This window comes from Brevundimonas sp., assembly GCF_027484365.1.
GTDB lineage: Bacteria > Pseudomonadota > Alphaproteobacteria > Caulobacterales > Caulobacteraceae > Brevundimonas.
In genome coordinates this window covers 1-225,088 of sequence record NZ_JAIXTC010000023.1, presented here as the reverse complement: position 1 = coordinate 225,088, position 225,088 = coordinate 1, and the positions used below count along the sequence as shown (strand labels likewise).

Genomic DNA, 225,088 nt, shown 5'->3' with positions numbered 1-225,088 from the left:
GCAGGTCCTTCCGGAGGTGCACGGTCTCGGGCAGCAGCCCCATCTGGGCCGCGACCACGGCCAGACAGACGGCATAGACGACCGCCAGTCCCTCCATCGAGGTCATCCCCGCGATGGCCGCCCCGACCAGGGCCCCCGCCCCGACCCAGGGCGTCCAGGTCTTCAAGACCTCTTCGTCCACCGCCCCGTGCGCCCGGTGCGCCCCCAGCGACCGCCAGGACGTCGCCACGATGGTCAGGAGCGAGGTGCCGATGGCCACATGCAGATTGCTCTCCCCGCCCAGCCCCAGAACCGAGAAGGCGTAGAACAGCGCCGGCACCAGCACCGTCCCGCCGCCGACCCCGAACAGGCCCGCGATGAGTCCGCCCGCCAGCCCCGCCGCGAGCACCGCAGCGGCCAGCAAAGCCAGGTCGTTCAGAGGAAGGGAGGTCACTCGGCCGGTCTAGCGCACGCCGACCCGCCTGTCTGGCTCAGAACCGCGCCGTGACGCCCAGTTGCACCACCGGGAAGAAGGCCTTGTCCTTCGCGTCCTCCTGGATCTCGCGGGCTTCCTGCTCCAGCCGGGCGCGGAAGATCGGATCGTTCGACAGGGTCCCGCCGCTGGAGGACAGCCCCACCTCCGGCTCCTGGCTCCAGGCCACCCCGACCATGCCGCGGAAACCCCAGGTCCCCTCGCGATAGAAGCTGTCGTCATAGCCGATGCCGACGAAGGGCGCGGTGTCCGACAGTTTGATCCGTCCGCTCAGGGTCCCGACCTCGGCCGGCGTGAAGGTCGCCCCGCCGATGTTCACCGGCGCCGTCGGCTGCCCGTTGAGATTGATGGTCCGGTTGCCCACATAGGCCCCGCCGGAGATGAGGAAGCCATTCAGGAACGGATGCAGATCGACGAACCCCGACACCGTGTCGAAGTCGAACCGCCCCGAATAGTCGACGTCGCTGTACGACTGGTCGAAGTCGTAGCCCAGCGTATCGATCCCGCCCCGCACGACAAACACTGAACCCAGCGAAAGCTGCACTTCCGCCCCGACCCCGGTCGTCCCGGTGTTCAGGGCGGCGGTGATCGGCGAGCGCGGATGCCGGCTCTGCGCCTCGGCGGCGCCCGCCGAAACGGCCAGCAGGGACAGGGCGATCAGCGGGATGCGGGTCATCCCGCAGCCTTGTCGCCGTTACGCTTAACGGACCGTTGACCGTGTCAGGCGGCGTCCTCGACCCGGTCGCGCCGCGCCTCGGCCTCGCGCACCGCCTCGACGGCGCGATCGACCACGTCCAGTCCTGCGCCGGGCCGGATCGCCTCGACCGTCAGGATGCGCCGGAAGGCCCGCGCCCCCGGCCGCCCGTGCATCAGGCCCAGCATGTGCCGCGTCATCGCGTGAAGGCCCCAGCCTTCCTCCAGCCGCGCGGCCAGATAGGGCCCGTACCGCTCGATGGCCTCAAACGGATCGACATCGGCGCCCGCCGCCCCGAACAGCCGCCGGTCGACCTGACCCAGAAGGGCCGGCTCATGATAGGCCGCCCGCCCGATCATGACCCCGTCCAGCTGGACCCCGTCGCTCGACTCCAGATGCGCTTCCGCCTCGTCCAGCGAGCCGATGCCACCGTTGATACAGACCGTCAGATGCGGCCGCTCCCGCTTCAGCCGCCGGACCAGACCATAGTCCAGAGGCGGCACGTCCCGGTTTTCCTTGGGCGACAGGCCGCTCAGCCAGGCCTTGCGGGCATGGACGATGAAGGTCGTGACCCCGACCGCCGCGCTCGCGTCCACCGTGGCGAACAGACTGACCTCGGGGTCCTGATCGTCCACCCCGATCCGGCATTTGACCGTCGCCGGCACGTCGACCGCCTCGCGGATCGCCGCCATACAGTCGGCCACCAGTTCCGGCTCGCGCATCAGACAGGCCCCAAATCGCCCCGACTGCACCCGGTCCGAAGGACAGCCGACGTTCAGATTGATCTCGTCATATCCCATGGCCGCGCCGATCCGGGCGGCCTCGGCCAGCTGGACCGGATCGGACCCACCCAGCTGCAGCGCCACCGGATGCTCGACCGCATCGAAGCCCAGCAGACGCTCGCGGTCGCCGTGGATCACCGCCGGCGCCGTGACCATCTCGGTATAGAGCAGGGCTCGCGTCGACAGGGCGCGGTGAAACGCCCGGCAATGCCGGTCGGTCCAGTCCATCATCGGCGCGACGGACAGAGTATGGGCGGGGCGGGATGTCATCGTCGGCGACCCCATACGCGCAAGAGGCCCGAAAGTCAGCCCAGCCCCAGCCGCTTCACAATGGCCTCGGCCGCCTCCACCGCGCTCAGGGCCGTGGTGTCGATGACGATCTCGGCGGCCTCGGGCGCCTCATACGGGCTGTCGATCCCGGTGAAATTCTTAAGGTCCCCCGCCCGCGCCTTGGCGTAGAGACCCTTCACATCCCGCGCCTCGGCGACCGCCAGGGGCGCATCGACGAACACCTCCAGGAACTCGCCCTGGGCCATCAGTTCGCGCGCCATCCGCCGCTCGGCCCGGAAGGGGGAGATGAAGGCCGTGATGACGATCAGACCCGCATCGGCCATCAGTTTCGCCACCTCGGCGACCCGGCGAATGTTCTCGACCCGGTCCTCCTCGGTGAAGCCCAGATCCCGGTTCAGCCCGTGACGGACATTGTCCCCGTCCAGCAGATAGGTGTGTCGCCCGAGCGCATGCAGCCGTTTGTCGACCAGGTTGGCGATGGTCGACTTTCCGGCCCCGGACAGTCCGGTCAGCCAGACGACGGCGCCCGTCTGTCCCTTCATCGCCGCCCGCGCCGAGCGGTCCACGTCGATGGCCTGCCAGTGGATGTTGTCCGCCCGCCGCAAGGCGTAGCGGATCATGCCCGCCCCGACCGTCCGGTTGCTGATCCGGTCGATCAGGATGAAGCCGCCCAGGTCCCGGTTCGTCTGATAGGGCTCGAAAGCGATCGGACGGTCGAGCGAAAGGTTGCAGACCGCGATGTCGTTGAGCTCCAGCCGCTTGGCCGCAAGCTTCTCCAGGGTATTGACGTTGATCCGGTGCCGGATCGCCGTGACCTGGGCCGTCGCGGTGCGCGCGCCGATCTTGAGCAGGTAGGAGCGGCCGGGCGACAGGGTCTCCTCGTCCATCCAGACGATCGTCGCCTCGAACTGGTCCGCGACCTCCGGCGGCACCTCGGCCGCCGCGATCACATCGCCGCGCGAGATGTCGATCTCGTCCTCCAGCGTCAGGGTGACGGACTGTCCGGCCGCCGCCTCGGCGAGGTCGTCCGGCATGGCGACGATCCGCGCGATCCGGCTCTCGCGCCCGGCCGGCAGGACCCGCACCGGGTCGCCGGGCGACACCGTCCCCGCCGCAACAAGCCCGGCGTAGCCGCGAAACTCCGGATTCGGACGATTGACCCACTGCACCGGCATCCTGAACGGCCGTGCGGCGGCGTCATAACCGACCTCGACCTCTTCCAGCCACTCCAGCAGGCTCGGCCCGGCGAACTCCTCGGGCGAGGGCGCGACCACCCCCTCACCCGTCAGGCCCGACAGGGCGATCGGGGTCACATCGTCCAGACCGATGCTGTCAGCAAAGGCGCGATAGTCCTCGACGATCTCCGCGAACAGGCCGGCGTCCCAGCCGACCAGATCCATCTTGTTGACCGCCAGCACCACCTTCCGGATCCCCAGCAGGGCGCAGAGGTAGGAGTGCCGCCGTGTCTGGACCAGCACGCCCTTGCGCGCGTCGATCAGGATCACCGCCACATCAGCCGTCGAGGCGCCCGTGACCATGTTGCGCGTGTACTGCTCATGCCCCGGCGTATCGGCGACGATGAATTTGCGGTGCTCGGTGGCGAAGAAGCGGTAGGCCACATCGATGGTGATGCCCTGTTCCCGCTCTGCCGCCAGCCCGTCGACCAGCAGGGCGAAATCGATGTTCTGCCCCTGGGTCCCGACCTTTTTCGAGTCCGCTTCCAGCGCCGACATCTGGTCGTCGAGGATGGTACTGGTATCGTAGAGCAGCCGCCCGATCAGGGTCGACTTGCCGTCGTCCACCGAGCCGCAGGTGATGAAGCGAAGCAGGGACTTCATCAGAAATAGCCCTCCGCCTTCTTCTTCTCCATGGAGGCAGACTGGTCGTGGTCGATGACCCGTCCCTGCCGTTCCGAGGTGGTGGAGGCCTTCATCTCGGCGATGATGTCGGCGACGCTGGTCGCCTCACTCTCGACCGCCCCGGTCAGCGGATAACAGCCCAGGGTCCGGAACCGCACCGACCGCACCCGTGGCGTTTCGCCGGGCCGCAGTCGCATCCGCGCGTCGTCGACCATGATCAACCCGCCATCGCGTTCGACCACCGGACGTTCAGCGGCGAAATACAGGGGCACGACCGGGATCGCCTCCTGCTCGATGTATTGCCACACATCCAGCTCGGTCCAGTTCGAGATGGGGAAGACGCGGATGCTCTCTCCCGCCCCGATCCGCGTGTTGTAGAGCCGCCAGAGCTCCGGCCTCTGGTTCTTCGGGTCCCAGCGATGCCCGGCGGAGCGGAAGGAGAAGATCCGCTCCTTGGCCCGCGACTTCTCCTCGTCGCGCCGCGCCCCGCCGAACGCGGCTTGAAAGCCGTGATGATCCAGCCCCTGCTTCAGCCCCTCGGTCTTCCACAGGTCAGTATGCAGCGAGCCGTGATCGAACGGATTGATCCCGCGCGACCGGGCGTCCTCGTTGATCCAGATCTTCAGGTCGACGTCGCCGGCCGCCGCGACCTGCTCGCGCAGCGCGTACATGTCCCGGAACTTCCACGTCGTATCGATATGCATCAGCGGGAAGGGGATCGGACCGGGGAAGAAGGCCTTCCTCGCGAGATGCAGCATCACGGCGGAATCCTTGCCGATCGAATACAGCATCACCGGCCGTTCGATCTCGGCCGCCACCTCACGCAGGATATGGATCGCCTCGGCCTCCAGAGACTGGAGGTGGGTCAGGCGCGCTGAAGACGTCGGGTCGGTCACACCCGTCGATAGCAACAACCGCGACGCTGCGCACCCCGTCCCGCCGAGCCCGACAGAAAGACACACCGGCTACAGAAACGGTTGTCTTTATATGCACCGTGCCCTGCGGCGGGGTTATGATGCCTCCCGCCTCTCCGGAAGGACGAGGCGAACGAGACTCAACGGACTATCCGGACTCCCGTTTCGGAACCGATTCGCCATCCGAACGGGACTCAGTGGACTATCTGGACTCCGTTTTCAGAGTCCGGCCAGTCTGACTTTTCGGTCTGAAAACAAGTGACGCTTCCGGCTCCGCTGGCTAACCAGAATGACGATGACCTCCTCCCCTGATCGATACGTCTCCACCCGGGGCGACACCGCCCCGACCGATTTCGCCGAAGCCCTTCTGCGCGGCATGGCCCCCGACGGCGGCCTCTACATGCCGACCGCCTGGCCGACCCTCGGCGTCGACGCCTGGGCGCCGGGTCGCGTCTATGCGGACATGGCCACACAGGCGATGGCGCCCTTCATCGGAGACGCCCTGCCCGCCGGTGCCCTCGACCGCGCGCTCGAACGTCTGACCGCTGGCTTCGCCCCGCCCGAGGTCACGCCACTGCGCAGGCTCGAGGACGGCCTCTACATGCTGGAGCTTTTCCACGGCCCCACCGCCGCCTTCAAAGACCTGGCCATGCAACTGGCCGCCGCCCTGTCGTCGGAGGCCTTGCAGGCGTCGGGCGAACAGCTAACCCTGGTCACGGCGACCAGCGGCGATACCGGCGCCGCCGCCGTCGCGGCCTTCGCCAACACCGAACGTGTCCGGTTGATCGTCCTGCACCCGCACGAGCGGGTTTCGCCGGTCCAGCGCCGCCAGATGACCACGGTCGATGCGCCCAACGTCTTGAACCTGGCCGTCCGGGGCGACTTCGACGACTGCCAGCGTCTGGTGAAGGGCCTGCTGTCGGACGAAAGCCTGCGCGCCCACGGCCGGTTCTCATCCGTCAACTCGATCAACTGGGCCCGCCTCGCCGGCCAGATCCCCTACTATGTCTCCGCCGTCTCCCAGCTGGCGGCCATGGGCGAGATTCGCGCCCCGGTCTTCGTGGTCCCGACCGGCAATTTCGGCGACGCCTTCGCCGGCATCGCAGCCCGGAAGATGGGCCTGCCGGTCGCCGGTTTCGTCGCCGCCGTGAACCAGAACGACGCCCTCGCGCGCGCCATCAACGACGGGGTCTACGCGCGGAAGGCCGCCGTCGAGACAGCCAGTGTCAGCATGGACGTCCAAGCCCCGTCGAACTTCGAACGTCTGGTGTTCGAGGCTTCAGGCCGCGATCCCGCCGTCACCCGCACCCTGTTCGAAACTTTCGCCGCCGCGGGCGCGGTGACCCTGCCTCCCGTCCTGCTGGCCGCCCTCCGCGCCCAGGTCTCCGCCGTCTCGGTCGACGAAGCGACCACGCGCTCAGAGATCGCCCACGCCTACGCCGCCTGGGGTCAGGTCGTCTGCCCCCATACCGCCGTCGCCCTGTCGGCCGCGCGCGGCGTCGACCGCGCCCTCGGACCGGTCATCGCCCTCTCCACGGCCCACCCCGCCAAGTTCGGCAAGGACGTCGCCCCCGTGTTGGGCTTCGCCCCCGACCCGCCAAAGGTCATCCGCGACCTCGGCGACCGGGCGGAACGGTTCGAGGTGATCGCCGCCGATGCCGGCGCGGCGCTGGCGGCGGTGCGGGGGTTCTCATGATTGTCGCTTGGACCGTCTGGATCAGCGGCACCCTTTTGGGCGTAGCCGCGCTGTGGGCAACGGACATTCCCGTATCCGTAAGGATCGTAGGGCTCTCCGCATTCTTGCTCAGCGGAATGTTCGCAAGTGCTGTTCGTCACCGCACGTGTGGCAAAAAACTTTTGGAGAACGAGGAGTTTGCTTCAAGGATGGCGAGTTGGGGTCGCGGCAAGCCAAGGTTCGAACTTCCCAAGCGGACATGTTTTGGATGCGGCCAGGATCGACTGTGGGCTTGGCCGACGGTCCGCCGCCGTCCTAGTTAAGCCGCTTCTCTCCACCAAGCCGCACGGCGGAAGAAGGCGCCGGGGTCCTTGGGCGTGACCAGCTTGGTCGGGTCGTGGAAGATGCGGTCGTGCAACCGGGTCAGGGTGAAGCGGATCGCGGCGGCCTCTCCCAGCCTCGGCAGGGCGGCGGCCTCGGCGGACGTCAGGGGGCGCACGGCCTCATAGCCGCGTCGGAAGGCCTCGACCGCGCCGGGGATCGGCGTCCCCGCCCCGTCGAAGCCCCAGGCGCTCAGGGCGATGGCGAGGTCATAGGCCAGAAGGTCGGTGCAGCCGAAATAGAAGTCGATGACGCCCGATACTTTTCCGTTCTCGAACAGGATGTTGTCCGGGAAATAGTCGGCATGGATCGGTCCGCGTGGCAGGTCCTCCGCCCACGGATCGCCAAGCCTCGACAGCGCCGCCTCGACGCCGTCCAGGATGTCCCGGTCTTCGCCCTTCGCCGCCGTCGCCGACCGGTCCGCCAACGCTCGCCAGACCTCAGGCCCGACCGGATTGGCGCGCTCCAGCAGGAAGCCCCCGGCCTCCAGATGCAGCCGGGCCAGCATCGCCCCCGCCGCCTCGATCTCGGCCGGGGACGGGTCCCGCAGCCACGCGCCCGGAAGCCATTCGATCACCGCCGCCGGCCGCCCGTTCAGCGTCCCGACCCGGTCACCGTCCTTGTCCGGGACGGGCCTCGGCGCCGGGAACCCGCGCACCGCCAGATGATCGGTCAGACCCAGGCAGAACGGAAGGGAAGCCGCATCCGTCCGCGCCTCGAACAGGGTCAGGACGTGACGGGCGGACGCTAGACCAGCGGGGGCGGTCTCCAGCCGATAGTTGGTGTTTTCCACCCCCTCGGCGATGGGATGCAGGGACGCGAACGCGCCCAGCGGATAATCCGCCAGGAAGGCCCGCGCCTGTTCGTCGGTAACCGGAGTGAAGACGGCCAAGGGTCAGTGATGGCCCAGCGACGCGTGGCGCGCCCGAACGATGTCGGCGAGGTCCGCCAGCACGCTCTCGGTCGTCGGCCAGCGCCCTGCGCCGCGGCCCTTGCAGGACCAGATCCGTCCGTCTTCACCGTAGACCTTCAAGCCGTTGCGCTCCCCTTCAAGACTCTGGAAGAACGGATCATCGAGGCCGACGTCAAGCGAAACCGAGGCCTTCAGGCCATCGCCCGCCCGGACACAGGCGCCGATCTGACGCACGGGTCCTGCCGGCTTGAAGGCTTCCGACAGCACGGCGCAGGGCACATCGGCTTCGGCCGGCGTCCGGCCGAAAGCCTCGAACGCCAGCAGCCGTACCTTGGCGGCCGAATCGCGACCTTCCAGATCCGACGACGGGTCCTCCTCGGCAAAGCCCGCGACCCGGGCGTCGGCCAGGGCGTCGGCGAAATCGGCGCCGGCCTGGATGCGGGTCAGCATGAAGTTGACCGTGCCGTTCAGCACGGCCTCGAATCCCTTCACCGGCCCGGCCGCCTTGGCCGCGCGCAGGGTCTCGATCATCGGCGCCCCGCCGCCGACCGCCGCCGAATAGGCCAGCTGGGCACCATGGACCCGTGCCGCGTCCGCGAGACCGGCCGGGTCGCGGCTGATCGCCTGTTTGTTGGCGCTGGCCACGTCGATGCCGCGTTCGAGCGCGGCTCGGATCAGGTCGTGTCCGGCGCCGCCCTCCGACAGGGCTTCCAGCAGGATGTCGGGCTGGAGGTCCAGCAAGGCCTCGCGGTCCGCAGTGAACAGTTCCACCGGCGCCTCGACGTCGCGCGGCTTGGCCGGGTCCCGAACCAGTACGCCCACGACCTCGAACCGGCTGTCCTTCTGCAGCCGTTGCAGCAGGCCGCCGCCGACCACGCCGCAGCCGGCGATCGCGACTTTCAGCGGTGCGTCCGGCACGGACGGTCCCGGAGGCGCGGAGTGGTCGCCGACGATGGTGCAGTCGGCGCGACCGAGGGCGGCGACCTCGATCTCCACCGCGCGTTGCTGGCCCAGATCGATCGCGTCGTGCTGGACCAGGGCGCCGCCATGACGGCGCGCGTCGTCCCAGCTGGCGCGACGATAGCGCAGCGGCTTGCCCGAGGCGGAGGCCGGGTCGCGGTCGTACAGGCCGTCGACATCCTTCACGAGGCGCACGCGGTCGAGGCCCAGCTCCGCCGCCAGGAAGACTGCCGTCAGGTCGGATCCGCCACGTCCGAGCAGCACGACCCTGCCGCGCGGTCCCAACGCGCCGAAGCCGGGGACGACGACCACCTGATGGTCCGCCAGCGCCTTCCACAGCGCGTCGCTGCGCAGCGAGACGGGGTGGGCGTGTTCCGACGGCCCCTCGGCGACGATGCCCAGTTCGCGCACGGACAAGGCCGCCGCGTCGAGACCGATCCGGTCGCAGGCGATGGCCACGAGCGCCGCAGCCTTCTCTTCGCCCAGGGCTACATAGGCAGGCAGGAGATCATTTTCGTGGTCCAGCCCCAGGGTCCGGGCGTCAGCAAGCAATCGATCCGTATGGCCGCCGAGCGCCGACACCACGGCGATCACCTTCCGGCCCGCGCGGACGTGGCCGTAGACCTCCGATGCGACGGCCGGGGCGCAGGACTGGTCCTGCAGGATCGAGGAGCCGAACTTCAGAACCACCACCTCGGCAGCGGGCGAAGGTTCGGCGAGCGGTTTCTCGACGACGGAGAGGCGGGCGTTGGCGTGGGGCATTGGAGAGGTCCGTTCGGGAAGGATGTTCTGGGTTCTGGGCAAAGAGAAACCCGCCTGGCCGGGGCCGGGCGGGTCTGGGTTGGCTGGGTGTCTTCCGACCTCCGCGCTAACCTGTTCCCGCCCGCGAGGGGCCGGTGATGGTCATGCCGGTGGTGGTCGAAATGAGGGTGTCGAGCGTCATCGTCCGGCCCGCGAGTGCGGCGGTCGAGGTCGAAACGGCGATGCGGCCGAGACGGGACACGGGCGAAACCTCTGGAAAATCGTTGATCTCAGGGTGTCGGCGCAATCGATCGCCGTCAACCCGGTTCGTGCATCTTTTTTGCGCCCCGTGGCTCCTGCGAGACCTTTCGGTCACAGAGCTCGCGCCACAAGCGAGCAATGAGGTAGATTTTTTCTCTTGACCGGCGCTCGTCATGCCCGCAACGTAGGTTCACTCATCAAGACCGACCGAGGGATAGGCCCTTTGACGTCGGGGCAACCATCGGTTTCCAGCCGAACGGTGCCAACTCCTGCGAGGACGGTCTCAGGACCTTCCGCGAGAGATGAGTGGAGCGTCGACAAGGCGACGTCTCCACGATCTGTCATCGCATCCGGAGCCTTGCTGGGCGGGACGATGCAGACGACGCCATGGCTTTCGACACTCAACAGATTTCCTCAGACCCGCTCTGTCGTCCGACGGCCCGGTCGGCTGCGATCTTCGCCCGCAAGGGCGGCGGTGCGGTCGATATCGCCGTCGACATCCCGGGCGACTTCCGCCTCCAGTCGGGCGAACGGCTGGGCCAGCGCAAGATCGTCGGCCGGCTGCACGGCCGGGCGGGGGCGCCGCTGGTGGTCGTCGCCGGCGGCATCTCGGCGGGGCGGTTCGTGCACCGGACCGAGACCAACGGCCTGGGCTGGTGGTCCGGCGCGGTATCGATCCGGGGTCCGATCGACCTCTCCCGGTTCCAGGTCCTGGCCTTCGACTATGCGCCGGAGGCCGCAGAGGGGTCGACGCCGGTCACCATCACCACCCATGACCAGGCCCGGCTGCTGGGGCTGATCCTGGACGAGATCGGCGGTCCGGTCGTCTCGGCCTTCGTCGGCTGTTCCTACGGCGGGATGATCGCCCTGGCCTTCGGCGAGCTGTTCCCCGAGCGGGTTGAGCAGCTGATCGTCGTGTCCGCCGCCCACCGGGCCCATCCGCAGGCGACGGCCTGGCGCGGCATACAGCGCCGGATCCTGCAGCTGGCCGAGGCCGCCGGTCGCCCCGAGGACGGGGTCGCCCTGGCCCGTGAGCTGGCCATGACCACCTATCGGACGGCCGAGGAATTCGCCGAGCGGTTCGAGACCGAGGCGCCTGCATCGGCCGGCCAGGCCTATCCGGTCTGCGAATACCTGACCGCGCGGGGCAGGGCCTACCGGACCCACACGACGCCGGCGCGCTGGCTGTCGCTGTCCGACTCGATCGACCGTCACACCGTCACGCCCGAGGCGATCCGGACGCCGGTGACCCTGGTAGGCTTCACCTCCGACCGGCTGGTGCCGATCGACGACATCCGCGAGCTGGCCGCACGCCTGCCCGCCCTGTTCCGGCTGGTCGAGGCCCCGTCCCTGTACGGCCACGACGCCTTTCTGAAGGAGGACGAGGCGGTCGCCGCCATCCTCCGTTCCGCGCTCAAGGAGATCGACCAATGACCCGCCCCGCCGGCAAGCGTCCGCACGACGTCCGCACCACCTGCGCCCGCTCGGGCGTCGATACGGACACGGCCCATGGCGCGGTCATGCCGCCCCTGTATCTGTCGTCGAACTATTCGTTCGCTGGCTTCGAGCAGAAGCGGAAATACGACTACAGCCGCTCCGGCAATCCGACGCGTGACGTGCTGGCGGAGACCCTGGCGGAGCTGGAAGGCGGCGCGGGCTGCGTGGTCACGGCGACCGGGATGGCGGCGGTCGATCTGCCGCTGAGCCTGCTGGAGCCCGGCGACCTCTTGATCGCGCCGCACGACTGTTACGGCGGGACGCACCGGCTGCTGTGCGCCCGGGCGAAGAAGGGGCATTTCGAGGTGCTGTGGGTCGATCAGGGCGACACGGCCGCGCTCGACGCCGCCCTGGCCCTGAACCCGAAACTGGTTCTGGTCGAGACGCCGTCCAACCCCCTGCTGCGGGTCGTCGACATCGCCGACATCTGCACCCGCGCCCACTTGGTCGGGGCCAGGGTGGTGGCCGACAACACCTTCCTGTCGCCCGCCCTGCAGCGGCCGATCGAGCTGGGGGCCGACATCGTGGTCCACTCGACGACGAAATACATCAACGGCCATTCCGATGTGGTCGGGGGGGCGGTGATCGCGGCCGATCCGTCGGACCATGCGGAGCTGGCCTGGTGGGCCAACTGTCTCGGCGTCACCGGCTCGCCGTTCGACGCCTATCTGACGCTGCGCGGGGTGCGGACCCTGTTCGCACGGATCGAACGGCAACAGACCACGGCCGGCAAGGTCGCTGCGCTTCTGGAGGCCCATCCGGCGGTGTCCGTCGTCCACTATCCGGGCCTGAAGTCACACCCGAACCACGAACTGGCCGCGCGCCAGCAGCAGGGGCCGGGCGCCATGCTGAGCTTCGAACTGGCCGGCGGCGTCGATGCCGTGCGGCAGCTGGTCGAGACCCTGGAGACCTTCACCCTGGCCGAGTCCCTGGGCGGGGTCGAAAGCCTGATCGCTCACCCGGCGACCATGACCCATGCCGCCATGACGCCCGAAGCCCGCGTCGTCGCCGGCATCACCGACGGCCTGCTGCGTCTGTCGGTCGGGCTGGAGCACGAGGACGACCTGATCGCCGACCTCGTTCAGGCGCTGGATGCGCTGGCGGAGGTGCGTGCAGAGGCGGCCTGACTGGACTCTGAAAAACCGGGTCCAGAGAGTCTAACTTCTGAGGGACGCTCCAAGCAGAGCGAGCTATCTCGCTGAGTTATGGGAATACTTTCCTTTTGTCCATTCTGGACTCCTGTTGCACTGTCGGTGGTCGTCTCTCGCCGTTTCAAGGAACCGCGTCAGACATGGGTCCGAGCTGGCACGGCGCAAGCCTGTCGCAGGAATTATTTCCTCGCCACCCCGGGGCAGAACCCGGGGTCAGCCTCCGGGGTTGGGCGGCCTCTAGGGCAGGAGCAGGATCGCGACCGGGATCACCGTTCCGGCGAGCAGCGACCAGCGCGCGACGGTCTTCAGCCGGCCCATCGTCACGCCCATCCAGACGCCCAGCAGGGTCGACAGGAAGAGGCCGACCGAGACCAGGACGAAGAACCACTGGAGCAGGGTCTTCGAGAGCGGGGTGGCGGGCGTCTCGGCCTCACGCGGCGCAGCGACCCCGGCCGGGCGCGCGGGCTCGGGCCGGGGCGCCCGGGGCGCGCGCATGGCGAAGACCTGATCCTTGTGCACACGGCCCAGCTTCTCGATCAGCGGCGCTGGCGTATAGCCGGGCTGGCTTTCCTGCAGCCGGAAGATCTGCAGCCCCCCGGTCACCGCGAACATCAGAATCGAGGGCGCGATGACCATGCCGACGACCGTGTGGATCTGGCGCGCCAGCATGGGCCAGGCGATCGGCCGCGGCGTTGGTTTCAGGCTCATGATGGTTCCGTTTCCGACCTGGAAGCATATCCAGTCCGGATCTTAGACGGACCTCACGCGGGATTCCGTCGCTGCTGCATCGCGCCGGTCATAGGAATGAAGAAGACGCCCACGTCGCGTCGGCTGCGAACCCGGCCGTCGGCGTCCTTGGTGTAGACGTAGAGGACCTGACCGCGGCGGAAGGGCTGGCCGATCGGGATGATCAGCTTGCCGCCCGGCTTGAGCTGGCGGAACAACTCGGGCGGGGCATATTGGGCCACGCAGGTCAGCATGATGGTGTCGAAACCCTCGGTCACCTCGGGCCAGCCGAAATAGCCATCGCCGACCCGGCCGTGGACATTGTCATAGCCGAGCGGGGCCCAGATCTTCCCGACCGCCTCGCCGATCGGCTGGATGATCTCGATGGTGTAGGCGTCGCGGACGATGCGGCTCAGCAGGGACGACTGGAAGCCCGAGCCGGTGCCGATCTCGAGCGTCACGTCGGTCGGCTTGGGGGCCGCCAGCTGGGTCATATAGGCCTGACCCAGATAGTCGGAGAGGACCGAGCCGTGGCCGATGGCCCAGGGCTTGGGATTCGCCTCATAGGCCTGATACGCGGTCGAGGCGTCCGAGGCGTAGGCGTAATGGAAATACTCGCGCGGCAGGCTTTCGAAGGCCTGGAGCACGTTCGGATCGTGGGCGCCGAAACGGCCGTCGAGATAGGTCTTGATGCGTTCGATGGCGGCGGGCTTTCGCGCCTGGATCTCCTCGAACTGGGCCTCGGTGATCGCGTGCGGGCGGCCCGACGCCGACATGGCGGCATTGAACCGGGCGAAGGTCCAGGGCTCCGTCGGCATACGGACGGTCGCGGAAACGGCCGAGGCTTCACCGGCGGCGGCCGCAGTCGGGGCTGCGGGCGCGGCCGCCCCTGCCCCGCCCGCCGCCTGGGTCGGATTGAGGCGGGCCTGGACGGACTTCATCGTGTTCTCGTCGCAGGCCGCCAGCCCGGTCAGGGTCGCGGCGCCCGCGGCGGTCAGCAGGGTGCGGCGGTCCATCATCATGCGATCTGGGGTCATGCGGGGCTCGTCTGGCTCTGGACAGGCTGGCCCGGGCCAGTCTGTTCCGGGAAGGGGTCAAGGCGGGCGGGTTCAGGGTCGGGCAGGTCGGCGAAGGGATTGGTCGGGACGGCGGGCTCGAACACCGGAACGGTCTTTCGCACCGCCGCGGCGACCGGCAGGACGAGGAAGGCGATCGCGTACAGGCCGGCCGCCACGATCAGCAGGGACGAGAAGCCGACATCGCGGCTCATCAGATTGGCGAGGGGCGTGGCGACCACGGAGAAGGCACCGTTCAGCCCCCAGGCCCAGGGCAGGGCCCGGCCGTCGCCGACCTGGATCAGGCCGAGCGGGAAGGGCAGACCGAGCGCCAGCGACACGGGCGCAGCGGCAAGGATGACCAGTCCGGCCTTCACGACCCAGGGCTGGTCGAGGGTGCGCATCATGAAGTCCTCGGCGCCGACCAGCATGGCGCCGATCCAGCCGAGGACCACTATAAGGCCGATCAGGGAGGCGACCTTGGGCATGCGTGCACACAGGCCGGCGATCATGCTGCCGAGGCCCGAGAAGATCAGCATGGCCGTCAGGACCAGGGCGAAGGCCGACGAGTAGTCGTTGAGATAGAAGGCCGCCTTGTCGATCAGGAAGATCTCGACCAGCAGGAAGCCGAGGCCCAGTGCCGGGAAATAGAGGGCGGGCCAGAGTCTGGCCTTCTCCTTCACCCCGCCCGCCCGGCGGCGGAACAGGGCGGGAGCGGCCAGCACCAGAAGGGCGATGACGATGGCCTGACCGAGGACGGCGATGTTCACCAGGGCACCGATCTCGGCCTGTGGCAGGACCTCGAGCCGCTTGATCAGTGTGTCGAGGCGTTCGAGGCGCAGGGACGAATAGAAGGCGGGCCGGTCGAGCGTGGCGGGGCGGACGTGGAAAGCTTGCGACGACGGCGACGGGCGGCCGGCGAGGACAGCGGCGACCTCGTTGGCGATGGCGTCGTCTGGACCGTCGGAGGTCATCTGGCCCGTCTCGAACGAGACGCTCGGCAGGTCGTTGAACAGGGTCGCGCGGGCGGCGCCCACGTCCATGCCCGGGCGCCAGGAGACGTCGAAGGACCGGGCGGCGCACCAGGCCTGAAGCGCGGCCACGTCTGCGGCCGACCAGGCTGTGGGGCTGATCAGGATGCGGGCGTTCCAGGCGGAGCGATAGATCAGGACGTGGTCGGACGGATCGCCGATCCCTTTGGCCAGCAGGGCCTCACGGGCGGTCGAGAGGACGCGCAGGGCATAGACGGGGAAGTCGCGGATGGAGACCGAGATCGACACGGTGCCGCCCGGCTTGAGCGCGGCGAGATAGGCGGCCAGGGCCTCTTCGGTGACGCCTGTGACGTTGGCGGGGGCCGCGTCCACGAAGTCGGCGGAGACGTCGATGATGTCATAGCTGTCAGGACCCGCGCGCCAGGCGGCGGCGATCGGACCTCCGTCCAGCAGGGTGACCCTGGCGTCCTGGGCGAGCGCGGGGGACGGGCCCAGACCGGCGACGAGGGCGTGGCGCAGGACGGGCTCGCCCTCGACCCCGTCGACGCGGGCGGCGCCGAGCGTCAGGGCCTCGGCGACGCGATAGCCACCGGACAGGCCGACGAGCAGGACGGCCGGAGACTGGCGCAGGGCGTAGGGGGCGGCGCTGAGGGCGCTCGGCGCATAGGCGGCGTTGAGGGGGCCGGCCTTCGGCAGGGAGGCGATGCGGTTGCCGTCGCGATACAGGCCATAGGTCGAGGGCGGACCGGCAATCCCCATCAGCCCCGCGTTGTTGGAGACGTCGGCGTCGACCCGTTCGGTGAAATTCTCGAGCAGAAGATAGTGGCCGCGCGGCTGGCGGATCTCGGCGACAACGGCCGCGCCCGGGGTGTTGAGCGGGGCGTAGATGGCCTTGAACTCGGAGAAGGCCGGGGGCGCGCCGAGGAACAGGATGGCCTCGCCCCCGATCAGCGCGACCCCGGCGAGCCCGATGCCCAGCCCGCGGAACCGGCCCGGCTGAAACACCGGGGCAAGGGCCAGCGGGATCAGCAGGACGGGGGCCAGAAGGAAGGGGTGGACGACGAACATCAGCCCCAGGGCCAGGGCCGCGCCGAGCCCTGCGCCGATCAGGTCGTACCCGTACACCCGTCCGATCTCCCGATGGTTCAGGACGAAGATCAGGCTGATGTAGAGGCCGGCGAGGAAGAAGAAGGGCAGGAGGGCTGCGTAGTAGAGGCCGATGTTCTTCACCTGATCGGGCCAGGTGGTCGGGTTCTGGAGCTGCAGCGGGTTGAACGGATTGGCCGTGACCTGCTGGTATCCGACCGCTGCGGCGATCACCATGGCGGCGGGCAAAAGCGTCCGCAGGATCACGCCGTGCCGGGCGACACTGTCGCGGAACAGGGCGACCACCACGCCGGACAGGGCGAACCCGGCCATGACGATGGAGATGATCCAGTAGCCGTACTCCGACCATTTCGCGACGGCGAAGTACCGGGTCAGGGCATTCTCGATCCCGACCACACCCATGGCGATCAGGAACAGCGGGATCAGGGCCGCGCGGGTCTTGCCCGCAAGATCGGGGGCGGCGGTCAATGGACCGTCCTCGCCACCCGGGTGTCGAGGAAGTCCTGCAGCAGGGCGTTGAACCGTTCCGGCTCATCGACGAACAGGGCGTGGCCCGCGTCCTCGAACACGGTCATGGAGGCATCCGGGTGGGTGCGGACCAGGTTTTCGCCCTGCTCGCGCCAACGCGGCCGGACGACATAGAGGACCGGCCGATCGGTGGCGTGGACGGCGGCGCGCCAGTATTCGCGCGGCACATCGTAGGCCAGCAGACGGCGCTCATCCTCCACGCTCATCCGCAAGGCCTGATCGGTCAGGCGGGCGCGATAGTCCGCCCCCGGATCACGGGCGAACATGGAGGCGACGAACGCGGTCCGGCGCTCTCTGCGTTCCGGCGGCGTGGGTTCGGGCGGCGGCGCGGCGGAGCGCTGTGCTGCGGGCGCTGCGCGAGGCGCCGGCTCCTCGCCGATGGAGTTGTCGATCAGGACGAGGCCGGCGATCCTGTCGGCCCCGCCGTCGGCGACCCAGGCCAGGCTGTCGAGCACACCGAGAGACCAGCCGACGAGGACGACATTGCCGACGGCGGCATGGTCGATCAGTTCGCCGATATCGCGGCCACGACGCTCATGGGTATAGCCGAAGCGGGTGACCTCGCTCTCGCCCTGGCCGCGCGGGTCGAGGGCGAGGACGTGGTAGCGATCGGACAGGGCCTCGATCTGGGCTTCGAAGATCCAGGCGGGCATAGTCCAGCCGGGCACGAAGACCACGGTCCGGGCCCCGCTAGGACCCGCCTCCAGGTAGTGGAGGCGGGCCCCGTCGGAAGTGATGAAGCTGCGGCTTTCCGCCTCGACCGTACCCCCCGATACAGTCGTCGCACTCGCGATAACGGCTCCGCCCAGCACGCCGACCATGGCCGCCCGTGTCCATGCCGGCAGGGTCAGAAATCCGTTACGCCCCATCGGGCGGCATGTGACGCAGACCTGCGTTCGATGTCGACAGGGTTCGCCGGTAACGGGAGCGATAGGGTTAAGAGCGTGGCCCGAACGGCACGACCTTGTTGTCGCGATCGTGGGCGATATCGGCGAGGCCGAGCCAGGGGATGCCGGAGCGTTCGCACCAGAACTGGACGATCTGTTCGCCGGTCAGGCCGAATTCCGGCTCGTTGACCGTGACGTCGGTGAAGCGGCCGGCGCGGATGCCAGCGACGCGGCGGATCGAGGGCTGGCTGGTCAGGTGGAACATCATCCGGTCGATCCGGTAGGCGGCCTCGGACACGTCCTCCAGCATCAGGACATGGCCGGTCAGGTCGGGCTCCAGCGGCGTGCCCAGCAGCTGGTCGAGGACGGTCAGGTTGAAGGCGACGGCCGGGCGGGGGTCGGTGAGCAACGATGGCTCCAGCCCCTCGGTCTCGCCCTTGCGCAGCCAGTTCAGGGAGCGGAAGCCGGTCGGGTCGTTGCGCACTCCGTCCGAGGCCATCGGGCCGTGGGCGACCTGGAAGCCGTTCTTGTAGAGAATAGCCAGCATCGAACCGACGTCGGAATAACCGATGTACCGCTTGGTCCGGGCGACATCGGTCAGGCGCGGTATGACGGCCTCGGCGATGCGGCAAGAGCCGTAGCCGCCACGGGCGAACCAGATGTGATCCAGACGCGGGTCGTTGGCGAACTCAACGAAGGCGTCGGCGCGGGCCGCGTCATCGCCGGCGAAATGGCCGGATTTGTCGAAGCTGTTGGGGTGGAAGGCGACGGTGACCTCGCCCGTCGGGAATTTGAGATCGAACCAGGCCTGGATGGCCTCGGCGCGCTCCTTCGCGAAACGGGACGAGACGGCGACGACCCCGATCTTCATTCTTGTGTTCCCTCCCCGGCTTCTCCTCTTTAGTCACCGGACCATGAGCGAACCATCCTATTTCTTCTGCGGCATCGGCGGGTCGGGCATGCTGCCTCTGGCCATGATCGTCCAGGCGCGGGGCGCGGCGATCGAGGGGTCCGACCGGGCGCTGGACCAGGGCCGGACGCCGGAGAAGTTCGACTGGCTGCGCGCACACGGCGTCGTGCTGCACCCCCAGGACGGATCGGGCGTGCGCAGCGGACAGACCGTGGTCGCGACCGGGGCGGTCGAGGACACGGTGCCGGACATCGGGGCGGCGAAGCGGGTCGGAGCCGAGATCGTGACCCGGCCGCAGTTGCTGAGCCAAATCTTCAATGCGGCGCCGACGTCCGTGGGCGTGGCGGGGACCAGCGGCAAGTCGACGATCACCGGCATGATCGCCTGGATCCTGAACCAGGCCGGCCGCGAACCGACGGTCATGAACGGGGCGGTGATGCGCAATTTCGCCGACGCGGACCATCCGTTCGCCAGCGCCCTGGTCGGCGGGGCGGACCTGTTCGTGGCCGAGGTGGATGAGTCGGATGGGTCCATCGCCCGCTACGATCCGACGGTGGCGGTAGTGTCGAACATCTCGCTCGACCACAAGTCGATGGAGGAGCTGCGCGACCTGTTCGGTGGCTTCACCGGGCGGGCGCGGACGGCGGTGCTGAACCTCGACAACGTCGAGACGGCGGCGTTGGCCCAGACGATGGTCGACGACGGCCGGGCGGAGGCGGTCCTGACCTTCGCCCTGGGCAATGAGGCGGCGGACTATGCCGTGCATGACCTCAAACCCCTGCCCGCCGGCATGACCTTCGACCTTACGGAGCGGTCCAGCGGGACGCGGATCGCCGCGACCCTGAACGTGCCCGGCGCGCACAATGTCGCCAACGCCCTGGCGGCCCTGGGCGCGGTGCGGGCGCTGGGCGTGCCACTGGAAGCGGCGGTGACGTCGCTGGAGAGCTTCGCCGGGATCAAGAGGCGGATGGAGGTCGTGGGCACGGCGAACGGGATCACCGTGCTCGACGACTTCGCCCACAACCCGGACAAGATCGCCGCGACGGTCAAGACGCTGCACGCCTTCGACGGGCGGCTGCTGATCCTGTTCCAGCCGCACGGGTTCGGGCCGCTGAAGCTGATGAAGCGGGAGTTCATCGAGACCTTCGCCGGCCTGCTGAAGCCCGACGACGTCCTGCTGATGCCTGAGCCCGTCTACTACGGCGGCACGACGGATCGCAGCGTCGGATCAGAGGACATCGCCTCGGGCGTCCGGGCCGAGGGCCGCAACGCCGAGGCCCTGCACGACCGCGCGGCCTGCGGCGACCGGATCGTGGAACTGGCGAAACCGGGCGACCGGATCATCGTCATGGGGGCGCGGGACGACACGTTGTCGACCTTCGCGGCGGAGCTTCTGGGCCGGCTGGGCGCTTAGGCCCGCATGATCCAGGACCTGCCCGCCGACCTTCCCGACATCGTCGTCACCGCCGCGCGGCTGCCGCCCGCCGCCGGAGATGCGGCCTTCTCCGTGATCCGGCTCGACGAGCGGGTGCTGGGCCGGGCGACGCGGATCGATGAGGCCTTGCAGACCGTGCCGGCGGTCAGTCTGTTCCGGCGGACCTCCAGTCTCGCGGCGAATCCGACGACCCAGGGGATTTCGCTGAGGGCCATCGCGCCGTCGGGGGCCGGGCGGACACTAGTGACCCTGGACGGCGTGCCGCTGAACGATCCGTTCGGAGGCTGGGTGCTGTGGTCCCAGGTGGCGCCGGAGAGCCTGTCGGGCCTCGACATCATTCGCGGCGCGGGGGCCGGTCCCTATGGGGCGGGCGCCCTGACGGGCGTGATCCAGATGCGCGAGCGGGACACGGACGGTGGAGCGCTGGACGTCTCGGGCGGCCAGTACGGTGGCCAGAGGATGGCGGCGGCGACGACGCTGAGCGCCGGCCGGTTCGCCCTGACCGGAACAGTGCAGCGGGAGCTGAGCGACGGCTACACGCCGGTGCGCGGGTCAGCGGCAGGTGCGGTCGACACGCCGCTGGACCTGGCGACGTTGAGCGGATCGTTGCGGGCCGACGTGGCGATCAGCGACGCCACCGCCCTGTCGCTGCGCGCCTCGGCCTATGAGGAGGATCGCGGGTCCGGGCTGGCCGGGGCGCGGTCGTCGGCGACGGGCCAGAGTTATGCGGCGACCGTGTCCCGCACGCCCTCGGCCGGGCAGCCGGGCTGGCGGGCGCAGGTGTGGCGGCGGGAGAGCGACTTCTCCAACACCTCGGTCGCGGTGGCCGCCGGGCGCGGATCGACGACGCCGGCCAACAACCAGTTCGCGACCCCGGCCAAGGGCTGGGGCGCCAATGTCGCCGTGCGCCGGGTCACCGTCGATCTGGGCGGCGGCCTTCTGGAATGGGAGCTGGGCGGCGACGCCCGGTTCAACGAGGGCGAGACGCAGGAACTGTTCCGCTACCTGGCAGGAGCCTTCACGCGGGACCGGGTCGCGGGCGGTGAGACCTCGGTGATCGGGGCCTATGGCGAGGCGTCGTGGACGGCCGGGCCGTGGCTGGTCGCGGGCGGGCTCAGGCTCGACGGCTGGGAGAATTCGAACGGGCGACGGATCGAGCGCGATCGGACGACGGGCCTGCCGACGCTGGACGAGCGTTCGCCGGACCGTTCGGGCGGGGTCATCTCTGCGAGGCTGGCGATGCGACGCGATCTCGGCGGCGGGCTCGCGGCACGGGCGGCGGCCTATTCCGGGTTCCGGCCGGCGACGCTGAACGAGCTGCATCGGCCGTTCCGGGTCGGCAACGACCTGACCGAGGCCAATGCCGGGCTGGTTCCGGAGGAACTGCAGGGCGTCGAGGCCGGCCTGGCCTGGGAGACCGATACAACGTCCGTGGACGGAACGGTCTTCTGGAACCGGATCGAGGACGCCATCGTCAACGTCACCATCGGCGTCGGCCCCGGGACCTTCCCGAGGGCGGGCTTCGTGCCGGCGGGCGGGGTGCTGAGGCAGCGTCAGAACGCGGGGATGATCGAGGCGGTCGGGATCGAGCTGACTGCGAAACACCGGGTCGGGGAGCGGCTGTCGTTCGACGGGGCCCTGTCCTGGACGGATGCGGAGGTCGACGGCGGGGCGTCGGCGGCGCGGCTGACAGGCCTGCGGCCGACCCAGGCGCCGGAGTGGAGCGTGTCGGCGGGGGCGGACTGGCGCGTCCTGGATAGGCTGACCCTGGTCGGTCGGGTCCGGTACGAGGGCACGCGGTTCGAGGACGACCTGAACAGCCGCGTTCTGGAAGCGGCGACGACGATGGATGCACGGGCCGAGTTCGAGGTGCGGACCGGGGTGATCGCCTGGGTCGCGGCCGACAACCTGTTCGACGCCGAGGTCGAGGTCTCCGAAACCGGCGACGGGGTGGCGGGATACGGGCCGCCCCGGACCGTTCGGGCGGGTCTGACGCTGAGCTGGTAGGCCGTCAGACCTCGGACCAGCGGCGCAGCAGGTTGTGATAGACGCCCGTCAGTTCGAGGACGGCCTGATCGGCGGGCCCCTTGTCGACCGCCACGCGTTGGGTCGCGACATCGAGCTGGAACAGGGTCTCACGCGCGGCGTCGTCGCGGACCAGGCTCTGGAGCCAGAAAAAGGACGAGACGCGGGCGCCACGGGTGACGGGCGTGACCCGGTGCAGGCTCTTCGACGGATAGAGGACCATGTCTCCGGCCGGAAGTTTGACCGTCTGGGGTCCGTAGGCCTCCTCGATGGTCAGCTCACCGCCGTCATAGTCCGAAGGCTCGGAGAGGAAGAGGGTCGCGGACAGGTCGGAGCGGATGCGCAGACCGGACGGATGGACACGGATGGCGTTGTCGACGTGAGCCGCGAAGGCCTGACCGCCCTCGTAGCGGTTGAACAGCGGCGGAAACACCGTGTGCGGAAGGGCCGCCGAGACAAACATCGGATTGGCGGCCAGGGTCTGTTCGATCAGGGTGCCGACCTCGCGCGCCTGGGGTGACTCCTGGGGCAGCTGGGTATTGTTCTTGGCGCGGGCCGACTGGTGGCCCGAGGTGACGTTGCCGTCGGTCCAGGGACCGGCGTCGAGGATCGCACGCAGACGGGCGACCTCCTCCTTGCTGAAGACTTCAGGGATGTGCAGCAGCAAGGACGGGGTCTCCGGCGGATGGTCTTAGAAGCGCAGGTTCAGCGCCAGGGTGGCCGAGCGGGCCGGCGCGACATCGGCGTGATGAACCCCGTTGGTGCGGATGATGTACTCTTCATCGCCCGCATTCTGCACGTTCAGTTGCAGGGTGGCGCGGTCGGTCAGGTCCCAGGCCGCGAACAGATCCACGCGGGTGTATTGCGGGGCGTAGATGCGGTTGGCGCCGCCGCCGGCCCCGCCCTGGTTCCCGCCGAAGCTGGTCGAGACATAGTAGAGACCGCCGCCGGCCGAGAGGCGGTCGGTGACATTGTAGGTCGAGAACAGGCTGAACGAATGCTCGGGCGTATTGGCCAGGGGGTCGCCCTGGTTGATGTTGTTGAAGGCGCCGCGAACCAGTTCGGACTCCATCCAGGTATAGCCGCCGAACACCTGCCATCGGGTGGTGATATTGCCTGAGGCGCCGAGCTCGATGCCCTGGACCTCGACCTCGCCGACCTGGGCGTAGACGCCGGTCGCGATCTGGATCTGGGCGTCCTCGCGGGTCAGTTTGAAGGCCGCAGCCGACAGCAGGAGCTGCTGGCGGAAGAGGCTGAGCTTGCCGCCGATCTCGTAGCTGGTGGTCTCTTCCGGCTCGAGCAGGACATTGACGAGGTTGCCGGTACCCTGGCCGTTGCCCGCATTCTGGTCGCCGGCGGCAATGGTCGGAGGCGTCGATGAGGTGGACCAGCTGGCATAGATCGAGGCGTTGCGGCCGGGCTTGTAGACCACGCCGACCTGGTAGTTGACGAAATCCCAGTCGCCGTTGCGCGGGGTGTAGACGGGGGCCGCGATCGTCCCGGTCGCGTCCGTGCCCTCGACCGAATACTGATCGTAGCGGACGCCGAGGTTGACGATCCACCGCTCGCCGATGGCGATGGAGTCGAAGGCGTAGAGGCCGACCGTCTCGGCCAGATTGGTCGAGACCACGCCCTTGACGATCGTGCCGGTCCACGGGTCCGACGGGTCGGGGGCGTACAAAGGGGTGCAGTCCAGGCCGGTCAGCGGGGCCGGGCAGGCCGAGCCTGACAGGGTGGTGACGGTCCAGGACGCGTTGTTGTTGCGCTCACGGCTGATCTCGACGCCCACGTCGTAGGAATGGGTCAGGCCGCCGACGGAGACCGTGCCGAAGATGTCGGTGACGTTCGACAGCGTCTTCGTCGGGTTCCAGCGCGACTTCAGGCCCCGCTTCATCCAGTAGACGCCGTTGACCAGGGCGACGCCGTTGTTGGTGATATTGCCGCCGTCGCCGGGATTGGTGACGACATAGTCGTTCAGGTTTTCGGAATATCGGGTGACGTTGCGGATCGTGACCGCGTCCGAAAGCCGCTTCCGGAAATCCAGGGTGAGGGCGTCGGTCTCGCCGGTCAGATAGTCACGTGCGGTCAAGCCGTAGAAGCTGTCGTAGGGTACGTCGAGCACGCCCGACGGCGTAGTGCGCACCCCGATCTTGGTGAACAGGGGGATGCCGTAGTCGGGCATCGAGTTGGCCGTCAAATGGTAGTAGCTGGCCGTCAGACTGGTGTCCGTGCCGAGGCCGATCCCGGCCGAGACCAGCAGGCCCCACTTGTCATAGTCGACCGCCTCGCGGCCGGGGACGTCGCCCTGGGCGCCCATGAGGTTGATGCGCAGGGCGGCCGTCTCGCCCAGAGGCGCGTTCCAGTCGACTGTGCCGCGCAGATAGCCGTCCGTGCCGCCGCCAAGGGAGACGTTGGTGAAGGGTTCCAGGTGCGGGCGCTTGGTCGAGAGGTTGATCGAGCCCCCGCCCGAGCCGCGGCCCGAATAGACCGAGTCCGGGCCCTTGATGACCTCGACCTGTTCGAGGGCGAAGACCTCGCGCTGCTGGCCGCCGGTGTCGCGGATGCCGTCGAGGAAGACGTTGTTGGCCGAGGCCTGGCCGCGGATGAAGGGGCGATCCGCCAGGGGCTGACCGCCCTCGCCTGCGCCGAAAGTGATGCCCGGCGAGGTTCGCAGAAGGTCCTGCAGGGAGGTGGCGCCGGTCTGTTCGATGACCTGCCGCGGGATCACGGTGACGGCGCGGGGCGTGTCAACCACGGCTGCGGTGAACCGGGGCGAGGCCGGCTGGCGATGGACACGACGGCCCTCGACATCGACGGTTTCCAGGGTGGAGGTCCGGGCCTGGAGCGCATCGGTCGCCGGATCCACAGGGACGACCGCCTCTGGCTCTGCGGCGTACGCAGGCGCGGCGCACAGCATTCCGGCGGCGGTGGAGGCGCTGAGGAGGGCGCGGAGAGCGTTGGCGTTGGGGAGAGACAATGCGGCGGTCCGGTGTTGAAACTGCGATGCGGTCGCAATAACACCCCGGCACTGCCGATCAAGCCAATTTGCGAATTGGTCGCATTTTCATTCGCAGAACAGCAGACGGGAACTCCCTCTCCCAGAGGGAGAGGGCTTGAGGCTCGCAGGGCGGAGCGATGCGCCAGCCGAAAGGGTGAGGGGTTCGGTGCGGACCGGTGGGGGCACGCCCCTCGCCCTTTCGCACAAGAACGACGGCTATCGCCGCCGTGTGCTCAAGCCCTCTCCCACCGGGAGAGGAAAGACTATCCCACCACCGAAATACTGGGTCGCACGGCGGGGACCGGTTCCAGCCAGGGCGGATCCGGCATGTTGCGATGGGCCTGGGCGAGGGCTTCGGACCAGCGGCGGCCGAGGTCCTTGAAATACGGGTCGTCGGCCTCGATGCGGCGCTGGTCGCCGTGCAGGGCATCGCGCGGAATGACGATCATGTCGAACGGCGGACCGACGGCGATGTTCGAACGGATGGTCGAATCGAAGCTGATCAGCCCCAGCTTGACCGCCTCGGACATCGGGGTCTCGGGGCGCAGGGCGCGGTCCAGAATGGGCTTGCCGTATTTGAGCTCGCCGATCTGGAGATAGGGGGTGTCGGCCCCGCACTCGATGAAGTTGCCCTGGGCGTAGATCAGGTACAGACCCATCCTGCCGCCCTTGATCTGGCCGCCGAGGAGCATGGAGGCGGTGATCTTCAGGGCGTCGGCCTCGACGGTCGGCTGCAGATCCTGGCGGACCTGATTGAGGCAGTAGCCGACCAGCTGGGCCGCGCGGAACAGGGTCGGGCAGGTCTGAAGGGTTTCCGGCACATCGTGGCCGGGCATGCGCACGCCCTCGGTCACCATGGCCAGGGCCGTCTGGGTCACCGACAGGTTGCCGGCGGTGGCGATGGAGATGACGCGGTCGCCGGTGATCTCGGTGACGTGCAGCTTCTTGTAGGAGGAGATGTTGTCCACACCGGCGTTCGTGCGGGTGTCGGCGATCATCGCCAGACCCTCCTCCACCATCATGCCGACGCAGTAAGTCATATGATCAGATCAGGCCCGAAGCCCGATCCCCACCGAATGAAGGGATGACGTTAACAGATTCGAGAATCAAGACGAGGTTAACGGCGTTCATGACCAGCCCTGCGACTGCTGTTGCTGCTGGGTCTGTTGCATCTGGCGCACACGCAGGGCCACCGTCATGGTCTCGCGTCCGCCGCCGTAGCTGGTGCCCCGGATCGGAGAGGCGCCGAGGGCGTCCAGACCGCAGGCGACACGGACATAGTGTTCGGTCGGGCTGATGCCGTTGGCGGCGTCGAAGCCGACCCAGCCCAGATTTTCAACCCAGGCCTCGGCCCAGGCATGGGCGGCGTCCTGGTTCTCGATCCCGTCGGACCGGTGCAGGTGGCCGGAGACATAGCGGGCCGGGATGCCCATGCGGCGGGCGGCCGCGATGAAGATCTGGGCGTGGTCCTGGCATACGCCCTGGCGCTGGGCCCAGGCGTCGGCGGCGGTGTGATCGGCGGTGGTGGCCCCGACCATGAAGGCGACCTGCCCATGGATCGCGGCCATCAGACGGTGCAGGCGGGACAGGGCGTCGCCCTGGGCGCCGACGTCTTCAGCAAGAGCGCGAAGGGCCTCGTCGGCATGGGTCAGGGGGGTGTCGCGCAGGAAAACCAGGGGCGACAGACGCTCGGGCGACCCGCGCAGGACCCCGCCAGTATCGACGGTCGCCACCTCGCCCGTCACCCGGACCATCAGGCTCTCGGTCGGGCGCTCGGTATAGAGGGTGTGGACGATGTTGCCGAAGGCGTCTTCCGAGCGGCGCAGATGGGCGTCGACATCGGTCTCGATGCGCCAGTCGCGGACCTGCTGGCCCTCGGTCGAGCGCGGCGTCAGGCGCAGGACCTGGACGATGAACCGGGCGGCGCGGTCATAGGCGTAGCGGGTTTCGTGATCGATCCGGATACGCATCAGGTCAAACCAGGTACTGATCTTGGATGGCGGCGGCCAGGGCGTTGTTCTCGCTCAGGAACGACAGGATGTATTCGTGCAGACCCGACTGGAAGATCTCTTCGATATTGGTCTCGTTGAAGCGGGTCAGGCGGGCCGAGGCGATGCGCTGGGCCGGACCACGCCGGCCGTAGTCGGTGGCCAGACGGTCGAGGTAGGAGACGATCATCCCCTGACAGCTGGCCAGGGACCGCGGCATCTGGCGGTTCAGAACCATCAGGTCGGCAACCAGCCACGGGCGGACGCTCTCGCGATAGACCCAGCGGTAGGCGGTCAGGGCCGAGACCTCGCGCAGCAGGGTGGTCCACTGGAAATAGTCGAGCTGGCCGCCGACGCGTTCACCGGCCGGGAGCAGCAGGTGGTATTTGACGTCCAGCAGTCGGGCGGTGTTGTCGGCCCGCTCGATCGCCATGCCGAGGCGCAGGAACCAGTAGGCGTCATTCCTCAGCATGGTCCGGGACGAAGCGCCCTCGACGGCGAGGCTGACGTTTTTCACCCATTCGAGGAAGCGGACGAAGTCGTCGCGTCTGGTCGGTTCGCCGAACTCGTTCAGCCCGTTCCAGGCGCCGTTGATCGCCTCCCACAACTCGATGGTCAGGGCGGTGCGGACCGACCGGGCGTTGGTGCGGGCGGCCGTGATACAGGCCCGGATCGAGGAGGGATTGTCCGGGGCGAAGGCCAGAAACTCGCGGACAGACTTCTCCGAAGGGGTGCGGCCGCTGGCCGCGAACTGACGCGATACGCCGGCGGAGGCGATGGCCGACGCCCAGGCGTTGGCGGCGGCGCCGTCGCGCGCGGGCAAGGCGGCCAGACGCACGGCGGCCTCGAGTATGCGCGCCAGGAAGTCGGCCCGCTCCATGTAGCGGCCGGTCCAGTACAGGCTTTCTGCGGTGCGGCTCAGCATGGGCGATCAGTCATCCAGCACCCAGGTGTCTTTCGTGCCGCCGCCCTGGCTCGAGTTCACGACCAGGGATCCGGCCTTCAGCGCCACGCGCGTCAGGCCGCCGGGCGCGACGCGGATGCCGGCCGGGCTGGACAGGACGAACGGGCGCAGGTCGACGTGGCGGGGCGACAGGCCGCCGCTGCTGTCCAGCGTCGGGGCGGTCGACAGGGCCAGGGTCGGCTGGGCGATGAAGTCATCGGGGTCTGCGATGAGCTTTTTGCGGAAGTCCTCGATCTCGGCCTTGGTCGAGGCCGGGCCGACCAGCATGCCGTAGCCGCCGGACCCGCCGACCTCCTTGACGACCAGCTCGGGCAGTTTGTCGAGCACCTCCTTCAGCGCGTCCGGTTCGCGGCAGCGCCAGGTCGGGACATTGCCGAGGATCGGATCGCCGCCGGAGAAGAACCGGATGATCTCAGGCATATAGGTATAGACAGCCTTGTCATCCGCGACGCCGGTGCCGACCGCATTCGACAGGGTCACGTTGCCGGCCGTGTAGGCCGCCATCAGGCCGGGCACGCCGACCGTGGAGTCCGGGCGGAAGGTCAGGGGATCGATCCAGTCGTCGTCGACGCGGCGATAGATGACGTCGACCCGCTTGGGACCCTCGGTCGTGCGCATGAAGACGATGTCGTCGTTGACGAACAGGTCCCCGCCCTCGACCAGCTCGACCCCCAGCTTGTCGGCCAGGAAGCTGTGTTCGTAATAGGCCGAGTTGAACGGGCCGGGCGTCAGGACGACGATGTTCGGATCGGCCCCGGCGCTGTCGGGGGCGGAGGCCCGCAGCGAGGCCAGCAGCATGTCGGTATAGGTCTCGACCGGGCGAATGCGGTGCTCGGCGAACAGGTCCGGGAACAACCGCATCATCATCTCGCGGTTCTCAAGCATGTAGGAGACGCCCGAGGGGGTGCGGCAATTGTCCTCCAGCACCACGAAGCCGTCCTCGCCCGTGCGGACCAGGTCGACGCCGCAGATGTGGGTCCAGATGTCGCCCGGGGGGCGGCGTCCCTGCATCTCGGGCCGGTAGTGGGGGTTGGTGAAGATCAGCTCCGGCGGGACGATCCCGGCGCGGATACACTCTTGCGGGCCGTAGATGTCCTTCAGGAAAGCATTGATGGCCGAAACGCGCTGCTTCAGCCCCTTTTCCAGATCGTCCCATTCGGTCTTGCCGATGATGCGGGGCACCACGTCGAACGGGATCAGGCGCTCGTTGGACTCGACGTCGCCATAGACGGCGAAGGTCACGCCCATGCGGCGGAAGAACAGCTCCGCCTGACGCGATCGGGCCTGGAGCAGGTCGGCCGGCGCGCTTTCGAGCCACCGGGCGAGCGTCCGGTAGCTTTTTCGGACCTCTTTGGATCCGGCGTGGCCTGACATTTCGTCGAACGTGACGGTCGCTCCCGCGCTTGTGGCCACTTTGCTGAAGGCGCCAGCGTGGACCGGGCGACAACCGTTGCGCAACAGTTTTGTTGCGGTGCGGAATAGGTTTTCTGGCTTTGAACCGCCTCGGGTCACGACATCCAGACGGATCAGGGCAAGTTTTGCCCGAAAACGGGTCGGGCCGCGAAGCCGACGCCTTTGTCAGACATGGCGATCTGCAGGGGCTCGACCCCGGTCGCCCCTGTCGACGGCCGGGTCGCGCGGGAAACAGGGTGGCGATTCACGGCAGCGATTGTCGCAGACACGCGCCTTGACCGTTCCACTGTTACAGCATAGTGGAACGCGCAGATGTCCGACGTCACCCCGCTCAGCCCCGCGCCACTCGCGCCCGAACGCCAGACGGCCGACCGGGTGGCGCTGTATGACGCCCTGTTGTCGCTGACGTCGCGGGACGAGCTGGACGCCTTCCTGAACGACCTCTGCACGCCTGCGGAACTTCGGGCCTTCGCCGAGCGCTGGGCCGTGGCGCGGCTGCTGGACCAGAAGACCAAATCCTATCGTGAGATCGCCCACGAGGCCGGGGCCAGCCCGACCACCGTCGTGCGCGTCGCGCGGTTCCTCAAGGAAATGCCGCATCAGGGCTACCGCCTGGTGCTGGACCGAACGAACAAGAAAGCCTGAAACCAAGATGAGTACCGTACAGGGGCGACTTCGCATCGCCGTGCAGAAATCCGGTCGCCTGGCCGACCGCAGCCTCGACCTGGTTCGCGATGCGGGTCTGCGGGTCGTGAAGGGCGCCAACGACCTGCTGTACAAGGTCGAGAACTATCCGATCGACCTGCTGCGGGTGCGCGACGACGACATTCCGACCTTCGTGGCCGACGGGGTCTGCGACCTCGGCATCGTGGGCGAGAACGTTCTGGAGGAGGGCAAGAACGGCGGGGCCAACGCCTCGGTCGTGATGCCGCTGGGCTTCGGCAAATGCACCCTGAAGCTCGCCTGTCCGCCGACGCTCGACTACGCCGGGCCGACCTCGCTGCAGGGGACGCGGATCGCGACCTCCTATCCCAAGATCCTGCGCCGGTATCTGGAGGAGCAGGGCGTCGACGCCGAGATCGTCGTCATGCGCGGCGCGGTCGAGGTGGCTCCCCGGCTCAAGCTCGCGGCCGCGATCTGCGACCTCGTCTCAACCGGTGCCACGCTTGAGGCCAATGGCCTCGTCGCCAAGGAGACCGTGTTCGAGAGCCAGGCCGTGCTGATCCAGTCGCCGGTCGCGCCGGAGCCCGGCCTGCAGCACCTGCTGGACTCGATCATCGAGCGGATGGCGGGCGTGGTGTCCTCACAGGGCGCCAAATACGTGATGCTGAACGCCCCGCGCTCGGCCCTGGACGAGATCACCGCCATCCTGCCTGGAGCCGGAGCGCCGACGGTTATGCCGCTGATGGGGCGCGAGGACGCGGTCGCGGTCCACGCCGTCTGTCAGGAGGCCGTCTTCTGGGAGACGCTGGAGAAGCTCAAGCGCGCGGGCGCCTCGGCGATCCTGGTGCTGCCGATCGAGAAGATGATGTGATGCAGCGGATAGACTGGTCATCACTGGATACGGCTGAGCGGCGCGAGGCGCTGGCTCGGCCGAAACGGCGCTCTGAGACGAGCGTCGGCGATGTCGTGCGCGCCATCTTCGACGATGTGCAGGCGCGCGGCGGCGCGGCGGTCACCGAATGGGCGATCAAACTGGACGGGGCCCCGCCCCGGCGCATCGCCATCACCGATGAGGCCGTCTCGGCGGCCCGCGACGCCCTGCCCCCGGCGGACACGCGGGCGCTTCGGGTCGCAGCGGAGAATGTGCGGGTCTTCCATCAGGCGACGATTCCGGAAGACTCGAAGCGGATAGAGACGACCCCCGGCGTGAGCTCGCAGATCGTCTGGCGGCCGATCGGCGCGGCAGGACTGTATGTGCCCGGCGGGACGGCGCCCCTGTTCTCGTCCCTGTTGATGCAGGCGATTCCGGCGGGCGTCGCGGGCGTGACCACCCGGGTCGCCGTGACGCCGCCGTCGAAGGACGGATCGGCGCATCCGGCCATGATCCTCGCCGCCGCCGAGGCCGGGCTCGACGCCCTGTGGCTGCTCGGCGGCGCGCAGGCGATCGCGGCGATGACCTTCGGCGTCACGCTTGAGGACGGCGAGATCCCGGCCTGCGACAAGCTGTTCGGACCCGGCAACGCCTATGTGGCCGAGGCCAAGCGCTATGCGTCCTCCCTGCCCGGTGGGCCGTCTGCGGACATGCCGGCGGGGCCGTCGGAACTGCTGGTGATTGCCGACCGGTTCGCCGATGCGGAGCTGGTCGCCGCCGACCTGCTGAGCCAGGCCGAGCACGATGCCGACGCCCAGGTGGTGCTGGTCGCCGACTGCAAGGCGACGATCGACGCCGTGTTGGACGCCGTCGAGGACCAGGTGGCCACCCTGCCCCGCGAAGCCATTGCGCGGGCGTCTCTGGCCGAGGCCCGGGCGGTGCTGGTCGCGGATCTGGCCGAAGCGGTTACGGTGTCCAACCTCTACGGCCCGGAACACCTCGCCCTCCATGTCGAGGAGGCTGAAAGGCTTGTGCCCTCCATCCGGGCGGCGGGCGCGGTCTTCGTCGGGCGCTGGGCGGCTGAAACGCTCGGCGACTATGCGGCGGGACCGAGCCACGTGCTGCCGACCGACGGCGGCGCGCGGACCCTGGGCGGCATTACCACCTCCAACTTCATGACCTCGATGTCGGTGCAGACGGTGACTGAAGCGGGCGCCGAACGGCTGGGGCCGATCGCGGCGCGGCTGGCGCGGCTGGAAGGGCTGGAAGCCCACGCCCGGGCGGCGGATCTGAGGAGTGTGGGATGAGATCACTCTGTAGTTCCCTTCTCCCCCTGGGGGAGAAGGTGGCCCGCGCAGCGGGACGGATGAGGGGTATGCGTCCGCGCATGAAGCCCTCACCGGGAAGCCCCCGGTTCGCTGACACCTACCCCTCATCCGTCAGCCTCCGGCTGCCACCTTCTCCCCCAAGGGGAGAAGGAGACAAATCATGACCCTGCCCGCCCCCTGGTCCCCTCTCGTTTCCGGCGGCGAGGGTCTGGAGAAATACCCCGGCGAGGCGTCGGCGCTGCAGGCACGGATGGCCCAGATCTATGGCGTCGCAGCCGATCAGGTGCTGGCCGTCCGCGGCCTGACTCACGGGCTGGAGCTGGTCTGGCGGCTGGCCGCGCGCGACGGCCGGTCGGTCGAGGCGCCGGACGCCGAACCCTATAAAGGGCTGGGCCGCATCTATCGGGCGAGCGACGGCGAGCGGGCAGCGGTCGTCATCCGGGCGCTGGGCTCTCCCGAAGCCGTGGCCGAGATGGCGGAGCGGGTCGTGCCCGCACTGCTGGTCGTCGACGAGGGACTGGCCGAGTTCGCCGACGCACCGTCGGCGGCGACCCTGATCACGGACCACGCCAACCTCATCGTCCTGCGCAGCCTGTCGCTGGCCTACGGGCTGGCCGGGGCGCGGGTCGGGGCGGCCCTGGGACAGACGCAGACCCTGGCGCGACTGGCCGAGGTGGTGGAACCCTATGCCCTGCCCGAGCCTCTGGTACGGCTGGCGATGCAGGCGCTGGATCCTTCGCGGATGATCGAGACGGCGGAGCGGATCGCGGCCGTGCGGCGCGAGCGCGAGCGACTGGTGCGCGAGATCGGCCGGGTCATGGTGGTCGAGAGCGGCGTCGGGCCTATCCTGATGACGCGGCCATCGGACCTCGACGCGACCCTGGCCGAACTGGCGAGATACGGCGTGGCGGCGGACCGGTCCGGCGACCGGGTGAGGCTGCCGGTCTCGATCAAGGCGGAGGTCAACGACCGGCTGCTGACCGCCCTCGGTTTGGCACCGACCAAGACCCGCCAGCACCGGGTCGGGCAGGCCGTTCGCGATACGAAAGAGACCCGCATCGTCTGCGCCGTCGATCTGGACGCCACCGGACCGATCCGGATCGAGACCGGGGTCGGCTTCTTCGACCACATGCTCGAGCAGGTCGCAGCCCACGGCGGGTTTTCCCTGCGACTGCAGTGCGAGGGGGACCTGCACACCGACCCGCACCACACGATCGAGGACTCGGCCATCGCGCTCGGACAGGCGTTGAAACAAGCGCTGGGCGAGCGGCGCGGGATCGCCCGCTACGGCTTCATCCTGGCCATGGACGAGGCCCAGGCCAATGTCGCCATCGACCTGTCCGGGCGGCCCTACCCCCTGTTCGAGGGCTCATTCGCGACCCCCTTTATCGGCGAGTACCGGACCGACCTGACGGCCCACGTCTTCCGCTCTCTGGCCGAGGCCATGGGGGCGGCGGTGCATATCTCGGTCACGGGCGACGACGACCACCACAAGACCGAGGCCGTCTACAAGGGCTTCGGCCGGGCGCTGCGTCAGGCGATCCGGATTGAGGGCGATGCTGTCCCGAGCACCAAGGGGGTGCTGTGATGAGCGCGTCCGGTTTCCTTCTCCCCTCGGGGGAGAAGGTGGGCCCGAAGGGCTCGGATGAGGGGGCCGGTTCAGCGAACCGGCCTTCGGCAATCGAGCGTGCGGACAGTGCCCCCTCATCCGTCTCGCTCCGCGAGCCACCTTCTCCCCCGAGGGGAGAAGGATCTTGATCTCGGTCGTCCACCTCGGCGCGGGCAACACGGCCTCGGTCCAGTTCGCGCTGGAGCGACTGGGCGCCGATGTCGTCGTGACGTCCGACGCCGCTGTGATCGCGGACGCCGAGCGGGTCGTCCTGCCGGGCGTCGGCGCGGCGGGCTATGCGATGGAGCGGATGGGCGCCCTGGGTCTGACCGAGGTCATCAAGAGCTTTGAGCGGCCGTTGCTTGGGCTGTGTCTGGGCCAGCAACTCCTGTTCGCCGAGAGCGAGGAGAACGGCGGCGCGACAATGCTGGGCTTCATCCCCGGACGGGTCACGCGGATGCCGGTGCGTGACGACCTGCCGGTGCCCCACATGGGCTGGTCGCAGCTGCGTGGTCTGGCGGATGATCCGCTTCTGGAAGGCGTTTGCGAGGGCGACTATGCCTATTTCGTCCACTCCTACGTCTGTCCCGACACCGATGCGACGATCGCCTGCGCCGACTACGGGGCCGAGGTCCCGGCCATGGTCCGCAGCGGCAATCGCTGGGGCTGCCAGTTCCACCCGGAACGGTCGGCGAAGGCCGGTGCGCGGATACTGAAAAACTTCCTGGAGCTGCCCGCATGATCGTGTATCCCGCCATCGATCTGCGGAACGGCGTCTGCGTGCGGCTGATGCACGGGCGGTTCGACCAGGTCACGGAGTATGACCAGGTCCCGGCCGCACGACTGGCGGCCTTCGGCGCCGAGGGCGCGACCTGGGTGCATGTGGTCGACCTGGACGGGGCCGAGGCCGGCCGGGCGATGCAGCACGAACTGATCGGCGAACTGGCCCGGAGCATAGACGTGAAGATCCAATCCGGGGGCGGGGTCCGCGACATCGACGATGTCGAAGCCCTGCTGGGCGGCGGGGTGTCGCGGGTCGTGGTCGGGTCCCTTGCAGTCAGCAACCCCGCGGTGGTGGCCGGCTGGCTGGAGCATTTCAGCCCCGACCGGATCACCCTGGCCCTGGACGTGAAAGTCGGGGCGGACGGGGTACCGGTGCCGGCGCTGAAAGGCTGGACCGAGGCGGCGGGCGTCGATCTGTGGGCCGCGCTGGATCGTTATCCGGTCGGGACGCTGAAGCATGTGCTGATCACCGATGTGGGCCGCGACGGCGCACTGACGGGGCCGAACCTCGAGCTTCTGGCCGAGGTTCTGCGGCGACGACCTGAGCTGAAGGTCCAGGCGTCCGGCGGGGTCTCCTCGATCGAAGACATTCTGGCGGCCAGGGCGATCGGCTGCGACGGCGCCATCGTCGGACGCGCCATCTACGAAGGCCGGTTCACGGCGCGACAGGCCATCGAGGCTGTCCAGTGACGGCCAGACGCATCATCCCCTGCCTCGACGTCAAGGACGGTCGGGTCGTGAAGGGCGTGCGGTTCGAGGGACATGTCGACATGGGCGACGCCTCGGAGCTGGCCGCCCGCTATCGCGACCAGGGCGCCGACGAACTGGTCTTCTACGACATCACCGCCAGCCCCGAGGGCAGGACGCTGGACTACGGCTGGGTGCGGGATATCGCCCGGCTACTGGACATTCCGTTCTGCGTCGCGGGCGGGATCCGCAGCGTGGATCAGGCGGCGGCCTGTCTCGACAACGGGGCGGACAAGGTCTCGATCAACTCCCCGGCGCTGGAGCGGCCGGAGCTGATCTCCGAGATGGCCGAGCGGCTGGGCTCGCAGTGCGTCGTGGTCGGCGTCGACAGCCGGCGCGAGGACGGCGACTATGTCGTGCACAAATACACCGGCGACCCGGATGCACGGCGGCTGGCCGGGCGACGGACGATGGACTGGATCGTGGAGGCGCAGGAGCGGGGCGCCGGCGAGATCGTGCTGAACTGCATCGACCAGGACGGGGTCCGGAAGGGCTATGACACGGCGCAATTGGCTGACGCGCGGTCGCGACTGACCATTCCGCTGGTGGCCTCCGGCGGCGCCGGGGCGACCTCGCATTTCCTGGATGTGTTCGACCGGGCCAATGTCTCGGGCGCCCTGGCGGCCAGCGTATTCCACTCGGGCCAGATCGCGGTGCCGGATCTGAAAGCCTTCCTGGCGGCGTCGGGTGTCGAGGTGAGACAATGACCATCAATCCGGACACCCTCGATTTCGCCAAGGGCGGCGGCCTCATCCCGGCCGTCGTTCAGGACGCCGACACCCTGCAGGTGCTGACGCTGGCCTATATGGACCGGGCGGCGCTGCAGGAGACGGTCGAGAGCGGCGAGGCGACCTTCTTCTCGCGCTCGCGCGGCGGGCGCTGGCGCAAGGGCGAGACGAGCGGCAACCGGCTGACCGTGGTGTCGATCACGCCCGACTGCGACGGCGACGCCCTGGTGGTGGCGGTCAGGCCGATGGGGCCGGCCTGTCATCTGGGGACGACCAGCTGTTTCGGCGACGACGACGCGCCGGGTCTCGGGCGAATCGCGCGACTGGAACGGACCATCGCAAAACGGGCAGCCGCCGATCCGGAGACGAGCTGGACCGCCAGGCTTCTGGCCCAGGGGCCCAAACGGGCAGCGCAGAAGGTCGGCGAGGAGGGCGTGGAGACGGCGCTGGCCGGCGCGGCGGGACCCGATGAGGAAGTCGCATCCGAGGCTGCAGATTTGATCTATCATCTGCTGGTCCTGTTACGGTCGCGTCAAATGTCGTTTCAGGACGTTCTCGATGTGTTGGCGTCGCGGGCGGGACCGGCCACACACGCGGACTGATCGAGGGCGTCCTGCCTTCGCGAACTTGAGGAGCAGGCATGACGGCTCTGGTGCTGTTCGGTGGCGGCGGCGATCTGGCGATGCGGATGCTGCTGCCTTCGCTCTATTTTCTGGAGCACGACGGCCTGCTGCCGGACGGGCTGAAGATCATCGGTGCGGCGCGCTCTGAAGAGAGCCGCGACGAGTACGTCGAGAAGGTCCGCGCCGCCGTCGAGGGCAAGGCGAAGGCCGACGACGCCTGGGACGACGTCAGCTGGAACCGGCTGGAGGCCCGCCTCGACTATCTGGCCGTCGACGCCACCTCGGCCGAGAGCCTGAAACCGCTGAAGGACAAGGTCGGGCCCGGCGCCTGCACCAGCTTCCTGGCGGTATCGCCGTCGCTCTACGCCCGGATCGTCACGGCGATGCGGGCGGCGGGGCTGGCCGAGGCCGACGACAAGGTGGTTCTGGAAAAGCCGGTCGGCCGTGACCTGGAGAGCTTCCGCGCCATCGACGACGCCGTCGCCGACGCCTTCAGCGAGAACCAGGTGTTCCGCATCGACCACTACCTCGGCAAGGAGACGGTCCAGAACCTGATCGCGCTGAGGTTCGGCAACGTCATCTTCGAGCCACTGTGGAACAATCTTTCGATCGACCACGTCCAGATCACGGTCGGGGAGACGGTCGGGGTCGGCGACCGCTGGCCCTATTACGACGAATACGGCGCGCTTCGGGACATGCTGCAGAACCACATGCTGCAGCTGCTGTGCCTTGTGGCGATGGAGCCGCCCTCTGACCTCGATCCGGACTCGGTGCGCAACGAGAAGGTCAAGGTCATCCGGTCCCTGCGCCCCATCACCGACGAGGACGCCGAACGCACCACCGTCCGGGGCCAGTACGTATCCGGCACTGTCGAGGGCAAGCGGGTTCCCGGTTACGACGAGGAACGCGGATCGGACAGCGACACCGAGACCTTCGTCGCCATCCGGGTGGACATCGACAACTGGCGCTGGGCCGGCGTGCCCTTCTTCCTGCGGACCGGCAAGCGACTGCCCGAGAAGCGCACCGAGATCGTCATCCAGTTCAAGCCGGTGCCGCATTCGATCTTCGGCCAGGACGCGCGCGACGAGGACACCGCCAACCGGATGGTCATCGAGTTGCAGCCGGAGGAGGACATCTCCCTGACAGTGATGAACAAGAAGCCGGGCCTCGATCAGCGGATGCAGCTTCAGCCGATCCAGATGTCCCTGTCCTGGGGCGTCGGTGGCAAGGACGCCAAGCCGCCGCGTCGCCGGATCGCCTATGAGCGGCTGCTGCTCGACGCCCTGAACGGCGACTCGACCCTGTTCGTGCGTCGTGACGAGGCGGAGAAGGCCTGGGAATGGGTCGACGGGGTCTCGCAGGCCTGGGTCGACGGCAATGTGAAACCCCAGCCCTATCGCGCAGGGACCTGGGGTCCCGACGCCGCCGACATGCTGATGGTGCGAACTGGCCGGGACTGGAACACCCAGGGATGACCGTCGAACTTGAAACCTTCCCCACGCTCGAAACCTGGGCTCAGTCGATCGCCGGGCGGATCGAGGAGACGCTGGGCGCCGCGGTCATCCGGAACGGCAAGGCCCTGTTCGCGGGACCGGGCGGCTCGACCCCGTCCCCGGTCTATGCCCGCCTGGCCCAGGCCGACATCGGCTGGGACAAGATCTCGGTCACCCTGGTGGACGAGCGCTATGTGCCCGAGAGCGACCCGGAGTCGAACGCCCGGCTGATCAAGGACGTGATGCTGCAGGGACCGGCCGCGAAGGCGACCTTCATCCCGCTCTACCATTCCGAGGTCACGGTCGACCGGGCGGCGGCGGTGGCGGCGCGCAGACTGGCCGAGGCCGGAGAACGGTTCGACGCGGTCCTGCTGGGCATGGGCGAGGACGGGCATATCTGTTCGATGTTCCCCGGCAGCCCGACCCTGAAGACCCTGTTGTCGCCGACGCTGAAGCCCACCGTGCTGGGCGTGCCGCACGGGCGGGACGGGATGGCTCCGAGCCTGGAGCGGATCTCGATCAACCTGCCCTACCTCATGACCGCGGGTCGGGTGATCCTGGGCCTGAAAGGCGCGGCCAAGCGTTCCGTATTCGAGCGGGAGGCGCAGGGCGATCCGGCCGTGCAACCAATCGCGGCCCTGATCGCCGCCGAGGTCCCGCTTGAAGTCGTCTGGACGGAGGCCAACTGATGGCGCTGCATCCTGTTGTCGCGGAGGTTACAGCCCGCATCGTCGAACGCAGTCGCGAAACGCGGAGCGACTACATCCGCCGGATGGACGCCGCGCGGGATTCCGGCGTCGGCCGGGCCAAGCTGTCCTGCGCCAACTGGGCCCATGCCTTTGCGGGCCAGACGATCGCCGACAAGCTGACTGCCATGTCGGGCAAGACCCCCAATGTCGGGATCGTCACCGCCTACAACGACATGCTGTCGGCGCATCAACCGTTCGAACGCTTCCCGGAGGTCATCCGCAAGGCGACGCGCGAGGTCGGGGCGACGGCCCAGGTGGCCGGCGGCACGCCCGCCATGTGCGACGGCGTCACCCAGGGACGGCCGGGTATGGAGCTGTCGCTGTTCAGCCGCGATGTGATCGCTATGTCGGTCGGGGTCGCCCTGACCCACGACGCCTTCGACGCAGGGATCATGCTCGGCGTCTGCGACAAGATCGTGCCCGGCCTGTTCATGGGTGCGCTCGCGTTCGGCCATCTGCCCGTCATCTTCGCCCCGGCCGGTCCGATGCCGTCGGGCATTCCCAATGCCGAGAAGGCCCGGGTCCGCGCCGAGTATGCGCAGGGGAAGGTCGATCGTCAGACCCTGCTGGAGTCCGAGATCGGCTCCTACCATTCGCCCGGCACCTGCACCTTCTACGGCACGGCCAATTCCAACCAGATGATGATGGAACTGGGCGGGCTGCACATGCCTTCGACCGCCTTCGTCCATCCGGAGACCGGCCTGCGTGACGCCCTGACGGCGGCGGCGGCCAAGCGGGCGGTCGAACTGGCCCAGTCCGGCGAATGCCGCATGGCCGACGTCGTCGACGAGAAGTCGGTCGTCAACATGATCGTGGCCCTGCTGGCCACGGGGGGATCGACCAACCACGCCATCCATCTTGTCGCCATGGCGCGGGCGGCCGGGGTGCTGATCGACTGGACCGACATGGACCAGCTGTCGTCGGTCACCCCCCTGCTGGCGCGGGTCTATCCGAACGGATCGGCGGACGTGAACGCCTTCCAGGCGGCGGGCGGCGTGGCCTTCGTGGCGCGCGAGTTGGCCCAAGCCGGCCACATCCACTCCGATGTGACCACCATTATGGGCCGGGGCATCCATCACTATTTCCAGGAACCGGCGATGATCGACGGCGAACTGGTCTGGAAGGACGGGGTCGCCGAAAGTCTGGATCGTGACATTCTGCGTCCCGCCTCCGACCCCTTCGACACCGAGGGCGGTCTGCGGCTGGTCAAGGGCAACCTCGGCCGGGCGGTGATCAAGATGTCGGCGGTCAAGCCCCAGCATCGGATCATCGAGGCCAGGGCCCGGGTGTTCGACGCCCAGGAAGACGTTCTGGCCGCCTTCAAAGGCGGCGAGCTGGACGAGGGCTGCGTCATCGTCCTGCGCTTCCAGGGCCCCAAGGCCAACGGAATGCCCGAGTTGCATTCCCTGTCGCCCCTGATGAGCGTGCTGCAGGATCGCGGCGTTCCGATCGCCCTAGTCACCGATGGGCGGATGTCGGGGGCCTCGGGCAAGACGCCGGCGGCCATCCATGTCACGCCCGAAGCGCTCGAAGGCGGGCCGCTGGCCTATGTGCTGGACGGCGACGTCGTCCGGCTGGACGCCGAGGCGGGTGTTCTGACCATCGACGCCGACCTGACCACCCGCGAGCGGGCCCGGCCGGCCTCGGTGCAGAGCTGGGGCTATGGCCGCGAGCTGTTCGGTGCCTTCCGCGCTGCCGTCTCCTCGGCCGAACAGGGGGCCTCGGTCTGTTTCGTGGCCGAGCCGACCGACCGACAACCAGAGATCCGCGACGTAGCGGACGCGAATGTACAGAACAGGGCAGTGGACGCATGAGTAACGGCAAGACGCTTCTGGTCGGCGACGTCGGCGGCACCAACGCCCGCTTCGCCATCGCCCGAATGGTCGACGGCCAGATCGCCCTGGACCATCACGAGAGCTTTCCGGCGGAACAGTATCCGACCTTCCTGAAGGGGGTCGCGGCCTTCATCGACGGCTGCGAGGTCAAGCCGACGGGCGGCGTGATCGCGGTGGCCGGACCGGTCGAGCACGGGGCCATCGACCTGACCAACAGTCCTTGGGCCGTGTCGGAGACCGAACTCCAGACCCTGGGTCTGAACCCCGTCAAGCTGATCAACGACTTCGAGGCCCTGGCCTGGGGCGCGCCCGTGATCCCGGCCGAAAACCTGGAAAAGCTGGGCGGCCCCGAGGCCGGCGATCCGCATGCCACGATCGCGGTGCTCGGCCCCGGCACCGGCTTTGGCGTCTCGGCCCTGGTGCGCGATGCCCACGGCGGCGAGATGGCCATGCCTTCAGAAGGGGGCCACGCCTGTTTCCCCCCCGGCGACACGGTCGAGGACGAGATCCTGCGCATCCTGCGCCGCCGTTACGACCGCGTCTCGATCGAGCGGCTGATCTGCGGCCCCGGCCTTCTGAACATGCACCGGGCCCTGGCCGAGATCGACGGGCGCGAGACCCATATCGAGGATCCGGCCGAGATCACGAAGACCGCCCTGGCCGACCCCGATAGCCCCTGTGGCGCGACGCTCGCCCGGTTCTGCGCCATCCTCGGGGCCGTGGCCGGCGACATCGCCCTGACCACCGGTGCGCGCGGCGGTGTCTATATCGCGGGCGGCATCGCGCCGCGCATCCTGCCCTTCCTGAAGGCCAGTCCCTTCCGCCAGCGGTTCGAGCGCAAGGGCCGGTTCAAGGACTATATGGCCGACATCCCGACCTGGGTGATCACCCACAAGCACGCCGCCCTGCTCGGCGCGGCCCGGGTCGCCTTCGCCGAGGCGAGGTAACGGCGTTCGGATTATTCGTCACGGCGACGTGAACCTTCCGTGAGGGGCCGCATTTTTCTGGCTCAACAAGGAAGGGAATTCCCTATGCGTAAACTGATCATCGCCTCCGCTTCGCTGGCTCTGGCCGCTTCTCTCGCCGCCTGCGGTGAATCGGCCGCCGACAAGCAGGCCGAAGTCCAGGCGGACGCTCTGGAGCAGCAAGCCGCCGCTGCTCCGACCGAATCCCAGGAAACGGCCCTCAACGCCGAGGCCGACCGCATCGAGCAGCAAGCCGGCAACGCCGACGGCGGCATGACCACCTCGAACACGCCGAACACTTCGCCGTCGGCTCCGGAAGGCGCCATGGCCCCGGTCACCACGCCCCCGGCCAACTAAGGCCCGAAAGCGTTTGAAGACCGATTGGCCCCCGCCGCAACCGCGACGGGGGCCTCTTCAGCGCGCGCAGTGGGGGACACGCGTTCAGAAGTCGAATCGGGCCGACAGCGAGATGGTCCGACCATTGGCGGCCCGGCCCAGACCGATACCGTTGGCCGGGACGGCCGGGGTCGTGATCTCGATGAAGGCCACTTCGTCGAACAGGTTATTGGCGTTGATCATGAGCTGGACCCGGTCCATCGGCCGGAACTGAACGAAGGCGTTCACCAGGGTGTAACCCGGCATCTTCATCTGGTTGACGTCCTGGACCCAGCTGCTGGTCGAGCCGATGATGTTGGCTCCCACCGTGAATTGCCGGGTCTCGTACTGGGGCGTGGCCTGGAAGATGAAGTCGGGCTGGCGGCGGGGGACCATCCCGGCCACTGCGGCATTGAACTTGTCGTTGACGATCTCGGCCTGTGTCCAGGTCACTCCGCCCGTCAGACTGAAATCGCCCACACGGTAGCCGACCTCGGTCTCTATGCCGTAGGCGGTGTACTCGCGGTCGGTGGTGATCGCCCCGGCCTGGACGTTGGTGTCCTCGGTATCGGCCGAGAAGCCGGTCACGTTCACCGTCAGCTGCGGGGTTCGGTACTTGAAGCCGCCTTCCAGCTGTTCGACGACGTCATAGCCGTCCTCGGGATCGGGCATGCTGCCGTCGACCATGCTGACCTTGTTCGAGAACAGCACCTTGTCGGCCGCAGCCCGGGCACCCCGGCTGTACCGCGCGAACAGCGCGAACGGCTCCGAGACCCGGAAATTAATCCCGGTCGAATAGCTGATGTAATCATAGCTGTAGTCGACGGGCGCCGGTCGATCGAGCGGGGTGAAGGCGGTCCGTGATTCCGCCACCGAGATGACGCCGTTGCCGTTGAAGTCAAACGGTCGAATACCGACCCGACCGCCGCCCAGATCGGCCCCGTAAAGTTCGCCGTTTACCTGACCCATGTCGTAGCGGACGCTGGCGCCGATCGCGATCCGGCCGAACCGGTAGTTGATCGAGCCGTAGGGAGCCGCGATCTCGTACTGGACATCGTATTTCCGCCGGAAGAAGGCCGTGCTCCCCGAACGGTTGAATCCCAGATAGCCGCCCTGGGACTGGGGCACGCCGGCGGCATTGGTGAAGTTGATCAGCGCCGATTGGCCGTCAGCCGCCACATCCTGGAGGTGGTTCCCGTACAGCCAGTCGCTCTCATAGTTCTGGACCGAGTTGTACAGGCCGCCGGTCAGGGTCAGTTCGCCCCCGGGAAGGCTGAAGGCCCGGGTCGCGCGAAGATCGCTGATGATGTTGCCCAGATCACTGGAATCGATCCGGTTGAGCGCCGAGGCCACCACCAGGCCGTTGCCGTTCATGGTGCCGAGGTTGGAGATAACCTGACCGGCGCGCGGACCCGTGGCATAGGTGAACGTGCCTGTCCCGCCGCCCAGCGACGCCGGCAGGGCGCCGCCGGAATAGATGTTGGCGACCAGGTTGCGGGTCGTCCCGCCCGAGACCTCCGAATAGCGGGCGCGATGGGTGATCAGCCAGTCGCGGACGTCAAACTGGGACTCCACTCCGATCGAACGCACATGGGCGTCCTGGCCCTGGCTGATCGGAAGACGCACAGGATTGTTGTTGGCGTCCAAGGTGATGAGATCGCCCAGCTGGCCTGACAGCATGGAATCGCGCCGGACGTCATAGCCGTTGAAGCTCTCGAACACCGGCCGGTCGTTCGTGCCGGTGATCCGGACCGGACCCGGCAGGTAGTGCGGTGAACGGTCGTCGAGATACTTGCCCGAAAGGCGGACGTAGCCGTTGGCGAATTGCTTGGTGACGTTGAACCTGAACTGGCCTCCCTCGTAGGCATCAAAGCCGACCCGACGCTGGCCTTCGCCCGATCGGTAAAAGCCCCCGACATGGAACCTCAGGGTGTCAGTGATCGGCGCGCCATAGTGGAAATCCACCCTGTCGGTGTCGTAGTCGAGGCCCGTGGTGAACTGGACCGCGCCGCCTTCCACGTCACCCGTCCGCGAGATCAGATTGATCAAACCGCCGGGCGAGTTCGAGGCGAAAGTGGAGGCCGAACCGCCCCGGATCGCCTCGACCGCCGACAGGTTGAAGTCAGCCCGGATGAAGATGTCCGTCGCGCCGTTGAAAAAGTCGCCGAACTCGAGAACGGGCAGGCCGTCCTCCTGGATCTGCATGTACTTGGATCCCCCGGACGCCAGGGGCAGGCCGCGGATGGTGTAGGCGGAGCTCCCGTCCCCGGTCGAGGACTCGGTCCGGATCCCCGGGATGTTCCGCAGTATGTCGCCCAGCGAACGGGCCCCGAGCACCTGGATCTCGCTCTGGCGCAGGGCGCTGGTCGACGTCGCGCTGTCGAGCGGGTCGCGGCCCCGGGCAACCCCGGTCGAAAACACCTGCTGGGTGCTGGTCGGCGCGCGGGCCGCCTGGGCCTGGGTGACGACGACGTCATCCGCCGCACTGGCAGGTTCAGCCGCGAGGGCCGGGGTAAAGGCGGCTGCGAGAACGACTGGAGTGAAGATGAGATATGCGGATTTTGCTGCCATGGAATTTCCTCCGATCCATTAGCTTTTTCCGCTATTTCTACCGTCGCAGTTAACGCGTGACTAAAAGGTCAACTAAATTCGATCCAGGCGACTTCGAGTACGTATGATTACTTATGGAATTTCCCCTGTAACGTTTACATCTATATTGAACGCTCCAATTACTGGACATGCAGCCCGCCGGACGACGTCTATGGCGGTTGTCCGGCGAAGCCGATGCTTCAAAGCAAAGAGGGCAACCATCGTCCGGTACGGCGAGACTATGTCTTCGGCGGCAGCGGGATAAAGGCGCTCGTCCGGCGGATGTAGTCGGCATATTTCGGCTTGGTCTTGCTGATCGCCTTTTCGGTGATGCCGATGCCCGACCACTTCGTCAGGGTGAAGGTCAGGAAGACCGGGCCGACGATCGAGGCGATCCCCACCCATCCGGTCTCGGCCGCAATCAGCCACAACCCCCACCAGACGCAGGCGTCGCCGAAATAGTTGGGGTGGCGGGTGTAGCGCCACAGGCCGGTGTCCAGCACCTTGCCCTTGTTCGCGGGGTCCTTTCGGAAGGCCGCAAGCTGGGCGTCACCGATGCTCTCGAAGGCGATGCCGACGACCACGACGACCGCCCCGATCCAGCCGAGCCAGCCGATCGGGCCATCTTCGACCTGGCCCATTTGCACCGGCAGGGAGGTCAGCCATCCCAGAAACGCCTGGGGCAGGAAGACGAACAGGAGGGCGGTCCTGGCAAAGCTCCAGCCGTGCTCTCTTTCCTGGGTCTCCACGATCTCGGCATAGCGACCGTCGACACCCTTCTCGCGCCAGCGATGGAGCAGGTGCCAGCCGAGGCGAACGGCCCAGACGCCGCAGAGCCAGAGCAGCAGGAATTTCCGGGTCTGATCGCCGTCGGTCCGGGGGAAGGTGATCAGGGCCAGCAGCAGCATCCCCAGCGGCCAGACGCCGTCGATGAAGCTGACGTCCTTCAGCCGCAACGCCAGCCCCCACAGGGCCAGCATCACGACGACCAGGACGGCCAGATTCAGAGCCAGCAGGGCGGCGAGTTCAGTCAGGGTCATACTGCAGAAACGCTAGCATGACCGACCCGGATGCGTCGCCGTCAGTCGACGCAAAGAGTCGGGCCGGGGCGTCCGTCCTCGATCGGCGTGTTGCAGCCGAACGGCAGGTCGTTCGGGGCGCAAACGCCGGTGGTGGTTTGCGTGTTGGGTCCGGCCGAAACAGCGCGGCAGTCGCCCAGACAGTCGTCGCCGTCGCGGCAGACCTTGCCCGCATCCGCGAAGGGCACGACGCACCGTTCGGTCTGCATCCGGCCGACGCGCATGAGTTCGCCCCCGTCCTCCTCGCAGACCTGGGCCAGGTCGTGGTCGGCGCGGGCCATCGGCGGCAGGTCGGCCTCGTTCGGGACGGACGGCGCGCAGCTGCCCGACAACAGGGCGGCGGCGGCCAGGGCAGCGGTGATCAGAAGGCGCATGGCTTATCCTTGTTGTGAGACGTCGCCGCTGGCGAAGCCGGTCCAGACGTCGTCGTAGTCGAATTGCATCGTCGGGGTGGTCTGCGCCCATTCCGTGGTGCGGATCGGGAATCGCGTTTCGAACATGAAGGCCAGGGTGTTCTCGAGCTTGTGGGGCTTAAGGTCGGCAGACACGGCCTTGTCGTAGCTGGCCTGATCCGGACCGTGGCCGCTCATGCAGTTATGCAGGGACGCGCCGCCGGGAGCGAAGCCGCCCTCCTTGGCGTCATAGGCCCCCGTCACCAGACCCATGAACTCGCTCATGACGTTCCGGTGGAACCACGGCGGACGGAAGGTGTCCTCGGCGACCATCCAGCGCGGCGGGAAGATGACGAAGTCGCAATTGGCCGTGCCGGGCGTGTCCGACGGCGAGGTCAGGACCGTGAAGATCGACGGGTCCGGGTGGTCGAAGCTGACGGTGCCGATGGTGTTGAACCGCGCAGTGTCCCAGCGATAGGGGACGAGGTTGCCGTGCCAGGCGACGACGTCGAGCGGCGAATGTTCGAAAGTCGTGACCCACAGCCGTCCGGCGTATTTCTGCACGCATTCGGTGGGGAGGGCGACGTCCTCGAAGGCCGCGACGGGCGCCTCGAAATCGCGCGGATTGGCCAGGCCGTTCGAGCCGATGGGGCCGAGATCCGGCAGGCGGAAGGGCGCGCCGTAGTTCTCGCAGACATAGCCGCGGACGGGCCCGTCACACTCGACACGGAAGCGGACGCCGCGCGGGATGACGACGATGTGGCCGGGACCGGCCTCGATCCGCCCGAACTCGGTGACGAAGACGTGTTCGCCCTCCTGAGGCACGATCAGCAGCTCGCCGTCGGCGTCGTAGAAGACGCGGTCGGTCATCGACCGGTTGGCGGCATAGAGGTGGATGCCGACACCCGTCTGGGCCTCCGCATCGCCATTGCCGCCGTAGGTGACGAGACCCTCGACCCAGTCGGTCGGGGCGGTCGGGATCGGCAGGGGGTCCCAGCGCATGCGGTTGGGGCTGGGCGGGGCGTCGTGGAAGGGGCCGGAGCGGACCCTGCCCTGGGCGAACGGTTGATACGCCGGGTGCTGGGCCGAAGGACGCAGGCGGTAAAGCCAGCTCCGGCGGTTCTCGGCGCGCGGGGCGGTGAAGGCCGTGCCGCTGAGCTGCTCGGCATAGAGCCCCATCGGGGTCTTCTGCGGCGAGTTGCGGCCCACCGGCAGGGCGCCCGGAAGGGCCTCCGTGGCGAAATGGTTGCCGAAGCCTGTCAGATAGGTCGCGCTGTTCAGCGTCATGAAGAGTCTCCCTGAGGAGGACTTAGCCCTTCTCCCCTTGCGGGAGAAGGTGGCCGAGCGAAGCGAGGTCGGATGAGGGGTTTCGCCGACCCGACCGCCTGCACGACCCCTCGCCCGACCGCACAAGGACGACGGCTGCGCCGCCGTGTGCGGTCTCCCTCTCCCGCAAGGGGGAGAGGGGTGGGATCAGTATCCCCCCGCCCTTGCGAGCTTCTCGGCGTGGAATCCGGCATCGCCGAGGAGTTCGTTCAGGACGCGGACACGCTTCATGTAGAGGCCGACATCGAAGGCGTCGGTCATGCCGACGCCGCCGTGCATCTGGACCGCCTCCTGGACGGCGAGTTCGGCGACGCGGCCTGCCTTGGCCTTGGCGACGGAGACGGCCAGGTCGGCCTTCGGCGCGCCGGCGTCGAGGCGTTGCAGGGCGCTCAGCACCGCAGCCTTGGCCAGCTCAATCTCGGTGAACAGGTGGGCGGCCCGGTGTTGCAGGGCCTGGAACTCGCCGATCAACTTGCCGAACTGCTTGCGGGTCTTGAGGTATTCGACCGTCGACAGGAAGGCCTGGTCGCCGGCACCGGTCAGGCAGGCGGCGGCGCAGGCGCGGCCGAGGTTGAGTGCGCCCTCCAGGGCCGCTTCTCCGGCATCGACGCCGCCGATGACGGCGTCAGAGTCGACCTGGACATCGGTCAGGGTGATGCGGGCGGCGTTGTGGGCGTCAACCATCACCGTGCGTTCGATCTCGACACCCGAGGTCCCGGGATCGACGAGGAACAGGGTGATGCCCGCCTCGGTCTTCGCTGCAACGATCAGGGCGTCGGCGATGTGGCCGTCGAGAACGAAGCCCTTGGCCCCGTTCAGCTTGAAGCCGTTGCCGCTGCGCTCGGCCGTGGTGGCGATGCGGGAAGGCTGGTGCTTGGGGCCCTCATCGAGGGCCAGGGACAGGATGGCCTCGCCCGCCGCGATCTTCGGCAGCCAGGCGGCCTGCTGATCGGCCGAGGCCGCGTCGATCAGGATGCGGGCGGCCAGGATGGACGAGCCGAAAAAGGGCGACGGGGTCAGGGTACGACCCAGCCCCTCGGCCACGATGCCCGCCTCAACGGCGCCGAGGCCCGAGCCGCCGTGTTCCTCGGGGATGATGACGCCGGCGAAACCCATTTCGCCGAACGCCTTCCACAGGTCGCGCGAGACGCCGTCGGCGTCGTTCGAGTCTCGCAGCTTGCGGAAGTGGGCGACGGGCGCGTTCTCGCTGAGGAAGCCGTCGGCGGCGTCCTTGAGCATGGTCTGCTCTTCGGTCAGGATCAGGGGCATGGGCTCAGGCTCCCGGCAGCTGAAGCAGGTGTTTGGCGATGATGTTCAGCTGGACCTCGGAGGTGCCGCCTTCAATGGAGTTGGCCTTGGTGCGCAGCCAGTCGCGGGCGGGCGTGCCCTTGTGCGAGCGTTCGCTCTCCCACTCGAGAGCGTCCGAGCCGCCGGCGGCCATGGCCAGTTCGTGGCGGCGCTTGTTCAGCTCCGAGCCGTAATACTTCAGCATGGAGGCGATGGCGGGGGAAACCTGCCTGGCCTTCACCTGGTCGCCCACCCGCTCCATCGACAGACGGAAGGCGGCGGCGTCGATTTCAAGCTCGGCGATCCTGGTCCGCAGCATGGGTTCGTCGAGGCGGCCCGCGTCGTCCAGGCCGATGGAATCGACCGCGACCTGGCTGATCGGACGGCCCATGTCGCCGATCGCCCCGATCATGGTGCGTTCGTGGGCCAGCAGGGCCTTGGCCACGTCCCAGCCGCGGTTGAGCGTCCCGATCAGGTTCTCCTTCTCGACGCGGACATTGTCGAAGAAGGTCTCGCAGAAGGCCGACTTGCCCGAGATCAACTCGATCGGTCGGGTCGTCACCCCGGGGGTGGCCATGTCGAACAGGACGAAGGAGATGCCCAGATGCTTGGGCGCCTCCGGATCAGTACGGATCAGGCAGAAGATCCAGTCGGCCTTGTCGGCGTAGGAGGTCCAGATCTTCTGGCCGTTGATGATCCAGTGGTCGCCCTTGTCCTCGGCGCGGGTCTGGACAGCGGCCAGGTCGGAACCGGCTCCGGGCTCTGAATAGCCCTGGCACCAGCGGATCTCGCCGCGGACGATCTCGGGCAGGAAGCGCTTCTTCTGTTCCTCGGTGCCGAACTGAAGCAACGCCGGGCCCAGCATCCAGATGCCGAAGGACGACAGGGGCATCTGGGCGTCGATGCGGCGCATCTCGGAGGCCAGAACCTTGGCCTGTTCCCGGTCGAGACCGCCGCCGCCGTACTCCGTGGGCCACTGCGGCGCCGTCCAGCCGCGCGCGGCCATGACGTCCATCCATTGCTTGTGGGCCGGAGTCTTGAAAGTCGCGTTGCGACCGCCCCAGACGCGGTCCTCGTCATTGTCGAGTGGCCCGCGACATTCGGCCGGGCAGTTCGCCTCCAGCCAGGCGCGCGTCTCGGCGCGGAAGGTTTCCAGATCGGCCATGGTTTGCTCCCTGACGCCTGTGCCTGCGTCTCAGGCGGGCAGGTTAGCAGTGATCAGTCTGGAAACGCCACCGTGACGCGGCGTCAGCTTGTGAGACTTATTTCGTCGGAAGGAAGGGCGAGAAGGTGATCACCGTGAAGGTGTCGCGGATATGCGGCCGTGTCTGGACCGACTTCGTGACGAAGGTACCGATGTCCATTTCCTTCGGCAGCTGGAACTTCGCCAGAAGGTCGTACTGGCCCGAGGTGGAATAGACCTCCGACACGTACTCGACATTGTCGACCATGTCGGCGGCGACATCGTTGGCGTGGCCCAGCTCGCATTTGATGAAGACGAAGATGGCGGTCATCATGGTCGTGGGCTCCGGTGTTCGCGGGCTTGAGTAGCGGATGCGGACGTGGCCGGTAAGACCCTCGATTTCGAAGCGGAATACAACAACCGGGCCGCCGTGCCGGATCACCCCGTCGTCATGGCGCGGTGGAAGGCGGAGGCCGCAGCCGCACGGGCCCTGCATCCGCCGATCGCCCTGCCCTACGGATCCGGCGAGCGCGAGGTCATGGACCTGTTCGACGCCGCGCCTGACGCACCGGTCGCGGTCTTCATCCACGGCGGCTACTGGCAGGCGCTGGACAGGTCGTGGTTCAGCTGGGTCGCGCCGGCCCTGCTGAGCCACGGCGTCAGCCTGGCCGTGCCGTCCTATGATCTGTGCCCCGATGTGCGGCTCGGACGGATCGTTCGCGAGGTCCGGGACGCGGTCGAGCTGATCCGCGCGCGGACAGGCAAACGGCCCGTGGTGTTCGGTCATTCGGCGGGCGGACATCTGGCCGCCTGCATGCTGTCGGAGGGACGGGCTTCGGCGGCCGTCGCGATCTCGGGCCTGTTCGACCTGGAGCCGCTTATCCCCACATCGCTGAATTCGGCCCTGAATCTGGATCCGCGCGAGGCGGCCGCCCTGTCGCCGATTCACTGGCCCGTGCCCAATGGATCGACGCCGGGCGGGACGGTGCTGGACTGCGTCGTGGGTGCCGATGAGACGTCGGAGTTCGTGCGCCAGTCGCGGGAAATGGCGGACTTCTGGGGCGGCAAGGGTGTCGAGACGCGGTTCGAGGCCCTGCCCGGCCTGAACCATTTCACCGTCCTGGACCCGCTGGCGGATCCGGACAGCGGACTGGTGAGGCGGATCGTAGAGCTGGCGAACGCCTGACGCCTCTCGCAATCGCAACAAAGCGTCGCCACTATAGGGGCTCGCGACACGGGACGGATCATGGCGGAACCGACGGGAATGGGGCTGGGCCACGCGGTGGCGCTGCTGGCGGCGGCGGTCGTCGCCGTGCCCTTGTTCAAACGCTTCGGCCTCGGCGCGGTTCTGGGCTATCTGGCCGCGGGGCTGATCCTGGGACCATCGGCGCTGGGCGTGGTGCGCGAGCCCGAGACCATGCTGCATGTCGCCGAGATCGGCATCGTGCTGTTCCTGTTCATTATCGGCCTGGAGATGCGGCCGGCGCGGCTATGGAGTCTCCGAAAAGAGATCTTCGGTCTGGGCGCCGTCCAGGTGATGACCTGCGCCGTCCTGCTGACCGGCGCCGCCCTGCTGGCAGGTCTGCCCTGGTATGCGGCAGTGATCGCCGGCTTCGGCTTCGCCCTGTCGTCGACCGCCATCGTCATGCAGTTGCTGGACGAGCGGAACGAGCAGTCCGAGCCGGCGGGCCAGCGGGTCGTGTCGGTGCTGCTGTTCGAGGACATCTCCATCGTGCCGTTGCTGGCCCTCGTCGCCGCCCTGGCCGCCTCCTACGGGTCGGCGATCGAGGCCGCCCGACCTGTCTGGATCACCATCGGCGCGGCCGTGGCGGCAGTGGCCGGTGTCTACGTCGCCGGGCGCTGGCTGGTGAACCCGCTGTTCCGCCTGCTGGCCCGTTACGGCGGGCGCGAAGTGATGACGATGGGCGCGCTGGTCGTGGTCCTGGGTTCCGCCTTCGCGGTCAGTCTGGGCGGACTGTCCATGGCGATGGGCGCCTTCCTGGCGGGCGTGCTGCTGTCGGAATCGACCTTCCGGCATCAGCTGGAGGCCGATGTGGAGCCGTTCCGGGGCATCCTGCTGGGCCTGTTCTTCCTGGCGATCGGCATGTCGCTGGACCTGGCCGTGGTCGTGCGCGACTGGGCCTGGGTGCTGGGCGGCGTCGTGGTCTTCTCGGCCCTGAAGATGATCGGCGTCTATGCCATCGCCCGGTTGAAACAGAGCCATGGCGAGGGCCTGCTGCGGGCCGCCCTGATGGGCGAGGGCGGGGAGTTCGCCTTCGTCCTCTATGCGACGGCCGGAACCGCCGGTCTGTTCGATCCGCGTATGGCCGCGATCCTGTCGGCCATCGTGATCCTGTCTATGGCGCTGACGCCCTTGCGCCTGTTCGTCGCCGACAAGCTGCGGCCGGACGAGGCGCTGGATCCGGACAAGACCGATGGCGTGGACAGGGCCCGGAACCTGCGCGAGCGGGTGCTGGTGATCGGCTTCGGCCGCTTCGCCCAGGTGGTCTGTCAGCCGCTGCTGGCCCGCGACGTCGACGTGTCGATCATCGACATGGACGTGGAGATGATCCAGGCGGCCGGAAACTTCGGCTTCAAGGTCTACTACGGTGACGGATCGCGACTGGACGTGCTGAGGGCTTCGGGCGCCGAAACGGCGGAGACCATCCTCGTCTGTGTTGACAAGCCCGAGATCGCCGACCGGATCGTGGAACTGGTCAAGGCCGAATTCCCCCTGACCAAGCTGTTCGTGCGCGCCTATGACCGCGGCCATTCGATCCGCCTGATCAAGGCCGGAGTCGAGTTCCACATCCGCGAGACTTTCGAAAGCGCCCTGGCCTTCAGCGAGCATGTGCTGAAGGATCTCGGCTTCTCCGAAGACGAGGCGCACGAAACGATCGAAGATGTCCGTCGCCGCGACGAGGAGCGACTGACCCTGCAGGTCACCGGCGGACCCCAGGCCGGGCGCAGCCTGTGGCGGAACAACACCTCGACGCCGCAGCCCGAACCCTATGTGAAGCCCCGTCGCGAAGCCCAGGCCCTGAACGAGGACGCGGCGGGGGTGATGGTCGCCGAGGACGAGGAACGGCAGCAGGAAGAGGCCTGATTTCGCCGAACCGGGTGATGCATACCCGCAACATGGCGGCTTGATTGCGTCTGGCATCAGCCGAACGGGGGAAACTTCACCGTGGCAGGACGTTTCCGCTGGTCAGGAGACCTTCATGCCCAAGACCACCGGAAACCGTTCCAAACCTGATCTGCATATCGTGGCCGAGTCCGAGGTCTATGACCTGATGCGCGGTCCCCAGTCGACAAGCGACCGGGTCAGACAACTCCAGGCCGAGGCCCGCGCCCTGGCCATCGAACAGGTCGAGGACCTTGAGCGTCGGCTGAACGAGGCGGCGTTGCTGGCCAGGGAGATTTCGGCGGGCGGGGACGCCTACCCGGTCGGCGCGCGCGAGCTGGCGTCACGCCTCGCCGAGGACCTGCCTGCACGGGCGGAGACCATCAAGGCGATCGTGTCGCGCCTGCCGTAGCGCCGTCGCGAGCGTAGAGTTTCTCGCGCAGTCGCTTCGCCAGCCGGAAGACGAGCACGGCCAGGACGATCAGCACCACCGGGACGAGGATCGGTGCCAGGAAGGCCAGGATCACCGTGAAGAAGGCCAGAATGTCCTCAAGGAAGGACAGGACGGGATTGCCGACGCCGCCGGTGGTGGCCGTGGACGTCAGCCGCGCACCCCCCTGGGCGGCATTGAAGGCGAAGGCGGCAGGCGCGCCGACGATGATCCCGGCGACGGCAGCCGTGGTGGGGTCAAGGCCGGCGAAGACGCTGCCCGCCGCGACCGCGCCTGCCACCGGCCGGGTGAAGGCCCCCAGAACATTCAGGCCGTGATCGACGACGGGGATCTTGTCGCCGGCGAACTCGACGACCGCAGCAATTCCGAGGGCCGCGATGGCGGGCCAGTCCGCGAGCCAGCTCATCTGTTCGTTCAGGGCGATGCCGAACAGGCCGAACCGGGCGGCCAGCGCCAGCATCAGGAGCGGCAGGAAGGTCCGCAGCCCGGTCGCCGAGGCGAGGCCCAGTCCCAGAAGGGCGGGCAGGACCCAGGTCTGCAAAGGACCGGCGGCAGCGCTGACGCCGTCTCGAACGCCCTGAAGATCGAAGCCGTCCATCCGGTGATCCCTCCGCGGCTCAAGGCCGCCAATGACATGATGCGCCCAAACGGCCCTGGGTGCGTCGGTTTTCGAGGTCACCCCACCACGTCGGCCTGATCCTGGTGACGCCGGAACCAGGCGACCGCATAGCCGCAGACCGGCGTGAGCGTCTGACCCTGTGCGCGGGCGTGGTCGGCCAGGCTCTGCATGAACGTGCCGGCCGCGCCGGAGCCCCGGAGCGCGTCGTCGGCCTCTACGTGCAGGATGGCGCGTCGGTTGCCCTGGACGGAATAGTCGGCCCAGACGCGACGCATTTCTCCCTCAGCGTCAGCGAAGCCTTGCTCGTAACGTTGCTCGGCTATGACGTCGCGAAAATCGGTCATTGAACGCCCCTCGTCCGAGGTCAGAACTCCGACGCCGAAAACCCGTTCCTCACGGCCACGCCCGGTCAGGCGGGCTTGTCGGAGACCAGATTCACGACGCCGAGGATGCTCTTCACCGTGAACCAGATGCTGAGCAGGAACCACAGGGCGCCGAACAGCAGCAGGAAGGGGATGCCGATCAGGATGATCGAGGCGAATATGCTGATGACGATCAGGACCCAGAGGGCGATCGTCCACCAGAAGACCGACCAGAACAGCGCGATCTGGGCCTCGATATGCTGGCGGGGAAGACCGGTGGCGGAGCTGCGCGCGGCATAGGCGACGACGAGTCCGACCAGGACCAGCACATTGGCCGACGGGATCGACAGAATGTAGAGGCCCCAGGCGATCAATGCGGCGGGCTTGCCCTCGGCCTCATGACCGGCCTCGAGACGGGGCTGGGGTGCGTCGGACATGATGTCTCCTAGAACAGCCAGGCGCGCGGCCGTTCAATCGGACGACCCGCCTTCAGCTTCATAACGCCGCCGGCCCCGCGAAGGATCAGCCAGACCGCCAGAATGAACAGGACGAAGACGCCCATGCCCACGGCGATCAGGATGGCGCCGAGCAGGGCCACGACCGCGCCGGCCCAGAGGGTGCGCTGCTGGAACATGAAATGGCTGGCGGACACTTCGCCCTGGGGACGGGCCCGTCCGGTCACCGCCACAAGCGCGATGAGGGCCGAGACGCCCAGGGTGGGCACGGCGAAAAGGATCAGGGCATAGACGTTGTAGAGCCCCATGGCGCCGTCGATCGGCGCGGGCTGTTCCCGGCGGCGGGCGAAGCTGCCCACCGGCTGTTCGGAGATCGGCGTCTCCCGGGCCCACTGCGGGATCGGCTCTGGCGCAGGCGGCGGGGCCGGTGTCAGCGGCGGCCCAACGATCTCGGGCGCAGGGATGACGACAGGATAGGGTTCCGGCGCGAGCAGCACGGGTTCTTGAGCCTCGGGTTCGGGCTCGGGCTCGATCAAGGGCTCGGCCGGTGGCGGCGCAGGCGCACGCATCTGACCCTGCAAGGCCGCAGGCGAGGCGAATCCGATCAGATCGTCGTGGTCGACGTCATGGGTCGATCCAGACTCTGGCGCCCTCTGTTCGGAATTCTGGGGCGCATTGGGATCGCCGGGCTCGGCCATCGGGGTCCTCGCGTTCATTCGTGGGACAATGGCGGGGCCGTCGGCCGGAGGCAAGCCGATCCGGGCTTCACTTTGCAGCAGGCAGGTCGTTGATCGACAGATCAGGCCTGTCGATCCAGCTTCCCGCAGCCCAGGCGCGTTCGGCGGCGCTCAGGTGTTCACCGATGATGATGGCGTTGGTCGGAGTCTCTTCCAGGGTCAGTTCGACGCAGCGGAAGGGTGAGCCGTCGTCGGCCAGGATGGCGTCCAGCTTCCTTCGCAGGGCGATGGCGAAGGCCTCGGTCGTCGGATCGCCGTCGAACACCATCAGGCGGGCGACGCGCTGGGGCTCGTTCGCCTGGAACCAGGCCAGCATGGGATCCACAGCGTTCAGCTGGAACGCATGGTCCACGGCCTTGTCGATGAAGCTGTGCCAGCGGCCCTTCAGGGTTTCGAAGGAGGCGACATAGTTCGAGCCGCCGAAATCCATCTCCGCGTCCGTGGCCAGGACGACGTGCACGAACTCGTTATGGCCATGCGGCACCGCGCACCGCGACGCGGGGTCGGAGAGCAGACGATGGGCCATCGAGAAACGGCGGGTGAAGCGAACCTGGGGCATTGCGCGGCGACATGTCGTGCCGAAATCCGGCAAAGGCAAGGTTTCCGGCGAATCAGCGCCGATAGGTGAGCTCGCAGCCGGCGCCGTCTGCGGCCTCCAGCGCACCCGGCTTGTCGACCCGGACGGTGACGCCCCTCACCCGGAAATCCTCCAGACAGTGCAGGGCCAGACGCTCGGCGAAGGTCTCGACCAGGCCGACGTGCCCCTCGGCGATGATTCGACGGGCCGAGGCGGCCACGGTCTCGTAGTTGATGGTGTCGGCAAGGCCGTGGATCTCGGCCGGGCCGAGATCGAGGGTTACGTCGATGACCAGGGTCTGCAGCCGGCCATGCTCGTGGTCATAGACGCCGATGCCGGCCTCGACCCGCAGGCCCTTGACGAAGACGGTCAGGTTGTCGCGCCGGGCGGCCGAAAGAGATGGGGTCACGGCGGTGTTCACTCGGCGATGTCGGGGGTTTGCCAGGCCAGGTGCTGGCCGCCGTCCACGGCGATCATCTGGCCGGTGACTGCGCGGGCGTCAACGAGATAGACGACGGCCTGGGCGATGTCCTCCGGCGAAGGACCGTGGCCGAGCGGCATGGCGGCCTGTTCGGCGGCGAACTCGGCGTCTGACTGGTGGATCGAGGCCAGAGTCGGGCCGGGGCCGACGCCATTGACCCGGATGCCGGGCGCCAGCGCCTGGGCCAGGGTCCGCGTCGCCCACCACAGGCCGTTACGCGACAGGGCGTAGGAGAAGAAGCGCGGATCCGGCTTCAGCACCCGCTGGTCCAGCAGGTTGATGATGGATGATCCCTTGGGCGCCTGGGCCGCAAAGGCCTCGGCCAGAACGACCGGCGCGCGCAGATTAGTTTCGAGATGCAGGTCCCAGACCTCGCGCGACAGTCCGCCCACCCGGTCGTCCTCGAACACCGAGGCGTTGTTGACCAGCACGGACAACGGACCGAGCGCCTTGGCCGCCGCTGGAACCAGGTCGCGGACCTCGGCCTCGTCGGTCAGGTCGGCGGACAGGACGGCGGCGCGGCGCCCCAGAGCGCGCACCTCTCCGGCCAGAGCTTCCGCGTCCTCCACCGATTCCCGATGATGGATGGCGACGTCATGGCCACGCGCAGCCAGCGCCAGAACGATGGCGCGACCGATCCGGCGCGCCCCGCCCGTGACGAGCGCCGCGCCGGGACGCGATTCAGTCAACCCGGCCGAACTCGAAGATGTTGAAGGCGCCGACGACGGCGACGAAGCCGAGAATGATGTAGAGGGCCAGCATGGGAAGCTCCTGATTGTGACGCCGGAATAGAGGGGCGGAGGCACAGGTTCAAGGCGCGTCGAGGGAGTTTCGCCGCGTCAGGCTTCGCCGCCCTGCCCGCCCCTGACCGCCATGAGGGCTATGGCGGACAGGTCCGTGCCGGCCGAGATCGTTACGCCCTCCGATTTTCGCTCCGAATAGCGATCGACCAGCCGGACGGCATGGGGCCGGGTCAGGACGGTGAACCGCACCAGCTCCTCCATGACGTCCACGATCCGGTCGTAGTAGGCCGAGGGCAGCATCCGGCCGGCATCGTCGAACTCCTGAAAGGCCTTGGCGACGCTGGACTGGTTCGGAATGGTGATCATCCGCATCCAGCGTCCCAGAAGGCGCAGGGTGTTGACGGTATTGAAGCTCTGGGAGCCACCGGACACCTGCATGACCGCCAGGGTCCGGCCCTGGGTCGGGCGCACCCCGCCCATGCTGAGCGGCAGGTGGTCGATCTGGAGTTTCATCAGGCCGGAGACCTGACCGTGGCGCTCGGGGCTGCACCAGACCATGCCCTCGGACCAGAAGGCGTGTTCACGCAGTTCCTTGACCGCCGGATGATCCTCGTCGCCGGCGGAACCCGGCAAGGGCAGGTCCGAGGGGTCGAAGATCCGGGTCTCGCAGCCCATGAACCGCAAAAGCCGCGCCGCCTCCTCCACGCACAGGCGAGAGTAGGACCGCTCCCGCAGCGAGCCGTATAGCAACAGGATGCGCGGCGCAGGATCGAGGGGACCCAGATCCGCCGCCGGACTGGCCGACAGACAGGCCGGGTCCAGGGCGGGCAGATGGTCCGGATCGGGCAGGTCGCGAAGACGGTCCATCATCATGCGCCTTTGGCCGGGGCGGTCGCCGGAAAAAAGAGTCGGCCCAGCCACAGGGCGACCGACACCAGAAGGATCAGCACCGGCACTTCCACCAACGGCCCGATGACGGCGGCGAAGGCGACAGGGCTGGCCAGGCCGAAGGCGGCGATGGCGACGGCAATGGCCAGTTCGAAGTTGTTGGAGGCGGCGGTGAAGGCCAAGGCCGTGGTGCGCGGATAGTCCGCCTCAATCAGCCGGCCCATCAGGAAGCTGACCACGAACATGACCAGAAAATAGATCGTCAGGGGAACGGCGATGCGCAGCGCATCCAGCGGCAGGGCGACCACGTCCCCGCCCTTCAGGCTGAACATGGCGACGATGGTGAACAGCAGGGCAATGAGGGTGACCGGCCCGATGCGGGGCAGGAAGCGGGTCTCGTACCAGTCGGCCCCCTTGCGGGCGATCAGGGTCCGTCGGGTCAGGTAGCCGGCGAGGAAGGGCAGGCCCAGATAGACCATCACCGCCCCGGCGATGGTCCAGACGCTGATGTCCACGACACTGCCCTCAAGCCCCAGCAGGGGCGGCAGGACGGACAGGAAGAACCAGGCGTAGGCGCTGAAGAACAGGATCTGGAAGATCGAGTTGAAGGCCACCAGTCCGGCAACATACTGGTTGTCGCCTCGCGCCAGCTGGTTCCAGACCAGGACCATGGCGATGCAGCGGGCCAGGCCGATCAGGATGACTCCGGTCATGTACTCCGGCTGGTCGCGCAGGAAGATCACCGCCAGAACGAACATCAGCACCGGGCCAAGCACCCAGTTCTGGAACAGCGACAGGGCCAGCACCCGCCTGTCGGCGAAGACGCGGGGCAATTCCTCGTACTTCACCCGGGCAAGGGGCGGATACATCATCAGGATCAGGCCGATGGCGATAGGAATGTTGGTGGTCCCGAACGACAGGCTGTCCAGCCAGGCCGGAAGGCCGGGCACGACGCTGCCCAGCAACACCCCCACCGCCATGGCCGCGAATATCCACAGCGTCAGCCAGCGGTCCAGAAAGGACAGGCGCCGGGGCGGCGCGGCGCTGGTCACAGGGGAATCGGCCATCAGCGGACCCGGCGTCCGGTCTCGTCGATGACGACCTCGCCGTCTTCCTTGACGAAGGGCTTCAGCCCGTCTTCGGGCAGCAGGTCCAGAACGGCCTCCGACGGACGACATAGCTTCACCCCGCGCGGGGTGACCACGATCGGGCGGTTCAGCAGGACCGGATGCGCCTCGATGGCGTCCAGCAGCTGCTCATCTGTCAGGCCGGGATCCTCCAGCCCCAGGTCTGCGAAGGGCGTGCCCTTTTCTCTCAACAGGGCGCGCAGGGGTTGGCCGGTGCGAGCCGCCATCCCGGCGACCAGGGCGCGGCCGGGCGGGGTCTTCAGATACTCGATGACATGAGGCTCGATCCCGACGTGGCGGATCAGGGCGAGGGTGTTACGCGACGTTCCGCAGGCAGGGTTGTGATAGATGACGACGTCCATGGAGCCTCAGGCGCGGCAGGCGGCCAGATCGGCCAGGAGTGGGTCGCACAGGTCGGCTCGACCCGCGCAGCAGTCTTCGAGCAGGAACAGGATCAGGCCGCGCAGCCGATCCAGCGACGCGCGATAGACGATGGAGCGGCCGCTTCGCTCGGACCGGACCAGACCGGCTTGGGCCAGAACATTGAGGTGGGACGACAGGGTGTTGGCCGGCACCGCCAGTCGCTCGGCCAGGACCCCGGCGGCGATCCCGTCCGGCGCGCATCGCACCAGGCAGCGGACAGCATCCAGCCGCGTCGGCTGGGCGAGTGCGGCGAGAGCGAGCAGAGCCTCTTCAGATTCCATAATTCCAGCATAATCGAATCGTTATGGCGATCAAGTTGGTGGCGAACCGGAAGTCTGGCAGCGTGCAGCCATGAGCTGGCGCGTCCGAATCGAGCCCTTCTCCCGACCGCTCTTCTTTGCCTGGTCCCGGCTCCAGCGCGGGATGACGCTCGGCGTGCGCTCGGTGGCCGTGGATGCGCAAGGGCGGGTCATGCTGGTGAAACACACCTATCTGGCCGGCTGGTGGCTGCCCGGCGGCGGGGTCGATCGCGGCGAGGCCACCGGTGACGCCGCGGCGCGCGAACTGTTCGAGGAGACGGGGCTGAAGGCCACGTCGCCCGGCCGGCTGGTCTCGGTTCATTCGAACGAGCGGTTCTTCAAGGGCGACCATGTGCTGGTCTATCGCTTCGATCATTTCGAGCCGGGCGAGCTGACCCATCACGGCGAGATCGCGGAGACCGGCTGGTTCGATCCCGACGCCCTGCCCGGGGACGCCCACCGGTCGACACGGTCGCGGCTGGCGGAGATGTTCGGCGGTGCGCCGGTCGATCCGCGCTGGTAGAGGGTGATCCCATGAACTTCGCACCCGGGATCGCACCGCTTCTGGCCATGCTGGCGGTGGTCCTCGCCGGCGGCGCCACCGCCCTTCAGGCCCCGACCAACGCCCGGCTTGCGACGGCCGTGGCCAGCCCGGTCAACGCCGCCTTCGTCTCCTTCGCCGTGGGCACGGCGGCCCTGGGGATTCTCGCCGCCATCCTTCACACGCGGCCGGACATCGCAGCGTCCAAAGCCCTGCCCTGGTATGCCTGGGTCGGAGGCCTGTATGGCGCGATCTTCGTGGTCGCGGCGGCCTGGGCCGTGCCAAGGCTCGGGGTCGCGACGACCATCACCCTGATGGTCGCGGGCCAATTGATGATCAGCCTCGTTCTCGACCATTTCGGCGCCCTTGGGGTGCCCCAGGCACCGATCAGCCTGACCCGGCTGGCGGGCGTGGCCCTGGTGATCGGCGGTGTCCTGCTGGTGCGCCGGGGCTAGACCGGCGTAACCTTGCGGGATCCGGCGGCGAACCCGGGGCGAACCGCCACCGGAGCGCCCATGACCCCGTCCCAATCCCTGTCCCGCCTCGACGGCCGCGCCGCCCTGCGGTTCGGCATCGCGCTGATCCTGCTGTGGTTCGGCTATATGAAATTCCTGCCCTATGAGGCCGAGGGGGTGCGCGGCATCGCCGAGGACTATTGGCTGTTCGGATGGCTGTATCCGCTGGTCGGCGTCGGCGGTGCCTCCGCGGTGATCGGGGTTCTGGAAATCACCGCGGGCATCCTGATCGCCATAGGCGGCCGGTTCCCGTGGGCCGGACTGCTGGGCGCCCTGATGGGGGTGGCGACCTTTGTCGTCACGCTGAGCTTCTTCTTCACCGCGCCCGGCGTCTGGCAGGACGGCTACGGCTTCCCCGCCCTGGGTTCGACGGGTCAGTTCCTGGCCAAGGACGTCGGACTTCTGGCCATCTGCGTCTATCTGGCGCTCAACGCGCGGGATCGGCTCGACCTGTGACCTGACGCCGGGCGGACGGAGTGCTATCCGTCCACCATGTCCGCCCCCCTCCCCGACGCCGGCCACAACTGGGTCGACGCCCGCGCGCCCGAAGGCCTGAAGCCCTGGCTCAAACTGGGTCGGTTCGACCGGCCCATCGGTATCTGGCTGCTGCTGTTGCCGGGGTGGCAGGGGATCACGCTGGCCCTGGCTCAGTCCCGGACGACGCCGGACCTGAATGACCTGTGGCTGTTCCTCGGCTTCGCCATCGGGGCCTGTCTGATGCGGTCCGCGGGCTGCGCCTTCAACGACATCGTCGATCGGGACATCGACGCGAAGGTCGCCCGCACAGCCGCACGGCCGATCCCGTCGGGCCGGATCAGCGTGAAACAGGCCTGGGCCTTCGTGGTCGGATGCAGCCTCGTCAGCCTGCTGATCCTGCTGACGTTGAACTGGACGGCGATCCTGCTCGGCGTGGGTTCGCTGGCGCTGGTGGCGGCCTATCCCTTCATGAAGCGGATCACCTGGTGGCCGCAGGCGTGGCTGGGGCTGACGTTCAACTGGGGCGCGCTGATGGGTTTTGCGGCGGCGACGGGAGGGATGGGACTGGCCATGTGGCTGGCCCAAATCGATGCGGGATATGCCGTCCGAGATGTCTACCGCGTCGATAGCGAATGGCTACTGACGCCCGGGCAGATCACGATTGCGGCCTTCCTCCTCTACCACGGCGGGGTGTTCTGGACCCTCGGCTACGACACCCTCTACGCCCTGCAGGATATCGAGGACGACGCCATGGTCGGGGTGAAGTCCTCGGCCCGGCGGCTGGGCAAGGGCGTGAAAGGCGGCGTTGCGGCCTTCTACGGCCTGGCCGTGCTGTCGGCCGGAGCGGCGGGCGCGGTCGCCGGATTGAGCCTGCTCTTCTTCGCCGGTCTGGTCGCTTACGCCGCCCACCTGGCCTGGCAGGTGCGCACGTTGAAGCCCGAAGACGGCGCCCTGGCCCTGACCCTGTTCAAGTCGAACCGCGAGGCAGGACTGATCCTGCTGGCGGCCATCGCCCTCGGCGCCGTATCACTGCCTGTCTAGTCCGGAGATCGCCCCATGATCGCATCCATGTCCACGCCGTTTCGCCTCACGGTCCTGAGCCTCGCCATCGCCGCGAGCCTGGCCGGCTGCAATCGCGACAAGGCCGAGGACAAGGCCGCGCCTCCGGCTGCGACCGCAGGAACGGGTCCGGTCATCACCCCGGCGGACGCCGCCGCCCCGATGGCCTTCGAGTCCAAGACGCCGTTCGCCGAGGTCAGCCTGACCCTGCCGGTCGCGATCAAGGCCCAGCCTGATCTTCACGCCCGCCTCTACGCCGCTGCGGTCCGCGACCTGCGCGAATTCTCCGAGGGGGCCCAGGCCGACCGCACCGAGGCCGGCGGCGACGAGGGCATGGGCGCCTATGACAAGTCGATCGAAGTCACGCCCGGCGCCGAGACCGGCAAGCTGTTCAGCCTGATCCGGACGGATTCCGAATACACGGGCGGGGCCCACCCCAATTCGTCCTTCGCCGCCATCCTCTGGGACAAGGCGCTGAAGCGCGAGGTGGGCGCGGCCGAGCTGTTCACCAAGGCCGGCGATCTGTCGGCCCTGGACGTCGCCCTGTGCGCCGCCATCAATGCCGAGAAGAAGACGCGCGACCCCCAGGCCGAGACCGTCTCCCTGACCGGTAGCGAGATGTGGAAATGCCCGCGGGCTGAGAGCCTTCCCTTTGTGCTTGCGCAGGGGACAACGCCCGGGAAGGCCGGCGGTCTGGTCTTCCTGATCGGCCCCTATCAGGTCGGCCCCTACTCCGACGGATCATACCAGGTCACGGTGCCGCAGAGCGCGTTCCGCGCCCTGCTGGCCCCCGCCTATGCCGACGAGTTCGCCGGCGAGCCCAAGCCCCAGCCCGCCGGCGCCTGACGCCTACCTCAGGAACTCGTCGACCAGTTCGTCGAAGCGGGCCGGCTGGTCGGCCATGATGAAATGACGGCTGGCGTCGACGCGGACCACCTTCACGCCGGGGAGGGCGGCGTACTCCTGCTCCCACAGGGCCTGGGCCATGGCGGGCGGCGGTCCGCCATCGGCATCGGTGGCGTAGAGGGCTGTGACCGAAGTCGTCATGGCGGCCAGACCCGGACGCGCGTCCGTGGTCATGACGTCGGTCATGGCGGCGGCGACCGCGTGACGGTCGCTGGCCATCGACCAGTCGACCATGGCCGCACGCGTGGCGGGATCGCGGGCGAGGCCGACGGCGCTCTGGACCTGTTGCGCGCGGAAGGCGGTCTCGTCGGCCGACAGGATCATCGCAGACGCCTGGGCCGCGAACGGCCGGGCCTGTTCGGCGGTGACGGTCGGGCCGAACAGGGCGCTGTAGAAGGGCAGGGCATCGACGATCATCAGCCGGCCGACGCTGTCGGGATGCGACTGGGCCAGCAGCAAGCCGCTCAGGCCGCCCATCGAGTGGCCGATGACGGCGGGCTTATCGAGACCCGCTTCGGCGACATAGCGAGCCAGTTCCTCGACCTCCGGCGCGACGAACGGGCCGTCGCCATGGCTCCAGGGCTCGCCGGCAAAGCCCGCGAGCTGGACCAGATGCACCCGGTGCGTGGCGGCCAGACGCATCGCCAGCGGCCGCCAGACCTCGCGCGAGGAGGCGAGGCCCGGGATCAGGATGACGTCCGGACCGGAGCCGATTACCTCGACCGATAGACGGTCGGAGGCGAAGGGAGCCGCTTGAAGCGCGGAGGTCGGCTCGGCATGGGCGTTGACGGCGAAAGCGGCGCCGCCGACGGCCAGGGCGGCGGCCGAGGCCAGGAAGAGGGCGCGCAGGGTCGAACGCCCGACGAGGTGGCGGAGATGCAGCATGGCGATGTCCTTGTAAGGTTATCCTGACGAACGGTCAGGCGTGGGGATTGTCGAAAACGTCTTCCACCGGCCGCTCGAACAGGGCGGCGATGCGGTAGGCGAGGTCGAGAGAAGGGTCGTGTTTCTCGGTCTCCAGGGCGTTGACAGCCTGGCGCGAGACGCCGAGCGCCTGACCCAGCTGTTCCTGGGTCCAGCCCTTGCCGGTGCGGAGTTCGCGCAGAGTGTTCTTCATCGGCCGCTGCTCTTCACGAACGGCGACACCAGACAGAACAGGCCCCAGAACAGCGGATAGATGATCCAGCCTGGCGCATGGGGCGCGCCGCCGTAGCTCTCGGCGAAGCCCCAGCCGCTGAACAGGGCCATGGCCAGACCGGAGGCGATGACGAACCGCTTGGCGGTCAGGGCGCGCACGAACTCATCGGCCTCGTTCATCAACGACAGCGTGGCCCATAACTGCCCCGCGATCGGCGCGGCGACACAAAGGCCGAGTATGATCCCGGCGGAGGTGCCGATGATCTCGTCGAAAGCGCCGGTTATCGCCGCCACGTTGACGGCGACATACCCCGCCATGAACAGATTGGTACGGATGACATAGCGTTTGTGCGCCGGATCCAGTGTCTTCCACGAAGCCATGAGGCATCTCCTTTGTAAGGAGCACCTTACACGACCATTTTGTCAGGTCAACATGACTTTTGTCAGGTGGTGCTGACATACATCCATCCGCTTGGTCCCGGACCGGTGGCGGCCTATCATCGCCTTCATGTCCGCTGCCCCTCGCATATCGCCCGCCGAGGTCTTCGCGCCCGACGAATGGGCGCCGTTCCAGACGCGCTCCATCTGGAAGGGCCCGCTGCTCGTCCTCCATTGCTGGGGCGTCATCGCCTTGGCCATCGCGGCGGGCATCTGGCAGCCAATCCTGATCCCGCTCAGCGTCATGATCATCGGGACCCGCCAGCTGGGCCTCGCCATCCTGATGCACGAGGCCGCGCACGGGGCGCTGGCGAAAAATCTCAGGCTCAACGACTTTCTCGGCCATTGGCTCTGCGCCGTGCCGATCGGGGCGTCGCTGGACGCCTATCGCCCCTATCACCTGTCGCACCACCGGTTCGCCCAGCAGCCGGAGGACCCCGATCTGGTCCTGTCGGCGCCCTTCCCCGTCTCGGCCACCTCCCTGCGGCGCAAGATGATCCGCGACCTGACCGGCCAGACCTTCTTCAAGCAGCGGGTTCTGTTGCCGCTGGCGGTCCTGCGAAAGCGATCGGCCGGCGGAGAGGCTCACGCCTACGACGCCATCGTCACAGGCCGGTCCGTCGCCGCCTTCCTCCTGGTCAATGCCGCCATGTTGCTGGCCTTCAGCCTGGTCGGCGTCTGGTGGGCGTATTTCGCCCTGTGGCTCCTGCCGATGGCGACCTGGTTTCCGCTGGTGACGCGCCTTAGGAACATCGCCGAACACGCCTGCGTCGAGGGCTCGGCGACCGATCCCTTCCGCGCCGCCCGGACGACCCGGGCGAGCCTGTGGGAACGTGCGCTGATCGCCCCCTACTGGGTGAATTTCCACGCCGAACATCATCTGTTCATGCACGTCCCCTGCTGGAACCTGCCGCGCCTGCACAGGGCGCTGCGGACGACGGAGCCCGGTACGCGGATGGAGGTGGCGTCCGGATACGTCAGCGTGCTGCGCAAAGCCGCCTCCGCACGGGTCACCGAGACCGCGTGACCATCACCGATCCCGCCGCCTTCATCCTGGCCAACACCCGGCTGCAGGCCGTGCCGCATGCGCCGGAGATCTCGCTCTGGCTGGCCGACGAGATCACCCCGATCTGGAAGCTGACGGAGGAGGAGCTGGGCGAACTGGGCCTGCCCCCGCCGTTCTGGGCCTTCGCCTGGTCGGGCGGACAGGGGCTGGCGCGCTGGGTGCTGGATAACCCCGGGACGTTCGCCGGGAAGACGGTCGTCGATTTCGCGACCGGGTCGGGACTGGTCGGGGTCGCCGCGATGAAGGCGGGCGCAGCGAGTGTCCTGTGCGCCGACATCGACCCCTTGTGCGAGGCGGCGGTGATGCTGAACGCCGAAGCCAACGGGGTGAGCCTGTCCTTCATCGACCGGAACCTGCTGGACGCCGCCCCGCCCGAGGTCGACGTGATCTGCGCCGGCGACGTCTGCTACGAGAAGCCGATGACCGAGCGGGTCATGGCATGGCTGAGACAGGCACGGGCTCAGGGCTCTCAGGTCTTCATCGGCGATCCGCACCGGACCTATTTCCGCACCGACGGCCTGACGCATCTGGCCGAGTACCAGGTGCCGACCACGCGCGAACTGGAGGACTTCGCCATCAAGCGCAGTTCGGTCTTCTCGCTGGATTGATCGCGGCCACGCTTGGCCCGACCGGCGTCTGGCCCCATCTTCCGGGTATGAAAGCCGCCGCCCTGATCCTGCTGTCCGTCCTGTGCGCCGGAACCACCGCGGCCCAGACCTATGCGCCGGGCCAGCCCTATGTGGGCGACCCGATGGCCGACCGGCTTCGCGCCCGGATCGAGAGCCAGCGGCTTCAGTCCGAACAACAGGCCGCCTATGCTCGGCAGCACCAGTTGAACACCCGCCTGACCGAGATGGAGATCCGGGCCCAACGGCAGCCGGAACCCTATGTCCCGCTCGTCGATGTGCCGGCCTCCCCCGACGCCCGAATCCGGGCGCGCGAAGCGGCGACCGCCAGACGCGAAGCCGTCACGTCGGGCGTGGGCCAGATCGACGACTGGCTGGCGCGTTCGCCGCGATAGGATTGCATCTCTTCCCCTGCCCCCGCGTTCCGGCCTAGCTTGGAGCGGGATACCAGGGAGACGACGATGCGGTGGCAGGGCGGTCAGAGGGGCGGCGGGATCGAGGATCGCCGCGGCATGAGCGGCGGCGCGGTCGCCGGTGGCGGCATCGGTGTCATTATCCTGGCGATCATCGGTGTCGTCTTCTTCGACATCGACCCTTCGACGACCCAGCAGCTCGCCAGCCAGTTCGGCCAGTCCGGCGCCTCTCAGGAAGGTCGGCAGGGGACGCCGGAGGACCAGGCCGGGTTGTTCGTCGATGTCGTCGGCCGCAACATCAACGACGTCTGGGCGACCAAGCTCGACGGCTATCGGCCGCCGGACAACATCGTCCTCTATGAAAGGGGCACCCCGACGGGCTGCGGTTTCGGCCAGTCGGCGATGGGCCCCTTCTATTGCCCGGCCGACCGTCAGGTCTATCTGGACCTCTCCTTCTGGCAGGAGATGGAGACCCAGCTGGGCGCTTCCGGCGCCGACTTCGCCCGCGCCTATGTCCTGGCCCACGAGATCGGCCACCACATCCAGACCCTGACTGGCGCCTCGGAACAGGTGCAGCGGGCACAGCAGAGCGCCTCCTCCGAGGCCGAAGGCAACCGCTACTCCGTGGCGCTCGAGCTTCAGGCCGACTGCTACGCCGGGGTGTGGGCCGCCAACGCCGCCTCGGTGTCGGGCGGCGAAGTGGCGGTCGAACAGGGCGACCTGGAGGAGGGTCTGCGCACGGCCTCGGCCATCGGCGACGACACCCTGCAACGCCGCTCGGGCGGTCAGGTCAGCCCGGAAAGCTTCACGCACGGCTCGTCGGCCCAGCGGATGGAATGGCTGCAGCGCGGCTACCAGACCGGCGATCCGGCGAGCTGCGACACCTTCCAGGGCCTTTAGCGGCTGCAACACCGCTTGTTGCATCGCACACGGCGCGGCATGGTCGCGCCGTGACCTCGATCGCCCTGACCACGCCCGAAACCGCCTCACCCGCCGCCAGCCTGCGCGCGGCACGGCGCATTGTGATCAAGGTCGGGTCGTCCCTGGTCGTGGACCGGAAGGCGCCCGCCACGGTCTGGCTGGCCGGGCTGGCCGTCGACATCGCCGCGCTGAGGGCGAAAGGACGGCAGGTCGTGGTGGTGTCCTCTGGCGCGGTCGCCCTGGGGCGCGGAAGGCTCGGGCTGGAGAAGAATGCGCGGCTGGATGAGAAACAGGCCGCCGCGGCCGTCGGGCAGTCGTTGCTGATGCAGGCCTGGGAGGCGGCGCTGGCCGGCGCGGGACTGACGCCCGGCCAGGTTCTGCTGACGCGGGACGACACCGAACGGCGCCGACGCTGGCTCAACGCGCGGGCGACGCTGGAGGCCCTGCTGAAGCTGGGCGTGGTGCCCGTGGTCAACGAGAACGACACGGTCGCCACCGAGGAGATCCGCTACGGCGACAACGACCGGCTGGCGGCGCGGACGGCCCAGCTGGTGCGGGCGGACCTGCTGGTCCTGCTGTCCGACGTCGACGGCCTCTACACGGCCGATCCGCGTCGCAATCCGACGGCCGAGCACCTGCCCCTGATCGAAACCCTCGGACCGGACATCCTCGCCATGGCCGGCGGGGCCAATGCAGACGCCGGTGTCGGCACCGGCGGCATGGCGACCAAGCTCGAGGCGGCGCGGATCGCCCGTTCGGCCGGGTGCGCGACCCTGATCGTCTCGGGACTGGCGACGCGCCCGCTCAGCGCCGTCGCAACGGGTGCGCGGGCCAGCCTGATCACGGCCCCGGCCACGCCCCTGCAGGCCTACAAGTCCTGGATCGCGGGAAGCCTGGAGCCTGCCGGTGCGCTGGCGATCGATGACGGGGCGGCGGAGGCCCTCGGGGGCGGACGCAGCCTGCTGGCCTCCGGCGTGAAACGCGTCGAGGGGCGGTTCGACCGGGGCGACTGCGTGCGCGTCATCGGCGCCGACGGCGGGGTGCTGGGGGTCGGTCTGGCCGCCTATGCCGCCGACGAGATGGAGAAGATCCGCGGTCGACACTCCGGAGAGATCGAGGGTCTGGTCGGCTACAAGGGACCGGGCGTGGCCATTCATCGCGACGACCTGGTGCTGCACGGATGAGCGACGTTCAGGCCTCGATGCTGGAGCGCGGACGGCGCGCGCGGGCGGCGGCGGACACCGTGCGGCTGGCCCCGGCCGGGACCCGCTCTGCGGCCCTGACGGCCATGGCGGCGGCCTTGCGGACCCGGGCCGGAGACATTCTCGCCGCCAACGCCCGCGACATCGACCGGGCCCGGACGAACGGCATGGCCGAGGCCCAGATCGACCGGCTGGCCCTGACGCCCGCCCGAATCGAGGCCATGGCGGCGGCGGTGGACGAGGTCGCGGCCTTCCCCGATCCGCTGGGCGTCGAGACGGCGCGCTGGACCCGGCCGAACGGGCTCGACTTCGCCCGGGTGCGGACGCCCATCGGGGTGCTGGCGATCATCTATGAGAGTCGGCCCAATGTGACCGCCGATGCGGCGGCCCTGTGCATTCGCTCGGGCAATGTCGCCATCCTGCGCTGCGGGTCGGACTGCCTCGACAGTTCGCTGGCCATCCATGAGGCGGTGGTCGACGGTCTGAGCGAGGCGGGCCTGCCCGAGGACGCGGTCCAGCTGGTCGACACGCCGGACCGGGCGGCGGTCGGGGCGCTGCTGACCGGGCTGGACGGGACCCTCGACCTGTTGATCCCGCGGGGCGGCAAGAGCCTCGTCGCGCGGGTCCAGGCCGAGGCGCGGGTTCCCGTGCTGGGGCATCTGGAAGGGATCAACCACACCTATCTGCACGCCTCGGCCGAGGTCGGGATGGCGCGGGGCGTGGTCGTCAACGCCAAGATGCGGCGGGTCTCCGTATGCGGGTCGACGGAGACCCTGATTGTGGATCGGGCCGCGGCCGGGCGACTGTTGCCTGCGGTGGCCGAGGCCCTGATCGCGGCCGGATGCGAACTGCGCGGCGATGCAGAGGCGCGGGCCCTGGTCCCTGCGATGCGGGCTGCGACGGACGAGGACTGGGGGCATGAGTTCCTGGCGCCGATTCTGGCGGTGAAGGTCGTGGACGGGCTGGACGCGGCGATCGAACACATCCGCGAACACGGCTCGGGGCACACAGACGCCATCGTGGCGGAAGACGAGGCGGCGGCGGCGGCGTTCCTGAACCGGATCGACAGCGCCATCGTGCTGTGGAACGCCTCGACCCAGTTCGCGGACGGCGGCGAGTTCGGCTTCGGCGGCGAGATCGGCATCTCCACTTCGCGCCTCCATGCGCGGGGTCCGGTGGGGGCCGAACAGCTGACCAGCTACAAATACGTCGTCCGCGGCACCGGCCAGATCCGGCCATGACCGGTCCTTCTCCCTCTCGGGGGAGAAGGTGGCTCGCGGAGCGAGACGGATGAGGGGGCTCTGTCGACCCGTCCGCTCCCGACGATGAGTTCGCTGAACCAGCCCCCTCAACCGAGCCCTCCGGGCCCACCTTCTCCCCCAAGGGGAGAAGGAGTCACCCGCGCCCGATCGTCAGGTCCAGCGGCCGGGAGGCGTGCAGACGGCCGCCCCCCAGATCCAGCACCATCCGCCGCCCGGCAAAGGCCTCCATCCCGACCAGGGCGGCCGGAAAGCCCGGCAGGGGCACGTCGGCGTAGATCGGCGTCGGGGCGTCGCGATAGATCTGATCGCCGACGGTGATGGTCCGGGACCGGACGATCTGGGACTCGATCGACCCGCCCAGCACGATACTGGACCCCCGCTCCGCCGGCCGCCCGTCCAGAAGGCCCGCACTCCCGGCCGCGTCTCGTGACAAGGCCAGCAGGGCCGAGGCGCCGGTGTCGACCACGGCCTGGATCGTCGCCCCCTCGACCGTGACCTCGGTCGTCAGGGCGCCGCCCGCCCTCGACACCGGGATGGCGGCGACGTCAGGCGGCATCACATGGTCTTCGCGCGCGAGGAACCGCATGCGGCGTTCCTCCGTGTCGAGCTCCAGCACCGTCTCGCCCAGCAGGTCCTGACCGAGGATCAGCGGGGCCGACAGGCCTTCGCCGACCGCCAGCGGTCCCAGCGACAGGATGGCGGTGCGGAGCGCCTCGATCCGCATACCGCCGACCGTCACGTCCAGCGTCACGCCGCGCCCCATCTGGGCGCCGCCGCCGACGCCATAGGCGACCAGCGGGATGTCGAAGGCCCGGGTCAGGCCGAGGCTCTGGAACAGGGCCCGATCGATGACCGAATACTGGGCACCGGAATCGACCAGGGCCCGGACCGACCGGCCCGCGACGGTGACCCGCACCGTCGGCACAGCGGCCCGGCGCTCGTCATAGGGAAGCCAGCCGCTCGATCCCTCCGGGCCGAAAACGACGCCCGGATCGCGCCACAGCACATGGTCCCTCAGCCACCACGCCCCGCCGAGGCCGGCGGCGACGAGCACGGCGCGGGTCAGGAGGGCGCGGCGGTTCATGTCCTGACAGTGGGGATCGGTTGCGGCGCTGTCGAGGCGCGGCGGCGTCGCAAGTCCCCTCCGCGTCTCCGGGGGAAGACGCGCAACGGGACTCCGGAATTCAGAGTCCAGATAGTCCGTAGAGTCCTATGGGGCCGGTCTCGAAAACCCCGTCCGAAGCGTCCGGTGCGTTTGCCAATGATGATCCCCTCCGCGCGAAAGGGGTCAGTATGGGGGCATTTCAGGGAGTGATGGGCAAAAGGGCTCTGGTCAGGACCGAGCGTTGGAATCGTTGGCGGATTCCGGCGATGTGATGATGGGTATGGCCGGATGTCCTTCTCCCCTTGCGGGAGAAGGTGGCAGCCGAAGGCTGACGGATGAGGGGTCACGCAGGCACCTGGACTGAGGATTGGCACGCTGACCTCTGACGTCAGCGTGACCCCTCATCCGACCTCGCTTTGCTCGGCCACCTTCTCCCACAAGGGGAGAAGGACTCTAGACGTCGAACCGCACGCCCTGGGCCAGAGGGAGCACGCTGGAGAAATTCACCGTCTGGGTCTGGCGACGCATATAGGCTTTCCAGGCGTCGGAGCCGGACTCGCGACCGCCGCCGGTCTCCTTCTCGCCGCCGAAGGCCCCGCCGATCTCGGCGCCGGAGGGGCCGATGTTGACGTTGGCGATGCCGCAGTCCGAGCCCCAGGCCGACAGGAAGGCCTCGGCCTCGCGCACGCTGTCGGTGAAGACGCAGCTCGACAACCCTTGCGGCACCGCATTCTGCATCGCCACGGCCTCGTCGAAGGTCTTCCACGTCAGGACGTAGAGAATGGGGGCGAAGGTTTCGTGCTGAACGACCGCACTCTGGGCCGGCATGCGGACGATGGCGGGCCGGACATAGGCGCCCTCACGGGTTCCGCCGACGACGACCTGACCGCCTTGCTCGACCGCCTGTTTCAGGGCTGCGTCGAAGCCCTTGGCCGCGTCTTCGTCGATCAGCGGACCGACCAGAACCCCGTCCTCGCGCGGATCGCCGATGGGCAGGGTGGCGTAGGCTTTCGCCAGACGCTCGATCAACGCCTCGGCGACATCCTCATGCACCAGCAGGCGTCGCAGGCTGGTGCAGCGCTGGCCGCAGGTGCCGACGGCGGAGAAGGCGACGGCGCGGACCGCCATGTCCATGTCGGCGCTCGGCGTGACGATCATGGCGTTGTTGCCGCCGAGCTCCAGCAGCGACCGGCCGAGGCGCCCGGCGACGGTGGTGGCGACCGCCTTGCCCATCCGGGTCGAGCCTGTGGCGGAAACGAGGGCAACGCGCGGATCGGCCGCCAGGGCTTCTCCGGCCTCGCGACCGCCAACCAGAAGCTGCACCAGCCCCTCGGGCGCATCGCCGAACCGGGCCAGGGCGCGTTGCATCACCGCATGGGTGGCGATAGCGGTCAGGGGCGTCTTCTCGGACGGCTTCCAGATCACCGGATCGCCGCACACGAGGGCCAGGGCCGCGTTCCAGGCCCAGACGGCGACCGGGAAGTTGAAGGCCGAGATGACCGCGACCGGCCCCAGGGGCTGCCAGGTCTCGCGCATATGGTGGCCGGGCCGCTCGCTGGGCAGGGTCAGTCCGTACAGCTGGCGCGACAGGCCGACGGCGAAGTCGCAGATGTCGATCATCTCCTGGACCTCGCCGAGGCCCTCCGAAGTGATCTTGCCCGCCTCGAGGGTGACCAGCAGGGCGAGGTCGTCCTTCGAGGCCCGCAGTTCCTCGCCCAGCAGCCGGACCAGCTCGCCCCGGCGCGGCGCCGGAATGCGACGCCAGGCGTCGAAGGCGGCGGTGGCGGCGGCGACGGCGGCCCCGGTCGCGGCGGGGTCGGCGACGCGGACGGACGCGCCGGTCGAGCCGTCGATGGGGGAACGGGTCGGCAGGCCGGCGGGATCGAAGGACTCCTCGGAGACGCCGAGGCGGGTCAGGATGGTCTGGGCGTTCTGGGCTGCGGTCATGTCGCCTCATAGACGAGACCCTCTCCCGGTGGGAGAGGGCTTGAGGCCCGGAGAGCGGAGCGATCCGCCGGCCGAAAGGGTGAGGGATGGACGGCGGGAGGTCGGACACATCCGACCCTCACCCGATCGCGCAAGACCGACGCCCTGAGGGGCGCCGTGCGCGATCTCCCTCTCCCAACGGGAGAGGGAGACGTTCAGGCGCCTACCAGCGATGGCCGTCGCGATCGCGGCTTTCACCGCGCAGGTTGCGTTCGATCCGGTCCAGCCGGTCCTGCAGGTCGCGACGTTCCCAGTGGGACAGGCCGTCGCGGCGGTAGCGCCATTCGACCCGCTGATACTCGTCCAGCTGCCAGCGGAGGCTCTGGGCTTCGCGGCGACTGATGCGGCCGTTGTAGGCGGCCCGATCGATGCGCTGGGCCAGACGGGCCTGTTCGCCGTTCAGGCCGCCGCCGTTCCAGCCGCCGTTGTAGTTCTGGCCGTAGCCGCCGCCACGGTCGCCGTGGCCTCGGCCGTAGTCCTGGGCCAGCGTCGGGGTCGCGATCGCGACCGCCGACGCCGCCAGAAGCGAAAGCAGGGCTTTCTTCGTCAGGGCGGTCGTCATGATCTTCTTCCTTCATCTCGGCCCGGGGGTGGGCTGCGAGGAGAAGAAAAGCATGGTGAAGCTGACACCCGTCTGAGCCCGCTGTTGTGAAACAGTCAGGTTGATGAAAGGCTCCGCTTGATGGCCGCGCAGGCCGCGACGGTCAGTCCGGCGTGACATTCGGTCGGCCGAACTGCGGCGCGTCTTCATCCCCGCTTCACCGTCTTGCGAAACCGGGCGTCAACGCGGCGTCCTGCAGTGTGGAGCGGAACGGACCGGGGACGACCATGGCGCGCGCGCAATTCCAGAAGGGCCAGAAGGTCTGGGTCGAGTGCGTCGGCGCCTGGGCCCAGATCGAAAAGGTCCAGCCCGTCTGGGCCAAGGGTTTCGAAGAGCCGGTGAAGGTCACCTATGACGTCGGTCTCGGGCGCGAGTTCCAGGCGACCGAACTGATGCTTCCGGCCGAGGACGACCCAGGCACGGACCTCGGCGACTGGCGGCTGCTGCGCGCCCGTAACAAGTGGCAGCAGGCGGAAGACGTGCCGCACCATCCCTATCCGGGCACCTATCCCGTCGTGGTCACCGATCCGGCTGACTGGGGCGGGTGGCGCGTCCCGGGGGCGGAATATGATCGTGACCCCCGGAGGATCGAGTTCCAGGCCCGGCTGATCGCCGCCGCGCCCAGACTGATGGACCTGGCCCAGAAGCTGGTCGATACGGTGGCCGAAAGCCCCGACGACGCCCCGCCGGAATCGCTGGCCCTGGCCCGGCAGGCCCGGGAGATCCTGAAGTCCGTGACCGACGTCCTTGCCCCCGCGCCGGAGGCATCCACGGCCCCTGCCCGCGCGCACGCCGCGTAGAGCATGATCGTTTCTGGAGGACCCACTTCGCGGGTCCGACATGAAGCGTGAAGCATGCTCCCGGTTAAGTCTGGAGCCTGATTCACGGCATCAGCGGAATCGCGAAGCGATTCCTCCTCAGCCGACCAGGCTCCGGATAAGTTTCGTTAACCAAACCTCGACAGGATTCCGCGACGCAGCCTAGATTCCGCGGTGTCGTCGAATCGCCCAACGCCTGACCTGGCCGCCCCGGCCGGGACGCCGCGAGCATGTCCGGGAGAGAGATTTGCGGGGCGCCGATCGCCGCATTCAGAAGCCGGGGCGACGGGCGCAGGACCGTCCCGAAGGCTTGCCGGCCTGGGGCCGGGTTCTGGTTCTCGCCCTGACCCTGGGGCTGGCGATCTACGTCGTCCTGTTCGCACGGGAGAGCACGAGGCCGGCCCGCGAGGCGGCGACGTTGAAGGCCGAGGCCCTGCGACGCGACGCCGACCTGGGGGCCGCCCTGCTGGATGCAAGACTGGCCCGGGCCACGACCGGACTGACCGTCGCTGCGCAGCGATTGAGAACGAACCCCGGCCGCCCGATGGACGCGCTGGAGGCCGCACGGGCCGCGGCTCCGGACAGCGCCTTCGCCGTGATTGACTCCACCGGCGTCGCGAGTGCTGCGGTCGGCGCCGGCCCCGCAGAGTTCCGACCGCTGGCGGCGGCATCCGGACGCGCCGCGCCGCGGGCGACGCGGGATCGCAGGGCCATCCTGTCGACCACGTCACAGGCCCCGGGCCTTGTTGCCCGGACGTCCGTCGCGGACGCGGCCGGAGCGCGCACCCTGGTCGTATCGCCGACCGAGGGCCTGATCGCGGGCGCGATCGGCGTCTCTTTGAAAGATCATCTGGGCGTTGAGTTGTCGGCCCTCACCGCGACGGACGCCGCCGTCCAGGGCGCCCCCGGCCCCGACCAGGCGATCGAGGCGACCGCCGCGCCCGTCGGCGACAGCGGACTGGTGATCGTCGCCTGGCGGCCGGAGACGACCGGGGCCGCCGCGATCATCAGCGACCTGTGGCTGCTCGCTGCGCCCCTGGGGCTCGGCGTGCTGGTGCTGGGCCTCGCCCTGCTGCAGCGATGGCGACAGACGCGCGCTTCCAAGGCCTGGGCTGAAACAGAACACCGGTTCCGCGTCGCCGTCGAGGCGGCGCGTTGCGGCGTCTGGGAGTGGGATCTCGATGCCGGCGAGGTCGTCGTGTCGGACTTCATGGCCGCTCTGCTCGGCCTGCCCGCAGGCGGTTCAGTGAGCGCGGACGCGGTGATGGAGCGGATCCATCCGCGCTATCGCGAACTGGTCGAACACGCCCTGCGACAGGCCGCGACCTTCGGCACGTTCGAAGTCACCTTCCCGGTTCCCCTGGCCACAGGAGGGGCGCGCTGGATCGACGCCCGGGGACAGGCGCGCGGATCCCGCGGCGAAGAGGGTTTCAGCATGATCCTCGGCGTCGCCCTGGACATCACCGAGGCCCGCCGCGCCAAGGCCCAGGCCCAGGCTGCGGAGAACCGGCTACGTGACGGCATCGAGAGCGTGTCGGACGCCTTCGTCCTGTTCGACAAGCACGGCCGCCTCGTTCTGTGGAACCAGGCTTTCAAGGACGCCTTCGGCTTCGCCGACGAGGCCGTGCGCCGGGGCGCCATGAAGGACGAACTCAACCGGATCGCCGCGCTCGCCATCAAGGAGGAACGCCCCTCCGCCGAGGGCCGCGCCGGCGCCCGCGAAGTCGAGCTGTTTGACGGCCGGGTGCTGCAATTGTCGGAACGGTTCACCGGCGACGGCGGCACCGTGGTCACCGCCGCCGACGTCACAGCGATCCGCCGCCAGGAACTGGAGCGCCAGCGCGCCGCCGACAGTCTGCGGATCACGGTCGACCAGCTGGAGACCAGCCAGGAAAAACTCAGCCTGCTGGCCCGCAAATACGAAATCGCCATGACCCGGGCCGAGGCCGCCAACCAGGCCAAGTCCGAGTTCCTGGCCAATATGTCCCACGAGCTGCGCACGCCCCTGAACGCCATCAACGGCTTCTCCGAGATCATGGCCGGAGAGATGTTCGGGCCGCTCGGAGACCCGAAATACAAGGGCTACGCCGCAGACATCCTCAAGTCCGGGCAGCATCTGCTCAGCCTGATCAACGACATCCTCGACATGGCCAAGATCGAGGCGGGCAAGATGACCCTGCACTACGAGCCCGTATCGCTGACCGAGATCTGCGAGGACGCCATCCGCCTGATGCGCGGCAAGGCCCAGGACTCGGGCCTGATCCTGTCGCTGCGTGCGCCCGATCTTCCGGAGATCGACGCCGACTACCGCGGGCTGAAACAGGTCATGCTGAACCTGATCTCGAACGCGGTGAAGTTCACGCCCGAAGGCGGCGAGATCACGGTGTCGCTGGAGCGGCTGAACGCAGGGCGGGTGCGGATCGCCGTGGCCGACACGGGAATCGGCATCGCCGCCCACGACCTGGCCCGCCTGGCCCAGCCCTTCGAACAGGTCGAGGGCCAGCATTCGAAGACGACCCAGGGCACCGGGCTCGGCCTGTCCCTGACCAAGGCCCTGATCGAGCTGCATCAGGGTCAGATGCTGATGGAGAGCGAGCCGGGGATCGGCACCACCGTCAGCTTCGACATCCCGATGAAACGCCCCACGCCGCAGGTCGAACAGGCCCGCGCCGCCTAGACGATGATCGGGGCGATGAAGGCTACCCCGCCGGCGTGGGGATGGCCTGTTTCGCCTCTTTAGCCTCGCCCTGTTCGCCGTGACCTGCACCGCCGCCCCTGCCCCGACCCAGGATCCGGGCGAAGGCTGCGCGATCGGCCGGGTCCAGAGTGCCGAGGATGGCCAGGGTGTCGGCCTCCAGCCGGCGACGGCCGCGACTCTCGGCCTCACGAGACTGGTCCAGAAGGCGTGCGACAAGCGCGGCGTCATAGGGTTCGGCGGCGGCGGCGGCGATCGCCTGCCGACGGTGCTCGCGCGCCTGCTGGAGGTCGGGTCGGGCGGCGAGACCGGCGTCGCGCAAGGCCTGCCGCACGCGGGGCCGGGCCTCGGGACTGAGGGCGGCGACCAGTTCGCGGGGCGAGGCGCGACGGTCGTCCCAATCCTTGCCGTCCATGCGGCTCACGATCCGTTCCTGGCCGGTCAGGGCAGTGTAGGCGGCCGTGGCGGCGAACAGGTTCACCGCCACCGAGACCGCCAGGCCTGCGCCGAGAATGATGGCGAGGGTGCGGGTGTTCATCCGAAGATCCCGGTCTCGTCGAAGTCGCCGAGCATGGCTTGATCCACCACGGCGTCGGCCTGGGCCTGGGTCGCCAGATGGCCGCCCAGGTTCGCGCCGAACACGACCCCGGCGCAGGCCGCCGCCGCCCAGCCGGCTCCGCCGATCCACAGCAGTTTTCTCAGGCCGGGCCAGCCGGCGCGCGCCCTCAATCCGGCCGAAGCGGCGGAGGCGAGGACGCGGTCGCGCAGAGCCGCCGACACCACTGGATTGGACGAGGCGTAGAGGGCGGCGTCGGTCTGGCGCGCATTGAACAGGGCCCGATCCGCCTCCAGCGGATGGGCGTCGGCCCAGGCGCGCGCGGCCGGGCGCACCTCGTCCGGCCAGCGACGGACATCGCCGCCAAAGGCATCCGCCAGTTCGCCGAAACGCGTCGCGTCCATGCGTTCGGTTGTCATCCTCGTCCTCCTTCGACCACCGGCCCGGCGCCGGGGGCCAGATGCGCCAGGGTCTGTCTCAGGGTTCGTCGACCCCTCGACAGCAGACTCTCCAGCGCCTCGATACTGACCGACATCAGGCCGGCGGCCTCGATATTGGTCAGCTCCTGATAGTGGCACAACACAATGGCCTCGCGCTGGCGCTGCGGCAGGGCGGCGAGCGCCCGGTCCACCTGCGCGCCCAGCTGGGCCGTCATGAGGTCCCGGTCCGGAAGCGGCCCCTCGTCGGGCCGGTCCGGAATGATCTCGGTCGGAACCTCGCGCCGCCGACGCAGGCGATCGTAGCAGAGGTTCAGAGCCACCCGGTGCAGCCAGGTGTCGAACTTCGCCCTGCCCGGCGTCCAGCGCGGGGCCTGTTTCCAGGCCCTTAGCATGGCGTCCTGGGCCACGTCCTCGGCCTCGACCGGATCGCCCAGCATCCGCTGCGCCAGCGCCAGCATGCGGGGCAGCTTTCTCGCCACCAGGGCCTGGATGGCCGCAGGGTCACCCTGACCCACGCGGCGCACCAGATCCTCGTCGGGGTCGGCGACAGAAGCCAAGCGGTCCCTTTCCCGACAGGCGGTGAGGCGGGACGGCCAGGGAAGAGCGACCGTCCCCACCGTCTTACTCCGAAGCGGGGGCCGAAGGCGACGCCTGGCGGTCGGCAGGACGTCCCATGCGCCCGGCGCGCCGGTCATGACGCTGCTCGCGCATGGCCTGACGCGCCGCGATGCGTTCCTCGGCGGTGATGTAGCCGTCACGACTGGTGTCGACGCTGTCAAAGCGGCTCGTCAGGCGGGACTGGACGTCGGCGATAGCGAGAGGCTCGCGCACCCCGGCACGCGGGCCGCGCTCGCCGCCACGATGACCGTGCATCCCGGCCCACTGACCCCGATGGCCGCGCGGGCCGCCCATGTGACGGCCGCCACGCTGGCCGCGATCTGCACGGGCTTCAGCCGGGACGACGAATTCCTCACGGCTGAGCATGCCGTCGCCATTCTTGTCGAGCGTCTCGAACCGGGCCGAGACGCGCTGATTGCGGCGGGTCTCCATACCCGAGCGGCGTTCCTCGACGCTGATCGAACCGTCGCGATTGGCGTCGATCGCGGTCAGGCGCGCGATGCGGCCGTCGACGAACTCGGCGCGGCTGATACGGCCGTCGCCGTCCAGGTCGCCTCGCGCGGCGCGTCCCGGAGCCTGTTGAGCCATGGCGGCGCCGGCGGTCAGGACGGCCAGAACAGCAGCGGCCGCGGCGGCCAGAGTGGATTGTCTCATGTGTTCATCTCCGAATGGACGGGTCGTCGGACACGCCCGCAAAACCCCCGTCGCGATCGTGAAACGCACGGGAAGCGGACTATCCGTCGCGGGCTTTCGGCAGCGCCTTTTCGAAGGCCTTCCTGGCGTCCTTGCGAACCCGCTCCAGACGACGCCGCAGGGCCGGGAAATCCTTCTCTCCCGCCGCCTCGGCCAGGCGGGTGCGGAAGGTCGCCGATTCCGCCTCGGGGTCGCCCTTGTCGTCGAAGGCGCAAGCCAGAAGCTGGGCCAGAGCCTGGTGCAGGACCCAGGTCTGCTTCAACGCGGGATCCCTGGCCAGCTGATCAAGGATCGAGACGCTGAGCGCGCCCTTCCCCGCGGCCGCCTGCAGCTGACGGAACTGACCGACGAATTCGGCGTCGACCAGACCGCCCGGGACCAGCTTCAGGTCCCAGAACCCCTTCGCCGGCCGCTCGCGATCCATGAGGTCGCGCATGGCCCGCACGTCGCCGGCCGTATCCACCCCGGGTCGCGGACGGCGCAGCGCCGCCTCGATGGCCGCCGTCACCCGCGACCCGAAGCCCGGATCGCTGGCCCAGGCCACGCGCGCGCGGGTCAGGGCCATGAACTCCCAGGTCGCAGCCTCGTCGGCGTAATAGGCCTCGAACCCCGACAGGGGCACCGAGACCGGCCCCTTCGAGCCCGACGGCCTCAGCCGCATGTCGACCTCGTACAGTCCGCCTTCGGCCGTATGGGCCGACAGGGCGGAGATCAGCCGCTGGGTGAAACGGACGTAGAAGACGTCGGGCGACCAGCCCTTCGACGCTGACACAGAGTCAGACGGCGCTCCGTAGACGGTCATCAGGTCGAGATCGGACCCCGCCGTCATCTCTCCCGACCCGGCCTTGCCCAGGGCGATCACCGCCACCGCGCCCGGCATGGCGCCGCCCAGTCGCTCCGTCTCGGTCAGGGCCGCCGCCGACAGAGTACGCATGACGGCGTCGGCGAGGTTGGTGAACCCCCTGCCCGCAGCCTCCGGCCCCACCCGCCCGCTCAGGGTCTGCATGCCGATGCGGAAGGCCTGCTCGCGGTGCAGGCGGCGCACGGCGTTCATCGCCCCCTCGAAATCGCCGGCGGCTTCGGCCTCCTCCGCCATCTGGTCGAACAGACCGGTGTTGACGCCGAGTTCGGTCTCGAACCGCACATCCAGCATGGAATCCAGGGCTGCCGGATAGCGGCCCAGGGTGCGCGCCAGGCGGGGGGCGAAGGCCATGACGCCGACGATCCGCTCGAACAGCTCGGGCTGGTTCAGGAACAGGGCCTGGACCTGGACCCCCGCCGACAGGCCGGAGAAGAAGACCGAGAACCGCTTGAAGGCCGCGTCGGCGGCGCCGGTGCGGGCCAGGGCCGTCAGCAGGCGGGGCGCCAGCCGGGTGAACAGCTCCCGCCCCCGGACCGATCGCGTCGCCGGGATCCGGCCGTGGTGCCAGGAGCGGATGGTGTCGGCGACCGCGCCCGGATCAGAGAAGCCCATCCGCTCCAGGGTCGCCAGGGTCTCGGGGTCGTTGTCGACGCCGGTGAAGACCAGACTGCCGAACGGGGAGGACAGCTCTTCCTCGCCTTCGAACAGGGCGCCGTAGCGGCGGTTGACCCCGATCAGCACCTGTTCGACGCCCGCATCGAAGGCGGCCAGATCGCCCTCCGCCGTCAGGGCCGCGACGGCGGCCCGACGGGCCGGATCAACGGGCAGGATGTGGGTCTGTTCGTCCTCCAGCATCTGGACGCGATGCTCCAGCCCCCGAAGCTCGGCGTAGAAGGCGGTCATCTCGGCCGCGACCTCGTTCGGCAGATGGCCCTTGTCCACAAGGGCCGCAAGCGCATCGACGGTCCGCGAGGAACGCAGCGACGGGTCACGGCCGCCGAGGATCAGCTGCTGGGTCTGGGCGTAGAATTCGATCTCGCGGATGCCCCCGCGGCCGAGCTTGAGGTTCGCGCCCGCCGCCTCCATCGCCTCGCCGGTCTTGTGGACGTGGATCTGACGCTTGATCGACTGGATGTCGAGCACCGCCTGATAGTCGAGGCTGCGGCGCCAGACGAAGGGGATCATGTCCTTCAGGAACTCGGCGGCCGCGCCGAAGTCGCCGCAGATGGCCCGGGCCTTGATGAAGGCGGCCCTCTCCCAGTTCTGGCCGACGCTCTCGTAGTAGTCGAGCGCCATGGGCACGGCGACGACGGGCGGGGTGGACGAGGGATCGGGGCGCAGACGCAGGTCGACGCGGAAGACGTAGCCGTCGGCTGTACGTTCCGACAACAGGCTGGCGAAGCCCTGCGCCACCCGGTTCATCGTCCCTTGCGCCTCCGTGCCTTCGGCGAGGACCGGGGCCAGGCGGTCGGGGTCGAAGAAGAAGCTGACGTCGATGTCGGAAGAGTAGTTGAGCTCGTTGGCGCCGTGCTTGCCCATGGCCAGGCCGAACAGGCCGGGGATCGGGCCACGGGTGTCGTCGGCGGCAGTCAGCAGCTTGCCGCGTCGACGCAGATCCTCGGCCACGCCGGACAGGGCCGCGCGGGAGGCGACGTCGGCGAACCGGCTCAGGGCGCCGGTGACCTGGTCCAGGTCCCAGACCCCGCCGAGATCGGCAAGAGCGGTCAACAGATGCAGCTCCGCCTTCAGAATCCGCAGCGGCGAGCGCATGTCGTCCGCCCCGCCGGTCAGGGCGATGGTCCGGGCGGCGATGTCCTCGAGCCGCACCTCGGGCGCATCGGTCAGGATGGCGTGCAGGGTCCCGGGCCAGCGTCGCGCCAGACCGAACAGATAGGGTGAGGCGGCGAAGACGGGCTCCAGCGCGGGCCAGACGGCGTCGAACATCGCGCCCCAGCCGCCCTCGGCCGCGCTGCCGGTCAACCGCTCGTGGGCACGGGCGGCCGCCTCCGCGTCGACCACGGGCCCGCAGGCCGCCAGTCGTTCGCCCAGCGGCGCCGAACTCATCCCTCGCTCGCGGGCGGCAGGACCAGGGCGACGCGCAGGCCCGGCCCGGATCCGCCGTAGGCGCCGGGACCTTCATCCAGCTGGATACGACCCATGTGCGCCTCCATCACCGCCCCTACCAGCGACAGGCCCAGACCCGACCCGGCCTCGGTGCGGCTGTTGTCGAGGCGGACGAACCGCTCGATGACCCGACCGCGATCCTCTTCCGGCACGCCCGGCCCGGTGTCGGTGACGGAGAACTCGATCTCGCCCGACGACCGGCGACGCGCGCGCAGCATGACCGCCCCGCCGACCGGGGTGTATTTGATGGCGTTGTCGATGACGTTGGCCAGGGCCTGGGCCAGGAAGGGCCGCGCCCCCTCAATCATGAGGCCGCGCTCGATCTCGGCGGAGAAGTCGAGACCCTTGTCCTCGGCGGCCGGCTCGTAAAGCTCGGCCATGTCGGCGGCCAGGTCGGCGGCGTCGAACACGGCCGCATCGGGGACGCGTCCCGCCGCCGCCTGAAGCCGGGCGATGGCCAGGACGGTGTTAAAGGTCTTCAGCAGGGTGTCGGCCTCGTCCAGGGCGACCTGCAGCGCGTCGGCACCGTCGATCCGGCCGCTCTCGGCGTCGATCAGGGCGACCTCCAGCTTGGCCCGCATCCGGGTCAGGGGCGAGCGCAGATCGTGGGCGATGGCGTCGCCGGCATGGCGGATCGAGGCCATGGAGGTCTCCAGCCGGTCCAGCATCCGGTTCAACCCGGCGCCCAGTTCGTCCAGTTCGTCGCCCGAGCCGCGCACCACCACCCTGGCCTTGAGGTCGCCGTCCTGGACCGCGCCGACGACCGCGTTCAGCCGACCCATCGAGCCTTCCAGATTGCGACTGATCAGCAGACCTCCGCCGAGGCCGAGCAACAGCACCATGCCCATGGCCATCCACAGCGCCTGGGTCAGGCGGCCCAGATAGGCCTCGGTGTCGCCGAGAGATTGACCGACGATCAATGCCTCGCCGCCCGACAATCTGACCTGCACGGCACGCACCTGGGGTCGGATGAGCCGTCCATCGGGATCGGTATCGTTGAGGGTGAAGGTGGCCCATTCCTCCGCACCCGGAGCCGCGTCGAACGGCGACATGTTGAGACTGCCGGTCCCCCAGGTCCCGTCCTTTTCGATCAGCTGATAGACATAGGCGCTGCGCGTCAGGGTCCTGTCGATGAGCGCCATGTTCAGCGCATCCAGACCCCGGCTGTCATAGACGCCGGTCAGGATCTGCAGCTCGCCCCGCACGTCGGCCTCGGCCTGGGCCTGGGCCTCCTGGGCCGAGGCGACATAGACATAGGCCAGGATCGCGCTGGCCGCGGCCGCGAACAAGGCCAGAAACAGCAGCGTCAGCCGGAAGGGCGTGCGGCGGAAGAGGGAGGGGAGACGCATCGCGGTCAGTGGTGGGTGACGACTGGCGAGTGGCGAGACGTCAGCGACCCATCAGGACGAGCCAGGAGTCGGACCCGCGTGAGATTGAGACCATAGCCCACCTCTTCGCTGTCCGGTCTTGACTGCTCGCCACTCGTCACTCGCCACTCGCCACTGCTTTCACGCCTCCAGCCGATACCCCGCGCCACGGACCGTCTGCAGCATCGCCTTGTCGAAGCCCTTGTCGATCTTTGAGCGCAGGCGAGAGATGTGGACGTCGATGACGTTGGTCTGGGGGTCGAAATGGTATTCCCAGACCTTCTCCAGCAGCATGGTGCGGGTCACCGACTGGCCGGCGTGGCGCATCAGGAACTCCAGCAGCTGGAACTCGCGCGGCTGAAGGTCGATCTCGGACGTGCCGCGATGCACGGTGCGGGCGATCAGGTTCATCTCCAGGTCGCCGACCTTCAGCACGGTCTGGACCCCGCCCGTCTCCCGACGGCGCGACAGGGCCTCGACCCGGGCGATCAGCTCGGCGAAGGCGTAGGGCTTGACCAGATAGTCGTCGCCGCCGGCCTTCAGGCCCGTGATCCGGTCCTCGACCTCGCCCATGGCGGACAGGAACAGGACCGGCGTCTGGTCGCCGTCCTTCCTCAGGGTCTCGACCATGCCGATGCCGTCCAGGCGGGGCATCATCCGGTCGACCACATAGACGTCGTAGTCGCCCTTCTGCGCCTCCAGCAGCCCATAGGCCCCGTCGATGGCGTGGGACACCAGGTGGCCGGCCTCGGTCAGACCGCGCACCATCGCCTGGGCCGCCTCGGCGTCGTCCTCGACCACAAGAATTTTCACGAGCCAGCCCCTCCGGAATCACAATCGCCGCCGACGGTAGTCCATCGGCGGCGACTTGGGGAGTTAAGGCTTGTTCAGGGTCAGGACTACTTGGCGTCCGACAGTTCCAGAACGAACGGCCGGTTGCCCTGTGGGACCCGGAACAGGAGCAGGACACTCTCTCGACCTGCTTCGCGGGCCGAGGCGATAGCGGCGCGAAGCTCGGTGACCGTCGCCACAGGCCGGCCGTTCGCCTGCTGGATCACGGCGCCGGCCGGTACCTGGGCCCGGCCGGCGCGTGAGCTTTCTGCGACGGCGGTGACGACCAGACCGCGCACGCCCTCGTCAATGGAGAAGCGTGAGCGCAGCGCTTCGGTGATCGGCGCGACCGTCATGCCCTCGACGACCTCGCCCGTCGGAGCCTGCGGACGCCCTGGTTGGTTTTGGTCGCCGTCTTCGTCCTGACCTTGCAGAGTCGCGTTGATATCCGCGGGACGCGTGCCCGAACGGATGTTGACCGTCTGGCGGCGACCCTCGCGCAGGATCTCCAGTCGCAGATTGTCTCCCGGCGCGGCCTGGCCGACCTGACGGGTCAGGTCGGACGACGAGGAAATCGGCCGCCCGTTCAGGGCCACAACGATGTCGCCCGCACGAAGCCCGCCCTGTTCCGCAGGAGCGCCCGGCGTGACATCGGCGATATAGGCGCCTTCCTGATCGTCCGGCAGGCCGAGCGGCTCGCGATACTCGTCGAGCAGATTCTGGATCTGGACCCCCAGATAGCCGCGCTCGATGGCCTGACCGCTCATCAGCCTGTCCGTCACCGACTTGGCGATCGACGCCGGGATGGCGAAGCCGATGCCGACCGAGCCGCCCGTCGGCGAGAAGATGGCCGAGTTCACGCCGATCACGCGGCCATAGATGTCGAAGGTCGGGCCGCCCGAGTTGCCCCGGTTGATGGCGGCGTCGATCTGCAGATAGTCGGTGTAGGGCGTGGTGCCGTCGCCGATGTCGCGGGCGCGGGCCGAAACGATGCCGGCCGTGGCGGTGCCGCCCAGACCGAACGGGTTGCCGACGGCGATGACCCAGTCGCCGACTCGCGGTTCGGCCGCTTCCTCGAAGCTGACGAACTTGAAGTCCGAACCCTCGACCTTGACCACAGCCAGGTCGGTGTCGGCGTCGCGCCCGACCAGACGGCCCGGCAATTCGCGGCCGTCCGCCAGTTTGACCGTGATCTTGGTCGCGTTGGCCACGACGTGGTTGTTGGTGACGATGAAGCCGTCGGCCGAGATGAAGAAGCCGGAGCCGGCGCCCTGGGCGGTCGGGGCGTCTTCGTCTTCCTCCTGTTCACCCTGGGGTGTCTGCGGGGCCTGGAAGCCGAAGCCGGGCAGGCCGGGAATGGGGATCAGGCCGCCGCGCGGGCGTTCGATCGGGGTCTCGACGTCGATCTGGACCACGGCGGGCGAGACCTGGTCGAAGATGTCGGCGAAGCTCAGCGGCGCGCCCTGCGGCGGGGCGAAGGCGAGGCCCGAGGCCCCGGCGGACGGAATCAGTCGCCCGCTCGCCTCGGCGGCGTTGGCGCCCGGCCAGTCGATCACGCCCCCGGCCGTCGCGGCGGCCGCGAACACGAGGCCGACAGTGGCCCCCAGGATGAATTCCTTGCGCTTCAGCATCGGTGTCTTTTCGATCCTTCTTGGGTCCGGAGACCCGTTTCGCCTTGTGATATAGCGCGATAGCGGCTTTCGCCAACCATCGACCCCTGAGCCTTGGTCCGCCTCAACGCCCGTCGTGAGGCGCGGATGCGTCAGGATCGGGGCGAACTGTTTCGCTTTGGAGAAGATCGGCCAGCCGACGTTCCTCGTCGGGCGAAAGCGGCGCGGTTTCGACAGCCTTGCGGCGCGCGAAGAGGAACAGGGCGAGGCCGCCCAGACCCGCCAGCAGGGCCGGCCCGAACCACAGCAACCAGGTCCCGGTCCGCACCGGCGGGGTGAACAGGACATAATCGCCGTAACGGCGCACGAGATCGTCCCTGACCGCCTGATCGGTGGCGCCCGAAGCGATCTCTTCGCGAATCAGACGGCGCATGTCGCCGGCGATCCCGGCCGGGCTGTCGGCGATGGATTCGTGCTGGCAGACCACGCAGCGTACGACCTCGAAGATGGCCTGGGCGCGGGCTTCCTGACCGGGCGAGGCCAGGGGCTGGTCCGGCGGGGCGGCGGGTTCCTGGGCGAGGGCGGCGGTGGAGAGCAAAATCCACGCGAGGCAGACAAGGACCAACCAGCAAATTCCGCTCATCCCCGCGAAAGCGGGGACCCAGTTCTTCGGGCGTTCCGGCGCTGTTGGATGGTCGATGGAAGCAATCCCAAGTACCGTGCCTAGCAAAAGCACTGGATCCCCGCTTTCGCGGGGATGAGCGGAAATGAAAGGGCTCATGCGGCCACTTTCCGCTTCCCGCTCACCGCCAGCCTCAGTCGGCGGTCGAGCAGGGACAGGACCCCGCCCAGGGCCATGACGAACGGGCCGAGGAAGATCAGCCGCGCCCACGGATTGTAGTAGACCCGCACGGTCCAGGCCTGGGCCGCCTCAGGGGTGCTACGACGCTCGCCCATGACGACATAGACGTCGTCCAGGCCCCGGAAATCGAGACCGACCTCGGTCGTCGTCTGTCCCCCGGCGGGGAAGAAGCGGCGCTCGGCCGTGATGGTGCGCGGGACGGCGCGGCCATCGGTCGAGGCCACGGTCAGGGTGCCGCGCTCGGCCAGATAGTTGGGGCCCTCGACGATCTCGACCTTGTCGAGCGTTACGGCCCAGGGTCCGGCATGGACCTCGCCGCCGATGGGCAGGGGGGCGGCGGCCTCGACCTTGAAGCCGGTCTCGACCACGGCGCCGAGCACGAACAGGCCCAGCCCCGCATGCGCCAGGGTCATGCCCCAGGCGCCGAGCGGCAGGCCACGCATGCGGCGACCGACCTCGGCCAGCGGGGCCCGGAACAGACGGACGCGCTCGACCACCTCGGCCAGGGCCCCGAGGATCAGCCAGGCCCCGACGGCCAGACCGGCGGCCGCGAAGGCCTTCCTCGGTTCGAACGCCAGCCAGCCGACGAAGCCGCAGGCGATGGCCAGACCCGCTGCGACCGCCAGCCTCTGCATCGCCCCCTTCAGGTCTCCCCGCTTCCAGGCCAGCAGCGGACCGGCGGGCAGGATCAGGAAGGCGACCGCCATCAGAGGGGTGAAGGTCAGGGCGAAATAGGGCGGGCCCACCGAGATGGTCGCACCGGTCGCCGCCTCGAGGATCAGGGGATAGAGGGTGCCCAGAAGCACGGTTACGGCGGCGACGGTCAGGAACAGGTTGTTCAGCACCAGGGCGCCCTCGCGGCTGACGGGCGCGAACAGGCCGCCCCCCTTCAGCTGTGGCGCGCGCCAGGCGAACAGGGCGAAGGCCGAGCCGGCCGTGACGCCGAGAATGCCCAGAAGCATCAGCCCCCGCTCGGGATCGACCGCGAAGGCATGGACCGAGGTCAGGACTCCGGATCGCACCAGGAAGGCGCCCAGCATGGAGAAGCTGAAGGCCAGAAGCGCCAGGAAGACGGTCCAGCCCGCCAGCGCCCCGCGCCGCTCGGTCACCACCGCCGAGTGCAGCAGGGCCGCGCCCGCCAGCCAGGGCAGGAAGCTGGCGTTCTCGACCGGATCCCAGAACCACCAGCCGCCCCAGCCGAGTTCGTAATAGGCCCAGAAGGACCCGAGTGTGATTCCGGCCGTCAGGAAGACCCAGCTGGCCAGGGCCCAGGGCCGGACCCAGCGTCCCCAGGCCGGCCAGAAGCCGGTAAAGGCCCGCCCTTCGATCAGGGCAGCGACGGCCAGCGAAAAGGTCACCGAGAAGCCGACATAGCCCGCGTAGAGCATGGGCGGATGGATCGCGAGGGCCGGATCCTGCAGCAGCGGGTTCAACGACAGGCCCTGGAACGGCGCGGGGTCGATCCGCTCGAACGGATTGGAGGTGAAGACGGCGAAGGCCAGGAACAGGGCCCCCAGTCCGCCCTGCACCCCGACCGCCGAGGTCTTCAGCCCGAACGGCAGGCCGCGCGCCCGGGTCAGGGCCGCGCCGAACCCGGTCATGACCAGACACCACAGGACCAGAGACCCCTCGTGGCTGCCCCAGGCCGCGGCGACCTTGTAGAGCATCGGCTTGTCGGTGTGGCTGTTGTTGGCGACGTTGGCGACCGAGAAGTCCGAGGTCGCGAAGGCGAAGATCAGGGCTCCGAACGCGAGGGCCGTGGCCAGGGCGGCACCGATGGCGGCGCCCTCCGATCCGCCGGCCAGAAGCGGGCTGGACCGCACGCGCCCGACGGTCGCCAGGCCGGTCTGCAGCACCGACAGCATCAGGGCGAGGACCAGGGCGAAGGCGCCGAATTCGACGATCATAGAGGTCTTTGAGCGCTGTCGCCCGCAGGGCTGTCCGGGCGCGGTCCGCCCTCGGGCCGCCACTCGCCCTTGGCCTTCAGCCGATCGGCGACCTCGCGCGGCATATAGGTCTCGTCATGCTTGGCCAGGACGGTGTCGGCATGGAAGACGCGGTCGGGTCCGAAGCGGCCCTGGGCCACGATCCCCTGCCCCTCGCGGAACAGGTCGGGCAGGTCGCCCTCGTAGATCACCCGGCTGGTCGCGGCGTTGTCCGTGACGGAAAAGGCCACTGTCGTGCCGTGCTGCTGCACACTGCCTGTCTCGACCAGTCCGCCCAGCCGGATGACACGACCCTCAGGCGCAGCCTGGGCGGTCGCTTCCGACGGCGAGAAGAAGAAGGTCACGCTGTCCTGCATCGCCCACAGCGACAGGCCGACCGCGACCGCCAGCACCGGCGCGGCGGCGGCCACGACCCACAGGCGACGGCGCGCCTTCGGCGATTTGGGTAGCCAGCTCATGGACGGACGACGGGTTCCGGGAAGGCAGAGGTCGCGCCGTATAGCGCCACTCCCGGCCGGCTCCAACGGGTCATGCCGCCGCGTCCAGTCGGCTGACGAGTTCGGTTCGGCGCGGATCCGAGGGATCGAGCGCGGCGATCAAGGGCGCCCAGACTTCACGGGCCTTGACGACATCGCCGCGGGACAGCGCCGCCTCGCCGAGGAAGAAGCGTGCGCCCAGTTGATCGGGATCGAGCGACAGGGCCCGGCTGAAGGCCGCCTCCGCATCGCCGCCGACACTCCCGTCGGCCGCCCGCACAAGGCTCTCGCCCAGTCGCGCCCAGCTGGTCGCGTCGTCCGGATCCAGCGCCAGGGCGCGGCGGAAGGCCGAGGCCGCGCCGATCGGATCTCCCGCCTCGAACCGGGCCGCGCCGAGCATGGTCAGGGCGGTGCGGTTTTCGGGCTCGCGCTTGACCGCGCGGCTCAGGACCGCCGCGATCCGGGGCGCGTCGAGGGTTTCGGGGCCGGCCGCCCATTCGTCGATCCGGCGCTCATAGGGCTGATCCGGCAGTCCGGGATCACCGATGACCAGATACAGGCTGAGTGTCGCGGCGACCGCCCCGACCAGCCCGGCCATAACGACCGTCCGGTCCCGCCCACCGACCCGGGGGGCGACGTCCGGCGATGCGCCCGCCAGCAGACGGCGCCCCGCCTCGGCCCTTGCGGCCGACCAGGCCTCCTCGTCCAGCAGACCGCGCGATTTCAGGCGATCCAGCTCGGACAGTTCGGCCGCGCCCGTGTCCGACACAGGCTGTTCGCGGTCCACGCCGCGCCTTGCAAGGCTCAACACCAGCAGTCCGGCCAGCGCCGTGGCGAGGCCGGCCAGGGTCCAGAAAACGATCATCCGCGATGATTAGCGGATCAGGCGGCCCGGGGCGAGCGTTCCTCTTCGAGCGACGCCCTTGCGCCCGCGGCGCCGGCCCGCCGTCGAACGGTGCGGGCGGCGTCGGTCGCCTCGATCAGAAGCAGACATTTGGCCAGGGTCTCGACCATGGCCAGCGACTTGCGTTGATCGGGAGCCTCGCCCGCGTTCACGGCCTCGATGACCATGTCGACCCAGTTGGTGATCTTCTCGGTCACCGACTGCACCAGCTGCGAGCGCAGGGTCTCGCAGCCGAACACCTGGGCCGCGGTCCGCAGGGCGCCGAGCAGGGTCAATTGCAGGACGGCCGTCTCGACCGTCTCGAGCGGCGGCGCATCGGCGTCCAGATCCGGCGCCTGTTTGGTCATCCGGCCGGCGGTCTTGACCGCCTTGGACGGCATCAGCCTGTCCATCGTCTTGTCCAGCGACCGCAGGGTGCCCGACAGACTCTTGTTGATCCGTTCGCGGGCCTCACGCGCCTGCTTGCCCCAGGCGCCTTCGGGATCGAGCCGCAGGGTGATGTCGAGTTCGCCGAGGGTCTCGGCGCACCAGGCGATGTCGGCGCGCAGACCGGGCCCGGGGTCGGCCTTGGCCCCCGGCTTGTACGAGGCGATGCGCGTCACCCTCGCCTCGACCTCGGCGATCAGACGATTGACGAAGACCGCCATCTCCGATTCCGACAGCAGGGCCTCCTTGGCGGAGGCCTTCGACGAATGGACCACCAGCCGCAGGATCAGGGAGGCGTCCCCGAGGTGTGCGAACATGATCTCCAGCATGCGCGGACCGCCGTCGGCGGTGATCTCGGCGCTGTCGCGAATCAACAGGCGGAGCTCGGCCAGCTGGTCGCCGGTCGGACGCAGGATCAGATCGGGCAGATTGAGCAGGCCGCGCCGGGCCATGGCCGCCAGATCGAAACAGAGGGCCAGCTCATCCAGCCCTCTTGTGCGAACGGTTTCATCGCCGCCGTTGGACGGCCAGACGAGATCGGGCAGGTCCCGCACGGCGGCGGCCGCGGCGACGCAGATGCGGTCGGCGACGGCCCGCATCTTCGGATTTTCCTCGATCGGGCGATAGTCGTCGAGCTCCATCAGAAGCTCGGGCTCCTTGCTGGACGCCGCCTTCCACAAGCGGGGCAGGACGCCGGACGGGAAGGTCAGGGCCTCGACGCCGTCGGGACGGCGCTGGAACATCGGCAACAGGGGGGCAAAGGCGATGGCGCGGCGACGCCGGTCGATGGTCTCGTCCGCCAGCATGATGCTGAGCGCGGCGGCGCGCTCCCCGGGCATCTGGGCGACAGCGAGCGACAGGGTGTTCAGGACGCGGTCGGGCACTCGCTCCAGCATCTGGGCGAGCACTGCACGCTGAGCGACCGACAGCTCGGCCATGCCACCTCCGTCAGCCGCGAAAGCACGGCCGAAATTCACAGTGAAGGCACGAGGTTAAGAATCCGGAAGCGCGGGTTCAGGCTTCGGCGGCCGGCAACTCCAGCACGGCCTTGAGCCCGCCAAGGTCGCTCGCCGCCAGGGTCAGCCGGCCGCCATAGGCGCGGGTCAGGTCGTCCACGATCGCCAGGCCCAGTCCGGATCCCGGCGCGTTCTCATCCATCCGGGCTCCGCGCTTCAGGGCGTCGTCGCGCTGCTCGACCGGCAGGCCCGGGCCGTCGTCCTCGACCACGGCGATCATCTGACCCAGGCCGCTCGCGCCGGCGGAGACCCGCACCCGGCGTGTCGACCATTTGCAGGCGTTCTCCATCAGATTGCCGAGGATCTCCTGCAGGTCCTGACGCTCGCCGAGGAAGGCCAGTTCGTCGGGCGCCCGCCAGTCGATCTCCACGTCCTTCGACTGGAACACCCGCTCCAGCATGACCGCCAGTTCGTCGATGACCTCGCCCACCGGCGTCTTTTCGCCCAGGCCGTGGGCGGCGCGGGCGGCGGCGCGGGCGCGGCGCAGGTGGTGATCGACCTGGCCCTTCATCACCTCCGACTGACGCCGGACGATGTCGGCGAGCGGCCCGGCGTCGGACCCCGCCTCGGCCAGCATCACGGACAAGGGCGTCTTCAGGGCGTGGGCCAGGTTGCCGACGTGGGTCCGCTGGCGGTCCACCACCTCCTGATTGTGATCAAGCAGCCGGTTGACCTGTTCGGCCAGGGGCTGGATCTCGGTCGGATAGGCCTTCTCGATCCGCGCCGCCTTGCCCTTGCGCACATTGGCGATCTCGACCCGCAGGTCGAACAGGGGCCGCAGTCCGATCTGGACCTGCAGGAAGACGGCGATGACCAGTCCGATGCCCAGGATCAGCAGGGCCGTCCAGGTGAAGGTGGCGAACTGGCGCGTGTCCATGTCGATCTCGGACCGGTCGATCCCCGCCATGAAGACGAAGGGCCTGCCGTTGAGCGCCTTCATGCTGGCGGCGATGCGTAGCGGCTGGGCCCCGTCGGGCAATATGCCGGGGTCGTTGTAGCTGAGCGTCGCCCCCATCGACGCCTGCAGACGCGCGGGCAGTTCGGGATCGACGTACAGGCTCTCGCCGGACAGGGACGGAGACTTCGCCAGGACGACGAAGCCGCCCTCGGTGTCGACCTCGCCAACCATCCAGTATTTGCCCGACAGGCCGCGCAGGGTCGGGGCGTCCTTGATCTCGGCGACCTGAAGCCCTTCGGGCGTCATCACGCTGGCGATCACGACATCGTCGATCACCCCGCCGAGGGAGTTGCCCAGGCGGCGCAGAGCACTCTCCTGATACTGGCTGGTCAGCATCCAGCCCGTCAGCATCAGGGCCACGACGATCCAGGCCGAGGCCAGCCAGATCAGCCGGCGCGTCAGGCTGCGGCCCGGCCGACCGAACCAGCGCCCCCAGGACGGTTTCGTCACAGGCCGGGGCGCCGGGGCGTCGTCGCTCACGCGGCTTCGGACTCGCCCGCCAGAGGCGTCAGTCGATAGCCGAGCCCGCGCACGGTCTCGATCCGGTCGGACCCGACCTTCTTGCGCAGCCGGCCGATGAAGACCTCGATGGTGTTGGAATCGCGATCGAAGTCCTGGTCGTACAGGTGCTCGACCAGTTCGGTCCGGCTGATGACCCGACCCTGGTGCATCATCATGTAGTGCAGCAGCCGGTACTCCAGCGAGGTCAGCCTCAGGGGCTCGCCGCTGACCGTGGCCCGGGCCGCACGCGGGTCCAGCCTCAGGCCGCCGCAGGCCAGGGTCGCCGAAGCGATCCCGGCCGAGCGCCGCAGCAGGGCCCGCAGGCGGGCCAGCAGTTCCTCGGTGTGGAAGGGCTTGGTCAGATAGTCGTCGGCCCCGGCGTCGAAGCCCGAGACCTTGTCCGACCAGGCGCCGCGCGCCGTCAGGATCAGGACCGGCGTCGCCTTGCCGTCGCGCCGCCAGCGCTCGAGCACCGACACGCCGTCGATCTTGGGCAGGCCGAGGTCGAGCACGACCACGTCATAGGGTTCGGTGTCGCCGAGGAAGTGGGCTTCCTCGCCGTCCGCGGCATGGTCGACCGCATAGCCGGCATCGCCCAGCGCCTGTTTCAGCTGTCGCGACAGGTCGGCGTCATCTTCGACCAGGAGAACTCGCATGGTGTGGTCCTTCGTATCCGTCAGCCGCGCGAATCGACGGAGATGTCGATGATCTGACCGTCGCGCTCGAAGCGGAAGACATAGCTGTTGCCGCGCAGGCCCAGCGACCCGACGAAGCGGGCGCCCCGCGCCCGGGACTGGGCGATGCCCTGGGCCTCCGCCTCGGAGATGCGGCGCGGCTCGCGCTGGAACTCCTGATTGCCCCGGTCTCCGCGATTGCCACGGTCCTGCGCGTTCGCGGCGCTCAGCGGGGCTGCGGCGATCAGGGCGGACAGGAGGATGGCGGACAGGCGGGTCATGGGGCGTCTTATGAGGCCGGCGCTCTGAACGGCGGCTGAACGCATAGCTTAGGGACGTTTAACATCGGGGGAAACGGGCCTCTCGCCTCAGAACCGCAGCACCGAGCCCATCACCGTCACCGCATGCCCCCGGATCAGCACCCGGTCGCCGGTCAACTCGGTCTCGAACCGGGCGCCCCGACCCGGATAGACCTGTTCAAAGGTGACAGTGCTCCGGTCCAGCTTCATCGCGAACAATGGCGCCAGACCGCAGCGGGCCGAACCTGTCGCCGGATCCTCGTCCAGACCACAGCCCGGCCCGAAGAAACGGTCCACGACATCGACGCCGGGGTCACCCGACAGGGCGGCGGCGATCACCTGTCCCCGTTCGATCGCCCCGTCGCCGAAGGCCAGCAGGGCCGGGATATCCGGCGTCAGGCCGCGCACCGTGGCGGCATCCGCCATGATCGCGATCAGATATCGACTGGCCCACACCTCGAGCGGCGCGGCGCCGAGGGCCTCGGCCAGCCCCTTCGGCGTCTCGACCCGTGTCAGCGGATCCGCCGGGAAGTCCATCTCGTAGCCCTCGCCGAACCGCCCCACCGTCAGAGGCCCCGACGCCGTATCGAAAGTCAGTTGCCGCGCCTCGACCCCCAGTTCGCGCCAAAGCACATGCGCCGCCGCCAGGGTCGCGTGACCGCAAAGGGACACCTCGGTCGAAGGCGTGAACCAGCGCAAGTCGAACCGCGACGGACTGGCCGTCGTGCGCAGGAAGGCGGTCTCGGAGTGGTTGTTCTCGGCCGCCAGCGCCTGCATCCAGCCGGCGTCCGGCCAGGCGTCGAGCGGCTGAACCACGGCGGCGGGGTTGCCCATGAACGGGCGTTCGGCGAAGGCGTCGACGGTCCACTGGCGCATGCCGAACGGCTTAAGCTAGGACGCGAGGGGAGACCAGACGGACCCGCCCATGACCGCCACCCTGACGACCACCTTCGATGAGGCCCAATTGCGCACGGCGTGGCGCTGGATCGCCGAGGAAAGCTACTGGGGTGCCCGGATCCCTTGGGACACCTTCTCGCGCGCCTGCGCCGGATCGCTCTGCTTCGGCCTGGTGGAGGACGGCGAGCTTCTCGCCTTCGCCCGTGTGGTGACCGATCAGGCGACCTTCGCCTGGCTGTGCGACGTCTTCGTCGACGACCGCGCACGTGGTCGAGGTCTGGGGAAACGGCTGATGCAGGACATCCACGCCGATCCCCGGCTGCAGGGTCTGCGCCGGTGGGGCCTGGCCACCGCCGACGCCCACGGCCTCTATGCGCAATACGGTTTCGAAGCCGCCGACCCCCTGCGCCACATGGAGCGGGTCGACCGGGACATCTATCCGGTGCTGTCGCCCACGACCTGAAGCTCGGGCCAGCGCGAGCGGGCGCTGGCGACGACCTTGTCCCAACCCTTGGCCGGAGGCCGGTTCGGATTGGGCCGGATCACCATGCCGAACACGTCCTGAAGCCCGAAGGGGGCGGCGACGCTGATCATATCGTCGTCGTCCAGCCGCACCCCGATCGCGAAGGCCGGTGCCACGAACCGCGCCAGGGCCGCGTCGGTGTCCGGCAGCGGTTCGTAGTCCTCGCCGAACCGGTCCATGAACCACAGATGCACCCGCGCCTGGTTGCGGACCTCGACATCGCTGCGGAACGGCTCGTCGAAGGCCGCGGCGACCCGCTTGATGACGACATCCTCAGCGTCCCAGGACGTGTCCGGGTCGAAATAGCCGAGGTCGAAATCCTTGCGGCCGTAGCCGACCGGCCGGCCCGTCACGGCATTCCAGACCGACTGATAGACCGCGCCCGAAAACACCCGCCAGTCCGGCAGGCCGAGCCCGCGCACCGTCGTCAGCACCTGCATCAGGTCGGCGTCCGCCCGGACGATCTCGACCAGGCGCGCCTCGAGGTCGCTCATCGCGCGTCCTTCAACGGCCAGCCGTGATCCAGCGGTCCGTGCCCCTGGCCCAGACCGGGCGCGCGCCGGATCGCCTCGGAGACATAGGCCCAGGCCTCGGCCACCGCGACCTCCAGCGGCCGGCCCAGCGCCAGCCCGGCCGCGATGGCGCTGGCCAGGGTGCAGCCGGTGCCGTGGGTGGAGTTCGTCTCGATGCGCGGACCCTCCAGCAGGGTCTCGCCCGACGCCGTGACCAGCAGATCGACGACCGTCTGACCCGGCACATGACCGCCCTTCATCAGCACCGCCTTCGCGCCCAGTTCGAGCAGGGCCGCGCCCGCCCGGCGCTGGCCGTCCAGATCCGCCACCAGGATCCCGGTCAGGGCCTCGGCCTCCGGCGCATTGGGCGTCAGCAGGGCCGCGCGCGGGATCATCAGGCTGCGCACGGCCGACACCGCGTCGTCGTCCAGCAGGGCCGCCCCGCCCTTGGCCACCATGACCGGGTCGACCACCGCGGGGGCGTTCGACGTGTCGAGAATGGCCGCGACCCGTTCCACCACCGCGACCGAGCCCAGCATCCCGGTCTTGATCGCATCGGCGCCGATGTCATCCAGCACCGCCCGCGCCTGGGCCTCGATCAGGTCGAGCGGCAGGGGGTGGACGCCGTGGACGCCGAGGGTGTTCTGCACCGTGATCGCCGTGATCGCCGTCGCCGCATAGCCGCCCATGGCCGTCACGGCCTTGATGTCCGCCTGGATCCCCGCCCCGCCGCCGGAGTCGGACCCGGCGATGATCAGGACGCGGCAGGGAAGTGGAGAACGGCGATCTGACATCTCGCACAGATGCGGCAACGGGCATAACCGGGCAAGCGCACGACGTAGCCTTTGCACCGGTTTCAGCGAATGACAGCCTTTGGGAGACCGCGCCGACAATGATCCTGACCGTTGCTCTCGTTCTGGTCGCTGCCGGCAGCGCCCTGCTCATGGGCTATGCGCTCAATCAGGGAACGACCTGCGCGGTCACGGCAGCGCGTCAGTTGATCGACGAGCGGCAGGCCTGGATGCTGATCGGTTTTGGCGTGGCCGTGGCTACGGCCGGCATGGTCTGGCTACCGCTGGCCTGGTTCTCGGGCGGGATTGTGCACCTTGCGCCCGAACGGCCCGTGGGTTGGGGGTTGGTCCTCGGGGCCGGACTTCTGGGGGTCGGAGCCGTCCTGAACCGGGCCTGTCTGCTGGGCAGCGTATCGCGGATCGGGGATGGCAAGATGCGGTTTCTGGGTCTGCCCGTCGGTCTGTTCATAGGGTTCGCCATGGCCGACCGCATTCTGCCGTCCTCCCCCATGGGCCTGCCAAATTCCCTGGCCCCTCTGTCATTCGCCGGCATCGCTGTGTTGATGATGTTCGGCGGACTGCTGCTCCTGGGCTGGGCCCTGATGCGGCGGTCAGGGGACAGCGGAGATCTGATCCACTGGCCGGGACGGGTGTCGATGGTTGTGCTGGGCGTCAGTGGCGCCCTGCTGTTCGCCATAACGCCCGGCTGGACCGTCGCCGACGCCGTCCGGAGCGGGGTGGATGCCTTGCATCCGACCGGCCTGTCGCCGGTCTTCGGCATGTCCGGACCAATGATGGCCGGCGCTCTCGGCCTGATCATGTTCGGCCTGCTTTGCACCGGGGCGATCACGGCGGGAATTCGCCGCCGGACGTTCCGTTTCAGGCCCCCCGGTGCGGTCGCCGTGTCACGATCGATCGGCGGCGGAGCGGTGATGGCGTTCGGAGCCAGTCTGGTGCCCGGGGGCAATGACACCTTGCTTCTGGCAGACCTGCCGGCCGCAACGCTCAACGGTCTTGTCGCCTATCTGGCCATGTCGGCCGTCGTCTTCGCCCTGTTGCTGCTCAGAAAGACGATGACGACCAGACCGCTTCGATCGCGGCCTGCATCGTGAGCGCCTGGACCGTCTCGCGCACGTCATGGACCCGCACGATGGACGCTCCACGCCGCGCCGCATCCAGGGCGATCGCCAGCGACCCGCCCAGCCGGTCTCCCGCCTCGGTCGCCGAGGGGTCGATGTTGCGGATCATCCGCTTGCGGCTCGCCCCCATCAGCACTGGGAAGCCGAGCTCGACCAGCGTTCCCAGCCCCGCGATCAGGGCCAGGTTGTGCTCGATCGTCTTGCCGAAGCCGATGCCGGGATCCAGCGTGATCCGCTCGCGCAACACCCCCGCCGCCATCGCCGCCTCGGCCCGGGCGGCCAGATAGTCACGTACCTCCGCGACCACGTCCGTGTATCGCGGCTCCACCTGCATGCTGCGCGGCTCGCCGAGCATATGCATCAGGACGACCTCGCACCCCAGTTCGGCGGCGACCTCGGGTGCGTCGGGCGCCCAGGTCAGGGCCGTGACGTCGTTCCAGATCGTGGCCCCGGCCGCCACCGCCGCCCGGGCGGTCTCGGGCTTCATCGTGTCGATCGAGATCGGTCCGTGCCAGCGCGCATGAACCGCCGCGATCACCGGCGCCGTCCGCGCGATCTCTTCGTGGACATCGACCGGCTCGGCGCCCGGGCGCGTCGATTCCCCGCCGATGTCGAGGATGTCCGCCCCGTCGCCGATCAGCTTCATCGCCTGGGCCAGGCCGGCCTCGACCGAGGCGTGGAGCCCCCCGTCGGAGAAACTGTCCGGCGTGACGTTCAGGATGCCCATGACGCGGGTCCGCGAGACGACGCTCATGCGCGCGTCTGCGGATAGGGGGTCTCGCCCCACTTCAGCATGGCGACGAGATCGGCGATCTTCTTCTTCCGCCCTGCCTCGGTTTTCAGGGCGTTGGTGCGGTGGATCAGGGCGAACCGGTTCTGCGACGTCAGCTCGGCGAACAGCGCCCTGGCCTCCGGCTCCGCATCGATGGCCGCCTGCAGGTCCGCGGGGACCTCGGCGCCCTTGATCCGGTAGGTCCTCTCCCAGCGCCCGTCGGCCCTGGCCGCCTCGACATGTTTGAGACCCGACGGCTGCATCGTTCCGTCGGCGATCATCCGCTCGGCATGGGCGACATTGATCTCGCTCCAGCTGCTCTTCGGCCCCCGCGGTGTGAACCGCTGCAGGAAGCTGACCTCGTCCAGGCTCTTTCGAACCCCGTCGATCCAGCCCCAGGCCAGGGCGACCGGGATGGCCTCCTTCCAGCTGACGCTGGGCGTCCCCGACCCGACCTTGAACACCCGGATCCAGACCTCGGCCTCTGCGGCGTGGTGCTTCGCCAGCCAGTCGTGAAAAGCCGCGCCGTCCGCGAACGCCTGCACCCGCTCCGGATCGACGACCATCGGCGCCATCAGTCCCTCTTTCCGATCAGTCCGCCCAGGGCCTCAAGATAGGCCGCGAACGCCTTTCGGCCAGAGGGGGTCAGGGTCACGCGGGTCAACGGCTTGTTGTTCTGGAAGCTCTTGTGGATGGCGACATGGCCCGCCTCTTCAAGCTTCTTGAGGTGGACCGACAGATTGCCCTGGGTCGCCTCCAACACGGTCTTCAGCTCGGTGAAGTCGGCGGTCTCGACGTCGGCCAGATAGACCATGATCCCCAGCCGCATCCGGCCGTGGATGACCTCGTCGATCCTGCCGAGATCGCCCAGCGCCATGGGCTCAGGCCTCGGCCTTGAGCGCGTCACGCAGGATGATGGCGCCGGGCAGGGCGAACAGCAGGAACAGGGCGGCCGTCGCGACCCAGAGATAGGCGACCGGCTCGCGCACCAGCAGGCCGAGAGTCACGGCGGTCGTCCAGTGTCCGACGGCCACCAGCCCCATCCACGCCTTGCGCTTCAGGGTCCAGGCGACGAACCAGGCCATGGCCTGGAAGGCGAAGACGATGGCCGGATAGTAGAGCCAGACCGCGAAATCGCCGTCGCGCGCCGCACCGGCGCCGAAGATGATGATGACCGCCAGATTGCCCAGACCCGTGGCGGAGAAGGCGCTGTTCATGGCGCGGCCGGCCGTCGGTCCCTTCGTCGCCGTGACGCCGGACCGGCGATCCGCGACGACGACCCAGGCGATGGCGACGCACATCGCTCCGGTGATGGCGACGAGGAAGGTCAGGGTCGCCCAGTCGGGCCAGCGGACGAGGCCCGCGATCTGGCCCAGATGGAACAGGCACTGGACCCCGTACAGGAGTCCGCCGACGAGGAAGAGCACGCCCATGGGGATCTGCTTGCGCCCACCCCCGCCCTCGACGATGGCGCGCAGGAAGGCGAGGTCGGCCTCGGCGGACGGCTTGCTGGAGCTTTCGGACATGGCGATTCTCTCGTTGGACCGGCCCTCCCGGGGTGGACGAGCCGGGCGGGCTTGGCAAGCTATTCGGCGGGAACGGCGGCGACAGGTCCGGTCTTGCGCCACGGAATGCGCCGCCCGTTCAGCCACCGGCCCATGAAGCTGTGCCGGATCAACAGCTCATAGGTGATCAGGCAGACGGCGAAGACGCCCAGCGACACTCCGCCCAGCTTGAGCCACCACGGTCCCGCCCAGTCCTGAACCCAGACCTGGGCCAGCATGACCAGCGGCAGGTGCAGGATGTAGACCCAGTAGGAGGCGTCGGCGAGATAGCGCCGGATCGCGCTGTGGCCCGACAGGAACCGCAGGCACAGCCCCATGGCCGCGAACGCGGAGGACCACACCGCCAGCGCCACGGTCCAGGCCGCCACGGCCTTGTCCGCCGTCGGCTCGGTCATGGGTTCGAGCTTCGGGCCACCTGCCAGATGGTAGGCCGCCACGCCCGTGACCACGGCCATCGCCAGCACCAGCGGCGACCATGCGGCGATCCGGTCCAGCAGGTCGCGGCGGCGGTCGATCAGGAAGCCGACGCCGAACGCCAGACCGAAACCGACCAGCGCCGCTGTATGGGGAACCACTCCGGCATCCGGTGTCGGCACGGCGAAGAAGGCGATCCATTTCGGATCCAGCCAGAAGGCCAGTCCCAGCGGGACGGCCAGCACGGCCGGCGTCCAAGGCCCGATCAGGGCGCCGGTGACCCTGTCCACGACCCGGCCCCAGCCGCCGTCCCTGTCCAGCATCGCGAACGGCGCGCGCAGGATCAGGACCGCCGCATAGAAGAGGGTCAGCACATAGAGGAACCACAGGTGGGTCAGCGGGAAGTTGGTCCAGTCATAGGTCGGCGGCGGCGGCGGCGGCGCGCCCGGCACGACAAGGCCGTTCATATAGGAGGTCCAGATCAGGGCCCCGACGATCCCGACCATGACCGGGAACCAGAAGGCCGCCAGCGGTCCCGTGATCCGCAGGACCCGGTCCTTCGCAAAGCCCAGCCACCCTCGCCGCGCCAGCATCATATGGGCGAACAGGCCGGCGATCAGGAAGAAGGCCGTCATCCGGAACAGGTGGATGGCGAAGAACAGCCCCGCCGCGCCGATGGACCGGCTGTCGTCGGCGACGATCCAGATCCGCTCCGGAAAAAAGGCCAGGCTGGCGTGCAGGACGACGCCCAGCAGCAGGGCCCCCGCCCTCAGGGCGTCCAGTCCGTGCAGCCGCTCGGGCCGGTCGATGTCGGTGGTCATGATGGTTCTCCCCTCGGGTCGGGAGACCATTTCTCACAGACTTGTTTGAATTGCAAACATGTTCATTGGAAAGAACCCCGCCTCGATGACTCGATGGCGGGGTTCTGCCGTCTAGTGGAGCGTCGTGTGGTTGTCCGAGGCGACCACGCTGACGCCGTCCGACACCGGGGTGACCGGCACCGAGACCGACGGACCGGCGTTGGGGAAGTTGTTCTCGTCGCGGTTCGGCGCGGCGCCCTTCTCCAGCAGGTCCTTGATCTCCTCGCCCGACAGGGTCTCGTATTCGAGCAGGGCCTGGGCCAGGGTCTCCAGATCCGCGGCCTTGTCAGTCAGGATCTGACGCGCCTCATCCCACCCCGAGGTGACCAGTTTGCGGACCTCGGCGTCGATGGTGCGGGCCGTCTCTTCCGAGATGTTCTGGCTGCGCGCGACCGAGTGGCCGAGGAAGACCTCCTGTTCGTTCTCGCCATAGGCCACAGTGCCCAGCACGTCGGAGAAGCCCCACTGGGTCACCATGCGGCGGGCCAGCTTGGTCGCCTGCTGGATGTCCGAGGACGCGCCCGAGGTGATGTTCTCCTTGCCGAAGATCAGTTCCTCGGCCACGCGACCACCGGCCATGATCGCGATCCGGTCGATCATCTGCTGGTACTTCATGGAATAGCGGTCGCCTTCCGGCAGCTGCATCACCATGCCCAGGGCCTGTCCGCGCGGGACGATGGTCGCCTTGTGCACCGGATCCGCCATCTTGACGTTCATCGCCACGATGGCGTGGCCGCCCTCGTGATAGGCGGTCAGGCGGCGCTCCTCCTCGTTCATGGCCATCGACTTGCGCTCGGCGCCCATCATGACCTTGTCCTTGGCGTCCTCGAAGTCGCGCTGGGTGACCATGCGACGGTCCTTGCGGGCCGCCATCAGGGCCGCCTCATTGACCAGGTTGGCCAGGTCGGCGCCGGAGAAGCCCGGCGTGCCGCGCGCGATGGTCTTGGTGTTCACGTCGGCGGCCAGGGGCACGTCCTTCATGTGCACGCGGAGAATCCGCTCACGCCCGGCGACGTCGGGATTCGGCACCACGACCTGACGGTCGAAGCGGCCGGGACGCAGCAGGGCCGGGTCCAGCACGTCGGGACGGTTGGTGGCGGCGATCAGGATGATGCCCTCATTGGCCTCGAACCCGTCCATCTCGACCAGAAGCTGGTTCAGCGTCTGCTCGCGCTCGTCATTGCCGCCGCCCAGACCTGCGCCGCGGTGACGACCGACGGCGTCGATCTCGTCGATGAAGATGATGCAGGGGGCGTTCTTCTTGGCCTGTTCGAACATGTCGCGCACGCGGCTGGCGCCGACACCGACGAACATCTCGACGAAGTCCGAGCCCGAGATGGAGAAGAAGGGCACGCCCGCCTCACCCGCGACGGCGCGGGCCAGCAGGGTCTTGCCGGTGCCGGGAGGGCCCACCAGAAGGGCGCCCTTGGGGATCTTTCCGCCCAGACGCTGGAACTTGGCCGGGTCCTTCAGGAAGTCGACGACCTCCTGCAGTTCTTCCTTGGCCTCGTCCACGCCGGCGACATCGTCGAAGGTCTTGCGACCCTTGTGCTCGGTCAGCAGCTTGGCCTTGGACTTGCCGAAGCCCATGGCCCCGCGCGCCCCGCCCTGCATCTGGCGCATGAAGAAGATCCACACCCCGACCAGCAGCAGGATCGGCAGCAGCCCCAGCAGGGCGTTCATCCAGATCGACTGACGGATGGTCTTGGCGCCGACATCTACGCCGGCGGCGTCCAGCCGGGCGGCCAGCTGGTTGTCCGAAATCGGCACGACCGCCGTGAACCGGTTCTCGTTCTTGTAGACGCCGGTGACCTGGTCGCCGGAAATGACCACCGACTTGACCTCTCCGGCCGCGACACGGTCGTTCAGCTCGGAGTAGCTGATCGTCACCGGCCGCGCCTGGGCGCCGGCCGCTTGTCCCGGCAGCGTCGCGCCGCCGTTCTGGCTGATGGCGGCATAGACGGCCAGAAGGCCCAGTATGATCACGCCCCAGATCGCCAGGTTACGCAGGTTCATCGGTCTGAAATCCTCGTCGCCGACCCGTTGAGCCGGCTGATGTTACGTCGTTGTCGTCAAAATAGGTCAGGCGGCGGCGTTTCGCCATGGATGGTTCCGGCGAGGTCGCTTTCCTGCGTCGTTTCGCCCAGCGCAAGGCTGAGGCGACGCGGTGCGAGGGCGCGAACCTCCGCCGCCCGCCATGCAAGAACCGGCGCATCCCGGCCGTCCCGGATCAGGACCGGCAGGGCCGCACGCGCCCAGGACGGCGCGGTGTTCACAATGGTGCGATCCGCCCCCGACAGGGCGTTCAGCCGACCGAGGGCGGCAGTGACGCTCCAGCCTGGCTCGTGGGCGGTGATCTCATAGCGGCCGTCCCAGACCTCGGGCTCACCGGGCTGAAGCGCGATGTCAGGTACGGGATGCCGGCGCAGCTCTCCCGCCTCCCGGCCGATGATCACGTTTTCGCCGATCGCCTCGACCCGCGCGCCGGCGAGGGTGGCGGTGAAGTGATCGCCCGCGTTCAACCGTTCCGCCAACCTCTGGAGCCGATCCCCGCGCGTGGGTGCCTCGCCTCCAGAGACGCACACCAGCACCGCCGCCAGATCCGGCAGGCGGATTGAGCGATCCACCTCAATCCCCTCTCCCAGTGGGAGAGGGCTTGAGCGCACGACGGCTTGCCGTCGTTCTGGCGCGAAAGGGTGAGGGTCGTGCGTTCCCGGTGAGGCCCGACCCTCATCCGTCTCGCTTCGCGAGCCACCTTCTCCCACCGGGAGAAGGGACAGCGCCCTGCGCGCTGCACCCCTCCCAAATCCTGCATTCCCCGGATCCTCGATCCAGTCCCGGCCCGCCGCCCGCAACCCCGCCCGCAAACTCTCCCGCCGCTCCTCCAACAGAGGCCGCAGCAGCATCAGCCCCCGACCCTCGGGCCAGGCCGGGCTCGGCGACCAGTCCCTCAGCCGGCCCAGGGTCGCGCCCCGGTCCCGCATCCAGTCGCTCTCGGCGATGTCGTCGGCCGTGTGGGCGAACAGGACGACCCGCGCCCCCGCCTCGCGCGCCGCATCCGCGATCAGCGCATGCCGCGCCCGACGCGCCGCCGCAGGCAGGCCGGTCTTCGGCTTGTCCCCATGCCAGCGCCGCTCGATCCAGGTCGCGCCGACCGCCCGTGCAGCGGCCTCGCAGCGGCGGCTCCATTCGGCGCTGTCGGGGTTCAGCCCGTGATCCACGGTGATGGCCAGCAGCGGTCTTCCGGCGCCCTTCGCCCACATGACCGCGAGGTCCAGCAGAGCCATGGAGTCTCCGCCGCCGGACAGGGCGAGGGCGAGAGGGTGATCGACGTTGCGGTCCAGCCGCGCGTCCAGCCGCGCCGCGACCCGGCCTTCCAGCCCGGCCGCGTCGGTCGGGTTCAGCGGCAGGCCGCCCGGGTCCGGGTGTCGGCGGCGATGGCGCGCAGGGCCGGCGTCGAGGTCCGCTCATAGCGCCGGACATATTCGGCCAGGGCCGCACAGGCCTGGGCGTCCCGGTTGGTGGCCTCCAGCCCGCGCGCGAGCTTCAGCGTCACCTCCCCGGCCCAGGGCAGGGTCGGCCAGCCCGACAGGGCGGTCGCATATTGCTGCACGGCGCCGGCCTGGTCGCCGGTCGCGCGGATGATGTCGCCGATGCGCCAGACGGCTTCCTTGCCCGACGGCGTGTCGGGCCAGTTGATCGTCACCGCCTCGAGCGCGGCGCGTGCGGCGGCCGGATCGGTCAGGGCGCGGGCGGCGGCCAGGTCGGAGACGGCGTCGCCGGTCGGCGAGCGCGGCCCGCGCGCGGCTTCTTCGGCAGCGGCCTCGGCGGCGCGGCGGCTCTCCTCGGCAGCCGCCTCCAGACGCGCGACGCGATTGTCCGCGTCGTTCAGCCGGTTGCGCAGGGCGGCGTTGTCGCGGTCGCTCTCATCCAGCTGGAAGGTCAGCCGCTCCAGGTCCGCGTTCACCCGCTGGACGGTCTGCTCCATGTCCTGAAGCCGGCGATCCATCTGCGACACCCGCCCCTTGAGGGCGATCAGCTCGGGATCCGACTCGACCAGCATCGGCTCGCCGACCTGGTCGTTCCGCTGGATCAGGGCGCGCTCCAGCCGGCGGACATTGCGGTCCAGGTTGTCGAGGCGACGCACGTCCCACTGGATGGCGGGCAGGGGCTGGGTCTGGGCGATGACCGCGCCGCCGATCAGGACGAGGCCGACCGTGGCGAGGGCGATGTTTCGAAACGAAAGAGGGCTCTTCATGTCGCTACAGCTTTCACCGATTTGAGGCCGCCGCAAGGCGTCAGGCACCCAGGCCCAGCGCGACGATGGCGACGAAGAAGAAGGTCGAGACCAGCAGGCAGAAGAACAGCAGAAGGCAGGTCCGCCACAGCGCCGACCAGATCGACAGCCCGTAGGTCCCCTTCAGCTGGGCGAACATGTGCGCGGGCACCGCGAAGACCCCGATCGTTCCCAGCACCCCGGCGAACCAGCCGTTCATTCGCCCAAGTATGCCAAGGGCCATGAACAGGATGGCCATGAAGGTCAGAGAGTAGAGAACGAAGACCCCGTGATCGTACCAGGTGAACCCTCGTTTCCAGGCGAACATCAGCCAGACGAACGGGATCGACATCGGCACCAGAAGGAAGGCGAACTTGTAGGTCGTCTGCTGGAATTTGTAGACGGCCAGGTCCGGGTTCGCGAGCTTGTGCAGGATCTTCTCCTGCATCTTCTTGTCGCCCAATCCGACGGTTATTCTGCCGTCATGCACCGCGTCGGCCATGTTCGCCTGCCAGCTGCCGGGCGTCAGGCCGTCGGCGCGCGGACCGCCCGCCTTGGCTTCCTGCAGGGCGCGAAGCTGCCCTTCAGCCCCGGCCAGCCCCGCCTGAAGCCCAGTCTGGACGCCTTCGGCGCCCGGCTCGTCCGCCGCGATATCGGCCTCCACCTCCACCAGTTGCGCGCGGAGCTCAGCGATGGCGGCCTCGCTCGAGGCGATCTGCTCATCGATGCTGCGCGTCTCGTCCGGGACCAGACTCCCCCCGAAGCTCAGGGCGAAGAACATCAGGAAGACGGTGAACAGGAAGATGGCCAGGGGCGAGACATAGCGCGTCCGCCTGCCCTGGATCCACTCGCGCGTCAGCCGGCCCGGATTGGCGATCAGCAGCGGCAGGGTGCGCCAGACGCGGGCGTCGAAATGCATCACGCCGTGCAGCAGCTCCTCGCCCAGATGCAGCAGGGTGCGGTGCACATGGGTCGGCTGGCCGCAGTTGGCGCAGAAGTTTCCGGTCGTGGGCTCGCCGCAGTCGGTGCAGGTTTCGGCGTGGTCGTCGCCCGCCTTGCCCGTCGGCTTCTCGACCGCCCCCGCGATCAGACCGCCGGTCACCAGACCGCCCGCCGCATCGATGTCCACCATAGCCCCCTCCACACGCCCGTCCCTATGTGCAGTGCAGCGCGAAGCCGGTCAAAAGGAAAGGGCGTCCGCACCAGCGAACGCCCTCTCAAATCAACGTCAAACCGCGCTCAAGCCGCGAGCGACCGTTGTGGCTTGTCCTCGGGCCGATCAGGGATCGGACCCGGGGGCGAGCGGTAGCGCCCCTACCCTACTGCGCGCCCGAGGCGATCGCCGTATGGCCGTTACGGTTGCGGGCCCAGGAGTCCTCGTTGGAACCGACGGCGATCGGCCGCTCCTTGCCGAAGCTGATCGTGTCGATCCGTCCGGCCGAGACGCCGCGTTCGATCAGATAGTTGCGGATCGATTCCGCGCGGCGGGCGCCGAGGGCGAGGTTGTATTCGCGGGTGCCGCGCTCGTCGGCATTGCCCTCGATCCGGACCGTGACGCCCGGATAGCGCGACAGCCAGGCGGCCTGGGCATCGAGGCGGGGATAGGCTTCCGGGCTGACCTGATAGGAATCGAGGTCGAAATAGATCCGGTCGCCGACGTTGACGACGAAATCCTGTTCCGACCCGGGCGCGCCCGAACCGATGTTGCCGCCCTCGATGCCGCCGTTGCCGGGGCCGGGATAGGCGGGGTTGTCGATCGCCGGTGCGCCCGTGCCGTCAGCCACACCGGTCACCGGGCGGCGGGGCGCGCAGGCGGCCATCGACAGAACAGCCAGACCGAGCAATGCGAACCTGGTCATCGTGGAAGCGGTCGTCATCGGGTCGTCTCCTTCTCATTGGCGGTCCCGCGAAGCTTGAGCATAGGTCGCGAACCGTGGCTTTTGTCTGTGCCGTCTCCGGCGATAACGCACTGTTGTTCGGGCGGGTCCCCCGAACGGCCTTTACGAAGAACAGCTGTCGGCCCCCTGACCGACGCCGAGGTTGTTGGGGCTTTCGTCGAGCAGCGGCGACCAGGCGGGGTCCGACCCCCGGCCCTGGTATCCCGACTGGGCGATGACGCGGCCGGACAGGTCGACCATCCACAGATTGGTGTTCCCGCCGCGCGTCTGGCGCGAGAACATCAGATAGCGGCCGTTGGGGGCCCAGGACGGGCCTTCCTCGAAGTACGAGCGGCTCAGCATCCGTTCGCCGGATCCGTCGACGCCCATCACCCCGATGCCGAACTGGCCGCCGCCGGACTTGGTGAAGGCGATCAGGTCGCCACGCGGGCTCCAGGCCGGGGCCGTATAGCTGCCGCCGCCACGCGAGATCGGCCGCTGGCCCGATCCGTCGGCGTTCATGACATAGAGGCGCGGCGTCCCCGTCCGGTCGGAGTTGAACACGATCCTCGAGGCGTCGGGCGAAAACGACGGCGAGGTGTCGATGCCGGGGTCACTGGTCAGACGCGACAGCTGCCGGGTCCTCAGGTTCATCACATAGACGTCGGTGTTGCCGCCGCGGATGATCGAGAAGGCGACCTTGGTCCCGTCCGGCGAATAGCGCGGCGCCAGGGCCTGGCCGTCGAACTCGCCCAGGCTTTCGCGCCGGCCCGTGGTCAGGTTGTAGAGGTAGATACGCGAATAATCCTCGCCCAGCGCCATATAGGTGATCTCGTCGGGATTGGACGAGAAGCGCGGCGTCAGGATGATCTCACTGCCGTCCGTCAGGAAGACGGGATTGTAACCGTCCTGGTCCACGATCGCGAGGCGCGACAGGCGGTTCAGCTCGGTGCCGCTCTCGGCGACATAGATGATTCGGGTATCGAAGATGCCGGTCTCGCCGGTCATCCGGGCATAGACCACGTCCGCGATCTTGTGCGCGATCCGCCGCCACTGTTCGGACGTGGCGGTGAAATTATAGCTGACCAGCTGGCACTGCCGGTACGGGTCGTACAGGCGGAAGCCGAAGTCGTTCCGGCCGTCCGGACGCGGGGTGACCGAACCGTAGAGCACCGCCTGGGCCCCGATCTGGGTCCACAGCGGGAAGTTCGGCGCATTGGCCAGGCTCAGGTTGGTCTCGATGAAGCTGGCCGGGTTGATCGGCTCGAAAAAGCCCGAGCGGCGCAGGTCGCCCGACAGGACGTCGGCGATCGAGGCGCCGTTCTGGCCGCTGAACGGGGCCACGGCGATCTGGAACGGTCGCAGCACGCCCTGGTCGATCTCGACCTCGATCGGTTCGCCCGTCTGGGCCGGCTGGGCCTGGGTCTGCTGACGCGAGGGGCCGTTCAGATCCCGCGTCGACTGAGCCTGCGCGAAGGAGGTCGCGGCGATGCCGATGGCGGCCACGGTGCTCAGAAGCAGGTTCAGACGCATCGATGTCTCCTCAGGCGCAGCGAGATCTCCCGGTCCTTATCGCCAGACCGTGTGACAAACGCCAGTACGGGCTCCAGCTTGCGGGCGAATGGGGCGACTTTCGGGACGGCAACCTTTGCCGGGCCGGCCGTCAGGCATCGTCAGGGCAAGCCTCAGCGGTTCCGGCATGCGCGTTCGGTATTGAACGTCGGCCTGAAGGCGCCGCCCGGGAAACCGGCCGGAACATCGAACGGCGCCGTCTGGCGAATGGCCCTGAGCGCCCCGTCAGCCGCCGCGCGATAGACCGGATCGGATCGCGGGCTGCGCAGCGTCGGCCCTGCCGTGATCCGCCCGTCGGCCGACAGGGTGACGTCCATCTCGATGCGCAGCTGGTTGGCCCCCGGGATGTCGCAGGGCAGGGTCCAATTCGGATAGACCTGGTTGAAGATGGCGGTCAGCTGCGGGCCCGTGGCCTGGGCCGCCTGTCCCCGGCCTTGCTGGCCCGTCGGGGCGCGGGGTCCGGGCGTCGGCGCCGGGCGGCGGGGACCGGCCAGGGCGTCCAGATCCAGCGACGGCTCGGTCCGGCCGGGCGGGGCCGGACGCGGCGGCGTCGGGGTCGCGCGCGGCGGGGTCGGACGTGGCGGCGTGGGCCTCGGCGGCGTGGGACGCGGCGGGGTCGGGCGCGGCGGGGTCGGGGTCGGACGCGGGGTCGGCGCGGGCCGGGGCGGCGGAGGCGCGGGCGTCGGCGGTGTCGGAGCCGGAGGCGTCGGTTCGGGCGGCGCCTCGACCGGAGCGGTCGCGGCCTCCTCCGTCACCAGTTCCTCGGACGGATTGTCCGGCGCGGCCGCCTCGACCACTTCCGACGAGACGATCGACACCGGCACCGACGACACGGTCGGAATGATCTTTTCGTCGGCCTCGGGCCACTCGATCAGGAACATCGCCGCCACGCCGACGTGCAGCAGCAGGGCGCCGATGATCGCCGGAGAGGGACGCGACCTCGTCACGCGGTCAGGCCTCGGGCTCTTGCGAAGGCGTGACGACGGCCGCCGCCACGGGGGCAGCTTCGGCCGTATCGGTGATCAGGTTCAGCTTGGTGAAGCCCGCAGCCGACAGTCGCGCCATCACCCGCGCCACGGCCTGGTAGGGCGCGCGCCCGTCGGCCCGCACGAAGATCGACAGCTCGTCCCGGTCCGTGCCGTCGGCCGCCTCGGCCACCCGCTCGGTCAGGGCGTCATAGGCCGTCTCGTCGCGCTGGACGAAGATCGCGCCCTCGCGGTCGATCGATACCGTCACCGGCGGCTTGTCGGTCTCGACCGCGCTGGCCTCAGTCTTCGGAAGCTCCACCGGTACGCCTACGGTCAGCAGCGGCGCCGAGATCATGAAGATGATCAGCAGAACCAGCATCACGTCCACCAGGGGGGTGACGTTGATCTCGCTCAGCGGCCGTTTGCGGGCGCGACGTCGGCCCCGGACGTGGCCTCCGCCTCCACCCATCGCCCCACCACCGGCCATGGCTCAGACGCTCCGGCGGAAGGACAGATCGGGCGCGGATGGCGGCGGGGGCGGCGGGGCGACCGGGGCCGAACCTCCGCCCAGACGACGCGCCACGGCGGCCTGCAGGTCGTCGGCGAAACTTTCCAGACGGCCGGTGAACTTGCCCGCATCGATGGAGAACTTGTTGTAGGCGATATAGGCCGGGATGGCGGCCGCCAGACCCACGGCCGTGGCGAACAGGGCCTCGGCGATGGCCGGGGCCACGGTCGTCAGATTGGTGTTCCCCGCCGCCGCGATCCGTCCGAAGGCGTTCATGATGCCCCAGACGGTGCCGAACAGGCCGATGAAGGGCGAGGCCGTCGCGACCACCGACAGGACGCCCAGACCTTCCTCGATCCTCTGGCCCTCGCGCGCGATCAGGGAATCGAGGCTGCGGTCGATGCGCGAGATCAGCAGATTGCCCTCTGTGTCGGTCAGCGGACCCTTGCGACGCGTCTCGCGCCAGTCCGACAGGGCGATGACCAGCATGCGCGGCAAGGCATGCGCCGGCTCCGGTCCCGCCTGGGCCGCCACATCCTCCAGCGACCGGCCGGAGGCGATCGCCTTTTCGAACGCGTCGGCCTGGGTGTTCAGGGCGGTGAAGCGGAAGGCCTTGTCGATGATGACCGTCCACGACCACACCGAGGCAATGGCCAGACCGACCATCACGCTCTTCACCACCCAGTCGGCGGTCATGAACAGGGTCACCGGATTCAGCATCGAGGCTTCGGAGGCGACGGTGGCGGCGACAGTCATGGGCGGATCCTGGGAGAGCAGTCGGACTCTATCGAGCCACGCGGCGTGGCGGTTCTATGGCCGGGAGGCGGATTGGGCGGCCGTCTATTCCTGACGAAGCAGGGCGCGAGTCTAGCGGCGCCGCAGGTTCCGGCAAGTTACCAATGCGTCAGTCGTTGGCCAGCCAGGGTGTCACCGCCTCGACCAGGGCCTTCGTCGGCCTGCGCGGCCGACCGTCCAGATGGATGCAGACGGCCGTGACATCCGCCCGGCACAGCGCTTCCCCGCCGCGTTCGATGGTCTGGGAGATCAGCAACCTCACCCCCTTCACCGCGTCATAGGTGGTCCGCACCACCAGGGCGTCGTCGATCCGCGCGGGCTTGATGAAATGTAGCTTCATCTCCGCCACGACAAAGGCCAGCGGCGGATCGATCTCCAGCAGCTGCGTATGGCCGATGCCCGCCAGCCTGAGGAAGTCCGACCGACCCCGCTCGAAATAGCGGACGTAGTTGGCGTGATAGACCACCCCCGTGAAGTCGGTGTCCTCGTAATAGACCCGCACGGGCAACAGGTGATCGCGACCCTCGAATCGGCCGGCGGTGGGATGATCGGAATGGGTCATCAGGCGGGCGCTTCAGGCGAACGGGCGAAGGCTGGACAGAACTCTTCGCGCAGGGCGCGGAACTCGGTCGGAAGGGGCTCGTCGGCGAACAGGATCCGGCCGATGCGGGAGATGAAGGCCACGGGCTCTTCGGTCACGCCGCTGCGATTGCGCGCCGCTGCATAGCCGCATACCGCCGGGCCCGAACCGGCCTCGACATAGCGAACTTCCCAGTCCGGGCCGCGCTGTTCCCGCACCTGCCGCTCGGCGCGCTGGAACGGGGCCTCTTGCCGCGATCCCGCGCCGCCGCTCACGACCACCCAGATGCACAGCCCGCCCAGGATCAGGACGACGATCCCGAGGATGGGCACGAGGGTTCTGACAGTCATCCGGGGCCGCGCCATCGCCTCAGGCCGGATCGAGGGTGAAGTCCAGCGGCGTGCCGGCAGGCGGGAGACAGCTGCGGTCCACCGGCGCCGAAGGATCACGCAGGAAGTCCCGCGCCATCGCCCGCGTGCAGGGGCTGGCATTGATCACCCCGTGCGTCGCATTGGTCACGATCACCACCTGGCTGTTGGCGTATCCTCGTGCGGCCGCCTCGGTCAGGGGCGGCGGACAGCCGGGATCGATCTCGGCGGCCACGAACAGGGTCGGGATGTCGGTCACCACCGGCGCGTTCTCGATCGGATCGGCAGGCGTCTCGCCGATCGCCTCGCAGACGTCGAACAGCCGCGACAGGGACGGCACCAGCACCTCCGCCACCGGATCGCCGGCCGCGCCGGCCACCAGTCGCGCCTTGGATTCGAACGGCAGCTCTTCCCGGCACAGGTGCGCCATGTGCTGACCTTCGAAATAGTAGGTCCGGTTTCCGGAGACCTCGGCCACCGGGCTCAGGTCGCCCGAGATGATCCTGTCCAGATCGGCCGGCAGGCGGCGGACCCCGACCCGGCTGTAGGTGGTGTCCATGAGGAAGGCCGAGAGGTCGTCGACAGTGAACGTCTGCCCGTCCTTGCCCGTCACCGGCCCGGCCAGCCAGCGCCGCGCCTCGGTCTCGAACCGCGCCTGCATGTCGGGATAGCGGGCGGCGCATTCGGCCTGCGCCGCGCATTTGGCCAGGATGATCCGTACGGCGGCCGAGACCTGCTCGGGCGTGCCCACGGCCCAGTTCCCTTCGGGCGGCCAAGGGCTGTCCATCACGGCGGCGCGCACGATCTCGGGATGATGGGTAATGACGGCCGCCTCGATGCGAGGCCCATAGGAGCCGCCGCGCAGGTCGATCTTCTCCAGTCCCAGCACCTGGGCCAGGTCGCGCACGTCGTCGGCGATGACGGCGGCGTTGTACCAGTTCAGGTCCACGCCCTGCGCCTGCCAGCCCTTCAGGCAGGCGATCAGCCCGTCGCGATCCTCATCAGACGGCGGTCCCGCGTCGGTCAGTTCCACGCCCGGACAGTCCATCGACGGCGTCCCCCGCCCGGCGCCGCGCTGGTCGAAGAAGATCATGTCCTGATCCACGGCCAGGGCGTCCGGGTTCTGCTGCGCGTATCGCAGCGCCCCGCCCACGCCCGGTGTGGACGCCCCGCCCGGCCCCCCGTGAAAGTTCACCACCGGCGGCAGCAGACGCCCCGATGCGTCGCGCCAGGGCGTCGACGCCTTGACGATCACCACGGCGATATCGATGCGCCGGTCGCTCGACCCGTCGCGCGCCTCGTCGACCGTCAGGGTTCCGCAACGAACCTCGCGCACCCCGGCCGGCCAGTCGGCCGGACAGGCCGTGTCGGTAAACACCGGATCGGCGGCGATGGCGGGTGCGGCCGGGGCGATGCCGCAGGCCAGAAAGGACAAGGCGGCGAGGACGCGAAAGATCATGGACGGTCTCCGGTTCGCCGACACCAAAGTCCCCCGCCCCGCGCTTGGCAAGCCGCTATTCGAACAGACCGCCCTGCGGCGGAACCACGACCTTCGGCGGTTCGGTCAGGCCGAGGTGGGCATAAGCCTTGGCGCACGCCATCCGTCCGCGCGGCGTCCGCATGATGAAGCCCTGCTGCAGCAGATAGGGCTCGATCACGTCCTCGACCGCGTCCCGCGCCTCGGCGATAGCGGCCGCCAGGGTGTCCATCCCGACGGGTCCGCCGCCGTAGTTCTCGATCAGGGCCTTCAGGAACCGCCTGTCGTTGGAATCCAGGCCCAGCTCGTCGATCTCCAGCCGCGACAGGGCCCGGGACGCCACGATCCGGTCGATCACCGCCGCGCCCTCGGCCTCGGCGAAGTCCCGCACCCGGCGCAGCAGCCGACCGGCCACGCGCGGCGTGCCCCGGGCCCGCGAGGCGATCTCGCGCGCGCCTTCGTCATTGATCGGCGCCCCCATCTTGCGCGCCGCCCCGGTGATGACCCGCACCAGCTCGTCCGGCGTATAGAACTCCAGTCTCAACGGAATACCGAACCGGTCGCGCAGCGGCGTCGCCAGCAGCCCCGCGCGCGTCGTAGCCCCGACGAGGGTGAAGGGCGCCAGATCGATCCGCACCGAGCGCGCCGACGGCCCTTCGCCGATGATCAGGTCCAGCACATGGTCCTCCATGGCGGGATACAGGATCTCCTCCACCGTCGGGGCCAGCCGGTGGATCTCGTCGATGAACAGGACGTCGCGCGGTTCGAGATTGGTCAGGATGGCCGCCAGATCTCCGGCCTTGGCGAGGATCGGTCCCGAGGTCGCCCGGAAGCCCACCCCCAGCTCCCGCGACACGATCTGCGCCAGCGTCGTCTTGCCGAGCCCGGGAGGCCCGAACAGCAGCACATGGTCCAGCGCCTCGCCACGCTTCCGCGCCGCGTCGATGAAGACCTTCAGATTGCCCTTGGCCGCCTCCTGGCCGACGAACTCGGACAGGGTCTGGGGCCGCAATGCACGGTCATAGGATTCGCCGGGGGCGGGCTCGGGCGAGATGATGCGGTCGTCAGTCACCGCCCCAGCTCCTGCAAGGCCGCCCGGATCACGGCCGACAGTTCCGCATCGTCACCCAGCCGGATCAGCGCCTGATCCACGGCCCGGCGCGCATTGACCTCGGCCATGCCCAGACCCAGCAGGGCCGAGACCGCCTCTCCCGTTACGCTCGGAAGCGGAGCGACGATCTCCGTGTGCAGGCCAGGCGCCGACGGCGTGAACGAGACATCGCCCAGGGACTTGCCCTTCAGCTCGGTCACGATCCGCAGGGCCAGCTTTGGCCCCACGCCATTGGCCCGCCCGATCGCGGCCTTGTCGTCCCGCGCCACCGCGCTCGCCAGTTCGCCCGGCGGCAGCACGTCCAGAACCGACAGCGCCGCCTTCGGGCCCACGCCCTGGATGCCCAGAAGGGTCGTGAAGGCCCGTCGTTCGTCGCGGGCCAGGAAGCCGTACAGCCTCGGCCCCGCGTCCTCGCTCCATTGCGAATGAACGTGCAGCGTCGCCTCGTCGCCGGGCGCCGGCAGCCGCCCCAGGGTCCGCGCCCCGCAGGCGACGACATAGCCCACCCCCGCACAGTCGATCAGGCAGTGGCCCTCCTCGACCTCGGCCAGCACGCCCCTCAGACGGCCGATCATGCCGCCCCCCGCAAAGGATTGAGCGCTTCCAGCAGCGTCCGCCTCCTCAGCTGCGCATGGGTGATAGCCACGGCGAGGGCATCCGCGGCATCGGCCTTCACGTCACCGGCTGCCGGCAGCAGCCGTTTCACCATGAAGGCGATCTGCCCCTTGTCCGCATGCCCGGCCCCGACCACCGCCTTCTTGATCAGGTTCGGCGAGTATTCGGCGACCGGCAGACCGGCGCTGGCCGGAGCCAGCATGACCGCCGCCCGGGCATGGCCCAGCTTCAGGGTCGACGACGGGTTCACATTGACGAAGACCTCCTCGATCGCCGCCTCGTCACAATCATGGGCGGCGCAGACCTCGCCGACCTTCTCCAGCAGCCACAGCAGCCGCTCGGACAAGGGCGCCGTGTCCGGCGGCGTCACCACCCCGTGCGCGACCCAGCGCAGCCGCGACCCTTCGGCCACGACCACGCCCCAACCGGTGCGGCGCAGGCCGGGGTCCAGCCCCAGGATCCGGGTCCCCCCGCCTTGATGAATCATATTGTTCGTCATTCGTTCCAGTCATGCCGCAATCAGGGTTACCGGACAATGACCAAGGCGTCCGTCGCCAGCGGCCGTGACCGCTTCCCCTGCCGCCGGCTTGGGCATAGCGTCTCTTCCGCACAGGGAGCGGACTATGAGCAACAGCGCGGGCGCCGTCATCGCGGCCCAGAGAATGCGGGCCGAGCGCCAGATGATCGAGGCGCTCAAGGCCGCCGAGGCCTTCTCGCCCGAAAAGGCCATCCCCCTCGCCCCCGACAGGAACCTGGCCCGGCTCGCCCTGCGCGGCCTGCTGCGCCAGAACGCCATCCGTCAGGCCCGGGCCGGCTTCTACTATCTGGACGAGCCGGTCTATGCGGCGGTCCGCAAGAGCCGCCGGCGTCTGCTCATCGGCGTCGCCGTCATCGCCGTCGTCTTCGGCGTGGCCGTCGCCATCGCCAGCGCCTCCAAGGCCCAGACGGCTCCCGCGCCCCGCCCCGACCAGCTCGCCTTCCGCGCCCTCTACGAGGAACTGGTCGAGACCAACACCACCCTGTCCGAAGGCAGCTGCACCCTCGCCGCCGAGCGGATGGCCGCACGTCTGACCGCCGTCGGCTACCCGGCCGCCGACGTCCGCGTCCTCGCCCCGGCCGACCGGCCGAAGGACGGCAATCTGGTCGCCACCCTGCACGGCTCCGACGCCTCGGCGCCCGCTCTCCTGCTGCTGGCGCACATCGATGTGGTCGAGGCGAGGGCCGCCGACTGGACCCGCGATCCCTTCACCCTGGTCGAGGAGGGCGGCTATTTCTACGCGCGCGGCGCCTCGGACGACAAAGCCCAGGCCTCGGTCTGGGTCGATACGATGGTCCGTCTGAAACAGGACGGCTTCGCCCCGACCCGCGACATCAGGATCGCCCTGACCTGCGGCGAGGAAACCGCCGACGTCCACAACGGGGTCGAGTGGCTGCTGGCCCATCACCCGGAGACGCTCCAGGCCGGGTTCGCCCTCAACGAAGGCGCCGGCGGCCTGCTCGACGCAGAAGGCAACCGCGTCGCCCTGGCCGTCCAGGCGGGCGAGAAGCTCTACCAAGACTTCCAGCTGGAGATCACCAACCCCGGCGGCCACTCGGCCCGGCCGAGGAAGGACAACGCCATTGTCGCCATGTCCAACAGCCTTTCGCGGGTCGGCGCATACGACTTCCCGCTCCAGCTTAATCCTGTGACCCGGGCCTATTTCACCGCGCTCGCCGACACCCAGCCGCAGCACGCCGCCGACATGCGCGCCCTGACCGCCGGGACCACGCCGGACGCCGGGGCCGCCGCCCGGATCTCCGCCGCCAATCCCTCATGGAATGCGACCCTGCGGACGACCTGCATCCCGACCCTGATCGAAGGCGGCCATGCGCCGAACGCCCAGCCCCAGCACGTCACCGCCAACATCAACTGCCGCATCTTCCCCGGAAACACGATCGCCGGGACCCAGGCCGAGCTCGCGCGACTGATCGACAATCCGGCGGTGACGATCACCACCGTCGGCGCGCCTGATCCCTCGACCCCGCCCCCGCCCCTGTCGGACGCGGTCATGAGTCCGATCCGCGAGGTCGCCGGCCGGATGTGGCCGGACGTGCCGATCCTGCCGACCATGTCGACCGGCGCCACCGACGGCCGGTTCACCAATGCGGCCGGCATACCGACCTATGGGGTCACCGGCATGTTCGGCGATCCGGACGGCGGCGGCGCCCACGGCCTCAACGAACGCATCCGAGTCCGCTCCCTGTACGAGGGCCGCGACTTCCTGTTCGAGATCGTCAAACTCTATGCCGTTCAGGGCGACTAGAGGCTCAGCCATTGGCCTCGATGTAGGCTCCGGTTTCCGTGTTGACCCGCGTCACGCCCGTGATGTGATCGGCCTCAAGCGCATCAAGCTCGACCGCCGGTGCGGGCGACCGGGCGGCCGGCGCGCGGCCCCGGCGTGGACATCGATTATCCGACGGGTGATGTCCATGGGGCGGAAGTCCTTCAGGCCGGGCCCGGTCTAACCCGGCCGCCGACCCACGGTTCCGCCTTCGGGCGTCAGCCGATGATGGGCTGGACCGATCCACCCTCGGTGGGCGCCGGCCGGCCGCCACGCTCGCGACGGGCCGCTTCCAGAGCGGCGGCCGACATCGCGGCCTCGGCGCGGACGCCTTCCAGTTCGGCGCGCAGGGCCGCAGTCTGCTGACTCATCACCTGGACCTTGGCCTGATGCTCGTCCTGGACGGCGGTCAGCTTGGCCTGGATCTTCAGCATCCGGTCCTCGGCGCGGGCGATGGCCTTCTCGTGGGTCGAGGCGGCCTTGGCCAGGGTCTCGGCCCGGTCGACGGCGGCCAGACGGGCCACTTCCATCCCGGCCAGACGCTGGCGCGTGTCCTCGGTCTCGGCTTCCAGACCGCGGATCCGCTCCATGGCCCGATCCAGGCTGATCTGCAGCTGTTCCGCCTTGCGCTCCGCGGCATGCGATCCGGCCTGCAGCTCGCTCAGACGCGAGGCCTGTTCGGTGTTCAGCACCTCCAGCCCGTTGGCGCGGGCCGTGGCCGTGTCGAGCCGCGAGCTCAGCGAGGCGATCTCCGCGCGCGCCGTCTCGGTCTGGTTCTCAAGGGCGCGCAGGCTGCGGGCGGCCTCGCTCTGTTCCGAGGCCGCGCGGGCGCGTTCGGAGGCCAGCTGGCCCTCGCTGGCCGCCGACACACGCGCAAGGGCGGCGATCTCGGCCGAGACCTCGTCGACGCGGCGACGCAGGACGGTGTTCTCTTCGGACGCCAGGGCGTGGTCGCGCTGGATCTGGGCGCGGCCGCTTTCGGACTCAGTCCGCAGGGTCTCGGCCTGTTTCAGCTGGGTGCGCAGGGCGTCCTGGTCCTGCTCCAGCTCCTTGATGCGCTGGCTGGACGCGCGATCCGCGATCTCAAGCGCCTCGATCTTCGCGGTGGCTGCGGACAGCTCGCTGCGCAGGCGGTCGGTCTCGACCCGCGCTTCCTGGGAGGTCGCGGTCTGTTCGCCCAGCCGTGCGGACAGTTCGTCGGCCCGGGCCTCGCTTTCGGCCAGGGCGTCGGCGAGGCGGCGGGCCTCGGCGTTGAGCGCTTCCAGACGGCCGACCGAATCGATGTTGGCGGCGCGCAGATTGACCAGTTCGACATGGCTGTCGCGGCGCGACCTGAACTCGGCTTCCAGCGGCTCGCGCAGCTGGCCCAGCAGGCTCTCGAACGTTCCGAAACGCCGCGCCATGTCCGACAACTGGTCGAGGTTGTCCTGAATGGTTTCAAAGCGTTCGCCGATGATGCCGGCCGCGTCGCCGTTCTCGCGTTCCTCGGCCGGCGACGCGACGCCCTGGGCCTTTCCGTTCCGCGACAGAACCCGATCGATTCTCGACAATACCGTCATGACGTCCCCCGCTGACGGGCGGATGGAGCCTTATAGCCGAGGGCCCGAATCGGGCCGCCCACCCTTTCCCGTTCAGAAAGATTAATGGCCGTCGCCGGACGAGTCGATACCGCGGTTCCTGTACGGTTCCGTTCCCTGTGGGCCGATCGACTCCCTGCGCTGCGGACGGCCCCGCAACCGCATCCTCGGCGGGGGATCCCGATCAGCCCGCGTACTTCGCCATGTCCTCGTCGGAGATGTCCTCGTTCGAATAGACCATGGAGACGTCGTCCTCGGCGTCGAGCGCGTCGAGCAGCTTCATCAGCGTACCGACCTGTTCGCCGGAGATCTCCACCTCGGTCTGGGGCTTCCAGACGATGGCGGTGGATTTGGCGTCGCCCAGGACCTTGGACATGGCTTCAGCCACCTCGTTCAGGTCTTCAAAGGCGGTCCAGATCACGTGGCCCGGCGCATCCTCATAGATGTCCGGCTTGACCAGATCGCTCTCGACGTCCTGGGCGCCCGCCTCGATGGCGGCCTCCATGACGGCATCCTCCGTGCCGGCCTCGGCGGGATAGGTGATCTTGCCGACCTTGTCCCACATGAAGGCGACCGAGTTCATCTCGCTCAGCGCCCCGCCGTTCTTCTTGAACGCCGTGCCGATGTTCGAAGCGGCGCGGTTGCGGTTGTCGGTCAGGGCCTCGACGATGATGCCGACGCCGCCGGGGCCCCGGCCCTCGTAGCGGACCTCTTCCATCGTATCGACGTCGCCGCCGGCGGCCTTGTTGATGGCGCGGGTGATCACGTCCTTGGGCAGGCTTTCGGCCTTGGCGTTGTTGATGGCCAGGCGCAGGCGCGGGTTCAGGGCCGGATCCGGCATGCCCGACTTGGCCGCCACCGTGATGTCGCGCGACAGTTTGGAGAACAGTTTGGAGCGCACCGCATCGGCGCGACCCTTGCGGTGCATGATGTTCTTGAACTTGGAATGGCCGGCCATCTGGGTCTCTTGAAGGGCGCTGACGCGAGCGACGCGGTCGCTTGCGGCTTCAGCGCGTGCGGTATTGGGTGATCGGGCGTCTAGCCCATGGCCGCGCGCCTGTCACGGCTGGGGCGGGAACCGCAACGCTCGGGACGGGTTGAGGGATCGAACCTTCCGGAGTCTCCCATGCAAGCCGAAGACGTCTATTTCGACGAAGAGACCGCGGACGAGGCCGACATCGTCGAATGGTACGAAAGCCGGCCGGTGACCGTCTCCACGGCCGTCGCCACCGGCTCCATCGTCGCCGCCTTCGCCCTCGGCGTCCTGACCGCCGTCGGCGCCCTGGCCCTGCTCGGCTATATGGACGACAACTAGGTCGCCCTCAGGTTCTCGACCACGCCCCTGAGCACCGCCGGAAGCGGCTTCGGCCGCCGCGTCTCCGCATCGACATAGACGTGCACGAAATGGCCGATGGCGGCCGGCTCGGCCACGCCCCGGCGGAAGACGGCGAAGCCGTATTTCACGCTCGAGGTGCCGATATGGTCGACCTTGATCCCCACCTCGATCACATCCGGAAACGCCAGGGCCGAGGTGTAGCGGCAGCCCGAATCGACCACGAGACCGATCGATTCCTTCAGCGCCCCGCCGATGATCAGGTGGGCGTTCACCGCCGAGTCCACGAACTCGTAGAATTTGGCGTTGTTGATGTGGCCGTATTGGTCGTTGTCCGCCCAGCGCGTCGAGACCGTATGGTAGGCCTTGTAGGTCGCCCGGTCGGCCAGCGGCCCCTCGTCGCGTTTCGGCATTCTCGTTTCGTCCCTCATGGCGCCGGCTGGATCGCCGATCCTGATGCGACGCTCGGGCTTGGCCTCCGTCGCGTCAAGCGCCTATCGAAGGTCATTCGCGCGTTTCCGACAAGGCCGCCCATGACCCGGACCACAACCCGCGCCGCCGTCCTGCGCGCCATGGGCGCCGCCCGCCCCTATGCCGACAGCCGGCCCCTCTCGATCGAGACCGTGACGCTCGACCCGCCCGGCCCGGGCGAGGTCCGCGTCGCCATCAAGGCGGCGGGCCTGTGCCACTCGGACCTCAGCGTCATCAACGGCGACCGCCCCCGGCCCCTGCCGATGGCCCTGGGCCATGAGGCCGCCGGCATCGTTGAGGCCCTGGGCCAGGGCGTCACCGATCTCGCGATCGGCGACCCCGTCGCCATGGTCTTCATGCCCTCCTGTGGCCACTGCAATCCGTGTGCGGAGGGGCGCCCGGCCCTGTGCGAGCCCGGTGCCGCCGCCAACGGCAAGGGCGAGCTCCTGACCGGCGGCAGACGCATCCATCATCATGACGAAGCCCTGAACCATCACCTCGGTTGCTCCGCCTTCGCCGAACACGCCGTCGTGTCGCGCCGCTCCCTGGTGAAGATCGATCCGGCCCTCAGCTTCGCCGAGGCCGCCCTGTTCGGCTGTGCGGTCCTGACGGGCGTAGGGGCCGTGGTGAACACGGCCCGGATTCGCGCGGGCCAGAGCGCGGTCGTCGTGGGTCTCGGCGGCGTCGGACTGGCCAGCGTCCTCGGCGCCCTGGCCTCCGGCGCCTCCCCCGTCATCGCGGTCGACCTGTCGGAGGACAAGCTGGCGCTCGCCCGCACCCTCGGCCCGGTCCAGACCGTCAATGCCGCCGATCCCGACGCCGTCGATCAGGTCCGCGCCCTGACCCAGGGCGGCGGCGACTTCGTGTTCGAGATGGCGGGCTCGGTCCGCGCGCTTGAGGCCGCCTGGAAGATGACCCGTCGCGGCGGCACGACCATCACCGCCGGCCTGCCGCCCCCCGACGCCGCCCTGCCGGTCAATGTCGTCTCACTCGTCGGGGAGGAGCGCACCCTCAAGGGCTCCTACATCGGCACCTGCGTGCCCGGCCGCGACATTCCCCGCTACGTCGCCCTCTACCGTCAGGGCCGCCTGCCCGTGGACCGGCTGATGAGCGGGACCATCCCGCTCGACGACATCAATGCGGGCTTCGACCGGCTCCACGCCGGCGAGGTCGTCCGTCTGGTGGTGACCTTCTAGGGCTTCGGCGCGTCCGCGGCCGGAGCCGCCGGGACAGCCGGATCCGCCGGAGCCTCGACCGCCGGAGGAGTGACGGCGGCGGCGGCGCCCTGGGCCGCCTCGGCGGCGGCCAGTTCGGCCTCTGCCGCCGCGATCGCCTCAGCGGTGTAGGCCGGATCGATTCCCTTGTCGCAGTAGTCGAAGAAGGCCGTGATCTCCGCCTCACCCGCGGCCTTGGCGACCAGTCGCATGTCCGCGCCGCTCAGCCCCACATCGATCGCGCCGCTGTCCTTCAGGGCGGTCAGGACGGGATGGTTCGACGGTACAGAGCTCCCGGGATGGAAGGTACCGGTCGCCGTGCCCGAGGTCAGGACGGCGTCTTCCTCATAGCCCCAGGTGATTTGCACGGTCTTCGATTCCGGCAGGCAGGACAGGGTGAAGACGCTGACCCCCTCGGCCCAGTCGCCGTCGCCGAAATCCAGTTCGCCCGACCCGCCGTGCGCCACGAAATGCCAGTCATAGGCCGCCGGCATCGCGTCGCCGGAAGGCAGGGTCGCCTGTCCCGCCGACGCGGCGTCACCCTGTCCGGACGGCTGGCAGGCTGCGAGCGCCAGCGCGAGGGTCACGATAGACAGGGTGCGGTTCATAGGGTCGACTCTCACTCACCGTCCCCCCGACGGCCCTCCAACCCTAGGCCTCGGGACACCGCTTCGCCAAGGGCGTGACAATCGTCCAGGGCGGGGCTAGACGGGCCGAAAGTTCTCAAAGGAGACTGACCCATGGCGACCGAACTCTACGACCTCACCGTCCCGCCCTTCTCGCGTGGCCTGCGCGCCCTCTCCGGCCTGCTCGACAAGGCCGTCGCCCATGCGAAGGAAACGGGCGTCGATCCCGAAACCTGGCTGGCCCTGCGCATCATCGACGACATGCACCCCCTGATGAAACAGGTCCAGACCGCCTGCGACAGCCCGAAACTGTGCGTCGCCCGCCTGTCCGGCGTCGCCGCCCCGGTCCACGACGACAGCGAGACGACCATCGCCGAGCTGCAGCAGCGGATCGCCGACACCCTGGCCTATCTGGCCTCGGTCCCGCGCGACACGATCGACGGCCAGGAAGGCAAGGAGGTGACGCTGACCTTCCCCGGCGGCGAGATGAAATTCCTCGGCCAGCCCTATGTCACCGGCTTCGCCATGCCGAACTTCTACTTCCACCTGACCACGGCCTACGCCCTTCTGCGCGGCGCCGGGGTCCCGATCGGCAAGCGCGACTACATGGGCGCCCCGGCCTGACCTGACAGCGCCTCGACCTCCTCGCGCGTCGGCAGCGACGGCTGGGCCCCGGCCCGCGTCGCTGCCAGGGCCCCGGCGGCGCAGGCGAAGTCGAGCGCGTCCTTCGGCTCCATCCCGTCCAGCAGGGCGACGACGATCGCGCCGACGAAGGCATCGCCCGCCCCCGTCGCGTCGATGGCGACAACCGTCGGCGGCGTGGCACAGGCCATCCTGACGCCGCGGTGATACATCTCGGCCCCGCGCGCGCCCCGGGTGATCACCACCCGTCCGCCGCCCCGGTGCAGCAGGTCGCCGTAGAAGGCCGCCTCCCCCTCGTTGACGACGATCAGGTCGCAGCGCTTCAGCAGCTGTTCCGACACCGGCTGCGCCGGCGCCAGGTTGGCACAGACGAACCCCACGGCCCGTCCCACGGCGGCCTCGACCGTCTCGATCGGCAGCTCCAGCTGCACGATCAGAGGGGTTTCGATCCGCGCCGGCAGCTGTTCCGGCGTGACCTGATGGTTGGCGCCCGCGGCCACCACGATCTGGTTTTCGCCGGACGGATCGACCGCGATCAGGGCCACCCCCGTCGGCGCCGCGATATCGACCTCGACTCCCGACAGATCGACCCCGAACGGCTCCATCAGGGACAGGGCCTCACCGGCCATGGCGTCGTCGCCGACCCGTCCGATCAAAGAAACCCCGGCCCCCAGCTTCTGTGCCGCCAGCGCCTGGTTCGCGCCCTTGCCGCCCGGATGCCGCGCCAGGGTCGCCCCCGTGACCGTCTCCCCGGCCGCCGGCAGGGACGGCGCCGAGGCCACCAGATCCAGATTGATCGATCCGACCACGGTGACGTTCATGCGACCGCGCCCAATCGCCCGGTGATCAGGTCGAACACCCCCTGGCCGTCCGCCTCGACGGCCCACAGGTGCCGCGCGCCCGCCGGATCGACGCGGAACTCCACCGCCGTATGGCCCCGGGTCAGGTCGCTCGCGGTTTCGACCTCGATCCGGCAGGGTCTCAGCCGGAACAGTTCGGGCTTCAGCAGCCAGGCCACAGTGCACGGATCATGCAGGGGCGCGGCCTCCCAGCCGACGATATCCCGCTCGATCCGCTGGGAGAACCGCACCATCGCCGCCGCCGTCAGGGCCGGCCCGTTGCCGATCGCCTCCAGGGCCCGGATCCGGTCCTCGGTCGCCCGCACCTGATGGGTCGCGTCCAGCCCGAACACCACCATCTCGCAGGCGCTGGCGAAGACCTCCGCCGCCGCGTCCGGATCGGCCCAGATGTTGAATTCGGCGGAAGCGGTGATGTTGCCCCCCTCCGACCGCGCCCCGCCCATGACCACCACCGGCCCCAGCAGGTCCGCCAGCCGCGGCTCGGCCCGCAGCGCGAGGGCCAGATTGGTCATCGGCCCCATGACGGCCAGGGCCACCGACTTCGGTTCGGCCTCCATCACCATGCGCACGATGGTCTCGACCGCAGACCCGTCCGTGGCCGGAGCATCGGGCTCGACCGCCTCCAGATCGCCCAGTCCTTCGGCCCCGTGGAACTCGCCCGCCCCGGCCGGCTCGCGCCGCAGCGGCCGCGCGGCGCCGGCGAACACCGGCACATCCTCACGCCCTGCGACCTGGCGGATGATCCGTGCGTTCCGGGTCGTCTTCTCGACCGGGACATTCCCGCCCACCGTGGTGACGGCCAGAAGCTCCAGCTCCGGCGAGGCGAAGGCCAGCAACAACCCGACGGCGTCGTCCACGCCGGGGTCGCAGTCGATGATCACACTCTGTCTTTTCACCCGCCCTGAATGCGGCGGGTCGCGCGCCCTCGCAACGAAAAAGGGGCGCGCCGTGGCCGGCGCGCCCCCTGTCTCCAGCGATGAGGCAGGCCCTAAAGACCGACCACGCCGCCGTCGTTCTTGGTGATCACGATCGTCGCCGAGCGCGGACGCGCCGTGGAGACCGCGCCGTTCTGGTTCGAAGGCCAGTTCGACGAAGGCGTCGCGGTCGGGCCGCCCTCACCGGGGTGCTGGATATTGACGAACACGGTCCGGCCGTCCGGCGTCGAGTCGATGCCGGTGATCTCGGCGTTCCTCGGTCCGACCAGGAAGCGCTTCAGCGTCAGGCCGGGAGCCCTGCCGACGATGGTCGCCTGCTGTCGGGTCGCGCCCGTCGCGTCGGTGTTGGTGATGGTGCGCGCACCCCCGTCGCCGACCCGACCCGGCAAGGCCAGAAGCATCTGGTTGTTGGTCACGTCGGTGAAGGACCCGTCGTCGGTCTGGATCCACAGCAGCGGATTGATCTGACCCGACGGATTGGTCGGGCGGCCGAACCACAGGCCGTCCGGGCTGGCGAAGTCATTGGTCGCGTCCAGGCCCGACAGGTTGATGTTGGCCGCATCCAGGTCCGAACCGGCGCCGAACAGATAGATGTCCCAGCTGAAGGTCAGGGCGGTGGCATTGTCGCCGGTCTCGCGCAGGCGAATGATGTGGCCGTTCGGGTTGCCGCGCTGCGCCGTGCCGTTCGTGCGGGGATCGTTGTAGTGGCGCGGGTTGGCCGCGTCGGTCCCGGCGAGCGGCCGCGATGTGGCGTTGCCGTTGGTCAGGGTCAGATAGACCTCGCCGTTCGCCGGATTGACGCTGGCCCATTCCGGCCGGTCCATCTTGGTCGCGCCGACCGCATCGGCAGCCAGGCGGGCATTGATCAGGACGTCGGCCTGGTTGGCGAAGCTGTAGAGGGCGTTGGCCGCCGTCAGAACGCCGGTGCCGAACACCAGCGGGATCCAGACGCCGGCCCCCGTGGCGTCGAAGCGGGCGACGTAGAGCGTGCCGTTGTCCAGATACTTGTCACCGACATTCAGACGGTCCGTACGCTGGGCGTCCGCTGCATCCCACGGGGTGGCCGAGACGAACTTGTAGAAATACTCACCGCGGGAATCGTCGCCCATATAGTAGACGGGCGGGCGGCCGGCGACGAAGTTCGCGGGCCAGGCGCCTTCGTGAGCCATACGACCCATGGCGGTGCGCTTGCGCGGCGTCGAGGCGGGGTCATAGGGATCGATCTCGACGATCCAGCCGTACTGGTTCGGCTCGTTACGGAAATCACCCGAGCCGTCGGCAGGGCCGGCAACGACCGAGGCGTTCCATTTGCGATAGGTCGTGTTGGCGGGGTCCGACACCGCCAGAGTGCCCCAGTTCAGGCCCGCGACCGGGCCGCCGGCGACGCCGTAGCGGGCGTAGGCCTGGCCTTCCTTCGCCGGCCGCAGGGCGTTGTCGCCCGTCGCCCGGTTGAAGTAGCCGGCCCAGTTTTCCTCACAGGTGAGGTAGGTGCCCCAGGGCGCAAAGCCGTTGGCGCAGTTGTTGACCGTGCCGCGTCCGGCCACGGCGGTCGGGGAATAGAGAGTCCGCAGCTGGGCGGCGCCGCGCACCGGGCCGTTGAACGCCATGGGCGTGTTCGGCGTGATGCGGCGGTTGAACGTCGAGGTCTGGCTGTAGGCCCAGGTCCCGTTCGAGCCGCGCGCGACCTCGATGATGCCCACGCCGTGGCATTCGATCTCGCGATCGACCTCGACCTGGACCGTGCGGGCGCCGCCCACCACGGTCAGGGTCCCGTTGGCGTGGAGATACTGCTCCGTGACGTTCTCGTGGTTCACGCAAAGGATGCCGCGCGTGTTCGACGTGTCGTCGCGGCCGGTGCCGGCGGCGTTCAGGCCGAAGAAATACATGCCGTCATGGTGATCGCCGGCGCGCTGGGCGAAGTTGGTGTCATTGCCCGTATTGCCGAACGCCGGCACGCCCGGCGCGATGGGATCGCCGAGGGCGTACAGGACCGAGATCGTGTAGCCTTCCGGCACCGTCACGACGTCGTTGAGCAGTTTCGGAAGGGCGCTGAAGGTCAGGGCCGCCGGGTTGACCGTCACCGTCGTCTGGGCCGAGGCGATGATGTTGTTCGAGCCCGGCGCATTGAACGAGAACACCAGCGGCGTGGCGCTGGCCACAGCCGGGGCGATGAAGGTCGCGGAGTTGGTGTTGGCGCCGGTCAGGGTGACGGCCGGGCCCGAGACCTGCTGCCACAGCACGCCGGTCGAACCGGTTGCGGTCCCGGTCAGGGTGACGACCTTGCCCGAGGACGTCGCGCCGCTGGAGCCGGCCGAGACGGTCGCATCCGAGCGGGGCTGGTCGCTGTCACCGTCGCAGGCCGACAGACCGAACAGGCCGGCCATGGCCACCATGCCGCCGAGGATCTGGCGACGCGAGTTGCGCTGTTCGATGATATCCGAAATGTGAGCGTTTGCCGAGAAGTTCAGCTGGATATCGCCGTCGTCATGGGTGCCGGCGCGCTTCGATTCGGACATGGTCAGAACTCCCCCGAGGAATGTGAGACGCCACCGGTATCCGGAGTTCTTGAGGATGATGTGTCGGCTTGTTTACGGTTTTATATTTCAATCACATTACACAATACATTGTGATTACATCTGATCCGCGACCGGATCATGAGATATGATTAGTCGCGACAGGCCCTTACGCAAGCATCCGCCAGCACCTCTGCTGAATCGACCAGCGGAACAGACACATCGGCCGCGTCGAGCAACAGGGGAACCTCCGTACACCCCGCAATCACCGCATCGGCGCCCGCGGCGTTGAGCGCCCCGGCCAGCCGCGTCATGGCCGCGCGATTGTCCACACCCGTGTCGCCCCGCTTGACCCCGTAGACGCAGGCCATGAAGGCGGCCCGGTCCTCGCCCTGCAGAACCACCGGCTTGACCCCGGCCGCCGTCAGGGCCGCGACATACAGCGCCTCCCCGCCCGGCGTGGCCAGGATGCCGATGGATCGGGCGTCATATCCCTTCGCCGCCGCTACGGTCGCCGCGATCATGTCGATGAAGGGCAGTCCGGCCGCCACGATCCCCGGCTTCTGCGCATGCGCCGTGTTGCACGGCATGGCCAGCACCTCGGCTCCGGCCGCCTTCAGCCGCATCGCCATCCGGCCCAGTTCCGCCTCGGCCTCGCCTGGCCGGGTGTTCCGGTCCGGGACCTGGGGGTTCATGTCCATCACGACCCGGATGTGATCGGCGTCGCCGCCGGCCGGAGTCAGGGCCTGCACCCGCGCCAGAAACGCCACTGTCGCGGCGGGCCCCATGCCGCCCAGAACACCCAGAGTCTTCATCGCGCCGTCGTCTCCCTGATCGTTCCCGTCCCGATGTCCGGGGCCGGACCCCGCGTGCCCGGGCCCAGGGCTTACCGGAAAGGCCCCGCGAAGGGGAGCCGGGACCCCGGGACCCTTGAAGAGCCGCTCGATGGACGAAGGTCCCGACCGATCTTCACATCTCATCGCTATGCGACATTGAAATCCATGTCGCGGGGGGTAAGGTCTCCTTCGAACATCGGGGGGTGGTCATGACAGCATCAAATACCGGGCGTGCGCCGGGCGCAGACCGCGTCTTTCCCGGCCTGGCCATCACCATGGTGCTGGTCGTGGTGGCCGGGTTTTCGATCCAGCTGGCGGCAGGTCGCTCAAGCTTCGACGCTCCTCTGATGGTCCATGCCCACGCCGTGGTCTTCATGGGCTGGCTGGCGATCTTCCTTGTCCAGAACCTTCTGATCGCCACGGGCCAGGTGCGCTGGCACCGGCCGCTGGGCTGGCTGGCGACCGTCTGGCTGGTCCCCATGCTGGTCCTCGGCTGGCTGGTCACCGAGGCCATGGTGCGTCAGGGGAATGTGCCGTTCTTCTTCCGGCCCCTGCAGTTCCTGGTCTTCGATCCCCTGTCGCTCGTCACCTTCGTCGGACTGACGATCGCGGCGGTTGTGCTTCGCCGGTCGACGGACTGGCATCGCCGCCTGCACTATTCCGCCATGGCCATCCTGATGGGACCGGGCGTCGGCCGAATTCTGCCGGTGCCGCTGCTGATCCCCTGGGCATGGGAGGCGACCGCTGCCGTCACCCTGCTGTTCCCGGTGATCGGCATGATCATCGACCTGCGAAAGACCGGCCGGATTCACCCGGCCTGGGTCTGGGGCTTCGGTGTCCAGGTGGCGATGATCATCGCGATCGAGGCCATCACCTTCTCGCCGCTCGGCACCGCCTTCTATGACGCGGTCGTCGCCGGTTCGCCCGGCGCCGCCGTCGCCCCGCTGGACTTCCCGCCGCCGCCCGGCCCGCCGCCGGCCGCCTAGGCCAGCATCGCGTCTAGCTCGCCCTGATAGCCGAACAGGCCCTGGGCCCCGCCGGTGTGCAGGAAGACGACCCGCTCGCCCTCGAACCGGCCGGCCTTGGCCAGGGCGATCAGCCCCTTCATCGCCTTGCCCGTATAGACGGGGTCCAGCACCAGTCCGTCGGTCCGCGCGGCCAGCACCAGGGCGTCGACCACCGCCTGATCGATCAGGCCGTAGCCGGCCCCGACATAGTCGCAGTCGGCCACGACCATCCCGTCCGTGACCCGGTCCGGATGGCCCAGCAGGGCGGCGGTCTCCTTCGCCAGCTTCAGGACATTGGCTTCCTGTTTCTCCTTCGGCGCCCGCACTCCGATGCCCAGCACCGGAATGTCCGCGCCCATCACCGCCAGCCCGGCGACCAGACCGGCATGGGTCCCGGCGCTGCCCGTGGCCGTCACGATCCGGTCGATGGCGAGGTCCAGCTCATCGGCCTGGATCACGATCTCGCGCGCGCAGTCGACATAGCCCAGGGCCCCGACCGGGTTCGAGCCGCCGCCCGGGATCACATAGGGCTTGCCGCCGCGCGCCCGGATCTCGGCCGCCGTCTTCTCCAGCTCGGCCGGCATGTCCGACCCTCCGGGCACGGAGCGGATGACCGCACCGAACAGCCGGTCCATCAGGACATTGCCGTTGTGGACATAGTCGACGGCCTTCGACCCGGTCCGCTCCTCCAGGATCACCTCGCACTTCAGCCCCATGGTCGCTGCGGCCGCCGCCGTCTGGCGCACATGGTTCGACTGCACCGCCCCCTGGGTCACCAGGGTGTCGGCGTCCTGCTCGAAGGCGTCGCCCAGCAGGAACTCCAGCTTCCTCGTCTTGTTGCCCCCGCCCGCCAGACCCGTGCAGTCGTCCCTTTTGATCCACAGGTCGATGCCCAGCGCCTGCGACAGGCCCGGCGCGGGCTCGAGCGGCGTCGGCAGATGGGCGAGGCGCACGCGGGGGAAACGGGCGAGATGCATGGGGTCGGCCTTTCGGGTTCATCCCCTCCCTATCACCGTCGCCGGACGGGTGCGAGACGGCCTCAGACGGCCGCGACAGCCTCGCGCATGATCGCCAGGGCGCGCGCCGGAGACGGCGTCTGGTCGGCCATCAGATCATCCAGCAGACCTTTCACAGCCGGGGTGATCCGGGCGCTCGCCATGCACCAGCCGGAGAACGCCCTGGCCTCGATCGGGTCGCGGCTGAAGACGACGATGTCGCGATGCCGGTTGTCGGTCGCCAGCCGCCGAAGGAGGCCGTCGAGGGCGTCTGAACGGCCCTCGATCACCTGGACGTAACGGCCGTCGTGTGCGGCCAGGGCCCCGGTCAGGCCGTCGCGGTCATTGTTCCTCTGCGACTCCGCCAGGATGGCGACAAGGTTTATCAGACTGTCGGTCCGGCCGGTGGCCGTGCTCCCGTAAATCAGCCGTTCAAGCCTGGACATGCGACGCCGCCTCATACGCAAACAAACACTGCGGCGGTCACATGGGGCCGCCCCTCGGAAAATGACGGGCGACCTCTTTCAGTTGCATCCGTGGGGCGGGGCTAGCTGACGCGGCCGGCTTTCGCCGCCCGGCCGACCGGCCCGAGATGGGTGTGGTTGAAGCTGGAGCCGTATTTCAGCCCGTAGCCGACCAGCCGGTCGAAGCCGACATGGGCGCCCCAGATCAGGGCGAAGGGCAGGACCGCGGGCAGGACCGTCAACCCCACGCCTGCCAGCCCCAGCGGGCCAAGCTCCGTATGTGTGGCGTTGTAGGCCAGGGTCCCCGCCCGTCGCCCGAAGACATAGGCGAGGAACGACAGGTCGGGGGCCAGGAACAGTCCGGCGAACCACCACCAGGACAGGCCGGTCCGGTGGTACAGGACGGCGCACAGGGCCAGGACGCCGAGGCCTTCCAGCCTCAGGAGCAGCATCGGCCAGCCGCGAACGCCGCTGTCGGTCTGCGGGATGTGCGGGGTCATTTCGCGTCTCCCTGAACGGTCCAGGTGATTCCGAGCGCCAACAACCAGACCAGCCAGCCGGTGAAGACCCACTGGGCGATCTGAAAATCGGGGAAGGCGGGATTTGACGTGGCCAGCAGCTCGACGTGTCCCACGATCCAGAGCGGGGCGAGGATCAGGGCGGCGGCGCCCAGAAGGCGGGACCAGAGCCCTCGCGCCAGCGGCCCGCGCACCAGAGCCAGCCCCATCGCCAGGGTCCAGGCGGCCAGAAGGGTCTGACCCAGCCATTCGCCGATGGCCACGCCGGCGAACTGGTTGAGCGCCTCATAGACCGCGACCGCCCCGGCCGATGACATAGCATCGCCGTGCAGTCCCCGCTCGGCCAGGCCCGGCACCACGAACACCCAGCGCGACAGTCCGGCCGCCTGAACCACGGCCGAGGCCGCTCCGGCCGTCGCGGCCCAGGCCGGCCATCGCCCGCCGCCCGCCCTGACCGCGTCGCCCGTCCAGGCCGAGACCCAGAGGAAGGCCAGGGCGCACAGGGCGAAGGCCAGCCAGATCAGGATCAGCTCCGGACCGCCCGCTTCGAAGGCCCGCAGCACATCCAGTGGCGGCTCACGCAGCACGTCATCATAGCCGAACCGGTCGACCAGGAGGGCGAAGGGGATGTTCGCCGCCACCGCGAAGCCGACCATGGCCGCCCCCGCCTTTCGTTTTGTCGTCGTCATCAACATTGTCGATTTCCTGTTGTCTCGGTTGTGGGACTTGTATATGTCTCAGTCATGGGACATGTCAACCCGACAGTTTCGAGCCCAAGGAGAAAGACCGTGAACATCGCCTCCCCCCTTATCGCCGCGCCTTTCGCGGCCCTGCTGACCCTGGCGGCCTGCGCCGCGCCGCGCGTCGGCGTCGCCGATCTGGATCTGTTGTCCGCCCAGGCGCCGGATGAGGTCGTCGACAGCGCCCTGCCCGTCGACGCCCTCGCCGCCTGTTTCCAGGAACGCGCCGACTTCCTGCCACTCAGCCGCTTCGTGAAGACCGGCGACCAGTGGCGCTATTCGCTCGCGGGCTATGGCGCCGCCTATGAGAGCGTGACCATCCGCCCGGCAGCCACGGGGTCCGTCGCCGAGTTGCGGACGGGCAACTACGATCGTCGCTGGGCGGCGACCTTCGAGAGCGACCGGGCCCGGGCCTTGCGCGCCTGCGCGTCCTCGGACACGAACGGATGATGGCGACCCCTTCGACAGCATCCCCTGCGCAACCCCGGCTGCGCGACCGACCGGCGACGGAGGCGGCCATCGTCTCCGCCGCCGAGCGACTGCTGCTGGCCGAGGGCTGGGTCGGGCTGAACGTCAACACCCTCGCGGCCGAGGCCGGCGTCGATCGCAAGCTGATCTATCGCTATTTCGAGGGTGTGGAAGGCGTCGTCGAACGCCTCGCCGGCCGGCTCGATCTGTGGCTCGGCGAGACGCTCGCGGCCCAGCCCCCGACCCGCGCGACAAGCTACCGGCTGTTCGCGCGCGAGATGTTGCTGGCCTATCTGGGCGCCTTGCGCTCGAGCCCCCTGATCCTGCGGCTGGTGGCCTGGGAGCTGTCGCAGGACACGCCCCTGTTGCGGCGTCTGGAGGCGGCCCGCTCGGCGGTGCTTCAGCGCTGGACGGCCTCGCGCCGCCCGGACATCCCGATGCCCACGGGCGTCGACGTCGTCGCCCTCAACGTCGTCTTCCTGGCGGCGGTCCAGCACCTGGCCCTCGCCGCCGCCACCCGCGACCGGTTCGCCGGGGTGACCCTGGACGACGCCGGCTGGCTGCGGATCGAGGCCGCCATCGACCGCCTGCTCGAGGCCTATCCGGCCTGACTGTTCGAACGCCCGCGCTGCGCGGGCCGAGCCCTCACCCTTTCAGAAAGAACGTCCATGCCTGACATGATGATCGGCGGCGTACGCCTGCACTACGACATCCACGGCGACGGTCCCGAGACCCTCGTCTTCATCCACGGCCTCATGCTGGCCTCCGAATCCTGGGAGGCCCAGGTGGCGCATTTCTCCGGGCGGTACCGGGTCGTCACCTTCGATCTCCGCGGCCAGGGGCGCTCGGCCCATGTCGCGGCCGGGCTCGATCTCGACAATCTCGCCGCCGACGCGGTCGAGCTGATCCGCGCCCTGAAGGTCGGCCCCTGTCACCTCGTCGGCTTCTCGATGGGCACATTCGTGGCCATGCGGGTCGCCGCGCGACGGCCCGAGCTGGTCCGCACCCTGACCCTGATCGGCCCCAGCGCCGAGGCCGAGGAGCCCGCGAACCTGCCCCGCTATCGTCTGCTGATCGCCCTTGTGAAGCTGTTCGGTCCCCGACCCTTCGTCCGGCCGATGATGAAGATCCTGTTCGGAGACACCTTCCTGAACGCGGCTGCGCGCAAGCCCGAGGCCGACCGCTGGCGCGCCTATCTGCGTCATCTGTCCCGGGACCTTCACCGCGCGGCCGCCGCCTCCGCCGCGCGCCCGGCGATCGCCCACGAACTGTCCGGGATCACCGCACCGACCCTGATCGTCTCGGGCGAGGAGGACCGGCCGATCTCGCCCGCACAGGCCCGCGCCGTCCACGCCGCGATCGCGGGCAGCCGGTTCGTCCCCGTCCCCGCCACCGGCCACGCCGTCATGATCGAGCAGGCCGACACCTTCAACGCCCTGCTGGAGGCCTTCCTCGACGGCCGCCCGATCTAGGCGCGGCAGACGTCGTCCATCTGGGCGAAATGCTCGGTCTCGGCCGGGGCCGCCATGGCGGCGGTGGTCCGCGTCACCACACGGGCTCCCGCCTCCAGCGTGCGGTGGACCGGGCATTTGTCGGCGATCTCGAACAGGCGGGCGCGTTGCCCGTCGTCCAGCGCCCCCTCCAGCGTCAGGGTGCGTTCGAACAGATCGGCCGGCGTCTGGCCGGCCTGCCGGTCGTGGCGCACCTCGACCGAGGCCCGCTCCAGCGCCAGCCCCTTCCGCTCGGCATAGAGCCGCAGCGTCATGACCGTGCAGGCCCCCAACCCGGCGGCGACCAGCTCATAGGGCGTCGGCCCCGAGGCCAGGCCGCCCACCGAGACCGGCTCGTCGGCCAGCAGCATGGCCCCGCCCGCCTCGACCTTGACCTGGAACTTGCCGGCCCCCGTCTCGGCCACCCGCACCACCCCATCGGCGGGCGGCGTCGTGACCTCGGCCTCCATGAGGTCCAGATACCGGCTGGCCCAGGCGGCGATGACGCTGGCGGCATAGGCGGCGTCCGCCGGTTTCGACAGCAGATGGTCGGCCGTATCCAGGGAGACGAAGCTCTTGGGGTGTTTCGCCGCCAGGAAGATCCCCGCCGATTCCTCGATCCCCACGATCTGGTCGACCGGCGAGTGCAGCACCAGCAGGGCGCGCTTCAGGTTCGCCAGCCGGGTCGTCTGGTCCTGCATCTTCAGGTCGTCGGCGAAGCCGGCGCCGACCGAGACCGGTCGTCCCCCGACGCTTGCCTCGTGGCGCTCGCCGGGCTTCACCGTCTCGGCCCCCGGACCCAGAAGATGCAGGACATGGGCCACGTCGAAGGGCGCGCCGACGGTGGCCACCGCCTTGACGCTGGGGATGTCGCCCGCCGCCGCGATCGCCGCCGCCCCGCCCAGGCTGTGGCCGACCAGCAGTCCCGGCGCGCAGCCGTGCGCCGCCATATGGGCCGCCGCCGCAACCAGATCCCCGACGTCGACGGAGAACCCCTGGGGCATGGCCGCCACCCCCTGCTCGCCGATCCCGGCGAAGTCCAGCCGCAGCGTCGCCACCCCCTCGTCCGCCAGGGCCCGGCTGATCCGCGTCGCCGCCAGATTGTCCTTTCCGCAGGTGAAACAGTGGGCGAACAGGGCATAGGCCCGCACCTGTCCGTCCGGCCGGTCCAGACGGGCCCGCACCCGACGTCCGTCGGCGCAATCGAAGTCGAAGGGTTCAGTCTGCATGGCGGCTCCTCCCGGCTGACAGGCCAGCCTATCCCGACCGTTCGTCCTCCGCCCGCGAAAGGTTTCCAACCGCGCGCGATCGGCCTATCGTCGCCCCGTTCTCCGGGGAGCCGCAGGTCAGCGGCTGAGATTGGCGTATCCGCCTGACCCGTCGAACCTGATCCGGGTCATGCCGGCGAAGGGATGGGAAACGTGGCGGAATTCGAATTCCGTCATTCCTGCGAAAGCAGGAACGCCCCGACGTCGGCGGACCCTCTGAACGCACAGAGGCCGCCATGAACATTCTCGTCACCCCGCCCGCCGAGCAACCCCACGAGCCCAATGTCGAGCTCGCGCTGAAGGACGCCCGCGAGGCCGTGATGAAGGAGACCGGGACCATCCCCACCGGCGAACGCGCCGGCTCCCGCAAGGTGTACGTCCAGGGCGAGCTCTACCCCGACATCCGCGTCCCCTTCCGAGAGGTCGCCGTCCACCCCTCGGCCAACGAGCCGCCGGTGACCATCTATGACTCGTCCGGCCCCTACACCGACCCGACGGTGACCATCGACATCAAGAAGGGCCTGCCCCTGGTGAAGTCGTCGTGGCAGCTGGACCGCGGCGACATCGCCCCCGTCCTGAACCCGCGCGAGGTCAAGCCCGAGGACAACGGCCACGCGTCGGGCCGCCACCTCGCCCCCCGCTTCGATGTCTCCAACCACAAGGTGTTCAAGGGTGTCGAGGGCCGTCCCGTCACCCAGTACGAATACGCCAAGGCGGGGATCATCACGCCCGAGATGGAATACGTCGCCATCCGCGAGAACCTGCGCCGCGAACAAAACGCCCCCTGCATCCGCGACGGCGAGGACTTCGGCGCATCCATCCCCGACTTCGTCACGCCCGAGTTCGTGCGTCAGGAGATCGCCCGCGGCCGCGCCATCATCCCGCACAACATCAACCACCCCGAGGTCGAGCCGATGATCATCGGCCGCAACTTCCTGGTGAAGATCAACGCCAACATCGGCAACTCGGCCGTCCTGTCCTCGGTGGACGACGAGGTCGACAAACTGGTCTGGGCCACCCGCTGGGGCGCCGACAACGTCATGGACCTGTCGACGGGTCGCAACATCCACAACATCCGCGACTGGATCATCCGCAACTCGTCGGTCCCCATCGGCACCGTCCCCATCTACCAGGCCCTGGAGAAGGTGAACGGCGTCGCCGAGGACCTGACCTGGGAGGTGTTCCGCGACACCCTGATCGAACAGGCCGAGCAGGGGGTGGACTACTTCACCATCCACGCCGGCGTCCGCCTGCCCTTCATCCCCATGACGGCCAAGCGCGTCACCGGCATCGTCTCGCGCGGCGGGTCGATCATGGCGAAGTGGTGCCTCAGCCATCACCGCGAGAGCTTCCTCTACGAGCATTTCGAAGAGATCTGCGACATCATGCGGGCCTACGATGTCTCCTTCTCCCTGGGCGACGGCCTGCGCCCCGGCTCGATCGCCGACGCCAATGACGAGGCCCAGTTCGCCGAGCTGCGCACCCTCGGCGAACTGACCAGGATCGCATGGGCCAGGGGCTGCCAGGTCATGATCGAGGGCCCCGGCCACGTGCCGATGCACAAGATCAAGGCCAATATGGATGAGCAGCTGAAACACTGCCACGAGGCGCCCTTCTATACGCTCGGGCCGCTGACCACCGACATCGCCCCGGGCTATGACCACATCACATCCGCCATCGGCGCGGCCATGATCGGCTGGTTCGGCACGGCCATGCTCTGCTACGTCACGCCCAAGGAGCATCTGGGCCTGCCCGACCGCCAGGACGTCAAGGACGGCGTCATCACCTACAAGATCGCCGCCCACGCCGCCGACCTGGCCAAGGGCCACCCCGCCGCCCGCCTGCACGACGACGCCCTGTCCCGCGCCCGGTTCGAGTTCCGCTGGGAAGACCAGTTCAACCCCGGCCTCGACCCCGAGACGGCCCGCAAATACCACGACGAGACCCTCCCCAAGGAGGCCCACAAGACCGCCCACTTCTGCTCCATGTGCGGCCCGAAATTCTGCTCCATGAAGATCAGCCAGGACATCCGCAGGGATGCGGCGGCGCAGAACGATGCGGGGGCGTCGCTGGCGGACGCCGCCACAGCCGAGGCCGGCATGGCGGAGATGTCGGCGAAGTTCCGCGCGGGGGGCGGGGTGGTGGAGGTGAAGGTGTGAGTGGCTTCGCTAAGAAGCGCGGGTCGTCAGGTGACCGGGAATGGCCCCGATGACAACGCACTCCTTCTCGTCATCCCAGAAAAAGTAACAGCGAAATCCGTAGCGTGGGTCGCGACTGCTGCATCCCTTAAAATGCATGTCGAATTCCCGATTTCGACCCGCCCACATCGTCCGGTATTCGTCGCCGAATTCACCTGCTCCAGCTCCCGCGAAAGATGGCGTTAACGTGAGACCCAGCTCGCGCATCTTGTCATCCCAGCTGTTTTTCAGATCACTGTCCCCGCTTCTTCGCATTGGCGCGTAGCCGTCACGGATAGCCAACAGGACTTGGAACACGTATTCGACATCCTCGAACGGGGATTTTTTTGCTGCGTTCAATGCTCGAGGCAGCAACACCACTGAATCTCCGAGGTTGTCGGCAGCCCATTGCTTCAAATCGGCAAGATCGTCTGGGAATTTTTCGGGAGAGGCGGCTCTTTGTGAAGCCAGAGCCGATTCAACATGTTTGAGTCGCGCCAAAAGTCTGTTTTGCTCGGACAATGCATCGTCACGCTCACTGTGAATCCGCTGAACATCTTCTTCAGCTAAATCAAGCATTTGTGAGTGTTCTTCTCTAGCCGTCTGCATCTCTTTGGCAAGACGCTCGTTCTCATCGAGAGCCAGTTCTAGCAACTCTTGATCAGTACGGCCGTCGGCTTTCGCTGCTTGCCTCTCTCGCTGAGCGGCTATGTGGCGGACCTCAGAGAAGGGCGGAATGGCGTTGTCCGCATCCCGACGTCCGGCCGAGTAGCGCAGGCTCCAATCGATAACCTCCCGCTCAAATCGTTTGGCACCCGCTCCCTGACCCCAATCGTCAATCATCTTGGCAGTCGAAAGCGGGTGGCTAAAGCGCGTGTCTTCGAGACTAAGCGGATGCCTCCAACTACGAACTCCGCCGTTCCGGACGGAGAGCTCACCCAGAATACTCGTCAGCTCCTCAGAAGCGTCACGCCCGATCATGCACACATGGGCTGTGCCGAAGACGGCAGCGGCAAGCGCGTCAGCATCCACCAAATACCCATCATTTTCCGTGTCGATCGGTCGGTAGGATTGAGCGATCCCGATGACCGGATGCCGCCTCGAAGAGGAAGTTAACAGGGCGAACAACCACTCAATGTCCTCAGGAGTTGTAACTCGCTTTGCGGTTAGCTCAATTTCCCGCCCATCCAACCGTGTTTCAAATCGGCGGCCAACATCACGCATAAACCGTGGAATCGATCGACTGAACGGTGCTGCCTCCCCCAACGTGACGCAATGCAACCTATGACCTAGGACTACCCCACGCTCATTTGTGGAAAGCGCGGCTTCTGTAATCCAAGATCGCCGCGGAAAATCTCGGTCCTGGTCGTCTTGTCTTGCAGCCCAATACAACGGATCAGTCAGCGCTGCAGTTTCGACGCGCTGAAAACCTATAGTATTGAAATCACCTGTTTTCCCGTCAAGGATGGCATCGGGGAGCTTTGCTCCAGCCTTACGAGACAACCAGTCGATCAGGCTTGTTCGAATCTCTTCGAAAGCGGTCGGAATATCGGCAGCCACAATTTCAATTGTTGATTGGCTGATCCGTTCAACTCGCCGCTGATTGCCATCGGTTTTCCAGCGTTGAACTTGCGTCATTCTTCATACCCCTGCCCGCTTTGGTAGCGCCTTGTTCGCGCTACAATCAAGGGCATCGCGATACATGGCTCTTCACGGACTGCTCCCACCCTCGTCCCCCTCGCCGGTCCGAACGGAGCCGGGAAGCCCCCCTTCATCCACCGCTTCCTGCGTCAGCGGGCGAAGGCGTTCCGGTTCGTGAACCCGGACGCGGCCTCCCTCTCCCGGCGGGAGAGGGCTTGAGCGCCTGAGAGCCGTCAGGCGATCAGACTTGCGCGAAAGGGTGAGGGGTTGGCGGGTCCATCGGCGTGAGCCGTCGCACGGATCGAGACCCAACTTCGGACGGATGCCCCTCACCCTTTCGGCTGGCGGCGCGCTACGCTTGCCGAGCCTCAAGCCCTCTCCCGCCGGGAGAGGGGCGCCGTTGATCCTCCCTCTCCCGGCGGGAGAGGGCTTGAGCGCCTGAGAGCGCCAGCGATCAGGATTGCGCTCAAGGGTGAGGGGCTGGCGGGTCCGTCGGCGTGAGCCGTCGCACGGACACGGCTGACGCCGACTTCAACGGCTGCCCCTCACCCTTTCGGCTGGCGGCGCGCTGCGCTGTGCGAGCCTCAAGCCCTCTCCCGCCGGGAGAGGGAGTGCTATTCTCCCCCCATGACCCATCCCCTCCGCCTCACCCCGCCCGTGGCCGTCAGGTCCGCCAGGGCCGGTGCCGTCGCCTCCGGCGCGCGTGCCCTGGGGACCGGCGCGGTCGGCTCCCTGATGCTCGGCGCGCTGGCGATCGGGGCCCTGGCCATCGGCGCCCTGGCCGTCGGCCGGCTGTCGGTGGGCCGCGCGACGGTGCGGCGGCTGCATGTCGACGAACTCAGCGTCGGGCGGCTGAGGATCGGGCGGGTGGAGCGGCTGTAGAGTCCGGGCCGCCCTCGTCATACTGCCCCTTGCACCGGCCGAAGAAGTATGATCGGTGATCAGTTATCAGGCTCGTCGCTCGTCGGGCTTCACGTCCAGGGGAGGGGACAGATGTCGGCAATGACCAGGGGCCGTCGGCCGGTCGGGTTCATCGGGCTTGTGACGGCCTGGATCTCAGCCCTCGCGCTCTGGGCCGCCGCAGGCGCGGCGACGGCGCAAAGCACCACCTACACGATTGAATCGCCGACCTACGCCAGCGTGGCGGCCGCCCCTGCCTGCACTCTCAGTGAGTGTTTCAACTACACGACCGCGATGAAGGTCCAGGGCACGATCACCTTCGCCGCCCCTCTGGCCCCGAACCTGACGCTGTCGGATGTCGGCCTCCAGGTGACGGGCTTCAACCTGAACGACGGGGTGCGGACCTATACACCGGGTCCCAACATCAACCTGCACACGGCCGCGGTCACCACGAACGGCGCGGGCACGGTGACGGCCTTCCGGTTCATCGTGCAGAAGCTGACCGGCCCTCCATTCCAGGCGGGCGTCACCGATGATCCGAACTCGTACATCTCCTATGTGGCTGTGCTTCAGAACTCCGCCGTGGGGTACAACAATCGCCTGTGCCTCACGCGGAGCGATGGACCGAGCGCCGCCGCCCTGACCGGCGCCAACGGCAGTTGCTCGGCCAGCCAGACCGACAACCAGACCAGCCTGGGCAGCGTGTCCGGGCCGGTCACCTTCCAGGTCGCCGCCCCCACGCCCGTCCCGACGCTGTCGGAATGGGCCTTCCTGGCGCTGTGCCTGATACTGGCGACCGTCGGCGGCCTGATGGCGGTCTCGCGCCGCCCCGCCTGACGATCGGACGGGTGGAGCGGGTTTGAGCGCCCTCTCCCGGCGGGAGAGGGCTCCTGATGACCCTGATCGCGCACCTGCGCTAGACTGGCCGCCATGCGGATCGCCCTGATCGCCCTGGCTGTCCTGACCCTGCTCCTGCTGGCCGGCGGCGGGTGGGTCTATATCCGGTGGATTTCGATGCTTCCGTCGACGAGCACCGAGGTCGTCACCCTGACCCCGGACCGGCGCGCCCGCCTCATCGCCCTGCGGACCGAGCCCAAATTCCGGCCCGAGGATGTCCCGCCCCTCTACTATACCGGGGCGGAGACGCCCGGGGACGAAGCCACCCTGAACGCCGCCGTCAATGACCTGATCGACGCCGTTCTCGCCCGCCCCGACGGTCCCCTGCCCGCCCGCGATGTCGCCGACCTGATCGGCGCGGCCGGGCGGCGGGTGAGCGGGACGATGACCGAGGATCGCGATCGCGCCCACGGCTATATGATCGAGGTCTGGTACATCCTGGGCTTCCGGGGCGCCACGGGCCGCTTCGCCTATGGCGACGGCTTCCCTGTCCCGCCCGGCTATGCCGAGCCCCTGCCGCCGGGCTGGCTCTCGCCGGACCAGCCGCGCCCGATCGGCGCCGTGACGGAGGAGGCCCGCCGCGAACCCGGCGTCTGAGGTCAGCCCCACACCCGCCGACCTCTGAAACCCGAAGTGGCTTGACGGACCGCCCATCGATCCGCGATCCCGGTGCGGCATCCCCGGAGCCAGACCCATGCCGATCGACCGCGTATCCGTCCTGAAAGCCCTCGAAGCCCAGGGCGTCTGCCCGGTCTTCTACAATCCCGACCCCGAGGTCGCGATGAGTGTGATCCGCGCCTGTGCGCGCGGCGGGGCGCCGGTGATCGAGTTCACCAACCGGGGCGACTTCGCCGTCGACCTGTTCGCCGAGATCGCAAAGGAGCTGGGCCGGACCGATCCGGACATCGTCCTGGGCATCGGCTCGGTGCTCGATGCGGGGACCGCGGCGATGTACCTGAACCGCGCCGCGCGGTTCGTGGTCTCGCCGGCCCTGGTGCCCGAGGTGGCGACGGTCTGCAACCGCCGCATGGTCGCCTACTTCCCCGGCTGCGGCTCGGTGCGCGACATCACCGAGGCCCACGCCCTGGGCTGCGACATCATCAAGCTCTTCCCCGGCGCCTCGGTCGGCGGGCCGGACTTCGTCAAGGCGGTGATGGGGCCCATGCCCTGGACGAAGATCATGCCGACCGGCGGAGTCGACCCCGACGCCGCCTCCATCGCGAAATGGTTCGGCGCCGGGATCGTGGCGGCGGGCATGGGCTCCAAACTGGTCACCGACGCGGCGGTGAAGGCGGGCGACTGGGCCGGGATCGAGACCTCGGTCCGCGCCGCCGTCGACGCCGTCGCCGCCTTCCGACGGGGGTAGGGTCCCCCGTCAGGCCAGGTCGAACCGGTCCGCGTTCATCACCTTGGTCCAGGCGGCGACGAAGTCCTTAACGAACTTCTCGCCCGAGTCCGACTGGCCATAGACCTCGGCCAGGGCGCGCAGCTGGGAGTTGGAGCCGAACACCAGGTCGACGCGGGTCGCCGTCCACTTCAGGTCGCCGGTCGCCCGGTCGCGGCCCTCGAACTGGACCTCCTCATCGGAGGTCGCGCTCCAGACCGTGCCCATGTCGAGCAGGTTGACGAAGACGTCGTTGGTCAGCTGGCCCGGGCGGTGGGTGAAGACCCCGTGCTGGACGCCGTCGGTATTGGCGTTCAGCGCGCGCAGCCCGCCCCACAGCACCGTCATCTCGGGCGCCGTCAGGGTCAGCAGCTGGGCCCGGTCGATCATCATCTCCTCGGCCGTCAGGGAGAACTCGCCCCGCTGATAGTTGCGGAAGGCGTCGGCCTCGGGCTCCAGAACCGAGAAGGACTCGATGTCGGTCTGGTCCTGGGAGGCGTCGGCCCGGCCCGGGGTGAAGGGCGCCGCGACGTCGAAGCCGGCCGCCTTCGCCGCCTCCTGCACCGCCAGCGTACCGGCCAGGACGATCAGGTCGGCCAGGGACACCGTCTTGCCGCCCGCGTTGAAATCGCGCTGGATCCCCTCCAGCACGCCCAGCACCTTCGCCAGCTGCGCCGGCTGGTTGACCGGCCAGCTGCGCTGCGGCTCCAGCCGGATGCGCGCGCCATTGGCGCCGCCCCGCTTGTCCGACCCGCGGAAGGTCGAGGCCGAGGCCCAGGCGGTGGCCACCAGTTCCGTGACCGACAGACCGGACGCCAGGATCTTCTCCTTCAGCACACCGACGTCCGCCGCATCGATCAGGGGATGATCGACCGCCGGGATCGGATCCTGCCACAGCAGTTCCTCCTGCGGCACGAGCGGGCCGAGGTAGCGTTCCTTCGGCCCCATGTCGCGGTGCGTCAGCTTGAACCAGGCGCGGGCGAAGGCGTCGCGGAACTGTTCCGGGTTGGCGTGGAACCGCTTCGAGATTTCCAGATAGGCGGGGTCGGTGCGCAGGGCGATGTCGGTCGTCGCCATCATCGGCGCATGACGCCGCGACGGGTCGTGGGCGTCGGGCACCAGGGTGTCGGCGGCGCGGTCCACCGGCCGCCATTGCTGGGCGCCGGCCGGGCTCTTCGTCAGCTCCCATTCGTGGCCGAACAGGGTGTCGAAATAGCCGTTGTCCCACTGGATCGGATTGGGCGTCCAGGCGCCTTCCAGACCCGAGGTGATGGTGTGCACCCCCTTGCCGCTCTCCCAGCTGTTCTTCCAGCCGAAGCCCTGCTCCAGGATGCCGGCGCCCTCAGGCTCGACACCCACATGTTTCGCATCACCGGCGCCGTGCGCCTTGCCGAAGGTGTGGCCCCCGGCGATCAGGGCGACGGTCTCCTCGTCGTTCATCGCCATCCGGGCGAAGGTCTCGCGGATGTCGCGGGCCGAGGCCATCGGGTCAGGCTTGCCGTTCGGCCCTTCCGGATTGACGTAGATCAGCCCCATCTGAACGGCCGCGAGGGGCTTATCCAGCTCGCGATCGCCCTTGTAGCGGCCGTCGCCCAGCCAGGTGTCCTCGGCGCCCCAGTGGACGTCCTCCGACGGCTCCCACACGTCCTCGCGGCCGAAGCCGAAGCCGAAGGTCTCGAAGCCCATGGTCTCCATGCCGACGTCTGCGGCCAGGATCATCAGGTCGGCCCAGCTGACCTGGTTGCCGTATTTCTGCTTGACCGGCCACAACAGGCGCCGCGCCTTGTCGAGGTTGCCGTTGTCGGGCCACGAGTTCAGCGGCGCGAACCTCTGGGTCCCCGACCCCGATCCGCCGCGCCCGTCGCCGGTGCGATAGGTCCCGGCCGAGTGCCAGGCCATGCGGACGAAGAACGGCCCATAGTGGCCATAGTCGGCGGGCCACCAGTCCTGGCTGTCGGTCTGCAGCGCCCGCAGGTCGGCCTTCAGGGCTTCGACGTCCAGCTTCGCGACCTCATCCCGATATTTGAAGGTCGGCGCGAACGGGCTGACCAGCGACGAATGCTGGGACAGGATCTTCAGGTTCAGCTGGTTCGGCCACCAGTCGCGGTTCGAGCGGCCGCCGAAGCTGGTGTGAAACCGCACGCCGTGGCCCAGCGGGCACTGGGTGGTGGGCTCGACGAGGTCGTTTCCGTCCATGGGCATCGTTCTTCTCCGATCAGGGTCCGAGTTGGATGTCCAATGGGTAACAGAGCCGAGCCCAGAGATTAAGTCGATTAAACTGATGCCGGAGATCGACTGAACTTATCATCAGACGGGCAAAAAGGGCGGCAGGATCGCTCCTGCCGCCCGATTGTCCGAAGCCTGACGATGTCTAGGCGGCCAATCTTCCCAGCAGGGCCGACAGGGAGCCCATCCGCGCCCTGGTCGCATCGGTCGCGCCGTCGGGAGCCGTCGCCAGCTCGCCCGCCAGCCGACCCGCCATCGCCTTGTCGGCGGTGCCCGAACGCCAGCCCTCGATCAGGGTGCGCGCCCGCGCCTCGACATCGTCCGTGATCACAGCGGAACGCGCCAGCTGGTCGACATAGGACTCCGCCACGTCAGGGCTGTCGGCCCATTCGATCTTCGTCTGGGTCTGCGGGTTGATCTCTTCGGCCATGATGGCCTCGGCCGCCGCGATCTCGGCCGCCGACAGCTGGTCCGACGGCAGCAGCTTCAGCACGTCCAGCCCCCGCGCGATCTCGCTCGAGTAGATCCGCCCGTTGAACCAGTAGGCCGACCACGAGCCGCCGACGTACAGCCGCTCGGCGCTGATCGGGCCGCGGTCGAAATAGGCGATCTCCACGGCGTGGGCGGGATCGGTGAAGTCCATGATCGAGACCCCGCCCTGGTACCAGGACTGCACCATCAGGTCGCGCCCGGGGACGGGGATGATGTTGCCGTTGTGGGCGACGCAGTTCTCGGTCGCGCCCTGGGCCGTCGGCAGTTTGTGGAAGCTGCGTCCGGTCAGGGTGCGGTCGGCGATCGTGGCGATCATATTGGCGCCCCAGGTGGCCGGATCCTCGGCCCGGCAGCGCGCGCCGATACCGCCGCCCCACTCGTCGGTGAAGACCACCTTGTCGCCGGCGTTGTTGAAGGTCGCCGAGTGCCAGTAGGCCATGTCGGGATCGAAGATGTCCGAGGTCCTGCGCGGGTTCACTGGGTCGGTGATGTCCAGCAGGATGCCGTTGCCGCTGCAGGCGCCGCCCGCCAGGCCGATCTCCGGATAGACGGTGATGTCGTGGCACTGGTTGGTCTGGGCCGTGTCCTGGGTGGCGATGCCGGCCCGTCCGCCACGCCACAGGCCCGCGACCCGGCCGGTCGCGGCATCGGCGAAGATGCGCGGACGGTTCACCAGGGCGGCGGCCTCGGGATGGTCCAGCGGCACCTTGATCACGTCGATCGAGAACAGGGCCGTCTCCGGGTTTTCATCCGGCTCGCCGTCGGTGCAGATGTCGAGCTCGCCCGTCTCGCGCACGTCGGACGTGCCCTGGCCGTAGATATAGAGGACGTTCCGGTCCGATGGATCCGGCACCAGGGTATGGGTGTGCGACCCGCGGCAGGTCTGGACCGCCGCGATTTGGCGCGGGTTGTTCAGGTCGGAGATGTCGAAGATCCGCACCCCGCGGAACCGCTCGGCGCTGACCTCGCCCTCATTGCCGCCCGTGCCGCAGTCGAGCCGCCCGCGGTTCTCCTCGACCGACATGAACAACAGGTCGCCGTGCACCGAGACGTCGCCCTGACCGCCGGGGCAGACCACCGACATCACCAGCCGTGGCGTGTCGCCCGTGACGTCATAGGCGTTGAAGCCGTTGAAGTTGCCGACGAACAGACGCCCGTTCGACATCGCCAGATCGGAGTTGGCCGTGCCCAGGACGCTGAAGCTCGGGTTCCCCTCCCTCGCCGCCCGCATGGCGGCGCCCTCCTCGGCGTTGCGCGGCGGCGAGAACATCGTCTCGCGGGTGCCGAAGCCCGGCGCATGCGGCGTATGGCTGACCAGCGACAGGCCCACGGCCGCCAGTCCGGCGTCGTCGTAACCGGCCGACAGGCTCGATCGGGCATCCGTCCCGATCACCTGAACCGACCCGCCCGCCGAGGACTGCTGCGCCGCGGCGGCGGTCGCCCCCAGCAACAGCCCCAATGCGGCGACGGAGGAAAGCAGGGTGCGGCGGACGGTCATGGCGGGCCTCGTTCAAAGGGGGGGGCGAAGGATGGAGGGGCGAAGGGTCAGAGTTCGGCGGACAGGGACTGCATACGCAGGATCTCGGTCGACTGATCGGCGACGACCGCATTCGTGAAGTCGGACAACAGGGTGTCCTGGGCGGCGTCGGGTGTCGCCATCAGGGCCTCGACCATGTCGATCGCCCCCTGATGATGCTGGATCATCCCGGCCAGGAACAGCCGGTCGAAGTCCGTCCCGCTCGCCGCCGCCAGGGTCCGCATCTGGCGCGGAGTCAGCATCCCGGCCATCACCGGGGTGTCGTCGGGATCGGGCCCGTGCCCCATGCTCCCGTGGCCCATGCTCCCGTGATCCATGCCCGCATGGGCCCCGTGCCCCATGGCGGCGTGATCCATCCCCGGCATCGTCTCGGGCTGACCCCGCTCGGCCAGCCAGCCGCGCATCAGGGCGATCTCGGCCTCCTGGCTCAGGGCGATGCGACGCCCCAGAAGCTTCACCCGCCGGTCCGATCCGCGCGTGTCCAGCAGGGCGACCATCTCCACCGCCTGGGCGTGGTGGACGATCATATGCTGCATGAAGCCGACGTCGGCCGCGGTGTAGGTCGTCCGCCCCAGGGCCATCGCCTCTTCCGGCGTCACCACCCGCGACGGCTGTCCGGGGGCGCCCGGCTGGAAGATCGGCACGGCCTGCGCGGCCCGACTTTCGGAGACCGGAGCCCCGGCCTCCGCCGCCCCCGCCATCATCGTCGGCAGGGACGCCGCCAGCGCCAGAAGAAGACCGAACTCACCGCGCACGCCACACCACTCCCGCGCCGCCCATTTCGGCCACAATCCAGACTAGGCGCAGGCCTCGCCCCGGGGCAAGCGGCTTGCCGACATCGTCACGCCCCCGCCTCCCGTTCGATCTCGCCCCGCCGTTCGGCCTCCCGATCTTCCGCCTCCAGCCGTTCCAGCACATAGGCCAGCGCCGCCGCGTCCTGCGGCGACGGCCGATCGCTCTCGAACTCTCCGACCATACGGTCGCCCAGCCGGGCATAGCTCTCCGCCAGCCCGGCCAGAGCCTTGGCCTCGGCCCACAGTCGCCCCTTCATCGCCCGGCCGGAGGCCAGGATCGCCGCCCGCGCCAGCGCGCCGGGATCGCCCGCGTCCGGGTCCTCTTCCGGCGGCGGAGCGAACAGGGCGGTCAGGGTCGGCCCGGTCGTCGCCGGCCCCGGGGGGTCATCCCGCGCCCAGGCCGCCTGCGTCACCGCCTCTGCGTGGGCGCGCGCCCTCTCGTCGCCGCATTCCCGCTTGGTCAGCCCGGCCGCGCTGGCGTGACGATAGACGGAGTTGGGCCCGACCCTCCACTTCGCGGCCACCTCCTTCGCCATGGCCCCGTTGGCGTAGTCCTCGACGATCAGCGCCCAGGTCTCGTCCGAGAGAAGGTAATAGTTCGCGGGGACTTCGGGAGGAGCTTTGGTCATGCCGACAGTGTGCGGCCGCCGCGAGCGTATGCGCGCAAGAAGCCCCTGAATAGTGCCGGCCTTTGATCCGCAAGGCGAAATCGGGGGATGTGTTGATGGGTATCGTGATCCTCCCCCCTTGGGGGAGGGGGACCGCGAAGCGGTGGAGGGGGCCGGCCGCAGCCGCGCCGTCAGCCGACGGAGCTCCACTGTTCCGCCATCGCCTTGGCGATTTCCAACCCGCGCGCTCGAAGTCGCTCAGGCATCGCCCTAAACTCTGCCGTATCGTTGAAGGGTTGTTGTCGCTAGTCGGGTGACCGCACGTTCGTAAAGCTGGCGTACAGGCTGCCGAGGTCTTTCGACCTGATACGGAACTGGTTGCGACGCTTTAGCTGCGGTCGGTCGCTGGATGCACCTTCCAGCTTGATGCCGGGATCATAGATGACCTGGCCGATCGAAACCGCGTGCAGGAAGCGGTTGAAATCTGTTCCTTCTCCGAGACGCCAACTGGCACCGTAGCGATACTCGGCGTCCGGTTTTCCTCGGCACATGTTGGCGACATAGGCCGCCTGTGCGTGTTTCCGGTTCCAGTGGGACAGCAGGCCAGCGAAAGGCCACCCTGCGGCAACCGTGTCATTGTCGCGGAGCAGGACCAGTGATCCCAGTGGATTGTCGATCCTGCAGTCGTTGTATCCGTCCAGACGCAGCGTCAGCCCGGTGCGCGAGTTGCGCTCATTGATCCTGTGCGGGCTAGAAAAATTCAGGCGATCTGGAATGCCAGCATCACTGTACCCAAACATGCGAACAAACTGCGCCGCACCGTCCTCGCGGTAGATGCCAGTAGTTGGTTCCGGCGTCATCAGGGTCAGATTGCCGGTCGGCGTCCGATCGAAGCCCACCACAGTATGTGTTTTTAGCTCCCAGCCCTCGTAGTCCGGTTCGCTGCGTCCGTTCGGTGAGATTCCGAAGAGCGCCTCAAGCGTCAAGCCACCGCAGTTTGGGCCCCGGCAAACGCCGAAAGTTCCGTCAACAGATAGCTTCTGCGCTCTTACCCAACCCAAATCTGAAATGGCTTTGAGTTTCTCGATAAGGCGTTCCCGCGCGCCAAAGGCCTTCCCGCCCAAGGCGGATTTGAATGACCCGTATTGGGTTTCGGACGGCAAGGCCTCTACAGCCGCTGCCAGCTCTGGGTCGAGGCTCGCGAACGCATAGATTTCTCCAGCGCTTCCCACACCTAGAAACAAGGTTCTGTAGGGGTCTCGAGATGTCATGACGCTGTTTGGCGCATTCCTCGTCCCCCGCAGGAATCCAGACAGGCGCACCTCAGGATACTGCGGGTAAAGTATCAACTGAGCATGCGGCGCGTTCTGAAGCGCCGACTCCGGCTTTACCCAATACAAGTTGAGCTTGGCTTTCAGTACGGCGGTTCCGCTTTCGCTGACTTCTTCTCGCACATCTTCCATTGGAAGGACGTTCAGAATGTCGAGGCTGCCAGCCACATAGACTTGGTTCTTGGAGTTATCGTTGGGCGCCAAGGCCTTGCAGATAATGTGTCGCGCGCCGTGTCGCTTCATCAAGTCAACGACTTCAGAAATCAGCACTCAGCGCCTGCTTTCAATGTGACATTCGCTTCCGGATCGCCAGACTTCAACCATAGGTGCACGCGTGAAACAACCTCGTCAACTTCTGCGGCTTGACGCCCCTTCATTGAGCATTCCCAAATCTGCATCACACGCCAGCCCTCGGCCAACAGCTGCGCTCGCGCCGCCGCATCGACGGCCTGATTGCGCTCGATCTTCTGTTTCCAGAACTCCGGTCGCGTCTTCGGCCATTTGAACAGATGACAGTCGTGCCCGTGCCAGAAGCAGCCGTGCACGAAGATCACCGCCCGATATTTCGGCAGGCACAGGTCCGGATTGCCCGGCAGGTCCTTGCAGTGGATCCGGTAGCGAAACCCGCGCGCATGCAGCGCCTTGCGGATCGTCAGTTCGGGTTTGGTGTTCTTGCCCCGGATGCCGGACATCATCCGGCTTCGCGTCGCCGCATCGACGACGTCAGCCAACCGCCACCTTACGCTGCGCAGCCAGGGCCCGGAACAGGTGTGGCTTCATATGTTCGGCCACGGCTTTCACGGCAGGCACGACGACCGAGTTCCCGAACTGGCGATAGGCCTGGGTGTCCGACACCGGAATGATGAACTCATTCCCTTGCGGCTCATCAAACCCCATCAGCCGGGCGCATTCTCTCGGAGTCAGGCGTCTCGGCGCCTTGCCCTCCTCCTGTTCGATCAGGATTTCCGAGCCGTCCTTGTAGTAGCGGGCCGACAGGGTCCGCGCGACATCGTCAGGCCCAACCAGGCCGAAGCCAAAACCGTTTCCGGCCGCCTGGTGCTTCTCCTTGTACCGCTGGAGATAGTTCCAGAGGTGGTCGGTCAGTGTGTACTTCTCCGACACGCGGCCGGAGTTTCCGACGGTGAACCTCTGGTCCGGCGCCTCCGACCCGTCGCCCGGATGCAGGATGTCCCGCAGCTTCGGTGCGGCGTCCGGGGTCTTGAGGTCAGCGAACCGGAACCCCTGGTCCTCACGGAAGCCGATGATGAAAATCCGCTCGCGGTGCTGCGGCGTCCAGGACCGGCCGTCGATCACGCGCCAGTCGATCGTGTAGCCGAGTTCCTCCGTCAGGACGTCCTTGATCGTCTGGAAGGTCTTGCCCTTGTCGTGACCGATCAGGTTGCGGACGTTCTCCAGCAGGAAGGCCGAAGGCCGGTGATGGGCGATGATCCGCGCCACATCGAAAAACAGGGTGCCCTGGGTCTTGTCTTCAAAACCGTGTGCGCGACCGAGGGCATTCTTCTTGGACACGCCGGCGATCGAAAACGGCTGACACGGGAAGCCGGCCAGCAGCACGTCATGGGCCGGGATGTCCTCGACATCGACCTTGGTGATGTCGCCGTTGATCTCGTGATCGTCGTCCGGGAAGTTCGCGGCGTAGGTCTTCTGGCTGTACTTGTCCCACTCGGACGTGAAGACGCACTTCCCGCCGATGGACTCGAAGCCACGCCGCAGTCCGCCGATCCCGGCGAACAGGTCGATGAAGGTGAAGTCTGCTGCAGCGGCGTCCTTGTCACCGCGAACGAGCTTCAGCTTCGGCTGGGCAGCGACCGGCTTCGCCGGTCCGTCGATATAGCCAAGTTGCACTGCCTTGTCGGCTGCTGCCTGGCCCGCCTGTTTCACCATGCTGGCATACTCCGACACGGCTGATTCTCCGCGTTCACCAAGGATCGCAGACTGCCAGGTTAATGCCAGGAGAACAAGTCAGGAACGCCACACCCTCTTCCCCTCCCCCCCTACGCCTCCACCCGCTCCGCCTCCGGCGCCACGGCCCGGTGCAGGGCGTCATACAGCCTGTGCGGCTCCAGCGGCTTGGCCAGCCAGTCGGTCATGCCCGCCGCGCGGCAGGCCGCGATCTGGTCCGCCTCCGTGCACGCGCTGAAGCCGATGACGGGGATGGCGGCGTTCGGGCCGCCGGAGGCCCGGAGCCGTCGCGTCGTCTCATTGCCGTCGATCCCCGGCATGTTGACGTCCATCAGGACCACGTCGAAGGCCTGACGCGCCAGCAGGTCCAGGGCCAGCAGGCCGTCGGAGGCCGTGGCCAGTTCCACGCCCAGGGGCTGGAGCACCAGGGCCAGGGTGCGCCGGTTGATCTCATGGTCGTCGACCGCGAGGATCCGCAGCGACGGCTGCAGCTCCGGGGCCGGAATCGTGGTCGCCTCGTCCCCGGTCACCGGCTCGCCGACCGCCAGACGGAGCGACAGGGTGAAGGCGGCGCCCTCGCCCGGGGTGCTCTGAACCGTCAGGTCGCCGCCCATCAGTCGCGCCAGATCGCGGCTCACCTTCAGCCCCAGTCCGGTGCCGCCATAGGTGCGGGCGACCTCCGACGATCCCTGGGCGAACGGGGTGAATAGCCGGTCCATGGCCTCCGGCGCGATCCCCGCGCCCTGGTCGCGGACGGTGATGGTGACCGCGCGCTCGCCGGAGCCCTCGGGCGTCACCGCGACCTCGACCGCGATCTCGCCCCGGGCCGTGAACTTGATCGCATTGGACATCAGGTTGTTGAGGATCTGGCGCAGGCGATAGGGGTCGCCCCGCAGCCATAGACCAGGCTCCAGCGTCGCGGCCCGCAGCGCCAGACCCTTTTCGGCGACCTGGGCCCGCCAGAACCGCCCGGTGTCGGAGATCATGCCGGACAGGTCGAAATCGCGGCTCTCCAGCGACATCGCGCCGGCCTCCATCTTCGAATGGTCCAGCAGGTCGTTGAGCATCCGCGTCATCAGGGCGCCGGCGTCGACGATCAGCTCGGCGGTCTCCTGACGTTGGGCGGGGGCCGCGTCGTCGCGGATCACCTGGGCCCCGGCGAGGATGGCGCTGACGGGGGTGCGCAGTTCGTGGCTGATGATGGCCGCCATCGCGGCCCGGTCGGCCATGGCGCCCTGGGCCTGCTCGACCCGCATCTCGGCCTCCCGGAGGGCGCAGAGCTCGGCGGCCCGGGCCGCGTGCACACGGCCGTAGACGTTCAGGATGGCCCCGATGAACAGGACCGAGGCCAGGCTGGTCAGGACGGGATCGCCGGACGGCGATCCGAACAGCGCCATCACCGGCATCGCCAGCAGGCCGACGAAATAGGGGGTGGCCCCGACGAAGAAGATCGACCGCGCCTCGATGCCCGAGGCCACATTGGTCAGAAGGCCGCCGGCGATGATCAGCATGGCGAAGCCTTCGAGGCCGCGCCCGTCGTTCGCCCAGATCGCCACCGATGTGCCGGCGAACAGGGTCGCCATCGCCAGGGTCGAGGCCAGGGCCAGGATCACATCGACCGCGCCGGGGTTCGCCCCCGGCCGGCGGAAGCGGACCATGGCCAGAATCTCGAAGCCCTGGATCACCGCGACCGCAACGAGCCAGGCGCCGATCCACTGGTCCTGTCCGGCGCTGTGCAGCGCCCAGGACACCAGCAGGGACAGAAGAATGCGGACCGGAACCTGTTTGCGGCGCTCATGGGCCGTCGCCGACAGAGACACGCCCAGACTCTTCAATCGATCCATTCGCGCCCTCCGCCTGCGGGGTTAGAGCGTGAACCCGAACATCCGGTGAATCACCGATCGATCAGCGGGGTGAGGCGGGGCTGAGCCCTCAATCCTCATCCATCTTCAGCGCGGCGATGAAGGCCTCCTGCGGAATCTCGACCTTGCCGAACTGACGCATCCGCTTCTTGCCGGCCTTCTGCTTCTCCAGCAGCTTCTTCTTGCGGGTCGCGTCGCCGCCGTAGCATTTCGACGTCACGTCCTTGCGCAGGGCCTGCAGACGTCGGTCACGCTGGAAGCGGAGCCTTGACGAGTAGGCCCTGGGTGGAAATAAAATCGTTTCACAACCCTTGCATGTTTCCGTTTTGTTCCTCATGGTGTCGCTGTCGCCCCTGCCAGACTCGCGCTAGGAAGTTCGCCATGCAAACAGCCCTCGCCCTTCAGACAGATTTTTGGCCGGCGGCGACGCGAGAAGATGCATCAAGTCGGGATTTGGTCGCACAATTGAAGGCCTTTACCTTCAACGGCGCACCGACAATCGTCGAACATTGGAACGGGGTGCCGTTTCTCTACAACGAATTCTGGACTGCCCGGCAACGACAGGCGCACAGAATCCATGAGGTTAGCTATCGGGCCTGTTTCAAGCCCCAGCTGCCTGCATTCTTCATCGATCGCCTGACCCGACGCGGCGATCGCGTCTATGACCCCTTTATGGGGCGGGGCACGACGCCGATCGAAGCGGCGATCCTGGGACGCCATCCTGTCGGCAACGACGTCAATCCCCTCAGCGCCTTCCTTGTCCGCCCCCGTCTGCACGCCCCCTCTGACATGGATGTCGAAAGGCGACTGAGAGAGATTGATTGGGCTTGGCACGGTCCGATGCGCGAGGACCTGCTGGTCTTCTACCACCCCACGACCCTGGGGCAGATTCATGCACTTCGCCAATGGTTCGCCGATCGGGAAACGGCTGGAACCTTCGACGCCGTGGATGACTGGATTCGGATGGTGGCGATCAACCGCCTGACAGGCCACTCCCCCGGATTTTTCTCGGTCTACACCCTGCCCCCGAACCAGGCCGTCTCGATCGACGCTCAAACGAAGATCAATGCAAAGCGGGATCAGACGCCACCGGTCCGATCCGTTCCGGCCATCATCTTGAAAAAGTCACGCTCTCTGCTGGGCGACGCACCGTTCCGGGCTGCGGAAAGCCAGCTCTGCACCGGCCCCAGCGATGCAACGCCAGACATCGGCGCCGCCTCTGTCGATCTGGTGGTCACGTCGCCGCCCTTCCTGGACGTGGTCCAGTATGCCCAGGATAACTGGCTGCGTTGCTGGTTTGCGGACGTCGACATGTCCAACGTCGCCATCGCCATGCACAAGAAGGTCGAGGACTGGCAGGCGTTCGTGCGCTCGACCTTTACAGAGCTGGCCCGCGTCGTCCGCCCTGGCGGCCATGTCGCCTTCGAAGTCGGAGAGGTCCGCAACGGCAAGGTGCAGCTTGAAAAGGTCGTCCTCGACGCCATCACGGGCCTGCCGTTCGAACCGCTCGCCGTCGTAGTGAACGTGCAGGAGTTCACCAAAACCGCCAACTGCTGGGGCGTGGGCAACAACGTCGCGGGAACGAACACGAACCGGATCGTAGTCGCGCGACGGCTCTAGTCGTGTAGCTCGTTCAGTTCAGGAACGACCTTGCTGTAGAAGTTTGCGCGGCTGATCAGGGTCGATGGTCCCAATTGGCCGTCCAGATACAACGCTCGGATCAGGTCGGCCGGCACGATGTAGACCGGCACCTTCGGGAAGGTCGTGATATCGGAGCAGATATAGCCGCCGATCGCATCCAGCTTGGCGAAGAAGCCGTCCTGAGCAAATTTGCGACCGCTGCCCACCATATAGCTAGGGCAGAAGTAGATGCTTTTGCTGATGGAGCGCACCTCCCACTTGCCGCCGATCTCGTCGAGCAGGTCGTATCCGGCCCCTTCCGACGCCGCCAGCTTCCAGCCCGGGAATGCGTCACGAATCCGCCGTTCCAGCAGAAAGGAAACCCGCCGTCCGTCCCGGAAATACAGTTCTACATCCGCCGCAGGGATGCCCATGGACGCCGACAGGGCGTCGAGATCCCATTCGAACAACAACTTGTGTGGCACGGCCGACCCCTGACGACTCAAGATAGGAGTCATATTCCCTACACTACCGGAGGATCGCATGACGGTCTTGAATCGATTGAAGAGCATCCTCGATCTGGCCAAGCCGGTAATCAAGGACGCTCCGTTTGCAGACGTTATCAAGCTGATTTCAAGACATGACGTCATTCCGTTCGACGTGACCGACATTGCGCATCTCGCGCTGCTCGACAGGATCGATCAGGCCATGAAGGCCTGCGTAGCTCGGGTGCGCCGCGAGCCTATCGTGACAAGCCGCCCCAATGAGGCGGGAAATAAGATCGAAAAGCCTCTCGCCGAAGAGCTGGAGCGCGCCGGTCTTGAAGTCAGGGATATCTTGAACGCACGAGGCAAGAAGCAAGCCACTGGCTATCCGGACCTTTTGGTCTGTCACAACGGTGTCCTAGCGTATCTCGAGTGCAAGACCTACTCGGCTAAGAACAGGACGTCCGGAAACCGTAGTTTCTATTTCTCGCCGTCCGAAACCTTCAAAGTGACCCAAACGGGTCATCATCTGCTCGCGGCATTTGAATTAGAACAGATCGAGGTCAATGGCGTGAAGGGGCGAGCACCCGTCTCCTTCACGCTCACCGACTTGTCCGGCCTTACTTGCACGCTGAAGTTGGAATTCAACGCGAGCAACAAGGCGCTCTACGATCCTCGGGCCGTCCTTCTCAAAGGTTGAGTGGAGCCCAAACGAACCGTCTGCCGTCTATCAATCCTCGTCCATCTTCAGCGCGGCGATGAAGGCTTCCTGCGGGATCTCGACCTTGCCGAACTGGCGCATCCGCTTCTTGCCGGCCTTCTGCTTCTCCAGCAGCTTCTTCTTGCGGGTCGCGTCGCCGCCGTAGCATTTGGAGGTCACGTCCTTGCGCAGCGCGCGGACGGTTTCGCGGGCGATGATCTTGCCGCCGATGGCCGCCTGGATCGGGATGACGAACATGTGGGGCGGGATCAGGTCCTTCATCTTCTCGACCATGCCCCGGCCGCGCGTCTCGGCCCTCCCGCGATGCACCAGCATCGACAGGGCGTCGACCGGCTCGGCGTTAACGAGGATCGACATCTTCACAAGGTCCCCGACCTTGTAGTCGGTCAGTTCGTAGTCGAACGAGGCATAGCCCTTCGAGATCGACTTCAGCCGGTCGTAGAAGTCGAACACCACCTCGTTCAGCGGCAGCTCATAGACCACCAGCGCCCGTGAGCCGACGTAGGACAGTTCGATCTGCGAGCCGCGCCGGTCCTGGCACAGCTTGATGACGCCGCCGAGGTATTCGTCGGGCGTCAGGATGGTGGCCTTGATCCACGGCTCGCTGATGGTCTCGATCTGCATCACGTCGGGCAGGTCGGCGGGGTTGTGCAGGTCGATCTCGCGCCCGTCGCGCAGGCCGATCTTGTAGACCACCGAGGGCGCCGTCGCGATCAGGTCGAGGTTGAACTCGCGGGACAGGCGCTCCTGGATGATCTCGAGGTGCAGCAGGCCGAGGAAGCCGCAGCGGAAGCCGAAGCCCAGCGCGGCCGAGCTTTCCATCTCGAAGGTGAAGGAGGCGTCGTTCAGCCGCAGCCGGCCGATGGCGGCGCGCAGGTCCTCGAAATCGGCGGCATCGACCGGGAACAGGCCGCAGAAGACCACCGACTGGACCGCCTTGAACCCCTTCAGGGGCTCGGCCGTGGGCCGGCGTTCGTCGGTGATGGTGTCGCCGACGGCGGCGTGGGCGACCTCCTTGATCTGGGCGGTGATGAAGCCGACCTCGCCGGGGCCGAGGCTCTCGACCGGGGTGTTCTTGGGCAGGAAGACCCCGACCCGGTCGATCAGGTGGGTCGAGCCGTTCTGCATCATCTTGACGCGCATCCCGGCCTTCAGCGTTCCGTCGAAGACCCGGACCAGCACCACGACGCCGAGGTAGGGGTCATACCAGGCGTCGACCAGCAGGGCCTTCAGAGGCGCGTCCGGGTCGCCCTTGGGCGCCGGCAGGCGGGTGACGATGGCCTCCAGCACCTCCTCGATGCCGATGCCGGACTTGGCGCTGCACAGGACGGCGTCCGAGGCGTCGATGCCGATCACGTCCTCGATCTGCTGCCGCACCCGTTCAGGCTCGGCCGCGGGCAGGTCGATCTTGTTCAGGACCGGCACGATCTCGTGGTTGTTGTCGATGGCCTGATAGACATTGGCCAGGGTCTGGGCCTCGACGCCCTGCGACGCATCCACGACCAGCAGCGAGCCCTCGCACGCCGCCAGCGACCGCGACACTTCGTAGGCGAAGTCCACATGCCCCGGCGTGTCCATCAGGTTCAAGACATAGTCGAGCCCGTCCTGGGCCCGATAGTTCAGACGCACCGTCTGCGCCTTGATCGTGATCCCCCGCTCCTTCTCGATATCCATCGAATCAAGGACTTGCGCCGACATTTCGCGCGCGGTCAGGCCCCCGGTGAATTGAATCAGCCGGTCGGACAGTGTCGATTTGCCGTGGTCGATATGGGCGACCACCGAGAAGTTTCGGATGCGTTCGATAGGGGGCGTCGTCATGGTGCGGCGCGGTTAGCATGGGTGGCGCGTCAGCGCCAACGCAGCAGGCGTGCGGCGACGGACCGCAACCGCATTCGGCACGGATTACATCGTAGTAATGGCGCCGCTTGAGATTTGGAGGCGACGCTCGAACGCGGTATGAGGCCGCGCTTGCCGGACGCCCCGTGGCGCCGGTCGACGCCTTCCGGCGGCTCCCCCTGCCCGCCCAGACAACAGGATCGCTCCGTGGCCCCCACGACCTCGACCCGCCTGCTCCAATCCTCCACCCTCGCGCTCGTGCTCGGGCTGTCCCTCACGCTCGCCGCCTGCGGAGGCGGAGGGGAAGAGAAAAAGGCCGACGCGCCCGCTGCGTCCGGGCCGACGGTCACGGTCGCGCCCGCTGCGGTGACCAGCCTTCCGCGCATCATCACGGCCTCGGGCAACGTCTCGGCCTGGGAAGAGGTGCCGGTCGGCGCCGAGACCGGCGGCCTCGTCGCTACGGCCGTCTATGTCGACGAAGGAACATATGTTCGCCAGGGCCAGCCGCTGGTCCAGCTGAACGACTCCCTGCTGCGAGCCCAGCTGCGGCAGCAGCAGGCGAGCGTCCAGACCGCCGAAGCCAATCTGGCCCGGGATGAAGCCGCCCTCGCCCGTTCGCAGGAGCTGAAGGAACGCGGCTTCCTAAGCCAGGCGTCGCTGGATACGGCCCTCGCCAACCAGCGCGCCTCGACCGCCAATCTGGCGGCGGCCCGCGCGTCGCTGTCCGAAACCCAGACGCGCCTTTCGCAGGCGACCCTGCGGGCGCCGGTCGCCGGCCTCATCATCAGCCGCAGCGTGACGCGCGGTCAGATCGTCCAGGCCGGGACCGAGATGTTCCGCATGGTGCGTGACGGACGCCTCGAACTCGACGCCCAGGTGCCGGAAACCGAGCTGGCCCTTGTCCGTGCCGGCCAGTCAGCGACCATCTCCTCTGACCAGGTCGGCCAGACGACCGGGCGCGTCCGCATCGTGACGCCCGAGGTCGATGCCGCGAACCGGCTCGGCACCGCCCGCATCGCCCTGTCGGGCGGCGCCGGCTTCCGCCCCGGTATGTTCGCCAAGGCCGAGATCGATGTCGGAGCCCAGCCCACCATCACCGTGCCGACGGCGGCCGTTCTGTACCGCGAGAACCGCTCGGGCGTGTACGTCCTGATGACCAACAACCACGTCCGCTTCCAGCAGGTGACGGTGCTGTCCCGCTCTGCGGAACGCACTTCTGTCACGGGGCTGAACGCCGGAGCCCAGGTCGTCGTCGACGGGGCCGGCTTCCTCGGCGACGGGGACCGGGTCAACGTCGTCGCTGCGGGCGCTCCCGCTGCGCCTGTCGCCGCCGCTCCGGCCGCGCGCTAGAGCCTGACCATGAAGAACATCTCCTCCTGGTCGATCAAGAATCCGATCCCGATCATCCTGCTGTTCACCCTGCTGACCATTGCCGGTCTGCTGAGCTTCAACAGCATGCGGATCAACAACAACCCGGACATCGACTTCCCGCTGGTGTCGGTGACGGCCGCGCGGCCGGGCGCGGCGCCCAGCGAGATGGAGGTTCAGGTCACCCGGCTGATCGAGGATTCCCTCGCCGGCCTGTCAGGCGTGCGCCACATCAACTCCCAGGTCATGGACGGCGTCTCCTCCACGACCATCGAGTTCGAACTGGGCACGGACACTGAACGCGCCACAAACGACGTGCGCAATGCGATGAGCGGCCTGCGCGCCGACCTGCCGCAGGACATGCAGGAACCGGCGGTCCAGCGCATCGACATCACCGGCGACGCCCTGATCACCTGGGTCGTCCGCTCCACGACCATGACGCCGGAAGAGATCAGTTGGTTCGTCGACAACGACATCAGCCGAACCCTCCTGGCCATCAAGGGTGTCGGCGAGGTCAACCGCTCGGGCGGCGTGGATCGCGAGATCGCCGTGGAGCTGGATCCCGACCGCCTGGCCTCCTACGGCTTGACGGCGGCTGCGGTCAGCCAGGCCCTGACCGGCGTCAACTCCGACCAGCCGGGCGGACGCGTGACCATTTCCGGTTCGGAGCGTTCGATCCGGACCCTCGGCGCAGCAACCTCGATCGAGGGACTGCGCGAGACCCTGATCCCCCTGGGCGGCGGCCGCACCGTGCGTCTGGGCGATCTCGGCACGGTTGAGGACCACTGGTCCGAGCCGCGTCGTCTCGCCCGCTACAACGGCCAGGAGGCCATCACCTTCAACTTCCTGCGCTCCCGCACCGCCTCGGAAGTCCGCATCGCCGAAAAGGTCCGCGAGGCCGTCGCGAAGATTGACGAGGATCATCCCGAGCTCGAGATCCAGCAGGTCACCGCCAGCGTCGAACAGATCGAGGAAAGCTACATCGCCTCGCTGGAGGCCCTGCTCCTCGGCGCTGTTCTCGCCGTGATCGTGGTCTTCATCTTCCTGCGCGACTGGCGGGCGACCTTCATCACCGCCATGGCCATGCCCCTGTCTCTGATCCCTGCCTTCGCCATTCTGGGGCCGATGGGACAGTCGCTGAACGTGGTCAGCCTGCTGGCGCTGTCGCTGACCATCGGCATCCTCGTCGATGACGCCATCGTGGAGATCGAGAACATCGTCCGGCACATGCGGGACGGAAAGTCGCCCTACAACGCCTCGATGGAAGCCGCCGACGAGATCGGTCTGGCCGTTGTGGCGACGACCGCCACCATCATCGCCGTCTTCGCGCCGGTCGGCTTCATGCCCGGCATCATCGGCCAGTTCTTCAAGGCCTTTGCCCTGGCCGCCTGCGTCTCGGTGGCCTTCTCCCTCGTCGTGGCGCGAACCCTCACCCCCCTGATGGCCGCCTACCTGCTCAAACACCACAAGCATGAGGACCGCGACCCGTTCTGGATGGCCGGTTACCTGAAGTCGCTGAGCTGGAGCCTGAACAATCGCTGGAAGGTCTTCGGCATCGGCACGGCCCTGTTCCTCGCCACATCCCTGTTGATCGCGCCCCGGGTGCCGTTCGAGTTCCAGCCCTCGGGCGACGTGGCCCGGGCCGGATTCTCCGTCGAACTGCCGCCGGGCGCGACCCTGGCCCAGACCGACGCCGTTGTTCAGCGCCTGACCCATGACCTGCGCGCGCGGCCGGAAGTGACCTCGGTCTACGCCTCCGTCGGCGGCCAGGATGTCAACCAGGCCAACCTCTATGCCGACCTTTTGCCCAAGGGTGACCGCGACCTGAGCCAGCAGGAATTCGCCCGCGCCATGGTCGACAGCTGGAAGGACATTCCGGGCGCCCGGATCGGCGCCGGCATCGCCAACCAGGGCGGCGGTCCGTCGGACGGCACGAGCTACACCTTCTCCATCCTGAGCGACAGCGGCGAGGCCCTGCAGTCCGCGGCGCGTCAGGTCGAGGCAGAGATGCGCACGGTTCCGGGCCTGGCCAATGTGGTCAACACCGCCTCCATCGCCCGGCCCGAAATCCTGGTCACGCCCCGACCGGACCAGGCCGCCTTGATGGGGGTCTCGACCAGCGCCATCTCCCAGGCGGTGCGCGTCGCCACCATCGGCGACGTCGATCAGAACCTGCCCAAATACAACCTCGGTGACCGCCAGGTGCCGATCCGTCTGCGCCTGACGCGCGACGCTCGCGAGGACCTGTCGGTGATCGAGAACCTGAGAGTTCCGACCGCCACAGGCGGCGCAGTCCCGTTGAGCGCCGTGGCCGACATCCAGTTCGGCGCCGGCCCGTCCCAGGTGCTGCGTCAGGATCGCTCGCGTATCGCCTCGATCACGGCCGAGCTCGACGGCATAAGGTCCGGCGAGGCCGGCGTCCTGGTCCAGAAGCTGCCCTCGGTGCAGAACCTGCCCGAAGGCGTGCGTCAGGTGCCGGCGGGCGACCAGGAGTTCATCGCCGAGATGATCAACGGCTTCGCCATCGCCTTCATGACCGGCATCCTGCTGATGTATGCCGTTCTGGTTCTTCTGTTCCGCAGCTTCGCCTATCCGGTCACCATCATGGCCTCCCTGCCGCTCGCCATCGGCGGGGCCTTCGTGGCGCTGATGATCGGCGGGTCCAGCTTCTCCATATCGTCCCTGATCGGGGTGCTGATGCTGATGGGCATCGCGGCCAAGAACTCCATCCTGCTGGTCGACTACATCGTCATCGCCGAGCAGGAGGGCATGAAGCGGATCGACGCCATCATGGACGCGGCGCACAAGCGCGCCCGCCCGATCCTGATGACCACCTTCGCCATGGGCGCCGGCATGATCCCGGTCGCCGTCGGCTGGGGCGCCGACGTCGAGTTCCGTCAGCCTATGGCCATCGCGGTCGTCGGCGGCTTGATCTCCTCGACCTTCCTGTCCCTGCTGTTCATCCCGCCGATCTTCACCATCGTGGATGACGTCTCGAGCTGGGCCCGTCGACGGATGGGCGGAATGTTCGCAGGCCAGCACCAGACCCAGGCCGCAGAGGCGACGCCCGCGGAGTAGCCGGCCCGGCGCCGATTCAGCGCGGCCTGCCGCGCCTTGCCCCCTGTTCGCTGAGCCGGGTCAGGCCTCGGCAGGGCCGCACTGACGCTTGCGATCAGGCTGGCCCCATCCGGACGCGGAACGGCCGGGCGATGCATGCGTGAGGCTTTAGCCCCTGGCCTTCGCAGGGCCGCTCCGCGTCGCGGCCCCACCGGCCGGGCGGGACGTTCGGGGCCTCGCCCAACGGTATTCGCTTCGCCTGACCTTCACCCGACAGCCTGCGACCGGACATGAAAAAGCCGGCCGGGGTCGCCCCCGGCCGGCTGTCTCGTTCCCTGTATCGCCGGGATCAGTACTTGAAGCGCAGCGTGCCGCCGAAGGTGCGCGGCGCGCCGAGGAAGGCGTCATAGGTCTGGGTGTCCAGGTTGCCGTTGTAGAAGGTGCCCGGGTTGGTGCCGGCCGCCTGAACGGTGCTCTGGAAGGCGGTGCCTTGCAGCGGCGCATTGTAGCCGACCTGCAGATACTCTTCGTCGGTGAGGTTCTGGGCCCAGATTTCGAGGGTCCAGCGTTCGTCCTCGCTGCCGATCGAGACGCGGCCGTTCACCGTGGAGAAGGCGTCCTGCAGCTTGTAGGGCAGCAGGTCCGACCCGGTGTTGTATTCCGTCATATACTTGCCGGCCAGGCTGAAGCCGGCGCGCAGGCCGTTGCCCAGGCTACGGTCGAAGTTGATCGACAGCGAAGCCGACCATTCCGGAGCGAAGGACGGACGCGATCCGGGCAGCAGCGACGCGGCCGGGAAGTTGTTCGGATCGACGAGGTCGGCCGCCTTGAACACGCCGTACTGGGCGTCGGTATAGGTCACGCCGCCTTGCAGGCTCAGGCCCTCGACCGGGGTGAACCAGACCATGTCGGCGTCGACGCCGCGCGAGGTCAGCTCGGGGATCGGCTCGACGGTGAAGCCGACGCCGTTGAAGGTGTTGAGCTGGAAGTTCTCGAACGTCTGGTCGAAGTAGGTGGCGTTCAGCAGCAGGGTGCGCTCGACGAGGGTCATCTTCACCCCGGCTTCGTAGCTGTCGACATACTCCGACGGGAAGTACAGCGACGACACCGGCGTGACGGTGCCCGTGCGGTGCACGCGGTCGAGGTTGTAGCCGAAGCTCTTGTAGCCGCGGGCGTACGAGACGTACCCGAGGACCGAGTCGTTCAGGCGGTAGGACGCCTTGATCGTGCCGCTCAGCTCGCTGTCGTCGGTCGATTGGCTAATGTCGCGGTTGTTGAAGGCGCTGTTGGTGAAGGGCAGGCAGATGGCGCCCAGGATACCGCCGACGTTGGCGGCGCCGAGGCCCGTGGCAAGGGCGCCGGCGTTCAGCTGGGCGGCCGTACAGGCGTTGCCGTTGCCGTTCACGTTCCGCTGGCGACCCTCGAGAGACTTGTCATCCATCGTGTAGCGCAGGCCCACGGTGAGGTCGAAGGCGTCGGTGACGTGGAAGGTGTTGTTCGTGAACAGGGCGAAGGAGGTCGACTCCTGATCATAGGTGTCGGCATAGCCCTGACCGAGGGTGAAGCCGGGGCCCGAGCCGACCGCGGTCGGAACCGTAACGAGCGCGCCGCCCGGGCCGACCGGCAGGGAGCCGGAGCCGCCGCTGGCCAGGCAGCCCAGCAGGCCGGTCGGCGTGCCGGTCTGGCCGGTGCGGGTGAAGCAGCCCAGCGCGCTCGGCGAGATCGGGATGGAGGGGCTGGCGCGGTTCAGGTTCGCCGTCAGCAGCAGGGAGATGTACGGCGTGTAATCAGAGCCGAAGAACCAGCTGTCGCGGCGGTTGATGTCTTCCTTGGTGGCGAAGACGCCGACCAGCCAGTCCAGGCGATCGGTCGCGCCCGCCAGGCGGAATTCCTGGGTCAGGTTCTCGACGCCGTAGCCGTTCTGTCCGTCCTGGACGCGGTACGCGATGTCGGCGCCCGTGTAGTCAATGTCCTGGCCGAGGTCGGTCGACCAGTCGCGATACGAGGTGACCGAGGTCAGGGTCGCGCCGCCGAACAGCGACGGCAGATCGAAGTTGGCTTCCAGCGAAACGCCGGCGTCCTGGATCTCCTGGCCGCTCGAGCGGTTGGCGAAGGCCGTGCGCGAGTAGGGCAGCGAACCACCGTTGGGCGCGGTCGCGACAGGAGGACGGGCGCCCGAACCGGTCGACAGCAGGTCGATGAAGGCCTGGGTCGAGGACGAGCGGATCTGCACGCCGGTGCAGCAGTATTCGTCGCGGGAGGTGTAGTCGGCGATCAGGCGGAACGACGTGCTGTCGTTCGGCAGCCACAGCAGCTGGCCGCGGACCGAACCGAAGTCCTGGTTCTGGTCATCGGTCTCCGGACGCGGGCCGTCGCCGGTGTCGACGGTGTAGAAGCCGTCGCGGATCCGGCGCGCGCCGTACAGGCGGAAGGCCAGGGTGTCCGAGATCGGGCCGGTGACCGAACCCGAAGCGCCCAGGGCGCCGAAGTTACCGGCGGTGAACTCGGCGTCGTAACCCGGGGTGAACGACGGAGCTTCTGTCAGGATGTTGATGACGCCGGCCGAGGTGTTCTTGCCGAACAGGGTGCCTTGCGGACCCTTCAGCACCTCGATGCGGCTCATTTCGCCCAGATCGCCGAAGCCGACCGAGTTGCGCGAGCGATAGACCCCGTCGATCACGACGCCGACAGAGCTTTCCAGACCGGGGTTGTCGCCCACCGTGCCCACGCCGCGGATGCGGGCGGTGGTCGAGGCTTCCGACGAGGTCGAGGTGACGGTCATGCCCGGGGTCAGGATCTGCAGATCCTTGATGTCCCTGACGCCTGCGTCCGACAGGGTTTCCTGCGACAGGCTGGTGACCACGATCGGCACGTCCTGCAGGTTCTGCTCGCGCTTCTGGGCGGTGACGATGATGTCGTCGACCGTGGACTGCGCGCTGTCCTGGGCCGAGGCGACCCCGGCGAAGCCGAAGGCCACGGCACCGACGACGGCGACGGACGCGGTGCAACGAAGAATTTGAGTAAGACGCATGGATGGCTCCCGGCTCATGGCCCGACGCCTCCTCTCGGAGCGCGTCGTGGCGTTTCCTGATTCCCAACCCGCGCTCTTCTTTCGGAGCGTCGGATTCTCGAAGGTTTTGCGTAAGGCAAGCCGCACGGCGGGACAAGGCGAAGCCACGGCTCACGCCATGTTTCAGCCTTGCGACAGCGCGCTGTGTGACGCGAAAGCGACAGAATGTGATGACCCTAGGTCAATATTCGTGTCTCAGGATTCAGTAATCGACCCTGAAGAGGCTTCGGATCCTCGCGTCCGCCTGGACGCGAGCGACAGGACCACACCGCCCAGGGTGGCGGAGAGCACCGAGCCGAGGATCACGCCCAGCTTGACCTCGACCTGTTCGGGGGAATCCACTGCGCCCGGGAAGGCCAGCGCGCCGATGAACAGGCTCATGGTGAACCCGACCCCGCAAAGCAGACTGACTCCATAGACCTGGAGCCAGGTGGATCGACTGGGTTTCGCGCCCAGCCCCAGACGCGTGACGAGCCAGGCGGCGGCGAACACGCCCAACTGTTTGCCGATGAACAATCCGGCGGCAATTCCGAGAACGAGCGGGGCCAGCATCTGATCCAGCGACAGTCCTGCGAAAGAGACCCCGGCCTTGGCGAAGGCGAACAGGGGCAGGACCAGCCAGGCGACATAGGGGTGCAGGTCGTGCATCGCCTCCTTCAAGGGGCTCTGACCATCGGCAGCCCGCGGGCTCACCGGCACGATGCAGGCGAAGGCGACCGCGGCCAGCGATGTACTCAATCCCGCCTGCACGCTGAGCCACCAGACGGTGAGAAAGCCCATGACCCAGAAGGGCGCGGCGATCGTTCGACGGGACATCAACGCCCCGAAGACCAGCAGCGCTCCGGCCCAGGCCAGCGGCGCCCAGTCCACGCCCGCGCTGAACAACACGGCGATCAGTCCGATGGCGCCGAGATCATCGACGATGGCGAGTGTCAGCAGGAAGACCCGCAGCGACGAAGGCAGTCCCTTTCCGACCACGGCGAAGACGGCGAGCGCAAAGGCGATATCGGTGGCCAGGGGGATGGGCCAACCCTGATGCGGACCCTGCAAGCCCGTGGAGATCAGCAGATAGACACCCGCCGGCGCCAGCATCCCGCCCAGAGCCGCCGCGACGGGGGTCACAAGCTTCTTCGGATCGCTGAGCTCGCCCTTGAGGATTTCGTATTTGATCTCCAGTCCGACCACGAGGAAGAACAGGGCCATCAGCCCTTCCTTGATCCATTCCGAGACCGACAGTTGCAACGACAGCGGCCCGGCCTGGAACAGGTGCTCGCTCTTGAGCCAGTGGAAATAGGCCTCCGACAGGGGCGAGTTGGCGACGATCAGGGCGGCGACGGCGGCCAGTCCCAGAACTACGCCCGAGGCCGTTTCGGTCTTCAGAAAGTCGAGAGTCAGTTTGTGCGCCACGGCGGCCTCCGGTCTGGAAAGGTCTGTTCCGTGGCGTCCGGTTATCGACGGACGCCGGACCGGGTTCGTCGCCCTGCCCTTAAAGCACTAAGCGACGCCAGCCTGGCCGCAAGGGCCTGATCTCTGCGCGCAGAATAGCCGCAGCAGCGCGGGCGGCAACCGATTCCGCTCCGACCACGGTTGCGTCCCACGGTTCCAGGCCGCATCTGGCCGCCATGCCCGTTGGACCCGCCTATCGCCCCGAACCGCATTTCTTCGATCTGGGAGATGAGTATGGCGACGCTGTCCGCCCCGCCGACTTCCCGGAGACCATTCTGCGGGTTCGCAATGACCGCGCCGCCGCGACCGTGGGTCTCGACGGCCTGACCGACGCCGAATGGATTACCGCATTCGGCCGTTTCCAGCCCCTGCCCGGCCAGCCCGGGCCGATGGCCATGCGCTATCACGGGCATCAGTTCCGCACCTACAACCCCGACCTCGGCGACGGTCGCGGCTTCCTCGCAGCGCAGATGAGGGCCGACGACGGGCGGCTCCTTGATCTGGGAACAAAAGGGTCCGGCACGACTCCCTGGTCCCGCTCGGGCGACGGCCGCCTGACCCTCAAGGGCGGGGTGCGCGAGGTCCTGGCGGCCGCCATGCTGGAGGCCCAGGGCGTCCCGACCAGCCGGGCCCTGTCCCTGATCGAGACGGGCGAGCCGCTGGAGCGCGGCGACGAGCCCTCCCCGACCCGCTCCGCCGTCCTCGTCCGGCTTCAGCACAGCCACGTCCGCTTCGGGACCTTCCAGAGGGCCGCCTTCTTCGGCCGCGTCGACCAGATCGAGACCCTGGTCGAGCATGTCCGCGCCCTCTACCACCCGACCGTCGCCGCCGGAGACGCCCCCGGCCTGCTGGCCGCCATCGTCGCGGCCTCCGCCCGTCTGACCGCCCGCTGGATCGCCGCCGGCTTCGTCCACGGCGTGCTCAACACCGACAATCTGAACGTCACGGGCGAGAGTTTCGACTACGGCCCGTGGCGGTTCCTGCCGTCCTACGAACCCGGCTTCACCGCCGCCTATTTCGACTCGACCGGCCTCTATGCCTTCGCGCGCCAGCCGGAGGCGGTGTTCTGGAACCTGACCCAGCTGGCCGGGTGTCTGAAACTGGTCGCCGGGGTCGAACCCCTGACCGAGGCGCTGAACGGTTTCGGCCCGGCCTATATCCGCGAACTGCGGACCGCCTTCCTCGACCGTCTGGGCGTGAAGAGCCTCGGCGAGGCCGCCGACCAGCGGCTTCTCGACGCCACCCTGGCCTTGCTGCGCGAGAAGGGCGAGAGCATCCGGTGGGAGCCCCTGTTCCACGACTGGTTCGCGGGCTTCTCATCCTCGGCCCGGGCCCTGGCCGGTCCGCGCGCGGGTCAATGGCAGGGCGAGGCCTTCGACGCCTTCCGCTTCGCCCTGTTCGAGCACGAGCCCGACCGGCCCGAACGACTGGAGCATCCGGCCTTCGCCCGCCCCGATCCGGAAGAGATGCTGATCGGAGAGGTCGAGGCGATCTGGGCCGCGATCGACGCGACCGACGACTGGTCGCCCCTGCACGAAAAACTGGCCCGGCTGGAAGCGACCCGCGCCGCCCGCGCCTGAACCTTACGAAAGTTTCATATCGTTTATCGAGAAAGTTCTTGATCGATAATCAATGAACTCATATCGACTATCGACATAGCCGCGCTGAGCGGCAGGGAGGTAGCCAAATGAAGCTCATCGGTCGTCGTTCCGTCGCCAGCGCCCTGCGCTGGGTGCTGGGGTTCGTGAATGTGTTCGTGACCGGCACGGTCGTCGCGACCGGTGTGACGCTTCTGGCGTCACTTGTCGTGCCGGACCTCCCCCTTCAATTCGGTCTTCCGAGCGGCTCCAGCGCAAAGATACTTTTCGCCAATCCGCACGCCACCTTCCTCGCTGCCTTCCTCGCCACGCTCAGCACCTGGTGGATCCTCAACCGCCTGCGCCGGATGTTCCTCGCCGTGAACCAGGGCGACGCCTTCGAACGCGCCAATGTCGGACGGCTTCAGGGCGTCGGTGTCGGCCTCATCGGCGTGCAGGTCAGCGCCTTCATCCTGGCCTGGACCGTTCCGGAAGGGATCATCGACGACCTCGACTATTCGATCGATCTCGGCGCCTGGCTCGGCATCCTGATCGTCTTCATGCTCGCCGAGGTCTTCCGCCAGGGCGCGGCCATGCGCGACGATCATCAGATGACGGTCTGAGGCGCACCATGGCCATCATTGTGCAACTGGACGCTATGCTCGTCGAACGCCGCATGTCGCTGACGGAACTCAGCGACCGTGTCGGGGTCACCATCGCCAACCTCTCGATCCTGAAGACCGGCAAGGCACGCGCCATCCGCTTCTCCACCCTGGACGCCCTGTGCCGAGAACTGGGCTGCCAGCCCGGCCAGCTGCTGGCCAACACGCCGGAACCTCAGCCGCAAGGGGAAGGCGGCGAGGACTGACCCCGATCGCCCCGGCCCGTTGCGCCGGGGCGACGCAATTCGAGGGCCCCGGAACCCCGCCATAGCGGCATTTCCGCCACGGGAAACATTAAGTCATCATCTGATGTCATCGATTGATGTCTACGGCTGATGACATTCCGGCCCAGCCCTGCCATATCTCTCTTCAAGGCGGCGGTCCTCGCGGATTACCGACTTGTATGAATACGGCCACGCTGCTGCCCCGTACCTGCGGCACAGCTTCTTCATCACCTTCGGTTACGGTGTGGTTTGCGACCTCTTGCGGAACCCGAAGTTCGATCTGATCTAGACACTGTTACCAATTCATCCGTCCTCCCCGACGAAACGAAAACACCAATGTCAACGACCTTCACCCCGGCGACCCGCGCCCCGATCTCCGCCGCCCGCGCCCGCGCCGTGGCCGGCTACCGCAACCTCGCCCTCTGGACCCTCCAGGGCTGGGCCGCGATGTTCTTCTTCGCCGCCGGCTACGCCAAGCTGACCGAACCGCTCGACAATCTGGTCGCCCTGATGAACTGGCCGGCCCTGGTCAGCGAGAACCTCGTGCGCGGCGTCGGAATCGTCGAGGTCGTCCTGGCGCTCGGCATGCTGGCTCCGCTGATGTCGTGGAAGCTCGGCCGCTGGCCCCTTCTGATCTCGGCCGCAGGCCTGATCGCGCTGGAAGTCGTCATGCTGGCGGTCCACGCCTTCAGCTTCGACATCGGCCTGGCCCTGACCAACCTCGCCCTGCTGGCAATCACGATCCCGGTCCTGCTCGGCCGTCGCTGACGCCCGCGCGCCGACAGCGGTCGGAACAGAACTTCACCTGATCCCAGTCGCGGGCCCACTTCGCCCGCCACACGAACGGCCTGCCGCAGGAGACGCACGTCTTCTGCGGCAAATCGCGCTTGTCGGGCGCAGCGCCCTTGTTGACGTGTTTGCGCGCCATTGATCCGGAAAGCTTCCCTTTACGTCCGCGTCAAGTTTGAGCTATGTCAGTCGTCATGGCGACCGCCGACGATCATCGCACCTATTCGATCCGACAGCTCTGCCGGGAGTTCGGCGCGACCGCGCGCGCGCTGCGCTTCTATGAGGACAAGGGCCTTCTGACCCCGGCGCGCAAGGGCCAGACCCGTGTCTATGACGCCCGCGACCGCGCCCGGCTGAAACTGATCCTGCGGGGACGCCGCATCGGCTTCACCCTGACCGAGATCCAGGAGATGCTGGACCTCTACGACCGGAACGACGGCAACACCCATCAGATGGCCATCGCCCTGGCGCGCCACCGCGCCCAGATCGAGGCCCTGAAACAGCAGCGCGAGGACCTCAACGCCGCCATCGAGATGGCCGAAGAGGCCTGCGCGGCGATGGAATCCCGCCTGTCCGAACAGCGTCCCGACCTTCTGCCCGGCGCCGAGGAATATGCCTCGGTGCTGCGACAGCACCTCGACCACCACGCCCATCATCCGTTCAAGCTGAGAGCCTGACCCCATGGCCTACAAGGCGCCCGTCCGCGACCTGACCTTCATCCTGAACGAAGTTCTGGAGATCGACCGCTACACCAACCAGCCGGGCTTCGAGGACATCTCCTCGGACCTGGTCGGCCAGATCCTCGAGGAGGGCGCGAAGTTCGCCGAGGAAGTGATCGCTCCGATCAACCACTCGGGCGACAAGGAAGGCTGCCACTGGGACAACGGCGTCGTCACCGGTCCCAAGGGCTGGAAAGAAGCCTACCAGGCCATGGTCGCAGCCGGTTGGCCCGCCCTGTCAGCGGACCCGGCCTATGGCGGACAGGGCATGCCCGCCGTCGTCGGCATGGCCTTCGGCCAGTTCACCGCCGGCGCCTCGGCCGCCTTCTCCATGTATCCCGGCCTGACCGCGGGCGCCTACGCCGGCATCCACGCCAACGCCTCGGATGAGCTGAAGGCCAAATACCTGCCGAAGATGGCCACCGGCGAGTGGGGCGGGACCATGAACCTGACCGAGCCCCAGTGCGGCACCGACCTCGGCATGGTGCGCACCAAGGCCGTCCCCCAGGGCGACGGCACCTACAAGATCACCGGCCAGAAGATCTGGATCTCCGCCGGCGAGCACGACTTCGCCGACAACATCATCCACACCGTCCTGGCCCGCGTCGAAGGCGCCCCGGCCGGCATCAAGGGCCTGTCCCTGTTCCTCGTGCCCAAGGTCATGGTCAACGACGACGGCTCGCTGGGTGAACGGAACGGCGTCCAGTGCGCCGGCCTCGAACACAAGATGGGCATCCACGGCAACGCGACCTGCGTCATGTCCTACGACGACGCCACGGGCTGGCTGATCGGCGAGGAAGGCCGGGGCATGAACAACATGTTCGTGGTCATGAACGAAGCCCGTTTGGGCACCGGCCTGCAGGGCCTGGCCATCGGTGCCGCCGCCTATCAGGCCGCCGTCCAGTTCGCCCACGACCGTATCCAGGGCCGCAGCCTGACCGGACCGAAGAACCCGGACGGCCCCGCCGATTCCATCATGGTCCACCCCGACGTCCGCCGCATGCTGCTGGAGGCCAAGGCCTTCGTCGAAGGCGGCCAGGCCTTCATCCTGTGGACCGCGCTCCAGGCCGACCTCGAGAAGTCCGCCGACGAGGCCACGGCCCAGAAGGCCAAGGACTATATGGGTCTGCTGACGCCGGTCCTGAAAGCCTATCTGACCGACAAGGGCTTCCACGTCGCCTCGCTCGGCATGCAGGTCCACGGCGGCTCGGGCTATACCGAGCATTTCCAGGCCAGCCAGTATCTGCGCGATGCCCGCATCACCATGATCTACGAAGGCACCAACGGCATCCAGGCGCTGGATCTGGTGGGCCGCAAACTGCCTTCGCAGGGCGGCCGCGCGATCATGAGCTGGTTCGCCGACATCGACGCCTTCGTCGCGGACAACGGCGGCGAGGGTCCGGTGAAGCCCTTCGTCGACGGCCTGGCCGACGCCAAGAAGAAGCTGCAGGAAGGCACCATGTGGCTGATGCAGAACGGCATGGCCAACCCGGACAACGCCGCCGGCGCCTCGACCGACTATCTGCACCTGTTCGGCCTGACGGCCCTCGCCTACCTCTGGGCCCAGATGGCCAAGGCCGCCCAGGCCCAGATCGACGCCGGTTCGACCGATCCCTTCTACGTCACCAAGATGCAGACCGGCCGCTACTTCGTCGAACGCATCCTGCCCGACGCCGCCCCGCACCTGGTCAAGCTGAAGACCGGCGCCGAGGTCCTGATGCAGATGCCGGCCGAGGCGTTCTAACAATACCCTCTCCTCCCTGTTCGCGAAGGCGAATGGGGAGGTGGCTCATCGCGGTCAGCGATGAGACGGAGGGGGCGACTCGGTCTTGCCGACGAGCGCTCCTTCCCCATCACCAGAGTTTGAGCAAGCCCGCCCTCACCTTCGACACCGCCTCGCCCCCTCCGTCTCGGCGCTGAGCGCGCCGAGCCACCTCCCCATCGCCCTTCGGCGACGGGGAGGAGACAGGAAACGCCATGAACGTCATCGACACCCCCTCCCCCGACTTCATGCTGGAAGAGGACATCGTCATGTTCTCGGACAGCGTCGGCAAATGGATCGACGAGCACGCGCCGCCGGAGGCCGTCCAGTCGTGGATCGCCAACTCCAGCGTCCCGCGCCAGCTGTGGAACGACGCCGGCGAGGCGGGCCTGCTGGGCCTGTCGATGCCCGAGGAAGACGGCGGCATGGGCGGCGACTACCGCCACGAGGTTGTGCTGATGCGTCAGCTCGGCTGGAAGGGCGCGGACCATTTCGGCATCTCGCTGCACAATGCCATCGTCGCCCCCTACATCTGGCACTACGGCACCGAGGAGCAGAAGAAGCGCTGGCTCCCGCGTCTGCTGAGCGGCGAACTGGTCGGGGCCATCGCCATGACCGAACCGGGGGCCGGCTCGGACCTGCAGGGCATCAAGACCACGGCGATCAAGTCGGGCAACGGCTATGTGGTGAACGGGTCGAAGACCTTCATCACCAACGGCCAGCTGGCCAACTTCATCATCGTCGTCGCCAAGACCGATCCGGCGCAGGGCTCGAAGGGCACGTCCCTGATCGTGGTCGAGACCGACGGCGCGGACGGCTTCGAGCGCGGCCGCAACCTCCACAAGATCGGCATGGAGGGCAATGACACCTCCGAGCTCTTCTTCAACGACGTCCAGGTTCCGGGCGACAACATCATCGGCGGCGTCGAGGGCATGGGCTTCATCCAGCTGATGCAGCAGCTGCCCCAGGAGCGGCTGAACATCGCGGTCCAGGGCATCGCCGCAGCCGAGCGCGGGCTCCAGGAAACCCTGGCCTATGTCAAACAGCGCAAGGCCTTCGGCAAGTCGATCCTGGAGTTCCAGAACACCCAGTTCAAACTGGCCGAGGTCAAGACCAAGCTGACCGTGGCCCGGGTCTTCGTCGACCACTGCATCGGCCTGCACCTCAAGGGCCAGCTCGACGCCGTGACCGCCTCCATGGCCAAATACTGGGTCACGGACATCCAGGGCGAGGTCCTGGACGAGATGCTCCAGCTGCACGGCGGCTACGGCTATATGAACGAATACCCGATCGCCCAGCTCTACAAGGACGCCCGCGTCCAGCGCATCTACGGCGGCACCAACGAGATCATGAAGGTCTTGATCGCGCGCTCGCTGTAGCCATCTGCGGTCCTCTGACGGACGAGGACGGGCGCATGTGGGAATGGATCGTGACGGCGGGGCTGCTGGCCGGCTTCTTTCTGGTCATGCCCTGGGCTGTCCGATCGATGCGGAACAGCCGGCGCAGCTCCGGCGCGGGCGGCATGGGCGGGGCGTTTCTGGAAATGCAGTCCTTCATCGCCCCGTCAACGGAGCATCTGATCGAGGCCCGCGAAGAGAAGACGGTCGAGGTTGCGGGCGATGCCGACCCTGATACCCCCCGGAAACCCGCCGCCTTGCCGTCCCCGATCTCCGCTTCGCTCCGTCGGGGATGACAAGGCACCCGACTGATGTAAGACCGCCCCATGCGCAAGACGGCCCCTCAGAGACTGGCGGAACGCGAGGCCCGGGCCCGTTCGGAACTGCTCGACAGCCTGTTCGACGCCTGGATCGGCCAGGCGAACAATGAGGCGACCCTGGCCCGCCTCGGGCCTGTCGATCCGCTGAACCCCAGGGATGTCGCCCGCGCCCTCAAGGCCGACATCGCAGGTCCCTTCGCGGAACTGACCCGCGAAACCCAGACCCGCATCAAGGCCGCCCTGACCGTGCTGGCGAACAGCAATGGTGCGGAGTTCCGTGAGTACTGGCTCGACCTGCGCGGGCCGTTCGGAACCACCGAAGACGAGGCCGACGCCATCTTCCCGGTCGTCGCACGAACCTTCGGCGTCAAACTTCCGGACACGCCGCCGGGCGGCTAGGGTCATCAGAATGATCCGCCTCCACGTCACCCCCGACCTGTCCCCCGGCGTCGGCGTCGCACCGACGCTCGACCAGTCCCGCTACCTGACCCAGGTCATGCGGCTGAAGCTCGGCGATGACCTGCTGATCTTCAACGGCCGTGACGGCGAGTGGCGCGCGACCATTGCCGAGGTGCTCAAGAAGGGCGTCGTCCTCCGCGCCGAGGAACAGGTCCGGCCCCAGACCCTCGGCCCCGACCTCGACCTGATCGTCGCCGTGGTCAAGAAATCGCGGGTCGAGACCATCGTCGAGAAGGCGGCCGAACTGGGCGCCCGACGGGTCCGGCTGACCGTGACCCAGCGCACCAATGTCGAACACGTCCGCCTCGACCGCCTCGACGCCATCGCCATCGAGGCCGCCGAACAGACGGGTCGCCTCGACGTGCCGACCGTCGACGATCCCCTGAAGCTCGCCGCCATCCTCGACGGCTGGGACGCCTCTCGCCGGCTGATGTTCTGCGACGAGACCGGTGGTGCCCCGGTGATCGGCGCGGTCGTCGAGCCCGGCCCCTGGGCCATCCTGATCGGCCCTGAAGGCGGCTTCTCGCCCGAGGAGCGCGACCGCCTGCGCGCCCTGCCCTTCACCACTGCCGTCTCCCTTGGGCCGCGCATCCTGCGGGCCGACACCGCCGCCATCGCCGCCATGACCCTGTGGCAGGCCGCCGTCGGCGACTGGGAGCGCTAGGGCGATGCTCGCGGAGCTGGCGATCGCGACCGGAATGGTGCTGCTGACCGTGATCCTTCACGGGGCCGGCCTTCTGCTGCTCGGCCGGCTGATGGAATGGCGCGAGCGCGCCACCGGCCAGTCACGGGCCAGCCCGGTCTCGATGGAAGGCGCCATCGTGGCCGTTCTGGCCGCCCTGGGCCTGCTGATCCTGCACGGCGTCGAGATCTGGCTCTATGCCGTCCTGTTTCGAGGAATCGGGGCGGTCGAGCCGATGCGCGAAGCCATCTATTTCTCGACCATCGCCTATGGCGCGATCGGGTTCTCTGACGCCGCCATGGCCCCGCAATGGAAGCTCCTGGGCGCGATCGAGGGCATCAACGGGTCCCTCTTGCTGGGCTGGTCCGTGGCCTTCTTCGTCACCCTGATGACCCGCTTCCTCCCGGCCCGCCACCACCACCACCACCACGACTGAGGCCGTCCGGCGGAATCAGGATCGGATTTCGTCACGGTCGTTCACGGCGCGTTTCGGCAGGCCGAGGTTCAGCGGCGGCGGCCGTATCGGGTGGCGGACAAGGTCGCGGAGACGGCGCAGGCCTTGCTGTCAATCCAGCCGGCCGCCCGCATCGCATGACGCACCGCCGTATCCCCGAACCCGGCCGCCTTGCCCTTGTCGTGGATGATCCAGACCGGGGACGGCGCAAGGTCGGCGACCGCCTCCATCGCCTCCGGGCCGGTCACGCGCGCGACGCCCAGAACGGCCTGATCGGGCGCGACCTCGACGACTCCGGCCAGGGCGATCGCCAGTTCTGGTCCGTCCAGCGTCCCGAAGGTCCACACCGCCAGCTCCGGCGACAGGCCCATCTTCCCGGCCAGGGTCGGCAGCGGCTTCTCCAGCATCGCCTTCCATTTCAGCGCCTCGCCGGCCCCCAGACCCAGCCGGAACGGCCCCTGATCCGCCTGTCCGACCAGGTCGCCGCCGTCGACGGTCAGGCCCCGGATCGAACCGCGTGCGATCGTCAGCCCCAGCGGACGGCGCAGGATGATCCCCTCCGCCTCCAGCAGCGCCTTTGCCTTTCCGGATCGTCCGGCATAGGCCGCCTCCACGAACGCCTCGCGTCCCATGCCCTCGCCCCCCTTGAGACCTGCGACAATCTCCACCATCTAGCCGCAACGGGCCAGTCGCCCGCTGGGGCTCTCATGACCGACACCGCGCCGCTCACTTTCGACGACCTGGTCGGGGTCATGTCCAAAGGCATGAAGCCGAAGTCCGAGTGGCGCGTGGGGGCCGAGCACGAGAAGTTCGGCTTCGACAAGTCGACCCTGCGCCGCCCGACCTATGAAGGCCCCAACGGCATCCTCGCCATGCTGACCGGCCTGCAGCGTTTCGGCTGGTCTCCCGTCGAGGAGGCCGGCCATGTCATCGCCCTCGAACGCAAGAACGACGAGGGGTTCACCGCCTCCATCTCGCTGGAGCCCGGTGGCCAGTTCGAACTGTCCGGCGCCCCTCTCCAGACCATCCACGACATCTGTTCCGAGACCGGCCAGCACCTGATGGAGGTGAAGATGGTCGCCGACGAGCTGAATCTCGGCTTCCTCGGCGCCGGCTTCGACCCAAAATGGCGGCGCGAGGACGTGCCCGTCATGCCCAAGGGCCGCTACGACATCATGCGCGCCTATATGCCGAAGAAGGGCAATCTGGGCCTCGACATGATGCTGCGCACCTGCACCATCCAGGCCAATCTCGATTTCGACTCCGAGGCCGACATGGTCGCGAAGTTCCGCACCTCGCTGGCGCTCCAGCCCATCGGCACCGCCCTGTTCGCCTGCAGTCCGTTTACGGAAGGCAGGCCCAACGGCTTCCTGTCCGCCCGCGCCAACGTCTGGACCGACACCGATCCGGACCGCACCGGGATGCTCAACTTCGTCTTCCAGGACGGCTTCGGCTTCGAGACCTATGCGAACTACGCCCTCGACGTGCCGATGTATTTCGCCAAGCGCGGCGACCGCTACATCGACGCCTCGGGCCAGTCGTTCCGCGACTTCCTGGACGGGAAACTGCCGGCCCTGCCCGGCGAGCGGCCGACGCTGAAGGACTGGGCCGACCACCTGACCACCCTGTTTCCGGAAGTCCGCCTGAAACAGTACCTGGAGATGCGCGGCTCGGACGGCGGTCCGTGGAGCCGGATCTGCGCCCTGCCCGCCTTGTGGACCGGCATCTTCTACGATGCGCCGTCGCTGGCCTCCGCCTGGGACCTCTGCAAGGACTGGGACATCGAGGACCACGAGCGGCTGCGTCGCGACGTGACCCGGCTGGGTCTGCGCACCGAGGTCGCCGGCCGGTCCGTGCGCGACATCGCCGTCGACATGGTCGCCATCGCCCGTCAGGGCCTCAAGAACCGGGCCCGCATGTCCGGCGGCATGGTCGACGAGCGCGGCTATCTGTCCGAGCTGGAAGACATCGCCGACACCGGCGTGACCCCGGCCGAGCGGATGCTCGACCTCTACCACGGCGAGTGGAAGGGCGACGTCGACCGCATCTATCGCGACTTCGCCTACTGAGCTCCAGCGCGCTCGAACGGGCCCAGGGCCTCAATGACCAGCTGGGTGTCCATGTATTCGGTCAGCTCCACGATCAGCCCATCGCGGAATCGATAGACCCAGCAATAGGTATTGTCATAGCGCTTGCCGTCCACGGTCTCCGCGTCGCCCCGGCACTGGACTGCCGCCCAGTCGCCGTCGACGATGATCCGTTCTGGTGCATTCCGGTAGGACTTGAATCGCTTCATCAGGGGACGGAGCAACTCCTTCCGGACCGTCGCCTTGCCGCGATAGGCGCCGGACCAGTCGGTGGTGCCGATCATGATCCAGCTGAAGTCCTCGGCCATGGCGTCCAGGAAGGCGCGGCTGTCGCTCCGGGACAGACCGTCGTGGATGGCGACCAGGGTCGCGCGATTGGCTTCGGTGCTCATGGACGCACGGCGGTGTTGCATTGGGCGACCTCGGCCTCGGTCAGGGCCAGACCGTCGCGCGCATAGGCGGACACCGCTCCAACGCGAACGACGAAGCGGCGGCATTCGCGCATCAGCGGCTGGCCGGCTCCGCCCCCGCGCCCAATGCATTGGCCGGTCGCCTCGCAGCTCCAGCGATGGCCATCCAGGGTCAGGACAATCTCGCGGGGCTCGATCAGGGTGGCGGTGGTGCCTGCGGCGGGTGCCGGCTGTCCCATGGAGACGACGGCGGCGGCAAGGGTGACGAGAAGCATGGCGCTTCCTCCAGAAGGGCTTCCAAAACCGACCGGCCCATGCAAAAGTGACCGGTCGGTTACCGATAAGTGCACGCTCGGTTACTTTTGGTCAAGAGGCTTTTTGTGAGCAAGGGCGAGGACACCCGCGCGCGGATTCTGGACGAGGCCATGAATCAGGTCAGCGTCCGGGGCATGGCGGGCGTCAGCCTGGGCGATCTCGCAACCGCGTTGGGTCTGTCGAAGAGCGGCGTCCTCAAACATTTCCAGTCGATGGAGGCGCTGCAGGACGCTCTCATCGAATCCATGATCGCCCGCTTCACCGCCGCCATCTGGGCGCCGGCAAAGCCACTGGAGCCCGGTCGCGCGCGGCTGGATGAGATCTTCGAGCGCGATCTGGCCTGGACCGACGGGGAGTCGGTCAGAGGCGGATGCCCGCTGACCGCGACCGCCATCGAACTGGACGACCAGCCCGGCCCGCTGCGCGACAAGCTCAAGGCCGGCCAGCTTCTCTGGGCGAAGACCCTGCAGCGCGAATTTCAGGCCCTGCGGCCGGGGATCGACGAGGAGAGCGCGCGCACCATGGCCTTCCAGCTGAAAGGCATCATCCTCGCCTACAGCCATTCCCGCCGCATGCTCGACGACGAGACCGCCCGCGCCCAGGCCAAGGCCGCCTATCGTTCGCTCGTCGGCGAGACATCGCCGACACCGGCGTGACCCCGGCCGAGCGGATGCTCGACCTGTATCACGGCGAGTGGAAGGGCGACGTCGACCGCATCTGTCGACCGCATCTATTGCGACTTCGCCTGCTGACGCTCAGGTCGCGTCGGGCTTCACCAGGTCGCAGAAGGTCGCCTCCTCACGCCCGGCCCAGGCCGTGCGCATGAAGGCGCCCTGGTACCAGCCATAGGCGGCCGCGTCGTTCGACAGGGCCTCATAGTGGCTTTCGAAATAGGCGTGGGGATCCTCGCCTTCCGGAACCGGGTTGGGCAACTGGCTGAGGAAGACGTTGAAATTCTCGACCCGGTCGGCGATCGGCGCGCCGCCCGCCGTATCCTGGGCCCAGAAGGCGATGGCGATGCGATTGGCCAGGACCTCGTTGGTCCAGTTGTCGTCCCGCTCCCACCGGCCGTCGAACGACGCCACGAAATGTCCAAGCTCATGCGGGACCAGCAGGCTGTTGAAGATCTCCGCGAACTGTCCTTCCGGTGACAGCCCCAGGGTCCCGGCCGCCGCCCAGCCGCCCAACATGCCTTGAATTTCCGCCGGCATCTCGGACCAGCGCGACTGATGCACGGACCGATCGTCGATGTAGAAGGACACTAGGCTCGGAGTGGAGTCCACCACGACGCCGGGGACGTAGGGAGGCGTCACGCCGCAGGCCCGCAGCGCGGCGTCAAAGCGGGCGATGATCTGCGCCGTCGCCTCCTTGAGCGGATCGGCGTCCTGTGCGGATGCGGGGCCGGCGAACGAGGCCGATGCGACGGCGACCACGGCGGCCGCAGCCAGAAGGCGATTGAGCATTGGAATTCCGCATCTGATGAGAACGTCGTTCACCTAACCGGTTCGAAGGCTTTCGGTCCAGCCCGGGATCGACCACCGCCCATGAAAAAGCCCGCCCGGTGGCGGCGGGCTTCTGCGTTCGGTTCGGACGGGAGGCTCTCTGGTTCCTGGCGTCCTCAGCCCCGGTCGCGACCTCGCCGGCCGACGCTGAACCATGGCGCGATCAGCGCTTCAGCAGTCCGCCCAGCATGTCACCCAGACCGCCCGGCAGTTGATCCATCAGCCCGTCCGCGTCGGCGACCTGACCGTTAGGCGTCAGCCGATCGACGGCTTCGGGCAGCAGGCCCGCCAGGGTTTCTGACGCCTGCTCGGGCGAGATGCCCAGCCTGGATGCAAAATCGGCGATCGGTCCCGAACCCAGCACCTGGCGAATCTGTTCGGGCGAGACGTTGATGTTTCCACCCGTGCCGATCCAGGACTGGACCGTTTCCGCCATCCCGGCGCCGCCGAATTTTTCGGCCAGACCCGCTACGCCGCCCTGGCTCTTGAGCAGGTCGCCCAGGCCGCCTGCCGCCTGATCGCCCAAGCCGCTCAGAACCGTGTCGAAAAGACCCATGATCGCTCTCCGTTGATGCCGCCGCGCAGATTGCCCGGCCAGCGACGACGCTTTGATGTCACCGCGGCCTCAACAGCAAGAAGCCCACCGGGTCGCGGCGGTCCGGTCGCGGGTTGCATGGTCAAGCCCGATGACGATCTGCTAGGGCGTTCCTCATGAGCCAGCCCGCCGGAACCGCCGCCCGCCGTCTTGTCGAGACCCTTGCCGTCAACGGCGTGACCCGCGTCTTCTGCGTGCCGGGCGAAAGCTACCTCGCCGTCCTCGACGCCCTGGTCGACCACCCGGAAATCGAGGTCATCACCTGCCGCCACGAGGCGGGTGCCGCCAACATGGCCGAGGCCTATGGCAAGATGACCGGAAAGCCCGGCGTCTGCATGGTTACGCGCGGTCCCGGCGCGACCCACGCCTCAATCGGCGTGCACACCGCGCATCAGGACTCGACCCCGATGATCCTGTTCGTCGGCCAGATCGCCCTGACCGACCGCGGCCGGGGGGCCTTCCAGGAGGTCGACTACCGCGAGGTCTTCGGCGGCCTGGCCAAATGGGCCACCGAGTTGGAGAGCCCGGACCGCACCGTCGAGATCGTCGAACGCGCCTTCGCCACGGCCCAGCAGGGCCGGATGGGCCCCGTCGTCATCGCCCTGCCCGAAGACATCCTGCACGAACCCGGCGGCCCGGCCCCGATCCGCGCGGTGACCCCGGCCAGGGGCGGCCTCGACCCCGCCGTCCTCGCCGAGATCGGCGACCGTCTGGCGAAGGCCGAACGTCCTCTGCTGGTCCTCGGCGGCTCCGGCTGGACCGAGGAGGCCGCCGCCGCCATCGGCGACTGGTCCGAACGGCTGGGCCTGCCCGTCGCCCTGTCGTTCCGGCGCAAGGACATCCTCTCCAACGACCGGTCCAACTACGCCGGCGACCTCGGTCTCGGGTGCAATCCCGAGCTGATGAAACGCGCCCGCGACGCCGACCTTCTGATCGCGCTCGGCGCCCGGCTCGGCGAGAATCCGACCCAGGGCTACACCCTGTTCACCCGCGACGAGACCGCTCACAAGCTGGTCCACATCCACCCTTCGCCGGAAGAGCTCGGCCGGGTCTGGACGCCCCTGCTCAGCGCCGCAGCCGACAACGCCCTGGCCGCCCACGCCCTCGCCACGCTCGAGCCCGGCCGCACCTGGCACGACAGCGCCAGGGCCGCCCACGACCACTACCAGGCCTTCTCCACCCCCGTGCCGGTCACCGGTGCGGTTAACATGAGCGAGTGCATGGCCCACCTCGGCGAGGTCCTGCCGCCGAGCGCCGTGGTCACCAACGGCGCCGGCAATTTCGCCGCCTGGCTGCACCGCTTCTACCGCCACCGCGCCTGCCGCACCCAGCTGGGCCCGACCTCGGGCGCCATGGGCTACGGCTATCCGGCCGCCATCGCCGCCAAATCCCTGCATCCCGAGCGCGAGGTCATCTGCGTCGCCGGTGACGGCGAGTTCCTGATGACGGGCCAGGAGATGGCCACAGCCGCCCAGTACGGGATCAACGTCGTCGTCATCGTCGTCGACAACGGCACTCTCGGCACCATCCGCATGCACCAGGAGGGCCACTACCCGCGCCGGGTCATGGCCACCGACCTAAAGAACCCCGACTTCGTCAAATACGCCGAGGCCTTCGGGGCCTTCGCCGTCCGCTGCGAGACCACCGCCGACTTTCCCGCCGCCCTCCAGGCCGCCCGCGACGCCGCGAAGGACCGCCCGGCTCTGGTGCATCTGATCACCTCGGCCGAGGACATCGCCCCCAACCGCACCATCACCGGCTTGCGCTCAAAATGAACCCTTCTCCCCTCGGGGGAGAAGGTGGCTGAGCGAAGCGAAGTCGGATGAGGGGGCTCTGTCCGCCCCTCAACCTTGAAAGCGACGAAGGCGGCGCCAGCCCCCTCATCTGGCCCTTCGGGCCACCTTCTCCCCCGTGGGGAGAAGGGATTACCTTGGCCAGGTCTCCTCTGAGGCCCCCAGCACCTCGCCGGCCAGATACAGCGACCCGCAGATCACCACCCGCCCGGCCCCGAGCCTGAGCGCCCGGCTCAGCGCCGCCTCGACTGACGACGAGCTCTGCGCCCCCAACCCATGCCCGCGCGCCACGGCCGCGAGCGCCGCCGGGTCGGCCGCCGTGCCCTCGAAGCCGACGGTGAAGACATGCGCCTCCGACCCCTTCAGCGCCTCGAAAAACCCGCCGTGATCCTTGTTGGCCAGCATGCCGACGATCAGGGCCAGGGGCCGCGGGGCCTTCCGCTGCCGCTCCGCCAGGGCCTCGGCCAGGGCGCGCCCGGCGTGCGGATTATGCCCCCCGTCCAGCCACAGCTCCGCCTCCGCCGCCCGCGCCATCTCGCCATAGGGTCCGGCGGATATCCGCTGCATCCGCGCCGGCCAGGTCGCCCCGGCGACCCCGCGCGCGATCGCCTCCGCCGGCAGGTCCAGCTCCAGCGCCACGGCCACGGCCAGCCCCGCATTGGCGATCTGGTGTGGACCCTTCAGCGCAGGCGCCGGCAGGTCGAAGAACCGTTCCTGATCCTGGAACGCCATCCCGCCGCGCTCGTCCCAGGCGTCGAAATCCACCCCCATGACCGTCAGCGGCGCCGGCGCAGCGGCGGCTTTCGCCTCGATGACCGCCATCGCCGCCTCTGACTGGCGCGCCACGATCCCGCGCGCCCCGGCCTTCAGGATGCCCGCCTTCTCCCCGGCAATATCCTCGATCCGCGTGCCCAGGAACTCGGCGTGGTCCAGATCGACCGGCGCGATGACGCTCAGCAGCGGCCGCTCGATGACGTTGGTCGCATCCAGCGACCCGCCCAGCCCGACCTCGACGATGCACAGGTCGGCGGGCGTCTCGGCCATGGCGACGAAGGCGGCGGCCGTGGTGCTCTCGAACACGGTCGCCTCGACGCCCTTCACCGCCTCGATCCGGTCGAGGATCGCAGACAACCCCGCGTCGGAGATCAGCTCTCCCGCCAGCCGGATCCGCTCGTTGAACCGAACCAGATGCGGCGAGGTATAGACATGGACCTTCAGTCCAGCCGCCTCGGCCATGGCGCGGATGAAGGCGATGGTCGATCCCTTGCCGTTGGTCCCGGCCACATGGATCACGGGCGGCAAACGGTCCTGCGGATTGCCCAGCACCGCGCACAGGGTCCGCATCCGGTCCAGCGACAGGTCGATCTTCTGGGGGTGGCGGGCGCGCAGACGTTCGGAGACGGGATCCATTGCGGCGCCTCTAGGCCGCCTGACGCCGTCCGCCCATCAGCATCGACAGCAGCTTGCCGAGCGTCTCCGGCAGGTCGGCGCGGGCGACGACGCGGTCGACCATGCCCTTTTCCTGCAGATACTCCGACCGCTGGAACCCGGGCGGCAGTTTCTCGCGGATGGTGGTCTCGATCACGCGCGGGCCGGCGAAACCGATCAGGGCGCCCGGCTCGGCCAGGTGGATGTCGCCCAGCATCGCATAGCTGGCCGTCACCCCGCCGGTCGTCGGATCGGTCAGGACCACGATGTAGGGCAGCTGCGCGTCCTTCAGCTCCTGCACCGCAAGGGTGGTCCGGGCCATCTGCATCAGGCTCAGCGCGCCCTCCTGCATCCGGGCGCCGCCGGCGGCGGTGAAGCAGACGAGCGGGACGTTGCGTTCGATCGCGGCCCGGGCGGCGGCGATGAAGCCTTCACCCGCGGCCATGCCGAGGGAGCCGCCCATGAAGGCGAAGTCCTGGACCACGGCCACGGCGGGCGTGCCGCCGATGTCGCCGAAACCGATCGACATGGCGTCCTTGGTCCCGGTCGCCTTGCGCGCGGCGATCAGACGCTCGCGATAGGGTTTGCCGTCGGAGAATTTCAGCGGGTCCTCGGCCACCTCGGGCGAGGCGATCGGTTCATAGTGGCCGTCGTCGAAGGTGTAGCCCAGACGCTGGGTCGCATTGATGCGCATGTGCCGGCCGGACGGCGTCACCCACAGGGCGGCCTCCAGGTCGGAGCGGTAGAGCATCTCGCCCGAGTCCGGGTCCTTGACCCACAGATTGTCCGGCGTCTCGCGCCGGCTGACGATCTTGCGGACGCCCGGGGCGAACCGGCTGAGCCAGCCGCCACGTTTTTCCTGGGCGGGTTTGGGAGGAGTCTTGTCGGCCATTCCGGTGTCTCTAGACGCTTTCCTTCACGCGCGCACCGCGTACGGCATCTGCGAGCGCCTTCACCTTGGCCAGGACGCGGTCCGCGGCCGGTTCATTCGCGTCCAGCGCCGCCGCGACCTCGTCGACCAGGACGGAGCCGGCCACAACGGCATCGGCGACCCGGGCGATCTCGGCCGCCCGTTCCGGCGTCTTGACCCCGAAGCCGACCGCGACCGGCAGGCCGGAAGCCTTGCGCACCCGTTCGACAGCCGGGGCGACCGAGGCGGACTGCGCCTCCTTCACCCCCGTCACGCCTGCGACCGAGACATAGTAGACGAAGCCCGAGGTCCGCCGCGCAATCAGCTCCAGCCGGGCGTCGTCCGAGGTCGGGGTGGCCAGACGGATCAGCGAAACGGACGCCGCATCGAGCGCATCCGTCAGCAGATCGGCCTCTTCGGGCGGGCAGTCGACGACGATGCAGCCGTCCACGCCGGCCGCCGCCGCATCGCGCGCGAAGGCCTCGTAGCCATAGCTCTCGATCGGATTCAGATAGCCCATCAGGATCAGCGGGGTGTCCGCGTCGCCCTCACGGAAGGCCGCGGCCAGATCGAGCGTGCCCTTCAGCGTCAGACCCGCCTTCAGGCCGCGCAGAGCCGCGCGCTGGATCGGGGGCCCCTCGGCCATCGGGTCGCTGAACGGGAAGCCCAGTTCGATGATGTCGGCCCCGGCGGCGGGCAGGCCGCGCAGGATCTCCAGCGCCTGATCGCGCGTGGGGTCGCCGGCCATGACATAGGCCACGAACCCGGCCCGGCCCTCGGCCTTCAGCGCGGCGAAGCGGGCGTCGATGCGGGATGTGGTCATTGGACGGGCGGCGTCACAGGGGCCGCAGGGGCGGCCGCAGCACCGGCGCAGACGTCGCCGGGAATGGTCGCCATGGCGATATAGCCCGGTACTTGCGGTCCCGCCGGGCGGTCGGGATCGTAGAAGGCCTGGATCTGCATGCCGTCACAGCCGCCGGCTTCGCGGCGCTTGATGAAGACCACGCGATTGTCGTCGCCGGCTGCCGCAATCCAGCCTTCACCCTCGAAATGGGCGATATAGGCCTCGGCGATCCCGCCGATGGAGGCCAGGGGGGCCGTGACGCAGAAGGCCTTGCCGGCCAGGTCGTACAGGTTGCCGCAGGTCGAATCGGCCACCGCCCCGACCAGCAGCGGCGCCTCGATCGGTTGACCGATGCCCGTCGCCCCGCCCGCAGCCTGGGCCATCGCCGCGACCGGCGTCATCCCCAGAACGGGGGCCAGCACGGCCGCCGTCAACAACGTCTTCATCGTCACAACTCCACGCCCAGGTGCTTCGCCACCGCGAAGATATCCTTGTCGCCCCGCCCGCACATGTTCAGCACCACGTCGCCGCCCTTGCCGACCTCATTGGCGATCTCGCCGATCCGGGCCAGGGCATGGCTGGGCTCCAGGGCCGGGATGATGCCCTCCAGCTTCGAGCACAGCTGGAACGCCTCCAGGGCCTCGACGTCGGTCGCGGTCCGGTACTCGGCCCGGCCGATGTCGTTGAGCCAGGCGTGCTCCGGCCCGATGCCCGGATAGTCGAGACCCGCCGAGATCGAATGGCCTTCCAGAATCTGGCCGTCGTCATCCTGCAGCAGATAGGTCCGGTTGCCGTGCAGCACCCCGGGCCGTCCGCCCTGGATCGAGGCCGCATGGTCGGGACCGTCCAGCCCTCGCCCGGCCGCCTCGATGCCGATCATCCGCACGCCCGCATCCTCGATGAAGGGGTGGAACAGGCCGATGGCGTTGGATCCGCCGCCGATGGCCGCGACCACGGCGTCGGGCAGCTTGCCCCGGCGGGCCAGCATCTGGGCGCGGGTCTCCTTGCCGATCACCGACTGGAAGTCGCGCACCATGGCCGGATAGGGGTGCGGTCCGGCCGCCGTGCCGATCAGATAGTAGGTGTCCGCGACATTGGTGACCCAGTCGCGCATCGCCTCGTTCATCGCGTCCTTCAGCGTGCCCCGACCCGATGTCACCGGCACCACCTCGGCGCCCAGCAGCTTCATGCGGAAGACGTTCGGCGACTGACGCTCGACGTCGGTCGCGCCCATATAGACGACGCACTGCAGGCCGAAGCGGGCGCAGACGGTCGCCGTCGCCACCCCGTGCTGGCCGGCGCCGGTCTCGGCGATGATCCGCCTCTTGCCCATCCGCATGGCCAGCAGGATCTGGCCCATGCAGTTGTTGATCTTGTGCGCGCCCGTGTGGTTCAGCTCGTCGCGCTTGAACCAGATGTCGGCCCCGCCGTGGTGGGCGGTCAGGCGTTCGGCGAGATACAGCGGGCTGGGCCGGCCCACATAGTGGGTCAGGAAGTCGTCCAGCTCGGCCTGATAGGTCGGATCGGCCTTGCAGGCCTCATAGGCCTCGTTCAGCTCCAGAACGAGCGGCATCAGGGTCTCGGCCACGAAGCGTCCGCCGTAGGGGCCGAAACGGCCCTCCGCGTCGGGCATGGCGTATTCGTTGGGGATGATGGCGTTCACGGGTCAGCTTTCACGCAGGCGTGCGCCCGAAATACGGCCGGGCGGAGGGTTCAGACAACGGCCTTCAGGAAGGCCGCAATCCGGGCCGCGTCCTTAACACCCGGGGCGCTTTCGACGCCAGAGGACACGTCGAGCAGGGGTGCGCCGCTGATCGCCGCAGCCTCGGCCGCATTGTCCGGCGTCAGCCCGCCCGCGAGGAACCAGTCCTTGCGGAACGTCCGCCCGCTGAGCATCGACCAGTCGAACGACGCCCCCACCCCGCCGGGCAGGGCCGATCCCTCCGGCGGCTTGGCATCGAACATCAGATGCTCGACGTGATCCTCCCAGTTCGCCGCCGCCTCGAGGTCCTCCGCCGTCCGCACCGACAGCACCTTGATGATCCCCGCCCCGGTCAGGGTCCGCACCTGATGCGCCCGCGCCACCGTCTCGCGCCCATGAAGTTGCAGGAAGTCGGGTCTCAGATGCGCCCCGATCCGGCTCAGCAGGTCGTCGTCCGCATCCACGGTCACCGCCACGATCCCGGCCCGGCCCCGCGCCCGCTCGAACAGGGGCCGCGCATCCTCCGGCGTGATGTTGCGGGGACTGCGCGCGAACATCACCGCCCCCACGAAGGCCGCCCCGTGGTCGAGCGCGACGTCGAGGGTGTCCGGCGTCGTCAGGCCGCAAATCTTTACGCGGGTCAAAGAGACAGGTCCGCCTCGACGGGCGCGTCATGCGGCACGAGGCGGCAAAGGTCCTCGCCTCGACGAATGACGAAGGTTTCGCCGTTCTCGACGCGCTCGATCAGTTCCTCGAACCGTTGCTGCGCTTCCTCGATTGCGATTTCATCCATCGCCCAAGGATACTCGAAGTCCGCATTGAACCAAAGCAGCATGCGGCCCAACACGGCTCCTCTCGCAGGGAGAGTGGGATTACCGGAACAGGCTGTCGATCTCATCCTGCGTCGCCGCTCGCCAGTCCCCCGGCGCCAGATCCTCCGGCAGGGCCAGCTGCCCCATCCGCTCGCGGTGCAGGGCCTCGACGTGGTTGCCCACGGCGGCGAACATCCGGCGCACCATGTGATAGCGCCCCTCGGTGACCGACAGCCGCGCCTCGGTCGGCGAGATCACCTCCAGAGACGCGGGGGCCAACGGCTTGTCCTCGCCCTCCAGCACCAGCCCTCCGGCTTCGAAAACTCCCGCCTCCGTCCCGACCATCGGCCGGGCCAGGGTCGCGCGATAGACCTTGGCCACATGCCGTTTGGGCGAAATCACCCGGTGCAACAGGTCGCCGTCGTCGGTCAGCAGCAGCAGGCCCGAGGTTTCCTTGTCCAGTCGCCCGATGGTCGAGATCGCCGGGTCCCGCCGCCGCCACCGTTCGGGCAGGACGTCATACACCAGTGCCCCGTCCTCCTTGTGCGAACAGGTCATGCCCAGGGGCTTGTTCAGGATCAGCACCAGCCCCGCCGGCGGATCCAGCGGCCGCCCGTCGATCTGCATGCGTCCGGGCAGGTCCGGCGTCACCGCGATCCGCTTCGACACATCGGTCAGGTCGACGCCGTCCAGCACGATCCCCCCGACCTTGCCCAGCCGCGCGATCTCGCTGCGCGAGCCGTAGCCCATCGAGCCGAGAAGCTTGTCCACGCGCGCGGTCGGGACTTTTTTCATTGCGCTATCGCCCTTCGGGCTACTTGAGCGCGGTTCATTTGACCGCTTCGAACAGCTTGTACCCGCCGCCGTCCGAGATCGGCGTCACCCGCTTGAACGCCTCTTTCAGCTCGGACTCATAGGGCAGGTGCCGGTTGGCCACGAGCCACAGGGTCCCGCCCTTCTTCAGCATCTCCGCCGCCTTGCGGATAAAGGCCTGGCCCAGCCGCCGGTCCTCGGCCCCGCCGTCATGGAAGGGCGGGTTGGAGACGATGAATTCCAGATCGCCGGTCGCCTCCAGCGTCCGCACATCGGCCCATTCGAACGATGCCCGCGAGTCCCCGACATTCTTCTGCGCCGCCTCGACCGCCCGCCGGTCCAGATCGATCAGCCGCAGCGAGGTCACCGCCGGCGACCCCAGGACCACCGTCGCCAGCGCCCCGTAGCCGCAACCCAGATCGGCGCCTGCGCCCTTCAGCGCCGGCATCGACGCCGCCAGCTGCGCCGATCCCGCGTCGATCCGGTCCCAGGCGAAGACGCCCGGCTGCGACCAGGCCTCCAGCCCCTCGACCATTTGCATCGCCCCCGCCGCGATCGCCGCGTCCAGGCCCGTCTCCTTGCCGGTCTTGATCACCACGCAGCGCCGATGATGCGCCTTGGCCGTTTCACCGACCTCCAGCCCGAACGCCTCCAGCTCCTTCTTCAGCCGCGAGCCGCCCCTGTCCTTGGCCGCCATGACGTCCAGCCGCCCGCCGACCTTGAGCGCCCTCAGCGTCTGCGCCAGCGTGTAGCGCCGCTCCAGCACGCCCGGCGGCGCATAGACCATGGCCGTCTCGACCGAGCCATCGGCGAGGCTCTCCAGCGCGGTCGAACCGACGATCTGCGGAGAGGTCTGGGTCGCCGCGCCCGGCGGATCGAACACCAGAGGGGGGCGGCCATAGAGGATGGAAGTCGTCATCGGCGGGTGAATAGACTGTCAGGCCGCCCAGCGAAACCGCGCTCCCTCTCCCCTTGCGGGAGAGGGAGATCGCGCACGGCGGCGCAGCCGTCGTTCTGGCGCGATCGGGTGAGGGGTCAAGCAGACGCCACGGAGCTCCTCTCGCCGCCCGCGTGACCCCTCATCCGTCAGCCTTCGGCTGCCACCTTCTCCCGCAAGGGAGAGAAGGAAAACAGGCCATACCCATCAACGGATCCCCCGAATCCACGTTTGAAATCAGAGCCCGGTCCTGACGAGACGCCGTTTATGCATCACCCCTGAAAACGGGCGCACACTGTCCCGATGTCCGGGACCTCCCCAAACCGCAGCGCGACCCTGTCGACTCTGTCGAGTCTATTCCGAAGTCGCGCTCCCGCACGCTTCGGACGCTTCGGACGCTTCGGACGGTGTTTTCGAGTCCGCTCAGACCCGCTCCACGCACAGGGCCACGCCCATGCCGCCGCCGATGCACAGGGTCGCCAGACCCTTCTTGCCGCCCGACCGTTTCAGCTCGTACAGCAGGGTGGTCAGGATGCGGGCGCCCGAGGCGCCGATCGGGTGGCCGATGGCGATGGCGCCGCCGTTGACGTTCACCTTCGACGCGTCGAGGCCCAGTTCCTTGAGTACGCACAGGCTCTGGGCGGCGAAGGCCTCGTTGGATTCGACCCGGTCCAGATCGGCGACGGTCCAGCCCGCCTTTTCCAGCGCCTTCCTCGACGCCGGGATCGGCCCCGTGCCCATGATCGCCGGATCGACGCCCGCCGAGGCCCACGACCGTATGGTCGCCAGCGGCTCCAGCCCGCGCGCCTTCGCCTCATCGGCCGACATCAGGACCAGGGCCGCGGCGCCGTCGTTCAGGCCCGAGGCGTTGGCGGCGGTGACCGTGCCCTCCTTGTTGAAGGCGGGCTTCAGCTTTTCCATCGAGTCCAGGGTCGCGCCGTGACGGATGTACTCGTCCTTGTCGACGGTGACGTCGCCCTTGCGGCCCGGGATCACGACCGGGACGATCTCCTCGTCGAACCTGCCGGCGTTCTGGGCGGCTTCCGCCTTGTGCTGGCTCGCCAGGGCGAATTCGTCCTGGGCGGCGCGGCTGATGTCGAACTTCGCGGCGATGTTCTCGGCCGTCTGGCCCATGTGATAGCCGTTGAACGCGTCCCAAAGACCGTCCTTGATCATCGTGTCGGTGAAGGCGAGGTCGCCCATCTTGTGGCCGGTGCGCAGGTGCTGGGCGTGCGGTGCCTGGCTCATGCTCTCCTGACCGCCGGCGACGATGATCTTCGCGTCCCCGAGGGCGATCTGCTGGTAGCCGAGCGCGACGGCGCGCAGACCCGAGCCGCAGATCTGGTTCAGGCTCCAGGCCGGGGTCTCTTTCGGGATGCCCGCCCCCATCGAGGCCTGACGCGCCGGACCCTGTCCCGCCGCCGCCTGCAGCACATGGCCCAGGATCACCTCGTCCACATCCGCCGGCGAGACGCCCGCCCGTTCCAGCGCCGCCTTGATGGCGATCTCGCCCAGCTTCGACGCGGGCAGGCTGGACAGGGCGCCCAGGAAGGACCCGACCGGGGTGCGGGCGGCGGAGACGATGACGACGTCGGTCATGGGACGATCCTTTATCGGGCCTTTCCGGAAGGGGGCTCCGTTAGGCCGCTGGAAACTTTGCGTGGCGTTTCTGCCGCATCCGCGGGCTTTCGTCACCTCCGCTCGATCCGTTCAGCTGAAAGTCATCTCCCCGGCCCACTATCGAGGGAACGACAGGCAGAATTGCCGAGTTGGGTGGGACCATGCTGAACACGCTGAAGCGCCACGTCCGACGGATTTGCACTCCCGATCAGATCGATCTGGAGGAGCATTACCAGTCGCCGTCCGAACACATCGCCGATCTGGTCGTCCACGTCGTGGGCCTGACCCTGGCGGCCGTCGGCGGGATCGCCCTGGCCATTCTGTCGGCCTTCTACGCCGGTTTCGGCGCGGTGTTCGCGACGGCGATCTACGCCCTGTGCCTGATCGCCATGCTGACCTGTTCGACCATCTACAACCTGACCCGTCCCTGCGCCGCGCGCCCGGTCCTGCGTCGGCTGGACGAGGCGGCCATCTTCCTGATGATCGCGGGCTCCTACACCCCTTTCACCACCCAGCGCTTCGAAGGCGGGTGGGCCATCGGCTTCACCCTCGTGGTCTGGACGTTCGCCTTCGCCGGCGTGGCCGCAAAACTGGTCGCGCCGCGCATCTCCGACGCCTTCTGGAGCGGGGTCTATGTCCTGTTCGGCTGGCTGGCCGTGATCGCGCTGAAGCCGATGATCGACACCGTCCACCCCGTCGCCCTCGGCCTGCTGGTGCTCGGCGGACTGATCTACACGGCGGGCGTCTTCTTCTTCATCTCGCCCCGGCTGAAGTACCGCCGCGCCATCTGGCACGGCTTCGTGGTCGCGGGCGCCGGCGTGCACTGGGCGGCGGTTCTGGTCGGTGTGGTGCTGGCCCCCAACCTGACGTGACATTAAACCGTTACATCCCCACTGGCGTGTGGCTTCGCAGTGCGGGATAACGGCCGGGCGGAGTGAGATCAGGAAACGTCGCAGACTGTTCCGGTTCGATCTCGCGACCCAGAAAAGATGCGAACAAGGACACTGCAGTGGCCGACAGCAATACCCCGGGCGGAAAGACCAAGGACGGCGAGTCCGTCGTCATCAAGAAATACGCCAACCGCAGGCTCTACAACACCTCGACCTCGACCTATGTCACGCTCGAGGACCTGGCCAAGATGGTCCGCGAGGGGGTCGATTTCGTCGTCTTCGACGCCAAGACCAATGAGGAACTGACGCGTCAGATCCTGACCCAGATCATCTTCGAGGAAGAAAGCCGGGGCCAGGCCCTGCTGCCGGTGCAGTTCCTGCGCCAGCTGATCGGCTTCTACGGCGGCCAGATGGAAGGCGTCCTGCCCTCCTACCTGGAGATGTCGCTCGAGAACTTCTCCCGCCAGCAGGAACAGTTCCGCGACCAGATGACCAAGGTCCTCGGCGCGACCCCTGCAACCGGCCTGATGGGCGGCGGCCTGCTCGAAGCGGCCGCCAAACAGAACATGGCCATGTTCCAGAACGCCATGAAGATGTTCCCGGCCTTCGCCTACGGCCGCATGGACGGCGACACGACGCCGCAGGCCGCGCCCGCCGCTCCACCGGCAACGGACCCGGCCATCGACGAGATGCGCCGCCAGATGGACGAGATGCGGGCCCAGATCGACCGTATCGCGGGGTCCGGCAAGCCGTGACCGAGGGCGTCCGCCCTGTCGGACCGGTCGAGGGCCGCGACAGGCGCGCAGCCCAGCGGCGCGAGGCCGAACGCCGCGCCGGCTCTTCCAGCCGCGATCTCGTTCCGGTCGGCAAGGTCGTCGATGAAATCCCGGACCCGGCAAGCCCTGCCGTGTCCACCGCTGCGGCCGATCCGGCCGCCGCCTTCGCCGCCCAGATGATGGGCCAGACCGGCCAGCGCAGAGGCCTCAAGGGCGGCCCTCCGGTGATGGATGCGGCCCGCGCCACCTATCTCGGGACCGAATATTCGGGCGAAAAGGACCGCCGCCCGCCCGCCGGACTGATCAAGAAGACCGAACTCTGATCTGGCCCGAGGCTTGCAGCGACCGGGGCGAACTCTCGCCTTCGGACGCCGCCATGACCCTCGCCTTCGCCGCCAAGACCTTCGACGTGATCGTCGTTTCCCTGATCTTCGCCGCGCTGATCTAGGGCCTGACCCGGAAAAGTGTCAGCGGTTTTCCGCCAGGGTTAGGCCCCGGGGATCAAGCTCCGGCGCCGAAATCCAGGTCCTTGCGGGCCGAGATGATGGTGACGATGAAGCCGGCCAGCACGTCCAGCATGACCATCGTCACGATCAGGAAGAAGGTCGAGGTCGCGAATCCGCGCACCAGCAGGAACTCGACCAGGCAGATGACGAACAGGATCATCGACAGGGCGTGATTGACGATCGCCACCTTCTGGCTCGACGTCGACTTCAGCAGTTCGAAGAACAGCAGGATCAGCGACAGGAACAGGATCAGGTCGCCGACCCCCACGTTCCAGCTCGCGCCCGACGCCATCGGGATCGAGAACATCGCCTGCCGCAGGGCGTCGTCCGCCGCGGCCAGACCGCCGCCGCCCAGTCCGGACAGAACGACGATATTGTACAGGATCACGGGAATGACGAGCAGGGGCAGGGCGATCAGCATGGTCTGTCTCTCGCTTTGGAACGGCGCAGCTTGTTAACGACGGATACTCCCGTTCGCTCCATACGGCTACGTCGGTTCGCCAAACAGGCGATCTAGAACTCGCTGATGGCCCCCGGCCGACGCGACCGCGTCTTCAGCCACATGACGCCCAGAAGGTCGGAGACCGAGGCCTTCAGCCGCCCCCAGTTCGTATATTTCGACTGGCCCGTCTCGCGGTGGCGATGTCCGATCGGCAGGTACCGGTTCTCATAGCCCTCGCGGATGACCAGGGCCGGCAGGTAGCGATGCACGTGATCGAAATAGGGAAGCCGCAGGAAGACATCCCGGCGGAAGGCCTTCAGGCCGCATCCCGTGTCGTCGGCATCGTCGCCCAGCAGCCGCTTGCGGATCCGGTTGGCCCAGCGCGAGGCCCAGAGCTTGGCCTCGGAATCCTGTCGCTTCTGACGCACGCCCCCGACCAGGGCGACCTGCGGCGGCGCGGCGATCAGGGCGTCGGCCAGTTTCGGCGCGTCCTCCGGCGGGTTCTGGCCGTCGCCGTCCAAGGTCACCACGATCGGCGCGCGCGCAGCCAGAACGCCCGTACGCACGGCCCGGCTCTGTCCTGCATTGGTCGTGTGGGCCAGCACTCTCAGCGTCGGCAGTTCGGCCATCAGGGCCTTCAGCTCGGCCAGGGTCGTATCGCGGCTGGCGTCATCGACGAAGATGATCTCATGGGCCCGACCGCCGAAGGCTGCGGCGATCTCGCGCGCCAGCGGCCCGGCGGCCCCGGACTCATTGTGAACCGGCACGACGATGGAGATCAAAGGGTGTTCGGCGCTCTGCATTCTGGCTCTCTAGACGGAAAACCCCGCCCGGCGCCACGGTCGGCGATGTCGAGCCGCTGACGCCCGCCCAATCGCCGTGTTAGGAACACGCTCATGACGCGCCCGAACCTGGATCGATATGTCGCCGGCTGGCGCGGCCCCCTTCTGGCGGCGCTCGTCGCCCTGATCGCCGGCCTGCCCGGCCTGCTGCTCCTGCCGCCGCTCGACCGGGACGAAAGCCGCTACGCCCAGGCGACGTCCCAGATGCTGGAGAGCGGCGACTATGTCGACATCCGTTTCCAGGATGACCCGCGCTGGAAGAAGCCGATCGGCATCTACTGGATGCAGGCCGTAGCCGTCGGGCTGACGTCGCAGGTCGAGACCCGCGAAATCGCCCCCTACCGCATTCCGTCCCTGCTCGGCGCCATGCTGGCCGCCTGGGCCGCCGCATGGGCCGGATCGGCCCTGTTCGGGGCCAGGGCGGGCTTCCTCGCCGGCGCCCTGCTGGGCGCGACCTTCCTTCTATCCTCGGAGGCCGGGATCGCCAAGACCGACGCCATGCTGTGCGGAGCCGTGACCCTCGCCATGGCGGGTCTCGCCCGGCTCTATATGGCGTCCCGCGTCGCCCCCCTCGTCAAGGGCGACCCGAGCCAGCGGCTCTGGAAGTTGATGTTCTGGTCCGGTCTGGGTCTGTCCGTGCTGATCAAGGGCCCGATCGGCCTGCTGGTCGTCGTCCCGGCCGTCCTGATGCTGAGCCTGTGGGACCGTCAATGGGCCTGGCTGAAGCGCCTCGGCTGGGGCTGGGGCCTGCCCCTGCTGGTCCTGATCGTGGGTCCCTGGGCCATCGCCGTCACCATCGCCACCGACGGCGGCTTCTGGCGCGAGGCCATCGGCAACGACCTCGGCAACAAGGTCACCGGCGCGGACGAAAGCCATGGCGGCTTCATCGGCATGTACGCCGTCATCGCGCCGATCCTGCTGTTCCCCGCGACCCTGATCCTGCCCGCCGCCCTGTCGGCGGGCTGGAGCCGTCGCGCCGAGCCGGCGATCCGCTTCCTCGTCTGCTGGTTGATCCCCTGCTGGCTGATCTTCGAGATCGCCCCCACCAAGCTGGCGCACTACACCCTGCCCACCTTCGGCGCGATCGCCCTGCTGATGGCCGCCGCCCTGACCCGGCCGATCGGGAGGATCTCGCGCTGGGCCGGCACAGGACTCGCGGTCTTCGGAGCCGTGGTGATCAGCGGCATCACCGTCTACGGCCTGACCGCCTTCGGGACCTCGACAGCCCAGACCTGGGCCACGATCACGGTCGTCTGCGCCGCCATGGCCGCCCTGATCGGAGGCTTCCTTCTGCTCAACCGCGCGGCGGTGACCGGCGTCCTCATTGCGCTCGGCTTCGGCATCGTCGCCCATGCGGCCCTCGCCGGAACCCTCCGGCAGCTGCGGCCCCTGTCGATCGCCCCCCGGTTGGAGGCGATGCTCGAACTCAACGGCCTGTCGCCGCGCCAGGGCCTGACCCCCGGCCCGGTCGCCATCACAACCTTCCATGAGCCCAGCTTCGTCTTCGTCAACGGTCGCGACACTGAACTGACAGACGCCGACGGCGCCGCCCGGGCCCTCGCCGAAGGCCGTCCCGCCATCGTCGAGGCCGGCGACGACGAGGCCTTCCGCGAGGCCACGGCCCGGACCGGCGTCCCCGGCCGCGCCGTCGGGGTGGTCACCGGCCACAACTATTCCAGCGGCGACGACGTCCGCCTGACCGTCTACGCCCCGCCGGACGCCCCGAGGCCCGAAGCCGCGGAAGCCGGCCGTTGAGCCCCCGCCCGATCCAGATCGTGGAGGTCGGCCCCCGCGACGGCCTGCAGAACGAGAAGACCGTCCTCGACCCGGCGACCCGGGCCGAACTCGTCCTGCGGCTCGAGGCCGCCGGCGCCCGCCGCATCGAGGCGGTCAGCTTCGTCCATCCGAAGCTGGTGCCCCAGATGGCCGGCGCCGAGGACGTCATGGCGGCTCTGCCTCCCACGCCGGGACGCAGCCGCATCGGCCTCGTCCTCAACGGCAAGGGCTATGACCGCGCGCTCGGATCCGGCGTCGACGAGGTCAACGTCTCCCTGTCCGTCACCGACGGATTCGGGCTGAAGAACCAGGGCCTCGCGGTTCGCGACCAGGTCACCATGCTGAGCGACATCCTCGCCCGGCGTCACAACTCCGACGGCGCCGGCACGCCGGTCCCCGCCCTGTCGGCCACCCTCAGCTGCGTCTGGGGCTGTCCCTTCGACGGCGAGGTCCCGGTCGGACAGGTCCGCGATCTGGTCGGCGAACTGGCGGCCCTCGGCGTCGCCGAGATCGGTCTGGCCGACACCATCGGCGTCGGCGATCCCTGGAGCGTCACGAAAAAGGTCGAGGCGGCCCGCGCCGCCGCCCCCGACGCGACCCTGCGCCTGCATTTCCACGACACCCGCAACACCGGCGTCGCCAATGCCCATGCCGCGGTCGAGGCGGGCGTCGACGTGCTGGACGCCTCGGTCGGCGGCATAGGCGGCTGCCCGTTCGCGCCCGGCGCCACGGGGAACGTGGCGACCGAGGACCTGGTCTATATGCTGGAGCGCGCCGGCTATGCGACCGGCTACGACCTCGACGCCCTGATCGAGACCGCCCGCTGGATCGGCGGGAAGATCGGCCGCCCTGCCCCGAGCGCCCTCAGCCGCGCCGGCGGCTGGCCCAGGGTCTGAACACTCAGCTCCAGCGCCGGGGCGGCTGGCGCGACGCGACGACGTTGCAGTCTTCGAGGCTCAGCATCGCCTCCGCCGACACGGCCGTAAACGCGCCGTCCCAGCCGATGTGCCAGAAGCGGAAGCCCATCCCGGCCATCCAGTCGACGAACTCCGGCACAGAGGTCCGTGACGCCATCTGGACGACGCTCCATTCCATGCAGACGACGATGTCGGGATGGGCGGACAGGATGCCGGCCGCACCCCGCAGGATGAAGGGCTCGGTGCCCTCTGCGTCGATGCGGATCATGTCGACCCGCCCGCAATCCATATCGTCCAGCCGCACGGCCTCGACCGTGATCGCCACGCCGTCGTCATAGGGCAGATGCGACCAGATACTGACGTAGCCTCCGCCCGAGTTGCGCCGCGAGGTGACGAAACTGATCTCGCCCGGACTATCCATCGCCGCCTTGCCGATCAGGCTGACACGATCGGTCACCCCGTTCAGCCTCGCAGACCGCTCGATCAGCCCCACCATCCGGGGATTGGCCTCGAAGGCCGTCACATGCCCCTCGGCCCCGACCTGCAGGGCCATGCTGATCGAGTAGTAGCCGATATTGGCCCCCACCTCGACGACCCGCGCGCCCGGCGCAAGCAGCGAGAGGACGGCCTCGTGCAACCCCTTCTCCCATTGGCCGTAGGCGATGACATTGGCGCTGACGTGCTCGTCCAGCGGATCGACATACAGCAGGATGCCTGAGCTCAGCCGCGTCAGGGCCAGCTCGGGGCCGAGGTAGAAATACCGTTGCGGCGGTGCCGGGGGCGGCGCGTCCGGCGCGTGGCCCAGAGCCCGCCGCAGGGGCCGGGTCGCTCGCGCGAGACGCTTTATCCAACTCACAGACCGACCCTCGACCGCACCCTCGACCTGTCGCTTACAGGTTCAGCAGCGCCGGGTCTCCGCCCTGGGCCGAAATGTTGTTCGAGATCGCTTTTTCCGACGCATAGCGGATCAGGCTGTTCGGCCCGCCCGCCTTGGGACCGGTGCCCGACAGGCCCTCGCCGCCGAACGGCTGGACCCCGACCACGGCGCCGGTGACGCCCCGGTTGATATAGACGTTCCCTGCCGGGACCAGTGCGATGACCTCCTCGGCGAAGGCCTCGATCCTCGAGTGCACGCCCAGGGTCAGGCCATAGCCCCGCGCCGCCAGCTTGCCGGCCACAGACTTCAGGTCGGCGGGGTCATAACGATAGACATGCAGGATCGGACCGAACACCTCGCGTTCGAGATAGTCCGGGGTCGGAATCTCGGCGATGGTCGGGGCGAACAGGTCGCCGCGCTCCGAGCCTTCCGGCATCATGGCGCGGGCGATGATCTTCGCATCCTTGCCCAGACGTTCGACGTGGGCCTCGAGCGCCTGGCGGCTCTCCGTGTCGATCACCGGTCCGATGTCGGAGGCCGGGTCCGACGGATCGCCCAGGACCTGGGCCGCCAGGGCGCCCTTGAGCCCCTCGATCAGGCTGTCGGCCGAGTCCTTCGGCGCATAGAGGACGCGCAGGGCCGAACAGCGCTGGCCGGCCGAGCCGAAGGCGGACGAAATCACATCGTCGATGACCTGTTCGCGCAAGGCCGTGGTGTCCACGAACATGCCGTTCAGCCCGCCCGTCTCGGCGATGAAGGGCAGGATCGGGCCGGGGCGGGCGGCGATGGCGCGGTTGATCGCCGCCGCCGTGTCGGTGCCGCCGGTGAAGGCCACGCCGTCGATCCCGGGATGGGAGACCAGGGCCGCGCCCACCGTCTCGCCGCGTCCGGGGACCAGGGCCAGCAGATCCGGGTTCAGCCCGGCCTTGTGATAGAGGCGCACGGCCTCGGCCGCGATCAGGGGCGTCTGTTCCGCCGGCTTGGCCAGCACCGCATTGCCGGCCGCCAGGGCCGCGGCGATCTGGCCGGTGAAGATGGCCAGGGGGAAGTTCCACGGGCTGATGCAGGCGAAGACGCCGCGGCCGTGCAGGACCAGCCGGTTGGTCTCACCCACCGGCCCGTTCAGCACCTGGGGTCCGCCGAAATCCTTCTCGGCCAGCATGGCGTAGTAGCGGCAGAAGTCTGCGGCCTCGCGCACCTCGGCCACACCGTCGTTCAGCGTCTTGCCTGCTTCCCGCGACAGCAAGGCGACCAGCCGGTCCATGTCGGCTTCCAGCGAATCGGCCATGGCCCGCAGCACCGGCGCCCGGCGGGAGCCGCCCGCCCGGTCCCAGACGATCTGCGCATTCGCCGCCGCATGGGCCGCGTTGTCGATGTCCTGCGTCGAAGCCTCGGACACATGGCCCAGCACCTGGGAGCGATCGTAGGGGTTGGTCACGGCCTGGGCGTTCGTCCCGGCCATCAGCCTGCCGCCGACGATGGGGCCCGAGGTCAGCTTTTCCGCATCGACCTTCTGCAGGGCGGCGGCGTGCCGCTCGCGGTCGGCCTTCTGCGAATAGTCGCGGCCGAGCGAGTTCTGGCGGTCCATGTACATGTCCTTGGGCGTGGGGATCTTGGCGTGGCGGTCGGCGTGGGCCTCGACCGCGGCGATGGGGTCTGCGGCGACGGCCGAGGCCGGCACCCGCTCGTCCAGCAGGGCGTGGACGAAGGACGAGTTGGCCCCGTTCTCCAGCAGGCGGCGGACCAGATAGGGCAGCAGGTCCTCATGCCCGCCGACGGGGGCATAGGCGCGCACGGTGACGGCTCCGAAGGTCTCGGCGGCTGCGTCGTACAGGGCCTCGCCCATGCCATGCAGCCGCTGGAACTCGATCTTGACCCCGGCCTCCCGGGCCATGTCGTGCACGGCGGCCAGCGAATGGGCGTTGTGGGTGGCGAACTGGGCGTAGAGATGCGGCGCGGCGTCGATCATCGCCTGGGCGCAGACCAGATAGTTGAGGTCCGTCGCCGCCTTGGTCGTGAACACCGGATAGTCGGTCCGGCCCATGACCTGGGCCCGCTTGATCTCGGTGTCCCAGTAGGCGCCCTTGACCAGACGCACCATCAGCCGACGCTTCGAGGTCCGCGCCAGTTCGGCGATCCGCGCGATCGCCTCCGGGCCGCGCTTCTGATAGGCCTGCACCGCGAGGCCCAGACCCTTCCAGTCGCCCAGTTCGGGCTCGTGCGCCAGCCGGTCCAGCAGCTTCAGCGACAGGGCCAGACGGTCCGCCTCCTCGGCGTCCATGGTGAAGTTGATGTCGGCCTTCGCCGCGATCAGGGCCAGCCGCTTGATGCGCGGATAGAGCTCGTCCCAGACGCGGCCCTCGTGAGTGGCCTCATAACGCGGCGACAGGGCCGACAGCTTGACCGAAACCCCGTGCCCGACCTCGGGCCCCTGCCCCTTGGCGGTCTTGCCGACGGCCGTGATCGCGTCGGCGTAGATCTTCTCATACCGCTCGGCGTCCGCGGCGGTGCGGGCGCCCTCGCCCAGCATGTCGAAACTGCACAGCCAGCCCTCGCGGTTCGACCGCTTCAGCGCCGCCTCGATGGTGCGGCCGACCACGAACTGCTCGCCCATGATCCGGACGGCGGCGGCCACGGCCTGTCGGATCACCGGCTCGCCCAGACGGCCGGCGACGCGGGTCAGGAAGCCCGGCAGGTCGGTCTTGGCCTGTTCATCGGCGTCGACCAGCTTGCCCGTCAGCATCAGGCCCCAGGTCGAGGCATTGACGAACAGACTGTCCGACTGCCCCAGATGCGACGCCCAGTCGGCGGATCCGATCTTCTCGGCGATCAGACGATCGCGGGTGTCCTCGTCCGGCGTGCGCAGCAGTGCCTCGGCGAGACACATCAGGGCCAGCCCCTCGCGGGTGCCGAGGCTGAATTCCTGCAGGAAGCTTTCGACCACCCCTTGTTTTTTCTGGCTCCGGCGGGCGTGCTCGACCAGTCGGACGGCCTCGTCCACCACGGCTCGTCGGGCGGCCGCGTCGAGGGGCGAGGCGGCCAGCAAGGCCCGGACGGTCGAGGGTTCGTCGGCGAACTTGCCGTGATCCAGCGTGTCCCAGTCTTGCGACAGAGTGACGGAGGGTGCGACGTGTGCGTTCATGGGCGGCGTCTTAAACCCTTCCACGGCGGAACGGGAGGGTTGAGCAGCATGAAAAGGACCTTGCCATGAGAGCCCTCCAGTTAGCTGTCACGTTCGCCACCGTCAGCGCTCTGCTGGCTGGTTGCAGCGTCAATCTTGGCAGTTCGCCCAAGGCTGGCCCGCCCGAAATTGTCTGGACCGGATATCTGGTCGAGTTGGACGGTGTGGCGGTCGGCAGCTCGGGAATTCGCCTCGATATCGAAACTGCACGATCAGAGGATCCGGGCGCTCATCGCTATTCCCTTGCGACAGGATGCGTCGCCGGAGGCTGGATCGAGAACTCGGGTCAGATGCTTGCGTATGAGACGCTGCGTCCCTGTCGCGAAGACGACGCTGAGAGAATGATGCGGCTCAATCACCTTTCCTACAGCGGCAATGGCAAGTCGCCGGCCGGCCATGCCACGCTGCATTGGACAGGTAAGGAAGCGACTCTGGAGTCGCCCATGGGAAGGGCACGGTTCGTCGAACCCGAGGTTAGCCGATAGCTTGGCACGGACTCATCTCGCCAACCGCCGCATGAGGCGCTAGAGCTTCAGACCGATCAACCGGCGGGGTCCTTCGCCCTCTATGCGCATCGTTCTGGCCACTGACGCCTGGGAGCCCCAGGTCAACGGCGTCGTCCGCACCCTGACCCGCACCGTCGCGGAATGCCGCGCCATGGGTCACGAGGTGGACGTCATCGAACCCAGTCAGTTCCGCACCATTGCGGCGCCGACCTACCCCGAGATTCGCCTGGCTCTCGGCGCCGAGGAAGAGATTCGCGAACGTCTGCGCGCCCTCGAACCGGACGCCGTCCACATCGCCACCGAAGGCCCCATCGGCATCGCCACCCGCCGCATCTGCGTGGAGTGGAAGCTGCCGTTCACGACCAGCTATCACACGAAATTCCCTGAATATATTTCGGCGCGCTTCCCGGTCCCGGTCCAGGTCGGCTACGCCTATATGAAATGGTTCCACAAGCCGTCAGGCCGACTGATGGTCGCCACCCCGACGCTGAAGAAGGAACTGGAGGAGCACGGCTTCAAGAACATCTCGCCGTGGACGCGGGGCGTCGACACCGAGCAGTTCCGGCCCGATCTGGAGCGCATCTTCCAGGATCTCGGCGGCAAGGACTGGCCCCGCCCCTACTGGCTGAACGTCGGACGGGTGGCCGTCGAGAAGAATATCGAGGCCTTCCTCGAAACCGACCTGCCGGGCACCAAGATCGTGGTCGGGGACGGACCGGCCCGCGCCGAGCTCCAGGCCAAATACCCCGAGGCGAAATTCCTCGGCGCCCGCTTCGGCGAGGAACTGGCGCGATGCTTCCGCGACGCCGACGTCTTCGTCTTCCCCAGCTGGACCGATACCTTCGGCCTGGTGATTCTGGAGGCCATGGCCACCGGTACGCCGGTCGCCGCCTACCCCGCCCATGGCCCCATCGACCTCGTTCCAGGCTCGAACGCCGGCGCGATCGATGAGGACCTGCGGACCGCCTGTCTCGAGGCGCTCAAGTGCGATCGCGCCGCGACCCGCGCCTATGCCGAGAAATTCAGCTGGCGCGCCTCGGCCGAGCAGTTCGTCCAGAACCTGGAGCCCTATCCGGAGCCCGAACGGGGTCGATTCTGGCGCCGCCTTCGTCGCATCGCCCGCGTCCGGCGCCGCGCCGCGGCCTGATCGGCCGCTGATCCATCATCCTGCGACCGCGCACACGACGGTTTTCAAAGACTATTCCTCGCCGGCCGGGCTCTATACCCACCATGAGTCCGGGCCGTGGTATCCTGCGGGCCGGTCTTTGACATCGTCGCGGAGGGAACGCCGCTTGGGACTCTAAGGACTATCTGGACTCCGTGTCCCGGAGTCCGGTTAGTTTGACTACTCCGGCCGCGCCATCGGCGTGAGCGCCGTGGCGATGGCGCGTTGCTGCACCAGCTCGGCCTCCGGAAGGGGCACCAGACCGCGGTCCTGCAGATAGCCGCCCTGTCCCACGGCCGCCTCGGACGTGAACTCGATCAGGAACTCCTGCAGACCCGGCGTCACCCCGATGTGGGCCTTTTTCACATAGATGTAGAGGCTGCGGGCCAGCGGATAGGTCCCGTTGGCGATGCTCTCCGGCGTCGGATAGACGCCGTCGATCGTCTCGGCCTTCACCGTGTCGAGGTTCTGCTCCAGGAACGAGAAGCCGAACACGCCCAGCGAACCCGGCGTCCGGGTCAGGGTCTGCAGGATGGCGTTGTCGTTCTCGCCCGAGTCGACCCAGGCGCCGTCCTCGCGCACCGTGTGGGCCAGGGCCTCGAACCGGTCCTTGTCCTGGTCCTCGACCGCGGCGACGGCCGGAATCAGCTTGGCGCCCGGCGTCATGCCCAGCTCCAGGAAGGCGTCGCGCGTGCCTGAGGTCGGCGGCGGGCCGTAGACCTGGATCCGCTGGTTCGGCAGGGCCGGATTGATGTCGGACCAGGTCCGGGCCGGATTGGGCACGAAGGTCCCGTTCGGACCGGGCGCTTCCTTGGCCAGGCCTTCATAGAGGTCATTGAGCTGGAAGTCGAAGCTGTTGCCGTTGCGTGCCGTGGCGACGACGATGCCGTCATAGCCGATCTTCAGCTCGACGATCTCGGTGACGCCGTTCTCGGCGCATTTGTCGAACTCGGACTGTTTCATCTGCCGCGATGCGTTGGCGATGTCCGGGGTCGAGGGGCCGACGCCCTGGCAGAAAGCCTGGATTCCGCCGCCGGTGCCCAGGGCCTCGACCCGCGGCGGGGCGCCTTCCGGATTGTTGCGGCCGAAATTCTCGGCCACCCGCGTCGCGAACGGGAAGACGGTCGAGGACCCGGCCGCCCAGATGCCGTTTCTCTGACCGCCGCCCTCACCACAGGCGGCGACCGTCAGGGCCATGACGGCGGTTCCGGCAACGAAAAGCCGGCGAGACAGGTTGGACGACATCAGACGGTCTCTCGACGAAGGCGAATCTGCGACGCTTAAAGCAGACGTTTGCGCATGGCCTGTGACAGCATGTCGATCAGGGTCACGGCGATGACGACCACAACCACGATCGCCGACACGTCACGGAAGTCGAAGGCGTTCATCCGGTCGAACAGGACCTGGCCGATACCGCCCGCGCCGATCAGCCCCAGGACCGTCGCCGAACGGCTGTTGGATTCGAACCGGTACAGGGCGAATGAGGTCCACAGCGGTGCGACCTGCGGGATCACGCCCCAGACGATCTCATGCAGCTTGGTGGCGCCGGTGGCGCGCACGCCCTCGACCGGTCCCTTATCGATCGACTCGACCGCTTCGGAAAACAGCTTGGCCAGGACACCCGCTGTATTCAGCGCGATCGCGAGGACGCCGGGGAGCGGGCCGAGGCCCACGGCGACCACGAACAGGAGGCCGATCACGAGGTCAGGAATCGAACGCAGCAGGTTCATCAGCCAGCGGACCGGCGTGACCACCCAGATCGGAGAGACGTTACGTGCCGCCGCCAGCCCCATCGGGACGGCCGCGAACACCGCGATGAACGTGCCCCAAAGGGCGATCTGGATCGTCTCCCACATCTTCTCGACGAAGATGCGCCAATCCGTAAAGTCGGGACGCAGCAGCTCCTGGGCGAACGTCCGCGTGCTTTCCGCATTGCTGAACAGCTTGCCGATATTGGCCAGGTCGACGTCGCCGACGCTGTAGATCAGCAGCGCCAGCACGCCGCCCCAGATCAGGATGTCGAGGGCCCAGGCGCCCGCCGACTTCGATGGCGGTTTGGGAATGGAGCCGGCCGGAAGGGCAGCGTCGGTCAAGGCTGGACCTCACGCAGGGCGCGCAGGCGCTGCAGCTCGGCCTCGGCGGCGGTGACGCCGGCGGCGTCGCCCTTTTCCCGGGCCTCCTGCAGCTTCTGGTCGGCGACCATCTCGCGGATCGGGTTCAGATAGGAGTCATCGGCCGACCGGAACTGGGAGTATTCCAGCCCGGCCAGAACGCGACGTTGACGCTCGGCCTCGACGCCCTCGCCCTGGCCGTAGGTCAGGAAGAAGCTGCGGATCTTTTCCTTGATCGCGGGATCGAGATCGCCACGCACCAGGATTCCGGATTCCGGGATCGGCGGCGACTGCCAGATCTCGGTGATCTGGGCCGCGATGGCCGGGTTCTGGCGGTTCAGGAAGACGGTGTTGACCGTGTTCGAGGTCGCCACATCGACCACGCCGGTGGCCACGGCGAAGGCGTTGGCCTGGTGGTTGGCCGAGCGCACCGTGGAAAAGCACAGGGCCGGGACGATGTTGCGCGGATTGAACAGGAAGGCCATCGGGGCCAGCGTGCCCGAGGTCGACTGGGCGTCGCCGATGCCGAAGTCATAGCGCTTGCCGCAGGCCAGGACCTGATCCAGCGTGATGCCCGAACCCGTCTTGACGATCAGGGTCGAGCGATAGCTGTCCGAGCCTTCCTTGTTGACTGTGCGGGCGATGACCTCGGCGTCGGCCCGGTCGATGGCCTCGACGGCCGGCTTGGCCGAGAACCAGGCGACCTGGGTCTGGTTGCCGCGCATGGCCTCCACAAGGACGGTGTAGTTCGAGCCGAAGAAGGGCTCCACCGGCACGCCGATCGCCTCGGACATGTCGTCAAGCAGCGGCTGCCACAGCGGCCCGGCCGAGGCCTGGCCTTCCGCCGACAGGATGGAGAAGGTGATCTTGGCTGGCGCACCGCCGGCCTTGGTGTCGTCACCGCCGCCGCAGGCCGAGAGGCCGAGCAGGGCCACGGCGGCGCCGACCAGACCGGCCCGGCGGGAGAAGGATGCGAAGGTCATGCCTTGGTTTCCCAGAACGCGTCCTCGAACTCGGGACCGTAGATGTCGATCAACTGTTTGGTGTCGAGGCCGGTCGACGGGCCGTCATAGACGACCTTCCCGGCCTTCAGCGCGATCACCCGGTCGCAATAGCGGATGGCGTAGTCGACCTGGTGCAGGGTGACGATGACACCCAGACCGTCGCGCCTGTTCAGCTCGACCAGCAGCTCCATCACCTTGCGGGCCGAGACAGGGTCCAGCGAGGCGACCGGCTCGTCGGCCAGAATCCCTTTCGCACCCTGGACCAGGGCCCGGGCGATGGCACCGCGCTGCTGCTGGCCGCCGGAAAGGGTGTTGGCCCGCTGGGCCGCGTAGTCGGAGACTCCGACCCGGTGCAGGGCGGCCATGGCCAGGGCCCTGTCGGCTCGCGGCCAGGCCCCGAAGACACCCTGCCAGCCCGGGAGACGCCCGAGGGCGCCCAGCATGACGTTGGAGAACAGGCTCAGCCGCCCGACGAGATTGAACTGCTGGAAGATCATGCCCAGCTTCTGGCGCGCAGCGCGGACGGAGCCGGTGGTCCGGCCATTCTTCTGCACCGTCTCGCCGAAGACGCTGATGGTCCCCGCCCCGGCGTCGATGGTCTGCAAACCGGTGATCGAACGCAGAAGGGTGGACTTGCCCGAACCGGACGGCCCGATCAGGGCAACCATCTCTCCAGCCGCGACAGACACGGAAACGCCGTCCAGCGCCTTTCGGGAACCGAAGGTCTTGGACACGTCGCGGGCCATGACGAGGCCGGGCGCGGGGCTGGCGGCGGATGAACTCATGAGCTCACTGACGGCGAATAGGAGGACAGGCACCGGATCACGCGACGCACGCTCCGGCCGTCCCTATTGCCACGACGTCCGCGCGTCCGTCCAGCACGCCCGCGCGTCGGCCGGTCTCACTGCGGGCGCCCGTCTCCTGAAAGCCGGACGCGTCCTAGTAGTTCGAGTTGTCCTCGACAGGCTCTTCATAGCCGCTGTTCTCATAGGCCGCCGCGTCGCGCTCGGCCTCGACCTGCTGCTGATACTCGGCCTCAGCCGCCGCATCATAGTTGGCGACGTCGCGCTCCGCCTCGATCTGCTGCTGGTACTCGGCCTCGGCCGCCGCCTCATAGTTGGCGACATCGCGTTCCGCCTCGACCTGCTGCTGGAAGTCGACCTCATCCTGGGCCGCCTGATCCGCCGCCATCTCGTCGGCGACCATGGCGGCGTAGTAGTCTTCCTCGAAGACCTCGGCAGCGTATTCGTAGCCGTAGTCTTCGGCGAACGCGTCGGCGTTTGCAGCGTAGTATTCCTCGACCGCCGCGTCCCAGTAGCTGTCGTCGTAGAAGCTTGCATCAGACCAATCAGGAATTTCGCCGTAGGCATCAACCCACTCGGCATAAGAAATCTCGTCGACGAAGTCTTCGTAGTAGACCTCGTTCCAGTCATCGATGACATATTCGTCGCCGTAGTCGATCCAGGGTTCCCACACCTGCCACTGGGCTGGCTGATAGTTGATCCAGTCGGCGAAATAGCTATCCGGCAGTGTGTAGCCGAACTCATAGGTGTCGTTGACGAAGGTGGCTCCCCGACTGCCCTTGGCGATGCGCTTTGCTCCCGGCGCCCAGCGGATGACGTCGAGGCCCTTGATCTGGCCCGCCTTGCCGTCGATCACGAGGCGGACCTTGTTGCCCGTCTTGCCGACGGCATCGACGACATAGGTCGATCCCCGGCGCCTGACCTTCTCGGGCGTGAAGCCCCTGTCGGTCAGCACCTTGTTCACACCCCCCGGCGACAAGGCCTTTCCAGGGGGAGGCGCATGCTCCACGGCCGCCTGCTGGGTCGCATTGAGCCTCGGCGCGACCGCCTCGTCCTTCTTGCCGCAACCGCCGATCATCAGCAGGCCGGTCAGGGCTGCCACAGCCAACGAACGCATCTTCATCACAGCCCTGCCCTTCCAGCCGCTCTCGACCCGCTAAAGGCCAAGCTTAAGTCGAATATCGCGACTTCTCGAAAGGGGCGAGGCCGTCGAGTCGAAAATCAGGTTCGGCGGGCGCGAAATGGCCGGACAAGGAGTCGCAGGCGGCCACAAAAAAACCGCTTTACATGACAGGCGTGTGACCCCATATGGCCGCTTCCGGCGGACCCCGTAGGTCTATACGTTTGCGCTGCTAACGCCGGCTGGGTTTAACAATTACAGGGGTTTACGTGAATTGCGCACGTATTCATTTCCCCTGGACCTGGTCCGCGAGCGGTCCCCTGAACGTCCCGTCGCACTCGTGCGGCCGCGTTCGGTTTCCGTAGCGGCGCGCTGGTTCCAGGATAATCTAAAGGCTGACGTCTTTTACGCCGTGAAGGCCAACCCTTCGCGCTGGGTCATTGAGGCTCTGAAAGACGCCGGCGTGAAGGGCTATGACGCGGCTTCGATCGCCGAGATCGAGCTCGTGCGCTCCGTCGATCCCGACGCGCGCATCGCCTTCATGCACCCGGTGAAGAGCCGGTCTGCGATCACCCGGGCGTATTTCGACCACGGCGTCCGCACCTTCTCGCTCGACTGCGAGGACGAGCTGCAGAAGATCCTCGACGCCACGGGCGGAGCGACGGATCTGAATCTGCTCGTTCGCATGGCGGTGTCCGCCGACGGCGCGGCCTACTCCCTCTCGGGCAAGTTCGGCGTCTCGACCGATCAGGCTCCCGCCCTGCTGCTGTCCGTTCGCCGGGCGGTGAAGGACGGGCTGATGGGCGTCTGCTTCCACGTGGGATCGCAATGCATGCGTCCGACCGCCTATCAGGCCGCCATGGCCCAGGTCGGTCGCGCCATCTCGCGCGCCGGCGTCATCGTGGACATCGTCGACATCGGCGGCGGCTTCCCCTCGGTCTATCCGGGCATGGTCCCGCCGGACATGAGCGAATACGCCGACGCCATCCATCGCGGCTTCAACGAGATGCCCGTGTCGGAAACGACCGAGCTCTGGTGCGAGCCCGGCCGGGCCTTGGTCGCCGAGTCCTCTTCGGTTCTGGCCCGCGTGGATCTGCGCAAGGGCGACGCCCTGTATCTGAACGACGGCTCCTACGGTGCCCTGTTCGACGCGACCCATTCGCGCTGGCCCTTCCCGACCAAGCTGGTCCGGGACGGCGAGGCTTCGGACGATCTCAAGCCGTTCCAGTTCTATGGACCGACCTGCGACTCGATCGACCATATGCCGGGTCCGTTCTGGCTGCCGGCCGACATCCGTGAGGGCGACTTCGTCGAGATCGGCATGCTGGGCGCCTACGGTGTCGCCATGTCGACGGGTTTCAACGGCTATGGCGAACACGACGTCGCCGTGGTCGAGGACGCCCCGATGGCCTCGCTCTATGGCCTCGCGCCGCGCTCCATCCCGACCGTGCGCACCACGGCGGAAGAGCAGGCCCGCAAGGTCGTTCGTCTGTCGCGCCCGAAGGGCAAGGCAGGTCAGCGCAGGAAGAGCCGCAAGTAACATAGGCTTGTGAACGGCGCGGGTCGGCGCCACAGCTTCCCGAAAGGCAAAGCTTGGGAAGCGTGTGATGTCCGACTCGTCCGGTCCGTCCGATCCGGGGCCCAGTGTCGACTACGGCGCTCCAGGTCCAAGCCATCAGCAGATGATGCATGACATGGCTCATGCGGAGTTCATGGCTTCGGATCCCTCGGTCAAGCAATGGGACGGACGCCGCACAATCCTGATCGGCTATGTTCTGTGGCTCTTCCTCGGCTGGATCGGCGGACACCGCCTCTACGTCGGCCGCTGGAAATCGGCGCTCGGCATGGCGGCGGCGGGGTTTGTGACCTGGATCATGACCGAGATGCTCGGTCCCTACCTTGGGATACCGATGACGATCTGGTGGGTCGTCGACGCGGTGCTGATCCCGGGCTGGATTCGACAGGCGAACGAGGCCAATGCGATGAAGCGGACAACCGTCGAAACGGTCTGACCTTCGTCACGTTTTCTGACTAGACGACACACAGCAGCCCGTCGCTCCGTCCGGGTCGCTGCTGATCCTGACGACGGGCGCTCAAATCAAAGGGAAACCCTTGCAATGAACGCACCCGTTCAGAAGAACACCAAGGCCGAGCTGCTCCAGAACGTCGTCGAGCACATCGACATCACGTCCTTCGACGCCCGCCCGATCGTCGACGCCATGCGCAAGATGAGCTTCTCGTCGCGCGACACGGCTCGCGCGGCGGACATCTTCTCGATGGCTATCGAGGACAAGGACTGCTCGCCCTGGCTGATCCTGGCCGGCTCGACCTCGGCCGGCGGCTGCATGCATGTGTACCGCGACATGGTGAAGTTCGGCATGATCGACGCCGTGGTCGCCACCGGCGCCTCGATCGTCGACATGGATTTCTTTGAGGCCCTGGGCTTCAAACACTACCAGGCCGCCGGCGAGGTGGACGACAACGTCCTGCGCGACAACTACATCGACCGGATCTACGACACCTACATCGACGAGGAAGAGCTCCAGAACTGCGATCACACGATCCTGGAGATCTGCAACGCCCTGGAGCCGCGCGCCTATTCCAGCCGCGAGTTCATCTGGGAGATGGGCAAATGGCTGTCGGAAGGCAATGCGAAGAAGCCCGGATCGCTGATCCAGACCGCCTACGAAGAAGGCGTGCCGATCTTCTGCCCGGCCTTCGTCGACTCCTCGGCCGGCTTCGGTCTGGTCAAGCACCAGAAGGAGCGGATCGCGGAGGGCAAGCCCTACCTGATGATCGATGCCGTCGCGGACTTCCGCGAACTGACCGACATCAAGATCGCCGCCGGCGTCACCGGCCTGTTCATGGTCGGCGGCGGCGTGCCCAAGAACTTCGCCCAGGATACGGTCGTCTGCGCCGAAATCCTCGGCATCGAGGCCGAGATGCACCGTTATGCGGTCCAGATCACCGTCGCCGACGTCCGCGACGGGGCCTGTTCGTCCTCGACGCTGAAAGAAGCGGCGTCGTGGGGCAAGGTCCAGACCACCCACGAACAGATGGTGTTCGCCGAGGCGACCACGGTCGTGCCGCTGATCGGTTCGGACGCCTATCACCGCGGGGCCTGGAAGAACCGCGACAAGCGCCGCTGGGCGAAGCTGTTCGGCAAGTAGGACTGGACCGCAGATGCAACGAAGGGGCCACGAGCGATCGCGGCCCCTTTTTGCTGCCTGAAAACTACTGCCCGCTGATCTCGCGAACCGCCTTCATCAGGGCTTCGACGACCTTCGCCGTCTCGGGATCCGACCAGTCGCCGGGTTTCATGATCACGGCCTGGCGCAGCGTGTGCAGCGCCTCCTTGACCACGTCCGGCGTCTGTTCGCCGGAGATCAGCCGGGCCGCCAGGGCCATGCGCTGCATGACGCCGTCGACCGCGGTGCGGTTCTCGTCCAGCCAGGTCTGTCCGGCCTCGGTCAGCGAGAAGATGCGCTTGCCGGCGGCGTCCTCAATCCCGGCGATCAGGCCTTCGTCGGCCAGCATCGACAGGGTCGGATAGACCACACCCGGTGACGGCGCATAGGCCCCGCCGAACATCGTCTCGATGGCCTTGATCAGATCGTAGCCATGTCGCGGTTCCTTCTCGATCAGGGCGAGGGCCACGATCCTCAGGTCGCCCGGGCCGAACATGCGGCGGCCGGGACCGCCGCGTCCGCCAAACATTCCAGGGCCGCCGAAGCGACCCCGTCCGGTGTGCCCTCGCCCCCGACCTTCGCCTTCCGGCCCGCAGCGCTGATCGCGCCAGCCGTGTTTCATTCTGTGATGTCCGAACATGTGAACTCCTTTGTCATTCGTCATGTCGGGAAGATATATCTTTAGAGCAGCCGCGCAAGTGGGCGATATATCTTTTGTTGCAGTCTCTGGAACTGCCGGTCGTGCTGGGACTTCATCCGTCACCGAACGAAAGAGCCGCCATGACCGAAGCGAGGCCCCAGTCTCCCGAAGCCGTCGAAGCCGAAGACATGGGCGAACGGCCCGATCTCGGTCGAACGCCTGACGCCCTGGCCGAGGCTCTGACCGGTTCCGGCGTCGGGTCGGATACCCGTGCGGGCTCGCTTCAGGGCGGCGCGGCGACCGGTTCGGACGACGATCCCGATCAGGCCGCCGTGGACCGGATCATGGCCGATCAGGGCCGTGGGACCGCCGGGGTCCGGTCCCCGCCGGGGGTAGAACCGAAAACCGTCGGGAACACCGGTGTCGCCCCGGGCGAAGTGGATGCCGATCCCGGCGCAGGTCCGCGTGCCATGGGAGCAGACGCCGCGACCGGTTGACTGCCTTGCTGCCGCCCCAACGATAGGCCACGGTGGGACAAGAACAGGTCTGAGGGACGACACGGAATGAAGCGTATCCTGGCGGTTATCGCGCTCTCGTGCGCAGCCGCTCTTGTTGCGGCCTGCGACCCCAAGGCCGAGAACTCCGCTGCCGCCGAGGTTCCGGAACCCGTCGCATCAGCGGAAGCAGCCCCGCCGACCGTCCCTGCGTCGACCCCGACCGCTGCGCCGCCGGCTCCGGCCGGGGGGTCCCCGGCAGCCCCCGACGCGCCGTCCTTCACCGTCCTGTATCCCGGCGGAGTCCCTGACGCGCCTGCTGTCACAGCCTCCGGACCCGCCGGTCCAGGCGGGGTCGTCACCTACACGACCGACGCGGACCCCGACGCGGTCATCGCCTTCCACCGCGCCCGCGCAGAAGCCGCCGGCCTCACGACCGCCATGGCCATGAACCAGGGCGAGGCCAGAGCCTACGGTGCCGCCAGCACCGACACCGGAGCCAGTTTCCAGGTCGTCGCTTCGGCCACGGAAGACGGCCCGACATCGGTCCAGCTCACCTGGAGCGCCGGGCATTGAGACACGCCGCGATGATCCTCGCAGCGGTCTGCGCCATCGCGGCCCCGGCCCACGCCCGGCAGGCGATGGATCCCGCCGGCTATCTCGACCACGCTGCAATCCAGGCACTGGCGAACGCCGTAGCGCCGGCCCCCGTCGCAGGTTCGCCCCGGGACCTGGCCGACATCGCTGCCTCCGACAGACTGCGGGCGCTGGAGAACACAGACCGCTGGATGCTGGCGACCCGCCATGCCGAACTGCGTCCAGCCCTGGCCCTCGCACATTTCGACTGCGCCCTGGGCTTCCGGCTGACGGCAGAGGATTCGCCCCGACTGGTATCGATCCTTGAACGCATCCTGCATGACGCCAACGAGGCCGCGGAACTGGCCAAGGCCCGCGCCTTCCGTGCCCGCCCCGTCGGCGCCGATCCGGAGCGCCCGGCCTGCACGGTTGTTTCTCCCGCAGGACGCGCCAGCCCGTCCTGGCCCTCAGGCAGCGCCACGGTCGGCTCGGCCTATGGCGAGGCGATCGCCGCCCTCGCCCCCGAACACGCGACCGAGGCCGCCCGCATCGGCCACGAGATCGGCGTCAGCCGCATGGTCTGCGCCATGCACTACCCGTCCGACGTCGCGGAGGGCGAGACACTCGGGAAGGCCGCCTTCCAGCGGATCGCGGCCACGCCGGCCTATCAGGCTGACGCCGTGGTCGCCCGCGAGGAGGTCGCCCGCGCCCGCGCCGCCGGCCTGACCAGCCCCGCCTGCGCCGCCGAGCGTGCCGCCCTCGCAACGCCCCTGCCCTAGGCCGACCGATGTCCGTCGTGGTCCTGCTCGCCCTGTTGGCGCCTGACCCGGTCATCGCCCGTCCCTGCTCATCGGCCGAGGTCGCCGCCCTCACCGCACCGGCCGCAGCCGATACGCCCGCCGTCCACCTCACCTGTTTCGCGACCCTGCCGCCGGGCGTCGCCGTCCGCCGCCACATCGTGTTCGAGGGCGCCGAGGCCTCGGGCGCGGGCCTCGACTGCAGCGGCGGCTCGGTCGGCGTACCCGGCCGGCCCAGCACCACCCGCGATCCCACGGTCGCCGTCTGGTCCCGACGCGAGGGCCGCGGCTGGAGCATCCCGCGCGACGTCCGCATCACCCGCTGCACCATCCACGGCAACCTGCGCGTCTGGGGCCTCGGCCGTAGCGACATCGACGGCCTGCGCGCCTCCTCCCGCACGCCCGGTCACACAGCAGCGACCCAGGCTGCGGCTCCGACAGGATTGATGCTCGACAATGTCGCCTTCGTCGCCACGGGGTCGATCCCCCTCTATGTCGGGCCCGGCGTGACCGGTCTCCGCATGACCGGCGGCGGATTCCGCGGCCAGTCGGTCTCCACGGCCATCTATCTGGATGCCGAAAGCGCCGGCGCCGTGATCCGGAATGTCGCCTTCGCTATACGCACTGCCCGGGAACAGATCGCCGTCGACGGCTCGGCCCGCAATCGCATCGAGGATAATCGATTTCAGCTCAACGGGCGCGGCGGAGTCTTCCTCTACCGGAACTGCGGCGAGGACGGCGTGATCCGTCACCAGACGCCGTCGGACAATGTCATCTCCGGCAACCGCTTCGAGGGCGCGGCCTGGCTGACTCCCCGCCCGATCGTCGTCGGCTCGCGCGAAGGCCGCCGACGCTACTGCGGCGACGACGCCGGCTATCCGTTCGGCTCAAGTGCGGATGACCGCGACCGGGCGACCGGCAACATTGTCAGCGGCAACACAACCGGGCTGCGCTGGCTGCCATCGACGGTTCAGGCCGGGCGAGGCGCCGTCAGGGCGCCGTAGAGGTCCGTCCGCCGGTCGCGGAAGAAGCCCCAGGCCGCCCGGTGCTGGACGAGGTAGTCCAGGTCGAAGCTATGCACCAGCACACCCTCCTCGTCCGCGCCGAAGCTCTCCACCAGATCGCCCCGGTGGTTTGAGATAAAGGAGTGGCCGTAGAAGCTCTGGCCGACCTCGGTCACCGTCTCGTGTCCGATCCGGTTGGCGCCCACGACCGGCACGACGTTGGACACGGCGTGGCCCTGCATGGCCCGCCGCCACGGCTCGGCCGTATGCAGTTCCGCGTCGTGCGGCTCTGACCCGATCGCAGTCGGATAGAACAGCACCTCGGCGCCCTGCAGCATCATCGCCCGCGCCGTTTCCGGATACCATTGGTCCCAGCAGATGCCGACACCGACCCGGCCGAAGCGGGTGTCCCAGACCTTGAAGCCCGTATCCCCCGGGCGGAAATAGTATTTCTCCTGATAGCCGGGTCCGTCGGGGATGTGGCTCTTGCGATAGACGCCCAGAGGCGAGCCGTCGGCGTCCAGCATGACCATCGCGTTGAAATAGTGCGGCCCCTCGCGCTCGAAGATCGAGACCGGGATGGCGACGCCCAGGTCCTTCGCCACATCGGCCATCGCGATCACCGCCGGATGCTCGCGCCACGGATACGCCGTACCGAACCACTTCTCTTCCTGCGAGACGCAGAAATAAGGGCCCTGGAACAGTTCCGAGGGCAGGATCACCTGCGCGCCCTTCGACGCCGCCTCGCGCACGAGATCGGCAGTCTTCGCGATGTTCGCCTGCATGTCCTCGCCGTAGGAGGTCTGTAGAGCAGCGACGGAGATGGTTCGAGTGGCGAGTGACGAGTGGCGAGTGGCGAGAGTGCTCATTTGCGACGGTCCTCCAGCTTGGCGATCAGGCCAGCCAACATCCTGCTGATTTCATCGGCGGCTTCCAGCAAAGGCACAAGCTGGACCTCCTCAAGGTAGCTCAAACGTCGACCGAGCATGAGCTGGGTTTCCGCTTCCGCCAGAGACCCTCGAGCGATCGAAAGGAAACGTAGAAAGTCAGCGGTGCTCCGGCGCGAGCATCCTTCGGCGATATTCGAAGGAACCGAGACGGCGGCGCGTCGCAACTGACTGGTCAGGCCGAACCGCTCTTCAGGCGGCCAGGGCCGCGTCGCTGCGTAAACCCGCTCAACCCAGTCGAGCGCCTTCTGCCAGACAAGGAGATCGCGGTAGTGGTGAACCTCGCCACTCGCCACTCGCCACTCGGCACTCATTCGGGCTCTTGCTGGGAGATGCAGTGGAAGGATCCGCCGCCCGTCAGGACGTTGATTGACGGCGACAGGATGATCTCGCGATCCGGGAAGACCGAGGCAAGAGCCTCCCCGGCCATGCGGGCGGCGGTCTCATCGCCATAGGTCGGCACAACGACCGCACCGTTGGCGATCAGGAAATTCATGTGGCTGGCCGGGATCGGCTCGCCGTCCTCGTTTTCGAGACGACCCGGCGACGGAATACGAACGACCTCGAACCCGGCTTCAGACAGGATGCGGGCGCAGGCGTCATAAACGTCTGCATTCGGATCATCCACTCCGAAGGCGATCGGGCAGGCCACAACGCCCGGCGCGACGAAGCGGGCCAGGTTGTCGACGTGGCCGTCGGTATGATCGTTCATCAGGCCGTCGCCCAGCCAGATGACACGGTTGGCGCCCAGGGCCTCGCCCAGAAGGGCCTCGGCCCTTGCCTCGGTCCAGCCGGTGTTGCGGTTCGGGTTCAGCAGGCACTGGCGCGTGGTCAGGATCGTCCCCTGTCCATCGTGATCCAGGGCGCCGCCCTCGAGAATGAAGTCGTTCCGGCTCAGCGGCACGCCCGCCTGTGCGCCGATCTGGTCCGCGACCGTATCGTCGAACTCCATCTCGAACTGGCCGCCCCAGCCGTTGAAGCGGAAGGTCGCAGCCGTCTTCGAACCTTCGCCAAAGATCGGGCCCGTGTCCCTCAGCCAGATGTCGCCGAACCGGCCCGGCACAACGGTCACGCCGGCCACGCCCTCGAAGCGCGCCCGGGCGCCCGCCAGAGCCTCTTCGTTGCCGATCATCAGCTTGACCTGTTCGCGACCCGGCCCGGCCAGGGCGAGCACCAGCGCCTCCACCTCGGCCTGGGCTTCGGCGAGATTGTCGACCCACAGTTCCTCATGGCTGGGCCAGCCGACCCACATCGCCCGGTGGGGCGACCATTCGGCGGGGATCGGCGAGACGGCCATGGGCGAAAAACTTCCTTGAAACAGCAGGGGACCGCGCCAGATAGCGACCCCCTCCCCCCACTTCAATGCCGGGACGCGAAAGGCGGTTCAGGACAAAAGAAAAGGGCGGCCCCGCGAAGGGCCGCCCTGATCTGTCGGTGAGTGTCCGGCGTGACCTAGAAGGTGGTGCCGAGCGTCAGCACCATCGTGCGCGGCGCGCCGAGCGAGAAGGTGCGCAGCTGGCCGGTGCGGAGCACGACCGCAGCGGTCGGATCCACGTCGATGGTGGTGGCGTTGTTGCCCGAGGAGATCGAGGCCGGATATTCCTCGTCGAACAGGTTGCTCACGTTGAACTGCACGAAGGCGTTGCGGATGCCGAAGGTGTCCGTCAGGTCGTAGCGGCTGTCAAAATCCACGACCGTATAGGACGGAGCCACTTCGTCATTGACGTCGGTGGTGAACCGCTCGTCGACATATTTGCCCTGAAGGCCGACGGACCAGTTGGGCGTGATGTCCCAGGCAGCGCGCAGCGTGTAGGTCCACTCCGGCGTCTCAACGATCTTCTTGCCGGCGGTCGGCAGGAAGGTCGTAAGCGACAGCGGCACATTGGTCTGCACTTCGCTGTCGTTGTACGAAGCCGAGCCCGAGATCGAGAGGCTGTCCAGCACCAGCCATTCGGCCGAGGCATCGAAGCCCTGCTGTTTCACTTCCCCGAGGTTCCGGTCGATCGAGAGGTTGAAGGTCGGCGAGGCCGGATCGTTGTCGAACGAGGAGACGATCCGGTTGTCGTAGGTGGTGTACCAAGCCGCCGCCGACGCGATCAGCCGCGAGGAGGTGTAACGGTAGCCAAGGTCGTACGACTTGGTGGTTTCCGGTTCAACCTGGCTGAAATCGAGGCCGCCCGAGGCGTTCCGGACCGGCTGATACAGGTTGTCCGTGCGAGGCGCCGAGAAGCCCTCGGCATAGCTGCCGTAGATCCTGTGGTTGTCGAGGAAGGCGTAGCCGATCTCGACGTTCGGCAGCACAGCGTCGTACTTGATCTCTTTGCTGTAGGGCCGGATGAACTGGGTCGTGCCAGTCGAGGCGAAGGTCACATTGCCGTTGGCCAGGGTCGAGGCCACAGCCTCCGTGGTGCAGCGAACGGTCGAGGAGCCGTTCTGCGAGAAGCAGAACTGGTTCAGTTCGCGGGTGAAGAACGGGGCCCGGACGCCCAGCTTCACGGTCAGGGCGTCGTCGAAGAACTGGCCGCGGTATTCGGCCGAGACCTGGTTCAACAGGGCGATCGAGAAGCGGTCACGGCTGCGCAGGTAGGAACCGTCGCGGCCGAAGACGCGCAGGCTTTCATTGCCCCAGGTGTTTTCGCCGCCGAACACTTCCGGCACCGAACCATCGGCATTGTAGCGGGTCGCCTCGCCGGTCTGGCGGTGGCGGCCGTAGTCGTTCGTGTAGGTCACCCGGACACGGTGATTGTCATTGACGTCCCAGATCAGCGAGCTGAGGACGCCGTAACGGCGGGTGTTGGTGTTCGACGGGGTGTAGAGGGCGACGTTGTCGCAGCTGTCGCCGTCGCCGTTCAGGTCGGTGCCGGTGTTCAGGATGGCGGCGGCCGTGCACTGGGCGGCCGTGGTGACCGTGGCGTTGTTCAGCCCATTCTGGTCCAGACGGTCGTCGCGCTCGCCCGTGAGGGTGAAGCCGCCGCCGTTGGCCATGACATACTGGAACGACGGATCGATCGTCAGACGCAGGCTGTCGGTCAGACCGTAGCTGAACTGGCCGCGGATGTTGCCGGTATTGGACGGGTTGATCCGGGTCCGGCTGTCATTCGTGCAGCTCGTGTTGTTCAGGGTCCCGCCGAAATAGGTGATGGCGGTGGCCTGGTTGGCTTCGTTCTGCACGCTGCCGGCGACGGGTGCCGGACGGAAGCAGGCGATGTCGTTCTCGGGCTGGAGGCCGAGGTTGAACTGCGGGAGGTTCGTGAAGTTATTATACGAGCTGTTGCGGTTCTCATTCCAGTTGAAGGACAGGCTGGCGAAGTCACCGTCGCCCAGATCTTGGAACAAACGCCCGTTATACTGCTTCTTCTCGAGCGATCCCGGACCCTTCCACTTATCGTAGTCCGTGTAGGACGCAGCCAGATAGGCGGTGGTGCCCCAAGGACCGAACTCACCGGTGTCGAAGCGGCCGAAAACGCGGCCATAGTTGAAGCTGCCGATCGAGGAGACGATCTGGGCGCTGCGCTCGGCCAAGGGGCGGGCCGTGGTGTAGGAGATGGTGCCGCCGGTGGCGGATGCGGTGGGGCTGTCGACGTCGGTCGTGCCCTGGTTGACCGAGGCGCGCTCGATCAGTTCGGAGTCCAGCTGTTGGTTGGTGAACACCGCGTAGTTGCCGGTGTCGTTCAGCGGGATACCGTCAAAAGTCAGGGAAACGCGGTTGCCGTCGAAGCCGCGCAGACGGATGTTGCCGCCCGAGTTGCCGTAGGGATCGTTGTTGGTGAAGTTCAGCCCGGGGACGTTGTTCAGCGTCTGGACGATCGACTGGCCCGGCTGCTGACGGCTGATGTATTCCTGGGTGATCGTCGAACGGGTCTTGTCGACCGTCTGGGCGACCACGGCACCCGAGATCGAGCGCGGACCACGCTGGCCGGTGACAACGACCTCTTCGACAGTGGTGGCCTCGGCGGCGTCCGTGCCGGTCGATTGGGCCGAGGCGGCGCCGGCGAGCAGCATGCCGCTGACGAGGGCGGTAGATGCCCAGAGCGCACGAGTGCGAGAGTTCATTTTGTATCCCCAGATGGTGCGGGTCAGCGCCCGGCGCGCGTCAGAAGGCGGCCAGAGAGAGCCGCGAACGTCGAAATCTCGCCCCCTCTACGGCGGCTCTCGGAACCATCGACGACAGTCACGTGACACTGGTGTGACAGCGCCCGGGGGTGACCGCGGCGCCACACCCCCGAATTCCGCGCCGCTCAGCTGCCCCAGACAGCGCGCAGACGCGCTTCACGGCCGCAGAAGCGGCTGTATCCCCCGTATCGCACAGGATTCAGTCGGGCGAAGTCCTGGTGATAGGCCTCCGCCGGCCAGAAACGCGCGGCATTCCGGACGGGAGTCACGAACCGGCGTTGCCCGATGACCGCAACGGCCGCCGCTCGTGACGCCTCCGCAATGGGCCGCTGCGCCGCTGTCGCGAAGACGGCGGTGGCATAGGACGCCCCCTGGTCACAGAACTGGCCGTCGGGATCGGTCGGATCGATGGTACGCCAGAACCGATCGACCAGCTGGCGATAACTGATCCGCGCCGGATCGTAAGTGACCTGGACCGCCTCGACGTGTCCGGTGCCGCCCCGGACGACCTGATCGTAACTGGGGTTGGCCACGGTTCCACCGGCAAAGCCGGACACCGCCGAGACCACGCCGGGCATGTGTTCGAAGTTCGATTCGGTCGACCAGAAGCAACCTCCGGCGAAAAGCGCTACCTCGCGCCGGCCGCTGTCGGGACCGCTTTGCGGCGTCGGGGCGCTCGCGGCGGGCTCTCCGGGGGAACAGGCCGCAATACTGAGCGCAGCGATGACGGCGAACCGGGACAGAAGGGACATGGAAACCTCCGGACATCGCCCTGCAATCAGGCGACCACCCTCAGCTACGTTGGAAAGACGCGTCCGGATACAGGACGCCTGTCGATCGGGTGTGCGGTTGCGGGCCTTCCGGCCCTGGCGGATCGGCGATGCGGTCCTGTTTGCGGTTCCGGACCGCAGGATCAGCGCGCCGCCGCGAACCGGCGTGCGAGGGCCTTGGCTGTAGGCTTCAGCGCCTTGGGCTCGTGATAGTTGCCGTTGACCTGGGTGCGGTTGATCACATGGGCCTTGAAGCGCTTGTACAGGTCATCCTCGGGCGGCGATGGATTGGTCCAGAAGCCGTCGATGGACTGCTGATCCGTCAGGCCCTCGATGTCGAAGAACGCCTCGCCGAGCACCTTGACCGGCGTGGAGAAACCGAGGGCCGACAGGGCCGCGGAGGAATTGTTGACCACCATCCCCGATGAGGCCCTGCACAGGGCCGCCAGGTTGCCGCCGTCGATGAAATCGACCCGGTCAGCGATGCCGCGCTCGACCGCCAGCACATGGGTCATCCGCGCCAGATCGACCAGACCGGGGTCCAGCGGATGGTTCTTGATCACCAGACGGGTATCGGGATCGGCATTCTTGGCGAAGGACGACAGCACCTCGGCCAGGAAGGCCGTGTTGTCGGCGTAGTGGGAGTACCGCAGCAGTTGGGCGTCGCCCTCGCGTTGCAGGCAGGCCAGGAAGAAGGGACCCCGTGCACGGATCACCTGTGCGTCACTCTCGGCCTTGGAACGGAAGGTCAGCGACAAGTAGCGTCTGACATGACCGACGAACTGCAGCCAGGGCGACTGGGTGTAGGGATAGACATACCGGCGGAACACCAGCCGGCCCAGTGGCTGGGCGGCGTGATAAAGGCTGATGTTGATGACGTGGTGGGGCAGGATCTTGCCCACCGGGCGCGTCGGCAGCATCTCGGGGATCGGAGGATCGTAGGCCTTGCGATCCCGGGGCAGTCCGGAAGAGGCGTTGACGCCGTTCTCCTCGACCGTGATCCAGTCGGGGCGGAAGTAGCCGTTCTCCAGCACCCAGATGCGAAGCGGATGGATACGGTCAGGATCCAGCGCGGTGGCGGCCTTGAGCTTCCCGGCCTGGGAAAGAACGCCCTGATTGTAGGGGCCGCCCTCGCCGAACACGATCAGATCCGTCAGGCCCTGATCCTGCACCAGCTTGGCCAGCCGGGCGGGCCAGCGGCGCACGTCGCCGGTATAGGGCTGGGCCCCGGAACGGCGCCAGTAGGCCGCATCCCCGGCGTTGAACAGCATGCGAGCCACCGAGGCGCCCTCGGACGTCAACTGCTCGGCGAGGGTTCGACCGAACGGACCGAACGGCGCGGTTACGACCAGGAACCGGCGTCCGGCGAGCGACTGGCCGGGGCGCGGCCGCGCGCCTGGGGCCGGTGGTGTTTGCGAGGCGGCAGCGACTGCGGCTGAAGTCGCAGTCTCGACGACCCGCGCAGACGCCCGCACCGGCGCCGGCTGGCGCTTGTCGCCCGAGGCGTGTCTGGGAGAGATGCGAACGTCCGCCATGGTCAGGACCAGCTCACGCGAAGTCTTGGGGACAGGAAGAACTGCTGAAAGCTCTGCCGTCGATCCGGCGCTTCGAACCGGACCCGCCGTCGCCCAGGGGCGGCGCGGCTCCGTCGAAGACCGGACGAGAGGGTCGGAACTCTGACATGGCCGCCTTTGTCGCTGGCCTCGTCACGCGGATCAACCGACTTGTCCAAAAAAGCGAGTGGCGAGCCCAAAATTTCACGAAATCTTCCAGCGACATCGGGCGAATTCCATGCATTTCGGCCTCAATGGAGGGGCTCGAAAGGCCGTGGTATGGGCCATAACGCCTGAAGCGAGACTTTCGGGCAACGCCCCCCGGAAACGCGAAACCGCCGGTCTTCTGAACGAGAAAACCGGCGGTCCATCACAGGGTCATCAATAGGAGAAGTGGTCTCACGGAAGGTCTCCCTTCACGTGGGCCCGACGCCTCCAGCGTCTTCGAGTTCGGTCTGATCGGGTCCCGATCCCTTGCGGGATCGGGGCCTTTTCAGTCGTCCTAGAAGTTGATGCCGATGGTGGCGCGACGGTTCAGAGGCT

221 protein-coding genes, 1 pseudogene and 2 riboswitches (1 of these 224 cut by a window edge) are annotated in these 225,088 nt (G+C 68.1%); of the genes and pseudogenes, 81 read left to right on the top strand and 141 right to left on the bottom strand.

Annotated elements, in window-relative coordinates; all coding sequences use genetic code 11:
* The 5 genes in view from Q0044_RS12830 to cysD are tightly spaced (at most 44 nt apart) and all read right to left on the bottom strand, a layout consistent with a single transcriptional unit that may run on beyond the window.
* A protein-coding gene (locus Q0044_RS12830; RefSeq protein WP_298162764.1) for a sulfite exporter TauE/SafE family protein crosses the window boundary here: on the bottom strand, window positions 1-433 show its 5' portion. The gene continues 392 nt to the left of window position 1, outside the view; the window shows 433 of its 825 coding nt (coding positions 1-433); it begins with the start codon at window positions 431-433; its stop codon lies off the left edge, out of view.
* Window positions 434-470: 37 nt separating this feature from the next.
* Entirely contained in the window at window positions 471-1,148 is a 678-nt protein-coding gene (locus Q0044_RS12825) for a hypothetical protein (protein WP_298162763.1), read from the bottom strand.
* 44 nt (window positions 1,149-1,192) lie between these two features.
* Window positions 1,193-2,218 (bottom strand): tRNA dihydrouridine(20/20a) synthase DusA, encoded by a 1,026-nt coding sequence (gene dusA / locus Q0044_RS12820; RefSeq protein WP_298162762.1) that lies wholly within the window; start codon window positions 2,216-2,218, stop codon window positions 1,193-1,195.
* A 35-nt stretch (window positions 2,219-2,253) separates the two neighbouring features.
* Window positions 2,254-4,077 carry a sulfate adenylyltransferase subunit CysN gene (gene cysN / locus Q0044_RS12815; protein ID WP_366941123.1) on the bottom strand — a complete coding sequence of 608 codons (1,824 nt, stop codon included), beginning with the start codon at window positions 4,075-4,077 and terminating at the stop codon, window positions 2,254-2,256.
* Complete coding sequence (gene cysD / locus Q0044_RS12810) at window positions 4,077-4,994, bottom strand: sulfate adenylyltransferase subunit CysD (protein WP_298162761.1); 918 nt, start codon at window positions 4,992-4,994, stop codon at window positions 4,077-4,079. The genes cysN and cysD overlap by 1 nt, the downstream gene beginning before the upstream one ends.
* 313 nt (window positions 4,995-5,307) lie before the next feature.
* Here cysD and thrC point away from each other — a divergent pair, with 313 nt between their 5' ends.
* Window positions 5,308-6,708, top strand: a complete 1,401-nt coding sequence (gene thrC, locus Q0044_RS12805) for a threonine synthase (protein WP_298162758.1) — start codon at window positions 5,308-5,310, stop codon at window positions 6,706-6,708.
* Window positions 6,709-7,006: 298 nt separating this feature from the next.
* Here the strand turns inward: thrC and thrB are convergent, their stop codons facing one another.
* From thrB to Q0044_RS12790, 3 genes are all read right to left on the bottom strand, one after another.
* On the bottom strand, window positions 7,007-7,960 hold the full coding sequence (gene thrB, locus Q0044_RS12800; RefSeq protein WP_298162757.1) for a homoserine kinase: 954 nt from the start codon (window positions 7,958-7,960) through the stop codon (window positions 7,007-7,009).
* A 3-nt stretch (window positions 7,961-7,963) separates the two neighbouring features.
* The gene (locus Q0044_RS12795) at window positions 7,964-9,703 is read right to left on the bottom strand and encodes an amino acid kinase family protein (RefSeq protein WP_298162756.1); all 1,740 of its coding nucleotides are present in this window, start codon (window positions 9,701-9,703) and stop codon (window positions 7,964-7,966) included.
* Between the two features lie 106 nt (window positions 9,704-9,809).
* A complete protein-coding gene (locus Q0044_RS12790; protein ID WP_298162755.1) occupies window positions 9,810-9,944 on the bottom strand; it encodes a hypothetical protein in 135 nt (44 codons plus the stop codon).
* 190 nt (window positions 9,945-10,134) lie between these two features.
* Window positions 10,135-10,252, top strand: a riboswitch (SAM riboswitch).
* A gap of 78 nt (window positions 10,253-10,330) precedes the next feature.
* On the opposite strand from Q0044_RS12790, the gene metX reads away from it, so the two are divergent.
* A complete protein-coding gene (gene metX, locus Q0044_RS12785; protein ID WP_298162753.1) occupies window positions 10,331-11,377 on the top strand; it encodes a homoserine O-succinyltransferase MetX in 1,047 nt (348 codons plus the stop codon).
* On the top strand, window positions 11,374-12,567 hold the full coding sequence (metB, locus tag Q0044_RS12780) for a cystathionine gamma-synthase (protein ID WP_298162752.1): 1,194 nt from the start codon (window positions 11,374-11,376) through the stop codon (window positions 12,565-12,567). Before metX ends, metB begins: the two co-directional genes overlap by 4 nt.
* A gap of 261 nt (window positions 12,568-12,828) precedes the next feature.
* On the opposite strand, the gene Q0044_RS12775 is transcribed toward metB, so the two are convergent.
* The 5 genes from Q0044_RS12775 to Q0044_RS12755 all read right to left on the bottom strand — a co-directional run bounded on the left by Q0044_RS12775 (window position 12,829) and on the right by Q0044_RS12755 (window position 18,757).
* Window positions 12,829-13,299 carry a hypothetical protein gene (locus Q0044_RS12775; protein WP_298162751.1) on the bottom strand — a complete coding sequence of 157 codons (471 nt, stop codon included), beginning with the start codon at window positions 13,297-13,299 and terminating at the stop codon, window positions 12,829-12,831.
* A 53-nt stretch (window positions 13,300-13,352) separates the two neighbouring features.
* Window positions 13,353-14,354 carry a protein-L-isoaspartate O-methyltransferase family protein gene (locus tag Q0044_RS12770; protein WP_298162750.1) on the bottom strand — a complete coding sequence of 334 codons (1,002 nt, stop codon included), beginning with the start codon at window positions 14,352-14,354 and terminating at the stop codon, window positions 13,353-13,355.
* Complete coding sequence (locus Q0044_RS12765; RefSeq protein WP_298162748.1) at window positions 14,351-16,939, bottom strand: hypothetical protein; 2,589 nt, start codon at window positions 16,937-16,939, stop codon at window positions 14,351-14,353. The genes Q0044_RS12770 and Q0044_RS12765 overlap by 4 nt, the downstream gene beginning before the upstream one ends.
* Window positions 16,936-17,868, bottom strand: coding sequence for an alpha/beta fold hydrolase (locus Q0044_RS12760; RefSeq protein WP_298162746.1), 933 nt, complete (start codon window positions 17,866-17,868; stop codon window positions 16,936-16,938). Before Q0044_RS12760 ends, Q0044_RS12765 begins: the two co-directional genes overlap by 4 nt.
* 67 nt (window positions 17,869-17,935) lie before the next feature.
* Entirely contained in the window at window positions 17,936-18,757 is an 822-nt protein-coding gene (locus Q0044_RS12755) for an LD-carboxypeptidase (protein ID WP_298162744.1), read from the bottom strand.
* A 43-nt stretch (window positions 18,758-18,800) separates the two neighbouring features.
* Here Q0044_RS12755 and Q0044_RS12750 point away from each other — a divergent pair, with 43 nt between their 5' ends.
* Window positions 18,801-20,210 (top strand): UDP-N-acetylmuramate--L-alanine ligase, encoded by a 1,410-nt coding sequence (locus tag Q0044_RS12750; RefSeq protein WP_298162741.1) that lies wholly within the window; start codon window positions 18,801-18,803, stop codon window positions 20,208-20,210.
* Between the two features lie 6 nt (window positions 20,211-20,216).
* Window positions 20,217-22,238: a TonB-dependent receptor gene (locus Q0044_RS12745; RefSeq protein WP_298162739.1), complete on the top strand. Its 2,022-nt coding sequence runs from the start codon at window positions 20,217-20,219 to the stop codon at window positions 22,236-22,238.
* A 4-nt stretch (window positions 22,239-22,242) separates the two neighbouring features.
* On the opposite strand, the gene Q0044_RS12740 is transcribed toward Q0044_RS12745, so the two are convergent.
* The 6 genes from Q0044_RS12740 to Q0044_RS12715 form a co-directional block, all read right to left on the bottom strand.
* Window positions 22,243-22,923, bottom strand: a complete 681-nt coding sequence (locus tag Q0044_RS12740) for a Fe2+-dependent dioxygenase (RefSeq protein WP_298162737.1) — start codon at window positions 22,921-22,923, stop codon at window positions 22,243-22,245.
* Window positions 22,924-22,947: 24 nt separating this feature from the next.
* On the bottom strand, window positions 22,948-25,173 hold the full coding sequence (locus Q0044_RS12735; protein WP_524536178.1) for a TonB-dependent receptor: 2,226 nt from the start codon (window positions 25,171-25,173) through the stop codon (window positions 22,948-22,950).
* Between the two features lie 344 nt (window positions 25,174-25,517).
* Window positions 25,518-26,294 (bottom strand): proteasome-type protease, encoded by a 777-nt coding sequence (locus Q0044_RS12730; protein WP_298162732.1) that lies wholly within the window; start codon window positions 26,292-26,294, stop codon window positions 25,518-25,520.
* A gap of 87 nt (window positions 26,295-26,381) precedes the next feature.
* Window positions 26,382-27,224: a transglutaminase family protein gene (locus tag Q0044_RS12725; protein WP_298162730.1), complete on the bottom strand. Its 843-nt coding sequence runs from the start codon at window positions 27,222-27,224 to the stop codon at window positions 26,382-26,384.
* A 4-nt stretch (window positions 27,225-27,228) separates the two neighbouring features.
* Complete coding sequence (locus Q0044_RS12720; RefSeq protein ID WP_298162728.1) at window positions 27,229-28,167, bottom strand: alpha-E domain-containing protein; 939 nt, start codon at window positions 28,165-28,167, stop codon at window positions 27,229-27,231.
* 6 nt (window positions 28,168-28,173) lie between these two features.
* A complete protein-coding gene (locus tag Q0044_RS12715; protein WP_298162726.1) occupies window positions 28,174-29,580 on the bottom strand; it encodes a circularly permuted type 2 ATP-grasp protein in 1,407 nt (468 codons plus the stop codon).
* Between the two features lie 351 nt (window positions 29,581-29,931).
* Between Q0044_RS12715 and Q0044_RS12710 the strand changes: the two genes are divergently transcribed.
* The 13 genes from Q0044_RS12710 to Q0044_RS12650 all read left to right on the top strand — a co-directional run bounded on the left by Q0044_RS12710 (window position 29,932) and on the right by Q0044_RS12650 (window position 42,370).
* Window positions 29,932-30,264 carry a YerC/YecD family TrpR-related protein gene (locus Q0044_RS12710; protein WP_298162722.1) on the top strand — a complete coding sequence of 111 codons (333 nt, stop codon included), beginning with the start codon at window positions 29,932-29,934 and terminating at the stop codon, window positions 30,262-30,264.
* A gap of 7 nt (window positions 30,265-30,271) precedes the next feature.
* Complete coding sequence (gene hisG, locus Q0044_RS12705; RefSeq protein ID WP_298162721.1) at window positions 30,272-31,153, top strand: ATP phosphoribosyltransferase; 882 nt, start codon at window positions 30,272-30,274, stop codon at window positions 31,151-31,153.
* Window positions 31,153-32,460 carry a histidinol dehydrogenase gene (gene hisD / locus Q0044_RS12700; RefSeq protein ID WP_298162720.1) on the top strand — a complete coding sequence of 436 codons (1,308 nt, stop codon included), beginning with the start codon at window positions 31,153-31,155 and terminating at the stop codon, window positions 32,458-32,460. The genes hisG and hisD overlap by 1 nt, the downstream gene beginning before the upstream one ends.
* 181 nt (window positions 32,461-32,641) lie before the next feature.
* Window positions 32,642-34,069 carry an imidazoleglycerol-phosphate dehydratase HisB gene (gene hisB, locus Q0044_RS12695; protein ID WP_298162719.1) on the top strand — a complete coding sequence of 476 codons (1,428 nt, stop codon included), beginning with the start codon at window positions 32,642-32,644 and terminating at the stop codon, window positions 34,067-34,069.
* A 166-nt stretch (window positions 34,070-34,235) separates the two neighbouring features.
* On the top strand, window positions 34,236-34,832 hold the full coding sequence (gene hisH / locus Q0044_RS12690; protein WP_366941122.1) for an imidazole glycerol phosphate synthase subunit HisH: 597 nt from the start codon (window positions 34,236-34,238) through the stop codon (window positions 34,830-34,832).
* On the top strand, window positions 34,829-35,563 hold the full coding sequence (gene hisA, locus Q0044_RS12685; protein ID WP_298162718.1) for a 1-(5-phosphoribosyl)-5-[(5-phosphoribosylamino)methylideneamino]imidazole-4-carboxamide isomerase: 735 nt from the start codon (window positions 34,829-34,831) through the stop codon (window positions 35,561-35,563). The genes hisH and hisA overlap by 4 nt, the downstream gene beginning before the upstream one ends.
* Window positions 35,560-36,327, top strand: coding sequence for an imidazole glycerol phosphate synthase subunit HisF (gene hisF, locus Q0044_RS12680; RefSeq protein WP_298162717.1), 768 nt, complete (start codon window positions 35,560-35,562; stop codon window positions 36,325-36,327). Before hisA ends, hisF begins: the two co-directional genes overlap by 4 nt.
* The gene (gene hisIE / locus Q0044_RS12675) at window positions 36,324-36,950 is read left to right on the top strand and encodes a bifunctional phosphoribosyl-AMP cyclohydrolase/phosphoribosyl-ATP diphosphatase HisIE (protein WP_298162716.1); all 627 of its coding nucleotides are present in this window, start codon (window positions 36,324-36,326) and stop codon (window positions 36,948-36,950) included. Before hisF ends, hisIE begins: the two co-directional genes overlap by 4 nt.
* 38 nt (window positions 36,951-36,988) lie before the next feature.
* Complete coding sequence (zwf, locus tag Q0044_RS12670; RefSeq protein ID WP_298162713.1) at window positions 36,989-38,446, top strand: glucose-6-phosphate dehydrogenase; 1,458 nt, start codon at window positions 36,989-36,991, stop codon at window positions 38,444-38,446.
* Window positions 38,443-39,153, top strand: coding sequence for a 6-phosphogluconolactonase (pgl, locus tag Q0044_RS12665; protein WP_298162711.1), 711 nt, complete (start codon window positions 38,443-38,445; stop codon window positions 39,151-39,153). Before zwf ends, pgl begins: the two co-directional genes overlap by 4 nt.
* Window positions 39,153-41,027 carry a phosphogluconate dehydratase gene (gene edd / locus Q0044_RS12660; RefSeq protein ID WP_298162709.1) on the top strand — a complete coding sequence of 625 codons (1,875 nt, stop codon included), beginning with the start codon at window positions 39,153-39,155 and terminating at the stop codon, window positions 41,025-41,027. Before pgl ends, edd begins: the two co-directional genes overlap by 1 nt.
* On the top strand, window positions 41,024-41,995 hold the full coding sequence (gene glk / locus Q0044_RS12655; protein WP_298162708.1) for a glucokinase: 972 nt from the start codon (window positions 41,024-41,026) through the stop codon (window positions 41,993-41,995). Before edd ends, glk begins: the two co-directional genes overlap by 4 nt.
* 84 nt (window positions 41,996-42,079) lie before the next feature.
* Window positions 42,080-42,370 carry a hypothetical protein gene (locus Q0044_RS12650; protein WP_298162707.1) on the top strand — a complete coding sequence of 97 codons (291 nt, stop codon included), beginning with the start codon at window positions 42,080-42,082 and terminating at the stop codon, window positions 42,368-42,370.
* Between the two features lie 84 nt (window positions 42,371-42,454).
* Here the strand turns inward: Q0044_RS12650 and Q0044_RS12645 are convergent, their stop codons facing one another.
* The 7 genes from Q0044_RS12645 to Q0044_RS12615 form a co-directional block, all read right to left on the bottom strand.
* Entirely contained in the window at window positions 42,455-44,959 is a 2,505-nt protein-coding gene (locus Q0044_RS12645) for a TonB-dependent receptor domain-containing protein (protein WP_366941121.1), read from the bottom strand.
* A gap of 257 nt (window positions 44,960-45,216) precedes the next feature.
* A complete protein-coding gene (locus Q0044_RS12640; RefSeq protein ID WP_298162706.1) occupies window positions 45,217-46,017 on the bottom strand; it encodes a DUF1295 domain-containing protein in 801 nt (266 codons plus the stop codon).
* 41 nt (window positions 46,018-46,058) lie between these two features.
* Entirely contained in the window at window positions 46,059-46,430 is a 372-nt protein-coding gene (locus Q0044_RS12635) for a hypothetical protein (protein ID WP_298162703.1), read from the bottom strand.
* A gap of 3 nt (window positions 46,431-46,433) precedes the next feature.
* Window positions 46,434-47,735, bottom strand: a complete 1,302-nt coding sequence (hmgA, locus tag Q0044_RS12630) for a homogentisate 1,2-dioxygenase (protein WP_298162701.1) — start codon at window positions 47,733-47,735, stop codon at window positions 46,434-46,436.
* Between the two features lie 186 nt (window positions 47,736-47,921).
* Window positions 47,922-49,043: an acyl-CoA dehydrogenase family protein gene (locus Q0044_RS12625; protein ID WP_298162699.1), complete on the bottom strand. Its 1,122-nt coding sequence runs from the start codon at window positions 49,041-49,043 to the stop codon at window positions 47,922-47,924.
* 4 nt (window positions 49,044-49,047) lie between these two features.
* Window positions 49,048-50,226 carry an acyl-CoA dehydrogenase family protein gene (locus tag Q0044_RS12620; protein WP_298162697.1) on the bottom strand — a complete coding sequence of 393 codons (1,179 nt, stop codon included), beginning with the start codon at window positions 50,224-50,226 and terminating at the stop codon, window positions 49,048-49,050.
* A gap of 97 nt (window positions 50,227-50,323) precedes the next feature.
* Window positions 50,324-50,575, bottom strand: coding sequence for an Lrp/AsnC family transcriptional regulator (locus Q0044_RS12615; RefSeq protein ID WP_298162696.1), 252 nt, complete (start codon window positions 50,573-50,575; stop codon window positions 50,324-50,326).
* A 48-nt stretch (window positions 50,576-50,623) separates the two neighbouring features.
* On the opposite strand from Q0044_RS12615, the gene Q0044_RS12610 reads away from it, so the two are divergent.
* From Q0044_RS12610 to Q0044_RS12600, 3 genes are all read left to right on the top strand, one after another.
* Window positions 50,624-51,430, top strand: a complete 807-nt coding sequence (locus Q0044_RS12610; RefSeq protein WP_298162694.1) for an alpha/beta hydrolase — start codon at window positions 50,624-50,626, stop codon at window positions 51,428-51,430.
* Window positions 51,431-51,490: 60 nt separating this feature from the next.
* Window positions 51,491-53,350, top strand: coding sequence for a monovalent cation:proton antiporter-2 (CPA2) family protein (locus tag Q0044_RS12605; RefSeq protein ID WP_298162693.1), 1,860 nt, complete (start codon window positions 51,491-51,493; stop codon window positions 53,348-53,350).
* Between the two features lie 115 nt (window positions 53,351-53,465).
* Complete coding sequence (locus tag Q0044_RS12600; RefSeq protein WP_298162692.1) at window positions 53,466-53,780, top strand: hypothetical protein; 315 nt, start codon at window positions 53,466-53,468, stop codon at window positions 53,778-53,780.
* Here Q0044_RS12600 and Q0044_RS12595 read toward each other — a convergent pair.
* The 11 genes from Q0044_RS12595 to Q0044_RS12545 form a co-directional block, all read right to left on the bottom strand.
* A complete protein-coding gene (locus Q0044_RS12595; RefSeq protein ID WP_298162690.1) occupies window positions 53,752-54,417 on the bottom strand; it encodes a DUF4126 domain-containing protein in 666 nt (221 codons plus the stop codon). The two genes, Q0044_RS12600 and Q0044_RS12595, sit on opposite strands and share 29 nt — an antisense overlap.
* 77 nt (window positions 54,418-54,494) lie before the next feature.
* On the bottom strand, window positions 54,495-54,782 hold the full coding sequence (locus Q0044_RS12590) for a GNAT family N-acetyltransferase (RefSeq protein ID WP_298162688.1): 288 nt from the start codon (window positions 54,780-54,782) through the stop codon (window positions 54,495-54,497).
* 65 nt (window positions 54,783-54,847) lie between these two features.
* Window positions 54,848-55,237 carry a hypothetical protein gene (locus tag Q0044_RS12585; protein WP_298162686.1) on the bottom strand — a complete coding sequence of 130 codons (390 nt, stop codon included), beginning with the start codon at window positions 55,235-55,237 and terminating at the stop codon, window positions 54,848-54,850.
* Between the two features lie 8 nt (window positions 55,238-55,245).
* Window positions 55,246-55,953 (bottom strand): DUF4870 family protein, encoded by a 708-nt coding sequence (locus Q0044_RS12580; RefSeq protein WP_298162684.1) that lies wholly within the window; start codon window positions 55,951-55,953, stop codon window positions 55,246-55,248.
* Between the two features lie 67 nt (window positions 55,954-56,020).
* On the bottom strand, window positions 56,021-56,551 hold the full coding sequence (locus tag Q0044_RS12575) for a 6-pyruvoyl trahydropterin synthase family protein (protein WP_298162682.1): 531 nt from the start codon (window positions 56,549-56,551) through the stop codon (window positions 56,021-56,023).
* A gap of 52 nt (window positions 56,552-56,603) precedes the next feature.
* Window positions 56,604-56,978, bottom strand: a complete 375-nt coding sequence (folB, locus tag Q0044_RS12570; RefSeq protein WP_298162680.1) for a dihydroneopterin aldolase — start codon at window positions 56,976-56,978, stop codon at window positions 56,604-56,606.
* An 8-nt stretch (window positions 56,979-56,986) separates the two neighbouring features.
* Window positions 56,987-57,739: an SDR family oxidoreductase gene (locus Q0044_RS12565; protein WP_298162679.1), complete on the bottom strand. Its 753-nt coding sequence runs from the start codon at window positions 57,737-57,739 to the stop codon at window positions 56,987-56,989.
* A gap of 150 nt (window positions 57,740-57,889) precedes the next feature.
* Window positions 57,890-58,666: an arsenical resistance protein ArsH gene (gene arsH, locus Q0044_RS12560; RefSeq protein ID WP_298162677.1), complete on the bottom strand. Its 777-nt coding sequence runs from the start codon at window positions 58,664-58,666 to the stop codon at window positions 57,890-57,892.
* On the bottom strand, window positions 58,663-59,748 hold the full coding sequence (arsB, locus tag Q0044_RS12555) for an ACR3 family arsenite efflux transporter (protein WP_298162676.1): 1,086 nt from the start codon (window positions 59,746-59,748) through the stop codon (window positions 58,663-58,665). Before arsB ends, arsH begins: the two co-directional genes overlap by 4 nt.
* Complete coding sequence (arsC, locus tag Q0044_RS12550) at window positions 59,748-60,170, bottom strand: arsenate reductase (glutaredoxin) (protein ID WP_298162675.1); 423 nt, start codon at window positions 60,168-60,170, stop codon at window positions 59,748-59,750. The genes arsB and arsC overlap by 1 nt, the downstream gene beginning before the upstream one ends.
* Window positions 60,171-60,176: 6 nt before the next feature.
* Window positions 60,177-60,512, bottom strand: coding sequence for an ArsR/SmtB family transcription factor (locus tag Q0044_RS12545; protein WP_298162674.1), 336 nt, complete (start codon window positions 60,510-60,512; stop codon window positions 60,177-60,179).
* 70 nt (window positions 60,513-60,582) lie between these two features.
* Between Q0044_RS12545 and Q0044_RS12540 the strand changes: the two genes are divergently transcribed.
* The 5 genes from Q0044_RS12540 to Q0044_RS12520 are packed head-to-tail and all read left to right on the top strand — an operon-like array spanning window position 60,583 to window position 63,968.
* A complete protein-coding gene (locus Q0044_RS12540) occupies window positions 60,583-61,053 on the top strand; it encodes an NUDIX domain-containing protein (RefSeq protein WP_298162672.1) in 471 nt (156 codons plus the stop codon).
* An 11-nt stretch (window positions 61,054-61,064) separates the two neighbouring features.
* Window positions 61,065-61,526 carry a DMT family transporter gene (locus Q0044_RS12535; RefSeq protein ID WP_298162670.1) on the top strand — a complete coding sequence of 154 codons (462 nt, stop codon included), beginning with the start codon at window positions 61,065-61,067 and terminating at the stop codon, window positions 61,524-61,526.
* 60 nt (window positions 61,527-61,586) lie between these two features.
* Complete coding sequence (locus Q0044_RS12530; protein WP_298162669.1) at window positions 61,587-62,042, top strand: YkgB family protein; 456 nt, start codon at window positions 61,587-61,589, stop codon at window positions 62,040-62,042.
* Window positions 62,043-62,078: 36 nt separating this feature from the next.
* Window positions 62,079-63,104, top strand: a complete 1,026-nt coding sequence (locus tag Q0044_RS12525) for a UbiA family prenyltransferase (RefSeq protein WP_298162667.1) — start codon at window positions 62,079-62,081, stop codon at window positions 63,102-63,104.
* Window positions 63,105-63,119: 15 nt separating this feature from the next.
* A complete protein-coding gene (locus tag Q0044_RS12520) occupies window positions 63,120-63,968 on the top strand; it encodes a PdaC/RsiV family protein (RefSeq protein ID WP_298162665.1) in 849 nt (282 codons plus the stop codon).
* Between the two features lie 3 nt (window positions 63,969-63,971).
* On the opposite strand, the gene Q0044_RS12515 is transcribed toward Q0044_RS12520, so the two are convergent.
* The 3 genes from Q0044_RS12515 to Q0044_RS12505 are packed head-to-tail and all read right to left on the bottom strand — an operon-like array spanning window position 63,972 to window position 65,546.
* A complete protein-coding gene (locus Q0044_RS12515; protein ID WP_298162663.1) occupies window positions 63,972-64,913 on the bottom strand; it encodes an alpha/beta fold hydrolase in 942 nt (313 codons plus the stop codon).
* Window positions 64,914-64,947: 34 nt separating this feature from the next.
* Window positions 64,948-65,145 (bottom strand): helix-turn-helix transcriptional regulator, encoded by a 198-nt coding sequence (locus Q0044_RS12510; protein ID WP_298162662.1) that lies wholly within the window; start codon window positions 65,143-65,145, stop codon window positions 64,948-64,950.
* Entirely contained in the window at window positions 65,142-65,546 is a 405-nt protein-coding gene (locus tag Q0044_RS12505; protein ID WP_298162661.1) for a hypothetical protein, read from the bottom strand. The genes Q0044_RS12510 and Q0044_RS12505 overlap by 4 nt, the downstream gene beginning before the upstream one ends.
* Before the next feature lie 127 nt (window positions 65,547-65,673).
* Here Q0044_RS12505 and Q0044_RS12500 point away from each other — a divergent pair, with 127 nt between their 5' ends.
* From Q0044_RS12500 to Q0044_RS12475, 6 genes are all read left to right on the top strand, one after another.
* Window positions 65,674-66,630 (top strand): fatty acid desaturase family protein, encoded by a 957-nt coding sequence (locus tag Q0044_RS12500; protein WP_298162660.1) that lies wholly within the window; start codon window positions 65,674-65,676, stop codon window positions 66,628-66,630.
* Complete coding sequence (locus Q0044_RS12495) at window positions 66,627-67,277, top strand: class I SAM-dependent methyltransferase (protein WP_298162658.1); 651 nt, start codon at window positions 66,627-66,629, stop codon at window positions 67,275-67,277. The genes Q0044_RS12500 and Q0044_RS12495 overlap by 4 nt, the downstream gene beginning before the upstream one ends.
* Before the next feature lie 47 nt (window positions 67,278-67,324).
* The gene (locus Q0044_RS12490) at window positions 67,325-67,690 is read left to right on the top strand and encodes a hypothetical protein (protein WP_298162657.1); all 366 of its coding nucleotides are present in this window, start codon (window positions 67,325-67,327) and stop codon (window positions 67,688-67,690) included.
* Window positions 67,691-67,756: 66 nt separating this feature from the next.
* Window positions 67,757-68,608 carry a KPN_02809 family neutral zinc metallopeptidase gene (ypfJ, locus tag Q0044_RS12485; RefSeq protein WP_298162655.1) on the top strand — a complete coding sequence of 284 codons (852 nt, stop codon included), beginning with the start codon at window positions 67,757-67,759 and terminating at the stop codon, window positions 68,606-68,608.
* A 59-nt stretch (window positions 68,609-68,667) separates the two neighbouring features.
* Window positions 68,668-69,813, top strand: a complete 1,146-nt coding sequence (gene proB / locus Q0044_RS12480) for a glutamate 5-kinase (RefSeq protein ID WP_298162772.1) — start codon at window positions 68,668-68,670, stop codon at window positions 69,811-69,813.
* Window positions 69,810-71,072, top strand: coding sequence for a glutamate-5-semialdehyde dehydrogenase (locus Q0044_RS12475; protein ID WP_298162653.1), 1,263 nt, complete (start codon window positions 69,810-69,812; stop codon window positions 71,070-71,072). Before proB ends, Q0044_RS12475 begins: the two co-directional genes overlap by 4 nt.
* 154 nt (window positions 71,073-71,226) lie before the next feature.
* Here Q0044_RS12475 and Q0044_RS12470 read toward each other — a convergent pair whose 3' ends face one another.
* From Q0044_RS12470 to Q0044_RS12460, 3 genes are all read right to left on the bottom strand, one after another.
* The gene (locus Q0044_RS12470; RefSeq protein ID WP_298162651.1) at window positions 71,227-72,177 is read right to left on the bottom strand and encodes an aspartyl protease family protein; all 951 of its coding nucleotides are present in this window, start codon (window positions 72,175-72,177) and stop codon (window positions 71,227-71,229) included.
* A 474-nt stretch (window positions 72,178-72,651) separates the two neighbouring features.
* The gene (amaB, locus tag Q0044_RS12465; protein ID WP_298162649.1) at window positions 72,652-74,145 is read right to left on the bottom strand and encodes an L-piperidine-6-carboxylate dehydrogenase; all 1,494 of its coding nucleotides are present in this window, start codon (window positions 74,143-74,145) and stop codon (window positions 72,652-72,654) included.
* Between the two features lie 202 nt (window positions 74,146-74,347).
* Window positions 74,348-74,746 (bottom strand): hypothetical protein, encoded by a 399-nt coding sequence (locus Q0044_RS12460; protein WP_298162645.1) that lies wholly within the window; start codon window positions 74,744-74,746, stop codon window positions 74,348-74,350.
* 266 nt (window positions 74,747-75,012) lie between these two features.
* On the opposite strand from Q0044_RS12460, the gene Q0044_RS12455 reads away from it, so the two are divergent.
* Both Q0044_RS12455 and Q0044_RS12450 read left to right on the top strand, forming a co-directional pair.
* Window positions 75,013-75,585, top strand: coding sequence for a hypothetical protein (locus tag Q0044_RS12455; protein ID WP_298162644.1), 573 nt, complete (start codon window positions 75,013-75,015; stop codon window positions 75,583-75,585).
* 265 nt (window positions 75,586-75,850) lie between these two features.
* On the top strand, window positions 75,851-78,280 hold the full coding sequence (locus tag Q0044_RS12450) for an ATP-binding protein (RefSeq protein ID WP_298162641.1): 2,430 nt from the start codon (window positions 75,851-75,853) through the stop codon (window positions 78,278-78,280).
* Window positions 78,281-78,302: 22 nt separating this feature from the next.
* On the opposite strand, the gene Q0044_RS12445 is transcribed toward Q0044_RS12450, so the two are convergent.
* The 17 genes from Q0044_RS12445 to Q0044_RS12365 all read right to left on the bottom strand — a co-directional run bounded on the left by Q0044_RS12445 (window position 78,303) and on the right by Q0044_RS12365 (window position 96,337).
* Window positions 78,303-78,836: a periplasmic heavy metal sensor gene (locus Q0044_RS12445; protein ID WP_298162639.1), complete on the bottom strand. Its 534-nt coding sequence runs from the start codon at window positions 78,834-78,836 to the stop codon at window positions 78,303-78,305.
* Complete coding sequence (locus Q0044_RS12440; RefSeq protein WP_298162637.1) at window positions 78,833-79,273, bottom strand: hypothetical protein; 441 nt, start codon at window positions 79,271-79,273, stop codon at window positions 78,833-78,835. The genes Q0044_RS12445 and Q0044_RS12440 overlap by 4 nt, the downstream gene beginning before the upstream one ends.
* Entirely contained in the window at window positions 79,270-79,989 is a 720-nt protein-coding gene (locus Q0044_RS12435; RefSeq protein ID WP_298162635.1) for an RNA polymerase sigma factor, read from the bottom strand. Before Q0044_RS12435 ends, Q0044_RS12440 begins: the two co-directional genes overlap by 4 nt.
* Window positions 79,916-80,566: an EF-hand domain-containing protein gene (locus tag Q0044_RS12430; RefSeq protein WP_298162633.1), complete on the bottom strand. Its 651-nt coding sequence runs from the start codon at window positions 80,564-80,566 to the stop codon at window positions 79,916-79,918. The genes Q0044_RS12435 and Q0044_RS12430 overlap by 74 nt, the downstream gene beginning before the upstream one ends.
* A 79-nt stretch (window positions 80,567-80,645) precedes the next feature.
* Window positions 80,646-83,531, bottom strand: a complete 2,886-nt coding sequence (locus tag Q0044_RS12425; RefSeq protein ID WP_298162631.1) for a bifunctional [glutamine synthetase] adenylyltransferase/[glutamine synthetase]-adenylyl-L-tyrosine phosphorylase — start codon at window positions 83,529-83,531, stop codon at window positions 80,646-80,648.
* Window positions 83,528-84,940 (bottom strand): sensor histidine kinase, encoded by a 1,413-nt coding sequence (locus Q0044_RS12420; protein ID WP_298162629.1) that lies wholly within the window; start codon window positions 84,938-84,940, stop codon window positions 83,528-83,530. The genes Q0044_RS12425 and Q0044_RS12420 overlap by 4 nt, the downstream gene beginning before the upstream one ends.
* 159 nt (window positions 84,941-85,099) lie before the next feature.
* Window positions 85,100-85,771, bottom strand: coding sequence for a response regulator transcription factor (locus Q0044_RS12415; protein WP_298162627.1), 672 nt, complete (start codon window positions 85,769-85,771; stop codon window positions 85,100-85,102).
* Window positions 85,772-85,857: 86 nt separating this feature from the next.
* Window positions 85,858-87,420 carry a Do family serine endopeptidase gene (locus tag Q0044_RS12410; protein WP_298162626.1) on the bottom strand — a complete coding sequence of 521 codons (1,563 nt, stop codon included), beginning with the start codon at window positions 87,418-87,420 and terminating at the stop codon, window positions 85,858-85,860.
* A gap of 103 nt (window positions 87,421-87,523) precedes the next feature.
* On the bottom strand, window positions 87,524-87,997 hold the full coding sequence (locus Q0044_RS12405; protein WP_298162625.1) for a cytochrome c-type biogenesis protein: 474 nt from the start codon (window positions 87,995-87,997) through the stop codon (window positions 87,524-87,526).
* 179 nt (window positions 87,998-88,176) lie between these two features.
* Window positions 88,177-90,168: a heme lyase CcmF/NrfE family subunit gene (locus tag Q0044_RS12400; protein WP_298162624.1), complete on the bottom strand. Its 1,992-nt coding sequence runs from the start codon at window positions 90,166-90,168 to the stop codon at window positions 88,177-88,179.
* Window positions 90,165-90,665, bottom strand: coding sequence for a cytochrome c maturation protein CcmE (gene ccmE / locus Q0044_RS12395; RefSeq protein WP_298162623.1), 501 nt, complete (start codon window positions 90,663-90,665; stop codon window positions 90,165-90,167). Before ccmE ends, Q0044_RS12400 begins: the two co-directional genes overlap by 4 nt.
* Window positions 90,666-90,735: 70 nt before the next feature.
* Window positions 90,736-91,548, bottom strand: a complete 813-nt coding sequence (gene ccmI, locus Q0044_RS12390) for a c-type cytochrome biogenesis protein CcmI (protein WP_298162622.1) — start codon at window positions 91,546-91,548, stop codon at window positions 90,736-90,738.
* 17 nt (window positions 91,549-91,565) lie between these two features.
* On the bottom strand, window positions 91,566-92,951 hold the full coding sequence (locus Q0044_RS12385) for a hypothetical protein (RefSeq protein ID WP_298162621.1): 1,386 nt from the start codon (window positions 92,949-92,951) through the stop codon (window positions 91,566-91,568).
* A 76-nt stretch (window positions 92,952-93,027) separates the two neighbouring features.
* On the bottom strand, window positions 93,028-94,467 hold the full coding sequence (locus tag Q0044_RS12380) for a sensor histidine kinase (RefSeq protein ID WP_298162619.1): 1,440 nt from the start codon (window positions 94,465-94,467) through the stop codon (window positions 93,028-93,030).
* Window positions 94,464-95,144, bottom strand: coding sequence for a response regulator transcription factor (locus Q0044_RS12375; RefSeq protein WP_298162617.1), 681 nt, complete (start codon window positions 95,142-95,144; stop codon window positions 94,464-94,466). The genes Q0044_RS12380 and Q0044_RS12375 overlap by 4 nt, the downstream gene beginning before the upstream one ends.
* A gap of 20 nt (window positions 95,145-95,164) precedes the next feature.
* Window positions 95,165-95,443 (bottom strand): hypothetical protein, encoded by a 279-nt coding sequence (locus Q0044_RS12370; protein WP_298162615.1) that lies wholly within the window; start codon window positions 95,441-95,443, stop codon window positions 95,165-95,167.
* A gap of 87 nt (window positions 95,444-95,530) precedes the next feature.
* The gene (locus tag Q0044_RS12365) at window positions 95,531-96,337 is read right to left on the bottom strand and encodes a PhzF family protein (RefSeq protein WP_298162614.1); all 807 of its coding nucleotides are present in this window, start codon (window positions 96,335-96,337) and stop codon (window positions 95,531-95,533) included.
* Between the two features lie 49 nt (window positions 96,338-96,386).
* On the opposite strand from Q0044_RS12365, the gene Q0044_RS12360 reads away from it, so the two are divergent.
* Entirely contained in the window at window positions 96,387-96,821 is a 435-nt protein-coding gene (locus Q0044_RS12360; protein WP_298162613.1) for a GNAT family N-acetyltransferase, read from the top strand.
* Here the strand turns inward: Q0044_RS12360 and Q0044_RS12355 are convergent.
* Together Q0044_RS12355 and thiD are read right to left on the bottom strand one after the other, a co-directional pair.
* Window positions 96,794-97,375, bottom strand: coding sequence for a nucleotidyltransferase family protein (locus tag Q0044_RS12355; protein ID WP_298162611.1), 582 nt, complete (start codon window positions 97,373-97,375; stop codon window positions 96,794-96,796). The genes Q0044_RS12360 and Q0044_RS12355 overlap by 28 nt on opposite strands.
* Window positions 97,372-98,187 (bottom strand): bifunctional hydroxymethylpyrimidine kinase/phosphomethylpyrimidine kinase, encoded by an 816-nt coding sequence (gene thiD / locus Q0044_RS12350; protein WP_298162610.1) that lies wholly within the window; start codon window positions 98,185-98,187, stop codon window positions 97,372-97,374. Before thiD ends, Q0044_RS12355 begins: the two co-directional genes overlap by 4 nt.
* Window positions 98,188-98,285: 98 nt before the next feature.
* On the opposite strand from thiD, the gene Q0044_RS12345 reads away from it, so the two are divergent.
* On the top strand, window positions 98,286-99,296 hold the full coding sequence (locus tag Q0044_RS12345; protein ID WP_298162609.1) for a YeeE/YedE thiosulfate transporter family protein: 1,011 nt from the start codon (window positions 98,286-98,288) through the stop codon (window positions 99,294-99,296).
* Here the strand turns inward: Q0044_RS12345 and folP are convergent.
* From folP to ruvC, 20 genes are all read right to left on the bottom strand, one after another.
* Window positions 99,247-100,077: a dihydropteroate synthase gene (folP, locus tag Q0044_RS12340; protein ID WP_298162608.1), complete on the bottom strand. Its 831-nt coding sequence runs from the start codon at window positions 100,075-100,077 to the stop codon at window positions 99,247-99,249. The genes Q0044_RS12345 and folP overlap by 50 nt on opposite strands.
* Window positions 100,074-100,670: a YdeI/OmpD-associated family protein gene (locus tag Q0044_RS12335; protein ID WP_298162606.1), complete on the bottom strand. Its 597-nt coding sequence runs from the start codon at window positions 100,668-100,670 to the stop codon at window positions 100,074-100,076. The genes folP and Q0044_RS12335 overlap by 4 nt, the downstream gene beginning before the upstream one ends.
* The gene (locus Q0044_RS12330; RefSeq protein ID WP_298162605.1) at window positions 100,670-100,972 is read right to left on the bottom strand and encodes a winged helix-turn-helix domain-containing protein; all 303 of its coding nucleotides are present in this window, start codon (window positions 100,970-100,972) and stop codon (window positions 100,670-100,672) included. The genes Q0044_RS12335 and Q0044_RS12330 overlap by 1 nt, the downstream gene beginning before the upstream one ends.
* 4 nt (window positions 100,973-100,976) lie before the next feature.
* Complete coding sequence (locus Q0044_RS12325) at window positions 100,977-101,621, bottom strand: hypothetical protein (RefSeq protein WP_298162604.1); 645 nt, start codon at window positions 101,619-101,621, stop codon at window positions 100,977-100,979.
* A 59-nt stretch (window positions 101,622-101,680) separates the two neighbouring features.
* Entirely contained in the window at window positions 101,681-102,895 is a 1,215-nt protein-coding gene (locus tag Q0044_RS12320) for an acyltransferase family protein (protein ID WP_298162602.1), read from the bottom strand.
* 111 nt (window positions 102,896-103,006) lie between these two features.
* Entirely contained in the window at window positions 103,007-104,950 is a 1,944-nt protein-coding gene (gene ftsH / locus Q0044_RS12315) for an ATP-dependent zinc metalloprotease FtsH (RefSeq protein WP_298162601.1), read from the bottom strand.
* A gap of 56 nt (window positions 104,951-105,006) precedes the next feature.
* Complete coding sequence (gene tilS, locus Q0044_RS12310) at window positions 105,007-106,290, bottom strand: tRNA lysidine(34) synthetase TilS (protein ID WP_524536177.1); 1,284 nt, start codon at window positions 106,288-106,290, stop codon at window positions 105,007-105,009.
* Between the two features lie 44 nt (window positions 106,291-106,334).
* A complete protein-coding gene (locus Q0044_RS12305; RefSeq protein ID WP_298162597.1) occupies window positions 106,335-107,192 on the bottom strand; it encodes a tetratricopeptide repeat protein in 858 nt (285 codons plus the stop codon).
* 40 nt (window positions 107,193-107,232) lie between these two features.
* On the bottom strand, window positions 107,233-108,342 hold the full coding sequence (locus tag Q0044_RS12300) for a DUF3667 domain-containing protein (RefSeq protein WP_298162595.1): 1,110 nt from the start codon (window positions 108,340-108,342) through the stop codon (window positions 107,233-107,235).
* 187 nt (window positions 108,343-108,529) lie between these two features.
* Window positions 108,530-109,087, bottom strand: a complete 558-nt coding sequence (gene pal, locus Q0044_RS12295) for a peptidoglycan-associated lipoprotein Pal (protein WP_298162594.1) — start codon at window positions 109,085-109,087, stop codon at window positions 108,530-108,532.
* 123 nt (window positions 109,088-109,210) lie between these two features.
* A complete protein-coding gene (gene tolB, locus Q0044_RS12290; protein WP_298162593.1) occupies window positions 109,211-110,620 on the bottom strand; it encodes a Tol-Pal system beta propeller repeat protein TolB in 1,410 nt (469 codons plus the stop codon).
* A gap of 152 nt (window positions 110,621-110,772) precedes the next feature.
* Entirely contained in the window at window positions 110,773-111,606 is an 834-nt protein-coding gene (tolA, locus tag Q0044_RS12285; protein ID WP_298162591.1) for a cell envelope integrity protein TolA, read from the bottom strand.
* 4 nt (window positions 111,607-111,610) lie between these two features.
* Complete coding sequence (locus Q0044_RS12280; protein ID WP_298162590.1) at window positions 111,611-112,114, bottom strand: ExbD/TolR family protein; 504 nt, start codon at window positions 112,112-112,114, stop codon at window positions 111,611-111,613.
* Window positions 112,115-112,117: 3 nt separating this feature from the next.
* The gene (gene tolQ / locus Q0044_RS12275; RefSeq protein WP_298162587.1) at window positions 112,118-112,891 is read right to left on the bottom strand and encodes a protein TolQ; all 774 of its coding nucleotides are present in this window, start codon (window positions 112,889-112,891) and stop codon (window positions 112,118-112,120) included.
* 148 nt (window positions 112,892-113,039) lie between these two features.
* Entirely contained in the window at window positions 113,040-113,492 is a 453-nt protein-coding gene (gene ybgC / locus Q0044_RS12270) for a tol-pal system-associated acyl-CoA thioesterase (RefSeq protein WP_298162586.1), read from the bottom strand.
* Window positions 113,492-113,860 carry a hypothetical protein gene (locus Q0044_RS12265; protein ID WP_298162585.1) on the bottom strand — a complete coding sequence of 123 codons (369 nt, stop codon included), beginning with the start codon at window positions 113,858-113,860 and terminating at the stop codon, window positions 113,492-113,494. The genes ybgC and Q0044_RS12265 overlap by 1 nt, the downstream gene beginning before the upstream one ends.
* Before the next feature lie 19 nt (window positions 113,861-113,879).
* Complete coding sequence (locus tag Q0044_RS12260; protein WP_298162583.1) at window positions 113,880-115,337, bottom strand: alpha/beta hydrolase; 1,458 nt, start codon at window positions 115,335-115,337, stop codon at window positions 113,880-113,882.
* 55 nt (window positions 115,338-115,392) lie between these two features.
* Window positions 115,393-116,427, bottom strand: a complete 1,035-nt coding sequence (ruvB, locus tag Q0044_RS12255) for a Holliday junction branch migration DNA helicase RuvB (RefSeq protein ID WP_298162582.1) — start codon at window positions 116,425-116,427, stop codon at window positions 115,393-115,395.
* Window positions 116,424-117,041 (bottom strand): Holliday junction branch migration protein RuvA, encoded by a 618-nt coding sequence (gene ruvA, locus Q0044_RS12250; RefSeq protein WP_298162581.1) that lies wholly within the window; start codon window positions 117,039-117,041, stop codon window positions 116,424-116,426. Before ruvA ends, ruvB begins: the two co-directional genes overlap by 4 nt.
* Window positions 117,038-117,580, bottom strand: a complete 543-nt coding sequence (gene ruvC, locus Q0044_RS12245) for a crossover junction endodeoxyribonuclease RuvC (RefSeq protein ID WP_298162578.1) — start codon at window positions 117,578-117,580, stop codon at window positions 117,038-117,040. Before ruvC ends, ruvA begins: the two co-directional genes overlap by 4 nt.
* Before the next feature lie 124 nt (window positions 117,581-117,704).
* Between ruvC and Q0044_RS12240 the strand changes: the two genes are divergently transcribed.
* Window positions 117,705-119,384 (top strand): M20/M25/M40 family metallo-hydrolase, encoded by a 1,680-nt coding sequence (locus tag Q0044_RS12240; RefSeq protein ID WP_298162576.1) that lies wholly within the window; start codon window positions 117,705-117,707, stop codon window positions 119,382-119,384.
* A gap of 236 nt (window positions 119,385-119,620) precedes the next feature.
* On the opposite strand, the gene Q0044_RS12235 is transcribed toward Q0044_RS12240, so the two are convergent.
* Window positions 119,621-120,961 (bottom strand): hypothetical protein, encoded by a 1,341-nt coding sequence (locus Q0044_RS12235; RefSeq protein WP_298162575.1) that lies wholly within the window; start codon window positions 120,959-120,961, stop codon window positions 119,621-119,623.
* 202 nt (window positions 120,962-121,163) lie between these two features.
* Complete coding sequence (locus Q0044_RS12230) at window positions 121,164-121,937, bottom strand: YebC/PmpR family DNA-binding transcriptional regulator (RefSeq protein ID WP_298162574.1); 774 nt, start codon at window positions 121,935-121,937, stop codon at window positions 121,164-121,166.
* Between the two features lie 168 nt (window positions 121,938-122,105).
* On the opposite strand from Q0044_RS12230, the gene Q0044_RS12225 reads away from it, so the two are divergent.
* Window positions 122,106-122,294 (top strand): hypothetical protein, encoded by a 189-nt coding sequence (locus tag Q0044_RS12225; RefSeq protein WP_298162573.1) that lies wholly within the window; start codon window positions 122,106-122,108, stop codon window positions 122,292-122,294.
* On the opposite strand, the gene Q0044_RS12220 is transcribed toward Q0044_RS12225, so the two are convergent.
* The gene (locus Q0044_RS12220; protein WP_298162571.1) at window positions 122,291-122,725 is read right to left on the bottom strand and encodes an acyl-CoA thioesterase; all 435 of its coding nucleotides are present in this window, start codon (window positions 122,723-122,725) and stop codon (window positions 122,291-122,293) included. The two genes, Q0044_RS12225 and Q0044_RS12220, sit on opposite strands and share 4 nt — an antisense overlap.
* Before the next feature lie 120 nt (window positions 122,726-122,845).
* Between Q0044_RS12220 and Q0044_RS12215 the strand changes: the two genes are divergently transcribed.
* Window positions 122,846-123,979 (top strand): zinc-dependent alcohol dehydrogenase family protein, encoded by a 1,134-nt coding sequence (locus Q0044_RS12215; protein ID WP_298162569.1) that lies wholly within the window; start codon window positions 122,846-122,848, stop codon window positions 123,977-123,979.
* On the opposite strand, the gene Q0044_RS12210 is transcribed toward Q0044_RS12215, so the two are convergent.
* The gene (locus tag Q0044_RS12210; protein WP_298162568.1) at window positions 123,976-124,605 is read right to left on the bottom strand and encodes a hypothetical protein; all 630 of its coding nucleotides are present in this window, start codon (window positions 124,603-124,605) and stop codon (window positions 123,976-123,978) included. The genes Q0044_RS12215 and Q0044_RS12210 overlap by 4 nt on opposite strands.
* 132 nt (window positions 124,606-124,737) lie before the next feature.
* On the opposite strand from Q0044_RS12210, the gene Q0044_RS12205 reads away from it, so the two are divergent.
* Window positions 124,738-125,247 (top strand): DUF1993 domain-containing protein, encoded by a 510-nt coding sequence (locus Q0044_RS12205; protein ID WP_298162566.1) that lies wholly within the window; start codon window positions 124,738-124,740, stop codon window positions 125,245-125,247.
* Here the strand turns inward: Q0044_RS12205 and Q0044_RS12200 are convergent.
* From Q0044_RS12200 to cuyB, 4 genes are all read right to left on the bottom strand, one after another.
* A complete protein-coding gene (locus Q0044_RS12200; protein ID WP_298162565.1) occupies window positions 125,226-126,086 on the bottom strand; it encodes a ribokinase in 861 nt (286 codons plus the stop codon). The two genes, Q0044_RS12205 and Q0044_RS12200, sit on opposite strands and share 22 nt — an antisense overlap.
* Complete coding sequence (locus tag Q0044_RS12195; RefSeq protein ID WP_298162563.1) at window positions 126,083-127,006, bottom strand: nucleoside hydrolase; 924 nt, start codon at window positions 127,004-127,006, stop codon at window positions 126,083-126,085. Before Q0044_RS12195 ends, Q0044_RS12200 begins: the two co-directional genes overlap by 4 nt.
* A 107-nt stretch (window positions 127,007-127,113) precedes the next feature.
* Complete coding sequence (locus Q0044_RS12190) at window positions 127,114-129,576, bottom strand: PhoX family protein (RefSeq protein ID WP_298162562.1); 2,463 nt, start codon at window positions 129,574-129,576, stop codon at window positions 127,114-127,116.
* Window positions 129,577-129,725: 149 nt separating this feature from the next.
* Window positions 129,726-130,388: a cysteate racemase gene (gene cuyB, locus Q0044_RS12185; protein WP_298162561.1), complete on the bottom strand. Its 663-nt coding sequence runs from the start codon at window positions 130,386-130,388 to the stop codon at window positions 129,726-129,728.
* A gap of 230 nt (window positions 130,389-130,618) precedes the next feature.
* On the opposite strand from cuyB, the gene Q0044_RS12180 reads away from it, so the two are divergent.
* On the top strand, window positions 130,619-131,395 hold the full coding sequence (locus Q0044_RS12180) for a hypothetical protein (RefSeq protein WP_298162560.1): 777 nt from the start codon (window positions 130,619-130,621) through the stop codon (window positions 131,393-131,395).
* On the opposite strand, the gene cuyA is transcribed toward Q0044_RS12180, so the two are convergent.
* The 4 genes from cuyA to Q0044_RS12160 all read right to left on the bottom strand — a co-directional run bounded on the left by cuyA (window position 131,392) and on the right by Q0044_RS12160 (window position 134,082).
* Window positions 131,392-132,393, bottom strand: coding sequence for a D-cysteate sulfo-lyase (gene cuyA / locus Q0044_RS12175; protein ID WP_298162559.1), 1,002 nt, complete (start codon window positions 132,391-132,393; stop codon window positions 131,392-131,394). The two genes, Q0044_RS12180 and cuyA, sit on opposite strands and share 4 nt — an antisense overlap.
* A gap of 62 nt (window positions 132,394-132,455) precedes the next feature.
* Window positions 132,456-132,857, bottom strand: coding sequence for a BLUF domain-containing protein (locus Q0044_RS12170; protein WP_298162558.1), 402 nt, complete (start codon window positions 132,855-132,857; stop codon window positions 132,456-132,458).
* A gap of 101 nt (window positions 132,858-132,958) precedes the next feature.
* The gene (locus Q0044_RS12165) at window positions 132,959-133,375 is read right to left on the bottom strand and encodes a DUF4260 domain-containing protein (protein WP_298162557.1); all 417 of its coding nucleotides are present in this window, start codon (window positions 133,373-133,375) and stop codon (window positions 132,959-132,961) included.
* Complete coding sequence (locus Q0044_RS12160) at window positions 133,372-134,082, bottom strand: DUF4386 family protein (RefSeq protein WP_298162556.1); 711 nt, start codon at window positions 134,080-134,082, stop codon at window positions 133,372-133,374. Before Q0044_RS12160 ends, Q0044_RS12165 begins: the two co-directional genes overlap by 4 nt.
* 99 nt (window positions 134,083-134,181) lie before the next feature.
* On the opposite strand from Q0044_RS12160, the gene Q0044_RS12155 reads away from it, so the two are divergent.
* From Q0044_RS12155 to Q0044_RS12145, 3 genes are read left to right on the top strand one after another with little or no spacing between them, the layout of a single operon-like run.
* Window positions 134,182-134,583 carry a hypothetical protein gene (locus Q0044_RS12155; RefSeq protein ID WP_298162553.1) on the top strand — a complete coding sequence of 134 codons (402 nt, stop codon included), beginning with the start codon at window positions 134,182-134,184 and terminating at the stop codon, window positions 134,581-134,583.
* Window positions 134,583-135,212, top strand: a complete 630-nt coding sequence (locus Q0044_RS12150) for a TetR/AcrR family transcriptional regulator (RefSeq protein ID WP_298162550.1) — start codon at window positions 134,583-134,585, stop codon at window positions 135,210-135,212. Before Q0044_RS12155 ends, Q0044_RS12150 begins: the two co-directional genes overlap by 1 nt.
* A 57-nt stretch (window positions 135,213-135,269) precedes the next feature.
* Window positions 135,270-136,073: an alpha/beta fold hydrolase gene (locus Q0044_RS12145; RefSeq protein ID WP_298162549.1), complete on the top strand. Its 804-nt coding sequence runs from the start codon at window positions 135,270-135,272 to the stop codon at window positions 136,071-136,073.
* On the opposite strand, the gene Q0044_RS12140 is transcribed toward Q0044_RS12145, so the two are convergent.
* Window positions 136,070-137,320, bottom strand: a complete 1,251-nt coding sequence (locus Q0044_RS12140; protein WP_298162548.1) for a bifunctional alpha/beta hydrolase/OsmC family protein — start codon at window positions 137,318-137,320, stop codon at window positions 136,070-136,072. The two genes, Q0044_RS12145 and Q0044_RS12140, sit on opposite strands and share 4 nt — an antisense overlap.
* Before the next feature lie 93 nt (window positions 137,321-137,413).
* Window positions 137,414-137,522, top strand: a riboswitch (TPP riboswitch).
* A 157-nt stretch (window positions 137,523-137,679) separates the two neighbouring features.
* Between Q0044_RS12140 and thiC the strand changes: the two genes are divergently transcribed.
* Window positions 137,680-139,518 carry a phosphomethylpyrimidine synthase ThiC gene (gene thiC / locus Q0044_RS12135; protein WP_298162769.1) on the top strand — a complete coding sequence of 613 codons (1,839 nt, stop codon included), beginning with the start codon at window positions 137,680-137,682 and terminating at the stop codon, window positions 139,516-139,518.
* Window positions 139,519-139,527: 9 nt separating this feature from the next.
* Here thiC and Q0044_RS12130 read toward each other — a convergent pair whose 3' ends face one another.
* Window positions 139,528-141,174, bottom strand: a complete 1,647-nt coding sequence (locus tag Q0044_RS12130) for a PspA/IM30 family protein (protein ID WP_298162547.1) — start codon at window positions 141,172-141,174, stop codon at window positions 139,528-139,530.
* 630 nt (window positions 141,175-141,804) lie between these two features.
* Between Q0044_RS12130 and Q0044_RS12125 the strand changes: the two genes are divergently transcribed.
* From Q0044_RS12125 to Q0044_RS12110, 4 genes are all read left to right on the top strand, one after another.
* Window positions 141,805-142,059: a hypothetical protein gene (locus Q0044_RS12125; RefSeq protein WP_298162546.1), complete on the top strand. Its 255-nt coding sequence runs from the start codon at window positions 141,805-141,807 to the stop codon at window positions 142,057-142,059.
* A 120-nt stretch (window positions 142,060-142,179) separates the two neighbouring features.
* On the top strand, window positions 142,180-142,914 hold the full coding sequence (locus Q0044_RS12120; RefSeq protein ID WP_298162545.1) for a hypothetical protein: 735 nt from the start codon (window positions 142,180-142,182) through the stop codon (window positions 142,912-142,914).
* A gap of 93 nt (window positions 142,915-143,007) precedes the next feature.
* A complete protein-coding gene (locus Q0044_RS12115; RefSeq protein ID WP_298162544.1) occupies window positions 143,008-143,571 on the top strand; it encodes a DUF4844 domain-containing protein in 564 nt (187 codons plus the stop codon).
* 97 nt (window positions 143,572-143,668) lie between these two features.
* Complete coding sequence (locus Q0044_RS12110) at window positions 143,669-144,340, top strand: bifunctional 4-hydroxy-2-oxoglutarate aldolase/2-dehydro-3-deoxy-phosphogluconate aldolase (RefSeq protein ID WP_298162543.1); 672 nt, start codon at window positions 143,669-143,671, stop codon at window positions 144,338-144,340.
* Window positions 144,341-144,349: 9 nt separating this feature from the next.
* Here the strand turns inward: Q0044_RS12110 and katG are convergent, their stop codons facing one another.
* The 9 genes and pseudogenes from katG to Q0044_RS17010 all read right to left on the bottom strand — a co-directional run.
* The gene (katG, locus tag Q0044_RS12105) at window positions 144,350-146,554 is read right to left on the bottom strand and encodes a catalase/peroxidase HPI (protein ID WP_298162767.1); all 2,205 of its coding nucleotides are present in this window, start codon (window positions 146,552-146,554) and stop codon (window positions 144,350-144,352) included.
* A 175-nt stretch (window positions 146,555-146,729) separates the two neighbouring features.
* The gene (locus Q0044_RS12100) at window positions 146,730-148,574 is read right to left on the bottom strand and encodes an LVIVD repeat-containing protein (protein ID WP_298162542.1); all 1,845 of its coding nucleotides are present in this window, start codon (window positions 148,572-148,574) and stop codon (window positions 146,730-146,732) included.
* Between the two features lie 47 nt (window positions 148,575-148,621).
* Window positions 148,622-149,368 carry a DUF305 domain-containing protein gene (locus tag Q0044_RS12095; RefSeq protein WP_298162539.1) on the bottom strand — a complete coding sequence of 249 codons (747 nt, stop codon included), beginning with the start codon at window positions 149,366-149,368 and terminating at the stop codon, window positions 148,622-148,624.
* A gap of 86 nt (window positions 149,369-149,454) precedes the next feature.
* Window positions 149,455-150,036, bottom strand: coding sequence for a hypothetical protein (locus Q0044_RS12090; RefSeq protein ID WP_298162538.1), 582 nt, complete (start codon window positions 150,034-150,036; stop codon window positions 149,455-149,457).
* Window positions 150,037-150,320: 284 nt separating this feature from the next.
* The gene (locus Q0044_RS12085) at window positions 150,321-151,616 is read right to left on the bottom strand and encodes an MvaI/BcnI family restriction endonuclease (RefSeq protein WP_298162537.1); all 1,296 of its coding nucleotides are present in this window, start codon (window positions 151,614-151,616) and stop codon (window positions 150,321-150,323) included.
* Window positions 151,610-152,077, bottom strand: coding sequence for a very short patch repair endonuclease (locus tag Q0044_RS12080; protein WP_298162536.1), 468 nt, complete (start codon window positions 152,075-152,077; stop codon window positions 151,610-151,612). The genes Q0044_RS12085 and Q0044_RS12080 overlap by 7 nt, the downstream gene beginning before the upstream one ends.
* Complete coding sequence (gene dcm / locus Q0044_RS12075) at window positions 152,070-153,269, bottom strand: DNA (cytosine-5-)-methyltransferase (protein ID WP_298162535.1); 1,200 nt, start codon at window positions 153,267-153,269, stop codon at window positions 152,070-152,072. The genes Q0044_RS12080 and dcm overlap by 8 nt, the downstream gene beginning before the upstream one ends.
* A 92-nt stretch (window positions 153,270-153,361) precedes the next feature.
* Window positions 153,362-155,113, bottom strand: coding sequence for an ATP-binding protein (locus tag Q0044_RS12070; RefSeq protein WP_298162534.1), 1,752 nt, complete (start codon window positions 155,111-155,113; stop codon window positions 153,362-153,364).
* An 88-nt stretch (window positions 155,114-155,201) separates the two neighbouring features.
* Window positions 155,202-155,372, bottom strand: a pseudogene (locus tag Q0044_RS17010) (hypothetical protein); the annotation flags it as partial.
* Window positions 155,373-155,512: 140 nt separating this feature from the next.
* Between Q0044_RS17010 and Q0044_RS12060 the strand changes: the two are divergent.
* Window positions 155,513-156,751 carry a DNA methyltransferase gene (locus tag Q0044_RS12060; RefSeq protein WP_298162532.1) on the top strand — a complete coding sequence of 413 codons (1,239 nt, stop codon included), beginning with the start codon at window positions 155,513-155,515 and terminating at the stop codon, window positions 156,749-156,751.
* Here the strand turns inward: Q0044_RS12060 and Q0044_RS12055 are convergent.
* Entirely contained in the window at window positions 156,748-157,236 is a 489-nt protein-coding gene (locus Q0044_RS12055; protein ID WP_298162530.1) for a hypothetical protein, read from the bottom strand. The two genes, Q0044_RS12060 and Q0044_RS12055, sit on opposite strands and share 4 nt — an antisense overlap.
* A gap of 58 nt (window positions 157,237-157,294) precedes the next feature.
* Between Q0044_RS12055 and Q0044_RS12050 the strand changes: the two genes are divergently transcribed.
* Window positions 157,295-157,936 (top strand): hypothetical protein, encoded by a 642-nt coding sequence (locus Q0044_RS12050; protein ID WP_298162529.1) that lies wholly within the window; start codon window positions 157,295-157,297, stop codon window positions 157,934-157,936.
* A 30-nt stretch (window positions 157,937-157,966) separates the two neighbouring features.
* Here the strand turns inward: Q0044_RS12050 and lepA are convergent, their stop codons facing one another.
* Entirely contained in the window at window positions 157,967-159,775 is a 1,809-nt protein-coding gene (gene lepA, locus Q0044_RS12045; RefSeq protein ID WP_298162527.1) for a translation elongation factor 4, read from the bottom strand.
* Between the two features lie 225 nt (window positions 159,776-160,000).
* On the opposite strand from lepA, the gene Q0044_RS12040 reads away from it, so the two are divergent.
* Together Q0044_RS12040 and Q0044_RS12035 are read left to right on the top strand one after the other, a co-directional pair.
* Entirely contained in the window at window positions 160,001-161,143 is a 1,143-nt protein-coding gene (locus Q0044_RS12040) for an efflux RND transporter periplasmic adaptor subunit (protein WP_298162526.1), read from the top strand.
* 9 nt (window positions 161,144-161,152) lie between these two features.
* Window positions 161,153-164,239, top strand: coding sequence for an efflux RND transporter permease subunit (locus tag Q0044_RS12035; protein WP_298162525.1), 3,087 nt, complete (start codon window positions 161,153-161,155; stop codon window positions 164,237-164,239).
* Between the two features lie 328 nt (window positions 164,240-164,567).
* Here the strand turns inward: Q0044_RS12035 and Q0044_RS12030 are convergent, their stop codons facing one another.
* Complete coding sequence (locus Q0044_RS12030; protein WP_298162523.1) at window positions 164,568-167,249, bottom strand: TonB-dependent receptor; 2,682 nt, start codon at window positions 167,247-167,249, stop codon at window positions 164,568-164,570.
* A gap of 234 nt (window positions 167,250-167,483) precedes the next feature.
* Window positions 167,484-168,695 (bottom strand): Na+/H+ antiporter NhaA, encoded by a 1,212-nt coding sequence (gene nhaA, locus Q0044_RS12025; protein ID WP_298162522.1) that lies wholly within the window; start codon window positions 168,693-168,695, stop codon window positions 167,484-167,486.
* A gap of 215 nt (window positions 168,696-168,910) precedes the next feature.
* On the opposite strand from nhaA, the gene Q0044_RS12020 reads away from it, so the two are divergent.
* The 4 genes from Q0044_RS12020 (at window position 168,911) to Q0044_RS12005 (ending at window position 171,965) form a co-directional block, all read left to right on the top strand.
* Window positions 168,911-170,314 (top strand): protein adenylyltransferase SelO, encoded by a 1,404-nt coding sequence (locus Q0044_RS12020; protein ID WP_298162521.1) that lies wholly within the window; start codon window positions 168,911-168,913, stop codon window positions 170,312-170,314.
* 107 nt (window positions 170,315-170,421) lie between these two features.
* Window positions 170,422-170,934: a DUF2975 domain-containing protein gene (locus Q0044_RS12015; protein ID WP_298162520.1), complete on the top strand. Its 513-nt coding sequence runs from the start codon at window positions 170,422-170,424 to the stop codon at window positions 170,932-170,934.
* Between the two features lie 8 nt (window positions 170,935-170,942).
* A complete protein-coding gene (locus Q0044_RS12010; RefSeq protein ID WP_298162519.1) occupies window positions 170,943-171,179 on the top strand; it encodes a helix-turn-helix domain-containing protein in 237 nt (78 codons plus the stop codon).
* Between the two features lie 354 nt (window positions 171,180-171,533).
* Window positions 171,534-171,965, top strand: coding sequence for a DoxX family protein (locus Q0044_RS12005; RefSeq protein ID WP_298162518.1), 432 nt, complete (start codon window positions 171,534-171,536; stop codon window positions 171,963-171,965).
* Here the strand turns inward: Q0044_RS12005 and Q0044_RS12000 are convergent.
* Window positions 171,934-172,125: a DUF2256 domain-containing protein gene (locus Q0044_RS12000; RefSeq protein ID WP_298162517.1), complete on the bottom strand. Its 192-nt coding sequence runs from the start codon at window positions 172,123-172,125 to the stop codon at window positions 171,934-171,936. The two genes, Q0044_RS12005 and Q0044_RS12000, sit on opposite strands and share 32 nt — an antisense overlap.
* Window positions 172,126-172,180: 55 nt before the next feature.
* Here Q0044_RS12000 and Q0044_RS11995 point away from each other — a divergent pair, with 55 nt between their 5' ends.
* The 7 genes from Q0044_RS11995 (at window position 172,181) to Q0044_RS11965 (ending at window position 177,761) form a co-directional block, all read left to right on the top strand.
* Window positions 172,181-172,663 (top strand): MerR family transcriptional regulator, encoded by a 483-nt coding sequence (locus Q0044_RS11995; protein ID WP_298162766.1) that lies wholly within the window; start codon window positions 172,181-172,183, stop codon window positions 172,661-172,663.
* A gap of 4 nt (window positions 172,664-172,667) precedes the next feature.
* Complete coding sequence (locus Q0044_RS11990; RefSeq protein WP_298162515.1) at window positions 172,668-174,449, top strand: acyl-CoA dehydrogenase C-terminal domain-containing protein; 1,782 nt, start codon at window positions 172,668-172,670, stop codon at window positions 174,447-174,449.
* A 233-nt stretch (window positions 174,450-174,682) separates the two neighbouring features.
* Entirely contained in the window at window positions 174,683-175,846 is a 1,164-nt protein-coding gene (locus Q0044_RS11985) for an acyl-CoA dehydrogenase family protein (protein ID WP_298162514.1), read from the top strand.
* A 35-nt stretch (window positions 175,847-175,881) separates the two neighbouring features.
* Entirely contained in the window at window positions 175,882-176,160 is a 279-nt protein-coding gene (locus Q0044_RS11980; RefSeq protein ID WP_298162513.1) for a hypothetical protein, read from the top strand.
* A gap of 30 nt (window positions 176,161-176,190) precedes the next feature.
* Window positions 176,191-176,583: a hypothetical protein gene (locus tag Q0044_RS11975; RefSeq protein ID WP_298162511.1), complete on the top strand. Its 393-nt coding sequence runs from the start codon at window positions 176,191-176,193 to the stop codon at window positions 176,581-176,583.
* Window positions 176,584-176,593: 10 nt separating this feature from the next.
* Entirely contained in the window at window positions 176,594-177,307 is a 714-nt protein-coding gene (locus Q0044_RS11970; RefSeq protein ID WP_298162509.1) for a 16S rRNA (uracil(1498)-N(3))-methyltransferase, read from the top strand.
* A gap of 4 nt (window positions 177,308-177,311) precedes the next feature.
* Entirely contained in the window at window positions 177,312-177,761 is a 450-nt protein-coding gene (locus tag Q0044_RS11965; protein WP_298162508.1) for an ion channel, read from the top strand.
* Between the two features lie 68 nt (window positions 177,762-177,829).
* Here the strand turns inward: Q0044_RS11965 and Q0044_RS11960 are convergent, their stop codons facing one another.
* The gene (locus tag Q0044_RS11960; RefSeq protein WP_298162507.1) at window positions 177,830-178,450 is read right to left on the bottom strand and encodes a hypothetical protein; all 621 of its coding nucleotides are present in this window, start codon (window positions 178,448-178,450) and stop codon (window positions 177,830-177,832) included.
* Window positions 178,451-178,486: 36 nt separating this feature from the next.
* Between Q0044_RS11960 and Q0044_RS11955 the strand changes: the two genes are divergently transcribed.
* A complete protein-coding gene (locus Q0044_RS11955) occupies window positions 178,487-179,848 on the top strand; it encodes a glutamate--cysteine ligase (protein WP_298162505.1) in 1,362 nt (453 codons plus the stop codon).
* Here the strand turns inward: Q0044_RS11955 and Q0044_RS11950 are convergent.
* Together Q0044_RS11950 and Q0044_RS11945 are read right to left on the bottom strand one after the other, a co-directional pair.
* On the bottom strand, window positions 179,842-180,258 hold the full coding sequence (locus Q0044_RS11950; RefSeq protein WP_298162503.1) for a nuclear transport factor 2 family protein: 417 nt from the start codon (window positions 180,256-180,258) through the stop codon (window positions 179,842-179,844). The genes Q0044_RS11955 and Q0044_RS11950 overlap by 7 nt on opposite strands.
* Window positions 180,255-180,551 (bottom strand): CC_3452 family protein, encoded by a 297-nt coding sequence (locus Q0044_RS11945; protein ID WP_298162502.1) that lies wholly within the window; start codon window positions 180,549-180,551, stop codon window positions 180,255-180,257. The genes Q0044_RS11950 and Q0044_RS11945 overlap by 4 nt, the downstream gene beginning before the upstream one ends.
* Window positions 180,552-180,656: 105 nt before the next feature.
* On the opposite strand from Q0044_RS11945, the gene Q0044_RS11940 reads away from it, so the two are divergent.
* A complete protein-coding gene (locus Q0044_RS11940; protein WP_298162499.1) occupies window positions 180,657-181,247 on the top strand; it encodes a TetR/AcrR family transcriptional regulator in 591 nt (196 codons plus the stop codon).
* 99 nt (window positions 181,248-181,346) lie between these two features.
* Here Q0044_RS11940 and Q0044_RS11935 read toward each other — a convergent pair whose 3' ends face one another.
* Both Q0044_RS11935 and Q0044_RS11930 read right to left on the bottom strand, forming a co-directional pair.
* Window positions 181,347-182,054: a hypothetical protein gene (locus Q0044_RS11935; protein ID WP_298162496.1), complete on the bottom strand. Its 708-nt coding sequence runs from the start codon at window positions 182,052-182,054 to the stop codon at window positions 181,347-181,349.
* A gap of 202 nt (window positions 182,055-182,256) precedes the next feature.
* A complete protein-coding gene (locus tag Q0044_RS11930) occupies window positions 182,257-182,649 on the bottom strand; it encodes a YidB family protein (protein WP_298162494.1) in 393 nt (130 codons plus the stop codon).
* A 155-nt stretch (window positions 182,650-182,804) separates the two neighbouring features.
* On the opposite strand from Q0044_RS11930, the gene Q0044_RS11925 reads away from it, so the two are divergent.
* Entirely contained in the window at window positions 182,805-184,463 is a 1,659-nt protein-coding gene (locus Q0044_RS11925) for a thiamine pyrophosphate-dependent enzyme (RefSeq protein WP_298162490.1), read from the top strand.
* 150 nt (window positions 184,464-184,613) lie between these two features.
* On the opposite strand, the gene Q0044_RS11920 is transcribed toward Q0044_RS11925, so the two are convergent.
* The 10 genes from Q0044_RS11920 to Q0044_RS11875 all read right to left on the bottom strand — a co-directional run bounded on the left by Q0044_RS11920 (window position 184,614) and on the right by Q0044_RS11875 (window position 193,526).
* Window positions 184,614-185,891: a bifunctional folylpolyglutamate synthase/dihydrofolate synthase gene (locus Q0044_RS11920; RefSeq protein WP_298162488.1), complete on the bottom strand. Its 1,278-nt coding sequence runs from the start codon at window positions 185,889-185,891 to the stop codon at window positions 184,614-184,616.
* 10 nt (window positions 185,892-185,901) lie between these two features.
* Entirely contained in the window at window positions 185,902-186,801 is a 900-nt protein-coding gene (accD, locus tag Q0044_RS11915) for an acetyl-CoA carboxylase, carboxyltransferase subunit beta (protein ID WP_298162485.1), read from the bottom strand.
* A 10-nt stretch (window positions 186,802-186,811) separates the two neighbouring features.
* Window positions 186,812-187,642, bottom strand: coding sequence for a tryptophan synthase subunit alpha (trpA, locus tag Q0044_RS11910; protein ID WP_298162483.1), 831 nt, complete (start codon window positions 187,640-187,642; stop codon window positions 186,812-186,814).
* Window positions 187,639-188,109, bottom strand: coding sequence for a hypothetical protein (locus Q0044_RS11905; protein ID WP_298162481.1), 471 nt, complete (start codon window positions 188,107-188,109; stop codon window positions 187,639-187,641). The genes trpA and Q0044_RS11905 overlap by 4 nt, the downstream gene beginning before the upstream one ends.
* A gap of 2 nt (window positions 188,110-188,111) precedes the next feature.
* Window positions 188,112-189,296: a tryptophan synthase subunit beta gene (trpB, locus tag Q0044_RS11900; protein ID WP_524536176.1), complete on the bottom strand. Its 1,185-nt coding sequence runs from the start codon at window positions 189,294-189,296 to the stop codon at window positions 188,112-188,114.
* Window positions 189,297-189,376: 80 nt separating this feature from the next.
* Complete coding sequence (locus tag Q0044_RS11895; RefSeq protein ID WP_298162477.1) at window positions 189,377-190,009, bottom strand: phosphoribosylanthranilate isomerase; 633 nt, start codon at window positions 190,007-190,009, stop codon at window positions 189,377-189,379.
* The gene (locus Q0044_RS11890; RefSeq protein ID WP_298162475.1) at window positions 190,006-190,209 is read right to left on the bottom strand and encodes a type II toxin-antitoxin system Phd/YefM family antitoxin; all 204 of its coding nucleotides are present in this window, start codon (window positions 190,207-190,209) and stop codon (window positions 190,006-190,008) included. Before Q0044_RS11890 ends, Q0044_RS11895 begins: the two co-directional genes overlap by 4 nt.
* Window positions 190,210-190,237: 28 nt before the next feature.
* Window positions 190,238-190,972 (bottom strand): pseudouridine synthase, encoded by a 735-nt coding sequence (locus Q0044_RS11885; protein WP_298162473.1) that lies wholly within the window; start codon window positions 190,970-190,972, stop codon window positions 190,238-190,240.
* A 34-nt stretch (window positions 190,973-191,006) separates the two neighbouring features.
* Window positions 191,007-191,909, bottom strand: a complete 903-nt coding sequence (locus tag Q0044_RS11880; RefSeq protein ID WP_298162471.1) for a class I SAM-dependent methyltransferase — start codon at window positions 191,907-191,909, stop codon at window positions 191,007-191,009.
* Window positions 191,910-192,350: 441 nt separating this feature from the next.
* The gene (locus tag Q0044_RS11875; RefSeq protein WP_298162469.1) at window positions 192,351-193,526 is read right to left on the bottom strand and encodes an acetyl-CoA C-acetyltransferase; all 1,176 of its coding nucleotides are present in this window, start codon (window positions 193,524-193,526) and stop codon (window positions 192,351-192,353) included.
* 182 nt (window positions 193,527-193,708) lie between these two features.
* Here Q0044_RS11875 and trhA point away from each other — a divergent pair, with 182 nt between their 5' ends.
* From trhA to Q0044_RS11860, 3 genes are all read left to right on the top strand, one after another.
* Window positions 193,709-194,419, top strand: a complete 711-nt coding sequence (gene trhA / locus Q0044_RS11870) for a PAQR family membrane homeostasis protein TrhA (protein ID WP_298162467.1) — start codon at window positions 193,709-193,711, stop codon at window positions 194,417-194,419.
* A gap of 137 nt (window positions 194,420-194,556) precedes the next feature.
* The gene (gene phaR / locus Q0044_RS11865) at window positions 194,557-195,192 is read left to right on the top strand and encodes a polyhydroxyalkanoate synthesis repressor PhaR (RefSeq protein ID WP_298162464.1); all 636 of its coding nucleotides are present in this window, start codon (window positions 194,557-194,559) and stop codon (window positions 195,190-195,192) included.
* A complete protein-coding gene (locus Q0044_RS11860) occupies window positions 195,189-195,536 on the top strand; it encodes a hypothetical protein (protein WP_298162462.1) in 348 nt (115 codons plus the stop codon). The genes phaR and Q0044_RS11860 overlap by 4 nt, the downstream gene beginning before the upstream one ends.
* Before the next feature lie 178 nt (window positions 195,537-195,714).
* Here the strand turns inward: Q0044_RS11860 and Q0044_RS11855 are convergent, their stop codons facing one another.
* Entirely contained in the window at window positions 195,715-196,140 is a 426-nt protein-coding gene (locus Q0044_RS11855) for a hypothetical protein (RefSeq protein ID WP_298162459.1), read from the bottom strand.
* Window positions 196,141-196,232: 92 nt separating this feature from the next.
* The gene (locus Q0044_RS11850) at window positions 196,233-196,964 is read right to left on the bottom strand and encodes a glycosyltransferase family 2 protein (RefSeq protein WP_298162456.1); all 732 of its coding nucleotides are present in this window, start codon (window positions 196,962-196,964) and stop codon (window positions 196,233-196,235) included.
* A 93-nt stretch (window positions 196,965-197,057) separates the two neighbouring features.
* Between Q0044_RS11850 and Q0044_RS11845 the strand changes: the two genes are divergently transcribed.
* On the top strand, window positions 197,058-198,758 hold the full coding sequence (locus Q0044_RS11845; RefSeq protein WP_298162454.1) for an ArnT family glycosyltransferase: 1,701 nt from the start codon (window positions 197,058-197,060) through the stop codon (window positions 198,756-198,758).
* On the top strand, window positions 198,755-199,675 hold the full coding sequence (locus Q0044_RS11840) for a hydroxymethylglutaryl-CoA lyase (RefSeq protein WP_298162453.1): 921 nt from the start codon (window positions 198,755-198,757) through the stop codon (window positions 199,673-199,675). The genes Q0044_RS11845 and Q0044_RS11840 overlap by 4 nt, the downstream gene beginning before the upstream one ends.
* 4 nt (window positions 199,676-199,679) lie before the next feature.
* Here Q0044_RS11840 and Q0044_RS11835 read toward each other — a convergent pair whose 3' ends face one another.
* Both Q0044_RS11835 and putA read right to left on the bottom strand, forming a co-directional pair.
* Window positions 199,680-200,552 (bottom strand): FkbM family methyltransferase, encoded by an 873-nt coding sequence (locus Q0044_RS11835; protein ID WP_298162451.1) that lies wholly within the window; start codon window positions 200,550-200,552, stop codon window positions 199,680-199,682.
* A gap of 34 nt (window positions 200,553-200,586) precedes the next feature.
* Window positions 200,587-203,715 (bottom strand): bifunctional proline dehydrogenase/L-glutamate gamma-semialdehyde dehydrogenase PutA, encoded by a 3,129-nt coding sequence (putA, locus tag Q0044_RS11830; RefSeq protein ID WP_298162450.1) that lies wholly within the window; start codon window positions 203,713-203,715, stop codon window positions 200,587-200,589.
* A 65-nt stretch (window positions 203,716-203,780) separates the two neighbouring features.
* Between putA and Q0044_RS11825 the strand changes: the two genes are divergently transcribed.
* A complete protein-coding gene (locus Q0044_RS11825) occupies window positions 203,781-204,239 on the top strand; it encodes a hypothetical protein (RefSeq protein WP_298162448.1) in 459 nt (152 codons plus the stop codon).
* An 82-nt stretch (window positions 204,240-204,321) separates the two neighbouring features.
* Window positions 204,322-205,407 (top strand): glycosyltransferase family 4 protein, encoded by a 1,086-nt coding sequence (locus tag Q0044_RS11820; protein ID WP_298162446.1) that lies wholly within the window; start codon window positions 204,322-204,324, stop codon window positions 205,405-205,407.
* A 198-nt stretch (window positions 205,408-205,605) separates the two neighbouring features.
* Here Q0044_RS11820 and Q0044_RS11815 read toward each other — a convergent pair whose 3' ends face one another.
* From Q0044_RS11815 to Q0044_RS11795, 5 genes are all read right to left on the bottom strand, one after another.
* Window positions 205,606-206,670, bottom strand: a complete 1,065-nt coding sequence (locus tag Q0044_RS11815) for a substrate-binding domain-containing protein (protein ID WP_298162443.1) — start codon at window positions 206,668-206,670, stop codon at window positions 205,606-205,608.
* Window positions 206,671-206,705: 35 nt separating this feature from the next.
* A complete protein-coding gene (gene phnE, locus Q0044_RS11810) occupies window positions 206,706-207,518 on the bottom strand; it encodes a phosphonate ABC transporter, permease protein PhnE (RefSeq protein ID WP_298162442.1) in 813 nt (270 codons plus the stop codon).
* Window positions 207,515-208,519 carry a phosphate/phosphite/phosphonate ABC transporter substrate-binding protein gene (phnD, locus tag Q0044_RS11805; RefSeq protein ID WP_298162441.1) on the bottom strand — a complete coding sequence of 335 codons (1,005 nt, stop codon included), beginning with the start codon at window positions 208,517-208,519 and terminating at the stop codon, window positions 207,515-207,517. The genes phnE and phnD overlap by 4 nt, the downstream gene beginning before the upstream one ends.
* Entirely contained in the window at window positions 208,516-209,325 is an 810-nt protein-coding gene (phnC, locus tag Q0044_RS11800) for a phosphonate ABC transporter ATP-binding protein (protein ID WP_298162440.1), read from the bottom strand. The genes phnD and phnC overlap by 4 nt, the downstream gene beginning before the upstream one ends.
* A 154-nt stretch (window positions 209,326-209,479) precedes the next feature.
* Complete coding sequence (locus tag Q0044_RS11795; RefSeq protein WP_298162439.1) at window positions 209,480-210,466, bottom strand: hypothetical protein; 987 nt, start codon at window positions 210,464-210,466, stop codon at window positions 209,480-209,482.
* 271 nt (window positions 210,467-210,737) lie between these two features.
* On the opposite strand from Q0044_RS11795, the gene Q0044_RS11790 reads away from it, so the two are divergent.
* The 3 genes from Q0044_RS11790 to Q0044_RS11780 all read left to right on the top strand — a co-directional run bounded on the left by Q0044_RS11790 (window position 210,738) and on the right by Q0044_RS11780 (window position 213,633).
* A complete protein-coding gene (locus tag Q0044_RS11790) occupies window positions 210,738-212,003 on the top strand; it encodes a type III PLP-dependent enzyme (RefSeq protein WP_298162438.1) in 1,266 nt (421 codons plus the stop codon).
* A 67-nt stretch (window positions 212,004-212,070) separates the two neighbouring features.
* Window positions 212,071-212,475 carry a TM2 domain-containing protein gene (locus Q0044_RS11785; protein WP_298162436.1) on the top strand — a complete coding sequence of 135 codons (405 nt, stop codon included), beginning with the start codon at window positions 212,071-212,073 and terminating at the stop codon, window positions 212,473-212,475.
* 105 nt (window positions 212,476-212,580) lie between these two features.
* A complete protein-coding gene (locus Q0044_RS11780) occupies window positions 212,581-213,633 on the top strand; it encodes a 1,9-bis(guanidino)-5-aza-nonane synthase (protein ID WP_298162434.1) in 1,053 nt (350 codons plus the stop codon).
* 64 nt (window positions 213,634-213,697) lie between these two features.
* On the opposite strand, the gene Q0044_RS11775 is transcribed toward Q0044_RS11780, so the two are convergent.
* Window positions 213,698-214,180 (bottom strand): PadR family transcriptional regulator, encoded by a 483-nt coding sequence (locus tag Q0044_RS11775; protein WP_298162431.1) that lies wholly within the window; start codon window positions 214,178-214,180, stop codon window positions 213,698-213,700.
* A 251-nt stretch (window positions 214,181-214,431) separates the two neighbouring features.
* Between Q0044_RS11775 and Q0044_RS11770 the strand changes: the two genes are divergently transcribed.
* The 4 genes from Q0044_RS11770 (at window position 214,432) to Q0044_RS11755 (ending at window position 217,162) form a co-directional block, all read left to right on the top strand.
* The gene (locus Q0044_RS11770; RefSeq protein ID WP_298162429.1) at window positions 214,432-214,788 is read left to right on the top strand and encodes a ribonuclease; all 357 of its coding nucleotides are present in this window, start codon (window positions 214,432-214,434) and stop codon (window positions 214,786-214,788) included.
* A gap of 66 nt (window positions 214,789-214,854) precedes the next feature.
* Window positions 214,855-215,361 carry a hypothetical protein gene (locus Q0044_RS11765; protein ID WP_298162428.1) on the top strand — a complete coding sequence of 169 codons (507 nt, stop codon included), beginning with the start codon at window positions 214,855-214,857 and terminating at the stop codon, window positions 215,359-215,361.
* An 11-nt stretch (window positions 215,362-215,372) separates the two neighbouring features.
* A complete protein-coding gene (locus tag Q0044_RS11760; protein ID WP_298162426.1) occupies window positions 215,373-216,140 on the top strand; it encodes a phosphatase PAP2 family protein in 768 nt (255 codons plus the stop codon).
* 8 nt (window positions 216,141-216,148) lie between these two features.
* A complete protein-coding gene (locus tag Q0044_RS11755; RefSeq protein ID WP_298162425.1) occupies window positions 216,149-217,162 on the top strand; it encodes a right-handed parallel beta-helix repeat-containing protein in 1,014 nt (337 codons plus the stop codon).
* Here Q0044_RS11755 and aguB read toward each other — a convergent pair.
* From aguB to Q0044_RS11725, 6 genes are all read right to left on the bottom strand, one after another.
* Window positions 217,129-218,031 carry an N-carbamoylputrescine amidase gene (aguB, locus tag Q0044_RS11750; protein WP_298162423.1) on the bottom strand — a complete coding sequence of 301 codons (903 nt, stop codon included), beginning with the start codon at window positions 218,029-218,031 and terminating at the stop codon, window positions 217,129-217,131. The genes Q0044_RS11755 and aguB overlap by 34 nt on opposite strands.
* Window positions 218,028-218,423: a four helix bundle protein gene (locus tag Q0044_RS11745; RefSeq protein WP_298162421.1), complete on the bottom strand. Its 396-nt coding sequence runs from the start codon at window positions 218,421-218,423 to the stop codon at window positions 218,028-218,030. The genes aguB and Q0044_RS11745 overlap by 4 nt, the downstream gene beginning before the upstream one ends.
* Window positions 218,420-219,406: an agmatine deiminase family protein gene (locus tag Q0044_RS11740; protein WP_298162420.1), complete on the bottom strand. Its 987-nt coding sequence runs from the start codon at window positions 219,404-219,406 to the stop codon at window positions 218,420-218,422. The genes Q0044_RS11745 and Q0044_RS11740 overlap by 4 nt, the downstream gene beginning before the upstream one ends.
* Before the next feature lie 155 nt (window positions 219,407-219,561).
* Entirely contained in the window at window positions 219,562-222,162 is a 2,601-nt protein-coding gene (locus Q0044_RS11735) for a TonB-dependent receptor (RefSeq protein WP_298162419.1), read from the bottom strand.
* A gap of 185 nt (window positions 222,163-222,347) precedes the next feature.
* A complete protein-coding gene (msrA, locus tag Q0044_RS11730) occupies window positions 222,348-222,974 on the bottom strand; it encodes a peptide-methionine (S)-S-oxide reductase MsrA (RefSeq protein ID WP_298162418.1) in 627 nt (208 codons plus the stop codon).
* Window positions 222,975-223,135: 161 nt separating this feature from the next.
* The gene (locus tag Q0044_RS11725; protein ID WP_298162417.1) at window positions 223,136-224,527 is read right to left on the bottom strand and encodes a capsular biosynthesis protein; all 1,392 of its coding nucleotides are present in this window, start codon (window positions 224,525-224,527) and stop codon (window positions 223,136-223,138) included.
* Window positions 224,528-225,088: the final 561 nt, after the last annotated feature.

Coding starts and splice junctions, on each gene's coding strand:
- Q0044_RS12355 (WP_298162611.1), bottom strand. CDS start 97,375: ATGAGCGACCTCGAGGCGCGCCTGGTCGAGATCGTCCGGGCGGACGCC.
- tolB (WP_298162593.1), bottom strand. CDS start 110,620: ATGCGTCTGAACCTGCTTCTGAGCACCGTGGCCGCCATCGGCATCGCC.
- ccmE (WP_298162623.1), bottom strand. CDS start 90,665: ATGAGCTGGCTACCCAAATCGCCGAAGGCGCGCCGTCGCCTGTGGGTC.
- cuyA (WP_298162559.1), bottom strand. CDS start 132,393: ATGCATCTCGCCCGTTTCCCCCGCGTGCGCCTCGCCCATCTGCCGACG.
- Q0044_RS12620 (WP_298162697.1), bottom strand. CDS start 50,226: ATGGCCGATCTGGAAACCTTCCGCGCCGAGACGCGCGCCTGGCTGGAG.
- Q0044_RS12470 (WP_298162651.1), bottom strand. CDS start 72,177: ATGAACCGCCGCGCCCTCCTGACCCGCGCCGTGCTCGTCGCCGCCGGC.
- thiD (WP_298162610.1), bottom strand. CDS start 98,187: ATGTCAGATCGCCGTTCTCCACTTCCCTGCCGCGTCCTGATCATCGCC.
- cuyB (WP_298162561.1), bottom strand. CDS start 130,388: ATGAAGACTCTGGGTGTTCTGGGCGGCATGGGGCCCGCCGCGACAGTG.
- Q0044_RS12435 (WP_298162635.1), bottom strand. CDS start 79,989: ATGACCGGCGCGCCGGGCGCATGGGACGTCCTGCCGACCGCCAGGCGT.
- Q0044_RS12595 (WP_298162690.1), bottom strand. CDS start 54,417: ATGGACGGCTTCGATCTTCAGGGCGTTCGAGACGGCGTCAGCGCTGCC.
- hisA (WP_298162718.1), top strand. CDS start 34,829: ATGATCGTGTATCCCGCCATCGATCTGCGGAACGGCGTCTGCGTGCGG.
- Q0044_RS12200 (WP_298162565.1), bottom strand. CDS start 126,086: ATGAACGTCACCGTGGTCGGATCGATCAATCTGGATCTGGTGGCCTCG.
- Q0044_RS12530 (WP_298162669.1), top strand. CDS start 61,587: ATGACCCCGTCCCAATCCCTGTCCCGCCTCGACGGCCGCGCCGCCCTG.
- Q0044_RS11905 (WP_298162481.1), bottom strand. CDS start 188,109: ATGAAGACGTTGTTGACGGCGGCCGTGCTGGCCCCCGTTCTGGGGATG.
- ybgC (WP_298162586.1), bottom strand. CDS start 113,492: ATGACCCATTCCGATCATCCCACCGCCGGCCGATTCGAGGGTCGCGAT.
- Q0044_RS11855 (WP_298162459.1), bottom strand. CDS start 196,140: ATGCTGATCGCCCTGCCCCTGCTCGTCATTCCCGTGATCCTGTACAAT.
- amaB (WP_298162649.1), bottom strand. CDS start 74,145: ATGACCGCAGCCCAGAACGCCCAGACCATCCTGACCCGCCTCGGCGTC.
- Q0044_RS12375 (WP_298162617.1), bottom strand. CDS start 95,144: ATGCGAGTTCTCCTGGTCGAAGATGACGCCGACCTGTCGCGACAGCTG.
- Q0044_RS12140 (WP_298162548.1), bottom strand. CDS start 137,320: ATGCAGACTGAACCCTTCGACTTCGATTGCGCCGACGGACGTCGGGTG.
- phnC (WP_298162440.1), bottom strand. CDS start 209,325: ATGAGTTCATCCGCCGCCAGCCCCGCGCCCGGCCTCGTCATGGCCCGC.
- thiC (WP_298162769.1), top strand. CDS start 137,680: ATGAAGGAGACCGGGACCATCCCCACCGGCGAACGCGCCGGCTCCCGC.
- Q0044_RS11965 (WP_298162508.1), top strand. CDS start 177,312: ATGCTCGCGGAGCTGGCGATCGCGACCGGAATGGTGCTGCTGACCGTG.
- phnD (WP_298162441.1), bottom strand. CDS start 208,519: ATGACCTTCGCATCCTTCTCCCGCCGGGCCGGTCTGGTCGGCGCCGCC.
- Q0044_RS12130 (WP_298162547.1), bottom strand. CDS start 141,174: ATGACGCAAGTTCAACGCTGGAAAACCGATGGCAATCAGCGGCGAGTT.
- Q0044_RS11980 (WP_298162513.1), top strand. CDS start 175,882: ATGTGGGAATGGATCGTGACGGCGGGGCTGCTGGCCGGCTTCTTTCTG.
- Q0044_RS12715 (WP_298162726.1), bottom strand. CDS start 29,580: ATGTCAGGCCACGCCGGATCCAAAGAGGTCCGAAAAAGCTACCGGACG.
- Q0044_RS12325 (WP_298162604.1), bottom strand. CDS start 101,621: ATGTCCGAAAGCTCCAGCAAGCCGTCCGCCGAGGCCGACCTCGCCTTC.
- tolQ (WP_298162587.1), bottom strand. CDS start 112,891: ATGACTGTCGCCGCCACCGTCGCCTCCGAAGCCTCGATGCTGAATCCG.
- Q0044_RS12145 (WP_298162549.1), top strand. CDS start 135,270: ATGCCTGACATGATGATCGGCGGCGTACGCCTGCACTACGACATCCAC.
- Q0044_RS12320 (WP_298162602.1), bottom strand. CDS start 102,895: ATGACCACCGACATCGACCGGCCCGAGCGGCTGCACGGACTGGACGCC.
- Q0044_RS11995 (WP_298162766.1), top strand. CDS start 172,181: ATGGCGACCGCCGACGATCATCGCACCTATTCGATCCGACAGCTCTGC.
- Q0044_RS11990 (WP_298162515.1), top strand. CDS start 172,668: ATGGCCTACAAGGCGCCCGTCCGCGACCTGACCTTCATCCTGAACGAA.
- Q0044_RS12590 (WP_298162688.1), bottom strand. CDS start 54,782: ATGACCGATTTTCGCGACGTCATAGCCGAGCAACGTTACGAGCAAGGC.
- Q0044_RS12060 (WP_298162532.1), top strand. CDS start 155,513: ATGCAAACAGCCCTCGCCCTTCAGACAGATTTTTGGCCGGCGGCGACG.
- Q0044_RS11780 (WP_298162434.1), top strand. CDS start 212,581: ATGAACGCACCCGTTCAGAAGAACACCAAGGCCGAGCTGCTCCAGAAC.
- Q0044_RS12600 (WP_298162692.1), top strand. CDS start 53,466: ATGCCCAAGACCACCGGAAACCGTTCCAAACCTGATCTGCATATCGTG.
- Q0044_RS12535 (WP_298162670.1), top strand. CDS start 61,065: ATGAACTTCGCACCCGGGATCGCACCGCTTCTGGCCATGCTGGCGGTG.
- Q0044_RS12240 (WP_298162576.1), top strand. CDS start 117,705: ATGAGCAACAGCGCGGGCGCCGTCATCGCGGCCCAGAGAATGCGGGCC.
- Q0044_RS12795 (WP_298162756.1), bottom strand. CDS start 9,703: ATGCCCCACGCCAACGCCCGCCTCTCCGTCGTCGAGAAACCGCTCGCC.
- Q0044_RS12455 (WP_298162644.1), top strand. CDS start 75,013: ATGGCGCGCGCGCAATTCCAGAAGGGCCAGAAGGTCTGGGTCGAGTGC.
- Q0044_RS12120 (WP_298162545.1), top strand. CDS start 142,180: ATGACCAGGGGCCGTCGGCCGGTCGGGTTCATCGGGCTTGTGACGGCC.
- Q0044_RS12775 (WP_298162751.1), bottom strand. CDS start 13,299: ATGAGCCTGAAACCAACGCCGCGGCCGATCGCCTGGCCCATGCTGGCG.
- Q0044_RS12650 (WP_298162707.1), top strand. CDS start 42,080: ATGCGTAAACTGATCATCGCCTCCGCTTCGCTGGCTCTGGCCGCTTCT.
- Q0044_RS12635 (WP_298162703.1), bottom strand. CDS start 46,430: ATGCGCCTTCTGATCACCGCTGCCCTGGCCGCCGCCGCCCTGTTGTCG.
- metB (WP_298162752.1), top strand. CDS start 11,374: ATGACCCGCCCCGCCGGCAAGCGTCCGCACGACGTCCGCACCACCTGC.
- arsH (WP_298162677.1), bottom strand. CDS start 58,666: ATGATGATGGACCGTCTTCGCGACCTGCCCGATCCGGACCATCTGCCC.
- ruvC (WP_298162578.1), bottom strand. CDS start 117,580: ATGACGAACAATATGATTCATCAAGGCGGGGGGACCCGGATCCTGGGG.
- Q0044_RS12755 (WP_298162744.1), bottom strand. CDS start 18,757: ATGAAGATCGGGGTCGTCGCCGTCTCGTCCCGTTTCGCGAAGGAGCGC.
- Q0044_RS12050 (WP_298162529.1), top strand. CDS start 157,295: ATGACGGTCTTGAATCGATTGAAGAGCATCCTCGATCTGGCCAAGCCG.
- Q0044_RS11745 (WP_298162421.1), bottom strand. CDS start 218,423: ATGAGTGCCGAGTGGCGAGTGGCGAGTGGCGAGGTTCACCACTACCGC.
- Q0044_RS12490 (WP_298162657.1), top strand. CDS start 67,325: ATGAAAGCCGCCGCCCTGATCCTGCTGTCCGTCCTGTGCGCCGGAACC.
- Q0044_RS11725 (WP_298162417.1), bottom strand. CDS start 224,527: ATGGCGGACGTTCGCATCTCTCCCAGACACGCCTCGGGCGACAAGCGC.
- Q0044_RS12580 (WP_298162684.1), bottom strand. CDS start 55,953: ATGGCCGAGCCCGGCGATCCCAATGCGCCCCAGAATTCCGAACAGAGG.
- Q0044_RS12365 (WP_298162614.1), bottom strand. CDS start 96,337: ATGCGCCAGTGGACCGTCGACGCCTTCGCCGAACGCCCGTTCATGGGC.
- Q0044_RS12505 (WP_298162661.1), bottom strand. CDS start 65,546: ATGGCTTCGTGGAAGACACTGGATCCGGCGCACAAACGCTATGTCATC.
- Q0044_RS12515 (WP_298162663.1), bottom strand. CDS start 64,913: ATGCTGCATCTCCGCCACCTCGTCGGGCGTTCGACCCTGCGCGCCCTC.
- Q0044_RS12165 (WP_298162557.1), bottom strand. CDS start 133,375: ATGACCCCGCACATCCCGCAGACCGACAGCGGCGTTCGCGGCTGGCCG.
- Q0044_RS12510 (WP_298162662.1), bottom strand. CDS start 65,145: ATGAAGAACACTCTGCGCGAACTCCGCACCGGCAAGGGCTGGACCCAG.
- Q0044_RS12645 (WP_366941121.1), bottom strand. CDS start 44,959: ATGGCAGCAAAATCCGCATATCTCATCTTCACTCCAGTCGTTCTCGCA.
- hisG (WP_298162721.1), top strand. CDS start 30,272: ATGAGTACCGTACAGGGGCGACTTCGCATCGCCGTGCAGAAATCCGGT.
- Q0044_RS12460 (WP_298162645.1), bottom strand. CDS start 74,746: ATGACGACCGCCCTGACGAAGAAAGCCCTGCTTTCGCTTCTGGCGGCG.
- katG (WP_298162767.1), bottom strand. CDS start 146,554: ATGGACGGAAACGACCTCGTCGAGCCCACCACCCAGTGCCCGCTGGGC.
- Q0044_RS11925 (WP_298162490.1), top strand. CDS start 182,805: ATGAGCCAGCCCGCCGGAACCGCCGCCCGCCGTCTTGTCGAGACCCTT.
- Q0044_RS11985 (WP_298162514.1), top strand. CDS start 174,683: ATGAACGTCATCGACACCCCCTCCCCCGACTTCATGCTGGAAGAGGAC.
- Q0044_RS12160 (WP_298162556.1), bottom strand. CDS start 134,082: ATGACGACGACAAAACGAAAGGCGGGGGCGGCCATGGTCGGCTTCGCG.
- Q0044_RS11950 (WP_298162503.1), bottom strand. CDS start 180,258: ATGAGCACCGAAGCCAATCGCGCGACCCTGGTCGCCATCCACGACGGT.
- msrA (WP_298162418.1), bottom strand. CDS start 222,974: ATGTCCCTTCTGTCCCGGTTCGCCGTCATCGCTGCGCTCAGTATTGCG.
- Q0044_RS12750 (WP_298162741.1), top strand. CDS start 18,801: ATGAGCGAACCATCCTATTTCTTCTGCGGCATCGGCGGGTCGGGCATG.
- Q0044_RS12425 (WP_298162631.1), bottom strand. CDS start 83,531: ATGAGTTCGGCGCCGCTGGGCGAACGACTGGCGGCCTGCGGGCCCGTG.
- Q0044_RS12445 (WP_298162639.1), bottom strand. CDS start 78,836: ATGAACACCCGCACCCTCGCCATCATTCTCGGCGCAGGCCTGGCGGTC.
- Q0044_RS12035 (WP_298162525.1), top strand. CDS start 161,153: ATGAAGAACATCTCCTCCTGGTCGATCAAGAATCCGATCCCGATCATC.
- hisD (WP_298162720.1), top strand. CDS start 31,153: ATGCAGCGGATAGACTGGTCATCACTGGATACGGCTGAGCGGCGCGAG.
- Q0044_RS12280 (WP_298162590.1), bottom strand. CDS start 112,114: ATGGCCGGTGGTGGGGCGATGGGTGGAGGCGGAGGCCACGTCCGGGGC.
- Q0044_RS12300 (WP_298162595.1), bottom strand. CDS start 108,342: ATGGTGGACATCGATGCGGCGGGCGGTCTGGTGACCGGCGGTCTGATC.
- Q0044_RS11975 (WP_298162511.1), top strand. CDS start 176,191: ATGCGCAAGACGGCCCCTCAGAGACTGGCGGAACGCGAGGCCCGGGCC.
- Q0044_RS12520 (WP_298162665.1), top strand. CDS start 63,120: ATGATCGCATCCATGTCCACGCCGTTTCGCCTCACGGTCCTGAGCCTC.
- Q0044_RS12370 (WP_298162615.1), bottom strand. CDS start 95,443: ATGACCCGCCTGTCCGCCATCCTCCTGTCCGCCCTGATCGCCGCAGCC.
- edd (WP_298162709.1), top strand. CDS start 39,153: ATGGCGCTGCATCCTGTTGTCGCGGAGGTTACAGCCCGCATCGTCGAA.
- Q0044_RS12090 (WP_298162538.1), bottom strand. CDS start 150,036: ATGACCAAAGCTCCTCCCGAAGTCCCCGCGAACTATTACCTTCTCTCG.
- Q0044_RS12330 (WP_298162605.1), bottom strand. CDS start 100,972: ATGGCGCTGGGCGATCTCGGCAGGATCGACGAGGTCATCCACGGCCGG.
- Q0044_RS12070 (WP_298162534.1), bottom strand. CDS start 155,113: ATGGATCGATTGAAGAGTCTGGGCGTGTCTCTGTCGGCGACGGCCCAT.
- Q0044_RS12720 (WP_298162728.1), bottom strand. CDS start 28,167: ATGCTGAGCCGCACCGCAGAAAGCCTGTACTGGACCGGCCGCTACATG.
- Q0044_RS12180 (WP_298162560.1), top strand. CDS start 130,619: ATGACAGCATCAAATACCGGGCGTGCGCCGGGCGCAGACCGCGTCTTT.
- trhA (WP_298162467.1), top strand. CDS start 193,709: ATGCTGAACACGCTGAAGCGCCACGTCCGACGGATTTGCACTCCCGAT.
- Q0044_RS12260 (WP_298162583.1), bottom strand. CDS start 115,337: ATGATCTTTCGCGTCCTCGCCGCCTTGTCCTTTCTGGCCTGCGGCATC.
- Q0044_RS12205 (WP_298162566.1), top strand. CDS start 124,738: ATGGCGACCGAACTCTACGACCTCACCGTCCCGCCCTTCTCGCGTGGC.
- Q0044_RS11935 (WP_298162496.1), bottom strand. CDS start 182,054: ATGCTCAATCGCCTTCTGGCTGCGGCCGCCGTGGTCGCCGTCGCATCG.
- Q0044_RS12225 (WP_298162573.1), top strand. CDS start 122,106: ATGCAAGCCGAAGACGTCTATTTCGACGAAGAGACCGCGGACGAGGCC.
- pal (WP_298162594.1), bottom strand. CDS start 109,087: ATGACGACCGCTTCCACGATGACCAGGTTCGCATTGCTCGGTCTGGCT.
- Q0044_RS12615 (WP_298162696.1), bottom strand. CDS start 50,575: ATGACCGCCATCTTCGTCTTCATCAAATGCGAGCTGGGCCACGCCAAC.
- folP (WP_298162608.1), bottom strand. CDS start 100,077: ATGAGCGTCGTCTCGCGGACCCGCGTCATGGGCATCCTGAACGTCACG.
- Q0044_RS12345 (WP_298162609.1), top strand. CDS start 98,286: ATGATCCTGACCGTTGCTCTCGTTCTGGTCGCTGCCGGCAGCGCCCTG.
- hisB (WP_298162719.1), top strand. CDS start 32,642: ATGACCCTGCCCGCCCCCTGGTCCCCTCTCGTTTCCGGCGGCGAGGGT.
- Q0044_RS12760 (WP_298162746.1), bottom strand. CDS start 17,868: ATGGGGCGTAACGGATTTCTGACCCTGCCGGCATGGACACGGGCGGCC.
- Q0044_RS12730 (WP_298162732.1), bottom strand. CDS start 26,294: ATGACTTACTGCGTCGGCATGATGGTGGAGGAGGGTCTGGCGATGATC.
- Q0044_RS12640 (WP_298162706.1), bottom strand. CDS start 46,017: ATGACCCTGACTGAACTCGCCGCCCTGCTGGCTCTGAATCTGGCCGTC.
- metX (WP_298162753.1), top strand. CDS start 10,331: ATGGCTTTCGACACTCAACAGATTTCCTCAGACCCGCTCTGTCGTCCG.
- Q0044_RS12735 (WP_524536178.1), bottom strand. CDS start 25,173: ATGCTGTGCGCCGCGCCTGCGTACGCCGCAGAGCCAGAGGCGGTCGTC.
- Q0044_RS11970 (WP_298162509.1), top strand. CDS start 176,594: ATGATCCGCCTCCACGTCACCCCCGACCTGTCCCCCGGCGTCGGCGTC.
- Q0044_RS11760 (WP_298162426.1), top strand. CDS start 215,373: ATGATCCTCGCAGCGGTCTGCGCCATCGCGGCCCCGGCCCACGCCCGG.
- Q0044_RS12215 (WP_298162569.1), top strand. CDS start 122,846: ATGACCCGGACCACAACCCGCGCCGCCGTCCTGCGCGCCATGGGCGCC.
- Q0044_RS12540 (WP_298162672.1), top strand. CDS start 60,583: ATGAGCTGGCGCGTCCGAATCGAGCCCTTCTCCCGACCGCTCTTCTTT.
- arsB (WP_298162676.1), bottom strand. CDS start 59,748: ATGGCCGATTCCCCTGTGACCAGCGCCGCGCCGCCCCGGCGCCTGTCC.
- Q0044_RS12170 (WP_298162558.1), bottom strand. CDS start 132,857: ATGTCCAGGCTTGAACGGCTGATTTACGGGAGCACGGCCACCGGCCGG.
- Q0044_RS12265 (WP_298162585.1), bottom strand. CDS start 113,860: ATGACTGTCAGAACCCTCGTGCCCATCCTCGGGATCGTCGTCCTGATC.
- accD (WP_298162485.1), bottom strand. CDS start 186,801: ATGGCCGACAAGACTCCTCCCAAACCCGCCCAGGAAAAACGTGGCGGC.
- Q0044_RS12015 (WP_298162520.1), top strand. CDS start 170,422: ATGAAGCTCATCGGTCGTCGTTCCGTCGCCAGCGCCCTGCGCTGGGTG.
- Q0044_RS12110 (WP_298162543.1), top strand. CDS start 143,669: ATGCCGATCGACCGCGTATCCGTCCTGAAAGCCCTCGAAGCCCAGGGC.
- Q0044_RS12230 (WP_298162574.1), bottom strand. CDS start 121,937: ATGGCCGGCCATTCCAAGTTCAAGAACATCATGCACCGCAAGGGTCGC.
- Q0044_RS11945 (WP_298162502.1), bottom strand. CDS start 180,551: ATGCTTCTCGTCACCCTTGCCGCCGCCGTCGTCTCCATGGGACAGCCG.
- Q0044_RS12115 (WP_298162544.1), top strand. CDS start 143,008: ATGCGGATCGCCCTGATCGCCCTGGCTGTCCTGACCCTGCTCCTGCTG.
- Q0044_RS11930 (WP_298162494.1), bottom strand. CDS start 182,649: ATGGGTCTTTTCGACACGGTTCTGAGCGGCTTGGGCGATCAGGCGGCA.
- Q0044_RS12010 (WP_298162519.1), top strand. CDS start 170,943: ATGGCCATCATTGTGCAACTGGACGCTATGCTCGTCGAACGCCGCATG.
- Q0044_RS11785 (WP_298162436.1), top strand. CDS start 212,071: ATGTCCGACTCGTCCGGTCCGTCCGATCCGGGGCCCAGTGTCGACTAC.
- zwf (WP_298162713.1), top strand. CDS start 36,989: ATGACGGCTCTGGTGCTGTTCGGTGGCGGCGGCGATCTGGCGATGCGG.
- Q0044_RS12725 (WP_298162730.1), bottom strand. CDS start 27,224: ATGCGTATCCGGATCGATCACGAAACCCGCTACGCCTATGACCGCGCC.
- Q0044_RS12235 (WP_298162575.1), bottom strand. CDS start 120,961: ATGACGGTATTGTCGAGAATCGATCGGGTTCTGTCGCGGAACGGAAAG.
- Q0044_RS11815 (WP_298162443.1), bottom strand. CDS start 206,670: ATGTCGTCCAACCTGTCTCGCCGGCTTTTCGTTGCCGGAACCGCCGTC.
- Q0044_RS11775 (WP_298162431.1), bottom strand. CDS start 214,180: ATGTTTGGCGGACGCGGCGGTCCCGGCCGCCGCATGTTCGGCCCGGGC.
- Q0044_RS12525 (WP_298162667.1), top strand. CDS start 62,079: ATGTCCGCCCCCCTCCCCGACGCCGGCCACAACTGGGTCGACGCCCGC.
- Q0044_RS11795 (WP_298162439.1), bottom strand. CDS start 210,466: ATGAAGATGCGTTCGTTGGCTGTGGCAGCCCTGACCGGCCTGCTGATG.
- dusA (WP_298162762.1), bottom strand. CDS start 2,218: ATGACATCCCGCCCCGCCCATACTCTGTCCGTCGCGCCGATGATGGAC.
- Q0044_RS12360 (WP_298162613.1), top strand. CDS start 96,387: ATGACCGCCACCCTGACGACCACCTTCGATGAGGCCCAATTGCGCACG.
- Q0044_RS12000 (WP_298162517.1), bottom strand. CDS start 172,125: ATGGCGCGCAAACACGTCAACAAGGGCGCTGCGCCCGACAAGCGCGAT.
- Q0044_RS11770 (WP_298162429.1), top strand. CDS start 214,432: ATGACCGAAGCGAGGCCCCAGTCTCCCGAAGCCGTCGAAGCCGAAGAC.
- Q0044_RS12500 (WP_298162660.1), top strand. CDS start 65,674: ATGTCCGCTGCCCCTCGCATATCGCCCGCCGAGGTCTTCGCGCCCGAC.
- ccmI (WP_298162622.1), bottom strand. CDS start 91,548: ATGATCGTTTTCTGGACCCTGGCCGGCCTCGCCACGGCGCTGGCCGGA.
- Q0044_RS11765 (WP_298162428.1), top strand. CDS start 214,855: ATGAAGCGTATCCTGGCGGTTATCGCGCTCTCGTGCGCAGCCGCTCTT.
- putA (WP_298162450.1), bottom strand. CDS start 203,715: ATGAACGCACACGTCGCACCCTCCGTCACTCTGTCGCAAGACTGGGAC.
- ypfJ (WP_298162655.1), top strand. CDS start 67,757: ATGCGGTGGCAGGGCGGTCAGAGGGGCGGCGGGATCGAGGATCGCCGC.
- Q0044_RS11960 (WP_298162507.1), bottom strand. CDS start 178,450: ATGGTGGAGATTGTCGCAGGTCTCAAGGGGGGCGAGGGCATGGGACGC.
- Q0044_RS12430 (WP_298162633.1), bottom strand. CDS start 80,566: ATGAGACAATCCACTCTGGCCGCCGCGGCCGCTGCTGTTCTGGCCGTC.
- Q0044_RS12625 (WP_298162699.1), bottom strand. CDS start 49,043: ATGCCCCTGATCCTGACCGAAGAGCAGACCATGCTCAAGGACGCCGCC.
- Q0044_RS11850 (WP_298162456.1), bottom strand. CDS start 196,964: ATGCAGAGCGCCGAACACCCTTTGATCTCCATCGTCGTGCCGGTTCAC.
- Q0044_RS12545 (WP_298162674.1), bottom strand. CDS start 60,512: ATGGAATCTGAAGAGGCTCTGCTCGCTCTCGCCGCACTCGCCCAGCCG.
- ftsH (WP_298162601.1), bottom strand. CDS start 104,950: ATGAACCTGCGTAACCTGGCGATCTGGGGCGTGATCATACTGGGCCTT.
- Q0044_RS11845 (WP_298162454.1), top strand. CDS start 197,058: ATGACGCGCCCGAACCTGGATCGATATGTCGCCGGCTGGCGCGGCCCC.
- Q0044_RS11735 (WP_298162419.1), bottom strand. CDS start 222,162: ATGAACTCTCGCACTCGTGCGCTCTGGGCATCTACCGCCCTCGTCAGC.
- hisIE (WP_298162716.1), top strand. CDS start 36,324: ATGACCATCAATCCGGACACCCTCGATTTCGCCAAGGGCGGCGGCCTC.
- Q0044_RS12745 (WP_298162739.1), top strand. CDS start 20,217: ATGATCCAGGACCTGCCCGCCGACCTTCCCGACATCGTCGTCACCGCC.
- lepA (WP_298162527.1), bottom strand. CDS start 159,775: ATGACGACGCCCCCTATCGAACGCATCCGAAACTTCTCGGTGGTCGCC.
- thrC (WP_298162758.1), top strand. CDS start 5,308: ATGACCTCCTCCCCTGATCGATACGTCTCCACCCGGGGCGACACCGCC.
- ruvA (WP_298162581.1), bottom strand. CDS start 117,041: ATGATCGGCCGTCTGAGGGGCGTGCTGGCCGAGGTCGAGGAGGGCCAC.
- Q0044_RS12475 (WP_298162653.1), top strand. CDS start 69,810: ATGAGCGACGTTCAGGCCTCGATGCTGGAGCGCGGACGGCGCGCGCGG.
- trpA (WP_298162483.1), bottom strand. CDS start 187,642: ATGACCACATCCCGCATCGACGCCCGCTTCGCCGCGCTGAAGGCCGAG.
- Q0044_RS11820 (WP_298162446.1), top strand. CDS start 204,322: ATGCGCATCGTTCTGGCCACTGACGCCTGGGAGCCCCAGGTCAACGGC.
- Q0044_RS11880 (WP_298162471.1), bottom strand. CDS start 191,909: ATGACGACTTCCATCCTCTATGGCCGCCCCCCTCTGGTGTTCGATCCG.
- Q0044_RS12190 (WP_298162562.1), bottom strand. CDS start 129,576: ATGTCCGAATCGAAGCGCGCCGGCACCCATGACGACGGCGATATCCAG.
- Q0044_RS12770 (WP_298162750.1), bottom strand. CDS start 14,354: ATGACCCCAGATCGCATGATGATGGACCGCCGCACCCTGCTGACCGCC.
- Q0044_RS12100 (WP_298162542.1), bottom strand. CDS start 148,574: ATGACCGTCCGCCGCACCCTGCTTTCCTCCGTCGCCGCATTGGGGCTG.
- Q0044_RS12710 (WP_298162722.1), top strand. CDS start 29,932: ATGTCCGACGTCACCCCGCTCAGCCCCGCGCCACTCGCGCCCGAACGC.
- Q0044_RS11825 (WP_298162448.1), top strand. CDS start 203,781: ATGAGAGCCCTCCAGTTAGCTGTCACGTTCGCCACCGTCAGCGCTCTG.
- Q0044_RS12420 (WP_298162629.1), bottom strand. CDS start 84,940: ATGCGTCTCCCCTCCCTCTTCCGCCGCACGCCCTTCCGGCTGACGCTG.
- Q0044_RS11955 (WP_298162505.1), top strand. CDS start 178,487: ATGACCGACACCGCGCCGCTCACTTTCGACGACCTGGTCGGGGTCATG.
- hmgA (WP_298162701.1), bottom strand. CDS start 47,735: ATGACGCTGAACAGCGCGACCTATCTGACAGGCTTCGGCAACCATTTC.
- Q0044_RS11885 (WP_298162473.1), bottom strand. CDS start 190,972: ATGAAAAAAGTCCCGACCGCGCGCGTGGACAAGCTTCTCGGCTCGATG.
- Q0044_RS12335 (WP_298162606.1), bottom strand. CDS start 100,670: ATGGCGCCGATGGTCGTCGATCCGGAGCGGGTGCAGGCGTTCGCGGAC.
- Q0044_RS11920 (WP_298162488.1), bottom strand. CDS start 185,891: ATGGATCCCGTCTCCGAACGTCTGCGCGCCCGCCACCCCCAGAAGATC.
- Q0044_RS12020 (WP_298162521.1), top strand. CDS start 168,911: ATGCCCGTTGGACCCGCCTATCGCCCCGAACCGCATTTCTTCGATCTG.
- Q0044_RS12125 (WP_298162546.1), top strand. CDS start 141,805: ATGACCCATCCCCTCCGCCTCACCCCGCCCGTGGCCGTCAGGTCCGCC.
- cysN (WP_366941123.1), bottom strand. CDS start 4,077: ATGAAGTCCCTGCTTCGCTTCATCACCTGCGGCTCGGTGGACGACGGC.
- Q0044_RS11875 (WP_298162469.1), bottom strand. CDS start 193,526: ATGACCGACGTCGTCATCGTCTCCGCCGCCCGCACCCCGGTCGGGTCC.
- Q0044_RS12575 (WP_298162682.1), bottom strand. CDS start 56,551: ATGCCCCAGGTTCGCTTCACCCGCCGTTTCTCGATGGCCCATCGTCTG.
- Q0044_RS12385 (WP_298162621.1), bottom strand. CDS start 92,951: ATGGCCGAGCTGTCGGTCGCTCAGCGTGCAGTGCTCGCCCAGATGCTG.
- Q0044_RS12825 (WP_298162763.1), bottom strand. CDS start 1,148: ATGACCCGCATCCCGCTGATCGCCCTGTCCCTGCTGGCCGTTTCGGCG.
- Q0044_RS12585 (WP_298162686.1), bottom strand. CDS start 55,237: ATGTCCGACGCACCCCAGCCCCGTCTCGAGGCCGGTCATGAGGCCGAG.
- Q0044_RS11740 (WP_298162420.1), bottom strand. CDS start 219,406: ATGGCCGTCTCGCCGATCCCCGCCGAATGGTCGCCCCACCGGGCGATG.
- Q0044_RS12605 (WP_298162693.1), top strand. CDS start 51,491: ATGGCGGAACCGACGGGAATGGGGCTGGGCCACGCGGTGGCGCTGCTG.
- trpB (WP_524536176.1), bottom strand. CDS start 189,296: ATGCCCGACGCGGAGGGCCGTTTCGGCCCCTACGGCGGACGCTTCGTG.
- Q0044_RS12005 (WP_298162518.1), top strand. CDS start 171,534: ATGTCAACGACCTTCACCCCGGCGACCCGCGCCCCGATCTCCGCCGCC.
- Q0044_RS12410 (WP_298162626.1), bottom strand. CDS start 87,420: ATGCTGAAGCGCAAGGAATTCATCCTGGGGGCCACTGTCGGCCTCGTG.
- Q0044_RS12440 (WP_298162637.1), bottom strand. CDS start 79,273: ATGACAACCGAACGCATGGACGCGACGCGTTTCGGCGAACTGGCGGAT.
- arsC (WP_298162675.1), bottom strand. CDS start 60,170: ATGGACGTCGTCATCTATCACAACCCTGCCTGCGGAACGTCGCGTAAC.
- glk (WP_298162708.1), top strand. CDS start 41,024: ATGAGTAACGGCAAGACGCTTCTGGTCGGCGACGTCGGCGGCACCAAC.
- aguB (WP_298162423.1), bottom strand. CDS start 218,031: ATGAGCACTCTCGCCACTCGCCACTCGTCACTCGCCACTCGAACCATC.
- Q0044_RS12305 (WP_298162597.1), bottom strand. CDS start 107,192: ATGAAGAGCCCTCTTTCGTTTCGAAACATCGCCCTCGCCACGGTCGGC.
- Q0044_RS12030 (WP_298162523.1), bottom strand. CDS start 167,249: ATGCGTCTTACTCAAATTCTTCGTTGCACCGCGTCCGTCGCCGTCGTC.
- Q0044_RS12210 (WP_298162568.1), bottom strand. CDS start 124,605: ATGAACCGCACCCTGTCTATCGTGACCCTCGCGCTGGCGCTCGCAGCC.
- Q0044_RS12400 (WP_298162624.1), bottom strand. CDS start 90,168: ATGATCGTCGAATTCGGCGCCTTCGCCCTGGTCCTCGCCCTGATGCTG.
- Q0044_RS12220 (WP_298162571.1), bottom strand. CDS start 122,725: ATGCCGAAACGCGACGAGGGGCCGCTGGCCGACCGGGCGACCTACAAG.
- Q0044_RS12150 (WP_298162550.1), top strand. CDS start 134,583: ATGGCGACCCCTTCGACAGCATCCCCTGCGCAACCCCGGCTGCGCGAC.
- pgl (WP_298162711.1), top strand. CDS start 38,443: ATGACCGTCGAACTTGAAACCTTCCCCACGCTCGAAACCTGGGCTCAG.
- Q0044_RS11755 (WP_298162425.1), top strand. CDS start 216,149: ATGTCCGTCGTGGTCCTGCTCGCCCTGTTGGCGCCTGACCCGGTCATC.